This window comes from Streptomyces sp. NPDC043867, from assembly GCF_056435845.1.
Map to the genome: position 1 here is coordinate 1 of NZ_JBWKDS010000018.1, position 163,058 is coordinate 163,058.

Genomic DNA, 163,058 nt, shown 5'->3' on the forward strand with positions numbered 1-163,058 from the left:
ACGACGCCAGCACCAAGCCCGCATCAGCCACTACAAACGACGCGGACACAGCCCCTGAAAACTGCCCAGCAATCAGAACAAGCACCGTTGCAGTACTAGGCCGCCCCGCGGACCCGGCGCCACAGTGCGGGGGCCGCGCCGACCAGCAGCGTCAGGACGACGGCCGCCACCACGCCCTCCCAGGGCTCCTCGAAGAGGGAGCCGCCCAGGATGCCGATGAGCTGGTAGGTGAGCGTCCAGGCGAGACAGGCCGGGATGTCGCCGCGGGCGAAGGTGCGCAGGGGCATCTTCGCCATCAGGCAGGCGAGCATCACCGGGATACGGCCGGCCGGGACCAGCCGGGACAGCACCAGGACGGCGACGCCGTGGTCGTCCAGCTTCCGCTGGGCCTGCGCGAGGCGCTCCTCGGGGGCGCGGTCGCGAAGAGCCGCCAGCCAGCGCGAGCCGTTCTTCGAGTACGTGCCCCGCCTGCCGAGCCAGTACAGCGAGATGTCGCCGAGGAACGCCGCCAGCGACGCCACCCCGAAGACCAGGGCCAGCGAGAACGGCGACGTCTGATGGAAGGCCACCACCGCCGCGGAGCTGACCAGCGCCCCCGTCGGCACGACCGGCACCAGCGCGCCGATCAGCACCAGCAGGAACAGCGACGGATAGCCGAGCGCCTGCTGCGTGGACTCGGGCGGGACCGTCGCACCGGCCGTGCCCGCCGCGGACAGGACGACCGCGGACCTGAGGATCACCGGGCGACCTCCGGCCGTATGCTCTCGCCGTGCCCGAGCCGGTGCACCGCGACCCCCGGCGCGCACTCGGCTGCCCGGCGCACGAACTCCTCACCCGGCGTGTGGAATTCATGGGGGCGCACAGCGTCCATCCCGATCGGCCAGTACGTGCCGTAGTGCACCGGCACCGCGGTGCGCGGCGCCAGCTCGGCCAGCGCCCGGGCGGCGCGCCCGGGGTCCATGTGCCCCTCGCCGAGGAACGGCCCCCAGCCGCCGACCGGCAGCAACGCCACGTCCACCTCGCCGACCTCCGCGGCCATCGAGTCGAACAGACCGGTGTCCCCCGCGAAGTACGTCCGCGCCTCGCCCTCGATGACGAAACCGAGCGCGGGCGCCCGGCGCGGCCCGACCGGCAGCCGCCGTCCGTCGTGCGCCGCGTGCACCACCCGGACGTGCAGTCCGTCCAGCCGGACCCGGTCTCCCGGCGCGACCTCGGTGAGGCGGAGGTGACGGAGCCTGCGCAGTCCCGAGACCACCCGCGGCGCACCGCGCGGCACCAGCACCCGCGTCCCCGGCTCCAGGCGGGCCAGTGAGGGAACGTGCAGGTGGTCGGCGTGCAGGTGCGAGATCAGGACGGCGTCCGCGACCGCGGCCTCCGCCGGGGGCGGCGCTCCGGCGCGGCGCCGCAGATGCGCGAGCCTGCGCGCGAACAGCGGGTCCGTGAGCACTCGTGTTCCCGAGTCCTGCACCGTGCAGGTGGCGTGACCCCACCAGGTGATCTCCACCGGCACTCCCTTTGCCTCCTTCGCGCGACTCCCCCCGAGCCTACGGGCAGGAGTAGGGTCGGCGGCGAAACCCGGAGGTGAGGGGAGACGCGCGCGCGTGCCCCGGCCCACGTCCTCCGCTTCGTTCGAGCAGGGGGGAGCCCCTTGGTGCGTGTCACGGCGATCGCCAGTCTGACGCCGCTGGAGGAGCTGGACGCGGATCCGTTCCTCGTCGACTCCCGCAGCCAACACGCGATGTGCGCCCGCTGGGCCGCGGAGCGCGGCTACGTCGTCACCCGCGAACTCCTCGTCGGCGGACTGCGCCCCGACCACTGCGCGCTGTGGGACGACGTCGAGGCGGGCCTCGTCGACCTGTTCGTCGCGCCCAGCCGCCGCGTCCTGGAGCGCGCCCTCGCCTCCGTCGACGAGTTCGCCGCCGAGTGCGCGAGGCGCGGGGTGCGGGTCGAGACGGTCGGCCGCGCCGAACCCTCCTACGACGCCCGGATGAAGGCCAGCGTGCACCGCCGCCTGTCGATGCCGACGGCGGGCTACGACGGCCGCTGAGCCGCGCCGCCGGTACCGGGGACCCCGCGCGGGAACAGCTCCACGGGTGACATCCGGGCCGCTCCGGGCGTTGTGACAGGCTGGGAGGCGGCCCGCGCACCGGGCGGGCCGTGAGGGCTCGCGTTCCGGCGGGTCGGGACGCAAAGGTGGCTGGGCGTGGGCGGCGGGCGTTGGCGGAGCGTGCTGAGCGGGGTGTGGCGGAGCATCACCGTCTGGGCCGCGTCCACGGTCACGATGCTCGTGCTCGCCGGGGCGCTGCCCGACTTCCAGATCCAGTCGGACACCGGGGACAGCGCGACCCGGATCGCGCTCACCGCGGCGGCCGGCGCCGGGGTCTTCGGACTGCTGTCGTCGCTGGTCTGGCCGCTGCTCGTCCGGGCGCTGCTCCTCGTGCCCGCCCTCGTGCTCGGACTGCTGGTCTTCTTCCTCAACGGTTCCCTGCTGCTGATCGCCCTGCGGATCAACCCCTCGGGACGGGGCGAGGCCGCCCCCGAGACCGCCGTGGTGGTCGCCGCCGTGATGTCGGCCGTCGCCTCGGCCACCGGCGCCGCTCTCGTCGTACGGGACGACGACGCGTACCGGCGCAGGCTCTACCGCCTCGCGGACCGGCGGCGGCGGGCGTCCGGCCGGACGGGCCCGTCCGGTCCCGGCACCGTCTTCCTCCAGCTCGACGGCGTCGGCCACGACGTGCTGGAGGAGGCGGTGCGCAAGGGCGTCATGCCGGCCGTGGCCGAGTGGCTCGGCGCGCGCCCGGCCGCCGGGCGCAGGATCCCGTCGCGAGACGGCCGCGGACCCACCCACCGGCTCACCGCCTGGCGCACCGACTGGTCCAGCCAGACCGGCGCCAGCCAGCTCGGCATCCTGCACGGCACCAACCACGACGTCCCGGCCTTCCGCTGGTACGAGAAGGACCGCGGCGAGGTGATGGTGTGCAACCGCCCCTCCAGCGCCGCCGAACTCCAGCGCCGGGCGGTCGAGCACACCGGTGACGGGGGCCTGCTCGCCCTCGACGGTGCCAGCCGGGGCAACCTCTTCAGCGGCGGCGCGGAACAGCTCGCGCTGGTGCTGTCCATGGCGGCCAGGCGAGGCCGCGGCAACCGCTCCCGGGCGGGCTACTTCGCGTACTTCAGCGACCCGGCCAACGCCGTGCGGACCGCCATGTCGTTCGTCGCGGAGGTCTTCAGGGAGGTCGGCCAGTCCACGCGGGCCCGCGTCCGCAAGCGCAGGCCCCGCGTCAAGCGCGGCGGGCTGTACCCGTTCATCCGGGCCTTCGCGACCGTCGTCGAGCGGGACGTCGTGGTCGCGGCCGTCATCGGCGACATGCTCGCCGGCCGTACCGCGGTCTACGCGGACCTGGTCGCGTACGACGAGGTGGCGCACCACTCCGGGCCGCGCAGCCGTGACGCCGAGCGGGTCCTGGAGCGGCTCGACCGTTCGCTCGCGCTGATCGCCAAGGTGGCCGAGCACGCACCGCGGCCGTACCGGATCGTGCTGCTCTCCGACCACGGCCAGAGCCCGGGGGAGACCTTCCTGACCCGGTACGGGCTGACCCTCGGCAGTCTGGTGCGGGCCGGCTGCGGTCTGCCTGTGCCGCGCCGGGCACGGCGCACCCACAGCGGCGCCGAGGCGCGGTCCGCCGTACGGGCCGCGCTGCGCAGGCCGGTCGAGGAGGACGCGGAGCAGTACCGTCCCTCGCACCGCCGCGCGGAGCCCCTCGTGCTGGCGTCCGGGAACCTCGGGCTCGTCTCCTTCCCGGACGTGCCGCACCGGATGAGCCGGGAGGAGATCGACCGCCGTCACCCCGCGCTGCTGTCCACGCTCGCCAACCATCCCGGCGTCGGCTTCGTGCTCGTCCGGAGCGAGGAGCACGGCGGCCTCGTCCTCGGGGCGCACGGCGCCGAGGTGCCCGTGGACGAGCTGAGCGACGCGCACCCCGGTCCGCTCGCCGACTTCGGGCCGGGCGCCGCCGCAGCCGTACGGCGCACGCACGCGTTCCCGCACACCGCCGACATCATGGTCAACTCCTGGTACGACCCGGAGGAGGGCGAAGTCCTCGCCTTCGAGGAGCAGATCGGTTCGCACGGCGGGCTCGGCGGGGACCAGGGGCGTCCCTTCCTGATGTCGCCGGTGACGCTGTCCGCGCCGGTCGAGGACGGCGGCGAGCTGGTCGGCGCCGAGCAGGTCCACCGCGTACTGCGGCGGTGGCTGCGGGAGTCCGACGGTCCCCGGGTGCCGCAGGCGGCCCGGCGGAAGGACCGGCGGGCCGTGTGACGGCGCGCTGCCGGGCCACTCCTCCGGAGGGCGCGTCCGGGGGCGTCACGCCGTGCCTCCCCAGGAGCCCTGCGTGCAGGCTGCCGTTCACCGTCACACCCGCCCGGAGACGGGAGTTGCTGCCGGGTCTCGCGACCGTGCGGCCGGTCTTTCACCTCACCCGAGCCGGAGTGTGATCGGATAGGGGGCACGAAAGCCCGGGAACGGGACCCCACCCGAAAGGACTCACCGTGGCAACCACGCGCTCCGCACACACCGTGTGGGAAGGCAGCCTGTTCAAGGGCAACGGCGTCGTCACCTTCGACTCCTCCGGCAGCATCGGAGAGCAGCCGGTCTCCTGGGCGTCGCGCGCCGAGGAGGCGAACGGCAAGACCAGCCCGGAGGAGCTGATCGCGGCCGCCCACTCCAGCTGCTTCTCCATGGCCTTCTCGAACATCCTCGACAAGGCCGGCACGCCCCCCACCAGGCTGGTCACCTCCGCCGACGTGTCCTTCCAGCCCGGCGAGGGCATCACCGGCATCCACCTCACGGTCGAGGGCACCGTGCCGGGGATCGACGAGGAGGCCTTCGTCGCCGCCGCCGAGGACGCCAAGGTCAACTGCCCGGTCAGCCAGGCGCTCACCGGCACGACGATCACCGTGTCCGCCAAGCTCGCCTGACCCCTGTACGCACCGGATGCCGCGCCCCTCGCACGGGGCGCGGCATCGCCGTGTCCGGGTACGCGGCATTGACAGATCCGCACTCGGGTTCTGAGCTGGAGAGGGGAAGGGCCGGGTCGGAAGGGGACGGACATGGCACGTGCGGTCGGGATCGATTTAGGTACCACGAACTCGGTGGTGGCCGTCCTGGAGGGCGGTGATGCCACCGTCGTCGCCAACGCCGAGGGCGCGCGCACCACTCCCTCCGTGGTGGCCTTCGCGAAGAACGGCGAGGTCCTCGTCGGTGAGGTCGCCAAGCGGCAGACGGTCACGAACGTGGAGCGCACCGCGCGCTCGGTGAAGCGGTACATGGGCGACACCGCCTGGCGTTTCCCGGACCGGGGTGACATCGACGGCACCCGCTACCGGGCCCAGGAGCTGTCCGCCCGCGTCCTGCAGAAGCTGAAGCGGGACGCGGAGTCCTACCTGGGCGAGGACGTCACCGACGCCGTGATCACCGTGCCCGCGTACTTCGACGACGCCCAGCGCCAGGCCACCAAGGAGGCCGGTGAGATCGCGGGCCTCACTGTGCTGCGGATCGTCAACGAGCCGACGGCCGCGGCCCTCGCGTACGGGCTGGACCGGGGCGAGGAGCAGACCGTCCTGGTGTTCGACCTGGGCGGCGGCACCTTCGACGTGTCACTTTTGGAGATCGGTGACGGCGTCATCGAGGTCAAGGCCACCAACGGCGACACCCGGCTCGGCGGCGACGACTGGGACCAGCGGATCGTCGACCACCTGGTCACGCGTTTCAAGGGCTCGTACGGCGTCGATCTCGCCCTGGACAAGATGGCGCTGCAACGCCTGCGCGAGGGCGCCGAGAAGGCCAAGATCGAGCTGTCCGGTTCCTCCGAGACCACCGTCAGCCTGCCCTACGTCACGGCCTCCGACCAGGGCCCGCTGCACCTGGACGAGAAGCTGACGCGCGCGCAGTTCCAGGAGCTGACGGCCGATCTGCTCGACCGCTGCCGGACCCCCTTCCACCGGGCGGTCACGGACGCGGGGGTGGAGCTGTCCGCGGTCGACCACGTCATCCTGGTCGGCGGCTCCACCCGGATGCCCGCCGTGACCGACCTGGTGAGGGAGCTCACCGGCAAGGACCCGCACAAGGGCGTCAACCCGGACGAGGTCGTGGCCGTCGGCGCGGCCCTCCAGGCGGGTGTCATCCGCGGTGACGTCAAGGACGTCCTGCTGCTCGACGTCACCCCGCTGTCCCTCGGCATCGAGACCAAGGGCGGCATCATGACCACGCTCATCGAGCGCAACACGACCATTCCCACCCGGCGTTCGGAGATCTTCACGACGGCCGCCGACAGCCAGCCCTCGGTGGGGATCCAGGTGTTCCAGGGCGAGCGCGAGATCGCGGCGTACAACAAGAAGCTCGGCGTGTTCGACCTGACCGGGCTGCCGCCCGCGCCGCGCGGGGTCCCGCAGATCGAGGTCGCCTTCGACATCGACGCCAACGGCATCATGCACGTCTCCGCGAAGGACCTCGCCACGGGACGCGAGCAGAAGATGACGGTGACCGGGGGATCGGCGCTGCCCAAGGGCGACATCGACCGCATGATGCGCGAGGCCGAGCAGTACGCGGACGAGGACCGCAAGCGCCGCGAGGCGGCCGAGACCCGCAACCAGGCCGAGCAACTCGTTCACCGGACCGAGAAGTTCGTCCGGGACAACGAGGAACGCGTACCCGCCGCCACGAAGGCGGAGGTCGGCACGGCGATCGCCGGACTCAAGGATCTACTGGACGGTTCGGCCGACACGAACGCGCTGCGGGCCGGCGTGGAGCAGCTGGCCTCGGTCAGCCGGCAGATGGGCCAGGCCATGTACGCGCAGGCCCAGCAGCAGTCACCGTCGCAGCAGTCGCCGTCCCAGCAGCCGCGTGAGCGGGCCGGTGAGCCCGCGCCCGCGGACGAGGACGGCGTGGTGGACGCCGAGATCGTCGACGACGACAGCAGGAACGGGGCCGAGGGGAACGGCGGCGACGGCAGGAGTGGAGGGGAAGGCCGGAGCGGCGGGGAAGGCACGGCCCGGGGCTGAACCGGGCGTGATCCGGGCGGCGTCCGCCGGGATCCGGTACGCCGCCGGGTCTCGCTGGACGGGCCCCGGCACACCGCCGGGCATCGCCGGGACGGCACCCGGCACATCGCCGGGCATCGCCGGACGGCTCAGTAGCGCTCGCGATACGTCCGCAGCAGCGCCTTGGTCCGCTCGGCGGAGGCCGCCCGCGCCGACATGTGGTCCAGCACCTCCAGATGATGGGCCACCTCCTGGCGCGAGTCGAGATAGAGGGCGCCGGTCAGGTACTCGCTGTAGACCATGTCGGGCAGCTCGGGCTCCGCGAAACGGAACAGCGTGAAGGACGTGTACGTCCCCGGATGCGGGCCGGCCGCGTACTCGGCGATCTGGAGCGTGATCTCGTCGTTCCCGGTCGCCTCGAGAAGCCGGTCGATCTGGTCGCGCATGACCTCGCCGCGGGTGCTCACGGGACGCCGCAGCACCGTCTCGTCCATGATCACCCAGAAGCGGGGCGGCTGTTCTCGGGTGAGCAGCTTCTGGCGGGTCATGCGCAAGGTGACATACCGCTCGACGGTGGCGGGGTCACTCTGTCCGACGGTCCCGGCCTCCATGACGGCGCGCGCGTAGTCCTCGGTCTGGAGCAGCCCGGGCACGAAGTGCGGCTCGTACGACCGGATCATCCGGGCGGCGCCCTCCAGGCTGATGTGCATGCTGAACCAGTCCGGCAGCACGTCGTGGAAGCGCTGCCACCACCCCGCCCGGTTCGCCTCCTCGGCCAGCGCGACGAAGCCCGCCACCTCGGCGTCCGGCACGCCGTACGTCGCCAACAGCACCTGGAGGTAGGGGATTTTGAGCGCGACCTCGGCCGTCTCCATGCGCCGTACGGTCGCGGGGGCCACGCGCAGCACGCGCGCCGCCTCCTCGCGCTTGAGGCCGGCCGCCTCCCGCAGTTCCTGGAGCCGCCTGCCGAGCACCACCTGACCCACGGTGGGCGCAGGACGCCGCTCACTCAACGCCACGCCTCCCCTACGCGTCGAAGTCCGGATGCAGTGTGCCATGTTCCGCTGCCTCTCTCAGCGCTCACGGCGTCTTCCCTGTCACACCCCCTCCGCACCCGCTGTCGCAGGACCTCGCTCTCGCCCACCTCACCGCGGCAGGTTTCGCGCTGCTCCAGCACATCGCGCTGAAGGCACATCAGGGCATGAGCGTGTGCAGGTACTTGACCGTCGCCGGGTCGGCCGGGAGGAGCGTCTCGATGGCCAGCTCGGAGACGGTCACGTCCATGGGGGTGTTGAAGGTGGAGATGGAGGAGATGAAGGACAGCGTCCGGCCCTCGTGCTCGATCCGCATCGGCAGCGCGAAGTACGGCACCGGCTCGGCCGGTTCGGCCACGTCGGCGTCCTCGGACGCGGGCACCGGGTAGGCCGCGACCTCCTCGTACAGCTCCCGCAGCGGCCGCGAGCGGTGCAGGGCGATCTGCCGTCCCGCCTGGGCGAGCAGGTGCCCGCGCCACTCGCGGAGGTTGCGGATGCGCGGCGCCAGACCCTCCGGGTGCAGGGTCAGCCGAAGCGCGTTCAGCGGCTGCGTCAGCAGTGACTCGGGGATGTCGCCGAGCAGCATCATGACGCCCCGGTTCGCCGCGACCACGTTGTACATCGCGTCCACCACGAGCGCCGGGTAGGGCTCGTAGCCCCGGATGAGGCGCTCCATGCCCTCGCGCAGCGCGTCCAGCGCCGGGTCGTCCAGCGGGGTCTCCGGGTAACGGGGCGCGTAACCGGCCGCCAGCAGCAGCGCGTTGCGCTCCCGCACGGGCACGTCCAGATGCTCGGCCAGCCTGAGCACCAGCTCCTCGCTGGGCTTGGAACGCCCCGTCTCGACGAAGCTGATGTGCCGGGCCGAGGACCCCGCCCGGAGGGCAAGCTCCAGCTGGCTCACCCGCCGTTGCTCCCGCCAGCCCCGCAGCAGCGGGCCGACCCCTCCGTGGGGAGCGGTGGTCGGGGGCACGGCGGCTTCGGACGTGACTCGGGTCATGGGAGGACCGTAGTCGAGGGGATGCGCGCGAACGAGTCGTGCGCCGCGCGATCCCGCGGCCGGCCGCACCTCTGTGGCAGGCTCGGGGAAACACCACCGCGGGTGCCCGCCGTACGGAAGGACCGAGGTCATGGCCGTCGAGCCGTTGTCGCCGAAAGAGATCGAGGACCGTCTGGCGGAGTTGCCGGGCTGGTCCCTGGAGGGAGACCGGATCGCCCGCTCCTACCGGCTGGGCTCGCACTTCGCGGCGACGGCGATGGTCGTGCACATCGCCCAGGTGCAGGAGGAACTCGACCACCACTCCGATCTCACGCTCGGCTACGACACCGTCTCCCTGACCGTGAACACGCACAGCGTCGGCGGCGCGGTCACCGCCCTCGACCTCGGACTCGCCCGCCGGGTGGAGGAACTGGCCGCGGCGCACGGTGCGAGCTGAGCGCCGTGCTCGACTACGACACGGAAGCCGACGCCTACGACGCGACGCGGGGCGGTGAGCCACGGGCGGCTGCCGCCGCCGACGCGGTCCTCGGGCTGGTGCCCGAGGACGCCCGCACGCTGCTCGACGTCGCCTGCGGCACCGGGATCGTGACGCGTCGCCTGGCGGCCGGGCGGCCTGGGCTGAGCGTGGCGGGCGTGGACGCGGCACCCGGCATGACGCGGATGGCGGCACGACGCGCACCCGGGGCCGTCGTCCTCGCGGACAGCCGTGAACTCCCGTTCCGGGACAACTCGTTCGACGCCGTCGCCTCCGTGTGGCTGCTGCACCTCGTGGACGGGCCCGAGGACGTCCGCGCGGTCGTCGCCGAGTGCGCGAGGGTGCTGCGGCCCGGCGGCGTCTACGTCACCACCGTCGACAAGGCCGTCGCCCACGACGTGGGCAGCGACATCGACGCCGTACTCGCCGCGCGCCCGATCCGTCCCGCCCAGGACGCGGCCGAGCGCGTCGGGACGTACGCCCTCGCGCACGGTCTCGCTCCCGCCGGGCAGGCGCGTTTCACGGGGCGCGGCCAGGGGCGCAGTCCCCGCGGCACGGTGGCGGACCTGCGGCGCGGCTGGTTCACACAGCTCCCGCCGGACGGGCCGCTCACCGAGCGGGTGATCGAGCGGCTCGAAGCCCTGCCCGGGCAGGACGTCCCGCGTGCGGAACCGCAGTTCACCCTGCGGGCGTTCCGCAGGACCTGAGCCCCGGCACGCGCCCACCGCTCAGGAAGCGGCGCGGCGCGCGCCCGATCCGGCCCCGGCCGGGCACCGGCGTCTCGTCGGTGCCCCGGGGAGCGAGTCGGCGACACAGGCGTCCAGGTCGGGCGAGGTACTGAAGCCCGCGGAGCCGGGCGACCCGCGTCGTCCACACCGCCGGAACTTCGGCCGCCCGGTACGGCAACTCCTGTGCGGGCGGCGGCGACTGAGAGGCACAGAGCTCGTCTGTTCCTCCCAGGAGGTGTCCACCGTGCAGTACCCGCACTCGCACAGTCACCGCAGACGCAAGGTCTCCCGTCCCCGCCTGCTCCTGTCCACCGCCGTCTGCGGCGCGCTCGCCGCCGCCGGACTCACCGCACTGACCGCCGGCACGGCGTCCGCCGCGACCGCCCGCCAGGTGGAGAAGCTAGACCGCGGTGTGGTCAGCGTCCACACCGACACCGGCAACCTGGTCGGCTGGCGCTGGCTCGGCACCGACCCGGACAACGTGTCCTTCAACGTCTACCGCGGCGGTACGAAGGTCAACTCCACCCCCGTCACCGGCTCCACGAACTACTTCCACTCCGGGGCGCCGAACTCCGCCGACTACACCGTCCGCGCGATCGTGAACGGCGTGGAGCAGGCCGACTCGGTGCACGCGATCCAGTTCCGCTCGGGATACAAGGACGTGCCCCTCACCCCGCCCGCGGGCGGCACGACCCCCGACGGAGTCGCGTACACCTATGAGGCCAACGACGCCTCCGTCGGCGACCTGGACGGCGACGGCGCGCTCGACTTCGTCCTCAAGTGGCAGCCGACCAACGCCAAGGACAACTCCCAGTCCGGGTACACCGGCAACACGATCGTCGACGGCATCAAGCTCGACGGCACCCGGCTCTGGCGCGTCGACCTCGGCAGGAACATCCGCTCGGGCGCGCACTACACGCAGTTCCAGGTGTACGACTACGACGGCGACGGCAGGGCCGAGGTCGCCATGAAGACGGCCGACGCGACCACCGACGGCCAGGGCAGGGTCATCGGCAGCGCCTCCGCCGACCACCGCAACTCCAGCGGGTACGTGCTGTCCGGGCCCGAGTACCTGACCATGTTCAACGGGCAGACCGGCGCGGCCATGGGCACCGTCGACTACGTCCCGGCCCGCGGCACGGTCTCCTCCTGGGGCGACTCGTACGGCAACCGCGTGGACCGGTTCCTCGCCGGTACCGCGTACCTGGACGGGGCCCGGCCCTCACTGATCATGGCGCGCGGCTACTACACCCGCAGCGTCATCGCCGCCTGGGACTGGCGCAATGGGGCGTTCACCCGGCGCTGGACCTTCGACTCCAGCTCCTCGACCAACAGCGGCAAAGGGTACGACGGCCAGGGCTCGCACAGTCTGTCCGTCGGGGACGTCGACAACGACGGCAAGGACGAGATCGTCTACGGGGCGATGGCCGTCGACGACAACGGCAACGGCCTGTGGACCACCAGGACCGGGCACGGCGACGCCCAGCACCTGGGCGACCTCGATCCCTCGCACCCCGGCCTTGAGTACTTCAAGGTCTCGGAGTCCACGTCCCAGCCCGCCGAGCTGTACATCGACCCCGCTAACGGGCACGTCGACTGGAGCCTCGCGGCCTGCTGCGACAACGGACGCGGTGTCGCGGACGACATCTGGGCGGGGAACGACGGAGCCGAGGTGTGGTCCGCCGCGGACACGTCGGTCCGTGACGAGTCCGGGGCCGCCAAGGGCCGCGAGCCGTCCTCCGTCAACTTCCTCTCCTGGTGGGACGGCGACACCACCCGCGAACTGCTGGACGGCACCCACATCGACAAGTACGGCACGTCGTCCGACACCCGCCTCCTGACGGGCACCTCGGTCCACTCCAACAACGGCACCAAGGCGACCCCGTCCCTGTCCGGGGACCTCTTCGGCGACTGGCGCGAGGAAGTCGTCTGGCCCACGTCGGACAACAGGGCCCTGCGCATCTACTCGACCCCGACGGAGACCACCACGAGGATCACCACACTCCTCCACGACACCATGTACCGCACGGGCCTGGCCTGGCAGAACACCGCCTACAACCAGCCCCCGCACCCGAGCTACCACCTGGGCGGCGGAATGCGGACAGCACCCCGGCCGACCGTCTACACGCCCTAGGAAAGAAGGAAGGGTGCGGCCCGGCCCCCGGCCGGCGCGCCCCGAACGCGAGGCCTCCGCCCGCCCGGCGCGGACGGGGGCCCCGCGTACCCCGCCAACGAACCCCGTGGTACTCGGCGAGGCAGATCACGAACGCGGCCACGCACCGGGCGCGGCAAGAGCCCCGCCCGTCACGGGCGAGGCTCTCGAGCAGACGTGTGACTGCGTGCCGGGATCTCGGCCGGGCTCGATCCCGGCCGCGTCAGGTCACCGTGCAGGTCCGGTCGCCCAGTCTGAACGACGTCGGTTTGCCGTTCGAGCCCGACCAGTTGCCCGTGAAGCCGAAGCTCACGGAGGAGCCGGCCGCCACCCGGGCGTTCCAGCCGAGGTTCTTCGCGGTGACCGCCGGACCGGACTGCGTGGGGTCGGCGTTCCACATCTGGGTGACCTTCTGGCCGTCCGGGAAGGTCCAGTCGAGCGACCAGCCGGTCCACGCGGCGGAGCCCGTGTTGGCGAGGGACACGTCCGCCTGGAAGCCGCCCGACCACTGGTTGGTGACCTTGTACGTCACCGCGCAGGCGCCCGTCGGCACCGGATCGGTACCGCCCCCGCCGTCCCCGGCGCCGGCGGTGTCCCCGTAGACGATCCCGCGCCCGTTCGTCGACACGTACACGCGCCCGTACACCCGCGGGTCACCGGTGATGGCCGCGCCGGTCCAGCCCCACTGGTGGGCGTCGTCGTTGATGCGCGTCCAGGTGGCACCCTTGTCCGTGGAGCGGAAGATGCCGCGTACGCCGCCGATCTTCGCGCTCGTGTACAGCGTCTGGTACGAGGCGCCGGGCGCCGCCCTGCCGAAGCCGACAGTGTCGGCCTGGTCGACGCCCGGCACCTTCGTGAAGGTCGTGCCGCCGTCCGTGGAATGCCACAGCCCGTACGCGCCGTCACTCGCGCCGCCCGCCAGCCAGACGTCCCCCTTCGTGCCGGGCAGCGCCTTGAAACGCACGCTGTCCCCGCTCGGCAGGCCGGCCGCCTGCGAGGCCGTGAACGTGGCGCCGCCGTCGGAACTGACGTAGAACTTGCCGGACTTGAAGCCGTAGAAGGTCTTGGGGTCCACCCGGTCGGACTCGACGACCGCCCCGGCCGGGATGCCGCTCGACGCGGACCACGAGGCGCCGAACCCACTCGCGTGCTTCACCCCGGTGCCCTCCGGACTCCACACGAAGCGGCTGCCGTCGGCGGCGGCGGCCACCGTGCCGCCGCCGCTCACCCCCGCCGGGTCGGTGCCCGCGAACCAGTTGGCCCCGTTGTCGGTGGAGAAGGCCACGTGGGGACCGGAGTCGAGATTGCCGACGCGCACCACCGTCCCCGGGTCGCTCTCGGCGAAGTCCAGGCTCGTGGTCGAGGTGAAGTTCGGCGAGGTGTACATCATCGGCGGCACCTTGCCCAGGTCCGTGTGCCGGAACCCGCCGATGTCACCGAGCGCGCTGAGGAGTTGGGCACCGCCGGACGGGGGAGCGGCGAGGTCGTTGACGGCCGTCTCCTCCAGTCCCCGCACCATCGGGGTGATGGTGAACTTGCCTCCGCCGTCCCAGTTCGTCAGGTTCTCCGTGCCGTAGACCGTCGCGCCCGTCCCGTACATCATCCGGTCGGAGTCGAACGGGTCGATCTCCAGCGCCTCGGTCATCCACCCCAGTTTCGGGGCCTGTTCGGGCGGCGAGGGATTGGCTCCCCAGGACAGCCAGGGCACGGACGAGACGTCCATCGTGTAGCGGTTCGACCGGTCCGGGTACGAGGTGTAGTCCCAGGCCTTCGTCCAGGTGCCCCCGCGGTCGGTCGAGCGGAAGACCTGCGTGTCCGGCCACCAGGAGCTGTACGCCGTGGCCATCACGGTGCCGGGGTGCTGCCGGTCGAGGGTCAGCCCGCTGAACCCGTAGTACGTGTCGGCCTCCGCGACGGGGCTGATGTCCGTCCAGGTTCCCGTCCCGGTCGCGTACCGCCACAGCCGGCCCTTGCCGCCGTCGTACGGGCCGCCGGTGTCGCTGTAGGCGAGGTAGAGGTAGCCGTTCGCGGCGTCGAGAACGCCCTTGTGCGCGAGGTACCCGGTCGGCTGGCCGGGCAGCCGGGACCAGCTGGCGCCGCCGTCCGTCGAGCGGTAGACGGCGTTGTCCTTGTCGGCGACCCCGACGTACACGGTCTGCGTGGCGCGCCCGGACGATCCCGTGGACTCGTCGAAGGTGACCCAGACGATGCCCTGGTTGTCACTGGCGTACCCGCTCGTGTCGGTCGGGTCCTGGGCGTAGGTGCCGGCGTTCGGGAAGTTCGTGACCTGCGACCAGCTCGCGCCCGAGTCCGTCGAGCGCCACAGGCCCTTGCCGCTGGGCGCCCCCAGGTACAGCACGCTGTTCTTGTTCGGGTCGACGGCGAGGCGCTCGCCCATCCCGCGGCCGGGCATGTTGCCGCCGAGCTTGAACGGCAGATCGGCCTTCTGCCAGCTCGCGCCGCGGTCGGCGGAGCGCAGCACGGCGCCGTTCGCCGGGTCCCAGCCGTTGGTGTACGTGCCGACGGCCGCGTACACCTTGTCCGGGTCGGCGGAGTCGGAGGCGAGGCTGACGACCCCGGTGTGCCCCCAGTCCGCCCAGCCGACCGAGTCGAGCAGCGGCGTCCAGGTCTTCGACGACTGCACCCACCGGTAGGCGCCGCCGATGTCGGTGCGGGCGTAGGCGAGGTTCTTCTCGGAGCGGTTGAAGACGATGCCGGGCACGAAGCCGCCACCGTCGACGCGCGCGTTCTTCCAGGTGTAGGTGTCGGCGGCGACGGCCGCCTTCCCGGCCGCCCTCGCCGGGGCTTCGGCGGCCAGTGCGGGCGGGGTGCCGGCCAGCAGACCGGCCGCCAGTGCCAGCACGGCCGTGAGGATGCGGGTTCTTCGCACGGTGGGGTCCTCTCCGGGGGGACGAGGGGCGTGGAAAGACGCGAAGGCCGGGCGGTCCCTCGGTGCGGCGAGGGACCGCCCGGCCATGGCCCCGCCGTCCGTGGGACGGGCGGCGGGGCCTCGGTACGCGGAGCGAGCGGGGACTATTCGAGGAGCTCCGCGTACGAGCCCATGGCGAGGGCTATGTCCGCCTGGGCCCAGAACCGGTGGTACGTGAACGTGGGCGCGGCGCCGCCCGCGAGATAGCTCTCGATCTTCGACCACGCCGGGTCGTTCTTGTAGAAGGACCGCATCGAGGCGAACGTCGACGAGGAGTTGACCGTGTCGCCGTTCGGCATCTTGCCGGTCCAGCCGCTCGGGACGTACACGCCGTCGTCGAAGCGGTTGTAGTCGGCGCGGGTCTCCGGGACGGCGACGCCGAGCGCGTCCTGGTTGTGCTCCCACATGCCGTCGAGCAGCGCCTTCGCCGTCGTCTTCGCCTCCGTGTCACCGGACCGGTCGGCGTAGTACGTCAGGGTCTTGGCGTACGCGGCCGCCACGCCCACGTCGTTCGTGTAGTCGGCGACGGTGACGTGCAGGGAGCTGTTGACGCCCGGACTCGACGCGTTCCAGGTGTCGGGCTTGCCGGACCACTTGAGCGTGGACGGGACCTGGAAGGTGCCGTCGGGGTTGACGGTCGTCTTGGACAGGGCCCAGTCGACCCACTTGTCGAGCACGGCCTTGGCGTCCGCGTCCCCCGTCTGCTGGTAGTACTCGGCGACGCGTTCCATGGACCACGCCTGGAAGCCGAACCACTGGTTGGACGGCGGGTCGTGGTACACGGGCTTCTCGTCGTAGTACATGCCGTAGAAGGTGGGCGTCCCGGCCGGCGGGGTCGCGTAGCGGCCTCCCCAGCTGTTGGTCGCGCCGCCCGCGATGGCGCCCTCGTCCGACTGCAGCCAGCGGTAGAACTCCAGCTGCCGGTCGAGCGACTTGGCCCAGTCCGCCTGCCCCGTCGTCGACTTGGGCTTCAGGTCGGCGTTCTGGCTGAGGGCGTAGGCGGCCAGGGGGTTCTGGTAGCCGCCGTGCGTGTGGCTGGAACCGATGCGCCAGGCCCAGCCCGCCGAGGTGTTGGTGGCGCCGCCCCAGGCGTAGTACCAGGACATCAGGTAGTGCGAGGCGTCCTTGCCGGTGCCGGCCGGGCACGCCGACGGCCCCACGCAGTTGCCGATCTTCTTGAAGTACTTGTCGTACATGGAGTAGCGCAGGTAGTCGCCCATCATCGCGGCCTTGCCGAGTGTCGTCGACACGTCCGCGCTCTTGCCCTGCTCCTTGGCCCAGACGTCGGCCCAGTAGGCGGCCTGCACGGCACGGGCGTCGGCGTCGGGGGCGTTGGTGAACTTCCACTGCTTGGCGTAGGAGGCGTCGCCGGTGAACAGATCCAGATAGCCGTTGGGACCGCCGTACTTGAAGGCGTCACAGGTCGGCTGGGGGATCGTCTCGAAGACGGACTCCTGCGGGCCGCGCTGGAAGGTGTTGATGTACGAGGGACCGGTGGCCGTCGGCCCCGCCTCGCACTTGCCGGGTTCGTTGCCGTAGCCGTAGACGTTGTCTACGTCCTGCAGCCAGTGCATTCCGTAGATGTCGTCCGTGCCGTACGCGCCCTTCAGCTCGGCGGCGATCGGGTCAGGACCGACCGACACCCCGCCGTCGAGCTTGGCCGGGTACTCGTTCGGAGTGTCGTACTCGGGCGCGTACGTGGCCGGCTTGGCGGCGTTGTAGAAGGAGTTCGTCGGCTGGTCGGCGTGCGTGGGGATCATGTACGTTTCCATGGTCTTCCACGCGGCGTTGAACCTGGACCAGTCGCCGGTGACCTTCCCGTACATGGCCTGCAGCCAGATCAGATAGCTGTACGCCTCCGACGTCGTCTCGTGCCCGTGGTCCGGAGCCTCGACGATCAGCGTCTCCACCGAGTGGTAGGGGATGCCCTCGGGGGAGAAGTAGCCGTTCGCCGGGTTGGTGATCTTCCCGTACAGCTCCAGGAACCGGGCGTCGTACGCCTTCGACGCGGCCAGCTGCGTCACGGTGACGGTCGCCTTGGTGTGACCGGTCGCCGAGGCCGTGAAGGTGGCCGCACCGGTGCCCGACGCGTCGGCCGTGACGGTCACCTTCTGCGCCGTGTTCCAGTTGGACGGCGTGAAGGTGAGCGAGGAGCCGCCGGTCACGGACAGGCCCGTGTTGCCGCCGGTGCGTGCCACGGAGACCGTGACGTTCGCGCTCGGCTTCGTCGACAGCTTGACCTCGAACGTTCCCGACTTGCTCTGCTGGACGCCGAGTTGGGACGGCGAGGCGACCACGGCCGGTCCCGACGCGACCGTGATCCCGACCGGTGTGGAGTCGGCCGAGGCCCCGAGGCTGTCGTACGCCTTCGCGACCAGCGAGTGGCTCCCGGCCGCGAGCGAACTCGTGGAGAGCGTGTACGGCGCGCTGGTGTCCGTGCCCAGCAGGGTCGTGTCGTCGTAGAACTCGACCTTGCTGACGGTCGCGTTGTCGGCCGCCGCGGCGGTGGCGGCCAGCGGGACCGGATCGCCCTGCGTGTACACGGCGCCCGCGGTGGGCGACGTCAGCACGGTGACCGGCGGCTGGTGCGCGCCGGCGCAGGTCGTGCCGTTGACGGCGAAGGAGGTGGGAGCGGCATTGGTGCCGCTGTAGGTGAACTGCGCGCCGGTGGTGACGGCGGCCCCGGCGGCGATCGTCCCGTTCCACGACGCGTTCTTCGCGGTGACCGTTTTGCCGGCCTGGGACCAGGTGCCGTTCCACCCGTTGGTGAGGGACTGGTTTCCGGTGTAGGCGTACGTCAGGGTCCATCCGCTGATGGCTTCGGAGCCGCGGTTGGTGATCGTCAGATCCGCCGTGAACCCGGAGCCCCAGTCGTTGGCCTTGTAGTCGACGCTGCACTGAACTGCCGCTGCTTGAGCGGGAGTTGAGCTGGTGCTCAGCATGGTGAGCGGCAGCGCCAGGGCCGCCGCGACGGCGGTCCACATCCGTCGCGCGGTACGGCGTCTGCGTCTGGAGTGCATGTGCTGGTTCCTCCTTGCGGCTCGGAGAAATGGGGGAGGAGCAACAAGCCTTGAACCAGTGGGAGCGCTCCCATGATGGGGAGAGGGCTGTGAGCGGTCAAGGTGCTTGAAGAGTCGAAATGATTCGATTGATCGACAGTGCATCTCCTCTGTTCTTTGGCGGCACTTGGCGCTAGCTTCATCGGCACCAGTGGGAGCGGTTCCATCAGTCGACGTGTCGGACACGACACGCCTGAACTGCAAGGAGTCGCTCATGCGACACCCCCCGCGTCCGGCATTTCCCGTGGTCGGCGCCGAGTTCCGCCTCGACGCCGACGGCAGAGCCGGAAGGCTGCCCGGCGTCAACCGCGCCGTCGGCACCCGGGCCAGGAATCTGATTCCGGCCGGCGGCCCCGCGTACCCGCACGATCTCGGCCAGTGGCCGGCGAACCCACCCGGCGATCCGGCGGGCAGGGTCGCCGCCGCCTGGCATGTCAACGGCCCCTCCCCGATCGGCGAGCACGACGGAACCCCCATGTCCTACGGCACCGGGCTGCGCTACCACCCGCGCTCCCTCAACGGATAGGAACCCCGCACATGATCCGTACAAGAACAGCCCTACTGGCGGCACTTGCCCTGCTGGCCGGTGGTACGGGCACCGCATTCGCGGCCGTCGCAGGGGACGTCGGCCCCACGGCCGTCCCCTGCACCGTCGACTACAAAGTGCAGAACCAGTGGGACACCGGCTTCACCACCGCCGTGACCATCACCAACCACAGCGCCGCCAAGTCCTCGTGGTCGCTGAAGTGGTCGTACGCCGGGAACCAGAAGGTCACCTCCGGCTGGAGCGCGAAGCTCAGCCAGAGCGGCGCCGCCGTCACCGCCGCCAACGAGAGCTACAACGGCTCGCTGGCGAACGGCGGTTCGGTCAGCTTCGGCTTCAACGGCACGTACAGCGGGACGAACGCGCTGCCCGCCACCTTCACCCTCGACGGTGTGGCCTGCAACGTCGACGGCGGCGGAGGCACCGACCCGACCACCCCGCCGCCGACCACCCCGCCCCCGACCACCCCGCCGCCGTCCGGCGGCAAGGCGGACAACCCGTACGCCGGTGCCAAGGTGTACGTGAACCCCGAATGGTCCGCGAAGGCCGCGGCCGAACCGGGCGGCACGAAGATCTCCAACCAGCCCACCGCCGTCTGGCTCGACCGCATCGCCGCCATCAAGGGCGCGAACGGCGGCATGGGCCTGCGCGCCCACCTGGACGCGGCGCTCAAGCAGAAGGGCTCGGGCGAGCTGGCCGTCCAGCTGGTCATCTACGATCTGCCGGGACGGGACTGCGCGGCTCTCGCCTCCAACGGAGAACTGGGCCCCACGGACATCGGCAGGTACAAGACCGAGTACATCGACCCGATCGCGGCGATCCTGGCCGACCCGGCCTACGCCGGTCTCCGGATCAGCACCGTCATCGAGCCCGACTCCCTGCCCAACCTGATCACCAACGCGGGCGGCACCAACACCACCACCGACGCCTGCGTCACGATGAAGAGCAACGGGAACTACGAGAAGGGTGTGAGCTACGCCCTGGACAAGCTGGGCGCCATCCCGAACGTCTACAACTACATCGACGCCGCGCATCACGGCTGGCTGGGCTGGGACACCAACCTCGCTCCCTCCGTCCAGCAGTTCTACAGGGTCGCCACGACCAACGGCGCGAGCGTGAGCGACGTGGCCGGCTTCATCGTCAACACCGCCAACTACAGCCCGACCACCGAACCGAACTTCAAGGTCACCGACAGCGTCAACGGGCAGACGGTACGTCAGTCGAAGTGGGTGGACTGGAACCAGTACGTGGACGAGCAGTCCTACGCCCAGGCACTGCGTGACAAGCTCGTCGCGGCCGGTTTCAACTCCGGTATCGGCATGCTGGTCGACACCTCCCGGAACGGCTGGGGCGGCTCCGCCCGGCCCGCCGGCGCCGGTCCGCTGACCTCGGTGGACGCCTATGTGAACGGTGGTCGCGTCGACCGCCGCATCCACGCCGGCAACTGGTGCAACCAGAGCGGTGCGGGCCTCGGTGCGCGGCCGACCGCGGCCCCGGCCGCCGGTGTCGACGCCTACGTGTGGGTGAAGCCTCCGGGTGAGTCGGATGGCGCCAGCTCCGTCGTCGACAACGACGAGGGCAAGGGCTTCGACCGGATGTGCGACCCGACGTACACCGGCAACGCCCGCAACGGGAACAGCATGTCGGGGGCGCTGCCCAACGCGCCGCTGGCCGGGCACTGGTTCTCGGCACAGTTCCAGGAGCTCCTGAAGAACGCGTACCCGGCGCTGTGACGACCGGATGAGCGAGCCCGTCAGGGGCCGGCGGCGCTTGTCGCGCCGCCGGTCCCCGGCGGCCCGCCCGTCCCGGCCCCCTACGGATCTGCCCCCTACGGATCTGCCCCCTACGGACCTGCCTCCTCGACGCCGACACGTTTTGCCGTTCGCGCAACACGACTGGCCGTTTCCGGGAGCGGCGGAGCACGCTGTCCGCATCCCGAACGAGAGGTCCGGAACCATGGCACACGCTCACGACCACGCCGGCCACGCCCACGCGGGCCCCGCCCACGCGGGCCACGACCACACCCACATGGACTTCGCCGAGATGCTCCCCGTGCTGGAGCAGGAGGCCGAGCTGTTCACGCCCCTCTACACGAGCGCGGCGGCCTGGCTGCGGGAGCTGAAGCCCGAACCCGGTCTGATCGTGGACGCGGGCAGCGGCCCAGGCGTCATCTCCTGTCTGCTCGCCGGCACCTTCCCGCAGGCGCGTGTCGTGGCCGTCGACGGTGCGGAGCCGCTCCTCGAGCGGGCCCGCGCCCGCGCCGGGAGCCACGGCGTCGCCGACCGCTTCAGCACCCTGTGCGCCGAACTGGGCGACGGCCTGGGCGAGTTGGAGTACCCGGCGGACCTGCTGTGGGCCAGCAGGTCCCTGCACCACGTCGGCGACCAGCGGGCCGCGCTCGCCGCTTTCGCACGGAGCCTCGCGCCCGGCGGTACGCTCGCGCTCCTGGAGGGCGGCCTGTCCCCGCGCTTCCTGCCGCGCGACATCGGCATCGGCCGCCCCGGCCTGGAGTCCCGGATCGACGCGGTCCACGAGCACTGGTTCACCGAGATGCGCGCGGACCTGCCCGGCGCGGTGGCCGAGACGGAGGACTGGCCCGCCCTGCTGACCGCGGTGGGTCTGCGGCACGTCGCCACCCGCACGTTCCTGCTCGACCTGCCCGCCCCGCTGTCCGAGGAGGCCCGCGCCTTCGTCGTCACGATCCTGCACCGGCGCCGCGAGGGCCTCGCGCACAGCCTCGACGCCGACGACCTGGCCACCCTCGACCGGCTCCTGGACCCGGACGACAAGGCGAGCGTCCACCACCGCCCGGACACGTTCGTCCTGCTGGCCCACACGGTGTACGTCGGGGTGAAGGGGGAGTAGCCGGCACCGAGCGCGCGGGCGGGCGCCCCGGCGGTGAAGCTCTGGCCGGGGCGCCCGCCCGAGGTGTCCCGCGCCGGTGGCGCCGGGAGGAGAAGCCTGACCTCCGTCAGGGAGGTGCCGTCCCTCAGACCACGTCGAAGGTGGCCGGGTCGGGACCCAGCCGGCGGTTCTCGTCGAGCGCGCTGATCGCCGCCATGTCCTCGGCGTCCAGCTCGAAGTCGAAGACCTCGATGTTCTCCTTGATCCGCGACGGCGTCACGGACTTGGGGATCACGACGTTGCCGAGCTGGATGTGCCAGCGCAGCACGACCTGGGCCGCCGTGCGCTCGTGCTTGCGGGCGATGGCCACGATCGCCGGGACCTCCAGCAGGCCCTTGCCCTGGCCGAGCGGGGACCAGGCCTCCGTGGCGATGGCGTGCTTCGCGTGGTACTCCCGGGCCCCGCCCTGCTGGAGGTGCGGGTGCAGCTCGATCTGGTTCACGGCCGGGACGACCGACGTCGCCTCGAGCAGCTTCTCCAGGTGCTCCGGGAGGAAGTTGGAGACACCGATGGCCTTGGCGCGGCCGTCCGCGTGGATCTTCTCGAAGGCCTTGTACGTGTCGGTGGACGTGCCCCGGGACGGCAGCGGCCAGTGGATCAGGTACAGGTCCACGTAGTCCAGGCCGAGCTTCTCCAGCGACGTGTCGAAGGCACGGAGGGTGGAGTCGTACCCCTGGTCACTGTTCCAGAGCTTGGTGGTGACGAAGAGGTCCGAACGCGGGACGCCGGCGGAGGCGATGGCCTTGCCCGTGCCCTCCTCGTTGCCGTAGATCGCCGCGGTGTCGATGCTGCGGTACCCGGCCTCCAGTGCCGTGGCGACGGCCTGCTCCGCCTCGTCGTCCGGGACCTGCCAGACGCCGAAACCCAGCTGCGGCATCTCGACGCCGTTGTTCAGGATGATCGGGGGGACCTTGCTCACTAGCTCTCGATCCTTCAGTTCGTCGGGTGGTACTCCATCGTCAACGATCACAGCGCGTGATGCATTCCTGAGTGCCCAATTCGCTCGGGGATGGGCGAGGGAAACCGGATATTGGCCGAAAATGGCCCTGAAGCACGAGGGACGGGTGACGGGACCCGCGAGGGATCACCGCGACGGCCTCGATGTCCCCCTCGGCCTCCGGGACGAGCCGGAAACCCGTCCGGATCATGGGCCGGCCGACAGCCCTCAGGCGCGGTACAGGGCCTCGACCTCGGCGACGTACGCCTTCTCGATCGCCTTGCGCTTCAGCTTCAGCGAAGGCGTGAGCAGTCCGTGTTCCTCGGTGAACTGACGGGCCAGGATCCGGAACGTGCGGATCGACTCCGCCTGCGAGACCAGCGTGTTCGCGGCGACCACCGCGCGCCGCACCTCGGCCTCCAGGTCGGCGTCCCGGACCAGCTCGGACGGGGTCATCCGCTGTTTGCCGCGCATCTGGAGCCAGTGGTCGACGGCCTCCGAGTCGAGGGTGACGAGGGCGGCGATGTACGGCCGGTCGTTGCCGACGACGATGCACTGCGCGACCAGCGGATGGTCGCGCACCCGCTCCTCCAGGACGCCCGGCGAGACGCTCTTTCCGCCGGAGGTCACCAGGATCTCCTTCTTGCGGCCGGTGATCGTGAGGTAGCCGTCCTCGTCGAGGGAGCCGAGGTCGCCGGTGGCCAGCCAGCCGTCGTGCAGCGCGGCGTCCGTGGCCTTGCTGTCGTTCAGGTAGCCCTGGAAGACGTTGCCGCCGTGCAGCCAGATCTCCCCGTCGTCCGCGATGTGCACGGTGGTGCCCGGAATGGCCTGGCCGACGGTGCCGAACCGGGTGCGCTCGGGCGGGTTCGCGGTCGCCGCGGCCGTGGACTCGGTGAGGCCGTACCCCTCGTAGATGGTGACCCCGGCGCCCGCGAAGAACAGGCCGAGCCGGCGGTCCATGCCCGAGCCGCCCGACATCGCGTGCTTCACCCGGCCGCCCATCGCCGCGCGTACCTTGGCGTAGACGAGCTTGTCGAAGACCTGGTGCTGCATCCGCAGGGCGGCCGACGGGCCGGGGCCGATGCCCCAGGCCTTGTCCTCGATCGCGTCGGCGTAGCGCACGGCGACGTCGACGGCCTTCTCGAAGGCCCCGGCTCTGCCTTCCTTCTCCGCCTTGCGGCGGGCCGCGTTGAAGACCTTCTCGAAGATGTACGGCACGGCGAGGAAGAAGGTCGGCCGGAAGGCGGCCAGGTCGGGCAGCAGGGCCGCCGCGTTGAGCTGCGGCTGGTGGCCGAACCGGACCCGGCCGCGGATCGCGGCGACCTGCACCATCCGCCCGAAGACGTGCGCGAGCGGCAGGAAGAGCAGCGTGGCCGCCTCGTCCCCGCGTCGGGAGTGGAAGACCGGCTCCCAGCGCTCGATGACGGTGTCCGTCTCGAACATGAAGTTGGCGTGCGTGAGCACACAGCCCTTGGGGCGCCCGGTGGTGCCGGAGGTGTAGATGATCGTGGCGACCGAATCGGGGGTGACCGCGCGCCGGTGCCGGTGCACCACCTCGTCGTCGAGGTGCGCCCCCGCCTCGTACAGCTCCTGCACCGCGCCCGCGTCGAGCTGCCACAGCTTGTGCAGTTGCGGCAGCCGGTCGACGACGGTGGCGATCGTCATCGCGTGGTCCTCGTGCTCGACCATGACGGCCGCGACCTGCGCGTCGTGCAGCATCCAGAAGACCTGCTCGGCGGACGACGTCGGGTAGACGGGCACCACCTGGGCGCCGATCGTCCACAGCGCGTAGTCGAAGAGGGTCCACTCGTACCGGGTGCGGCACATGATCGCGACCCGGTCGCCGAAACGGACGCCTTGGGCGAGGAGCCCCTTGGACAGGGCGAGCACCTCGTCGCGGAACTCGGCGGCGGTCACGTCACGCCACTGCCCCTGGTCGTCCTTGCGACCGAGGGCGACGCGCAGCGGGTCCTCCAGGGCATGGTCGAACACAACGTCGGCCAGACCGCCCACCGGCAGCGGCGGCGACGCCGGCGGAGGGTTGGTGAACTCGCGCAAACCCGCTCCTTGTGGCGCTCGGCACAGCGCCGTGAAAGCTACCTCACGGACGGATCGGACGGGAGGGGGCGAAGGCACCGGGCGGCCCGGCGTCCGCCCTGGCCGGTCAGGGAAATGCGCGCACATGGGGAAGGGCCGGACAGATTACTTACGGTTCGGTAAGTTTCGGTGCCGTAATCTCCACGGAATCTGTACGACCCCCTCCGCGGGCCGGACACCCGGTGTCACCGAAGCGGAATTACCGGCTCCTACCCCCCCCTGAATGCCGACGGGCCGACCGCGGCGCCACCGTGACCGGCGCGGGCCGCGCCGGTGCTACCCGCGTCCCCGATGCAGCCGGTCGCCGCCCCCCAGGATCGCCGCCGCCAGTGCGTCCGCCGCGTCCTGAGCCGCGGGACGGCGCCGTCCGTGGACGACGACGAAGTCGACCTCGCCCAGCTCCGGAAGTCCCGCCCGCTCGGGCACCGGGACCAGGCCGGGCGGGACGAGCCCCCGGGAGTGGGCCATCACGCCGAGGCCCGCGCGGGCCGCCGCGATGAGGCCGCTCAGGCTGCCGCTCGTGCAGACGACGCGCCAGGGGCGGCCCTGGCGTTCCAGCGCCTCCAGGGCGAGGGCGCGCGTGATGCCGGGCGGCGGGTACACGATGAGCGGGACCGGCCGGTCGGGTTCCAGCCGCAGCCGCTCCGCGCCGATCCAGACCAGCTCGTCGTGCCAGACCAGCTCTCCGCGCGGGTCCTCGGGCCGGCACTTCGCCAGCACCAGGTCGAGCTTCCCCGCCGCCAGCCGCTCGTGCAGGGTCCCCGACAGCTCCACCGTCAGTTCCAGGTCGACCTCGGGATGGTCGTGCCGGAAGCCCTCGAGGATCTCCGGCAGCCGGGTCAGCACGAAGTCCTCCGAAGCCCCGAACCGCAGCCGCCCGCGCAGCCGCGTCCCCGTGAAGAACGCAGACGCCTGCTCGTGCACCTCCAGGATCCGCCGCGCGAAGCCCAGCATCGCCTCGCCGTCCTCCGTGAGCTCCACCGAGTGGGTGTCCCGCGAGAAGAGACGGCGTCCCGCGGCGTCCTCCAGACGGCGCACGTGCTGGCTCACGGTCGACTGCCGCAGCCCGAGCCGCCGGGCGGCCCGGGTGAAACTCAGCGTCTGCGCCACGGCCAGGAAGGTACGCAACTGGGAGGGGTCGTACACGGCCCCCACGTTATCGCGGTACGCGATCACAGTCAGAGTGGTATGACGGATTCCCGATCATTTCCCGGGGGAGGAGCATGGAGAGGGCACGCCCCGACCAAGACGGACGACGCACCGAACGAAGCAGTGGAGCACCGTGAGACGCCTGCAGTGGCCGAGCTGGATGCCGATCGACCCGTACCTCCTCATGCTGCTCGGGACGGTGGGGCTCGCGGCCCTGTTCCCGGCGCGGGGTACGGCGGCCGACGTGGCGTCGGGTGCGTCCACCGCCGCGATCGCCTTCCTGTTCTTCCTCTACGGGGCGCGGCTGTCCACCCGCGAGGCGCTGGACGGCCTGCGCCACTGGCGCCTGCACGTCACCGTGCTGGTCTGCACCTTCGTCGTGTTCCCGCTGTTCGGCACGGCCGCCCGCGGCCTCGTCCCGGTCCTGCTGACCGACCCCCTGTACCAGGGCCTCCTCTTCCTCACCCTCGTCCCGTCCACCGTCCAGTCGTCGATCGCCTTCACGTCCATCGCGCGCGGCAACGTGCCCGCCGCCATCTGCGCGGGCTCCTTCTCCTCGCTCGCGGGCATCGTGGTCACCCCGCTGCTCGCTGCGGCGCTGCTCGGCAGCGGCGGCGGCGGGTTCTCCGCGGACTCCCTCGTCGCGATCGTGCTCCAGCTGCTCGTCCCGTTCCTCGCCGGACAGCTGCTGCGCCGCTGGATCGGCGGGTTCGTCACGCGCCACAAGAAGGTCCTCGGGTACGTCGACCGCGGCTCGATCCTCCTCGTCGTCTACACCGCGTTCAGCGAGGGCATGGTCCAGGGCATCTGGCACCGGGTCAGCGCCGCCCGGCTCGCCGGACTCCTGGTCGTCGAGGCCGTCCTGCTCGCCCTGATGCTGGCGCTCACCTGGTACGGATCGAAGGCGCTGCGCTTCAGCCGTGAGGACCGGATCACGATCCAGTTCGCCGGTTCCAAGAAGTCCCTCGCCTCGGGGCTGCCCATGGCGAGCGTCCTCTTCGGGGCGCACGCCTCCCTCGCCGTGCTGCCGCTCATGCTCTTCCACCAGATGCAGCTCATGGTCTGCGCGGTGATCGCCAAGCGCCGCTCCCGCGACCCCGAGGCGGTCACGGCGGCGGTCCCAGCCGCAGCGTCACGAATCGAGGTCGGTACAGGGACACGTTCCGGCTCAGGTTCGCCTGCGCCGAAACCCCCGTCGCGTCCAGCCAGTTGACGTCGTAGCTGAGGACCAGCCGGCCGCCGCCGCCCAGTGCCGGATGCGCCTGCGGGTTGTACGCGGCCACGTCGCCCGCGGGCAGCGACGGGCTGAGACCGCGCAGGGGCCCGTGCCAGGGTCCCGTCGGCGAGCACGCCCAGTACGACGTGAGAGTCGTCAGGCCCCGCGTACCGGCGGCCATCGTGAACAGGACGTACGTGCCGCCGTCGCGCACCACCGTGAACGCGCTGCCCACGCCCCTGCGCGTCCCGTCCCCGAGCACCGGCGCCGGGCGGGCCCGCGCCGCCCACCGCGAGCCGTCCCAGTACTCCCAGGCCCCCGGTTCGCCCAGCCCGCCGCGCGGTACGCGGGCGACGTACGCCGCCGAGACCCGGCGCCCGGCGGCCTGCGCGTCGTTGCCGCCGAAGACGTACGTCCAGTCACCGGCGTCCAGCGCCGAGGTCCCGAACAGCACGCGCCGGGAGATGTCCGCGAGGCCACGCTGGTCCAGGACCGTCCGGACGCCCTCGAGCCGCAGGCCGGGCAGCGAGAGCGTCGCGACCTCGGTGGCGGTGGGCACCCCGTAGATCCACGGGGCCCGGCCCGCCGTACGGGTCCACAGCAGGACCCGCACGACGCGCTCCGCCGAGCCGGGAGAGCGGGGCTCGACCCGGGCCGCCACCGGCCAGCGCCACTGTCCCGCCCCGGGATCGGGGAACAGCGGGGCGGGCAGCGTGCGCTGCAGCCGGCCCGACCCGGACATCAGTACGGCCGAGTTGCGCACCATCGGCGCCGAGGCGTCGCGCCAGCTGGAGGACTCGCCGAGGGGATTGGGCGGCCCGTGCACCTGGCCGAGATAGGTGTCCGAGAACAGCCACAGCACCCGGCCGTCCGGCAGCCGCAGCGAGTGGGTTCCGTCGCCGCCCGTCCAGTCGTCGGTGCGCACCGGGTCGTTCCCGTACCGGGCGAACTCGCCCGTCAGTCCCGGGTCGGCCTTCCAGGACCTGACCGTACGTGCCGTGCATGCCTGACCGCCCTCCCGGTCGCGGTCCGGGAGGGCGGTCAGCAGCACGGCCGCGCAGACGAGGGCCAGCAGGACACCGACGCCGGTTCCCCCGCGCCGTCGTGCTCGTGCGTCGTCGGACACGGACGGGACGTTAGTGGCCGCCGCTCACCCGGTCCATGGGCAGCCGTACGACGGTGCCCCGGGTCACAGCCGGCTCGCCCGTGCGCACGGCGGTCAGCTCCTCGTCGCTCAACGCCCGGTCGTAGACCCTGACATCGTCGATCGCGCCGGTGAAGTGGGCGCGGCCGTCCATCCGTTGGCCGAGGTGAACCCCGAACGGCGAGTTGCGGCTCACCGATCCCGGGACGTCCGCCGTGCCGAGCGACGCGCCGTCCACGGTGAGCGTGAGCCGCCCGCCACCGCGGCGCAGCGCGACGTGGTGCCACCCGCCGTCGTTGTACGCGTCCGTGGTCCGCACCGAGGCGGAGGCCGGCGGTGCCGCACCGTTCCGGGCGGTGATCAGGCCGGTGATCCGGTGGGACGCGGGTTCGCCTCGCAGCCACACCTGCGGCTGCGAGGTGCCGATCCCGCCCATCCACAGCAGCGGCTGCTCACCGGTCGTGGCCGTGTAACGGAACCACAGGGACGCCGTGAAGTCCTTCGTCCCGAGGGGCAGCCGGTCCTGGTGGGGCAGGCGTACGGCGTCGTCGGCGCCGTCGAACGCGAGCGCCCCGCCGAGCGCGCCGGTCGTCGTCCGCGCGCCGCCGAGGACCAGGGCCCGCTTCGCGCGCGGGGCGCGGTCGGCCGTTGTGGGGTCGGGGCCGCGGCGCGGCGTCAGCCAGTCCGTGGTGAAACGCGCGAAGCGGATCTCGTCGCGGGCGTCGACCGCTCCGCCCTCGTACAGCAGCCCCACACCGTCCCCGCCGATGCGCACCAGGTCGGAGTACCCGGACCAGTCGGTGGTGACGACCGTGCCGCGGTCCACGCTCTCCCAGGTGCGTCCGCCGTCGTACGAGGAGCGGATCATCATCGTGCGCCGCCGGTCCGGGTCGCCGGGGCAGGCCAGCAGCAGCCGGTCGCCGACGCGCAGCACGGAGCCCTGGACCTGCGGGGTGTAGAGGTCCGGGAGGTCGCGGAAGGGCGTCACGAAGCTGTCGCCGCCGTCCCGGCTGACGGTCTGGGTGCGGTGGCCGAGGTCGGTGCCGTCCTGTTCGCGTCCGCTGACGAGGAGGGATCCGTCGGCGCGCTCCGTGAGCGTCATCTCCGAGGGCTTCTGGCGGAAGGTGCCGTCGCCGGCGACCGGCCACGAGTCCCTCGCGCCGATGTCCCAGTGGTCGCCGCCGTCGTCGCTGGTGATCAGCGCGGCGTGGTTGGCGGTGACCCGGCCTCCGCTCCACGTCTCGGTGTTGACGGTGAACACCAGGCGTCCGGCGTGCCTGCCGCGGGTGAGCTGGACGCCGTGCACGGGCCCGGTGGCGTACCAGGAGTTCCAGTCGGCGGGCAGGATCTCGTCGCTCAGGTCACGCGGCCGCGACCAGGTGAGGCCGTCGTCGTCGCTGTACTGGAGATGCGGGGTCCGGTCGCAGGGCACCGAGCAGCTCCCGCTGTCGGTGCGGCCCGTGTTGTACGTCTCCGCCAGGAGGACGCGTCCGGTCTCGCGGTCCACGACGGGGGCCGGGTTGCCGTGCGTGTCGCCGCCGCCGTCGTTGACCACCCGCAGCGGGCCCCAGGTGCGTCCGCCGTCCGTGGAGCGCTTGACCACGATGTCTATGTCGGCCGAGTCGCCGCAGTTGAGGACACGCCCCTCGGCGAAGGCCAGCAGGGTGCCCTCGGTCGTCCGCACGACGGCCGGGATGCGGAAGCAGGCGTAGCCGGGATCCTGGGAGGCCCTGAAGAGGACCTGCTGCTCGAACTCATCCGCCGGGGGCGCCTGTTCGGCTCCGGCGGGCGCCGGTAGCGCCAGCAGTGCGGCGGCTGTGAGGACGGCTGTGAGGGTGGATCTCAGACGTGCGCGGAGACTTGACGGCATGGTGCGGCCCTGCCCTTCAGGCGTCTGGACAATCTGGACATCCCACGTCCAACGTTCGCGGCACCGACGCTACTTGGGCGCTCGTACGCCCCACAAGGACCGTGCGGCAGAGGATCGGCGCGGCGTGGGGGCCGCCGCGCCGCCACCACCCGCGGGCCCCCTGGGGCCGGGCGGCGCACCCGGCGCCCCGGAGCGGGAGCGCGGTGGGGCAGGCCCCGCGGTCCGGCGGGGCGGCGAAGCGCGGTGTGGCGGCTCGCGGGCGGGGGGTGTGGCGGGGCGGCGAAGCGCGGTGTGGCGGCTCGCGGGCGGGGGGTGTGGCGGATCGCCGTCCCGCGGACGGCGCGGGGGACCACCCCCGGACGGCCGCCGCCGAACGGGATCAGTTCACGCACCCGTCGATCCGGATTTCCGGTACGGACCGCGGGAGCGGGCTAACGTTCCGTCATGACCGCACCTGAAGCCGAGCCCCGGCTCGCCCTCGACCCCGCACGCACCGCGCTGGTGCTCGTCGACCTGATGGACCGGATCGTCGGCCTGCCCCTGGAGCCCCGCAAGGGCCCCGAAGTCCTCTCCGCGGCCCAGCGGGTGGCCGACGCCTTCCGGGCCGTCGGCGCGCCGGTCGTGCTCGTCCGGGTCGAGCGGCCGGGCGTTCCCGAGCAGCCGCCCGGCAGCGGTCTGGTCGCCGGGCTCGCCGCCGACGGCGACATCGAGATCGTGAAGCGGACGATCGGCGGATTCCAGGGCACGGGACTGGACGAGCGGCTGCGCGAGCGCGGCGTCACCACCGTGGTGTTCGGCGGCGTCGCCACCAACCTCGGGGTCGAGTCCACGGCCCGCGCGGCCGGTGACCTCGGCTACGACCTGGTCTTCGTCGAGGACGCCATGGCCGCTCTCACGGGCCCCGAGCACGCGGCCTCCGTCACCTTGGACTTCCCGCGCCTGGGCACGGTCGTGCACTCCTCCGAGGTGCACTTCACCGCCCGCTGAGCCCGCCTTCCCTGCAAGGGCCGGCGGGCGGGCAGAGGCGGGGCCCCTGCGGCGCAGGGGGCGCTTCCCGCCGGTCAGGGCCCCGCCGCCGGGTCGCGGGGGGCCGGTCAGTCCTGGGCGGCCGCGGCCCGCAGGGAGATACGGTGCTCGCCCGCGTACACGTTCATGGAGGCGCCGCGCAGGAATCCCACCAGCGTCAGTCCCGTCTCGGCGGCGAGGTCCACCGCCAGGGACGAGGGCGCCGAGACCGCCGCCAGTACGGGGATGCCGGCCATCACCGCCTTCTGTGCCAGCTCGAAGGAGGCCCGGCCGGAGACCAGCAGAACGGAGCGGGACAGCGGCAGCGAGCCGTCCTGAAGGGCCCGGCCCACCAGCTTGTCGACGGCGTTGTGCCGGCCCACGTCCTCCCGGATGTCGAGGAGTTCACCGCTCTCGTCGAACAGGGCCGCCGCGTGCAGGCCCCCGGTCCGGTCGAAGACCCGCTGCGCCTCGCGCAGCCGGTCGGGGAGGCTCGCGAGCAGCTCGGGCGCCAGCCGCACCGGGGGAGTGTCGTCGATCGTCCAGCGGGCCGTCGTACGCACCGCGTCCAGGCTCGCCTTGCCGCACAGACCGCACGAGGACGTCGTGTACACGTTGCGTTCCAGTGTGATGTCCGGGATCACCACGCCGGGAGCGGTCCGCACGTCGACGACGTTGTACGTGTTCGAGCCGTCCACGGTCGCGCCGGCGCAGTACACGATGCTCTGGAGCTCGTCGGCGGCGCCCAGCACCCCCTCGCTGACGAGGAAACCCGCCGCCAGTGCGAAGTCGTCGCCGGGGGTGCGCATGGTGATGGCGAGCGGCTTGCCGTTGAGCCGGATCTCCAGGGGCTCCTCGGCGACAAGCGTGTCGGGGCGGGTGCTGACGGCCCCGTCCCGGATACGGATCACCTTGCGTCGTTCCGTGACTCGTCCCATGTCCTGATCAGCCCCGGTTCTGTACGTGCTGGCGGCCGGGAAACGGCCCTTGCTGCAAAGTGGCCGAGGGTCACCGGTCGTCGTGCGGAGAGGTGACCTTCACCGTCTCATTGTCCGGCACGGGGCGAGGCGGTCGGCGGCCCGCTCCGCCGCGCTCGTGGGGCGCGGAACGATCCGGTGCACTTAGAGTTTTTTATGACGTTATGCCGGATAGGTAACCGGTAACCGCACAGTGAAGTGGAGGGCAGAGATGATCACGCAAGAGCAGATCCCCACGGTGCTGGATCATCCGGTCTACGACGTCGAGGGCAACAAGATCGGCGACGCCAAGCACGTCTTCCTCGACGATGCGACCGGTCGGCCCGAGTGGGTGAGCGTCAAGACGGGCCTGTTCGGCACCAGCGAGTCCTTCGTGCCCGTCCAGGACGCCTCGGTGGTCGCCGGGCACCTGGAAGTGCCCTACCCCAAGGACATGGTCAAAGACGCGCCCAACGTCGACGTCGACGCGGGCGGCCACCTGTCCGTACCGGAGGAACACCACCTGTACGAGTACTACGGCATTGCCTGGGACGCCGCCTGGCAGCAGACCGGCGAGACAGGTGAAGGCGGCTGGGCTCGCGCCGGAGCCACGGAGTCTCCCGACACCGCCGCGGCCGGCGCCCCGGAGAGCCGCTACGAGGACACGACCGCCTCCGGCATCGCCCGGAGCGGCGAAGAGCGCCCGGACCTCGCCACCTCGCAGAGCGACTACGACAACACCACCGCGTCGGGCATCGCCCGCAGCGGCAAGGAGCACGAGGAGGACACCGTGGACACCGTCTCCGCCGGCCCCGACAGCCCCGGGGAGGCATCGACGCGCGTCGACGAGCCGGTGCGCGGCACCCAGCGCGGAGAAGCCGAACGAGCCAGGCTGCGCCAGTACACCGTCACCGACGAACAGCAACGCCGTTCCGATACGCCGTGAAGGTCCCCACCCGACGAGGGAGCGTGACATTCCCGAAGCGTCCGCATCACGTCGGCCCACCGGGCCGGTAGGTCAGGGCACTTCTTCCAGCAGCTGTTCCGTCCAGATGGTTTTGCCCGCGACGGTGTACCGGCTGCCCCAGCGGTGGGTCAGTTGCGCCACCAGGAACAGACCACGGCCGCCTTCGTCCGTCCACCGGGCCCGTCGCAGGTGCGGCTGCGTCTGGCTGGGATCGGAGACCTCGCAGATCAGGCGATGATCCCGGATCAGCCGCAGGCCCACGGGGGCACCGCCGTGGCGGATGGCGTTGGTGACCAGCTCGCTGACGATCAGCTCCGTGGTGAACACCAGGTGTTCCAGCCCCCAGGAAGCCAGCTGGCCGGCGACCCGACGGCGCATGCCGGCGACCGCGCTGGGGTCCGCGGCCAGCTCCCAGGTGGCGGTGGCGTCTTCGGGGAGTCGGCGCACCCGGGCCACCAGGAGTGCCAGGTCGTCGTCCATGGGCTCCTGGAGAAGTTTCTCCAGGATGCGGCCACCGATCTCCGTGACCGGGCGGCCGCCTTCGGCGCCCTCGCCCGTGCCTTCCCGCACCAGAGGCAGCCCGCGCCGGGTGTGGAACGGATCGCGTGCCGGCGCGCCGGTGTAGAAGGACAGCACGTCACCGGAGCTCAGTTGCAGCCCGGTGGTTTCGAAGGGCTCCGCGCCCTTGCCCAGGGGCAGCCCCGGACGCAGAGGCACCAGGTCGGCCCCGGCACCGCCTCGTGAGGCCAGCACCGGCCCCGGATGCCCCGCACTGGCCAGTACGCAGTGGCAGGTGACCGGGTCGTACACGGCGTACAGGCACGTCGCGCCGTGCACGCTGCCGACAGGGACCACGTCCCGGTGCTCCTCGTCCTCGGCGAACCGGATCACCAGGTCGTTCAGGTGGGACAGCAGTTCGTCGGGACTGAGATCCAGGTCCGTCAGGGTCTGCACCGCCGCCCGCAGCCGGCCCATCGCCGCCGTGGCGTTCATCCCCTGCCCGCCCGTGTTGCCCACGACGAAGCCCACCCGGCTCGAGGACAGGGCGATGACGTCGTACCAGCTGCCGCCGACACCCGTCACCGCACGCGCGGGCAGGTGGGCACCGAACGTCTGCGCGGCCTCGACCTCCACCACCGGCCGTGGCAGCAGACCTCGCTGCAGCGCCTCCGCGGTGCGGCGTTCGAGGCTGTAGCGCCGAGCGTTGTCGAGGCTCAGCGCGGCGCGGGTGCCGATCTCGTCCGCCAGAGTCACGTCCGCCGGGTCGAAAGGGACCCGTTCCCCGGTCCGCCAGAGTCCTACCGCCCCCAGTACCCCTCCCCGGACCAGGAGCGGCAGCACCATCAGCGACGTGGCACCCGGGGGCAGCATCAGCGCTGTTCTTTCCGCGTCGTCCTTGAGCGCCGCCCGGGCCAGGTGCAGATCCGGCAGAACACCGGGGGTGCCCTTGCGCAGGTGCTCGGCTTCTTCGCGGCCGATCCGGAAGGTCGCGCCGACAGCGTGGCTCTCCGGAGGCCAGCATCCACCGGCCGCCGCCGCGGCGATCCGTTGCATGGGCGTGCCGGGAGGGAAGGACAGGGGCTCTTCGCCGAGCAACACGCTCTCGGTCAGGTCCACCGCCCCCAGGTCGGCGAAGGCCGGGATGAGGACGTCCAGCAACTGCTCGGCATTGCGGGTGATGTCCAGGGAGCCGCCGATGCGGGTCGCCGCGTCATGGAGCAGCTCCAGCCGCTCGAGTGCGCGTGGATCCGTCGCCAGTACCTGCTCCGCGGTGGGCACCGGACGTCGTACCGTCTGCGGCCCGGAGTCCGGGGACTCCACCCGGATCAGCCGCATGAGGAAACGGCCCTCCGCTCCCTCCGCGAGCACTGTCACCGCCGCCACCGCAGAGAAAGGAGCGCCGCGGACGGTGTGCAGGTCGGCCCGCGCGCTCAGCATGATCCCGCCCAGAGCGCCGCCGACGAGCTCGGCCCACACGGATGGATCGTCGAAGAGGGCCGAGATCTCCATGCCGCGGATCTTGTCGATGGAGCCCTCGAACAGCCGCAGAGCGGGGGGTGTGCAGGTGAGGACGGCTCCCCTGGCATCCAGCACCAGGACGGCCGGTTCCTGGGCCAGGACTTCGGCCACGGACGGGAGCTCGTCAGGCACGGTGCATCACTCCAGCAGGGTGGACGGCAACCCTTCGCCCCTTTCTCATGGTCACCCACCACCGCACTGAACGCGCGACGGCCCGCCCGGCGCGGAAGGCCGGCCGCGACCGCATCTCGACTGTGCAGCCGCCGCTTGTGGCGAGGAGTCCGCCTGACCGCCGGCGGCTCGTCGCCCGGGCCCGGATCCGGGCGGTAGCACCGCTCCGCCACGGTCTCCACGAGCTCGTACCGAGGGCCGGGCGGCCGTTCACCGGGTGAGGGCCGGGCACGCGTGCGTAAGGTGTCCGGCCGTCCGGCGGCCTGACAGAAGCCGACAAGCCTGGCGCCCCATTCCTGTGGCATCACCTGCCGTCGTACCCGTGAGTCACTGATCAGACTGGTGGATCCCGCTACCCAAGGCAACGAGGGGGACCACCCATGAACGGCTCACGGATCACCGCCGTCGGTCACTACCAGCCCGCCCGGGTTCTCACCAACGAGGACCTGGCAGGCCTGGTCGACACGAGCGACGAGTGGATCAGGAGCCGCGTCGGCATCCGCACCCGCCACATCGCCGGGCCCGACGAGCCGGTCGACGAGCTGGCCGGCCACGCCGCCGCCAAGGCGCTCGCCGCGGCGGGCCTCGTCCCCGCCGACATCGACCTGGTGCTCGTCGCCACCTCCACGGCGATCGACCGCTCCCCGAACATGGCCGCGCGGGTCGCCGCCCGCCTCGGCATCCCGTCCCCGGCCGTGCTGGACCTCAACGTCGTCTGCGCCGGGTTCACGCACGCCCTGGCCACCGCCGACCACTCGCTGCGGGCCGGGGCGGCCACCCGGGCCCTGGTCATCGGCGCCGACAAGATGTCCGAGGTGACGGACTGGACCGACCGCACGACGTCCGTCCTGGTCGGCGACGGGGCGGGGGCCGTCGTGCTCGAAGCGTCCGACGACCCCGGCATCGGCCCGGTGCTGTGGGGGTCGGTCCCGGAGATGGGGCACGCCGTCCGCATCGAGGGCACACCGGCGCGGTTCGCGCAGGAGGGGCAGAGCGTGTACCGGTGGGCGACCACCAAGCTCCCGGCGATCGCCCGCCGGGCCGTCGAGCGCGCCGGGCTCACCCCGGAGGACCTCGCCGCGGTCGTCCTGCACCAGGCGAACCTGCGGATCATCGAACCGCTGGCCGAGAAGATCGGTGCCGTGAACGCGGTGGTCGCCCGTGACGTCGTCCACTCCGGGAACACCTCGGCGGCCAGCATCCCGCTCGCCTTCTCCAAGCTCGTGGAGCGCGGGGAGATCTCCACGGGCGACCCCGTGCTGCTGTTCGGCTTCGGCGGGAACCTCTCCTACGCGGGGCAGGTCGTCCGCTGCCCGTGAGTGCCCCGGGGAAGCCCCCGTCGGAGGCGGTGTGACGAGGACTTACCCCGTCTCCTCCGGCGATGGTGCGCCGTAGACTGTAGACGAAAGGCAATTCGTACTGCCACTACGGATGCCGTGCCGCCGCAGTCGCCGGCCGGTGCCGTCGCTGCCCGGGAGGGAGACCGCGATGTTGCCCTCCGGACTGCCGCAGGGGGCGGTGCCCAGGCTCGAACGACCCGGTCCGCTGCGTGACCGTGTCTACGAGGCTCTGCTCGAACTCATCACCACCCGTGCCCTGTTGCCGGGGCAGCACCTGGTGGAGAGCGAGCTCGCCGGGCATCTGGGCGTCTCCCGGCAGCCCGTGCGCGAGGCCCTCCAGCGGCTGAACACCGAGGGCTGGGTCGACCTGCGGCCCGCCCAGGGCGCGTTCGTGCACGAGCCGACCGAGCAGGAGGCCGACCAGCTCCTCACCGTGCGTACGCTTCTGGAGGCCGAGGCGGCCCGGCTCGCCGCCACGACGGCGGGCGCCGCGGGCATCGCCGCGCTCGAGGAGCTGTGCGCGGAGGGCGAGCGGGCGGTCGCCGCCGACGACGTGGACGCCGCCGTCGCCCTGAACGCCCGCTTCCACACCATGGTGATGGAATTGGCCGGCAACACGGTCCTCGCGGAACTCGCCGCGCAGGTCGAGCGGCGCGTCCGCTGGTACTACACCCCGGTCGCCCGGCAGCGCGGTCACCAGTCCTGGCAGGAGCACCGCGAGCTGATCGCCGCGATCGCGGACCACGACGAACAGCGCGCCGCGACGGTGTCCCGCGCCCACACGGAACACACGCGCAAGACGTACCACGAGCGCCAGCGGTAGACCGCGGGGTCCGCGCTCCGGTCCGGGTGGCCGGACCGGGTGAACGGGTGGGGCAGACGGGCGCTGGCCGGGTGACGGCCGCCGCCCGTTCGTGCTGTCCCGGTGTTCCTCCCGCTGTCCCGGTGTTCCTCCCTCCGTCCCGGTGTTCCTCCCTCGGGACGGCATGTGGGGGTGCGGCCGGGCGCCGGCACCTGCCCTGAACAGCCGATTCCACTTCAAGGAGAGCCAAAATGCTCGCGGCCCGCTCCGGGATCGGGGATAACTGTCAGTGCTCCCAACGGGGGGAGTCGCACATCGCACGACCGGGGGAGCCGAGCATGTTTCGCGTACATCGACCGGGCCGACGGCCCGATCCGGCCGGCACGGCGTCCGAGCCACCGCCGACAGCCACGCGGTGCCGCCCGCGCACGACTGCGGGGCAGCACCGACCGTGATCAGGGTCTGACGTTCGGCCGGACCGTACGGTCCGGCCGCGAGCGCGACACGCGCCCCTCGCACCGGAGTCGATCCACGACCTGAGGGACCCAGGCGGGGAGCCGGGCCACCCGAGAGCAGGGGCACCCCGAGACACGTCGACCGGCCCCGCCTCCGCGGCACTTGACTGCGGGCCACCGCAGCCGAAACAGAAGACGTGCCGTCACCCACGGTGTTCCCCGGGATGCGAACGCGACGCTCCGGCAGCACCGCCGCGCAGACGTGCTGTCAGCCACGTCCCTGTTGCCCCGACGGCGCACCTCGCGACCCGCGGGCCCGGACACGGCTGACGCATCGCGGGACCCTTCGCCCGCAACGCGTGGCCCCTGGCTCCGGCCGCGCACCGGCCCCGGCACACGCTCGGCCTCGCCGGCCGGCCTGCCGGGCCTTCCGTCGCACCGGGCGCAGGCCCGCTTCCGTCCCACCGACCGAGGAGTACGAGTGGAGAACGTCCCGGAGTCCGTCCTGTACGAGGGGCGTGACCTGGCGCGCATGCACGGCGTCGTGGCCGCCCAGTTCGCCCCGCACCGGCTGAGAATGCTCGGGAAGCAGACCGGGCCGGCTCGCTTCCGGATGAGCGACTCAGCAGGTGACATGTCCCTCTACCACCTGGCCCACGGGGCCGACGTTGAGATACGCCCCGCCGTACAGCACGGCATGTACCTGATCCACATCCCCCGGGCCGGTCGCAGCGGTCTGGTCGTCGACGGTGAGCCCGTGGCCACCGCGCAGGACGTGGTCAGCCCCGGACAGCGGCTGGAGATCCGCCGTTCCCACGACAGCGACATGATGATCCTGCGTATCCCACGCCCGGTCGTCGACCGGGCGATCGAGTCGCGCGGCATCCCCGTCGACCGGGGTGACCCGGTCCGGTTCACGCCCGCCATCGACATCCGCTGTCCCGGCTCACGGGCCTGGCTGCGCACGTTGCACGCCTACGCCGAGGCGTTGCGGAGCGGGCTTCTCGCCGGCTCCCCGCTCGGGACGCGTCACTTCGAACAGCTGCTGGTGCACGGGCTGCTGGACAGCCAGCCCAGCGGCCTCAGCGAATCCCTGCGCCGCTCCTCCCGGCACGCCGCGCTGCCGAGCGCACTGCGCCGGGCGATGACGTACTGCGAGGAGCACGCCCGTGAACCGCTGTCCACCGCCGACATGGCGCTGGCCTCGCGGCTGAGCGTCCCGGCGCTGAGAGCCGCCTTCCGCGCCCACCTCGGCACCACCCCTCTGACGTACCTGCGCAGGGTCAGGCTCGCCGGCGCGCACCGGGACCTGCTGGCGATCGCCGAGGGCCGGGACGACGGCACGGTCACCGACGTGGCGCTGCGCTGGGGGTTCGTCCATCTCGGACGCTTCGCCGCGTTCTACAGGGCCGTCTACGGCACCGCGCCGTCGAGGACGGCCGGCCTCCGTGGCTATCCGGAAACCTCTCGGATCCGGTCCTTCTGTGGATAGTCCGCCAACTCCCGTACACCTAGCGTTGCTTGTGCAGGTACGGGTCCACCCGGACCCGAACGGCCGGGGATCCGGCCGATGGACACAGATGGAGAAGGGGAGCCCATGCGCACGCTTACCGCTGTTGCCGACAAGCTGCTGAGCCACGTCGTTCCGAGTCAGGCGGTGCACGCCGCGTCGTCCGGAGCCAATGGCTGCTGGATCGAGCAGAGGGTCTGCAACCCGCACTGCGCCTTCTGGTACTACAAGGAGGACCTCTACTGGAAGTGCAGTGACGGCACGTCCTTCTGGTCGCAGACGGGCTGCACGGAATCGGACAACTGCTGAACGGTGCCCGCATGTCGGCACAGTGACGTGACATGAACGAGGCGGGGGGGGGGGGGGGGGGGGGGGGGGGGGGGGGGGGGGGCGGGGGGGGGGGGGAGAGGGGGGGGGGGTCGGTTCCTGTTTGGGGGGGCAAGGCGGAGGGACGGGAGCAGACAGCGAGCTCGCATGGTGCACGTGAGACGACAACCGCCAACAACCCACCCCCCCCCCCCCCCCCCCCCCCCCCCCCCCCCCCCACGCCGTCATCCAGAGGTGACCCCTCCATGGCCCATGTTCTCATCTCCTGCCGTGCCTTCATCACCCTCGTGTTCGTGCTCTCCGTGGCGGGGAAGCTCAGAAACCGCCCCGCGTATCGCGGATTCACCGACTCGGTAAGGGTGTTGGCGCCCCGCCTCCCCGCCGGGCCCACAGCCGTGGCGGTGATCGTCACGGAGGCGGTGACCGTCGTCCTGCTCGCGCTGCCGACGACGTCCCTCGCCGGATTCGTGCTCGCCACCGGACTGCTGAGTGCCTTCTCCTTGGCGATCGGTGCGACGGTGCGGCGCGGTGAGCAGGTCGCATGCCGCTGCTTCGGCGCGGCCTCCTCGGCCCCCGTGGGCACCGCGCATCTGGTCAGGAACGCGTTCCTGCTGGCCGGTTCGCTGACCGGTGCGCTCTGCGCGCTGACGGCGGGCGGGGACGCCGGCGGCATCGCGGGCGTGACCACCTCGCTCGTGTTCGGCGCCGTGGCCGCCGGCATGACGCTGCTCACCGACGACATCTCCCGGCTGTTTCGGCCGCTCAGGCAAGAAGGGTAGGAACCATGCCGTACGTCATCGCACTGACCGCCTTGTTCGGAGCGCTCTGCGTGGTGAACATCGCGCTCACCGTGGGGGTTCTGCGGCGGCTGCGCGAGATCGAGGAGCGGACCGCGTACAGCGGACTGGATCTGACCCCGGGCACCCCCGACGTGATGCTGGCGGTGGGTGAGCGGGTGGGCACGTTCACCACCGTCACAGCCGAGGGCGAGCACCTGTCCGACGACTTCCTGACGGACGGGCACACGGTGGTAGGCGTCTTCGCGCACGGCTGCGGCAAGTGCGACGAGCGGCTGCCGGAGTTCGTCTCGTTCCTGCGCAAACGCGGAATCGCCCGCGAGCGCGCACTCGCCCTGCTGGTGGGGACGCCCGAGCAGGTCCAGGCGAAGCGTGCGCTGGCCCAGCCCGTGGCCACCGTGGTGATCGAGGAACTGGACGGTCCGGTGTCCCTGGCCCTGGCCGCACGGGTGTACCCGGCGCTCGCGGTGATCGGCCCGGACAAGGTGGTCCGGGCGGCGGGTTCACTGATCGGGAACGTGTCGTCCTTGGTGGACGCGTGACGACGACGCGGGCGATCCTCAAGGCCCTGAGGCTGACCTGGCGTGCCTCGCACCGGGGAATCTGCGTCCTCGCGCTGCTCACACTCGCGAGCGCCGTGACCCCCGTGGCCGCCGCCTGGCTGACCAAGTCGCTCCTCGACCTCCTCACCCAGGGGGGCGGCGCGGAACGCGGCCATGTCGTCCTCCTGGCGGTGGGCCTGGGTGCCGCGGGACTGTTCACCGGCTGCCTGCCGCATGTGCTCATGTATGTCAACAAGGAGTTCGAGCGTGCCGTGAGCCTGCTGGCACAGCAGCAGCTCTACGAGGCGACCGGCCGACTCGTGGGGCTGGCCCGGTTCGAGGACCCGGCGTTCGTGGACCGCCTCCGCCTCGCGCAGCAGCACGGCGGCGCCACTCCCGGCGTGCTGGTGGCCACGGTGCTCTCCGTGGTGCGCGCGGTGGCCATGGCCGGCGGCTTCCTGGGCTCGCTGCTGGTGCTCGCCTGGTGGCTGCCGGCGGTCGTCGTCGTGTCCGTCGTGCCGGTGCTGGCGACGGAGATGTGGCTCGCCAGGCGCAGGGTGAACGCCTACTGGCAGATCGGCCCGACGGAACGGCGCGAGATCTTCTACCGGGAACTGCTGACGAATCTCCAGGCCGCCAAGGAGATACGGCTGTTCGACATCGGCGGACAGCTCTCGGCGCGGATGACACGGGAGAAGGTCAAGGCCGACTCCGTCAGGGCGAGGCTCGACCGACAGGAGCTGGCGGCTCAGACGCTGGCGGGTCTCGTCACCGCGAGCAGCGCGGGCGCGGCGGTCGTCTGGGCGGTGCTCGCGGCGCTGGGCGGGCGGATCTCGCTCGGTGACGTGTCGCTGATGATCACATCCGTGGCCGGAGTCCAGTCCGCGGGCTCCGGGCTCATGCGGGACATCGCCAAGTCCCACCAGCAACTGCTCATGTTCCGGCACTACCTGTCCATCGTCGACGGCGGAGTGGACCTTCCGGTGCCGGAGAAGCCGACGCCGGTCCCCGAGCTGTCCTCGGGCATCGAGTTCCGCGATGTGTGGTTCCGTTACTCACCCGGCCATCCGTGGGCGCTGCGAGGCGTCAGCTTCCGCGTGGCTCACGGCCGTTCCCTCGGGCTGGTCGGCCGCAACGGCGCGGGCAAGAGCACGATCGTGAAGCTGCTCTGCCGGATGTACGACCCCGAACGGGGCGCGGTCCTGTGGGACGGTGTGGACCTGCGCGACCTGGACCCGGCGGAGCTGCGGCGCCGGATCGGCGCGGTGTTCCAGGACTACATGACGTACGACCTGAGCGCCTACGAGAACGTCGCGCTGGGCGACCTTCCGAACGCCTCGCCCGAGCGGGTGACGGAGGCGGCACAGCGGTCGGGCGCGGACGCCTTCGTCCGGGAACTGCCCCGCGGATACGACACCTTGCTGTCCCGGATCTTCTTCCAGGGCGACGAGGAGGGCGGTGACAGCGACCGGGGCGTGACGCTGTCGGGCGGGCAGTGGCAGCGGCTGGCCATCGCGCGGGCGTATCTGCGCGGGCGCCAGGACCTGCTGATCCTGGACGAGCCCAGCTCCGGCCTGGACGCCGAGACCGAGGCCAGGATCCATCGCCAGTTGCGTGCGTACCGCGGAAGCCGCACGAGCGTGCTGATCTCGCACCGGCTGGGATCGGTACGGGAGGCCGACGAGCTGCTGGTCGTCGACGGCGGCGAGGTGGCCGAGCGCGGGACGCACGACGAGCTGATCGCGAACGGAGGGCTGTACGCGGGAATGTTCGCGGCGCAGGCCGAGGGCTATCGGTCCAGGAGCACCGGCCCGGTGGCGAACGCCGCGGGACATCCCGTGGAGGCGGCAAGGTGACCTGGCTCCTCGCCGCCGGGGCGGTGACCGCCGTGTTCCTCGCCGCCGTCCGGGCGACGCTGGCCTGGGTGCGCCGGGCCGTCGTGCTGGTGCTGGTGCACGGCCGGAGCATGAGTCCGGCCTATCTGCCGGGCGACTGGGTGGTGGGCCGGCGCGTGGCGGCGACGCGACTGCGCCGTGGCGATGTGGTGATCGTGGACATGCCGCCGACCGGGCGGGCACCCGAAGGCCGCACACTGCTGGGCCGGCTGACGATCAAGCGGATCGCGGCCCTGCCGGGCGATGCCCTGCCCCCGGAGGTGCCGGGCTGGGAACCGGGCGCACCGGTGCCTGCCGGTCACGTGGTGGTCCTGGGCGACAACCAGTCCCTGAGCACGGACTCCCGGCATCACGGCCCGGTGCCCTCGGCATGGGTCGTCGGCAGAGCGGTGCGCAAGGCGGGCCTGCCCGGGATGAGGACGGTCCAGCCTCGGGACGCGCCTCTCGCGCACCGCTCCGGTGCCGGGAGCGAACCCGCCCCACGGCGCTCCGGTGCCGGGAGCGAACCCGCCCCACGGCGCTCCGGTGCCGGGAGCGAACCCGCCCCGCACCGCTCCGGTGCTGGGACCGAACCTGCCCCGCACCGCTCCGGTGCCGGGACCGAACCTGCCCCGCACCGCTCCGCCGCCGGGTCCGAACCCGCCCCGCCGCCGGACTGAGCGAGGCCGAGGCGCGGCGCCCCGCACGCCTTTGTCCTGGGAGTGGCGAAAGTCTGCGGCAATTCGTGCGCCACTTCTTCCCACTCCCGGCACCCGCTGCTACGTTCACCACGAAAGCCCGACGGACAGGGCCGGTTGACGCGGGGAGGGGCATGTGAGACGCATGACGGCTCGACCCGCGAACGCGCACCAGGCGCGGCTGCTGCGCCTGCTGCGGGACGGCGGCCCCAACTCCCGTGCCCAGCTGGGCGACCAGATCGACCTCTCCCGGTCGAAGCTGGCCGTCGAGGTGGAACGGCTCCTGGAGACCGGCCTCGTGGTCGCCGACGGACTCGCCGCCTCCCGCGGCGGCCGCCGCTCCCACAACATCCGGCTCGCACCCGCACTGCGCTTCCTCGGTGTCGACATCGGGGCGACCTCGATCGACGTGGCCGTCACCAACGCCGAGCTGGAGGTCCTGGGGCACATCAACCAGCCCATGGACGTACGCGAGGGCCCCGTCGCGGTCTTCGAGCAAGTCCTCGCCATGGCAGCCAAGTTGCGGACGTCCGGACTCGCGGAGGGCTTCGACGGCGCCGGCATCGGCGTGCCGGGGCCGGTCCGCTTCCCCGAGGGCGTCCCCGTCGCCCCGCCGATCATGCCCGGCTGGGACGGCTTCCCGGTCCGTGAGGCACTCAGCCAGGACCTCGGCTGCCCGGTCATGGTCGACAACGACGTGAACCTGATGGCCATGGGGGAACAGCACGCGGGCGTCGCACGCTCCGTGGGCGACTTCCTCTGCGTCAAGATCGGTACCGGCATCGGCTGCGGGATCGTCGTCGGCGGCGAGGTGTACCGCGGTACGACGGGCAGCGCGGGCGACATCGGGCACATCCAGGCCGTGCCCGACGGCCGCCCGTGCGCGTGCGGGAACCGCGGCTGCCTGGAGGCCCACTTCAGCGGCGCCGCGCTCGCCCGCGACGCGACGGAGGCGGCGCAGCAGGGACTCTCGCACGAGCTCGCGGCGCGACTGGACGCGGCGGGCGCGCTCAGCGCCGTCGACGTCGCCGCCGCGGCGGCCGCGGGCGACGCGACGTCCCTCGACCTCATCCGTGAGGGCGGCGACCGGACCGGCCAGGTACTCGCCGCCCTGGTCAGCTTCTTCAACCCGGGTCTGGTGGTGATCGGCGGCGGGGTGACGGGCCTCGGCCACACCCTGCTCGCCGCGATCCGCACCCAGGTCTACCGCCAGTCGCTGCCCCTGGCGACCGGCAACCTCCCCATCGTGCTCGGCGAGTTGGGCCCCACCGCCGGAGTGATCGGCGCGGCCCGGCTCATCAGCGACCACCTCTTCTCACCCGCGTAAGGCCCAAGGCCGCACAGGCCCCGCGTCACCTCACCCGCACGGCCCGTCGCTCCGGCCTGCCCCGAACCCACCCGCGCCCGCAAACGCCCCGCAACCACCCCGCCCTGCAACCGGCCCGCACGCCCGCCGAGGGGAACCGTCATGGCACCAGAACCACCGCTGCTCACCATGTCCGGCATCACCAAGTCGTTTCCCGGAGTCCGGGCCCTGGACGGCGTCGACCTCGAGGTCCAGGCCGGCGAAGTGCACTGCCTGCTCGGCCAGAACGGGGCCGGCAAGTCCACCCTCATCAAGATCCTGGCCGGCGCGCACCAGCCCGACGGCGGCACGATCGGCTGGCGCGGTGAAGCGGTCGTGCTCCGGTCGCCGATCGCCGCCATGCGTCTGGGCATCGCCACCATCTACCAGGAACTCGACCTGGTGGAAGGTCTGTCGGTGGCCGAGAACGTCCACCTCGGGCACGAACCCACGGCAGCCGGATTCGTCGTACGGGGCAAGGCGGCCCGGGACTCGACCACCGCACTGCTGCGCCGGCTCGGGCATCCGGAGATCGACCCCGCACGGCTGGTCGGCGACCTGTCGGCGGCCCAGCAGCAGATCGTCTCCATGGCCCGGGCACTCTCCCACGACGTACGCCTCATCGTCATGGACGAACCGTCCGCCGCCCTCGACCCCGACGAGGTGGACAACCTCTTCCGCATCGTCGGCGACCTCACCGCGCAAGGAGTCGCCGTCGTCCACATCTCCCACCGCCTGGAGGAGATCCGCCGCGTCGGGGACCGCGTGACCGTGCTCAAGGACGGACGCGCGGTCGCGGTCGGACTCCCCGCGAAGTCCACGCCGACGCGCGAGGTGGTGGCGCTGATGACGGGACGCGACGTCGAGTACGTCTTCCCGGACCGGCCCGCGCGGCAACCGTCCGGAGAACCGGTGCTGACCGTCCAGGGCCTCGCCAGGGAAGGTGAGTTCGCGCCACTCGACCTGGAGCTGCGCCCCGGCGAGATCGTCGGCCTCGCGGGACTCGTCGGGTCCGGCCGCTCCGAAATCCTGGAGACCGTCTACGGAGCGCGGAAGCCGAGCGCCGGCCGCGTCCTCGTGGACGGACGCCCCTTGCGGCCCGGCAGCGTACGCGCCGCCGTCCGCGCCGGACTCGGGCTCGCCCCCGAGGAACGCAAGGCCCAGGCCCTGCTGATGCTGGAGTCCGTCACCCGCAACGTGTCCGTCTCCACCATGTCCCGCTTCTCCCGCGGCGGCTGGGTCGACCGGCGGGCGGAACTCGGCGCCGCACGCGCCGCCACCCGGCAGTTGTCGCTGCGCCCCGACAACCCCTCCGCGCCGGTGCGGACCCTCTCCGGCGGAAACCAGCAGAAGGCCGTCCTCGCGCGCTGGCTGCTGCGCGGCTGCCGGGTGCTGCTGCTCGACGAGCCGACCCGCGGCGTCGACGTCGGAGCGCGCGCCGAGCTGTACGCGGTCGTCCGCCGGCTCGCCGACGAGGGCCTCGCCGTCCTGCTGGTCTCCAGCGAAGTGCCCGAGGTGCTCGGGCTCGCCGACCGCGTACTCGTACTGCGCGAAGGCCGGGTCGTCCACACGGCACCCGCCCGCGAACTCGACGAACACCGTGTCCTCGACCTCGTCATGGAAGGCGGGCCGGTGGCCCGTGAAGGGAGCCCGGTGTCATGACGCAGCCCGTATCCCCGCCCAGGGGAGAGACCCGCACGGCCGCGCCGGCCGAGGAACACCCGCCGTGGCGGACGTTCACCGCCCGGGCCGACATCCGCACCCTCTCGCTCCTCGGGGTCCTCGCCGCGCTGATCGTCGTCGGAGGCATCACCAGGCCCGACGAGTTCCTCGACACCCGCAACCTCCAACTCGTCCTCACCCAGGCCTCGGTGATCGGTGTCGTCACGGTCGGCATGACCTTCGTCATCACCTCAGGCGGCATCGACCTCTCGGTCGGCGCGATCGTCGCGCTCGCCTCGGTGTGGGCGACGACGGTCGCCACCCAGGAGTACGGCTTCGCCGGCATCCTCTTCACCGCGGTGATCGTCGGAGCCGGCTGCGGCCTGGTCAACGGCCTCCTCATCGCCTACGGGGCGATGGTCCCGTTCATCGCCACGCTCGCCATGCTGGCCTCCGCCCGCGGTCTCGCCCTCCAGCTCACCGACGGCAGGACGCAGATCGTCACCGTGGACGGCGTGCTGAGACTCGGCGAACGCGACGCGTACGTGCTGGGTGTTCCGCCGCTCGTCCTCGTCTTCGCCGTCGTCACCGTCGTCGGCTGGCTGATCCTCAACCGCACCACGTTCGGGCGCCGCACGCTCGCCGTCGGCGGCAACGCCGAGGCGGCACGGCTCGCGGGCATCGACGTACGGCGGCAGCGGCTGTACCTGTACCTGCTCTCCGGACTGTGCTGCGGCATCGCCGCGTTCCTGCTGATCGTCCTGTCCGGCTCGGGCCAGAACACCAACGGCAACCTCTACGAACTCGACGCCATCGCAGCCGCGATCATCGGCGGCACGCTGCTCAGCGGCGGCCGCGGCACCATCACCGGCTCGGTCCTCGGCGTCCTGATCTTCACGGTGATCACCAACATCTTCGCGCTCAACAACCTCCAGACCGACGTACAGCAGATCGCCAAGGGCGCGATCATCGTCGTCGCCGTGCTCGTCCAGCGCCGCACCGCACACACCACCTGAGCCGCACCGTACGGAAAGGTCCACCGCCATGCCAGAACGCACGAGCCGCACGAGCCGCAGAGGACTGCTCTTCGGGACCGCCGCCGTCTCGGCCGGAGCCTTCCTCACCGGCTGCACCAGCAACGAGTCCAAGGACGAGAAGCCGGCCGCGAACGACCAGCCGGCCGCCGACGACAAGCCGGGCAAGCAGGTCACCATCGGCTTCGCGGGACCGCAGGCCGACCACGGCTGGCTCAACGCGATCAACGACAACGCGAAGAACCGCGCGAAGAAGTACCAGGACGTCACCCTGGAGATCACCGAGGGCTCCAACGACACGGCCGCGCAGATCGGCCAGATCGAGACGCTGATCAACAAGAAGGTCGACGTCCTGGTGGTGCTGCCGGCCGACGGCAAGGCGCTCACGCAGGTCGGCCTGAAGGCCATGCGCGCGGGCATCCCGGTCGTCAACCTGGACCGGATCTTCAACTCCCCGCAGGCGTACCGCTGCTGGATCGGCGGCGACAACTACGGCATGGGTCTCAGCGCCGGCCACTACATCGGCGAGAAGCTCAAGGACACGAAGAACGCCCGCGTCATCGAACTCGCCGGCCTGGACAACCTGGAACTCACCAAGCAGCGCACCGAGGGCTTCGACGCCGCCCTCAAGAACTACCCGAACATCCGGAAGGTGGCCCGCCAGGCCGCCGAGTTCACCGTCGAGTCCGGTCAGTCAAAGATGGCCCAACTGCTTCAGGCGCAACCGAAGTTCGACGCCCTGTGGAACCACGACGACGACCAGGGTGTGGGCGCGCTGCGGGCCATCGAGCAGGCCGGACGCGACGACTTCCTGATGGTCGGCGGCGCCGGCGCGCTCTCCGCCTTCCAGGCCATCGAGGCCGGCGACAGCGTCCTCAAGGCCACCGTCCTCTACCCGCCGACCATGGCCGCGTCCGCGATCGACCTCGCCCGCGCCCTCGGCCAGAGCAAGGGGGTGAGCGGTCTCGCCGAGTTCGAGATCCCGGCCTCGCTCACGCTCTACTCGGCCGTCGTCGACAAGGAGAACGTCGACCGCTACATGCCCACCGGCTTCAAGTGACGAGGCCCCGCCCGGCGCAGGTCCGCCGTGCCGGGCCCGACCCCCACCGCGCCACGACGAAGAGGAGGACATCGGCATGGGACAGCCGCACCAGCGCGAGGAAGCAGGGGCCGGGGCGGGGAAGCCGCCCCTTGGCGTGGGCCTGATCGGTTACGCGTTCATGGGCGCCGCCCACTCCCAGGGCTGGCGCACCGTCGGCCACGTCTTCGACCTGCCGCTCCGCCCGGTCCTCGCCGCCGTCTGCGGCCGGGACGCGCAGGCCGTGCGGGCGATGGCCGGCCGGCACGGCTGGGCGGCGGCCGAGACCGACTGGCGGGCCCTCATCGCCCGTGACGACGTCGACCTCGTCGACATCTGCACACCCGGTGACAGCCACGCCGAGATCGCCCTCGCCGCGCTGGCCGCGGGCAAGCACGTGCTGTGCGAGAAACCTCTGGCGAATTCGGTCGCGGAGGCGGAGGCGATGACCCGGGCCGCCGAGGACGCCGCCCGGCGCGGCCAGGTGTCGATGGTCGGCTTCAACTACCGGCGGGTGCCCGCCACCTCGCTCGCCCGGTCCATGGTCGCCGAAGGACGCCTCGGAGCCCTGCGGCACGTGCGGGTGACGTACTGTCAGGACTGGCTGGTGGACCGGGAGTTCCCCCTGACCTGGCGACTGCGCAAGGAGCTGGCCGGTTCTGGTGCCCTCGGCGACCTCGGCGCGCACATCGTCGACCTCGCGCAGTTTCTGGCGGGGGAGCCCGTCATAGGGGTGTCCGCCCTCACCGAGACGTTCGTACGGGAGCGGCCGCTGCCCGTCGGCGCGTCCAGCGGTCTGTCGGCGGCCGGAGTGCCGGGTGACGCCGCCGACGGCCCGCCGGCCTCGCTCGGAACGGTCACCGTCGACGACGCCGCCCTCTTCACCGGCCGCTTCGCCTCCGGCGCCCTAGCCTCCTTCGAGGCCACCCGGTTCGCGACCGGCCGCAAGAACGCGCTGCGGATCGAACTCAACGGCGAGCGCGGATCGCTGGCCTTCGACCTGGAACGCCTCAACGAGCTCTCCTACCACGACCACACCGAACCGGGCGCCTACGCGGGCTTCCGCCGCATCCTCGTCACCGAGCCCGGCCACCCCTACCTGGACGCCTGGTGGCCGCCCGGTCACGGCCTCGGCTACGAACACACCTTCACCCACCAGGCCCGCGACCTCGTGCGGGCGATCGCCGCCGACCGGCCGCCCCTGCCGTCCTTCGCCGACGGGCTCCAGGTGCAGCGCGTGCTGGCCGCCGTCGAGGAGAGCGCCGCGAAGAACTCCGTCTACACGCCCGTCCCGGCCTGAGGCCCCACCCGGCCCGAGGAGGCACCAGAGCATGCCCCGCACCTTCACACTCTTCACCGGCCAGTGGGCCGACCTGCCGCTCGAAGAGGTCTGCGGACTCGCCCGCGACTTCGGCTACGACGGACTCGAACTCGCCTGCTGGGGGGACCACTTCGAGGTCGACAAGGCGCTCGCCGACCCCGCGTACGTCCAGTCGCGCCACCGGCTTCTCGACAAGTACGGCCTCAGGTGCTGGGCGATCTCCAACCACCTGGTCGGCCAGGCCGTCTGCGACGCCATCATCGACGAGCGCCACCGGGCCATCCTGCCCGCCCGTATCTGGGGCGACGGTGAACCCGAGGGCGTACGCCGCCGGGCCGCCGCCGAGATGGCCGACACCGCGCGCGCCGCGGCCGCCCTCGGCGTCGACACCGTCATCGGTTTCACCGGCTCGGCGATCTGGCACCTGGTCGCCATGTTCCCGCCCGTCCCCGAGACGATGATCGAACGCGGCTACGAGGACTTCGCCACCCGCTGGAACCCGGTCCTGGACGTCTTCGACGCCCAGGGCGTGCGGTTCGCGCACGAGGTCCACCCCAGCGAGATCGCCTACGACTACTGGACCACGCAGCGTGCCCTGGAAGCCGTCGGCCGCCGTCCCGCCTTCGGCCTCAACTTCGACCCGAGCCACTTCGTGTGGCAGGACCTCGACCCCGTCGGCTTCCTCTACGACTTCCGCGACCGCATCTATCACGTCGACTGCAAGGAGGCCCGCAAACGGCTCGACGGCCGCAACGGCCGCCTCGGCTCGCACCTGCCCTGGGGCGACCCGCGGCGCGGCTGGGACTTCGTCTCCGCGGGCCACGGCGACGTCCCCTGGGAGGACGTCTTCCGGATGCTGCGCTCCATCGGCTACACGGGGCCCGTCTCGGTCGAGTGGGAGGACGCCGGCATGGACCGGCTCCAAGGCGCACCCGAAGCCCTGGCCCGCCTCAAGGCGTACGACTTCGAGCCGCCGTCGGCCTCCTTCGACGCGGCGTTCGGCGGCAACGACCGGGAAACTCCGCCGGCCCTGCCCGGCCCGCCCACCACACCTCCGGCGTGACGGCACACCCCGGCGAACCGCACCCGTCCGTACGACCAGCCCCTTCTCGTCCGACACCTTCCCAGCGCCCGTGTGCGAACCGGCCGCCTTCGCCCAGACGCCGGGGAACTTCCCCGCGTACCACCTGGAGCCGTGAGGTGGCGGCGGGCCGATGCCGGGGTGTAGGGGCGGGCGCCGCCCGCCGGGCTCGCCGCTATCCGATGCCCTGCCGGTCGGGTGCGAGCGCGAAGGCCCGGTCGGCGGCCTCCGGAACCGCCCGCTCCACGGCCCGCTCCAGCAGCTCGCGGTGCCGCTGCAGGGGCCCACGCCGCTCCGGGGGCGTGATCCGCAGCAGATCCTCGAGTCCGGCCACCAGTCGCCGCGTGACCTGGGGGGTGCCCACGGCGCACCCCCGGATCTCGGCGAACCCGAGATCCACCAGCTCCGGCCAGCCCGGCACGGGCTGCACCAGCCGCACGTCCCCCTGCCGGTCGCGATGCAGAGCGGCGTCGAGCGGCAGGCCGGACACGGCGGCCAGGAACTGCACGATGCGGTCCAGCGCCTGCACGGCGGTGGTCGGATCGTTCACGGCGGAGGACAGCGCGCGCAACGCGATGTCGGACAGCTGCCGCAGCCCGAACCCGAGATCCTGGTGGAACGTGCGCTCGACCCCGACGGAGACGGTGTGGCGCAGCAATCGCCGGGCGGGCGCGGGCCCGCCGTGCACGGCCAGTACCGGGGTGCCCGGCACGACGAAATCACCGATCCGCGGGATGAGCCGCAGCACGACCCCCTGCTGCCGCGCGGCCCGGACCAGCTGGGCGACGTACACGTCACGCAGCACCCCGGCGCGCCCCTGGTGGGTGACCAGCGCGGTCTCGGGTCCCAGCTCCGCCTGGTCGTCCGCCGCCGTGCCCTCGCACCGGGCCGCGGGGACGGTCGTGCGCGCGATCACCCCGAACGACTCCCGGGTGATCCGGTCGATGACATGGCCGACCCGCATGAGCCGCAGCATCGCGTTCACGTACATCACGAAGAGCAGCAGACTCAGCCCGACCATGAGCAGGGTCAGGACGGACTGCACCAGGGGCACGGACACGACGAGCCGGGGATCGCGCTCGCCGTCGAAGCCGGTCAGCACGAGGAGCGACAGCACGAACGTCGCGAGGAAGACGGAGAAGGTGGCCTTGGTGATGCGGCTCCGTACGAAGATCCGCACGATCCGGGGGCTGAACTGGCCGCTCGCCATCTGCAGCGCGACGAGCGAGATGCTGAACACCACACCGATGAAGGTCATCATCGCCGAGCTGACCGTGGTCACCACGACCCGGGCGTCGTCGGCGATCTTGAGAAGCTCCTCCAGCGCGTCGTACTCGTGCGACTCCCGCAGCGACTCGACGATCCTGGAGTCGAGCTCCGACGCCGCCGCCCACACGACGAGGACGAGCAGCATCGCCGCGGTCGGCGCGAACCAGAACGTGTCGCGTACGTGCTCCCGCAGCGGCGACAGCGCCCGAGGGCGGCGTCCCTTCCGCCCGTCCCCCGTAGTCATCCAGTCACCCATGGTGAGACTGTAGGCGCACCCGCGCCCGGCCTCCCGGCACCGCTCCGAGGGCACGGATACGCAGGTGAAACGCACCCTGAAAGCTTGGTATTGTTGTCCATGTCGCCGAGCGGGGAACACCTTCGCCCAGGCGGCAGACACCTGGTCCGGGTGGCGGAATGGCAGACGCGCTAGCTTGAGGTGCTAGTGCCCTTTATCGGGCGTGGGGGTTCAAGTCCCCCCTCGGACACACAGAGCAGAAGAACCCCCGTGAGCGCTCGTTCGCTCCGGGGGTTTCTGCTGTGCCGGCCTCCCCTCCCCGCGAGGGGAGGGGAGGCCCACGCTCACGCCCCGCGGCGGATCCGGGCGGCCTTGCGGGCCTCGGCGGTCAGGCGTGCCTCCGTGGCCCGGCGGGACTCGCCGCCGGTGCGACCGGGACGGGTGCCCATGCCGCGGAACGGTGCGCCGCCGCGCTTGGGGCGCTCCGTGACCGGCGTGCTGCCCGCGACGGGCACACCGGACGGGGCCTGCGCGCCGGTGATACGGCTCAACTCGGCTTCGCCGGAACGGACTTGCGTGATCCGGGGCCTGATGCCCGCCACCGACATCAGGCGCGTCATGTCACGGCGCTGGTTGGGCAGGACGAGGGTGACGACGCTGCCGGACTCGCCGGCGCGGGCGGTACGGCCCCCGCGGTGCAGGTAGTCCTTGTGGTCGGCCGGCGGGTCGACGTTGACGACGAGGTCGAGATCGTCGATGTGGATGCCGCGCGCCGCGACGTTGGTCGCCACCAGCACCGAGACACCGCCGGACTTGAACTGGGCAAGTGTGCGGGTGCGCTGGGGCTGCGACTTGCCGCCGTGCAGCGCCGCGGCCTTCACCCCGCTGCCCCGCAGGTGCTTGGTGAACTGGTCGACCGCGTGCTTGGTGTCCAGGAACATCAGCACGCGTCCGTCGCGGGCCGCGATCTCGGTGGCGGCGGCGTACTTGTCGGCGCCGTGCACGTGCAGCACGTGGTGTTCCATGGTGGTGACCGAGCCCGCGGACGGGTCTACGGAGTGGACCACCGGGTCGTGGAGGTAGCGGCGGACCAGCAGGTCGATGTTGCGGTCCAGCGTGGCCGAGAACAGCATGCGCTGGCCGTCCGGGCGTACCTGGTCGAGCAGTTCGGTGACCTGCGGCATGAAGCCCATGTCGGCCATCTGGTCCGCCTCGTCGAGGACGGTGATGTTCACCCGGTCCAGACGGCAGTCCTTGCGCTCGATGAGGTCCGAGAGGCGGCCGGGGGTCGCGACGACGACCTCGGCCCCGGAGCGCAGGGCGCTCGCCTGCCGCCCGATCGACATGCCGCCGACCACGGTGGCCAGCCGCAGCTTCAGCAGCCGGGCGAACGGGGTGAGTGCGTCGGTGACCTGCTGGGCCAGCTCGCGCGTGGGGACGAGCACCAGGGCCAGCGGCTTGCGCGCCTCGGCGCGCTGTCCGGCGGTGCGGGCGAGGAGCGCCAGCCCGAAGGCGAGCGTCTTGCCCGAGCCCGTACGCCCGCGGCCGAGGACGTCACGGCCCGCGAGGGAGTTCGGCAGGGTGGCGGCCTGGATCGGGAACGGCTCGTGCATGCCGAGACCGGTGAGGGTCTCCAGCAGCTCGGCGGGGAGGTCCAGCTCCGCGAAAGCCGTCACGGCGGGGAGGGCCGGGGTGACGGTGACGGGCAGGGCGAATTCACCCTGCGGCGCGGACGGACGTCGCCCTGGGCCGTCCGAACGGGTGACGGGGCGGCCCTGACCCTGCGAGCGGAAGCGGGCACCCCGGTCGGCGCCGGAGCCGTCGTTGCGGTTCCTGGAGTAACGGTCGTTCGTGCGAGCTGAACGGTTCATGGAGAACCTTCCTCGATGTGGCACCGATATGGCACGTATCGAGGAATTCCCGGCAACGGTGGGCCGAACGAATTGCAAGAACGAGCCGAATGCAAGACAGAGTCCGGCCGGTCGCCCGGCGCGGTTGTCAGAGGACCCGGGCCCACGAGGGCCCGAAATCCACTGGAATGGGTGACGGGCCCCGGGTCACCGGCCCCGTCAGGGACCGGGAGGGACTCGGCCCGGTCGTCGGCGGGCGTCGGACGGACCGCCCGCGGAACGCAACAAGCTGGGGCCCCACCGCGAGGTGTGGGCCCCAGCTGTCTCAGGCGCTGTCAGCGTCAGGCGGGAGTGATGTTCTCCGCCTGGGGGCCCTTCTGGCCCTGCGTGACGTCGAAGTTCACCTTCTGGCCTTCCTGGAGCTCGCGGAAGCCCTGGGCGGCGATGTTCGAGTAGTGGGCGAAGACGTCCGGGCCGCCACCCTCCTGCTCGATGAAGCCGAAGCCCTTTTCCGCGTTGAACCACTTAACGGTGCCAGTAGCCATGTCTAATTCTCCTTCGGGGCTGTGCCCTGGGGCCCGCACTGTGTGGACCCCGGCGTCGCCGTGAGGAACCCCGTCCGGAAAACAGCACCGGAAATACAAAAGTGCCCGACGACGATAGGTCGTCCAAGGCACTTGAAGTTTACGGGAACCACAACTGCAACTGAGATTGAGCCTAGCACGGTGTCCGCCTGAAGGCGCGGCAAGTACGATTTCCAGCGCGATGTCGTGTCTCCGCGGCCGCAATTCTCACTTCGCTGACGCATCTTTTCTGCGGCTGGCGGCCAGGACTCCCGAGACCGCCCGGTGGGATGTTCGCCGCGTTCGACGCGGACGGCGACGGTCACCTGCGAAAGGACGACTTCGTGGCGCTCGTCGCCCGCTGGAGCCGCCTGCCGGGGGTGGAGCCCGGACCCCGGGGCACCACCGTCGGCAGCATCACGCCGGCGGCCGGGCGAGTGACTCGCCGCCCTGAGCGCACAGCCGCCCCGCGGAAGCCGAGGTGGTCGACTTCACCGGGGTCCTGGCAGGCGCTCCGGCGGCGTGCAGTACGGCAGGCCGTCGAGCGGACGGTCCGTCAGGAAGCGCAGCAGCAGATCGGCGTACTCCGCCTCCCGTTCGAGGTGCACCATGTGGTCGGCGTCCCGCACCAGGAGGAAGACGGAGCCGGCGATGGCGGCCGCCACGGCACGGTTCTCCTCGGGTGTACTGGTGTGGTCGTGCTCGCCGGTGAACACCAGCGCGGGCACGGAGTCGATGCCCTCGGGCGGGATGGGGTCGGCGGCGAGCAGCCGCTCGTGGCAGACGGCGTGACGGCGTGCCTCGGCCGGGGTGATGGCGGCGAACTGGCGCCGCAGGAGCCGGGCCACGGCCGGCGCCTGGACCACCCGCTCCGTGCGGGCGGTGTTCAGCAGCCCGGCGACGGCACGGTCGACGGCCGCCTGAACGGCGGCCTGTGCGCGGGCCTCCTCCTGCCCCAGGGCGGCCCCCACGCCCCGCATGTCCTCGCACAGTGACCTGAGGCGCGGGTTCATGCCGCGCGCCGCGCCGACCAGCACCAGCCGGGCGACGCGGTCCGGCCGGCGCAGTGCCGCGCGGTAGGCGATCGGTGCGCCGTAGGAGGCGCCGAGGAGATTCACCCGGTCGTGGCCGAGCCGGTCCGCGACGTGCAGGGCGGCGTCGGCGAGGACGTCGAAGCCCTCCTCGGCGGGCAGGTCGTCCGCCGTGCCGGTGCCGGGCAGGTCGACCAGCACCAGCGGCATGTGTCCGGTGAGCCGGCGCTCCAGCCGGGGCCAGGCGTACATGTCCTGCAGCGCGCCGCCCAGCAGGACCAGGGGTTCGGTGGCCGGCGCCTCGTCCGAGGTGATGACGCGGCAGGTGTAGCGCAGGCCGCGCCAGTCGAGCCGTACGACGTCCTCGTGGGTGCGGTCCGGCGGGAGCCAGGGCGGTGCCGTCCACGCGGCGGTGGCGGCGGGCAGCATCAGGAACGCCCGGCGGCCCGCCCGGCGATGAGATCCGCCAGGGCGTTGACCGTGGGGACGGCGGCGAGCTCCTTCTCCGGAATGACCAGTCCCATCCGGTCCTCCAGGTGCATGGACAGCACGGTCACCGCCATCGAGTCGATGCCCGCGCCGGCCAGCGTCGCGTCCGGGGTGATCGGGGCGGCGGGCAGGCCGGCCTGCGCCGTCAGGATCCTTTTGAGTTCTTCCAGCAACGTGTGCGTCTCCTTGCGTACTGATCCTTGCGTGCCGGGCTGCGGACCTCAGAGCTCCGCGGTGATCCCCGGCGGCCAGACGAGGGTCGTGGCGGCCCACGCCAGTCCGCTGCCGAAGGCGACGACGAGCACGCGGTGCCCCGGCTTCAGCTGCCCCTCGTCCGCGGCATGGGCCAGCAGCAGGGGTACGGAGGCGGCGGCGGTGTTGCCGACCCGGTCGATGTTGGAGGGGGTGCGCTCGGCGGGGATGCCGAGGGCGTCGGCGACACCGGCGCCGATGCGGCCGTTGGCCTGGTGGACGATCAGCCGGTCGACCTCGTCGAGGCTCCAGCCGGCCGCCGCCACCGCGTCCCGGGCCGCCCGGCTCATCCGGCGCACGGCGTGCCGGAAGACCTCGTTCCCGCGCATGTGAACGAAGAAGTCACCGGCGGACGAGGAGTGACGCCCGTCGCGCTCACGGGCACCGCCGGCCGGAATGGCGATGGCGTCGGCGAGCCCGCCGTCGCTGCCCCAGGCGAAAGGCCCCAGGGCGCCGTCCTCGCCGGGGGCGCCGGCCTCCAGGACCACGGCCCCCGCCCCGTCGCCGAACAGGGGCGCGGTGGCGCGGTCGTCGGGGTCGATGACGGCCGACATCGTCTCGGCGCCGACGACGAGGACCCGGCGGACGGTGCCGGCGCCGATCAGCCCGGCGGCGACGGCCGCCGCGTGCACGAATCCCGCGCAGCCCGCGGTGATGTCGAAGGCGACCGCCTCCCGCAGCCCGAGGCGGTGCGCGACGGCGGGCGCGGTGGCGGGGCAGTGGTGATCGGGGGTGGTGGTGGCCAGCACCACGGCGTCGACGGTGTCCGCCCCCGCCGACCGCATCGCCCGGCGTCCGGCGTCCACGGCCATGTCGCCCGTGGACACGTCCGCGTCCGCGCGACGGCGTTCCCGGATTCCGATGCGCTCCCGGATCCACTGGTCGCTGCTGTCCAGCCGGGCGCACAGTTCCTCGTTGGTCACCCGGCGGGACGGCAGCCAGGAGCCCACGCCGGTCAGCACCGCGACGGCGCCAGGACCGGGACGAGCCGCTGTAGTTGGGGCACTCATGCACGCAACGTACATGACCCATAACGGAAAGTTGTCATCGCGCAGACCGGGGCCTGCACGCCGTAGGGGAGAGCGCATCCGGAGGCCCTGCGGGTCCGTGCGCTCAGACGGACGTCCCCGTCGGGGCAGTCTCCCCGGCCCGGCTGCGGGCGTGCAGTTCGTACACGCTGAAGGCGCGCCGGATCACGGGCTGCGCCACGTTGCGCACCCGGACGCCTCCGCTGGTCATCCCGTGCTCGGTGCCCGCGTGCGCGTGCCCGTGGACGGCGAGGTCCGCGCCGGCCGTGTCGATGGCCTCGGCGAGCAGGTAGCTGCCGAGGAACGGGTAGATCTCCGGCGGCTCACCGGCGAGCGTGTCCGGCACGGGGGAGAAGTGGGTCAGGGCGATCCGTACGTCGCAGTCCTCCCGGGCCAGCTTCTCCAGCGCGGTGCGCAGACCGTCCGCGCAGCGACGGGAGTACCGGACGAACTCCTTCATCAGCGGTTCGCCGAACTCCCCGGCGTTGCGGCCCACGAATCCGCCGCCGAACCCCTTGGTGCCGGCGACACCGACCCGCACCGGGCCGGCCTGCACGACGCACGCTTCCCCCTCCAGGACCTGGACGCCCGCCTCCTCGAGGATCGCCGTGACCTCGTCCGGGCGCTCGTCGTGGTGGTCGTGGTTGCCGAGGACGGCCACGACGGGCACGCCGAGCCCCCTGACCTCGTCGGCGACCACCCGCGCCTCCTCGGGGGTGCCGTGCCGGGTGAGGTCACCGGCGAGCAGCAGGAGGTCCGCGCACGCGGGAAGGGTGTCGAAGGCGGGCCTGAGCAGGCCCCGACTGTCGGGCCCCATGTGGATGTCCCCGACGGCTGCGACCCGGATCATGCCAGTTCCTCCGTGTGGTCGGGGGCGGTGGCGTCGGCGACCACGATGTCGCAGTGCAGCGTCAGCCCCGCCAGCTCGTCCTGCGCGGTCCGCAGGATCTCGTCCCTGCAGTGCGCCGAGGGGACGGTGCCCGTGAGCATGACCGCCCCCGAGCGGACCTCGGCGCGTACGCCCAGCTCGCCCAGGTCCTCGGCCGCCCACCGGTCACGCAGGTGCGCCACCCGGTATTCGACGTGCCGTTCGCCGGCGCCGCCCGCCCCGGCCTCGGTGTGCCCGCTCATCGTCCAGCCTCCGGGGGTGCGATGACTTCCATGCGTTCCAGCAGGTAGAGGAAGGCGTTCGGCATGGGGGCGTCCCCGCAGGTCACGCGCACCTGCTCCCAGTCGACCTTCTCGCGCAGCGCCCGCGCGATGGGCAGGACCGCACCGAAGTCGCAGTGGTGTTCGGAGAACGCGGCCAGCAGACTGCGCATCAGATCGGTCGGCGCCAGCACCGGCATGTGCACCGAGTCGACCGACAGCATGTCGGACCTGCTCAGCAGGGCGCTGTCGACCGGCTGGTGCGCCAGCTCGAAGATGAGGTCGATGTCCTGCCCGAGGCACTTGGCCTTCAGCAGCCAGTCCTCCGGCGGGGCGTAGACCTCGAGGCCGGCCGAGCGCAGCGTGGACGCGACCCGGTCGGCGTCCTCGGGCTTGATGCAGAAGTCGGCGTCGTGCTGGAGGTTGCCCGTGCCGCCGTGGGCGTACACGGCGACGCTGCCGGCCAGGGCGAACTCGTACTCGTTCTTCTTCAGGATCGAGCCGACCTGTTTGGCCGCCTCCAGAATCGCCTGATTGCGGTCGCGGGGCAGGCTCAGCTCGTGCGGGTCGAGCCGGCCGGCCTCCTGGGGGTGCACCGCCGCCAGGCGCAGCTCAGGGGAGATCTGCCGCTGGTCGAGAGCGGCGTCGTCCGCGTTCTGCGTCATTGCTGCTCCGTTTCCGTGTCCCGGGCCCGTTCTGACCACTCGGGTACCCCCTCCGGTACCCGGCTCGCCCGTTTCGACACGGTTGCCCGCGGGGCGCCCGCGCCGACGGCGGGCGGGCGGCGCACGCGGGCGTACGGGGTCATCCCCCGGGCGCGGGACCGGCGGGCGGTGGCGCGTTCGCCGTCCTGATCCAGCTGTCGTTGTGCGGGTCGTGCCGTACGAGGCCGAGGCGTGCGAAGTCCTCCAGCCAGCCTTGCATGGGCCAGTAGCCCCAGCGCCGGTTGAAGAGGGCCCCGTTGCGCAGGATGTCGTCCAGGTGCTCGACGGGGGGCCGGCTCACCGCGTGGTGCTGGTGGTAGGCCGGGGCGCCGCCGAGCCAGGCGATGCCGACGCCCGCCTCCGCGGCCAGCAGCGCGAAGTCGGTGTCCTCGCCCCCGTAGCCGGTGTACGCCTCGCAGAAGCCGCCGATGCGTTCCCAGGCGGCCGCCGTCGTGGCGAAGGACAGCGACCAGAAGAGGGCCGGGTCCGCCGCGTCGACGATCTCGTCCGGTCCGGGCACCGGCCGGGCGGGGTGCGGCTCGGCCAGGGCGGGCAGGTCGTCGAGCCGGTACCCGCCGGCCGGCGGCGGGGGCAGGTAACCGACGGTGCCGCAGAGAATGCTGGTGTCGTCGGCCAGCGCGGCGTAGCGGGCGATCGTCCGCGGACCCGGCACGCAGTCCACGTCGAGGAAGACGAGGCAGTCGGCCCCCTCCGCGAGGGCGCGCCGGGCTCCGGCGTTGCGGGCCGCCGCCAGGGGCAGTCCGCGCGCACCGGGCGGCCGTTCCACGGCGACGGGATCGCCGGCCGGATCGCCGCGGGCCACCAGCCGCCCCGCCTCGGCGTCGTCCATCGTCACCACCACGTAGTGGTCGGGGCGCAGGGTGCCGGCGGCCAGCGCCCGCTGCTGGAGGGCGAGGTGGCCGTGCCGTCCGGCGACCGGGGTGATCACTGCTACGCGACGCACGACGCCTCCTCGGCCGACGAGCAGGCGAGCCGCTCCAGGAAGGAGGCGGCCCGCCGGGCGCCGTCCCCGTACGACCACCGGGCCCAGCCGGCCCCGCCGAGCCGGACGGCGCCGGACAGGACGTCCGGCCACTCCCGGGCGGCGGGCCAGGGCGCCCGGACGAGCGCGATGCCGCCCTGTGCGAGGGCGCGGCCGGTGGCGCTCTGCTCACCGAACGGCCGGTCCTGCGGGATCACCACGGCGGGCCGGCGCGCCGCCGCGCACTCGGCCAGGGCGTTCTGGCCGCCGTGGGTGACCACGACGTCCGCGGCGCAGAGCAGCGGCCAGGGGTCGGCGGCCCAGGTCCCGCCGCCGCCCAGGACCGTCCACTCCCAGTCCGGGGTGGCGCGGGCGGCCGGTGCGAGCAGCGCGTCGTCGACGTCGCCGCCCCCGGCGCCCAGCATCACCAGGACGCGGCGCCTGCCGCCGGACGGCGCCGTCCCGGCGGGGCGCGGCCGGTCGTCGTGGCGGGAGAAGGCGCCCGCGTGCAGTGTCTTGGCGTACCAGTGCTCCGGCCAGCCCGGCTCCGGGAGCTCCGCCGGCCATGGGGCGAGCAGGCCGCGCGCCAGGTCGTAGGCGAAGGTGTGCGCGGGATCCCGGCGGTCACCGCGCATGGCGGCGACGACGACGGGCACGCCGAGGAGCCGGCCGAGCCCGGCGACCTCCACGGACACGTCGCTGACCAGCAGCGAGGGGCGGGCACGCGTGATCCAGTCGGCGACCAGTCGCATGCGCTCGCGGTAGCCGTCGTGGCCCACGGGTGCCCAGTGCAGCCGTCCGTTGGCCGTGACGTCCGTGAGCGGACCGCCGGTGTCCAGCGGCAGGCGCACCCAGGGGCCCGGCCAGTCCGCGGGGCGGGGCAGGCTGGACAGTCCGGTGACCGGCTGCTCGGTGTGCCGGGCGACGCACACGGCCCGGTGCAGATGACCGCGCCCGTGGTGATGGACGTAGTAGCCGATCATGAAGCCATCAGCTCCTCGTAGAGCAGCTCGTACTGGTCGGCCATGGCGTCCAGCGAGCAGTGGCGCACCGCGCGCTCCCGGCAGGCGGTCCGGTCGAGCGCCATGGTCTCCCCGATCGCCTCGGCCAGCGCCGTCGTGTCCGGCCAGGGCGCCAGCCGGCCGCAGTCGGGGGTGAGGATCTCCCGCAGCGCGCCCCGGTCGAAGCCGGCGACCGGGGTGCCGCAGGCCAGCGCCTCTGCCACCACGAGTCCGTACGGCTCGTCCCAGCAGGGCGTGGCCAGGGCCGCGCCGGCCCGGCCGACCAGGGCCACCAGCTCGTCCCGGGTCAGGTGCCCCTCGTAGGAGATGCCGTCGCCCAGCCCGGGGGCGATCCGGCCCTCGAAGTAGTCGCGGTCCGGTGTCGGCCCGGCCAGCCGCAGCGGCAGGCCCGCCTTGCGCGCCGCCTCGATCGCCAGGTGCGGGCCCTTCTCCGGCACGAGCCGGCCGGACCACACCAGGTCCGTGCCGCCGGGTCCCGGACGCCAGCGCCGGGTGTCGACCCCGTTGAGGATGACGCGCGCCGAGGGGATCAGCGGTGACCAGGCCCGCGCCGTGTGATCACTGACCGCGGTGAAATGTCCGCAGTGCCCCGGGCTGGTCTGGACGGCCGACTCCAGCCACGGCGTGGGCGGCGTGTGGAGCGTGGTCACCACCGGGATCCGCAGCGCCGGTGCCATGGCCACGGGCAGGTAGTGGAGGCTGTTGTTGTGGATGATGTCGTAGGGGCCGCCGTCCTGGGCCAGGTCGACCATCAGCCGCAGGTAGGCGTGGTGCTCGGCGAGCGACGAGGGGTCCGTCATGGACAGGTCCGCCCGCGCCGCTTCACTGAACTCGGCCCGGTGGACCGGTAGTTCGCGCACGCCGAGGGCGGGATCCGAGCCCGCTCCGGCGAACAGCGTGACGTGGTGGCCCCGGCGGCCGAGTTCCCTGGCCAGGGACCACGTGTGGGCCTCGAGTCCGCCGGCGAAGGGCTCTTTGATGGGGTAGCGCGCGGAGGCGATCAGCGCGACCCGTAGGGGCCTGCTCATCGCAGCAGGTCCTCGTAGAGCGCCCGGTGCGCGGCGGCCACGGCACGCCGTTCCGCGGCCCGCTGGGCCGGGTCGGCCCGGGGCGCCGGACGCCCGGCGTGGGCGGCCTCGACCGCGGCGCGCAGGGAGGGGCGGTCGGGCCCGTCGTCGCTCATGCGGTAGAGGTGGCAGGGGCGCTGCTCGGCGTAGTGGCCGCAGTCGGGGACGGCGACGGCCGTGCCCAGGTCGTAGCAGGCCTCCAGCCACCCCGAGTGCGTGCCGAAGGCGTACGGCAGCACCGAGAGGTCCAGCGAACGCAGGTAGCGCCACAGCTCCGCGTCGTCGAAATAGTCGTGGACGTGCAGGTCGATACGGCCGGCGTCGGCCAGGGACCGCAGGGCGGCCAGCGTCTCGGGCGCGTGGGCGTGGGCGCGGGGGTCGGCCGTCTCCGTGTGGATGTCGACGCGCAGCCGCGCCCCGGGCAGGTCCGCCACCAGGTCGGCGAGCGCGCGGATCACCGGCAGGGGCCGCATGTTGGGGCGGATGCTCTTGGCGTGTACGCCGATCACGAAACCGGGGTGCGGCGGTCGGGGCGCCGACAGTTCGGGCTCCTCGACGACATGGGGGTGGGGCAGCACCCGCGCGGTACGTCCCCACAGCAGTTCGATCCGGTCGGCCGCGCCCCGGGTGAGCGTGACCAGACGGTCGGCGGCCGGAATGAGGACGTCCAGCGCGGCCCGGTGGGGGCGCGGATCGGGCTGGTGCGGATTGCGGAGGTCGTGCACCGTCTGGACGAGCGGCTTGCCGTGCCGGCGCAGTGCCGCCACCAGGGCGCTCAGCTCGGCCGGCGACTGCGCGTCGAAGCCGAAGTGCAGATGGAAGACGTCGAAGTCCCGATGGTGCGCCTCGACCCAGGCCGGGTCGAGCATCACCGGCGGCCACCAGCGCTGGGAGGTGCTGGGAGCGCCGTTGGGACGCGGGTCCGGCAGCAGGTCCACGGTACCGTCCCCGTCCGGGGGCTGCAGATGCGCCACGTAGACGTGCCCGGCGGGCACGGACGCGACACGGATGCGGCGCGGCCGGCGAGCGGCCCGCAGTGTCGTGGGCGTGGGGTCCACGAGGGTCTTCACTGGTTGCCTCCCTGCGGGACGGCCGCTCCGGTCGGTGCGGCCGAGTGGTCCCGGAGTACCCACGCCGACAAAAGGGATGTATGCGACGAGAGGGAAATGTCGCAGCCAGTGAGGAAAGCGTGACGGACCGGGCGGACGGCTTCACCGGGCGAGCGCCGGCGCCGAACCGCTGAGGAACCCGGAAGCGAGCGGCCCGCCGTCACGGCTGGATCGCGTACGCCGGGGGCGAGAGGCGTCTCGGCGGGATCGCGTGCGCCGGAAAGTACGCGGCGCATGGCACGGCGCGGATCAGGACCACGGCGAGAGGCGTCTCGGCGGGATCGCGTGCGCCGGGAGAAACGCGGCGCACGGCACGGCGCGGACCAGGACCACGGCGAGAGGCGTCTCGGCCCACCCGGTTCCCGGGTGGTGCGTCTCTCCCCGCCGGCGGTCAGGGCCTCGCCCGCCCGGCACCGCCGACCGCGGCCGGGCGGACGCCCGACGGCACGTCGGGTCCGTGTCCCGCCGGCCAGGCCGGCAGCGGCTCCGGGTCGGCCGTCCGCCACAGCCACGCGATGTCCCGCCCGAAGGACCAGCTCAGCAGCGCCAGCGCCAGCAGGACCAGCGCGAAGGCCAGCGGCCGGGGCAGCACCCCCGCCCCGGCGACCAGCAGCACGATCCCCTGGAGCGCCGCCACCGTCTTGCGCGCCATGCTCGGCGCCAGCGGCCCGTTCAGCCACGGCAGAGCCCGTGCCGCCGCCACGAACACGTACCGCATCGTGCCGATCAGCAGCACCCACGGCCCCAGCGACATGGCGACGTACACACTCAGGACCAGGATCAGGAACGCGTCGACCTCCATGTCGAAGCGGGCGCCCAGCGCCGACGACGTGCCCGTGCGGCGGGCGACCTTGCCGTCCACGCCGTCCAGGATCAGCGCCACCGCCGTCAGACCGACGAACAGCGTCAGCGGGGGTGAGCTCTCGAACGAGTCCGCGACCAGCGCCGTGACACCGCCGACCAGAATCGCCCGTCCGAGGGTGACGCGGTTCGCGGGCCCGAAGGGCAGGGGCTGCGAACGGCGCAGGGCCCGGTTGAGGACGGCCCAGGTGGCGATCCCGAAGGCCAGGCCCGTGAGCCAGCCCGCGGGTCCCATCCCGATCGCCGTCCCCAGGAGGGCGAGGAGCAGCAACTGCGCGCCCGCTCCCACCGCCGTCTCCTGCTGCGCGAGCCTTGCGTCGTACGTGTGGTTCAGGGCCACCGTTCACCCTCCGGCCGAGTGACAGATTCGATCAACGCCGCGTACGTTGTGCGCGACTTCTCATCGCTGCGTACGTGGGGAGTCGGCCGATCGTTCAGGAGGACGCACATGCAACCCACAGCCCGCGCCTTCTGGTTGCGCTCCCCGGGGCACGGTGAGATCAGGGAGTCCGCGCTGCCCGCGCCCGCCGGGGACGAGGTCCTGGTGCGGTCGCTGTACTCCGGAGTGAGCCGCGGCACGGAGACCCTCGTCTTCCGCGGCGGTGTGCCGGAGAGCCAGTACCGCGCGATGCGGGCGCCGTTCCAGGAAGGCGACTTCCCCGGTCCGGTGAAGTACGGATACCTCAGCGTCGGACAGGTCGAGGAGGGCCCGGCCGATCTGGTCGGCAGGACCGTCTTCTGTCTCGCGCCCCACCAGACCCGGTACGTCGTCCCAGTGAGCGCCGTCACCGTCGTCCCGGACGACGTCCCGGCGGGGCGGGCGATCCTCGCCGGGACCGTGGAGACCGCGGTGAACGCCCTCTGGGACGCCGCCCCTCTGATCGGCGACCGGATCGCCGTGGTCGGCGGCGGCATGGTCGGTTCGTCCGTCGCGGCGCTGCTCGCCCGGTTCCCCGGAGTACGCCTCCAGTTGGTCGACGCCGATCCCGCACGCGCCGAGGTCGCACGGGCGGTCGGGGCCGCCTTCGCGCTGCCCGGGGAGGCCGCGGGCGACTGCGACCTCGTCGTCCACGCCAGCGCCACCGACGCCGGACTCGCACGCTCACTGGAACTGGCCGCCACGGAGGGAACCGTGCTCGAACTGAGCTGGTACGGGGACCGGAAGGTTGCGGTGCCGCTCGGCGAGGCCTTCCACTCCCGGCGCCTCACCCTGCGCAGCAGCCAGGTCGGCTCCGTCTCCCCGGCCCGGCGCGGCAGCCGCGACTACGGCGACCGGCTCGCCCTCGCCCTCGAACTCCTCGCCGACCCCGCCTTCGACGCGCTGATCACCGGCGAGTGCGCCTTCGAGGAACTGCCCGACGTCCTGCCCCGGCTCGCCTCCGGTGAGATCCCGGGGCTCTGCCACCGAGTCCGCTACCCAGCCGGCTGAACCCCCGGGCAGCCGCCTGACCTCGCGGGGAACCCCGCAAGGGCCCCCGAAAGAAGGGGAACCGGCGGCTGAACAACGCGTACGGGGCAGCCGTACTACTCGGCATGGCCCCCGGCAAGGGGATCAGACGCACCGCACCTGGAGGGTCGTCCGTTGTTCAGTATCACCGTCCGCGATCACCTCATGATCGCCCACAGCTTCCGCGGCGAGGTCTTCGGACCCGCACAGCGCCTGCACGGAGCGACGTTCCTGGTGGACGCCACATTCCGCCGCGCCGAGCTGGACGACGACAACATCGTCGTCGACATCGGACTGGCCACACAGGAGCTCGGCGCCGTGGTGAGCGACCTGAACTACCGCAACCTCGACAACGAGCCCGACTTCGCCGGCACCAACACCTCCACGGAGTTCCTCGCCAAGGTGATCGCCGACCGCCTCGCCGACCGGGTGCACGCCGGCGCCCTGGGCGAAGGGGCCCGCGGTCTCGCCGGCATCACCGTCACCCTGCACGAGTCCCACATCGCCTGGGCGAGTTACGAGCGTGCCCTGTGACCGACGTGACCCTGGAACAGGTGGCCGCCGGCCGGCCCGCACTGGACTACGTGCCCGTGCAGCACGCGGCCCTCAAGAACGCCGAGATCATCCCCATGTCCCTCAGCTCCGTGCACTTCGTCATGCCCGGCGGGGTCGACGACCCGACCGCACCGAGCGGCGGCAACGCCTACGACCGCCGGGTCTGTCTCGACCTGCCCGGCTTCGGCTGGCAGGTCCGCCGCCACACCGTCGCGGGTGACTGGCCCCGGCCCGAGCCCGCCGCGCGCGCCGAACTCGCCCGCACACTGGCGGAGTTGCCCGACGGCACCGTCGTCCTGCTGGACGGACTCGTCGCCTGCGGCGTCCCCGAGGTCGTCGTCCCGGAGGCCCGGCGGCTGCGCCTGGCCGTCCTGGTGCATCTGCCCCTCGGCGACGAGCGGGGCCTCGCCCCCGCCGTCGCGGCGGAACTGGACGCACTGGAACGCACGACGCTGCGTGCCGTGCCGGCCGTCGTGGCCACCAGCGAATGGGCGGTCCGCCGGCTCGTGGCCCACCACGGACTCGCCCCCGAGCGCGTCCATGTCGCCGTCCCCGGCGCCGACATCGCCCCCCTCGCCCCCGGCACCGACGGCGTCTCGCGACTGCTCTGCGTCGCCGCCGTGACCCCCCGCAAGGGACAGCACCGGCTGGTCGAGGCCCTGGCGACCGTCACCGACCTGCCCTGGAGCTGCACCTTCGTCGGCGGGCTCGTACAGGACCCGGAGTACGTCGCCCGACTCCGCGGCTTGATCGACGAGTTCGGGCTCGGGGACCGGCTGCGTCTGACGGGTCCGCAGGCCGGCGCGGAACTCGACGCGAGCTACGCCGCCGCCGACCTCATGGTCCTCGCCTCGTACGCCGAGACGTACGGCATGGCGGTGACGGAGGCGCTAGCCCGCGGAGTCCCCGTACTGGCCACCGACGTCGGCGGCCTGCCCGAGGCGGTGGGGCGCGCCCCGGACGGCGGGGTGCCCGGCATCCTCGTACCGCCGGAGGACCCGGCGGCCCTGGCCAGGGAGCTGCGCGCCTGGTTCGGCGAGGCCGACGTGCGGCGCAGGCTGAAGTCCGCCGCCCGCGCGCGCCGGGCCGCCCTCGGCGGCTGGGCGGCGACCGCCCGGAGCCTCGCGGGTGTCCTCGGGCGGCTCCGGCAGGAACCGGGGAGGGCCGCATGAACGCGACGACGACTCCGTCCGGTTCGCCGGAACACACGCGGGCGTCCGGCGAACCCGCGAAGGACGAGGTCGTCGCGGCCGCGGGATCCGTCGAGGTGCCCCGATTCGCGCCCCGCTGGCTCCAGTTGCGCGAAGGCGCGGACGCCGACGCCCGCGCGCACGATCTGCTCGACCCGCTGCGCATCCGGCTCGCCGACCTGCCGCGGCGCGGCAACGGCACGGTCGTCCACGACCTCGGCTGCGGAACCGGATCCATGGGCCGCTGGCTCGCACCCCTCCTCGACGGCCCCCAGCACTGGGTCCTGCACGACCGCGACCCCTACCTGCTGCACTTCGCCACCGTGGGGGCGCCCCGCGCCTCCGCCGACGGCAGCCGGATCACGGTCACCACGCAGCGCGGCGACATCGGGCGGCTGACCTCGGACGGCCTGGCCGGCGCGTCCCTGGTGACGGCGTCCGCCCTGCTGGACGTACTCACCCGTGACGAGGTGGACGTGCTCGCCGCGGCCTGCGCCGGCGCAAACTGCCCGGCGCTGCTCACGCTCTCCGTCGCCGGAAGCGTGCGGCTGACCCCGGCCGACCCGCTGGACGGCGAGATCGCCGACGCCTTCAACGCACACCAGCGCCGGGGGGAGTTGCTCGGCCCCGACGCCGTCACCGCGGCCCGCGAGGCCTTCACCCGGCAGGGCGCGACCGTACACGTGCGCTACAGCCCGTGGCGGCTCGGTGCCGCGCACGCCGAGCTGACCGCGGAGTGGCTGCGCGGCTGGGTCGCGGCGGCCGTCGAACAGCGCCCCGCACTGGCCACCCCGGCCGAAGCGTTTCTGCACCGCCGGCTCGCCGAGTGCGAGGCGGGCGAACTGCGGGTGGTGGTCGAGCACAGCGACCTCCTGGCACTGCCGGGCCCGGCGGGCGGCTCGTCGTGAACGGGCGGGGGGCTGTTACGGGCGGCCGGACTACCGGGGCGCGGGCCGCGGGGCGGTCCTCGGCCGCGGCGGCCCCCGGCGCGGACGTCCGCGCCGGGGCGCGGCCGGCGCGAGGAGCCGCCCGGGGGCGCGACCGTGCCCGGGCCCTGCTGCTCCGGGTCGGCTCCCCGGCGGTGCGAACCCACGTCGGCACGGTCGCCGGATCCCTCATCCTCGGCGTGCTGCTGTGGCGGCTCGGCACCGGTGTCTTCCTGGACGGGCTGCGACGCATCGACGGGACGGCCCTGCTCCTGGGGCTCGGCCTTGGCCTGCTCACCACCGTGTTCAGCGCCTGGCGCTGGTGCCTGGTGGCCCGGAGCCTGGGCATCCGGCTGCCGCTCGGCGCGGCCGTCGCGGACTACTACCGCGCCCTGTTCCTGAACGCGGCGCTGCCCGGCGGCGTCCTTGGTGACGTGCACCGGGCGGTGCGGCACGGACAGAGCACCGGTGACATCGGCCGCGGTGTCCGCGCGGTCGTCCTGGAACGGACGGCGGGTCAGGCGGTCCTGTCCGTCGCCTGCGCGGGGGTCCTGCTCACGCAGCCCTCGCCGGTCCTGGCGCAGGCCCGTCACCTCACCGGACTGCTCGCGCTCGCCGCGCTGGGCGCCCTGGCGGTCGTGGCCGCGGTCCGGATGGGCCGGGCGACGGGCTCCTCGTCCCGTCGTCGCGCCGTGCGCGCCGCTCTCGCCGAGGCACGTCAGGCGCTGCTCTCCCGCGGCAGCTGGCCCGGCGTGCTGGTCTCCTCGACCGCGGTGCTGGCCGGTCATCTCGCGATGTTCCTGCTCGCCGCCCGGGTCGCCGGATCGACCGCGTCCGCCGCCGAGTTGCTGCCCCTCGGCTTGCTGGCCCTGCTGGCCATGGGCCTGCCGCTGAACGTCGGCGGCTGGGGTCCCAGGGAGGGTGTCACGGCCTGGGCCTTCGGCGCGGCGGGGCTCGGCGCGAGCACGGGACTGGGCGTCGCCGTCGTCTACGGCGTGCTCAGCTTCGCGGCGGCGCTGCCGGGTGTCCTCGTGCTGATCGCCCGGTGGTACGGCGGGGTCCGGCGCTCCCGCGCGAATACGGCGCCTGCGGGGGCGGCTTCCTCGGTCACGTCATCGGCGTCGGCTTTCGCGGGGGCGGTTACCTCGGTCACATCATCGGCGTCGGCTTTCGCGGGGGCGGTTTCCCCGGCCACGTCAGCGGCGGCGGACCTAACGGGGGCGGTTTCCCCGGTCACGTCAGCGGCGGCGGACCTTGCGGGGGCGGCTCCCACCGGCACGTCTCCCGCCCCCGCCGTCCCGCACCCCGTCGTCGTGTCCGCCCGGGCCCCCGGCACGGCACGCCCGCGCCTCGTCGTCGTACCAGCAGCACCGCCGCCCGCGCGTGCCGTCCCGCACGGTGCCGCCCCGGCCCCCCTGCCCGGTACGGGTCCCCTCCGCAGCCACCACGTCTCTCCGGCGCCCTTTCCGCGCTCACCTCCCGCGCGGCCGACGAGCGCGGCGCGTCATGGCCGGCGACGGCCGGCGGCCGCGTCTCCCGGGAGTTCCGCCTCCGAGGTGAGCAGGGAGAAATACGTGCCGAAGGATTCGACCAGCTCCGCCAGCATGGCCTTCCCTTTCTCCGCGGAAGCCAGTGACGGCCGCCCGACGACCCCGGACTCGGTATAGGCGGACATGCCGACGGTGAGCAGATGCCTGCGGTCGTCGGCGAGGAAATCGGTGCTCTCGTAACCGGGTCGTACCGACTCCGGATGTGTGTGCAGAAGGATGGAGGTCTCTATTTCCCCGGCGTGCATGTCGCTGAGGAGGGAGGTCTGCACACCCGCCCCCACGCGGGCCGCCTCCCAGTCCTCCGCCGCGGGGAAAAGCGCCATTCGTGTGCCGCTGCCGACGGATTCCTGAACGACGTTTCCCAGGACGTAATTCCCGCCGTGTCCGTTGACCAGGACCAGGGCGTCGACGCCCGAACGCCGCAGCGATCCGGCGATGTCCCGCACTACCGCGTGCAGGGTCACGGAGGAGATGCTGACGGTCCCCGGCCAGGCGGCGTGCTCGTGGGAGCAGGAGATGGTCACCGGAGGAAGGAGGTGCACGGGATGGGCCTCGGCTATCCCGCGCGCTATGGCGCAGGCCACCAACGTGTCCGTGGCCAGCGGAAGATACGCGCCGTGCTGCTCGAAGCTGCCGACCGGCAGGACGGCGACCTGGCGTGCGACACCGTCCATGCGGTCGCATACGTCCTGCGACGTGTCCGCCGGAGCGAGGGAGTTGCGCACCCGCGCCGGGAACTCGCGGACCGGGGACGGCGGATTTCCGGGGGGCGTCGCGGAAATGTCCGTCGGAGCCGTCCCGGCCTCCGCCGGCTCGATGCCCGAAGTGCTCATGTCGTCCCGGCCTTTCGTCTCGTACCGCCAGCGCTGGCGCTTTAGCAGATAGGAACCAGATCATGACAGAGAACGTCGGCGTGCTCGGCGGACAGGCCCGGTCCACGGGTGTCACCCGAGTGGTGACCGCCCCGTTGCCCACGGTGTACGGCGATTTCCAGGCCGTCGGATATCTGGATCACCGCAGCGGGGAGGAACAGATGGTCCTGGTGCACGGGGACATCGGGGAGGAACAAGTACTCACCCGGCTGCATTCGGAGTGCCTGACGGGCGACGCGTTCGGATCCACGCACTGCGAGTGCGGCCCCCAACTCGTCACGGCACTGCGGGAGATCGTCGCCGAGGGGCGCGGTGTTCTCGTCTACCTCCGGGGGCACGAGGGCCGGGGGATAGGCCTGCTGGGCAAGCTGCGGGCGATGAAGCTCCAGGCGGAGGGGCTGGACACGGTCGAGGCGAACCTCGCCCTCGGTCTTCCGGTGGACGCTCGCGACTACGGGGTGGCGGCGGACATGCTGCACGACCTCGGTGTGCGCTCGGTGCGGCTCCTGTCGAACAACCCGCGCAAACGCGAGGCCCTGCTGCGCAACGGCATCAAGGTCGCCGAGCAGGTCCCGCTGCTGATCGAGCCCTGTGAGGAGAACCTCGGCTACCTGCTCACCAAGCGCGAGCGCCTCGACCACCACCTGCCGCACCTGGACAACGTCCCGGCGGAGACGGTCTTCTGCGGCTCGGTGAAGAGCACCGGCACCGAGGAGTGAGACGGGACGACGGAGGCCCGCCGCCGGGCGGGCCTCGGCCGCCCCCGGGCGCGCCTCAGTCCACGACCGCCTCGTGGGCCAGCCGCCGTACGTCGGGGAAGACCGTGTGCGAGCCCGTCGGCCGCAGCTGGGTGAGGAACTGCACGGTCAGGTCCCGGCGCGGGTCGACCCAGAACGTCGTACTGGCCACTCCGCTCCAGCCGTACGAGCCGAGAACGGCCGGAGCCGCTGTCACGGCCGGGTCGGTCACGACCGAGACGCCGAGGCCGAAACCGAGCCCCGCGTTGCCCGGTTCGTCGTGCCCGGGGCTGCCGTGGGTGCGGATGTCGACGCCGCCGGGGAGCTGGTTGGAGGCCATCAGGTCCACGGTCTCCGGGGCCAGCAGCCGGACGCCGTCGAGTTCGCCGCGACGGCGCAGGAACTCCATGAAGCGGTGATAGTCGTGAGCGGTGGCCACCAGTCCGCCGCTGCCGGACAGCAGCCGCGGACGGCCGTGCAGGGGCAGCCCGGCGATCGGGGTGATGCCGCCCGCGCCGTCCTCCCCGTACAGCTCGGCGAGCCGGCCGGACTGCTCCCGCGTGACGTGGAACCCGGCGTCCGCCATCCCGAGCGGTCCGAAGATCCGCTCGGCGAGGAACACGTCGAGATCCCTGCCCGACACCACCTCGACGACCCGGCCGAGGACGTTCGTGGCGACCGAGTAGTTCCACCGTGTGCCCGGCTCGAACTGCAGGGGCAGACGCGCGTACATCTCGCAGGTCGTGGCGAGGTCGGCGCCCGCCGGCACGGACGACTCCAGACCGGCCTGCCGGTACAGCGCGTCGACGGGATGCCGGTGGTAGAAGCCGAACGTCAGACCCGCGGTGTGGGTCAACAGGTGCCGGATCAGCAGAGGTCGCGCGGCCGGCCGGGTCCTGACGTCGGCTCCCGACCCCGCCACGTAGACCTGCGGGTCGGCGAAGGCGGGCAGATGGCGGGCCACTGGGTCGTCGAGGCCGATGCGTCCCTCCTCGAGCAGCATCAGGGCGGCGACCGAGGTGACGGGCTTGGTCATCGAGTACATCCGCCACAACGTGTCGCCGGTGACCGGGAGCTGCGCCGCCAGGTCACGGTGCCCGTACGCCGTCAGGTGGGCGACGCGGCCGTGCCGGGACACGGAGACGAGGTAGCCGGGCAGCCGGCCCGCGTCGACCAGGCGCGCGAAGTGCTCGTCCAGCCGGACGAGCGCCTTGGGATCGAGCCCGGCCTCGCCCGGCTCGACCTCTTGCTCCAGGGTTCCCATGGCTCTCCTCCCGGCCGCGGCCCGAGGGACCGGCTCACCTCCATGGTCTCGTACCCAGCGGCCGGCGCGTCCTACGGGGGCTTCTCCCGTGTGCGGCACTTCCCGGGACCCGGGCAGGGAACGCGAGGGGGCGACGGCGGCGACGGCGGCGGTCGCGTCCGGACGTCCCGGCAGGGCACGGCCGAGCAGCGTCCCGAGCGCCGAGACGCAGGCGAGGACGGTCAGGGCGGGGCCCGTCTCGACGCTCGTGTGCGTGATCATCGTGGTCGCGACGGCCACTCCGACGGTCGGTCCGACGTTCATCGCCGTCTGCTGGAGCCCGCCCGCCACGCCGGCCGAGCCGGCGGGCGCCCGGCGGACGACAACAGCCGTGGCGGTGACCATCACGGCCCCGAACCCGGCGCCCAGCAGCAGGAAGCCGGCGCCGATGTGCGCCGTGGTCGCCCCCTGGCCGAGCCGGGACAGCACGAGGATGCCGAGGGTGAGGAGCGTCATGCCGGTGACCGCTGTCCGCCGGGAGCCGAAGCGCCGCATCAGCATCGCGGAGAGGGGCGCGCCGAGGATCATCATCACCGGCCCGGGAAGCGCCCGCAGGCTGCTCTGCAGTGGGGTGAGGCCGAGGACGTCCTGAAGGAAGTACGTGCCGACGAACAGGGTTCCGAACATCGCCGCCGACGCGGTGACCAGCATGCCGACCGCCGCGCCGATGGTCGCCGAGCCGCGGATCCCGGCCGGCAGCAGCGGGCTCGCGGTGCGCCGTTCGTGGCGCACGAAGACGGTTCCCAGGACCAGGACGGCCACCAGCCCCAGGACGGTGCCCTCGGTGCCGTTCGCCGAGGACGTGCCGACGAGCGTGTGCACCAGGCAGGCGAGGGCGGCGGCGAGCAGACAGGCGCCGGGCACGTCGAGCGGGGTCCGGGTCGGGGCGGAGCCGAGGGCCGCGGCCGTCCCCTTCCCGCCCACGGATCCCTCGATCCCGGGTGCGGGAGCGAGTGCCCGGGCGGGGTCGCGGACGGCGAGCGCCAGCGCGCCCAGCACCAGCGCGGGTACGACGTTGAGGAAGAACACGGCGCGCCAGCCCAGTTGGGTGACCAGCACCCCGCCGACGACGGGGCCGGCCGCCGCCGCCACTCCGACGGCGCTGGTGCGCAGCGCGACCGGCATGCCGAGGCGGTCGGGCGGGAACGCGGCGCGCAGCATCCCCAGGGTGGCCGGCTGGAGCAGCGCCCCGAAGACTCCCTGCGTCACCCGCAGCCCGATCACCCAGCCGATGCCCGAGGACAGGCCGATCCCCGCCGAGGCCGCACCGAAGCCCAGCACTCCGGTGGCGAAGACCCGCTGGTGGCCGTACCGGTCGCCGAGCCGCCCCGAGAACACCAGCAGGGAGGCCACCGCGATGAGATAGCCGGTGCTCGTCCACTGGACCTGGGCGAAGGAGGCGTGCAACTCCCGGCGGAGCGTGGGCTGCGCGACGGACAGCACGGTGCCGTCCAGGGCGACGATCGCGGCGCCGGCGACGCTGCTCGTCAGGGTGAGCAGGCGATGCGGTGTCATCGGCCTGCCGTCCCGAGGTGCGCGTCAACTGCCGTACGCAGCAGGGGTACGAAGTCGTCGGTGCCCGTGGCGAGTTGCAGACTGCCCCAGCTCCACAGCTGGGCGATGCCGTGCAGGTTCGCCCACAGGGCGCCCGCGACGAGCGGCGCGTCGGCCTCCGGGCGCACCTGTCCGACCAGGTCCACCAGGACACCGAAGAGGGGCAGGCTCGTCTCGCGCAGCCCCAACTCGTCACTGCGCAGCAGGTCGTGACGGAACATCAGCTCGTACATACCGGGGTTGGCGAGGGCGAAGTCCAGATAGACGCGGCCCAGTGTCATGAGGCTGTCGCGCGGGTCGGCCGCTTCGCCGAGCGCCTCCACGGCCCGCGCTCCGAGGTCGGTGAAGCCGCGCCGCGCGATCGCGGACAGCAGGGTCAGGTGCGTCGGGAAATGGCGGCGTGGGGCGCCGTGGGAGACCCCCGCGCGCCGGGCGATCTCACGAAGGGACAGCGCCTGCGCCCCTTCGGTGGTGACCAGGTCGACGCCGACCTGGATCAGACGGGCGCGCAGCCCTGGTTCCGGCTCATGCATGGACACTGTCCTACCAGGCCCAGTAGACAGTGTCTACGCGGACCGCTTCAAGGAACGCGGAGAGGGCCACGCGCGGAATGCCCCCGGCGGGCCGGAGCGTTGACGACGGCATGACTCACGAGGCGAACGACGGGACCGGCGCGGATGGCGCACACCAGGCCGAGGGGAGCGGGCGGGCCCGGGAGGCGCAGGACGCCCTGCTCACCCTGTTCTCCGAGTACGACGGGGGAGTGCTGGTCACCCTCAAACGCGACGGCCGGCCCCAGCTGTCGAACGTGAACCACGCCTACTGCCCCGAGGAGCGGACCGTCCGCGTCTCGCTCACGGACGACCGTGCCAAGACCCGCAACCTGCGCCGGGATCCCCGCGCGTCGTACCACGTGACCAGCGACGACCGGTGGGCGTACACGGTCGCCGAGGGCACCGCCGATCTCACGCCGGTCGCCCGCGACCCGCACGACGAGACCGTCGAGGAGCTGGTCCGGCTCTACCGCGACGTCCAGGGCGAACACCCGGACTGGGACGAGTACCGCGCCGCCATGGTCCGCGACCGCCGCCTCGTCCTACGGCTCCGGGTGGAGCGCGCGTACGGCATCCCGCGCGGGCGCTGACCCGCCGGCGAGGAGGTTCGGCCGGCCGTTCGCGGACGTCTCGCGGCCGTCGCCGGTCCTGGCCTCGATGGCGCGCAGGACGGCGACCATGTCCGATCCGCCGTGCCCGAGCGACACGGTCTCGTCGAAGAGGGCGTGGCAGACGTCCAGAAGGGGCGACGCGAGGCCCGCCCGCCGCGCGGCTCCGGCGATCAGCCGGTTGTTCTTCAGGACGTCCAGGGCGGCCGCCTGCACCGTGAAGTCCTCGGTCAGCAGCTTGGGGGCCTTCATGCGCGAGACCCCGCTGGCCATCGGTCCTGCGTCCAGCACGTCGAGGAACAGCCGGCGGTCGAGGCCGTGCCGGTCCGCGAAGTGGAAGGCCTCGCCGAGCCCGGTCACGAGCGTGATCAGGAACAGGTTCACCGAGAGCTTCATCAGCAGCGCGTTCGGGACCGGACCGCAGCCGAACGTCTCGTGGCACATCGGGGCGAGGAGGGGGCGTACGGCCGCCACGACCGCGTCGTCCCCGGCCAGCATCGCCACGAGCCGTCCGTCCTGCGCCGGCGCCCGGGAGCCCGACACCGGCGCCTCCGCGTACCGGCCGCCCGCCGCCCGGATGTCGGCCCCGAGGTCCCGTGAGTACTCGGGCGACGTCGTGCCCATGTGCACGACGGTGCGCCCCGCGACGCGGACCGCGAAGTCGGGGGTGCCGCGGCCCAGGACCGCGTCGGTGGCCGCCTCGTCGGCCAGCATCAGGAACGTCACCCGGGCGCGGGCTAGGACCTCGGCGGCAGTGGCGGCGACGTCGGCGCCGGCGGCCCGCAGGGGTTCGGCCCGGGCGGCGGTGCGGTTCCAGACGATCAGGGGAGTGCCGGCCCGGGCCAGATTCAGCGCCATCGGCTGCCCCATGACTCCGAGGCCGAGGAAACCCACGTACACGACGCACCGCCGTCCCTGGCCCGCGCACCGGTGGGCCCCGCCGCTCACTGACTATGACAGCTGTCATAGTACTCCGCTCCATGACGGCTGTCATAGTGGAGGGGCGGGCCCTCCCCGCGGCCGCGCGGTGCGGTCCGCGGTGGGTGCGTGCACGAGCCGCCCGGCCCCTCCGGGCGGGCGCGACGCGAGCAGGACGCGAGGTCGGACATGGCAGATCCCGGGCGGACGGCGGATTCCGGGCGGAGTGCGGGATCGGGGCGCAGTGCGGACCCGGGGAGGGGGGCGGATGCGGGGCGGGGGCCGCGCGAGCGGATGGTCTTCAGCGCCGCGCAGCTGATCCGGCGCCAGGGAGTCGCCGCGACGGGGATGCGCGACGTCGCCGTGCACGCGGGGGCACCTCGTGGTTCGCTCCAGCACTACTTCCCCGGCGGCAAGGAGCAGTTGGTCAACGAGGCGGTGGACTGGGCCGGCCGCTACGCGGGCAAGCGCGTGGCCCGCTTCCTCGCCGAACTGGACGAGCCGAGGCCGAGCCGGCTGTTCGCCGCGATGGTGCGGCAGTGGACCGACGAGTACGGCTCGCTCGGGTTCGCGTCGGGCTGCCCGGTCGCCGCCGCGACGGTGGACTGCGCGGAGTCCACCGAGTCCACCCGGGCCGCTGCCGCCGCCGCGTTCGCCTCCTGGAACCGGCCGGTGGCGCAGGCGTTGACGGACATGGGCGTCCCGCCCGAACGTGCCGAACCGCTCGCGACGCTCATGATCAGCGCCCTGGAGGGCGCGCTCCTGATCGCCAGGACCGAGCGGGACGTACGCGCGCTGACGACCGTGGCCCGTGAACTGGGCCCCCTCCTGGACGCCGCCGCCGACCGCGCCGGCTGACCCCGAAGCCGCCACGCGAGGCGGGAGTTCCGCGCGCCAGGAGGCCGGCCCGGGCGGGCGCGGCAGGGGAGGACCCCGGCCGACCCGCGCCCGGGTGCGCGACTGGCTCCGCGCACACCGGCCGTCCCTGAACCCGGCCGGTGTGCGTGAAGTCGAACTCTACGATGCCGGGCGCACGATGTCCGCCCGGCACCGTCCCTTGATCGGCCCGGGGCAACTTCTGCGGCAACTTCTGCGCGACTTCCGCAGCGACTTCCGCGGTGATGCGGAAGCTAGTGGACCGGCACAGCGGTTCCTGGGCTGTTCCACTCGGCGATCACCGGGCGCTCGTGCTCGGTGGAGAGCCGGCCGACCGTCCCGGTCGCGAGCTGGAACAGCCGGCCCTCCGCCGCGGAGAGACCCAGGTAGCGGGCGGTCAGCGCGCGCAGGAAGTGTCCGTGCGCGACCAGGACCACGTCCCCCTCGTCGAGCGCCGGCGCCACCCGGGACAGCACACGGTCGGCGCGCCGTCCCACCTGGTCCGGGGACTCGCCCGGATGACCGTCCGGTCCGGCGGGCACCCCGTCGTCCCACAGGAACCAGTCGGGCCGGGTCCGGTGGATGTCGACGGTCGTGACGCCCTCGTACGCGCCGTAGTCCCACTCGCGCAGATCGGGCTCCCGTACGGCACCGGCCAGGCCCGCGATCTCCGCGGTGCGGACCGCGCGGGCCAGGGGACTGGTGAGCACCAGGGCGAAGGTCCGGCCGGCGAGCAGCGGGGCGAGCGACCTGGCCTGCTCCTCACCCCGCCGGGTCAGGGGCAGGTCGGTCCAGCTGGTGTGCTGTCCCGAGGCGCTCCACTCGGTCTCGCCGTGACGGACCAGCAGGAGGTCGCCCATGACGCCTACTTCGCCGATTCGACGGCGTGGCCGCCGAACTGGTTGCGCAGCGCCGCGATCATCTTCATCTGCGGGGAGTCGTCCTGGCGGGACGCGAAGCGGGCGAAGAGCGACGCGGTGATCGCCGGCAGCGGCACCGCGTTGTCGATGGCCGCCTCGACGGTCCAGCGGCCCTCGCCGGAGTCCTCCGCGTAGCCGCGCAGCTTGCCGAGGTGCTCGTCGTCGTCCAGGGCGTTGACGGCGAGGTCGAGCAGCCAGGAACGGATGACCGTGCCCTCCTGCCAGGACCGGAAGACCTCGCGCACGTCGGTGACGGAGTCGACCTTCTCCAGCAGTTCCCAGCCCTCGGCGTAGGCCTGCATCATCGCGTACTCGATGCCGTTGTGGACCATCTTGGAGAAGTGGCCGGCGCCGACCTTGCCCGCGTGCACGAAGCCGAAGTCGCCCTCGGGCTTGAGGGCGTCGAAGACCGGCTGCACCTTCGCGACGTTCTCCGCGTCGCCGCCGACCATCAGGGCGTAGCCGTTCTCCAGGCCCCAGACGCCGCCCGAGACACCCGCGTCGACGAAGCCGATGCCCTTGGCCGCCAGCTCCTCCGCGTGCTTCTCGTCGTCGGTCCAGCGGGAGTTGCCGCCGTCCACGATGGTGTCGCCGGGCTCCAGCAGGTCGCCGAGCTCGTCGATGACGGACTGGGTCGGGCCGCCCGCGGGGACCATCACCCACACCACGCGGGGACCTTCGAGCTTCTCGACGAGTTCGCCGAGGCTGCTCACGTCGGAGACGTCGGGGTTGCGGTCGTAGCCGATGACCGTGTGGCCCGCGCGGCGTATCCGCTCGCGCATGTTGCCGCCCATCCTGCCGAGGCCGATGAGACCGAGCTGCATCGTGGTCATGTCAGTTCACTTCTTCCGGAGAGTGCGGTAAGCGGCCACGAGGGCAGCGGTGGAGGGGTCGAGACCGGGCACGTCGGTGCCGTCGGTGAGGGCGGGCTCGACGCGCTTGGCGAGGACCTTGCCGAGCTCGACGCCCCACTGGTCGAAGGAGTCGATGTTCCAGACCGCGCCCTGGACGAACACCTTGTGCTCGTAGAGGGCGATCAGCTGGCCGAGGACGGAGGGGGTCAGCTCGCTCGCGAGGATCGTCGTCGTGGGGTGGTTGCCGCGGAACGTGCGGTGCGGCACCTGCTCCTCGGGCACGCCATCGGCGCGCACCTCCTCGCTCGTCCTGCCGAAGGCGAGAGCCTGGCCCTGCGCGAACAGGTTGGCCATCAGCAGGTCGTGCTGCGCCTTCAGTTCGTCGCTCAGCTCGTCGACCGGGTTGACGAACCCGATGAGATCGGCCGGGATCAGCTTCGTGCCCTGGTGGATGAGCTGGTAGTAGGCGTGCTGTCCGTTGGTGCCGGGCGTGCCCCACACCACCGGTCCGGTCTGCCAGTCCACCGGGCGTCCGTCGCGCTCGACCGACTTGCCGTTGGACTCCATGTCCAGCTGCTGGAGGTACGCGGTGAACTTGGACAGGTAGTGCGAGTACGGCAGCACCGCGTGCGACTGCGCGTCGAAGAAGTTGCCGTACCAGATGCCCAGCAGGCCCAGCAGCAGCGGCGCGTTGGACTCGGCGGGGGCGGTGCGGAAGTGCTCGTCGACGAGACGGAACCCGTCGAGCATCTCGCGGAACCGGTCGGGGCCGATCGCGATCATCAGCGACAGACCGATCGCGGAGTCGTACGAGTACCGGCCGCCGACCCAGTCCCAGAACTCGAACATGTTCGCCGTGTCGATACCGAAGTCGGCGACCTTCTCACCGTTCGTCGACAGCGCCACGAAGTGCCTGGCGACCGCCTTCTCCTCGCCGTCGAGCCCGGCGAGCAGCCAGGTCCGTGCCGAGGTGGCGTTGGTGATGGTCTCGATGGTGGTGAAGGTCTTCGAGGCGATGATGAACAGCGTCTCGGCCGGGTCCAGGTCGCGGATCGCCTCGTGCAGGTCGGCGCCGTCCACGTTCGACACGAACCGGAGGGTCAGCGAACGGTCCGCGAACGCCTTCAGCGCGTCGTACGCCATCGCCGGGCCCAGGTCGGAGCCGCCGATGCCGACGTTGACCACGTTCCTGATGCGCTTGCCGGTGTGGCCGGTCCACTCGCCGGAGCGGACCTTGTCCGCGAACGCGCGCATCCGGTCCAGCACGGCGTGCACGGCCGGCACGACGTTCTCCCCGTCGACCTCGACCACCGCGTCCCGCGGGGCGCGCAGCGCGGTGTGCAGCACGGCCCGGTCCTCGGTGACGTTGATCCTCTCACCGCGGAACATGGCGTCCCGCAGCCCGAACACGCCGGTGGCCACGGCCAGTTCCTGGAGCAGCGCCAGGGTCTCGTCGGTGATCAGGTGCTTGGAGTAGTCGATGCGCAGGTCGCCGACGCGCACGGTGTAGCGGTCCGCACGTCCGGGGTCCGCGGCGAACAGCTCACGCAGCTGCGGGTGGAGCAGCTCCTGGGCGCGGTGGTCCTCCAGCGCCGTCCACTGCGGACGGTGCGTGAGCTTGGGAAGGTCAGACATGGGTGGGAATCTCCTCGGTGCCCTCGCCCCGCAGGGCGACGGCGTACATCTCGTCCGCGTCGAGGCGCCGCAGCTCCTCGGCGATGAGTTCGGAGGTGCTGCGCACCTTCAGCGCGAGGGTGCGCGGGGGCTGGCCGGGCAGGGTCAGGGTGGCCATCGGGCCCTCGGGGCGGTCGATGAGGATCTCGCCGCTGTCGGTGCCCAGGCGGACGGCGGTGACGACGGGGCCCGCGCTGACGACACGCTCGACGGAGACCGCGAGGCGGGCCTCCAGCCAGCGGGCGAGCAGCTCGGCGCTCGGGTTCTCGGCCTCGCTCTCGACGGCGGCCGAGGTCACCTTCGTCCGGGCCTGGTCGAGCGCGGCGGCCAGCATCGAGCGCCACGGCGTCAGGCGGGTCCACGCCAGGTCGGTGTCGCCGGGCGCGTACGCGGCGGCACGGGCCTCCAGCGCCGCGAGCGGTGTCTCGACCGCGTACATGTCGGTGATCCGGCGCGCGGCGAGGGCGCCCAGCGGGTCCTTGACGGGGATCTGGGGCGCGTCCACCGGCCACCAGACGACGACCGGCGCGTCGGGCAGCAGCAGCGGCAGGACCACCGAGTCGGCGTGGTCGGACACCTCGCCGTACAGACGCAGCACGATGGTCTCGCCGGTGCCGGCGTCGGCGCCCACGCGGACCTCGGCGTCCAGGCGCGAGTTGGTGCGGTCGCGCGGCGTCCTGGCGTGCCGCTTGATGACGACCAGGGTGCGCGAGGGGTGTTCGCGCGACGCCTCCTCGGCCGCCTTGATGGAGTCGTAGGCGTTCTCCTCGTCGGTCACGATGACCATCGTGAGGACCATGCCCACGGCCGGTGTGCCGATGGCGCGGCGGCCCTGCACGAGGGCCTTGTTGATCTTGCTTGCCGTGGTGTCGGTCAGGTCGATCTTCATGGCCTGCGCCAGCTCCGTCCGTCTCGTGCGAGCATCTCGTCGGCTTCCTTCGGGCCCCAGGTGCCCGAGGCGTACTGCGCGGGCTTGCCGTGCGTGGCCCAGTAGCCCTCGATCGGGTCGAGGATCTTCCAGGACTCCTCCACCTCCTGGTGACGGGGGAAGAGGTTGGCGTCGCCGAGCAGGACGTCCAGGATCAGCCGTTCGTACGCCTCCGGGCTGGACTCCGTGAAGGACTCGCCGTAGGCGAAGTCCATCGACACGTCCCGGATCTCCATCGACGTACCCGGCACCTTCGATCCGAAGCGCACCGTCATGCCCTCGTCGGGCTGGACGCGGAAGACGATCGCGTTCGCGCCGAGTTCCTCGGTGGCCGTCGAGTCGAACGGGGAGTGCGGGGCGCGCTGGAAGACCACCGCGATCTCCGTCACCCGGCGGCCGAGCCGTTTGCCGGTCCTGAGGTAGAAGGGGACGCCCGCCCAACGGCGGTTGTCGACCTGGAGTTTGACGGCCGCGTAGGTGTCGGTCGTCGACTTCGGGTCGATGCCGTCCTCCTGCAGATAGCCGGGCACCCGCTCACCGCCCTGCCAGCTCGCCGCGTACTGACCGCGCACGGTGTGCTCGCCCAGGTTCTCCGGCAGCTTGACGGCCCTGAGGACCTTCAGCTTCTCGGTGAGCAGCGACTCGGCGTCGAAGGCGGCCGGCTCCTCCATGGCGGTCAGCGCCATCAGCTGGAGCAGGTGGTTCTGGATCACGTCGCGGGCGGAGCCGATGCCGTCGTAGTAGCCGGCGCGTCCGCCGATGCCGATGTCCTCGGCCATCGTGATCTGCACGTGGTCGACGTAGCTGCGGTTCCAGACCGGCTCGTACATCTGGTTGGCGAAGCGCAGCGCCAGGATGTTCTGGACGGTCTCCTTGCCCAGGTAGTGGTCGATACGGAACACCTGGTCCGGGTCGAACACCTCGTGCACGATCGCGTTCAGCTCACGCGCGCTCGCCAGGTCGTGGCCGAACGGCTTCTCGATGACCGCGCGCCGCCAGGAACCCTCGGGTGCGTCCGCGAGCCCGTGCTTCTTCAGCTGCTTGACGACCTTCGGGAAGAACTTCGGCGGTACGGAGAGATAGAACGCGTAGTTGCCGCTGGTGCCGCGGGAGGCGTCCAACTCCTCTACGGCGGAGCGCAGTTGCTTGAACGCCGTGTCGTCGTCGAAGTCGCCCGGGATGAAGCGCATGCCCTCGGCGAGCTGCTGCCAGACCTCCTCGCGGAACTCCGTACGGGCGTGTTCACGCACGGAGTCGTGCACCACCTGCGCGAAGTCCTGGTCCTCCCACTCGCGCCGGGCGAACCCGAGGAGCGAGAAACCCGGCGGCAGCAGACCGCGGTTGGCGAGGTCGTAGACGGCCGGCATCAGCTTCTTGCGGGAGAGGTCGCCGGTGACGCCGAAGATGACCAGACCCGAGGGACCGGCGATGCGGGGCAGCCGGCGGTCCTGGGGGTGGCGCAGCGGGTTCTCCCAGTCGGACTCGGCGCCGGCCACGCCGAGGGCCCCGGCGAGGTCCGCCGACGCGTCGCCGTCGCCCCCGGACCCGTCCGCGGCGGTCCCGCCCTTCGGCTTCGCCGTCGCGGCCCCGGCCCGCTTCGTCGGGGCGTCCTGCTTCGCCGCGCCGCTCTTCGCGTCCTCGGCGGGGGAGGGCGACGTCCCGTCGGCCTCCCGGTCCGCCGTGCTCCCGGTGGGCGTCTTGCTCATGACGTCTCAACTCCCTTGCGGTCCAGCGACGTCGCCACGGCCTCCAGCAGGTCCTGCCAGGCGGCCTCGAACTTCGCGACGCCCTCGTCCTCCAGCTGCCCGACGACCTCGTCGTAGGAGATGCCGAGGCCCTCGACGGCCGCCAGGTCGGCGCGCGCCCGGTCGTAGCCGCCGGTCACCGTGTCGCCGTGGATGTCACCGTGGTCGCCGGTCGCCCTGAGGGTGGCCTCCGGCATGGTGTTGACCGTGCCCGGTGCGACCAGCTCGTCGACGTACAGCGTGTCCTTGTACGCCGGGTCCTTGACCCCGGTCGAGGCCCACAGGGGGCGCTGCCTGTTGGCCCCCGCGGCGTCGAGAGCGGTCCAGCGGCCGCCGCCGAACACCTCCTCGTACGCCTCGTAGGCGAGACGCGCGTTGGCGAGTGCCGCCCGGCCCTTGAGGGCCAGGGCCTCGTCCGTGCCGACCTTCGCCAGCCGCTTGTCGATCTCGCTGTCGACGCGGGAGACGAAGAAGGAGGCCACGGAGTGGATGCCGGACAGATCGATGCCCGCGTCCCGTGCCTTCTCCAGGCCGGCCAGGTAGGCGTCCATGACCTTGCGGTAGCGCTCCAGGGAGAAGATCAGCGTCACATTCACGCTGATACCGAGGCCGATCACCTCGGTGATCGCCGGGAGGCCGGCCTCGGTCGCCGGAATCTTGATCATGACGTTCGGGCGGTCGACCAGCCAGGCGAGCTGCCTGGCCTCGGCGACCGTCGCCTCGGTTCGGTGCGCGAGGCGGGGGTCGACCTCGATGGACACCCGTCCGTCGCGGCCGCCCGTCGCGTCGTACACGGGCCGCAGGACGTCGGCGGCGGCGCGTACGTCCTGCGTGGTCATCATGCGGACGGCCTCTTCGACCGTGACGCCGCGCACGGCGAGGTCGGCGAGCTGCTCCTCGTATCCCTCTCCTGATCCGATGGCGGCCTGGAAGATCGAGGGGTTGGTGGTGACGCCCACCACATGCTGGTCTGCCACGAGTTCGGCGAGGTTACCGGACGTGATCCGCTTCCGCGACAGGTCGTCCAGCCAGATGGAGACGCCCTCGCCGGAGAGGCGCTCCAGGGCTCCCGCGGCTGCGGTTGCTTCGGTCACAGTGATCATCTTCTTTCTTGCGATCGGATCAACCACGCGCTGCGGCGAGGGATTCCCGCGCGGCGGAGGCGACGTTCTCGGCGGTGAAGCCGTACTCGGCGAAGAGGGTCTCGGCGTCGGCGGAGGCGCCGAAGTGCTCCAGGGAGACGATGCGTCCCGCGTCACCCACGTACCGGTACCAGGTCAGGCCGATGCCGGCCTCGACCGCCACGCGGGCCTTCACCGAGGGCGGCAGGATCCGCTCGCGGTACTCCGCGGGCTGCTCCTGGAACCACTCGACGCACGGCATCGACACCACCCGGGTGCCCACACCCTCGGCCTCCAGCCGCTCGTGCGCCTCGACGGCCACGTGCACCTCGGACCCGGTGGCGATCAGGATGACGTCCGGCGTCCCCGTGGACGACTCCCGAAGGACGTAGCCGCCCTTGGCGGTGTCCTCGTCGGGCTCGTACACCGGCACGCCCTGGCGGGTGAGGGCGAGGCCGTGCGGGGCGGGTCCGGTGGCGTGCCGCCTGAGGATCTCGCGCCAGGCGATCGCGGTCTCGTTGGCGTCCGCCGGGCGGACGACGTTCAGGCCGGGGATCGCGCGCAGCGACGCCAGGTGCTCGACCGGCTGGTGGGTCGGTCCGTCCTCGCCGAGGCCGATGGAGTCGTGCGTCCACACGTACGTCACCGGCAGCTGCATGAGGGCGGACAGGCGCACGGCGTTGCGCATGTAGTCGGAGAACACCAGGAAGGTGCCGCCGTAGACGCGGGTGTTGCCGTGCAGGGCGATGCCGTTCATCTCCGCGGCCATGGAGTGCTCGCGGATGCCGAAGTGCACCGTGCGGCCGTAGGGGTCGGCCTCCGGCAGCGGGTTGCCCGCCGGCAGGAAGGAACTGGTCTTGTCGATCGTGGTGTTGTTCGAGCCGGCGAGGTCGGCGGAGCCGCCCCACAGCTCGGGGATGACCGGGCCGAGCGCCTGGAGCACCTTGCCGGACGCGGCACGCGTGGCGACGGACGTGCCGGCTTCGAAGACCGGCAGCGCGCTCTCCCAGTCCTCGGGGAGCTGGCCCGAAAGCACCCGGTCGAAGAGCCCGGAGCGCTCGGGCTGCGCCGTACGCCACTCGGCGATCCGCTTGTCCCAGGCGGCGTGGGCCTCGGCGCCCCGGTCCAGGGCCTGACGTGCGTGGGCCAGGACCTCCGGCTCCACCTGGAACGTCTGCTCCGGGTCGAACCCGAGGACGCGCTTGGTGGCCGCGACCTCGTCGGCGCCGAGCGCCGAGCCGTGCGCGGCCTCGGTGTTCTGCGCGTTCGGGGCGGGCCAGGCGATGATCGTGCGCATCGCGATGATCGACGGGCGCCCGGTCTCGGCCTGCGCCTCCTTGAGCGCCGTGTGCAGCGCGTGGACGTCGATGTCGCCGTCCGCGCCGGGCTCGATCCGCTGCACGTGCCAGCCGTACGCCTCGTACCGCTTGAGGACGTCCTCGGAGAAGGCCGTGGCGGTGTCGCCCTCGATCGAGATGTGGTTGTCGTCGTAGACGAAGACCAGATTGCCGAGCTTCTGGTGGCCCGCCAGGGACGACGCCTCCGCGGAGATGCCCTCCTGGAGGTCGCCGTCCGAGACGATCGCCCAGACGGTGTGGTCGAAGGGGGACTCGCCCTCCGGTGCCTCGGGGTCGAAGAGTCCGCGCTCGTAGCGGGCCGCCATCGCCATGCCCACGGCGTTCGCGACACCCTGGCCGAGGGGGCCGGTGGTGGTCTCGACACCCGCGGTGTGCCCGTACTCCGGGTGACCGGGCGTCTTCGAACCGTGCGTGCGGAACGCCTTCAGGTCGTCGAGGCCGAGCTCGTAGCCCGAGAGGAAGAGCTGGGTGTAGAGGGTCAGCGACGTGTGACCGGGGGAGAGCACGAAGCGGTCGCGGCCCGTCCACTCCGGGTCGGCGGGGTCATGCCGCATCACCTTCTGAAAGAGGGTGTACGCCGCCGGGGCCAGGCTCATCGCGGTGCCGGGGTGTCCGTTTCCGACCTGCTGTACGGCATCGGCCGCCAGAAGGCGGGCGGTGTCGACGGCACGCCGGTCGAGTTCGGTCCATTCGAGACTGTCGAACGTCTGCGTGCTCATCTTCAAGAAGTCCTTTGATGGGCGGGAAAACTGCTCGGACGTGTTCAACCTTAAAAGTCTGACTTTTGCTGGGGAAGGTGCCTCTGTGTCAGCCTTCGGTGAAAGTGGGACAGCGAGTGCGGGACCGAGTCGACGCGAGAGGGACATGGCGGACAGAACATCCCAAGGCGGCAGCCGGGGGCAGGAGGGGATCAAGACCTTTCCTTTCCCCGTCGACCTGAGCGTCTCCGGTGTCGGTATGCAGGTGGGGCCGATGGGCACCGGTCGCACCTGGCACGCGGACGCACCGCTGGACCGCGTGCACCGCATCGATTTCCACGTCGTCATGCTGTTCCACGAAGGTCCCGTCCGACACATGATCGACTTCGCCGAGTACGAGGCCGCCGCGGGTGAGCTGCTCTGGATCCGTCCCGGCCAGGTCCACCGCTTCTCCCGTACCAACGGGTACCGCGGGACCGTGCTGACCATGCAACCGGGTTTTCTGCCGCGCGCCACGGTCGAGGCCACCGGGCTCTACCGCTACGACCAGCCCCCGCTGCTGCGGCCCGACGCGGCGCGGTTCGCCGCCCTTGAGCACTCCCTCGCCCAGCTGGAGCGCGAGTACGTCGACACCGTCACCCTGCCGCCCGGCCTGCGCACTTCGGTGCTGCGGCACTCCCTGACGGCGTTCCTGCTCCGGCTGGCCCACCTGGCGGAGACTTCGGCCGGGGCGGCACAGGAGCGCGGCGACACCACGTTCACCCGGTTCCGGGACGCGGTGGAGCGGGGCTTCGCCACCAACCACAGCGTCAGCGCGTATGCCGACGCGCTCGGTTACTCCCGCCGCACCCTGGTGCGCGCGGTGCGGGCGGCGACCGGGGAGACCCCGAAGGGCTTCATCGACAAGCGGGTGACGCTGGAGGCAAAGCGGCTCCTCGCCCACACGGACATGCCGATCGGCCGCGTCGGCGCTGCCGTCGGCTTCCCGGACGCCGCCAACTTCTCCAAGTTCTTCCACCAGCACACGGACCTGACCCCGGCGCAGTTCCGGCTGGAGCTGCGCTGAAGGGGCGGGCCTGCCGGCCCGCCCCTTCCCTGTCCGCCGGTGGTCCCTCCCGTCAGTGGCCGAAGTCGAACCAGTTGACGTTCACGAAGTCGGCCGGCTGGCCGCTGCTGAAGGTCAGATAGACGTCGTGGGTGCCGGTGACGCCGGTGATGTTCGCCGGGACCGTCCGCCAGCTCTGCCAGCCGCCCGTGCTGCCCACCGCGAAGCTGCCGACGGGAGTGCTCGTACGGCTGTCCAGGCGCACCTCGACCAGGCCGCTGACGCCGCCCGCCGCACCGCTCGCCACCCGGCCGTAGAACTGCCTGGCCGCCGTTGAGCCGAAGTTGACTCCCTTGAAGAGAGCCCAGTCGCCGTTGCCGATCGCGCTGATGTTCTGCCCGCCGCCCGAGTCGCCGGTCGACTCGGTGCTCACGCCGCCCTGGCCGTCGTAGGACTCGGCCTGGATCGCGCTGTACGCGTCACGGTTGCCGGAAGGCGGCGGCGTCGTGCCGCCCCCGCCCGCGGCTGTGAGGACCTGTACGTAGTCGACGACCATCGGGTGGCCCGGCTCGGTTCCACCGTCCGGGCCGCCGCCGAAGGCGTCGGGGAAGCCGCCGCCCATCGCCACGTTCAGGATGATGAAGTAGCCGTGGTTCGTGGCGTTCGTCCAGGTCGTGGCGTCGACCTGATTCGCCTTGACCGTGTGGAAGTTGACGCCGTCGAGGTAGAAGCGCATCTCCTCGACGCTCGCGGACCTGTCCCACTCGACGGCGTACGTGTGGAACCCGGCCTGGCAGGTCGCACCCGTGCAGGGGGTGTTGCCGCCGATGCCCGAGGTCTCGTTGCACGGGCCGCCCGGCGAGGTGCCGCAGTGCATCGTGGCCCATTCGGTGTTGAAACCCTGGACGTTCTCCATGATGTCCAGCTCGCCGATGCCCGGCCAGTTCCAGTAGTTGCCCCGGAAGGGGGAGCCGAGCATCCAGAACGCCGGCCAGTAACCCTTGGCGGCGGGGCCGGTCACGTTCGGCATCTGAATGCGGGCCTCGACACGCAGTTTGCCGCCCGCGGGCGGCTGGAAGTCGGTGCGTCTGGTCTCGACGCGGCCCGACGTCCAGTGGCCGGACGCGTCGCGCCGCGGGGTGATCCGCAGATTGCCGGAGCCGTCGAGCGAGACGTTGTCGGTGCTGCTGGTCATCGTCTCGATCTCGCCGGTACCGAAGTTGGCGGGACCGCCGGGGTAGCTGGTGCCCGTCGTGTACTGCCAGTCGGCCGTGTTGACACCGCTGCCGGCGGCGCCGGTGAAGTCGTCGACGAAGACCTGGGACCAGCCGGAGGGGGGCGGGGGAGCGGACGCGTTCGCGGGGAGGGTGGCGGCCGTGGCGGCGGCGGCCGCCAGGCTGAGGGTGCTGAACACGGCGATGAGAGCGCGCCGCAGTGGGGCGCGTCTGCCGGGGGTGCCGGACGTTTCACTCATGGGGGTGCCCTCTTCGGGTGCGGAGTGAGGTGTGCGGGTGGTTTTTGAGAGCGCTCTCACAGCAGCTGCGCGGCCAATGTGCTCTCCGGCACCCCGGCCGTCAAGAGGTCAAGCCGATAAAGTCCGTGCGGGGAAGGGGAGTTCAGGGTGTGAAGGCGGAGCCCGCCCGGGGGGCGACGCGGTGCGCGGGAGGCGGGTTCAGTCCTTGTACAGACCTTCCAGTGCCGCCGCGTACCTGTCGCGGATGACACGGCGGCGCATCTTCAGCGACGGGGTCAGCTCACCGGTCGCAGGACCCCACTCCTCGGTCAGCAGCTCGTACCGCTTGACCTGCTCGGTCCGGTTCAGGCGGGAGTTGGCGGCGGCGACCGCGCGGTCCACCTCGGCACGCACGGCGGGATGCCCGGCGAGGGCGGCCGGGTCCGTCCCGGTGCCGATGCCGTGGGCCGCCGCCCAGGCCGGCGCCGCCTCCGGGTCCAGCACGAGCAGGGCCACCAGGTAGGAGTGGTGGTCGCCGTGCACGAGGGCCTGCCCGATCAACGGGTGCTCCTTCAGGGCGTTCTCCACCAGTGCGGGTGAGACGTTCTTCCCCGTCGAGGTGATGATCATCTCCTTCTTGCGGTCCGTGATCCAGACGTATCCGTCCTCGTCGACGCGGCCTATGTCACCGGTGCGCAGCCAGCCCTCCTCGTCCACGGCGGGCGCCACCGCCCCGTCCTCCCGGAGGTAGCCGGCGAAGACGGACTCGCCGCGCACCTCCAGCTCGCCGTCCTCGGCGACCCTGACCTCCACCGAGGGCACGGGTCGCCCCACGGAGCCAAGCCGGAAGCCGCTGTGCGGGCCGTTCGCGGTGGCCACACCCGCCGTCTCGGTCATCCCCCAGGCGTCCATGACGACGATGCCGAAACCCGCCCAGAAACGCACCACGTCGATCGGCATGGGTGCCGAGGCGCTGGCCGCCCAGGTGACCCGGTCAAGACCGCCGGCGGCCAGCAGCGGCACCAGTACCCGCTCGCGGGCCTGCGCGTAGGCGGCGGCGAGTCCGGCGGGCGGCTCCTCGCCGCGCTCCCGGCAGGCGACGTGGTCCCGCGCCACCCGCATGGCCTGTGCGACGGCGTCCTGCTGCTCCCCGGGCAGCGCCGCGAGCCCGGTCCGCACGGTCGTGGCCAGCTTCTCCCAGATCCTCGGCACCCCGAAGAACTGGGCGGGACGCACCGCGCGCACGGCCTCGGCGACGAGCTGCGGATCGGGGCACAGGTAGACGTGGGAGACCCGGTGGCAGGGCACGTAGATGCTCAGCATCCGTTCCGCGATGTGGGCGAACGGCAGATAGCTGATGTGCTCGACGTACGGCGGGAGTTCGACGACGCCGTCGATGGCGCGGGCGTTCGCCAGCACCTGCCGGTGGGTGAGCACCACGCCCTTGGGTTCGCCGGTGGTGCCGGAGGTGTACACGACGGTGACCGGGTCGTCGAGGCGCGACGCGTCGAGCGATGTGCCGAAGTGCTCCGGCGCCGGCTCCTCGGACAGGGCGGAGTACGGCAGGTGGGCGCCCTCGCTTCCGGGCTCCACCACGACCAGCCGGGTGAGCGGTGTGTCCTCGTCGTCCAGCAGCGCCGTCCACCGGGCGGCCTCGGCGGCGCCCTCCACGACGGCCACCAAGGCACGGCAGTTGCGGGCGATGTGCGCCAGCTGGGGCTCCGCGGAGGTGCCGTACACGGTGACCGGCACCGCGCCCAGGCGCACCAGCGCGAGGTCGGACAGCCAGTGCTCGGGCCGGTTGGCCATCATCAGCAGCACGTGGTCGCCCCGGCCGACGCCCAGCGCGGCGTATCCCGCTGCGAGGCGTGTGGTGCGGTCCCGTACCCCGGCCCAGTCCAGGGTGGTCCACTCGTCGGCGCCGGGCTCCCGCCAGGACAGGGCCGGCCGGCCCGGATGGAGCCGGGCGTTGCGCTCCACGAGTTGGGGCAGGGTCCGCGGCCCGGCGGGATCCCCGGCTGCGGCTGTGCGCGTGGCGTGCGTCATGACGGCCTCCTGGCAGGCTGGCGGCGGATCGTCGGCAACTCACTTGGCGCTCGCTCGGACAGTAGGAGCGGTGTCGGGGGCGGTCAACGAGCGGGCGCCGAACCGTGGGTTGAGAGGCCGGATGACGCCGGTCCCCGCCACGCGTTCCCAGCGGCGTCGTGCGTTCCGTGGCTGGGGCGCGCCGGGGTCGGCAGGGTGGGTCCGGGGTGTCGCTGCGGGTCCAGGGGCTGCCGGCGGTCGACGGCCTGGTGACGAAGGTCAATCACGGTCCGGACAGGGTGCGCTTCCCCTTGCCCGTGAAAGGGGTGTGACCGAGATCCGCGCCAAAGGGGCAACGGGGTGATCTTGAAGCACGCGTTTCTGCCGTGCGGACTCGAGGGGAGGACTGTCAGTGCCCGGGGCCGGCATGCTCACCTGGGTCATGCCCCGGATCCTCCGTCACGGGCAGGCACTCGGCGAGCAGGTCGACGACGTCGCGCCAGGCTCGCTGCGCGTGCCGTGGGTGGTAGCCGACGCCGGGGACCACGGGGTGGCCGACCGGCGGGTGGTGGAAGGCGTGCAAGGCACCGCCGTAGACCGCGAGGCGCCAGTCGACGCCCGCGGCCTGCATCTCAGCGGTGAACGCGTCCCGTTGCGCGGGCGGCATGATCGGGTCTTCCGACCCGACCCCGGCCCACACCGGGCAGCGAATGCGCGCCGCCTCGCCCGGTCGGCCCGTGGTCAGTGCGTTGACCGTCCCGATCGCGCGCAGGCTGACGCCGCCGCGCCCGAGTTCCAGCCCGACGGCACCCCCCGTGCCATAGCCGACGGCGGCGATCCGGTCGGGGTCGGTCCGCGGTTCGGTGCGCAACACATCGAGCGCCGCATGGCCGATGCCTCGCATCCGCTCGGGATCAGCGAGCAGCGGCAGGCAACGGGCCAGCATCTCCTCGGGGTCGGCCAAATAGCGCCCGCCATGAAGGTCGAAGGCCAGCGCTACATATCCCAGCTCGGCGAGAGCATCGGCCCGGCGGCGCTCGACGTCGCTGAGCCCCATCCCCTCTGGTCCGAGCAGCACCGCGGGCCGGCGGTCGGCACCGGCCGGGAGCGCGAGGTGCCCGACCATCGTCAAACCGTCGGCCGGATACTCGACCGTACGCGTCGTAATCGTCGTCATGAGCCTGGACTGTAGTGATCGTCGAGCCCGGTCCTGCCGGTGTTCTGCCGCTGGCAGAACAGCGCGGGCTGATCTTCCAGCCGGTCCAGCACCATGACGATGCCCTGCTTGTGGTGCAGTTCGCTGCCGGCGTTCTCCAGCGTGCAGGGCGGACGGGACAGCAAACGGGCCGCCTCGGCTCGGGATGGGCTTCAAGATCTTCCCGTTGCCCCTTTTACGCGGATCTCGGTCACACCCCTGGGCTCGCGGATCCGGCTGGCCGCGATGCTCGCCTCCGTCGAGGACGTGCCGGACGGGGTGCAGATCGCCGTCGACGGGACGATCGAGGGCGGCGCGAAGCCCGCGGCCGTCCTCAGGAGCCTGTCCCGCTTCCACGGCCGACTGCACGTCCACCGACTGCCGCGGAGGCGGTGGCCGGAAGGCGCGCAGGGGTGCCCGGCACCGTGCGCGCCTTCCGTCGTTCCGGTCGCGCCGGGAGGTGCCCGGGCCCGCGGCCGCCCGGAATCCTTCCGGCACCGTGCGCGGCGCGCCGGCACCGCCGGTCCGGCGATCCTGAGCCCGGCTGGCCCTGCCCGCCGACCAGTCACGTTTCCCCGCGACGGACCGTGTGAAGGCCCGGGACCGGGAGACGTCCGACGTGATAGAGACGAACACGCCGGCCGACGCACCGACGCGGTACGCCGCGGCGACAGCGGGCGTACGGGTGATCGTGGCAGGACAGCCGGGGAAGGCAGGAGTGGCGTGAAGCTGACGATTCTGGGTGGCGGCGGGTTCCGGGTGCCGCTCGTGTACGGGGCGCTCCTCGCAGACCGGGCCGAGGGCCGCGTCACCCATGTCGTGCTGCACGACGTGGACGCGGAACGGCTCTCGGCGGTGGCCCGGGTCCTCGCCGAGCAGGCGGCAGGGCAGCAGGGCGCCCCCGTGGTGACCGTCACCACCGACCTCGACGACGCCCTGCGCGGCGCCGACTTCGTCTTCTCCGCGATCCGCGTCGGCGGCCTCGAAGGGCGGGCGGCGGACGAACGCGTCGCCCTCGCGGAGGGTGTCCTCGGCCAGGAGACCGTGGGCGCCGGGGGCATCGCGTACGGCCTGCGCACCGTGCCGGTCGCGGTCGACATCGCGCGTCGCGTGGCCCGGCTCGCCCCCGACGCCTGGGTCATCAACTTCACCAACCCCGCGGGACTGGTCACCGAGGCCATGTCACGGCACCTCGGCGACCGGGTGATCGGCATCTGCGACTCCCCGGTCGGCCTCGGCCGCCGTATCGCCCGCGTGCTCGGCGCGAACCCCCGCGAGGCCTGGATCGACTACGTCGGCCTCAACCACCTGGGCTGGGTACGCGGTCTGCGCGTCTCGGGCCGGGACGAGCTTCCGCGCCTGCTCGCCGATCCCGGGCTGCTCGGTTCCTTCGAGGAGGGCAGGCTCTTCGGCGCCGACTGGCTCCGGTCCCTGGGCGCCGTCCCGAACGAGTACCTGCACTACTACTACTTCAACCGCGAGACCGTACGGGCCTACCAGGCGGCGAAGAAGACCCGCGGCGCCTTCCTGCGCGACCAGCAGGCCGCCTTCTACGAGGAGATGCGGCGCCCCGGTGCCGCGGCGCTGACGGCCTGGGACCGCACGCGCGCCGAGCGCGAGGCGACGTACATGGCGGAGAACCGGGACGCGGCGGGCGCCGGCGAGCGCGACGCGGACGACCTGTCGGGCGGCTACGAGAAGGTCGCCCTCGCCCTGATGCGGGCCATCGCCCGCGACGAGCGCACCACGCTGATCCTGAACGTCCGCAACCGCGGCACCCTCGCCGTCCTGGACGCGGAGGCCGTCATCGAGGTGCCGTGCCTGGTCGACGCGAACGGCGCGCACCCCGTCGCCGTGGACCCGCTCCCGGACCACGCCACCGGTCTGGTGTGCGCGGTCAAGGCGGTCGAGCGCGAGGTCCTCGCCGCCGCGGAGTCGGGCTCCCGCACCAGCGCCGTCAAGGCCTTCGCGCTGCACCCCCTGGTCGACTCGGTGAACGTCGCCCACCGGCTGGTCACCGGCTACACGGCGGCGCATCCGGGGCTGGCCTACCTGAAGTAGCCGTGGCCGGACGTGCGCGTGGGGGTACCCGGCCGGCCGGCGGCCCGGTACCCCCACGCGGGGAGCGTCAGCCGGTGAACCCGGCCGTGATGGAGGTGAACTGCCAGTCGGTCTGGCTGATGCCCGAGCAGTTGCTCGTCACGCCGCCGCCGGGGCAGGGGCGGTCGCGGTTGACCGACCAGAAGGCGAGGCGGGCGATGTGGTGCGAGTTCGCCCAGTCGCGGATCTGACTCCACATCGCGGGAGTGGTGTTCTCCTGCTGGTCGCTCAGGCCGTTCATCCCGGAGATGCCGATGTGGGAGTAGGCCGTCGCGTCGTCCCAGCCGAAGGTCGACCTGAGCTTGGTCTTCAGGCCTTCGCTGGCGCTCACCGTGCTGCCGTACATGTCGGTTCCGCCGCCGAAGTCGAACGGCATGATCGTGAAGACGTCGATCCCGGCGTCGAGTGCCTTGGCCTGCTCGATGAGCCGGTTGCCCCAGTACGTCGGACCGGTCGTCGTGGTGCCGAACGTGACGATCGTGCGCAGGCCCGGGTTGTTCGCCTTGACGGTCTTCAGGGCGGTGAGGATGCGGTCCTGGACAGCGGCGTTCTCGAACTCGTCGGTGTTCTCGATGTCCATGTCGATCGCCTTGAGGCTGTAGGCGTCGATCACCTTCTGCAGCGCCGCGGCGAGCGCGCTCGCGGAGGAGCAGTTGGCGCCGAGCTTGCTGCCCGACCAGCCGCCGAACGACGGGACGATGTCACCGCCCGCGGACCGGATGGAGTTGATGACGCTCTGGTCGTTGCCCCCGGTGAGCGGACGGCTGCCGTCCCAGGCGGGGTTGCAGCCGCCCTGGTCGAGCATGAACGCCATCGTGTACCACTTGATGCCCGTCGAGCTCATCACCGAGGTCGCGCTCGGCGGGTCGCCCCAGCCGAGGTAGAGGTAGGGCGCCGCCTGCTTGAAGCCGGTGCCGCCGCCCCCGCCCGCGTCGGTCGTCACGCTCACCGCGTTGGACGCGCCCGAGGTGTTCCCCGCCGCGTCGCGCGCCTTGACCGTGAAGGTGTAGGCCGTGCTGGGCGAGAGCCCGCTGACCGTCGCGCCGGTGCCGGAGACGGTGAGCACCTGGTTCGAGCCGCTGTAGACGTCGTACGCCGTCACGCCGACGTTGTCCGTCGACGCGTTCCAGGCGAGGGACACGCTCGACGAGGTCTTGCCCGTGGACCGCAGGCTCGCCGGAGCCGACGGCGCCTGTGCGTCCGAGCCACCGCCGCCGGGGCCGTCCAGGCTGATGTCGTCGGCGTAGTAGGTGCCCTGGCCGTACCAGCCGTGGGTGTAGATCTTGGCGCTGGTCTGCGAGGCGCCGGTGGTGAAGGACAGGGCCAGCTGGCTGTAGCCCGCGGCGGAGGACGTCCACGTCGAGGCGCCGCCGTCCACACCCAGGTAGACGTAGCTGCCGCGCACCCACGCCGACAGGCTGTACGTGGTGTTCGGCTGGACGGAGACGGTCTGGGTGCACTTGGCGTTGTCACTTGAACTCGCGGCCCCCGCAAGGGCCTTGGAGCCGCCGTGCACGGGACTGGAGACGACCGAACCCAGGTTGCCCGTGCAGGTCCAGGGGGAGAGGCCGCCCGACTCGAAGCCGGGATTGGTCAGGACGTTGGCCGCCTGGGCCGTACCGGGCAGAGCGACCGCCCCGGTCATGGCCAGGGCGGCGGTGCCGAGCAGGGCGAGGAGGCGACGTCTGGAACGCCGGAACAGTGTGATGCGCACGCGATCTCCCTGGGGAAATGGGGGTGTTCGGGAGTGCAGGGAAGTGCAGGGGAGTGCGCAACCAAGTTGGTATGGACCAATGCGGCTGTCAAGGGGTGGGCCGGGAATTGGTCCAGACCGGTTGTTGCGGTTCGGCATCGGACCCGGTGGGGCGTCGATGCCGAACCGGTGCCGGCGCTGATCCGGCGCGCCGATGCGGGGCTGCGTCGACGCGGGGACTAGGCCGTGTCCGCAAAGTCCCGCCTGTTCCGCGACGCCTGGCACGCACTCTCGCCGCACCGGGCGAAGCCCCAAGTACGTCCAGTACGAGGGTCTTTGCCCGGCACGGCGAGAGCACGCACCAGACGCCGCGGAACCCGCCCTCCGGGCGGACGACGAGACTTTGCGGACACGACCTAGGCGGGCGCCGTCGCGGTGGTCGTCGTCGCGTCCTGCGCGGCAGCCGGGGAGCCCAGGGAGGTCGGGGATACCTGGGACGTCGGCGAAGGCACCGCGGGCAGCGGCTGGGCCGGGGTGTTCGTCCGCTGCCGCGGCAGCGAGAGCGGGCGCAACGGCCGCGGACCCGACACCACCGTGTAGTCCTGCGCGAGCCGCGCGGGCATCAGGTCGCCCGGCTCCTCGCCGAGCGCCAACTGCAAGGCCGCCCAAGGGGCGTTGACACCACACTGCGCGAGCTGGTGCAGCCCGCCCGCCGGGCGCGTGTTGACGTCCATGAGGACGGGCTCGTCACCGTACATCCGGAACTGGATGTTCGTCAGATAGTGCAGTTCGAACGCCTCGGCGACCCGCCGGGCCGGTCCGGTCCACGACGGGTGGAGCGTGAAGCCGCGGCGCCGCCCGTTCTTGGTGCGGCCCACGGCCATCCGTACCCGGCCGTCGGGTCCGGTGAGGCAGTCCACGGACACCTCCGGCTCCCCCAGGAGCGGCATCACCAGCCAGTCCACCGGCTGCTCGGCCCGCCGCACCGCCTCCACGACCATGTCGAGCGGCACGTGCGCGCCGGGGAAGCCGTCGAGGTGCGTGAGCGAGAACGGTTCGCGGGTGACGACGCGGAAGCCCACCCCGCCCGCGCCCACCGCGGGCTTGAAGCACGCCTGGTGGCCGTCGGCCTCCAACGAGTCGACCGCCGCGAGGAGTTCCTCCGCCGTCCGCACCCGCCACCACGGCGGCACGGGCACCCCCTGCGCCTGAACCGCCTCGTACGCCGTCACCTTGTCGTGGAAGACGGACACCGCCTCGGCGGGCGGCGCGAGCAGGGCCGTACCGAGCGCCGCGAACTCCGCGCGGTGCGCCACGATCTCCGCCTGGTGCAGGACGGGCACGAACACGTCGATGCCGTGCCGCGCGCACTGGTCCAGCGCGTACTCGACGTACGCGGCCCGGGAGAGCCCCTCCGGCTCCAGCGCGGCGGTGTCGGCCGCGGCCAGGAGAGGGGAGTCGGCGTCGCCGTGCGTGACACGGATCTCGACCGGCCGGTCGTGCGGATTGCGCCGCAGCTGATCCATGAAGAACACGTTCTCCGCGTACGTGCGGTTGAGCCAGACGCGTACGCGAGAGGCCATGCAGGCCACCTTTCAGGGTGTGCGGGCACGGCGGAGCGGGCCGGGCCCGGCCGAGGGTAGAGGGAGGTACACCGAACGCCGTACGCCGAAGAGGCTCGTGGCAGTGGTGTTGGCCCGATCATAGGGGGCGCGGGACCTCCGTGGCGCCACGGGCGTGTTACGGATTGGCCGGCGGCCAGCGCGGGCCGCCCGCGCGGACTCCCGGAACGTGGACTCGGAACCCGGTCGAGCCGCTCTTGTCGGTGCCCGGCGGATGTGTTCTTGTGGTCCACAAGGATCTAGGAGGGAGCGGGAGTGGACGCGACGGCCGGCCGTGCCGGGCACCTGCTGGCCATCAGCGATCTGCACGTCGGATACGCCGAGAACCGCGCCCTGGTCGAGCGGATGCGCCCCACGACCGACGACGACTGGCTCCTGGTGGCCGGAGACGTCGCGGAGACCGTGGCCGACATCCGGTGGGTCCTCGAAACCCTCGCCGGACGCTTCCGCAAGGTGATCTGGACCCCCGGCAACCACGAGCTGTGGACCCACCCGAAGGACACCGTCACCCTGCGCGGCGTCGCCCGCTACGAACACCTCATCGCGCTGTGCCGCGAGATCGGTGTCCTCACCCCCGAGGACCCCTACCCCGTGTGGGAGGGCCAGGGCGGCCCCGCGGTCGTGGCGCCCCTCTTCCTGCTCTACGACTACTCGTTCCTGCCGCAGGGCTGCCAGACCAAGGCGCAGGGTCTCGACTACGCGGAGTCGACCGGCATCGTCTGCACCGACGAGCATCTCCTGCACCCCGACCCGTACCCCAGCCGCGACGCCTGGTGCCGGGCCCGGGTCGCCGAGACCGAGAGCAGACTCGCCGAGCTGCCCGAAGAGCTGCCCACGGTGCTGGTCAACCACTACCCGCTGGACCGGCACCCGACGGACATCCTGCACTACCCCGAATTCGCGATGTGGTGCGGCACCGGGCTGACCGCCGACTGGCACCGCAGATTCCGCACGGCCGTCATGGTCTACGGTCATCTCCACATCCCGCGGACCACCTATCACCAGGGCGTCCGCTTCGAAGAGGTGTCGGTGGGCTACCCCCGCGAGTGGAGCAGACGTCCGGGACCGCACGGTACGCTGCGCCGCATTCTGCCGATGGAGGTCGAAGCCGGGTGATCGAGGAACTGCTCCCGGAGCCGGTCGTGGCCGTGGAGACGTTCGGTGACGACGAGGCCTGCCGCGCCGCGCTGTACCCCGAGGAAGAGGCGCTGATAGCCCGCGCCGTGGCGAAGCGCCGCCGGGAGTTCACCGCCGTGCGCGCGTGCGCCCGCCGCGCCATGGAGAAGCTCGGCGTGCCCCCGCGGGCGATCCTCCCCGGCGAGCGTGGAGCCCCCCGCTGGCCGGAGGGCCTGACGGGCAGCATGACGCACTGCGAGGGCTACGGCGCCGCCGCGCTGGTCCGCACCGCCGACCTCGCCTCCCTCGGCATCGACGCCGAGCCCCACCTGGAACTCCCCGAGGGTGTCCTCGACGCCATCGCCCTGCCCACGGAGCGGGAACGGCTGCGCCGGCTGGCGGCGGCCGTCCCCTCCGTCCACTGGGACCGGCTGCTGTTCAGCGCCAAGGAGTCCGTCTACAAGGCATGGTTCCCCCTGACCGGGCAGTGGCTGGACTTCGCCGAGGCGGACATCGACCTCTTCCCGGATCCGCAGGCCGGGGACGCCGCGCCTCGCACCGGCCGCCTCCGCGCCGAACTCCTCGTGCCGGGGCCGCTGGTGGACGGCGCGCGCGTCCATGCCTTCGAGGGACGCTGGACCGTCCAGCGGGGACTGCTGGCGACGGCGCTCACCGTGCCGCGCTCCTGAGGGCCACCGCTCGGATCCGTCCCTGCCGGCCTCACCCCGATGGCGGGCACCAGCTGTGCAGCAGCCGGAAGAACTCCGCCTCGTTGCCCGCGAGGCCGGCCGCCGCCAGCGCGCGCTCCGCCTCGGCGAGCGCGGCCGGCGGCACCACGGGCGGGCGCCCGGCGTCCGGCAGGCCGTCGAACGCGGCGCGAACGGTCTGGAGGAGACGCAGATAGGCCTGCACGGCGGCGCGTTCGTGGTCGGTCAGTACGGCGGTCGGCATCGGACGGCTCTCCCCGGGTCGGCTGGTCGAAGCGGTACGTGACTCCAGCTTGCCGCCCCCCACTGACAATCCGGCTTCCGCAGCCGCGGGTTCGCCCGCCCGGCGGACGTGGGACCCTCCGAATCCCCTGGCCGGACAGGGGTCAGCGGGAGCGTTCCCCCGGGCCGGGGGCCTGCCCGGTCGCGGCCCGTTGCCGGACGGCCGCGACCACGGGTGACCGGCGCAGGGCGACCGACATCCGCACGAGGTCACGGGGGCCGTCGGCCGCCGCCTCCGACGGCACGGGGGCGCCGGAGGCCGCCGCCGAGCTGATGACCCTGCCCTCCGGGTCGGCGGCCCTCGCCCGTACGGCCGCCGACACCATCGCCGCGTCCGCCTCGGCCCGCGCCTGCGCGGGTTCCGCACCCGCCGCCACGGCGGCGTCGTAGGCGAAGGAGCGCACCTCGGTGTCGAAGTAGGGGTACAGGCCGAGCATCCCGTCGTGGATGTCGGACTCCCGCTGGGTGACCTGGAGTTCGGCGGGGGACCACCAGGCGATCCGCACCGCCCGCTCCCCGTGCCCGGCGACCGAGTTCAGCTCCCGCCACAGCGGCCCGAGCCTGCGGTACGTCGACCAGGTGCCCCAGATGTCCCCGACCCGCCGCCCGGCCAGCGGGAGGCAGAAACCGACCGCGCTCAACTGCGCCCCGAGCGAGGCCAGCACGGGTGCCACGTAGGTGCTCAGGCCGTCCAGGTCGCCGCCGTTCCACCGGGCGGCCACGGCGGTCAGTTTGGCCGCCGCGTACGGGATGTTGCACAGGAAGCCGGTCGCGATGGTGAGCAGCCCGGCACGCAGCCAGCCGCGCACCTGGAGCGCCCAGCGCCAGCACATGACGTTCACCGCGATGCCCGCGACCGTGAGCGCCACCAGATAGAGCACGATCATCTCGCGGACGAAGGGCGTGTTGGCATAGTGGGTGTCGAAGTCCCGCAGCCGTTCCTCGGGGGTGTCGCCGAGTACGAACAGGACGACCAGTGCCACGCTCACCACGGTGTACCCGGCCGTCCAGCGCCGGGAGACGCGGCGGGTCGACTCGGGGGGCCCGCCGCGCCAGTTGACGATCAGTACGAGGCAGGAGGCGCTGAAGGCGCTCAGCAGGCAGTAGACCAGCGGCGCCGAGATGTTCGGGACGCCGGTGAGTTCGTTGACCTCGGCGATGGTGGGCGGGGCGGCGAAGAGGAAGACGAGGCCGGCCAGGGCGAGGAGCACGCCCACGGACCGCAGCAGCGGGTCACGCCAGCCCCGGAGGAGCGCGGGCGCCTTCACGGCGAGGGAGACGCCCATGGCGACGGCGGGGATGTAGTAGCTGGATCCGTCCATGGTCCTCGGGGTCTTCCGGGGTGCTCAGCCCTGCGGCCCGCGGTAACCCAGAGAGGCCTCGATCCGGCCCGCCAGGTCGTCCCGCCGCACCGGCCCGCGCAGCGGCGAACCGGTCAGCCACCTACGGCACTTGCTGGCGAGGAGCAGGCCGAAGCTCTCGGCGTCCTGCTCGTCGCCGAGGTCGAACCGGGTGCGGGCCGCCACCCTGAGCACGGTGGCCTGGAGATCCGCGTCGTCGCGGAGCAGCCGGGCCGCGACGGCCGCGCCCTCCACATGATGGCCGCAGTGCCCGGCCTTCATGTGCCACAGCTCGTGCCCGAGGATCACCAACTGATGGTCCGGAGCGGTGCGTTGTTCGATGACGACGAGGTCCTGGTCGGCCATGTCGAGCCACAGCCCGCTGGCGGTGCCGGGCGGGAAGGCGGCCGTGCGGTACTGGACGGGACGGCCGCGGCGCCTGCTCATGGCGTCGCACAGGGCGCCGTACAGGTCGGCGGGCTCCGCCGGCGCGGGCAGCGAGAGCTCCGCGACCAGCTCGCCGCACAGGCGGCGCATCTCCCTGCCAATGCCCACTGTTCTCCCCCGGATCACGACTCGGGCCGCTTGACGCTTTCCAGGAGCATGTCCAGCCATTCCGCGACCTTGTCCCGGTGCTGGTCCGTGGGCAGCTGCGCGGCCCGCCAGGCGATGCCGCGGACGCCGTGGTCCTGGAGCAGCCGCTCCAGCGGGTCGTCGGCGGCGAGGGCCGCCGCGCGTTCACGGTCGGCGAGCTGCTGGAGGAGTTCCTGCTCGCAGCGCTGGAGCGCGCTCGCGAGCGCCTCCGGATCCTCGGCCGTGAGGAATCCGGCGTGCACCCGGAAGAAGCGCTGGATCGCGTCGCAGTGCTCCATGGTGGGCCGCCGGTCGCCGTTGATGAGGGCTCCGGCCTGCTGCCGCGACATGCCCGCGCCGTCGGCGATCTCCTGCTGGGTGTACTTGCGCCCGTTGGGCTTGAGCCGCGTGCGGCGCAGCAGGTCGAACCGCTGCAGGAACCGCGTCTGCAGGTCGGGTTCGCCGGCGGGCCGGCCGCTCAGCAGGGCCTTGACCACCGGTTCGGGGACGCCGGACTCGGCCGACAGGCGTCGCACGTCGAAGATCTCGCCGTGCGGCACACCGAGCCGGTCGGCGAGTGCGGTGACCCGGGCCACGACGGCCGGCAGCAGAACCGTCGCCACGGCGCCCGGAACCTCGAAGCCATCCGTCACCGACAGATCTCCTACGTCTCTCTCAGGTCTCTCACAAGATACTCAGGAACCCCCCGGAGAGTAGCCGCTTGTTCGAACCCACAGCCAGGTCTCGCCACAACTGTGGCGAGATTCAGCCGTCAACAGGCGCCAAATGCCACGATAGTTGACACGACTCCGCTCCGGGCAGCAGGATCGGGGCGCCGCGTGAAGGCCGCATAGGCAAGAGGGGTGACCTCCCGATGGCGTACCAGGCAGGAGGGCAGCGGTCTCAGCCGCGGCCCGTCCCTGAGAGTCTCGAGGCTCAGGCGTATCTCCAGGACTACGCCACGCTTCTCGACGCTCTCCGCTTTCCGTCGGTCGTGCTCGACCACCGATGGGACGTCGTCCTGTCCAACGCCGCGTTCGAGACACTTTTCCGGGGTGTCGGCCCGCATCCGACGGCGATGCCGGGCGACAACTTCCTGCGGTTCGTCCTGTTCCACCCCGATGCGGCCACGGTTCTCGGCGAGCACGAGTCGAGCTGGTGTCTGCCGATGCTGGCCCACTTCGCGGCCGCCGTGGAGCGGCACGCGCAGGACCGCGGTCTGCAGTCGATCCGCCGCGACATCGCCCAGGACCCCCTCATGGAGGCGGCCTACCGGCAGGGGCTGCCGCACTGGATCCGGGCCGTGGGCCCGCAGGGCGTGGAGCAGGACGGAGCGGTGCGCCCGCTCGTGCACCCCGACCCGCGCTGGGGCCGTACGGACTGCCGGGTCGTCGGTGAGACCCCCAAGACCCTTCAGGACATGGGCTATACGCGCCTGACCCTGGTCCTGCGCGAGACGCGCCGCACGCCGCTCGCCCCACGCAGGACCCGCGCGGCCCGGCACGGCGCCGCACACCTCCGCGTCGTGTAGCGGCTCCCGGCCCCTCCCGCGTCACCGGCGCCTCCCCGCCGGCCCCCGTTTCGCCGCTCGGGCCGGGCCGGCCGTCGCCCTGGCTGCTCGGCACGACCGGGGCCGGCAAGAGAGCTCCCTGTGTCCTTACGGGCGAACCTGAGCATCGGCTGTAAATGCCGACAGGATTGTTGACGATCCTGTCGGGCGTTACTAGGTTCGCAGTCGGGCGGAGCGGGGCGCCCGCCACCGTCAGCGAGGCGGCGGGAGGATCCTGCCGCGGCTTGGAGACAACCGTGAAGCACAGGGCAGTGAAGCGAAGGACCGTCGTCATGGGTATCGGCGCGACGGCGGGTGCCGCTGCGGCGGGGGCCTCGCGCTGACGGCGCAGGCGTCCGGCACCGAGCAGGGCTCCACGACGTCCCCGGCCACCCTGGTCTTCGACCAGGACGACCACACCGAGCTGACGGAGACCATCGCCGACGCGGGCGGCACCGGTCACTCGGTGACCTACCACTTCTACAAGGCGCGCGACTACGTCACGAACCCGAGCGACGGCACCCACCAGAGCCTGGTGGTCAGCGTCCCCGTCAGGATCGACGGCAAGGCCGTCGACGCCTCGGGCGCCCCCGTCGTCCTGGCGAACGCGGTGGCCGGCTACCTGCCGTCCAGCGTCGCCAAGGCCACCGGTGTGGGCCAGGCCGCCCCCGAAATGGGCTCCACGGGCGGCGGAAGCGGCGGCGGCGCCTCCCCGGGAGCACCCAGCGGGGCACCGTCGGGCGGCACGGGCGGAGGGACGGGAGCCGTCAACGGGGCGGCCAACCTGGCGAAGCTGGCCCTGGCCGCGGGCTACGTCGTCGTGGAGCCCGGCACGCGGGGCCGCACCCTGACCGGCTCCGACGGCACCTACTACGGCACGGCCCCGGCGGTCATCGTCGACCTCAAGGCCGCCGTGCGCTACCTGCGCTTCAACAAGGGCCGCATCCCGGGCGACACCGACCGCATCGTCTCCACCGGCACCAGCGCCGGGGGTGCCGTCTCCTCCCTGCTCGGCGCCTCCGGCGACAGCCCGGCCTACGACGAGTACCTCCGGGAGGCGGGTGCGGCCGACGCCTCCGACGCCGTCTTCGCGGCCGGTGCCTGGTGCCCGATCACCGACCTGGAGCACGCCGACGGCGCCTACGAGTGGAACTGGGGCTCGAACGTGACGGCCGGTACCGGCAAGGTCGTCGACCAGGCCGTCTCGCGGCAGCTCCAGGCCCAGTTCGCCGAGTACCAGGCCTCGTTGAAGCTGCGCGGCCTCGACGGCTACGGCACCCTGACGGCCCGCAACTACGACGATTACCTGCTCAGGACCTACCTCCAGCCGGCCGCCACGGCGTACCTGGCGGCGCTGTCGGACTCCGCGCGCACCGCGTACCTGGCGAAGAACACGTTCATCACCTGGTCCGCCGGCCGGGCGACCTTCACCTGGCAGGACTACCTCACGCACGTGGGCGCGCGAAAGAAGTCCGCCCCGGCCTTCGACGCGTTCGACCTGTCCTCGGGCGAGAACAACGAGTTCGGCACGGGTACCACCGCGGCCCGCCACTTCACCGCCCACGGTCTCCGGAACGACACCTCCGGGAGCGCCGGCAAGCGGCTCGACGGCGACATTCCCGGACTGCTCGACCTGATGAACCCGATGCACCACATCAAGCAGCGCAACCCCCGCCGTGCCAGGCACTGGTGGATCCGTCTCGGCGCCAACGACACCGACACCTCGCACGTCGTCTCCGCGAACCTCGCCGCCGCGCTGGCCGGTCTCGGCGACGACGTCGACCACGCCTACTACTGGGACCAGGGCCACGGCGCCAACGTCGATGCGGGCGACTTCATCGAGTGGGTGGCCGAGGTCACGGGCCACAAGAAGTGACCCTGGGGGGCGCGTGACATCGCACCGCCCCGCCCGTACGAGGAGTCCCGGATAACGCAAGCCGCTTGCATATCTTGCGCTATTCTTGCGCGCATGACGCGACGACTTGCACAGGTGGCCAAGAAGGTCGGGGTCAGCGAGGCCACGGTCAGCCGGGTGCTCAACGGCAAGCCCGGAGTCTCCGACGCCACCCGGCAGGCGGTGCTCTCGGCACTCGACGTCCTCGGTTACGAGAGGCCCACGCAACTGCGCGGCGAACGCGCGCGCCTGGTGGGCCTGGTGCTGCCCGAGCTGCAGAACCCGATCTTCCCTGCCTTCGCCGAGGTGATCGGCGGGGCGCTCGCCCAGCTCGGACTGACACCCGTCCTGTGCACGCAGACCAAGGGCGGTGTCTCCGAGGCCGACTACGTGGAACTGCTGCTCCAGCAGCAGGTTTCCGGCGTGGTCTTCGCGGGCGGCCTGTACGCGCAGGCCGACGCGCCGCACGACCACTACCGCCGGCTCGCGGACCGCAGGATCCCGGTGGTCCTGGTCAACGCGTCCATCGGCCACCTCGGGTTCCCCGGCGTCTCCTGCGACGACGCCGTCGCCACCGAACAGGCCTGGCGGCACCTGGCCTCGCTGGGGCACGAGCGGATCGGGCTCGTCCTCGGCCCCGCCGACCACATGCCCTCGCAGCGCAAACTGGCGGCGGCCCGCGCCTTCGGCGCCGACCTGCCCGACGAGCACATCGCCCGCGCCATGTTCTCCCTGGAGGGCGGACAGGCCGCCGCCACCCGGCTGCTGGACCGCGGGGTCACCGGCATCATCTGCGCCAGCGACCCGCTCGCCCTCGGCGCCGTGCGGGCCGCCCGGCGCAAGGGACTTGCCGTCCCCGCGCAGGTCTCCGTCGTCGGCTACGACGACTCCGCATTCATGAACTGCACCGAACCCCCGCTGACCACCGTCCGCCAGCCCATCGAGGCCATGGGCCGGGCCGCCGTCGAACTGCTGAACGCCCAGATCGGCGGCAGCTCCGTACCGGCCGAGGAGCTCCTGTTCGAGCCAGAACTGGTGGTGCGCGGCTCGACCGCGCAGGTTCCGCGCGGCTGACACCGGCACCCCTGCGAACCCCTGGGCATGACGTCCCGCGCACCCGTGGCGCCCGGCCGCTCCCCGCGTTCCGCAAACGCCGACGCACCGCTGTGCAAACGCGACACCGGCCTCCGGAGGCCCGGTGCAAGCGACGCACCGCTGCGATCCACGCAGCTGTCAAATAATTACGGATTCTGCGCGAGATATTGCGGACAGATGTTGGCGGTGCTTGAGTGTGCGGCGCCAGACACGGCCGCACGCCGCCCGGTGTGCAGCCGTGGGCCTTCCACGCACCTGCCCAAAGGGGTCCACCGATGAGAAGCACCGGGTTCCGCCGTACCTGCACCGCACTCGTGGCCTCGGCCCTCACGCTCAGCGCCGTGAGCGCCTGCGGTTCCGACGACGACAACGCCGCGGGCGGCAAGACCCGCATCACGGTCAACTGCATGCCGCCCAAGAGCGCCAAGGTCGACCGCTCGTTCTTCGAGGCCGACATCAAGGCCTTCGAGAAGCAGAACCCGGACATCGACGTCGTCGCCCATGACGCCTTCCCCTGCCAGGACCCCAAGACCTTCGACGCCAAGCTCGCCGGCGGTCAGATGGACGACGTGTTCTACACGTACTTCACGGACGCCAAGCACGTCGTCGACATCAACCAGGCCGCCGACCTCACGCCGTACGTGAAGGACCTCGACAGCTACGACACCATCCAGCAGCAGCTGCGCGACATCTACACCGTCGACGGCAAGATCTACGGCATCCCGCGCACCGGCTACTCGATGGGCCTGATCTACAACAAGAAGCTCTTCGAGAAGGCCGGCCTCGACCCCGAGAAGCCCCCGGCGACCTGGGCGGAACTGCGCGCCGCGGCCAAGAGGATAGCCGCCCTCGGGGACGGCACCGTCGGCTACGCGGACTACAGCGCCCAGAACCAGGGCGGCTGGCACTTCACCGCCGAGATGTACTCCCAGGGCGGGAACGTGGTCAGCGAGGACGGCAAGAAGGCCGCCGTGGACACCCCCGAGGGCAAGGCCGTCCTGCAGAACCTCAAGGACATGCGCTGGAGCGACGACTCCATGGGCAGCAAGCAGCTCCTCGTCATCAACGACGTCCAGCAGCTGATGGGCTCCGGCAAGCTCGGCATGTACCTCTCCGCGCCCGACAACATCCCGATCCTCGTGAAGGAGAAGGGCGGCGACTACAAGGACCTCGCGCTCGCCCCGATGCCCGGCGGCAAGGGCACGCTCATCGGCGGCGACGGCTACATGTTCAACAAGAAGGCCACCCCGGAACAGATCAAGGCCGGCCTCAAGTGGCTCGACCACATGTTCCTGACGCCCGGAGGCGGCTTCCTCGGCGACTACGCCCGCGCCAAGAAGCACGACGCCCCGGTCGGCCTGCCCGAGCCCCGGCTCTTCACCGGCGCCGCCGACGCCAAGGACCAGGAGATCAAGAAGACCAACGCCAACGTGCCGGTGCGGAACTACCAGCCCTTCCTCGACGGCAACCAGAGCCTGGAGATGAAGATCGAGCCGCCGCACGCCCAGCAGATCTACTCGGTCCTGGACGGCGCCGTCTCCGCCGTGCTCACCAAGAAGGACGCCGACGTCGACCAGCTCCTGAAGGACGCCTCCGGCAAGATCGACTCCATTCTGGCCCGGGGCTGACACCGTTCATGAAGACCGCATCGAAGCCCCCCGCCCCGCCTCCGGCCGCCTTCGTCATGCCGGAGGCGGCGCGGCGGCCGGCCGGGCGCCGGACGGGGAGCCCGTGGCGCCGCCGCCTCGCCGACCAGTCGCGCGCGTACGCCTTCCTGGCCGGCGGCGTGCTCTGCTTCGCGCTGTTCTCCTGGTACCCGGCCATCCGCGCCGTCGTGATCGCCTTCCAGAAGTACACGCCGGGAGCGGACGCGGAGTGGGTCGGCACCGACAACTTCACCCGGGTCTTCCACGACCCCGAGTTCTCCGCAGCCTGGCGCAACACGCTCACCTTCACCGTCATCGCCCTGCTCATCGGCTTCGCCGTCCCGTTCGTCCTGGCGCTCGTCCTGAACGAACTGCGCCACGCCAAGGCCTTCTTCAGGGTCGTCGTCTACCTGCCGGTGATGATCCCGCCGGTGGTCAGCGCGCTGCTGTGGAAATGGTTCTACGACCCCGGAGCGGGCCTCGCCAACGAGGCACTGCGCTTCCTGCACCTGCCGACCTCGAACTGGTCCAACGGCGCCGACACCGCGCTCGTCTCCCTGGTCGTCGTCGCCACCTGGGCCAACATGGGCGGCACCGTCCTGATCTACCTGGCCGCGCTCCAGGGCATCCCCGGCGAGCTGTACGAGGCCGCCGAACTCGACGGCGCCGGCCTCCTCCAGCGCATCCGGCACGTGACGATCCCGCAGACCCGCTTCATCATCCTCATGCTGATGCTGCTGCAGATCATCGCCACGATGCAGGTCTTCACCGAACCCTTCGTGATCACGGGCGGCGGCCCCGAGAACGCGACCGTCACCGTGCTGTACCTCATCTACAAGTACGCGTTCCTCTACAACGACTTCGGCGGCGCCTGCGCGCTCAGCGTCATGCTGCTCGTGCTGCTCAGCGTCTTCTCCGCCCTGTATCTGCGGCTCACCCGCTCGGGAGGCGAGGACGCATGAGCACCCGCACACTCATCTCCCCCCTGACGCTCGCCCGCCCCCGCGGCAGGGCCGTCTACTGGACGGTCTTCACGGGCGTGGTGCTGCTGTTCGCGGTCGCCTTCCTCTTCCCCGTCTACTGGATGGTGTCCGGCGCCATGAAGTCGCCGGACGAGGTCGTGCGCACCCCGCCCACGCTCGTGCCCGACCACTGGCGACTCAGCGGGTACACGGACGCCTGGGACCTGATGGACCTGCCCACCCACCTGTGGAACACCGTCGTCCAGGCCGCCGGCGCCTGGGTGCTGCAACTCGTGTTCTGCACCGCCGCCGCCTACGCGCTCTCCAAACTGAAACCGGCCTTCGGCAACGTGATCCTCGGCGGCATCCTCGCCACGCTGATGGTCCCGGCGCAGGCACTGGTCGTACCGAAGTACCTCACCGTCGCCGACCTGCCGCTGATCCACGCCAGCCTGCTCAACGACCCGCTCGGCATCTGGCTGCCCGCCGTGGCCAACGCCTTCAACCTGTATCTGCTCAAGCGCTTCTTCGACCAGATCCCGCGGGACGTCCTGGAGGCCGCCGAGATCGACGGCGCCGGCCGGCTGCGCACCCTCCGGTCGATCGTGCTGCCGATGTCCCGGCCGGTGCTGGGAGTCGTGTCGATCTTCGCCCTGGTGGCCGTCTGGCAGGACTTCCTCTGGCCGCTGATGGTCTTCTCCGACACCGACAAGCAGCCCATCAGCGTGGCCCTCGTCCAGCTGTCGCAGAACATCCCGCTGACCGTACTGATCGCCTCCATGGTGATCGCCAGCATCCCCATGGTCGTGATGTTCCTGGTGTTCCAGCGGCACATCATCGCCGGGATCAGCGCGGGCAGCACCAAGGGCTGACGCCACCCCCTGAACGGTTTCACAGAAAGGTAGGCACAGTGGGACAGCCTTCCCCTGCCCGCACGCAGGACCAGTGGTGGCGCTCCGCCGTCATCTACCAGGTGTACGTCCGCAGCTTCGCGGACGGCGACGGCGACGGCACCGGCGACCTCGCGGGCGTCCGCGCCAGACTCCCGTACCTCGCCGAACTCGGCGTGGACGCCCTGTGGTTCAACCCCTGGTACCTGTCACCCCTGGCCGACGGCGGCTACGACGTCGCCGACTACCGGGTGATCGACCCCGCCTTCGGGACGCTCGCCGAGGCCGAGAAACTCATCGCCGAGGCACGCGAGCTGGGCATCCGCACCCTCGTCGACATCGTGCCCAACCACGTGTCCGACCAGCACCCCTGGTTCCGGGCCGCGCTCGCCGCCGGACCCGGCAGCCCCGAACGGGAGCTGTTCCACTTCCGGCCCGGCCGCGGCGACCACGGCGAACTCCCGCCCAACGACTGGCCGTCCCAGTTCGCGGGCTCCGCCGAACCCGTGTGGACCCGGCTGCCCGACGGCGACTGGTACCTCCACCTGTTCACGCCCGAGCAGCCCGACCTCAACTGGGCGCACCCCGCCGTCCGCCAGGAGCACGAGGACGTCCTGCGCTTCTGGTTCGAACGGGGCGTCGCGGGCGTACGCATCGACTCGGCGGCGCTGCTCGCCAAGGACCCCGCGCTGCCCGACCACGTCGAGGGCCGGGAGCCGCACCCCTACGTCGACCGCGACGAACTCCACGACATCTACCGCTCCTGGCGCGCCGTCGCCGACGAGTACGGCGGCATCTTCGTGGGTGAGGTCTGGCTCCCCGACAGCGAGCGCTTCGCCCGCTACCTGCGCCCCGACGAGCTGCACACCGCCTTCAACTTCTCGTTCCTCTCCTGCCCCTGGGACGCCGGACGGCTGCGCACCGCCATCGACGAGACCCTCGCCGAACACGCCCCGGTCGGCGCCCCCGCCACCTGGGTGCTGTGCAACCACGACGTGACCCGCACGGTCACCCGCTACGGCCGCGCCGACACCGGATTCGACTTCACCGCCAAGGCCTTCGGCACGCCCACCGACCTGGCACTCGGCACCCGCCGCGCCCGCGCCGCCGCCCTGCTCTCGCTCGCCCTGCCCGGCGCCGTCTACGTCTACCAGGGCGAGGAACTCGGCCTGCCCGAGGCGGAGATACCGCGCGAGCGGATCCAGGACCCGATGCACCACCGCTCCGGCGGGACGGACCCCGGCCGGGACGGGTGCCGCGTACCCCTGCCGTGGACGGCCGACGGGCCCCACGCGGGATTCGGCGGCGAACCCTGGCTCCCGCAGCCGTCCGCCTGGCCCGCGTACGCCGCCGACCGCCAGGCGGAAGACCCCGCCTCGATGCTGAGCCTGTACCGCGAGGCGCTGCGCATCCGCCGCGCCCGGCCCGGCTTCGGCGACGGCCCGCTCGCCTGGCTGCCCGCACCCGACGGCGTCCTCGCCTTCGCCCGCGCGGACGGCCCGCTCTGCGTGGTCAACCTCTCCGCCGCTCCGGCCGAACTCCCGTCACACAGCGAGCTGTTGCTCACCAGTGGCCCGCTCGACGCCGACGGACGCCTTCCCCGGGACACGGCGGCCTGGCTGGTGCCCCCGCAGCGGCAACAAGACGCCCCCCCCCCCCCCCTCCCCCCCCCCCCCCCCCCCCCCCCCCCCCCCCCCCCCCCCCCCCCCCCCCCCCCCCCCCCGCACCACCCGCTGTCCCGGCACCCCCACCACGAAAGGGATCAGCACATGTCCAGATCTGTCGGGCGCATGCCCGCCGCGGCGGCCGCCACTGCCGTCGCCCTCGCGGCAGGCCTGCTCAGCGCCACCACGGCGCATTCCGCGGCCTCGGCCGCGGGCGCCGACCTGCCCTTCACCTCGGTCGAGGCCGAGTCCGCCACCTCCACGGGCACGAAGATCGGCCCCGACCACACCCAGGGCACCCTCGCCTCCGAGGCGTCCGGGCGCCAGGCCGTACGCCTGGCCGCGGGACAGCGCGTCGAGTTCACCGTGCCCCGCGCGGCCAACGCCGTGAACGTCGCCTACAGCGTGCCCGACGGCCAGTCCGGCACCCTCGACGTCTACGTCAACGGCACCAAGCTCGCCAAGTCGCTCCCCGCCACCTCCAAGTACTCCTACGTCGACACCTCCTGGATCGCCGGCGCCAAGACCCACCACTTCTACGACAACGCCCGGCTTCTCCTAGGCCGCGGTGTGCAGGCCGGCGACAAGGTCGCCCTCCAGGCCACGTCCACCCAAGTCACGGTGGATGTCGCCGACTTCGAGCAGGTGGCCGCGGCCGGCACCCGGCCGGCCGGATCGGTGTCCGTCACCGACAAGGGCGCCGACCCCGGCGGCCAGGGCGACTCCACGCAGGCCTTCCGGGACGCGATCTCCGCCGCACAGGGCGGAGTCGTGTGGATCCCGCCGGGCGACTACCGGATCACGTCCTCGCTCCAAGGCGTCGCCAACGTCACCCTGCAGGGTGCGGGCAGCTGGTACTCCGTCGTGCACACCTCGCGCTTCATCGACCAGAGCAACTCCTCCGGAGGGGTCCGCCTCAAGGACTTCGCGGTTTTCGGCGAGGTCACCGAACGGGTCGACTCCAACCCGGACAACTTCGTCAACGGCTCACTGGGACCCAACTCCAGCGTCTCGGGGATGTGGATCCAGCACCTCAAGGTCGGCCTCTGGCTGACCGGCAACAACGACAACCTCGTCGTCGAGAACAACCGCATCCTCGACACCACCGCCGACGGCCTCAACCTCAACGGGAACGCGCGCGGTGTCCGCGTCCGCAACAACTTCCTGCGCAACAACGGCGACGACGCACTCGCCATGTGGTCGCTGTACGCCCCCGACACCAACAGCAGCTTCGAGAACAACACCATCACCCAGCCGAACCTCGCCAACGGCATCGCCGTCTACGGCGGCACCGACATCGGGGTGAAGAACAACCTGATCTCCGACACCAACGCCCTCGGCAGCGGCATCGCCATCTCCAACCAGAAGTTCCTCGACCCCTTCTCGCCGCTCGCCGGGACCATCACCGTCTCCGGGAACACCCTCGTGCGCACCGGCGCGCTGAACCCCAACTGGGGGCACCCGATGGGCGCGCTGCGCGTCGACTCCTACGACAGCGCGATCGAGGCGACCGTCAGCATCACCAACACGACGATCACCGACAGCCCCTACAGCGCCTTCGAGTTCGTGTCGGGCGGCGGACGCGGCCACGCCACCCGGAACATCACGGTCGACGGCGCCACGGTCAACAGGGTCGGCACGGTCGTGGTCCAGGCCGAGACACCGGGCGCGGTCCGCTTCAGCAACGTCCGGGCCACCGGGGTCGGCGCGGCGGGCGTCTACAACTGCCCCTACCCGGCAGCCTCCGGCACCTTCACGCTCACCGACGGCGGCGGCAACTCCGGCTGGGACAGTACCTGGTCCAACTGCAACGCCTGGCCGCAGCCCGGCTCCGGCAACCCCGATCCCGACCCGGCCCGCAACCTCGCCAAGGGCCGCACCGCCACCGCGAGCGGCTCCCAGGACGTCTACACACCGGGCAGGGCCGTCGACGGGGACGCGAACACCTACTGGGAGTCGTCCAACAACGCCTTCCCGCAGAACTGGACGGTCGACCTCGGCTCGACGCAGCCCGCCCGCCGGGTCGTGCTGAAGCTGCCGCCCGCCGCCGCCTGGCAGGCGCGCACCCAGACCCTGTCGGTCCAGGGCAGCACCGACGGCACCAGCTACTCGACGGTGGTGGCGTCCAAGGACTACCGCTTCGACCCGGCGAGCGGGAACACGGTCACCGTGACCCTGCCCGGCGGCACGAACCTGCGCCACCTGCGACTGCACGTCACCGCCAACACCGGCTGGCCCGCGGCCCAGTTCAGCGAGGTGGAGGCGTATCTGTCCTGACCTTCGCCGGTGCCCCGCGCTTCGCCGCCTGGATCCGCTCGTACACATAGGTCGGGTCCGCTAGCCAGGCGAAGCGCGGGGCGACCCGTGTGCACGGGGGTTCCCGTCCCTGTCGGCGGGGCGGCGAATTCCCCGGCCGGGCCAAGTCGTCGCATCCTTGGAACGGGACAGCAGATCCTGCGCCCGGTGAACCTGTCCGGGCAGCGGCGCCACAGAAAGAGGACCTCTCATGACCGTCAGCGACAGCGGCTCCGCCAACGCCCCCCGGGTGCTTCTCGGCACCTGGCCGACACCGTTGGAGGCCGCCCCCCGGCTGGGCGCGCACCTCGGCCTCGGGCCCGAGGACCTGTGGCTCAAGCGCGACGACCTCAGCGGACTCGGCGGCGGTGGCAACAAGGTGCGCAAGCTCGAGTTCAGCTGCGGCCAGGCGCTGAGCCGCGGCGCGACCGTCCTGGTGGCGAGCGGCGGCGCGCAGAGCAACTACGCGCGGCTGACAGCCGCGGCGAGCCGTCGGCTGGGACTGAAGGCCGTGCTGGTCCTGCGGGGGAACGGCCCGCAGGGGCGGACCGGGAATCTGAGCCTCGAAGGGCTGCTGGGGGCGCGCGTCGTGTGGGCCGGGGACGTCGACGCCGCCGGTCTCGACCTCGCCGTGGCCGCCACGGCGGAGGAGCTGACGGAGCAGGGGGAGCGCGTCGAGGTCCTGCCGTTCGGAGGCAGTGACCGCAACGGGGCGCTGGGATACCTCGAAGGGGGCCGGGAACTGCACAACCAACTGCCCGGCGTGGAGCACGTGGTCGTCGCCGCGGGCTCGGGCGGGACCATGGCCGGTCTGGTGGCCGCACTCGGCGCGGAGCGGGTCCTCGGGGTCGACGTGGGTGCGGTGGACGACCTTCCCGCCCGCGTCGCCGCACTGGTGGGCGCGGTGTCGGAGGGCCGTACGGAGGCTTCCGCGCTGCGTCTGCGCCGGGACCAGGCCGGCGCCGGGTACGGGATTCTCACGCCTGCCGCCTCGTCCGCGCTGGAAGCGGCGGCGGTGTGCGAGGGCGTCATCCTGGACCCGGTCTACACCGCCAAGGCCCTGGCCGGTCTCGCGGCGGCCGTGGCGGACGGTGACATCCGGCCGGGCCGGCGCACGGTGTTCGTGCACACGGGCGGGCTGCCCGGACTGTTCGGCCACGAGATCGCCGGTGAACTGGCGGCCAGGGTGGCCCAGAGCCCTGACGCCCGGGAGTCCTGAGGCCCGTATGCCCGGGTGGTGGCGGTGAGCCCTGACGCCCGGGAGTCCTGAGGCCCGTATGCCCGGGTGGTGGCGGTGAGCCCTGACGCCCGGGAGTCCTGACGTCCGTATGCAGGAAGTCCCGACACCCGTACGCCCGGCACAGGGCGCGCCCCTTGGCGGGGAACCCTTCGGCGCCGATGGCCGAAACCGTTGGTCGCATGTACCGCCGTGTTTCACGTGGATGCCACGAGGCCCTTCCCTGACGTTTGGTGCTCTTGGAACACTCCTTTCGCGCACCTTCCCTCAGCATCCGGGCCACCCGTGCCCCGTCAGGACAGAGGTCACCCACCCATGCCCCCAGTGAACCGGCGTCGTTTTCTGCAACTCGCGGGCGGCACCGCGGGATTCACCGCGTTGTCCGACAGCATCGCCAGGGCCGCCTCGATACCCGCCGGGTACCGCAGCGGCACCATCGACGACGTCGAGCACATCGTCGTCCTGATGCAGGAGAACCGTTCGTTCGACCACTACTTCGGTTCGCTGAGAGGCGTGCGCGGCTTCGGCGACCCCCGGGTGGCCACCACGTCGGGAAAGAAGCCGGTCTGGTACCAGTCGGACGGCACCAAGGACGTGCTGCCCTTCCGGCCGGAGGCCGACGACCTGGGGATGCAGTTCATCCAGGACCTCCCGCACGGCTGGAACGACGGACAGGCCGCGTTCAACAAGGGCAGGTACGACAAGTGGGTGCCCAACAAGTCGTCCACGACGATGGCGTACCTGACGCGTGAGGACATCCCGTTCCACTACGCGCTCGCCGACTCGTTCACCATCTGCGACGCCTACCACTGCTCGTTCATCGGTTCCACCGACCCGAACCGCTACTACATGTGGACGGGTTACACCGGCAACGACGGCACCGGCGGCGGTCCGGTCCTCGGCAACGACGAGGCCGGCTACGGCTGGACGACGTACCCCGAGCGCCTGGAGAAGGCCGGGGTCTCCTGGAAGATCTACCAGGACGTCGGCGACGGCCTGGACGCGGCCGGTTCCTGGGGCTGGATCCAGGACGCCTACCGCGGCAACTACGGCGACAACTCGCTGCTGTACTTCGACAAGTACCGCAACGCCAAGCCCGGCGACCCGCTCTACGACAAGGCCCGCACCGGCACCGACGCGCGCAGGGGGGAGGGCTTCTTCGACCTGCTCAAGGCCGACGTCAAGGGCGGGAAGCTGCCGCAGATCTCCTGGATCGTGGCCCCGGAGGCCTTCACCGAGCACCCCAACTGGCCGGCGAACTACGGCGCCTGGTACATCTCCCAGGTCCTGGACGCGCTCACCTCCGATCCGGAGGTGTGGGGCAGGACCGCGCTGTTCATCACGTACGACGAGAACGACGGGTTCTTCGACCACATCGTGCCGCCCTTCCCGCCGCAGTCCGCCGACCGGGGCAAATCCACGGTCGACGTCGGTCCCGACCTGCACAAGGGGGACGCGGGGCACGTCGCCGGACCGTACGGGCTGGGCCAGCGGGTGCCGATGCTCGTCGTCTCACCCTGGAGCAGGGGCGGTTACGTCTGCTCCGAGACCCTCGACCACACCTCGATCCTCCGGTTCATGGAGCGCCGCTTCGGCGTGCACGAGCCGAACATCTCGCCCTGGCGGCGCGCGATCTGCGGCGACCTGAGCTCCGCGTTCGACTTCTCCCGCAAGGACACCGGCCCCGTCGCGCTGCCGGACACCGACGGCTACGAGCCGCCGGACCGCGAACGCCACCCCGACTACGTGCCGACGCCTCCCGCCCACCCCGTCCTGCCCCGGCAGGAGCGCGGTTCCCGGCCCGCGCGCCCGCTCAAGTACGCGCCCTGGGTGGACGGTTCGGCGGACACGGCCGCCGGGAAGTTCACCCTCACCTTCGCCTCGGGCGCCCAGGCCGGCGCCGCCTTCCTCGTCACCTCGGGCAACCGCACCGACGGGCCGTGGAGTTACACCACCGAGGCGGGCAAGTCCGTCTCGGACACCTGGAACTCTGCGTACTCCGGCGGCTCGTACGACCTCACGGTGCACGGGCCCAACGGCTTCCTGCGCACCTTCCGGGGCCCCGGCAAGGTGGCGGGCCCCGAGGTGAGTGCCCGGCACGTGGGGGACGACGTGGAACTCACCTTCACCAACAAGGGCTCCGGCACGGTGAGTCTCCGGCTCACCGACGGCTACGGCGGCCGGGCGCGCACGTTCCGGGTGCGGGCCGGGGCGACCGTGAAGCACCGGGTCGACCTGCGGGCGAGCAGGCGCTGGTACGACCTGGAGGTCGTGTCCGAGGCGGATCCGGCGTTTGTGCGGCGGTTCGCCGGACATGTCGAGAACGGTCGTCCGGGGGTCAGCGACCCGGCGATCGTCACCGCGTGATGGTTACCCGGGCGCCCGTTCCTTTCCGTCCCGAGCGAGGTAGTGTGCCCCGGTGACCACGCATTCGAACACACCTGCAGGTTGGTACCCGGATCCCCACGGGGCGGCCCAGACGCTGCGTTACTGGGACGGCTCCCAGTGGACCCAGCACACCAACACCGACCAGCAGGGGCAGAGCGCGCCCGCGGTTCCGCAGCAGGCGCCCGCGGTTCCGCAGCAGGCGGTTCCGCAGCAGCCGGCCCAGCAGCCGGCGTACGGGGGCCAGCAGGCCCAGCAGGCGTACGCCGGCCAGCCCGTACAGCAGGCCCCCGCGGGTGCCGACCCGCGCGTGCAGCGTCAGGTGCAGCAGCAGGCCGGGGTGGCCGGCGGCGGCGCCGGGGGCGGGACCCTGTTCAGCGAGCCGGTCCTGGTGGTGAACCAGAAGGCCAAGCTGATCGAGCTGACCAACGAGTACAAGGTCATGGACCAGCAGGGCAACCAGCTCGGTTCGGTCGTCCAGGTCGGGCAGAGCGCCCTGAAGAAGATTCTGCGGTTCGTCGCCAGCATCGACCAGTTCATGACGCACAAGCTGGAGATCCGCGACGCGTACGGTCAGCCGCAACTGCTGCTGACCCGGCCCCGCAAGTTCCTGAAGTCGCGGGTGCTCGTGGCGCGTCCGGACGGACAGCCCGTCGGCGAGATCGTGCAGCAGAACATGATCGGGAAGATCAACTTCGCGATCAACGCCGACGGCCGGCAGGTCGGCGCGATCAAGGCGGAGAACTGGCGCGCCTGGAACTTCGCGATCGTCGACCACGCGGACAACGAGGTCGCCCGGATCACCAAGACCTGGGAAGGCCTCGCGAAGACGCTGTTCACGACGGCCGACAACTACGTCCTGCAGATCCACTACCAGCTCCCCGAGCCCCTGTTGAGCCTGGTCGTGGCGACCGCGCTGACGGTCGACACGGCGCTCAAGCAGGACTCCCGCGGACTGGGCTGACCCGCACGACGCCGCTGACCCGCACCACGCCGACGGCGGCCGCACCGACGTGACGCGTCGGTGCGGCCGCCGTTCGCTGTTCCGGCGCCTCGCGGCACCTACAGCCGGGTGAGGTGGCGCCTCGTGCGGCGGGCCGACTGCCGGGGCACGAGCGCCGGCTCGCACGCCGCCGACCCGGGCTCCAGCGCCAGCACCGCGGCGACGGGGTGGTCGTCCGCCACGGCGGGTTCGGGCGCCCAGCGCGACAGCGTCACGACACCCCAGGCCGCTACCGCCGCCCCCGTCGCGGCCAGCAGGACACCCAGCGCGCCGTACTGGAGCCGTTCGCCGAGCAGGGACAGGCCGATCGCCGCGGCGGCGACCGGGTTGGCCAGCGTCACCACCGCGAGCGGCGCGCCGAGTCCGCCCCGGTAGGCGGTCTGCGACAGCAGCAGCCCGCCCGTCGCGAACGCGGCGACCAGGAGCGCCACCACCACGACCTCGACGCTGAGCAGCGGTCCGCTGCGGTCCGTCGCGGCGACGGTCACCGTCTGGGTGAGCGCCGAGGCGACACCCGACGCGAAGCCGGACGCGCTCGCGTGCCGCAGGCCGGGCCGGGCGCCCGGCCGGGACAGGCCGCCGATGACCACCGCGGTCGCGGCGGACACGCCCAGCGCCTGCGGCACGCTCAGGATGTCGTCCGGCGCGGGGCCCGAGGCGGTGACCAGCAGGGCCGCCAGGCCGATCAGCGTGAGCGCCGTGCCCCGCCACTCGACCGCGCTGACCCGGCGCCCGGCCACCCGGGCCCCCAGCGGCACCGCGGCCACCAGCGTGAGGGCGCCGAGCGGCTGGACGAGGGTGAGCGGTCCGTACTTGAGGGCCGCGACGTGCAGCAGCGCGGCGGCCGCGTTGAGGGTCACCGACCACCACCAGGCGCCGTCGCCGAGCAGCCGCAGGAGGCCGGTGCCGGCGCTCTTGGCGGCCAGCCGCTCCTGGGCCACCGCGGCGGCGGCGTAGGCCACCGCGGAGAACAGCGACAGGACCACGGCGACGAGGGTGGCGCTCATCGTCCTGCCCCCACGAGCTCCGGCAGGGACTCCGTCGCACTCTCGGCGTCCGCCGCGGGACGGGTACGGCCCGCGGTCGTCAGCGTCCGGTGCGGCAGGTGGATCACGGCGAGCGCGATGCCGAGCAGCGCGGTGGCCACGATCGCGTCGAGCCAGTAGTGGTTCGCCGTGCCGACGATCACCAGCAGGGTCAACAGCGGATGGAGCAGCCACAGCCACCGCCACCGGGACCTGGTCGCCGCGATCAGGCCGACCGCGACCATCAGCGCCCAGCCGAAGTGCAGCGACGGCATCGCCGCGAACTGGTTCGCCACCGAGTCGGTCGCGGGCCGCGCCCCGTACACGGTCGGTCCGTAGACCTGCCCGGTGTCGACGAGTCCCGCCGTGGCGAGCATCCGGGGCGGGGCGAGGGGGAAGGTGAGATGCAGCACGAGGGCGGCGGCGGTGACCGCGGCGAGGACCCGGCGGGACCACACGTAGTGGGCGGGACGCCGCAGGTAGAGCCAGATCAGGAAGGCCGCGGTGGCCGGGAAGTGGACGGTCGCGTAGTAGGTGTTCGCGAGGTGCACGAGCGTGTCGCTGTGCAGCAGCGCGCTCTGCACGGCGCCCTCGCCCGGCAGGTGCGCGGCCCGCTCCCAGTCCCACACGTGGCCGGCGTTGCGGAAGGCCTCGGCGGTGTGGCCGTCGGCCAGCTGCCGGCCGGCCTTGTAGACGACGAAGAGTCCGACGACGAGCAGGAGCTCACGGACGAGAGGCGGGCGCACGAGGGTGTCGCGCGTCGCCGACGGTGCCGGCCGCGCGGTGATGTGCCGCTGGTGTGTCCGGCGTATGGCCGCGTCGGGCGGCCGATCTGCAGGCTCGGTCTGGGAATTCATCCCCCGGCCCCTTCGCTGACGGTCTTGCGTGGGGTGGTGCGCGGTGAGCCCAGGGCAAGGTCCACTCCGGGGGAGTGGGTCCTGTCCAGGACTCATCGATACGCCAGTGTACCGATACGACACTGTACCGATACGTCAGTGTACCGATACGAGCGTGTACCGGTACACTGACGTATCGATACACTGGACGAGCGGGTGCAGCGGACCGCCGGTCGAGCGAGGGGAAGAGCCATGACGTCGCAGGCAGCGGAGGGACCGGAGACGGTCGCCACCTCGCGCCGCTCCAAGATCACGCCGGAGCGTGAGCAGGAGTTCTACGACGCCGCGCTCGACCAGATCCGCGAATGCGGGTACGAGGCCCTGACCATGGAGGGCGTGGCCGCGAGCGCACGCTGCAGCAAGTCCACGCTGTACCGCCAGTGGAAGACCAAGCCCCAGTTCGTGGCCGCGGCGCTGCGGGCCAGTCGCTGTCCGCGGTTCCGCGGCATCGACACGGGCTCGCTCGCCGGGGACCTGCGCGCGGCGGCCCGCACCGCGGGGGACCGGTCGGGCGACACCCAGCTCCTCCAGGCGCTCGGCCACGCCGTGATGCAGGACGAGGAGCTGCAGAAGGCGCTGCGCGACGCGCTCGTCGAGCCCGAGGTGGCCGAGCTGAGGGAGATGATCGCCCGCGCGGTCGAGCGCGGTGAGATCGCCGCCGACCACCCGGCGCTGGAGTACATCCCCGCACAGCTGCTCGGCGTCCTGCGGGTCCGCCCCGTCCTCGAGGGCCGGTACGCGGACGGCGACTACCTCGAGGGCTTCGTGGAGGCGGTCGTGATTCCCGCCCTCGGCCTGACCTGAGACCCAGGCCGCCGTCCGCGGGATGACCGGACGGCGGCCTGACCGCGCCGCACCGTGGGGACGGGGGCGGCGCGCACCCCGGCCGGGTGGGGTTCCTCTTGAGCGGAGGGGCGCCCCACCCGGCCGCATTCTGTGCGGCCGGGTGGCGAGCTCGTCCTAGACGTTCTCGCCGCTGCCGCCGGACGCCACCCGCTTGATGCCCTTGGTGATCTCGTCGATCACGGCCGCCTTCGTGCCGACGTCGACGCCGAAGCGGACGACGACGAGCTGCTCGGAGCCGGCCGGCGAGGGGAAGGCGAGCGACTCGACGTAGCCGTCGTCGCCCTTGCTCGTGACGACCTTCCAGCGGACCAGATAGCCCTTCTGCCCGGCCACGGTGACCGACTCGGACGCGAGCTCCCGGTGCGAGGTGATCTTCCCGTAGGTCTTGCCGCCGTACGACTCCTCGGCGTTCTTGGAGATGTCCTCCTTGGCCGCCGCCTCCGCCGTGGTCGCCATCAGCTTCAGCGCCACGGCGGGCGCCGAGTAGGCCCCGCCCTTGGTGCAGGTCTGCGAGGTGTCGCCGGGGCACTTGTAGGAGTCGTCCGAGGTGACGGAGGCGCCCAGGCCGCTCTTGCCGGTCCAGCCGTCGGGGACCGGGAGCGCGATGCCGCTCATCGCGTCGGTGGCGAAGCCGTCCTCGGTGGGTGGCTGCCCGGACGGGTCCGGGGTTGGTGACTGCCCGTCGGGCCCGCCCGAGCCGCCGGGAGATCCGTCGGGCCCGCCCTGGCCGCCCTCGGACCCGCCCGTGCGCCCGGGGCCGCCCCGGCCGTTCTGCCCGCCCGGCCCCTGGGAGTCGGCGCTGTTCCCGCCGCCGTCGTCCTTCGTCAGTGCGTACACGCCGCCGCCTATGCCCGCGAGAACCGCGACCGCGACGGCGACGGCTATGCCCGTGCGCAGTCCGCGCCGCGCCGGTGGGGCCGGATAGCCCCCCGGCGGGTACGCTGGGGGACCCCAGGGGGCGGCCGACCCGACGGCGCGGGTCTGGTCCGTCCATGCGTTGCCGTCCCACCAGCGCTCGGTGGGGGGACCGTCACTTGTCTGACCCGGATCGGGATACCAGCCGGGAGGAGTCGCCTGCGTCATGGGACCCACCGTATGAGCCCTGGGTGAAAGGCGGATGAGAGGGCTCCCGAAGCGTGACCCCGGGGCGACGTCGCCGATGCCGTCCCGTGACGGGCGGCGGGGGGTGTCACCGCACGACGAGCCGCTCGGGTGCCAGGCCGGGGCGGGGCGGCAGGCGCAGGCCCTCCCGCCCCGGGGTGATCGAGCCGAGCACGCTGGGATGCCGGGCGCCGGTGGCGGCCGGGTCGCTGCCGGCGAGCCCGTGCACGGTCAGGAAGCCCAGGACGGCGAACGCGTACGCCTCCTTGGCGGCCGACGGCAGCCCCAGCTCGCCGGAGTCCCGCAACGTCACGTCCGGCAGTTCGGCGGCCAGCATCGCCATCAGGACCGGATTGCGGGTGCCGCCCCCGGACGCGATCACCTCCGTGGCCCGCACGGCACGCACCGCGTCCGCGATCGTACGGGCGGTCAGAAGGGCCAGGGTCGCGAGGACGTCCTCGGCGGTCAGCGTCCCGAGACCCGCCAACGCGTCCCGCAGACAGCCGGAATGGAAGAGTTCCTTTCCGGTCGTCTTCGGTGCGGGCAGCGCGTAGTACGGCTCGTCGAGCAGTCGCCGCAGCAGGGGCTCGTGCACCTCGCCCCGGGCGGCGAGCGCGCCGTCCACGTCGTGGTCGAGGCGGCCTCCGGTCAGGCCCCGCGCGGCGGTGTCCAGGAGGGCGCAGCCGGGCCCGGTGTCGAAGGCGGTCCCGTCGGGCGCGGTCAGGTTGGCGATACCGCCGATGTTCAGGGCGACCGGGGTGCCCGGACGGCCGCGCAGCCACCACCGGTCGACCAGGCTCACCAGCGGCGCGCCCTGACCGCCCGCGGCGATGTCACGGGGCCGGAAGTCGGCGACCACCGGGAGCCCGGTGGCCTCGGCGATCCACGCGGGCTGCCCGAGCTGGAGCGTGCCGTGCACCTGTCCGTCCCGCGCCCAGTGGTAGCAGGTCTGACCGTGGGAGGCGACCAACTCGCCTTTTCCGCTGCACAGTTCACGGTCGGCGCGGACGGCGGCCGCGGCGAAGGCCTGCCCGATCCGGGTGTCGAGACGGCACACCTCGGCCAGGCTGGTGGCGGCCGGCGGCAGCGCCCCCGCGAGCGCGGCCCGCAGGCCGCCGTCGTACGCCTCGCTCACGAGACCGAGCGGGCGCAGCACGAGGCTGTCCCCGTCGAGCGTCAGCTCGGCCGCCGCCGCGTCGATCGCGTCGTACGACGTGCCGGACATCAGGCCGATCACCCGCACCTGCTCAACTCCTCTCCCGGTGGGGGACGGTGGCCAGCGCGACCGCGCTGACGGCGCAGGTCGCCGCCGCGTAGTACGCGGGGACGTCCACGTTCCCGGTCCGCTCGACCGTCTCCGTGATGAGGAGGCCGGCGCAGCCCGAGAACACCGCGTTGGACAGGGAGTAGGCGAGTCCCAGACCGGTGTAGCGCACACTCGTGGGGAACATCTCGGAGAGCATCGCCGGCCCGGGCCCGGCCATCAGCCCGACGACGGCACCGGCCGCGAACACCGCGGTGCCCTTCGCCGCGTCCGGCGTCCCGGCGTCCTGGAGCAGGTCGAGGAGCGGAACCGCCAGGACCGCCACCAGGACCGCGCCCGCGAGCATCACCGGCCGTCGCCCGACGCGGTCACTCAGCAGGCCCGCCGGGATGATCGTCGCCGCGAAGCCGAGGTTGGCGAGGACGGTGGCGAGGAGCGCCTGCTGGAACGTGGCGTCCAGCGTGCTCTGGAGGTACGAGGGCAGTACGACGAGGAACGTGTAACCGGCCGCCGCCCACCCCATGATCCGGGCTGCCCCGAGCCCGATCGCCCGGCCGACCTCGCCCGCCCCCGGCCGCTCCGGCTCCCGAGCCCGCGCCGCCATGAAGGACGGTGTCTCGTCGAGGCGCAGCCGCAGCCACAGCGCGCCCAGACCCAGCGGCAGCGTCAGCAGGAAGGGCAGCCGCCAGCCCCAGTCGCCCAACTGGGCCTCGGTGAGCACGGTGGCCGTCAGCGCCGCCGCCCCGGCGCCGCCGAGGAGGCCCAGCGCGACGGTGAACGACTGCCACGACCCGTAGAGCCCCCGCCGCCCCGGCGGCGCGAACTCCGTCATCACCGACACCGCACCCCCGAACTCCCCGCCCGCCGACAGTCCTTGGAGCACCCGCAGAAAAGTGAGCAGCCAGGGCGCGAGGGCACCCGCCGTGGCGTACGTCGGCAGCGCGCCGATCAGGGTCGTGGCCGCCGTCATCAGGACGATCACCGTGATGAGGACGGGACGGCGGCCGATCCGGTCACCCAGACGGCCGAACAGCGCTGCCCCCACCGGCCGGAAGAAGAACGCCAGCGCGAAGGACGCGTACGTCCTCACCAGCGCCTCGGCCTCGCCGCCGCCCTCGGGCGTGAAGAACCTCGCCGCGATGATCGTGGCGAAGTAGCCGTACACCCCGAACTCGTACCACTCGATGAAGTTGCCGACCGAGCCCGCCAGCAGGGCGCTGCGGGACTGCCCGGGCCGGCCGGCGCGCGGATCCGGGTCCCGCACGGAGACCGTCATGTCGAATCCTCCCGCGGCCGGTGCGGACCGGCCGCACCGAAGCGGACCGGTCCCGTCCATGCTGGAAAACAAGCTTCAGTTTCACGGATATGACTGTCAATAACTTTCACGGGCGCTGGTCGGGACCCTTGCGCGTCGCCTTCGGACACCCGCCGTCACCCGTGGAGGCAACAGGTGCCCGGACCGGCCTCCACTTCGGCCGCCGGACGGCTAGGCTCGATGTCTGTACGTCGTTTGGGCGACCTGGGGAGGTAGCGGGATGACGGAGGCACGGCCCCAGGTGGCCGCCTCGGCCTCCCTGTGGGAGCGCGACGAGGAAGTCGCCACGGTCCGGCGGGCGATCGCCGCCCTGCGCGCGGACTCGGCGTCCTCGGGAAGTCTGCTGGTGTTCACCGGCGAGGCGGGTCTCGGCAAGACCGCCCTGCTCGCCGAGACCCGACGCCTCGCGGAGAGCAGCGGCTGCACGGTGTGGTCGGCCCGCGGCGGCGAGACCGTCACGTCCGTCCCCTTCAACGTCGTACGCCAGTTGCTGCAGCCCGCCCTCGTCTCGCTGCTGCCCGAGGAGGCGCGCGAGTACCTGGGCGACTGGTACGACATCGCCGGACCCGCGCTCGGTGTGACCGATCCCGGCGACCGCCAGCCCGATCCGCAGGGCGTGTGCGACGGACTGGTCGCGGCGGTCCGGCGGCTGGCCCGGCGCGAATGGCCCCTCGTGCTGCTCATCGACGACGCGCACTGGGCCGACCAGGAGACGCTGCGCTGGCTGGCCGCGTTCGCCGAGCGTCTCGACGACCTGTCCGTCCTCGTCGTGGTCGCCCGCCGGCCCGGCGAGGTGAGCGGGGAGAGCGCCCGCCACCTCGACACGGTCGCCGCCGCGGCCCGCCCGGTCACCCGGCTGAGCGCACTGACCCCCGACGCGGCGGCCGGACTCACCCGCGCCACGCTCGGCGAGCACGCCGACGCGCCGTTCTGCCGGGAGGTCTGGGCGGTCACCGGCGGCAACCCGTACGAGACCGTGGAACTCCTCGCCAAGGTCCAGGACAGCGACCTCGACCCGGTCGAGGCCTCCGCCGCCGAACTGCGCGCCCTGAACCGCTCGGCGCGCGGCCGCGGTCTCGTCGCCCGGCTCGAAGGGCTCGGCATCGACGCCACCCGCTTCGCCTGGGCGGCCGCGATCCTCGGCACCGGGATCTCCCTGGACCTCGCCGCCCAGCTCGCCGGGATGCCGCGCGAGGACGCGCTGCGCTGCGCCGAACTGCTCGGCGCCGCCCGCATCCTGACCGCCTCGGAATCCGCGAACGGCCAGCTTCCCGAAGGCGACCTGGAGTTCGTGCACCCGCTGATCGCCAGCGCCGTCTACCGCTCGATCCCGGACGCCCTGCGCACCGCGATGCACGGGCAGGCCGCGTGGGCCGTCACGGACTCGGGACGCGGCGCCGCCGCGGCCTCCCGCCACCTCCTCGAAGTCCACCCGGACGACGACCCGGAGCTGGTCGAGCAGTTGCGCGAGGCCGCCCGTGAACACCTCGCGGTCGGCGCGCCCGACGCGGCCCGCCGGTGCCTGGAGCGCGCTCTCCTGGAGCCTCCGCTGCCGGACACCCACGCGCGCGTGCTCTACGAACTGGGCTGCGCCACACTGCTGACCGCACCCGCCAGGACCATCGGTCATCTGCGTTCCGCGCTGCAGATGCGGGGGCTCGAGGGCGAGCTGCGGGTGGACGCCGTCTTCCGCCTCTCGCAGGCCCTGCTCCACAACGACCAGCTGGAGGAGGCCGTCCGCACGGTCGACGCCGAGGTCGCCCGGCTGGAGCCGGGGCCCGCCCGCATGCGGCTCCAGGCCGTGCACTACATGTGGGAAGGCATCCACGCGGGCGAGGACGGTTCCTCCGGCGGCTCCCGCGGCCTCGCCGAACTCGTCAGGACGTGCACCGGCCGGGACAACTCCGAGCGCGCCCTGCTCATCCTGCGCGGCTTCGACGCGATGATGCACGGCGAGAACGCCGAGGAGGTCGTGGAACTCTGCGACCGCGCCCTCGTCAACGGCCGCCTCGCGCCCGGACTCGGCTGGACCGACACCGAGTGGGGCATCGAACTGCTCATGATGCTGAGCAGTTCGTACGCCTACGCGGACCGGCTCGACCGCGCCGAGAGCCTCTTCAGCGAGGCCCTGCGTGCCTACGAGACGGCCGGCTGGAGCGGCGGACACCTCGCGCTGGCCCACGCCTACCTCGGCCTCGCGCACCGCAGGCGCGGCCGGCTGGCCGACGCCGAGGCCTCCCAGCGCGAATCCCTGCGCCTCGCCGAACGCGTCGGGCGCGGACTGCCCCTGTACTGGTCGGCGACCTGCGGACTCATCGACACCCTGCTCGCCCGCGGCCATGTCGACGAGGCGGAGGAGATCGCCGAGCGCTACGGGTTCGCGCCTCCGTACCCGTCCACCATCGTGCTGCCCGACACCCGTTCCGTGCGCGGCCGGCTGCTGCTCGCGCTCGGCCGCACCAAGGAAGGCGTCAATGAACTGGAGGCCGCGGAGAAGGCGGCCACCTCGCGCGGTCACCACAACACGGTGCTGGCCCCGTGGGCCGTCGACCTCGCCAGGGCGCTGGCCACCGACGACCCGGTGCGTGCCGCCGCGCTGGCCGGCGAGGCCCGCCGGCAGGCCGAGCGCTTCGGCACGGACACCGCCATCGGCGAGGCCCTCCGCTGCGCGGCGTCCCTGGAGTCGGGCCAGCGCGCGGTACGGCTGGCGGCCCAGGCGGTCGCCTACCTCGAAGCCTCGCCCTGCCAGTTCGAGCACGCGGCGGCCCGCGTCGAGTACGGCATCGCGTCCCGCTCGGCCGCCGAACTCCACAAGGGCCTGACCCTGGCACGTTCCTGCGGGGCGGACGGCCTGGTGAGAAAGGCGGAACAGGCACTGCGGGGGCTGTAGCCCACGGCACCCCGCGGTGGTCCGGCCGGGGGCGTCCTGCGGCTCTCCGGGCCCGGGTGCCGCGCGGCTCTCCGCTCCGGGGCACCCCGTGGTGGTCCGCCGGCCGGGTCCATGACGGGTCGCAGGCCCGGCTCTCCACGGGAACAGCGCCGCGGTCAGCAGGTCCCGTCCGCGTCCTCCTCCGCCAGTACCCGCTGGGCGACCGCGAAGGCCGCGTTGGCGGCCGGGACACCGCAGTACACCGCGTTCTGCAGCAGCACCGCCCCGATCTCCTGCGCAGTCAGCCCGTTGCGCCGTGCCGCCCGGACGTGCATCGCCAGCTCGTCGTGGTGGCCGTGCGCCACCAGGGCCGTCAGCGTGATCATGCTCCGCTCGCGGCGGGACAGTGTCGGGTCGGTCCAGATCTCACCCCACGCGTAGCGCGAGATGAAGTCCTGGAAACGGGCGGTGAAGGGAGTCTGCCTGGCCTGGGCGCGGTCCACGTGCGCATCGCCGAGAACCTCGCGGCGCACCTCCATACCGCGCCGTGCCGCACCCCCGAAGTGCCCGCGCAGGGCGGCCAGCACGGCCTCCGGACGCTCCGCCGGCGCCAGATGCGAGGCGCCCGCCAGCTCGGTGAGCGAGGAGCCGGGGACCGCGTCCGCGATCTCCCGCAGCTGCGCCGGCGGTGTCGCCGGGTCCTCGCGGCCCGCGATCAGCAGGGTCGGGACGCCGATCGACGCCAGCCGGTCGCGCAGGTCGAAGGCGGCGAGCGCGTCGCAGCAGGCCGCGTACGCCGACGGGTCCGCGGTCCGGTGGTCCTCGACGAGCCGCGGGACCGTGAACCCCGGGGTGAACCAGCGGGCGTCGGCGGTCGCCGCGAGCTGCGCGAGGCCGTCCCGGCGGACCAGCTCGGCCCGCTCCCGCCACGGCTTCGCGCCGTTGAAGTGGGCCGAGGAGCAGATGACGGCGAGGGACGACACCCGTTCGGGGTGGTGCACGGCGAGGTGCAGTCCGACCGCGCCGCCCAGGGACACACCGGCGTACGCGAACCGGTCGATGCCGAGGGAGTCGGCGAGCGCCAGCACCAGCCCGGCCAGGTCGGCGACCGTCGCGCCGGGACCGATCAGCGCCGCGGGGGAACCTCCGTGGCCCGGCAGGTCCCAGCGGATCACCCGGTGGGTGACGGACAGTTCGGGCGCGACCTGGTCCCACAGTGCGGTGGACGTGCCGAGCGACGGTCCGAGAAGCAGCGGGGGAGCCGTGCCGGGCCCCTCCGCGCGGTGGTGCAGCAGCGGCTCGGACGGCTCGGTGGTCAAGATCGCTCCAGGGCACGGTCGGTGAGGGCTCCGGCGGCGCCGGAATAGCGGGCGGGGTCGGTGAGGTCCGCGAGGTCGAGGCCGAGATCCGCGAGGCCGGGTTCCTCACGGAGGACGTCGAGCAGCGGCCGGTCCTCCGTGACGGTCCGTTCGGCGGCCCGGCTCAGCAGCTGCTTGGCGCGGGTCCGGCCGAGGACGGGAGCGAGTTCGGCGGCGAGCCGCTCGGAGACGATCAGGCCGTGGGTGAGTCCGAGGTGCGCGCGCATGGCGTCCGTGTTCACCTGGAGGCCCTCGGTCAGTTCGGCTGCGTCGCGGGCCGCGCCGCCGACCGCCCGCAGCAGGTCGCGCAGGGGCTCCCACTCGGCGTGCCACGCGCCCGCGGGACGCTCGTCCTCGGCGGCCATCGCCGCGTAGAGGGTGGCCGCGAGGTGCGGTGCCCGCCGGGCCGCGGCCGCGACCAGGGTCGCCCGCACGGGGTTCGCCTTGTGCGGCATGGCCGAGGAGCCGCCGCCGGCGCCCTCCGCCAGCTCACCGATCTCGGTACGGGACAGGGTGAGCACGTCGACGGCGGTCTTGCCAAGCGCACCGGCCGTGAACGCCAGCGCCCCGGCCAGGTCAGCGACCGGCGTACGCAGGGTGTGCCACGGCAACAGCGGTTCCGCCAGCCCGAGTTCACGGGCGTACGCCGCCGTCAGCGCCCGGGGGTCGACGGGCACGCGCGCACCTCCGGCTTCCGCCGCCTCGGCCCCGAACGCCGTAAACGCGGCCAACGTGCCTGCGGCGCCGCCGAGTTGGGCGGGCAGTGAGTCCCGTACGGCGGAGATCCGGTCCCTGGCGTCCAGCACCAGCGACCGCCACCCCGCGGCCTTCAGGCCGAAGGTCGTCGGCACGGCGTGCTGGGTGAGCGTCCGTCCGGGCAGCACGGCGTCCCGGTGCCGCGCGGCGAGCCGGGCCAGCGCCGACTGCGTACGTTCCAGGTCGGCCAGGACGGGACCCAGCGTGCGCGAGGCCACCAGCATGGTGGCCGTGTCGACGATGTCCTGGCTGGTCGCACCCCGGTGGACATACGGCCCGAACTCCTCGCCGACCGCCTTGGTCAGGTCCGCGACCAGGGGAATCACCGGGTTGCCGCCGGACCGGGCGCGCAGCGCGACCGACCGCACGTCGAAGCGCGCGGCGTCGGCCGCCGCGTCCACCGCGGCGGCCGCCCGTGCCGGGGCGAGCCCGAGCGATGCCTGGGCGCGGGTGAGCGCGGCCTCCGCGTCGAGCAGTGCCCGCAGATACGCGGTGTCGCCGGTCGCGGCATGGGCCGCCGACCCCGCCCATCCGGGGGCGAGCAGGCCTGCGTCGGACTCGACGGGGTCGACAGCTGTCACCGGAACTCCAGGAAGACCGTTTCGCCTTCGCCCTGAAGACGGATGTCGAAACGGTACGTCCGGTGCGCCCCCTCCGCCGCGATCAGCGTGGCGCGCCGCTCGGCCGGAAGCGAGTCGAGCAGCGGGTCCACGCCGTCGGCGAGATACGCGCGGGTGAAGAGGTGGTGCAGCAGACCGCGGGCGAACACGCACACGCTGATGTACGGCAGCCCGCGGTTGCCGGGCGGCAGCGTGTGCAGGGCGTAGTGCCCGTCGGCGTCCGTGGCGACCCGGCCGAAGCCCGTGAAGTCGGTGCCGTTGCGGCCGAGGTGTCCGCCGGTCACCGGGTCGCGGCGCAGCGACCCGGGCGCGCCTGTCAGCGAACCGTCGGGGGCCGCCTGCCAGAACTCCACGAGGGCGTCGGGGACCGGGCTGCCGGCGCCGTCGAGCACGTATCCGTGCAGCGTGATCGTGTCGGGGTGCCCCGGTGGCGCCACCTGCCCGCCGTCGGGGAACGGCAGCGCGTACCCGTAGAACGGGCCGACGGTGTGGGAGGGGGTGGGGAGCAGCTTCTCGCTCATGGCGGTCAACGGCCTTCCTCGATCCAGGTGGCGGAGGGACCGTCGAGGACGATGTCCCACTCGTAGCCGAGCGAGAACTCGGGTCGGGACAGGTCGTGGCGGTACGTGGCGACCAGTCGGTCGCGCGCCGACTCGTCGGTCACGGACCGCAGGATCGGGTCGTAGCGGAACAGCGGGTCGTTCGGGAAGTACATCTGCGTGACCAGGCGCTGGGTGAACGCCGTGCCGAACAGCGAGAAGTGGATGTGCGCGGGCCGCCAGGCGTTGGTGTGGTTGCGCCACGGGTACGCGCCCGGCTTGACCGTCGTGAAGGAGTAGCGTCCCTGATGGTCCGTCAGGGTTCGTCCCACTCCGGTGAAGTTGGGGTCGAGCGGCGCCGGGTGCTGGTCGCGCAGATGGGCGTAGCGGCCGGAGGCGTTCGCCTGCCAGATCTCGACGAGCTGACCGCGTACGGGGCGGCCGCCGCTGTCGAGGAGGCGGCCGGAGACGGTGATGCGCTCGCCGAGCGGCTCACCCGGGTGCTGGACGGTGAGGTCGTTGTCGATCTCGGTGGTGTCGGTGGGGCCGAAGACGGGACCCGACAGCTCCACCGTCTCGGGGTCGCCGCCGTTCACGGCGACCAGCGGCTGCTTGGGGTGGCGCAGTACGGAGCTGCGGTACGGGGCGTACCCGCGCGGCGGGTGGTGCCGGGCCGGCGCACCGGCGGCGAGTGCCTTGTCGTAGGCGTCCTGGAGTGCGTCGACCTCGAGGTCGATGTCCGACTGGGTGAGAGCCATGGGGCGACTTCCTATCGTTCGAGGACGAGGGCGAGGCCCTGGCCCACGCCGATGCAGAGGGCGGCGACGCCGACGCCGGAGCCGGCGGCCGCGAGCTGGTGGGCGACGGTGCCCGCGAGGCGGGCGCCGGACGCGCCGAGCGGGTGGCCGAGCGCGATCGCGCCGCCCCGCGGGTTGAGGACCGCCGGGTCGCACTCGGGCCACTCGGCGAGGCAGCCGAGTACCTGCGCGGCGAAGGCCTCGTTCAGCTCCAGTGTCGACAGGTCGCCGAACCCCCTGCCCGCCTTGGCGAGCGCGCGGTGGACGGCCTCGACGGGGGCGAGTCCGAAGTAGTGCGGGTCGATTGCGGAGACGCCGGAGGCGCTCACCCGTGCGAGGGGTTCGCGGCCGGTGGCCTTCAGGCCTTCCTCGTCGGCCAGGAGCAGGGCGGCGGCACCGTCGTTGAGCGGGGAGGCGTTGCCGGCCGTCACGGTCCCGTTCTCCGTGCGGAACGACGGCTTCAGCCTGGCCATAGCCTCCAGGGAGGCGTCCGTGCGGACGGACTCGTCCGCGGTGAAGGCGACCGGGTCGCCCTTGCGGCGGGGGACCGGCACGGGCACGATCTCGGTGTCGAACAGGCCCGCGGCCTGCGCTGCGGCGGCCTTGCGGTGACTGTTCAGGGCGAACTCGTCCTGCCGTTCACGCGTGATGCCGTGCTTCTCGGCGATGAGTTCGGCCGACTCGCCCAGCGGGACGGTCCACTGCGGTTCCATCCGCGGGTTGACCATGCGCCAGCCCAGCGTGGTGGAGTACAGCTCGGTGTGGGCGGCCGGGAAGGGCTTGTCGTTCTTGGGCAGCACGTAGGGGGCGCGGGTCATCGACTCGACGCCGCCGGCCAGGGCGACGGAGGCGTCACCGAGCGCGATGGCGCGGGCGGCCTGGATGACGGCTTCGAGGCCGGAGGCGCACAGCCGGTTGACGGTGACGCCGGGCACGGAGGTGGGAAGTCCGGCGAGCAGGGCGGCCATGCGGCCGACGTTGCGGTTCTCCTCACCCGCGCCGTTCGCGTTGCCGAAGTACACGTCCTCGATCCGCGAGGGGTCCAGGTCGGGTGTCCGGGCCAGGAGTTCGCGGATGGCGTGGGCGGCCAGGTCGTCCGGCCGGACGCCGGCCAGTGACCCGTTGTACCTGCCGACCGGTGTGCGGACCGCGTCGACGATGTAGACGTCCCTCATGAGCTCTCCTCGGGCAGGCGCACCTCGGCGGCGGTTCTGGCGGCGATGTCCTCGGCGGTGACGCCCGGCGCGCTCTCCACCAGCACCAGGCCGTCCTCGGTGACGTCCAGGACGCCGAGGTCGGTGATGACACGGTCGACGCACCGCCTGCCGGTCAGCGGCAGCGCGCACTCCTGAAGGATCTTGGGGGAACCGTCCTTGGCGGTGTGGGTCATCACGACGATGACCGTGCGGGCGCCGTGCACCAGGTCCATCGCCCCGCCGATGCCGGTGATCAGCTTGCCGGGGACCGCCCAGTTGGCCAGGTCACCGTGGGCGGAGACCTGCATGGCGCCGAGCACGGCGACGTCGATGTGCCCGCCCCGGATCATCCCGAAGGAGAGCGCGGAGTCGAAGTAGGAGGCGCCGGGCAGGACCGTGACGGTCTCCTTGCCCGCGTTGATCAGGTCCGGGTCGACCTGCTCCTCGGTGGGGTAGGGCCCGGTGCCCAGGATGCCGTTCTCCGACTCCAGGATCACCTCCACGCCGGGCGGGAGGTGGTTGGGGATCAGCGTGGGCAGGCCGATGCCCAGGTTCACGTACTGGCCGTCCCGCAGCTCGCGGGCCGCCCGGGCGGCCATCTCCTCCCTGGTCCAGGCCATCATTCACCCACCGTTGTGCCGGTCGCGGGGGCCGAGACCGTCCGCTTCTCGATCAGCTTGGCGCCCGCCTGCTCGGGCGTGAGGGCGATGACGCGCTGGACGAAGACGCCGGGGAGGTGGACGGCGTCCGGGTCGATCGCGCCCGGCTCCACCAGCTCCTCCACCTCGGCGATGGTCACCCGCCCGGCCATCGCGGCCAGGGGGTTGAAGTTCCGCGCCGACCTGTTGAAGACGAGGTTGCCGTGCCGGTCGCCCTTCGCGGCCCTGACCAGCGCGAAGTCGGTGCGGATGCCGTGCTCCAGCACGTACTCCGTGCCGTCGAACTCCCGTACCTCCTTGGGCGGCGAGGCCAGCGCGACGCCGCCGGAGCCGTCGTAGCGCCAGGGCAGCCCGCCGTCCGCGACCTGTGTGCCCACCCCGGCCGGGGTGTAGAAGGCGGGGATCCCGGCGCCGCCGGCCCGCAGCCGCTCGGCGAGCGTCCCCTGCGGGATCATCTCGACCTCCAGCTCGCCGGACAGGTACTGCCGGGCGAACTCCTTGTTCGCGCCGATGTACGAGCCGGTGACGCGGGCGATCCGGCCCGCCGCGAGCAGGACCGCGAGCCCGGACTCCATCGCGCCGCAGTTGTTGGACACCACGCCCAGGCCGGACACGCCGCGCTCGTACAGCGCCTCGATCAGTACCGCCGGCACCCCGCTCAGGCCGAAACCGCCGACCGCCAGGGTCGCGCCGTCCGGCACATCGGCCACCGTCTCCAGGGCCGTGGCGACCACCTTGTCCATCCGTGAAGCCCCATCTCTCCCGAGCATCCAGCGCCGCAATTAGTCAGGGCACTGATTATCTGTGCGAGGTGTCCCACACGCTGCCATCGGATCCCCGAGCAGTCAAGACACCGGGTGGACCCGGAGATATGCGTCGCGACGCGACACGGACAGCCAGGGCGAGGACAGGTATCGTTCAGTGCACCAACGAAAATGACTCTCGTACGTCGCGGAAGCCCGCGGGTACGCGGACCGAGGAGCGCACATGGCCGCGGTGGACCTCTCCACCCATCCCGGGCACCTCGCCCGGCGGTTGCAGCAGGCGCACTACCTGCTGTGGAACACGATGGTCTCCGAGGAGATCACCTCGCCGCAGTTCGCGGTCCTGAACGCGCTCGTCGCGGAGCCGGGCCTCGACCAGCGCACGGTGGGGGAGCGGGTGGGGCTCGACCGGTCCACCATCGCCGAGGTCATCAGCCGGCTCGGCCGCCGCGGTCTTCTGGACAAGGTGCGCGACCCGCAGGACGGCCGCCGCTTCCTGCTCCGCCTCACGGACGACGGCCTGCGCACCCACCGCAAGCTGACCGTGCGCACGGCCCGGATGAACCAGGTCTTCCTCAACCCGCTCTCCGCCGAGGAGCAGACCCGGTTCTTCGACCTCATCCGGCGGGTCGCGGACGCCGCCGAGGGACTCCGCAACCCGGCGGAGCCCCTCGCCGCGAACAAGGCCTGACCGGCCCTGCCCCGGGCGGCGCACCTCACTGCTGGGCGAACACCACCCAGACCTGGCCCTTCGCGAAGTTCATCCGCGTGCCGTCCGCCGTCGTGAACCGCGTGCCGTCCGCCGCCGAACGCCGGTGCCAGTCGACGTCGAACACCTGCCCGTCGCGCAGCACTTCGGCCTTGCCCGACCCGACGGTCTGCGTGTACGGCGTGTTGTTCCCCAGGACGTCGTGGAACCGGGACGTCCGCACGGGCACGTGCTGCACGACCACGGTCGCGGGCGCCACCGGGGCGCCGTCCGCCGTCACGGTCGGCCTGCCGTCCGTGGTCACCAGCCAGCGCCCCCGCTCCGCGGACCAGGTGAAGGTGAAGCGGGCCGCCGGGAAGCGGACGGTGCGCTTGTCCTGCGGGCTGCCGCCCGCCGGTGCCGCGCCGTAGCGGAAACCCGTCGTCAGGGCGTCCGCGCCCGGCGCCGAGCCCATCAGCTTCCGCGGGCGCAGGTAGAGGTTGTGGGGCGCCGCCTTGTCGGTGCCGCGGAAGTAGGCGGCGGAGTTCTCCTCCGGGCGGACCGCGCGCAGCGGCGCCTTGTCGATCAGCGGCAGCAGCTTGTGCTGCGCGCCGGAGAAGGCGAGCGTCGGTTCGTCGAACTGGCGCAGCAGCTCCAGATCCGATTCGCGGGCACTGCGCACCGGACCCACGACCTCGGGCAGCTCGGTCGCGTACACGGCCATCAGCCGGCTCAGCCCGCCCTCGACCTGCTCCGCGTACACCACGTCCGCGGCGTTCAGGCCCGTCTGCGGCCGCGCGTCGCCCGCGTTGTCGATCTTCACCGCGAGCACCGGGTCGTGTGGCCCCTCGGTGGCCTCGGTGGGGGCCGGCTTCTCGTGCCGCCCGCGCCCGTCGTCGGGCGGGCCGCCGCCGGCGGTGCAGCCCGCCAGCAGGGAACCCGTCACCGCGGCGGCCACCAGCGCCGCCGTCGTCATGCCGCGCCGCATCCGTGTCCTCTGTCCCATGCCCACCGTGGCCACCATGTCCTGTGCTGTCGATTGTGCGCTTATACGTTCATCGGTGGCCATACCCGATCTCTTCCGCATGTGCGCGCCGGGTGGGCCGAACGGCCCAGCGGACGACAGCGGGGCGCGGGCCCCGAAGGGCCGCGCCCCTCAGGCGTCCGGGCCGAGGATCTCCGAGAGGTCGTAGGTCACCGGCTCCTCCAGCTGGCCGTAGGTGCAGCTCTCCGCCGTACGGTCCGGGCGCCAGCGGCGGAAGCGCGCCGTGTGCCGGAACCGCGCGCCGTTCTCCATGTGGTCGTACGCCACCTCCGCCACCCGCTCGGGCCGCAGCGGCACCCAGGAGAGGTCCTTCTTCGACGACCACCGGCTCGGCGCTCCGGGAAGGCGCGCGGATTCGTGCGCCGCCTCGTCTGCCCAGGCCGCCCAGGGGTGCGCGCCGACGTCCGGCATCCGCAGCGGCTCCAGTTCCTCCACCAGCTCCGCCCGGCGCTTCATCGGGAAGGCGGCGGACACGCCCACGTGCTGGAGCGCGCCCCGGTCGTCGTACAGCCCCAGCAGCAGTGAGCCCACGACGGGCCCGCTCTTGTGGAGGCGGTAGCCCGCGACCACGACGTCCGCCGTGCGCTCGTGCTTGATCTTGAACATGGCGCGCTCGTCCTGCCGGTAGGTGACCGTCGGCGGCTTGGCGATCACCCCGTCGAGACCGGCCCCCTCGTACTGCTCGAACCACTGCCGGGCGACCTCGATGTCCGTCGTCGCCGGGGCGACGTGGACCGGGGCGCCGACTCCGGACAGCGCTGTCGTCAGGAGGGTGCGCCGGTCCGTGAGCGGCACGCCGAGCAGTGACTCGTCCGCCAGCGCCAGCAGGTCGAAGACCACCAGGGAGGCCGGGGTCCGCTCGGCCAGCATCCGCACCCGCGAGTCCGCCGGGTGGATCCGCTCCGTCAGCGCGTCGAAGTCGAGGCGCCCGCCCCTGGCGATCACGATCTCGCCGTCCACCACGCAGCGCGTCGGCAACCGCTCCCGCAACGCCGCCGCCAGCTCGGGGAAGTACCTGGTCAGCGGCTTGCCGGTGCGGCTGCCGAGCTCGATCTCGGCACCGTCGCGGAACACGATGGCCCGGAACCCGTCCCACTTCGCCTCGTACTGCATGCCCGGCGGAATCGTCGCCACGGACTTGGCGAGCATCGGCTTCACGGGGGGCATCACCGGCAGGTCCATGCTCCGATTCTGCGGGCAACCCCACCGGTTCGCCCGGTGTGCGAGGTATGTACGCCAGGCCTACCGTGGCTCGCATGGGCGATGCGGTGGAACTCGAGGCGGCGGGCAGGACGGTACGCCTGTCCAGCCCCGACAAGATCTTCTTTCCCGAGCGCGGCTTCACGAAGCTGGACCTCGCGCGCTACTACCTCGCCGTCGGCGACGGCATCCTCCGCGCGCTGCGCGACCGCCCCACCACCCTGGAGCGCTACCCCGACGGTGTGACCGGCGAGTCGTTCTTCCAGAAGCGCGCCCCCAAGAACATGCCCGACTGGATCCCGACCGCGCACATCGCCTTCCCCAGCGGCCGCACCGCCGACGAGATGTGCCCCACCGAGGTCGGCGCGGTCCTGTGGGCCGCACAGTTCGGCACGCTCACCTTCCATCCCTGGCCGGTGCGCGGCGGTGACGTCGACCACCCCGACGAACTCCGGCTCGACCTCGACCCGCAGCCCGGCACGGACTACGCCGACGCCGTGCGCGCCGCCCACGAGCTGCGCGAGGTGCTCCACGAGTACGGCGGCCTGCGCGGCTGGCCCAAGACGTCCGGCGGCCGGGGCCTGCACGTCTTCGTGCCGATCGAGCCGCGCTGGACCTTCACCCAGGTGCGCCGGGCCGCCATCGCCGCCGGGCGCGAACTGGAACGCCGCATGCCCGAGCAGGTGACCACGGCCTGGTGGAAGGAGCAGCGCGGCGAGAAGATCTTCGTCGACTACAACCAGACCGCACGGGACCGCACGATCGCCTCCGCCTACTCCGTACGCCCCCGCCCGCACGCCCCCGTGTCCGCGCCGCTGCGGTGGGACGAGGTGGGCACGGCCGTGCCGCGCGACTTCGATCTGGCGACCATGCCGGGACGCTTCGCCGAACTCGGCGACGTGCACGCCGACATGGACGACCACGCCTTCTCCCTGGAGGCCCTGCTCGAACTCGCCAGCCGGGACGAACACGACCACGGCCTCGGCGATCTGCCGTATCCCCCCGAGTACCCGAAGATGCCCGGCGAGCCGAAGCGCGTGCAGCCGAGCCGCGCCAAGCACACGGACGGCTAGGGCCTGTCGTTTGGATCATGCCGGCGTCGCGGGGTCTGGCACGCACATCTGCGGCGTTGTCGTCGGTCGCCGACGCCCCGCGTCGACTCCCTCCTCCGCCTTGCAGCTGCACGCGCCAGACCCCGCTCGGGCCGGTCAGGACGAACCGTCGGTCACAGCCAGCCTGATCCAAACGACAGGCCCTAGCGCGGGTCCGCCCGGGGCGGTTCTCACGCCCGTGCGGACCGGGTGGCGGTGCGGGCCGGGGCAGGCCCGGCGTCGGGGCGGCGAGGCTATCCTGATCGGCAACCGCCGAGGAGGAGCCCTGAGGTGACCGAGCCGACGACAGAGTCGCGCCCCACACTGGAGGCCGTGGCCGCCCGGGCCGGGGTCTCCCGGGCCACCGTGTCGCGCGTCGTCAACGGCGGTGACGGCGTGCGCGAACCGCTGGTCGAGCGGGTCAGACGGGCCGTCGAGGAACTCGGCTACGTGCCCAACCAGGCCGCCCGCAGCCTCGTCACCCGGCGCCACGACGCCGTCGCCGTGGTCATCGCCGAACCGGAGACCCGCGTCTTCGCCGACCCCTTCTTCGGGCTCCAGCTCCGCGGTATCAGCAAGGAACTGACGGCACACGACACGCAGCTCGTCCTGCTGCTCACGGAGGGACGCGACGACCACACACGCGTCGGCCGCTATCTCGCCGGAGGCCATGTCGACGGCGCGCTCGTCTTCTCGCTGCACCTCGACGACCCGCTGCCCGAGCTGATCCTCGGCGCCGGCGTGCCGACCGTCTTCGGCGGGCGGCCCGGCTGGGGCGACGGGACGCCCGGCTCGGCGTCCCCCCTCTACGTAGACAGCGACAACCGGGGCGGGGCACGGCAGGCCGTACGTCACCTGGTGGCGCTGGGGCGGACCCGGATCGCGCACATCACCGGCCTCCTCGACCAGACCTCGGCGGTGGACCGGCTCGACGGGTTCCGGGACGGCCGGGTCGACACCGATCCCCGGCTGGTCGCGGAGGGCGACTTCACGTCCGGCGGCGGCGAGCGTGCGATGCGGGAACTGCTGGAGCGCCGCCCCGACCTGGACGCGGTGTTCGCCGCCAACGACCTGACTGCGTCGGGTGCGTTGCGGGTCCTGCGGGAACGGGGGCGCCGCGTGCCCGAGGACGTCGCCGTGATCGGTTTCGACGACATGGCGCCCGTCGCCGAACAGACGGACCCGCCGCTGACGACGGTCCGTCAGGACATAGAGGAGATGGGCCGGCTGATGGCACGGATGCTGCTGCGGAACCTGGACCGCGACGGCGCCAGGGATCCGGAGGGCGCGGCGTCGAGCGTGGTCCTGCCGACGACGCTGGTACGCAGGTCCTCCGCGTAGACGGCACGCGGGGTCGGCCCGGGACACCGTCCCCACCTGGCAGTTGGTTCCGGGACACCGTCCCCACCTGGCAGTTGGCCCGGGACGCCGTCGGCTCCCGGTAGTTGGCACGCGACGTCGCCTGCATCCGATGTCGGCCTCGTTCCGCCGGCACCCGGCACCCGGCACCCGGCACCCGGCACCCGGCACCCGGCACCCGGCGTCCGGCCGCGGGCCGCGACGCCGTCCCCGCCCGGCAGTTGGCCCGCGACGCCGGCCCCCGCGGCGCTGCGCCAGCCCACGATGCCGCCGACACTCGGCAATTGGGCTGCGACGCCGGCCCCCGCGGCGCCACGCCAGCCCACGCCGCCGCCGAGACCCGGCAGTTGGCCCGCGACGTCGCCCGTCTCGACGGCGCCGCCTACCCGGAGGGCGCCACGCCGTCCCGGACTCAGCCCTGCTGCGGTGTCGCGCTCTTGATCACCGCGAAGCGGGCCCCGTACGGATCGGCGAGCTTCGCCATGCGGCCCACGCCCGCCATGTCCGTGGCGGGCGTGCGGACCTCGCCGCCCAGCTCCTGAGCCCTGGCGACGACCGCATCCGTGTCCGTGACCTCGAAGTACGGCAGCCAGTACGCGCCGGACCCGGCCTCCGTCGGATCGTCGGCCAGCGGGACGACGCCGCCGAACATGGCGTCCTCCTCGGTGTCGGCCGGGTTGACGCAGGTGTAGGTGCCGCCGGGGAAGGACACCGCCGACGTGTTCCAGCCGAAGGCGGAGTGGTAGAACGCGGCCGCCGCGGGGACGTCCTGGGTGTAGAGCTCGATCCAGCACAGCGAGCCGGGGTCTCCCGCCACGTCCAGTCCGTCGAGCCGGGCCGGCTGCCAGATGCCGAAGGGCACCCCCGCCTTGTCCGCGAGGATGGCCATGCGACCCTCGCCCATCACGTCCATGGGCTGCATGAGAACGGCGCCGCCCGCCCGCTCGACCGCCTGGGCGGTGGCCTGTGCGTCGGGACTCCGGAAGTACACCGTCCACGACGGCGGGCCCTGCTCGGGAGTGGTCTGCATACCGCCGGCGGCGGTCCTGCCGTCCAGCTGGAAGAAGCCGTAGCCGCCGGCCTCCGGACCCGCCGACAGGAACTGCCAGCCGAAGAGGCCTCCGTAGAAGGACGTGGCACCGTCGATGTCGGGCGTGCCGACATCGAGCCAGTTCGGAGCGCCGTCGACAAAACGGGTGGTGAGCATGATGTGCCCTCCTCTGCGGGATCCCGTTGCCTGCACTGCCGAGTCTTGCACCGCCCACTGACAACCGCTGCCGGGACGCCTCCGCGCGCCGCCGTGCGCCGGTGTGCCGGACCGGGCCATCATCAGGGGTCCCTCGGGCCCCGGCAGGAGCCGTCGATCCGCCGGGCTCCGGAACGAGCCGTCGATTTGCCGGGCTCCGGAACAGGCGTTGATCCGGCGTTGATGAAACGTTTTTCACCGCGCGGCACGATCTCGTCATGCACATCGACACGATCATCGAGCCCCGCACGGCATGGCGGGAGCAGGCGCTCTGCGCGCAGACCGGGGCGGACTTCTTCTTTCCCGAGCCGGGCAGCTCGGTGCGGGAGGCGAAGCGCATCTGCGGCATGTGCGAGATGCGCTCCGCCTGTCTCGACTACGCGCTGAACAACGACGAGCGCTTCGGAGTCTGGGGCGGACTCTCCGAGAAGGAGCGGCTCAGCCTCCGGCGCGCCCGGGAGTGACCGGGAGTGACCGGGAGTGACCGGGAGCCGGCCGCGGGAGTGGCCGCCCTCGGCATGCCGAACGGGGCCCGGTGTCCGGACCCCGTCGGTTGAGGTGGAGGTTGAGGTGGAGCTGGTGGTGGACGCCGGCTGCGGGGAGCGCGGCCTCCGGGGGTGTCAGCCGGCCGCGCGCGCCAGCATCCGCGCCTTGCGGGCCGCGAGCTTCTCGTCGAACTTCGAGGCCTCCGAGTCCAGGCCGCGCATGTAGAGACCGAGCTCCTCCTGGGCGCGCACACCCTCCGGGCCGAGACCGTCGATCTCCAGGACCCTGAGGTGGCGCAGCACCGGCTGGAGCACGTCGTCGTGGTGGATGCGCATGTTGTAGACCTCGCCGATGGCCATCTGGGCGGCGGCGCGCTCGAAGCCCGGCATGCCGTGACCGGGCATCCGGAAGTTGACGACGACGTCGCGGACGGCCTGCATGGTCAGGTCGGGGGCGAGCTCGAAGGCGGCCTTCAGCAGGTTCCGGTAGAAGACCATGTGCAGGTTCTCGTCGGTCGCGATGCGCGCCAGCATGCGGTCGCAGACTGGGTCGCCCGACTGGTGGCCGGTGTTGCGGTGGGAGATGCGGGTGGCCAGCTCCTGGAACGCGACGTACGCCACCGAGTGGAGCATCGAGTGGCGGTTGTCCGACTCGAAGCCCTCGCTCATGTGGGACATCCGGAAGGCTTCCAGCTGGTCCGGGTCCACGGCGCGCGACGCCAGCAGGTAGTCGCGCATCACGATGCCGTGCCGGCCCTCCTCCGCGGTCCAGCGGTGCACCCAGGTGCCCCACGCGCCGTCACGTCCGAAGAGGGAGGCGATCTCGTGGTGGTAGCTGGGGAGGTTGTCCTCGGTCAGCAGGTTCACGACGAGCGCGATCCGGCCGATCTCGGTGACCTTGGACTGCTCCTTGTCCCAGGCCTCGCCGTCCTCGAACTGACCGGGGAAGTTGCGGCCGTCGCTCCACGGCACGTACTCGTGGGGCATCCAGTCCTTCGCCACCTTGAGGTGGCGGTTGAGTTCCGTCTCGACCACTTCCTCCAGGGCGTACAGCAGTCGAGCGTCGGTCCAGACGGTGGACGGGCTGCCGAGAGAGGGAGTGGTGGTCGTCACAAGAACTCCAGGGGGACGTACGAGCGAAGAGCGGGGATAACCTACGGCATCGTAGGCTACGTACCCGTAGGTTACGAGACCGTAGGTTAAGAACGCCGTAAGGGGCGCAGTTCAGCGGGTTCCCATTGTGGGCATGATCACGCACGGACGGGCAGGCGGGCGGGGTGCACGGGCGGCTTTCGGCCGGTTCAGACGTACAGCTCCCGCAGTCGCACCGAGAGGCACGTCACACAGCCCTCCAGCTTCTCGAACTCGCTGATGTCGACGACCACCGGCTCGTGCCCGAGGTCCGCGAGCAGCTCGGCGGTCCTCGGCGCGCTCGCCGCCATCAGCAGCTTCCCGCCGCCGAGCAGGACCACGTGGGCCCCGGACTCCTCCGGCACCGGCAGGAAGCGGGGGAACAGCGACGGCGCGTCGACCTGCGGGAGGTGGCCGAGGACCGTCCCGTCGGGCAGCGCGGTGACCGCCGACTTCAGATGCAGCACCCTGGTCACGGGAACGGTGACGACACGGGCCCCCAGCGGCTCGAAGACGGCGCGCAGTTGCCGGACGCCCGCCGCGTCGGTCCGCCCGCCCCGCCCGACGTAGAGCGTGTCGCCGACCTTGAGGACGTCTCCGCCTTCGAGGGTGCCGGGCTCCCGGATCCGGTTCACCGAGCAGCCGAGGCGGGCCACGGCCTCCTCCACGCCGGCGGTCTCCCCGCGCCGGGACTCCGCCCCGGGGCGGGTGATCAGCGCGACGTTGCGGAAGACGACCACGGTGTCCTCGACGAACACCGCGTCGGGGAAGCCGTCGGCGCGGTCCACCTCCACGGTGTCCCAGCCGTGCGTGCGCAGCGCCTCCGTGTACGCCTCCCACTGCTCGACGGCCAGGCCGACGTCGACCGCCGTGCGGCCGATGTGGGTGACCAGCCCCTCCGCGAGGCGAGGGCCGGGGCGGCGGACGAGGGCCTTCTTGCTGGGCACGTGCGGGTCTCCGAATCGGCAGGGGTCTGGCGCCATCATGCAGGGTGGTCCGCGCGGACAGAAGCCCCCCACCACCGCACGCGCGGTCGTGAGGGGCCCCGGGACACCCGGCAGGTGCAGAGGAGCAGGGCCTAGGCGGGGCCGCCGACCGCCTCCGCCGTGGTCTCGGTGAGTTCGCCCCCTTCCAGCAGCAGCCAGCGCGTGATGCCGATGGACTCGAGGAACGGCACGTCGTGGGAGGCCACGACCAGTGCCCCCTCGTACGACTCCAGGGCCGCGGTGAGCTGCCGGACGCTCGCCATGTCGAGATTGTTCGTGGGCTCGTCGAGCAGCAGGAGCTGGGGCGCGGGCTCCGCCAGCATCAGGGCGGCGAGCGCGGCCCGGAAGCGTTCGCCGCCGGACAGCGTGTCCGCGCGCTGGTCGGCCCGCGCGCCCCTGAACAGGAAGCGGGCCAGCCGTGCCCGGATCCGGTTGTTCGTGGCGCCGGGCGCGAAGCGGGCCACGTTCTCGGCGACCGTCAGCCGGTCGTCGAGAACGTCGAGCCGCTGCGGCAGGAAACGCATCGGCACCTGGGCGCGCGCCTCGCCGGACACCGGCGCCAGCTCCCCGGCGATCGTGCGCAGCAGCGTCGTCTTGCCCGCGCCGTTGCGCCCGGTCAGCGCGACCCGCTCCGGCCCCCGCAGTTCGAACGTGCCGTCCACCCGGGCGCCGTACCTCAGCTCCAGGTTCTCCAGGACGAGAACCGTGCGGCCCGGAGGCACGGCCGTGTGCGGCAGGTCGACGCGGATCTCGTCGTCGTCCCGCACGGCCGTCGCCGCCTCGTCGAGGCGTTCCCTGGCCTCGGCGAGTCTCTCCTCGTGCATGATGCGGTGCTTGCCGGCGGACTCCTGCGCCGCCCGCTTGCGCGCGCCCATGACGATCTTCGGCTCGCGCTTCTGCTCGTACATCTTCTGCCCGTACCGCTTGCGGCGGGCCAGCTTGACCTGGGCGTCGGCCAGTTCACGCTTCTGTTTGCGCAGGTCGGACTCGGCGACGCGCATCATGCGCTCCGCCGCCTCCTGTTCGACGGCGAGTGCCTCCTCGTACGCGGAGAAGTTGCCGCCGTACCAGGAGACCTCCCCGCAGTGGAGCTCCGCGATCTGGTCGACCAGGTCGAGGAGTTCACGGTCGTGGCTGACCACCACCATGACGCCGGACCAGGCCTCGACGGCCGCGTACAGCCGGCGGCGTGCGTACAGGTCGAGGTTGTTCGTCGGTTCGTCGAGCAGCAGGACGCCGGGGCGTCGCAGCAGCAGCGCGGCCAGCCGCAGCAGGACCGACTCGCCGCCCGACAGCTCGCCGGCGGTGCGGTCCAGGCCGATGTGGCCGAGCCCGAGTTCGCCGAGCATCGCCTCGGCCCGCTCCTCGACGTCCCAGTCGTCGCCGACGGCCGTGAAATGCTCCTCGGCCACGTCGCCGGCTTCGATGGCGTGCAGCGCGGCGCGGACCGACGCGATGCCGAGCGCCTCGTCGACGCGCAGCGTGGTGTCGAGCGTGACGTTCTGCGGGAGGTAGCCGACCTCGCCCGCGACGCGGACGGTGCCGTCGGCAGGGGTGAGGTCACCCGCGATCAGCCTCAGCAGGGTGGATTTGCCCGTGCCGTTGGCACCGACGAGCCCGGTCCTGCCCGGGCCGAAGGCGGCCTGGAGGTCGTCGAACACGGTGGTGCCGTCGGGCCAGGCGAAGGACAGGGCGGTACAGGTGACGGACGTGGGGAAGGTGGACATGAAACCTCGCGGTTGCCTGGTGCGGTCGGGGGAACGCGTTCGGGACACCGCGAGGTGACGACAGTCCGGGAGGGGGCGGGAGAAGAAGGGCCCGTGCCGGAAGGACGGCTCAGCTGCCGAGGTCGCACGCTGCGCACCCGGGAGCCGGACAGGCCGGCTGCGAGTGACGCGGTGTCTCAGGACCTCAGACGAGCAACGTCCTTCTCCATTCGACGACAACAGGACCCCTCCACCGTAGGAAGGGCCCCAGGGACTGTCAACGGAATAACGAGGGGCCCGCCGGGCCTGGCCGACGCGTCGCCGGGCCCCACCGCCTCCGGTGGGCTCCGCCCCCGACCACGTGAAGGAGACTCCGTGCCCGACGGCTCGCTCTCGCTGCCCGCCCGGCTCTACCTGCTGGCCTGGGACATCACGAAACTCAAGGTCAGCGGCGCGACCCACCTCCATCACCTGGTCCGGGCCAGCGCCCTCACGGAGCTGGCCCAGCGTGGAATCCTCACCGACGTGGACGGCATCGCCTGCCCCGCCGACACGGACCGCCGCACCGGTGACCTCGTCCTCGACGGCCTGCTGGAACTCGTCGAGGAGTCCCGTCCGCGCAAGTGGAAGACGTGGGTGACGCTGCGGGCCCGGGTCACCCTGGACGCCCTGCGCGCGCAGCTCGCCGCCGAGGGGTATCTGCTGGCGAGGAAGAAGCGGGTGCTCGGACTCTTCCCGTCCGTGGAGTACGAGCTCGCGCGGGTGCCGGTCGTGACGGCCCTGCGCGAGGAGGCGCGGCAGGTGCTGGAGGGACCCCGGCCCGTCGCCGAGATCTCCGACCGGGACGCGGCCCTCGTCGCGCTGGCCGCGGCGGCCGAGCTGCGCACGTTCGTGTCGGGCAAGGACCGCAGGCAGCACAAGGCCCGCATCGACGAACTCACCGAGCGCAGCGGCGCGGCGGCGCCCGCCCTGAAGAAGGTCATCCAGGAGGTGCGGACGGCGATGATCGTCGCGGTCACGGCCGCGTCGACCGCGGGGGCGGGAGCGGGAAGCTGACCGACGGCGCCGCGCGCCGGCCGACGTGCCCCGCAGTGGACGTACGCCGGCTACGTCGGTTGACGGGCGCCGGTCCACTCCAGGCCCGCCCTCTCGCACGTACATGCCGGATTTCCGCCAGCCAGGCCTCGGGCCCGGTGGTTGGCTCGCCCCATGACCGATCCCAGTCCCCTCCGCGAATCCGCCGTCGCCTTCCGCGCCCTGCACGTCCCGGGCCGCCCGCTCGTCCTGCCCAACGCCTGGGACACGGTGAGCGCCCTGCTCATCGAGGAGGCCGGCGCCGCCGCGCTGGCGACCACGAGCGCGGGGATCGCCTGGGAGCTGGGCGCTGCCGACGGTGACCGGCTCGACCGGGAGCAGGCACTCGCCGCCGTCGAGCGGATCGCCGCCCGGGTCCGGATCCCGGTCACCGCGGACATCGAGAGCGGTTACGCGCCGGACGCCGAGGGGGTGCGGGACACCGTCGGGGCGGTGCTCGCCGCCGGAGCCGTGGGCGTGAACATCGAGGACGCGCTGCACGACGGCAGTGGGGTGCTGCGTCCCGTCGAGGAGCAGGCCGAGCGCATCACCGCGGCCCGCGCGGCGGCCGACGCGGCCGGAGTGCCCCTGTTCGTCAACGCCCGCATCGACACGTTTCTCAGGGGTGGCGGGTCGGTCGGGGAGACCCTGGAGCGGGCCGCCGCCTTCGTCGCCGCCGGTGCCGACGGCGTCTTCGTCCCCGGAGCCGCGGATCCGGGCGTCGTTAGGGCGCTCGCCGACGGCATCGACGCTCCGCTGAACGTGATGGTCGGCCACGGGACACCGTCCACCGTCCCCGAGCTGGCCGCGCTCGGTGTCGCCCGGATCAGCGCCGGCTCGGGCCTCGCGCAGGCGGCGCACGCCCTGGTCCGCCGGGCGGCGCGGGAGCTGCTGGACGAGGGAACGTACGGCGCGCTGGCCGACGGCCTCGACTACGGCGAGCTGAACGGCCTGCTCGGCACCGGCCGCTAGGGCCTGTCGTTTGGATCAGGCTGGCTGTGACCGACGGTTCGTCCTGACCGACCCGAGCGGGGTCTGGCGCGTGCAGCTGCAAGGCGGAGGAGGGAGTCGACGCGGAGCGTCGGCGACCGACGACAACGCCGCAGATGTGCGTGCCAGACCCCGCGACGCCGGCATGATCCAAACGACAGGCCCTAGGAGCGGAACCCGACCGTCGGTCGATGCCAGGCCCGGCCCGGAAGGTCACGGGTGGAGCGGGCCGCCTCCACGGACGCTCAGCACGCGTCCCGTATCAGCTCCGCCAGATCGTGGTCCAGGTCGAGCTGGAGGTGTTCGAGGCCGAAGGGCACCAGCTCCGTCGTACGCTCCAGGAAGCCGCGCACCTCGCCCGAACGGACGTGCACCACGGCGGTGCCCTCCGGGGCGTGGAACTCCAGCACGGTGCGGTCGTACCCGTACGGCCGCACCCGTACGTCGCCGTGCCCCTCCGGGCCCTCGAGGCCGGACACGAGCAGTTCGCGGGCGAAGGTCCAGCACACCTCCACGCCTTCGAGCGTGGCCGGGGCCGGGAAGGTCATCCGGACGGCGAAGGGGTCGCGCCGGTCGTAGTGGAGCGTGGCGGGAATGCTCGGCATCCGCGGCGCGGCGGCGACGAGACGGGCCTCTACGGGCTGCTCGATGACGGTGGACAACGCCTTGCTCCCTTGTGACGGCTGGACGGACTCCGGACGGACGAGATCTGGCACTTGAGGAGACGATGGAATGAGCCAATCCGTGCACCTGAAACCCAAGTGACCTCTGTCACCGAGTTCATTCGGAGGGGCGGACGTTCCGTAAGGTGATCCATTTCTCACCCTGTCGGCCTCGGACATCCTGGAGGACACCCGGACGCGGTCCCGGGGTTCCGCCGGACGCCATCTGGACGGCACCGGGGGAGTGGGCTAGCTTCGCCCGCCATGAGGCGCTTGGGAATGACGCGACGCACGAGCCGGACGGTCACCGTGGGACTCTGCGCGGCGGCGCTCGCCGCCGCGCTGGCGGCACCGGCGCAGGCACGGCAGGCCCCGGCGCGACAGGCGCAGGGAAGCGGCCCCCAGCCGGGCTGGGCCCTCAAGGACAGCGGCACGGACGTGCGCTTCCGCGGGCTGTCCGCCGTGGGCCGGGACACCGCCTGGGTGGCCGGATCCAAGGGCACCGTGCTGCGCACCACCGACGGCGGCGCGCACTGGCGGAACGTCTCGCCGCCCGGCGCGGCCGGGCTGGAACTGCGTGACGTCGAGGCGTTCGACGCGCGCCGCGCCGTGGTCCTGGCGATCGGCGAGGGCGAGGCGTCCCGGGTGCTGCGCACCGACGACGGGGGCGCGACCTGGACCGAGTCCTTCCGCAACACCGACGCCAAGGCCTTCTACGACTGCGTCACGTTCTTCGACCGCCGCCACGGTCTGGCGATGAGTGACCCCGTGGACGGAAAGTTCCGCATCCTGTCGACCGCCGACGGCGGTCGCTCCTGGAAGGTGCTGCCCAGCGCGGGAATGCCCCCGGCGCTGGAGGGTGAGGCCGGGTTCGCGGCCGGCGGACAGTGCCTGGTGGCCTCGGGCCCGCGTGACGTGTGGCTGGCCACCGGCGGGGCCGCACGCGCGCGCGTGCTGCACTCCGCCGACCGCGGGCTGACCTGGACGGCCGCGGACAGCCCGGTCCCGGCCGGCGACCCCGCGCGCGGCGTCTTCGCCCTCGCCTTCCGCGACCGCACCCACGGTCTCGCCGTCGGCGGCGACTACCGCGCCGACCAGCCGTCACCGCGTTCGGCGGCGGTCACCCGCGACGCCGGGCGCACCTGGACACCCGCCGCCCAGCCCCCGCCCGCCTACCGCTCCGGAGTCACCTGGCTCCCGCACAGCCGCTCCGCCGCGCTCGCGGTCGGTCCCACGGGCACCGACCTGACCACGGACGGCGGCCGCACCTGGCGCACGGTCGACGCGGGCTCGTACGACACCGTGGACTGCGCACCGGACCGGGGCTGCTGGGCCTCGGGCGAGAAGGGCCGCGTGGCACGGCTGGAGGGCTGATCCCCGCTCGCCGTGCGGCAGGGCAGCGGCCGTGTGTGCGTGGGCACCCGGGGTACCCGCCCCGTCGGCGAGGGCGGCACCCGTCCCACGACGAAAGGAAGTGAGCCGGCATGCCCCGTGGCTCCAGTCCCAAGCGGGAACGCCAGTACGAGCACATCAAGGAGAGCGCCCGGGACCGCGGCGAGAGCGAGGACCGCGCCGAGGAGATCGCCGCGCGCACCGTCAACAAGGAACGCGCCCGCTCCGGCGAGTCGAAGACCGCGAGCCGCACGTCCACGAAGGACATGTCGTCCGGCGAGCGCGGCGGCCGACGCTCGCACCAGGGCGCCCAGGGCCTGACCTACGACCAGCTGTACGAGGAGGCCAAGCGGCGCAACATCCACGGCCGCTCGGACATGAACAAACAGCAGCTGCAGCGCGCACTCGACAAGTAACGGCACCCTCCGCCGGGTTCGCGCGCGCGACCCGCCGCACCCGGGCACGGTCCCCCGCGACGGCGAGGACGATGACGCGGTCGCAGGGACCTCCCGTGCGGTACGCGAGCGGCGCCCGTACCGGGGTGACGACCCCGGCCGGGGAACGCGGTCCCGGCGGCGCCGTACCCTCGTCACCACCATGACGACGACCGTAGGAATTCCGGCGGGCTGGCCCACCACCGAAGCGCAGGCGCGCGCCGCGCAGGACGAGTTGCGGGCGCGGGTGGTGCTCGACGAGCCGGGACCGCAGCCCGGGAACGGCCATGTGACCGGCGTCGACGTGGCGTACGACGACGAGCGGGACCTCGTCGTGGCCGCGGCCGTCGTACTGGACGCGGCGACCCTCGACGTCGTCGCGGAGGCCACCGCCGTCGGACAGGTCTCCTTCCCGTACGTGCCCGGTCTGCTCGCCTTCCGCGAGATCCCGGCGGTCCTGGCCGCGCTCGACGCCCTGCCCTGCGCCCCCGGCCTCGTCGTCTGCGACGGCTACGGACTCGCCCACCCGCGCCGCTTCGGTCTCGCCAGTCACCTCGGCGTCCTCACCGGGCTGCCCACCATCGGCGTCGCCAAGAACCCGTTCACGTTCTCCTACGAGGAGCCGGGCCCCCGGCGCGGCCGCGCGTCCCCGCTGCTCGCGGACGAGGAGGAGGTGGGCCGCGCCCTGCGCACCCGGGACGGCACGAAGCCGGTGTTCGTCTCCGTCGGCCACCGGGTCGGCCTGGACACCGCGTGCGCGCACACGCTCGCGCTCACGCCGGAGTACCGGCTCCCGGAGTCGACCCGCGCGGCGGACGCCCTGTGCCGGCGTGCACTGAAGAAGGCGACGGGCTGACCCGCCGGCCCGTCGCCGCCGCCCGCCGAGTGCGCCTGCGGGTGTCCACTCCCGGCCCGGTCCTTGAGTACGTGTTCTGAGTAGCTGTACGGATGCGGTGGCCGCGCTGGCGTCGGCAGGCTGTGCCCCATGACGACGCACCGGTCCCACAGAGCCCCCGTCCCCCCGGTCCACCCCGCCCGGCCCGCCGAGCGCGCCATGACCGTCGCCCTCGTCCTCGCCGTGATCGCCGGACTGGGCTGGATCGGCGGCATGCTCTACACGGTCCTGGGATGGCCGCTGTAGGCCCGGTGCCACGCGGTCACCTGGTGGCCGCCACCCGGAAGACGATCCCCGCCCGGCGGAGGCGTTCCGTCAGGGCGTCACCCATGGCCGTCACCGTCGTGACCTGCCCGGCGGTCTTCGGGAGTTCGTCGAACGCGAGGGACAGCGCCCCCTCGGCGAGGATCTTCGCGGTCTCGCCGTAGCCCGGGTCGCCGCCCGCGACCTCCGTGAAGACCCGGCGCCCGCCACCCTCACCGACGAACCGCACCGAGAACCAGCTCTTCGCGCGCCTGGCCTCGCTCGGCCCCTCGCCGGGCCTGACGCGACCCGACAGCCAGCGCCGGGCGGGCGGCAGTTGGGCCGCCGCGAAGAGTGCGCTCACCGCGGCGACCCCGCCCACGGCGACCGGCAGGTGCTCGACGGCCGCGTAGTGCCGGTAGCGGAAGTCGGGCCCGTACCGTTCCACGGCCCGTGCGGAGCGCTGGACCACCTGGGGGTCGATCGTGGGCAGCGGGAGCGCCCAAGCCCCGACCTCCTTGGCGAACCGCGGTGCGCCCGGCGGCGCGTACGCCCGCCGTCCCACCAGGCGCGGCTCGTGCCGCCCGCGGTCCCGCGCCGCGGCCAGCACCTGCCGGCCGCGCGCGAACTGGTTGAGCGCCGAGGCGAACGTGCCGCCGGAGAACATCCCCTGGGCGCGGACGAACCCGTCGACGGTCAGCGGCACGCCCTCGGGAAGCTGTCGCACCGTGAAGTAGGCGCCCAGGTCGTGCGGGACCGAGTCGAAACCGCAGGCGTGCACGAGCCGCGCCCCGGTCTCCCGGGCGCGCGCGTCGTACCGGACGTACATCAGGTCCACGAACTCCGGTTCACCGGTGAGATCGACGTAGTCGGTGCCGGCGTCCGCGCAGGCGGCCACCAGTTCCTCGCCGTAGGTGAGGTACGGGCCGACCGTCGTGGCGACCACGCGGGCATTGCGGGCGAGTTCGCGCAGCGACGCCGGGTCGGACACGTCGGCCCGCAGCACCCCGATCTCCGAGGTGCCCGCCAGCCGCTTCCGCAGCCGCTCGAGTTTCTCCGTGCTGCGCCCAGCGATCGCCCACCGCAGCCCGTCGGGCGCGTGCGCGGCGAGGTACTCCGCGGTGAGCGCGCCGACGAAGCCGGTCGCTCCGAAGAGCACGATGTCGTACGCCCGATCCGCCCTGTCCTGCATGGTCATGACACCTTTCGTCGCAGGTCCCGCGCCGTTCCCGGTGGCTGAGGCTAGCGTGAGGTGCGGTGGGCCGAACGACGCGGGCCCACAACGGCCGGAATTTGACTAAGCGCTTGCTCGCTCAGGTCTTGTCCGAAGTGGAACGCGTTCTTTAACATCGCCGATGTCACATCGGTGGTGTCACAGTGCTGGGAGCCCGGATGGCAGCGGCAGGAACGGCAGGGCACGGTCCGCTCGCCGGGGTGCGCGTGGTCGAGCTGGCGGGCATCGGGCCCGGCCCGTTCGCCGGGATGCTCCTCGCCGACCTCGGGGCCGATGTCGTCCGCGTCGACCGGCCGCACGGTACGGGCCTCGCGATCGACCCCGCGTACGACCTCACCAACCGGAACAAGCGCTCCGTGGTCGTGGACCTGAAGGCCGAGGACGGGCCGGACCGCGTCCTCGACCTGGTGGAGCGCGCCGACGTGCTCATCGAGGGCTACCGCCCCGGCGTCGCCGAACGGCTGGGCGTGGGCCCCGACAGCTGCCACGCCCGCAACCGCAGGCTCGTCTACGGACGCATGACCGGCTGGGGCCAGGAAGGACCGCTCGCCCCGCGCGCCGGGCACGACATCGCCTACATCGCCCTGACCGGCACCCTGGGCATGATCGGCAGCCCGGAGGGAGCGCCGGTGGTCCCCGCCAACCTCCTCGGGGACTACGCGGGCGGCTCGCTCTATCTCGTCGTCGGCATCCTCGCCGCCCTGCACCACGCGCGCGAGAGCGGCAGCGGCCAGGTCGTGGACGCGGCCGTCGTCGACGGCACCGCGCACCTGTCCGCGATGATCCACGGCATGCTGGCCGCCGGCCGCTGGCAGGACCGGCGCGGCGCCAACCTGCTCGACGGGGGCGCTCCCTTCTACGGGACGTACGAGACGGCCGACGGGCGGTACATGGCCGTCGGCGCTCTGGAGGAGCGGTTCTACGACGAGTTCGTGGAACTGCTCGGCATCCCGGCCGACGCCCCCGTCCGCACGGACCCGGCGCGCTGGGGCGACCTGCGCGCGGCGGTCGCGGCCCGCTTCAGGACCCGTACCAGGGACGAGTGGACCGCGGTCTTCGAAGGGTCCGACGCGTGCGTGGCGCCGGTCCTGTCGCTGCGCGAGGCCCCCGCCCACCCGCACCTCGCCGCCCGCGGCACCTTCACCGACCACGGCGGCATCACCCAGCCCGCCCCCGCCCCCCGCTTCTCCGCCACCCCCACCTCCGTGCGCCGCGGGCCCGCCCGGCCCGGCGCCGACACCGCCGAGGTGGCGCGCGACTGGGACCTGCCCCACCTGATGGAGGACGGCGACATGCCGCGCCGCGACAGCAAGGACCGCACCTGATGGAGCTCTCCCTCCCGCTCGACTACGCGGGCGACCCCCGGCAGGCCGCCGACGACGTGGCCGCCCTCGAATCCGCCGGACTGGACGCCGTCTGGGTCGCCGAGGCCTACGGCTTCGACTCGCCCACGGTCATGGGCTACCTGGCCGCCCGCACCGAGCGCCTCAAGATCGGCGCCGCGATCCTGAACGTCTACTCCCGCACGCCCGCCCTCATCGCCCAGACCGCCGCGGGACTCGACGCGGTCTCCGGCGGCCGCGCGCTCATCGGCCTCGGCGCCTCCGGCCCGCAGGTCGTCGAGGGCTGGCACGGAAAGGCGTACGACAAGCCCCTCGGCCGTACCCGCGAGGCCGTCGAACTGACCCGCCGCATCCTGCGCCGCGAGACCATCGACCACCACGGCATCACGGACATGCCCCGCCCCGGCGGCCTCGGCAAGCCCCTGAAGATCCTCACCAGGCCCGTGCGCCCCGAAGTGCCCCTGTACGTGGCCTCCCTGGGCCCCGCCAACGTGCGCATGACCGCCGAGATCGCCGACGGCTGGCTGCCCACCCTCTTCATCCCGGAGAAGGCGCACCAGGTGTGGGGCACGCCCCTCGCGGAGGGCGCCGCACGCCGGGACCCGTCCCTCGGTCCGTTGCAGATCGCCGCCGGCGGACCGCTCGCCATCGGGGAGGACGCGTCGGCGCTGCGCGACCTCGCGCGTCCCAGGATCGCCCTCTATGTCGGCGGGATGGGCGCGCCCGGCAAGAACTTCTACAACGACCTCGCCGTGGCCTACGGCTACGAGCGGGAGGCCGCCCTCATCCAGGAGCTGTACCTCTCCGGGAAGAAGCGGGAAGCCGAGGCGGCCGTACCGGACGAGTTCTGCGAGCTCATGTCGCTCTGCGGACCGCAGAGTTACGTCCGCGAGCGGGTCGAGGCCTTCCGCGAGGCCGGCGTCACGATGCTGAACGTGACACCCGTCGGCGAGGACCCGGCGAAGCTGGTCGAGACCGTCAAGAACTGGCTCTAGGGGGCTTGGGCAATGAAGCGGCAGATCTTCTCCGCCGAGCACGACGCGTTCCGCGAGACCGTCCGCACGTTCCTCGCCAAGGAGGTCCTGCCGCACTACGAGCAGTGGGAGAAGGACGGCATCGTCTCGCGTGAGGCATGGCGGGCGGCCGGGAAGCAGGGACTTCTCGGCCTCGCCGTCCCGCAGGAGTACGGGGGCGGCGGCACCGCCGACTTCCGCTACAGCGCCGTACTGGCCGAGGAGTTCACGCGCGCCGGTGCCGCAGGACTCGCCCTCGGCCTGCACAACGACATCATCGGGCCGTATCTGACGGACCTGGCCACCGAGGAGCAGAAGCGGCGCTGGCTGCCCGGGTTCTGCGACGGCTCGCTGATCACGGCCATCGCCATGACCGAACCGGGCGCGGGCTCCGATCTCCAGGGCATCAGGACGCACGCCGAGGACCGGGGCGACCACTGGCTGCTCAACGGCTCCAAGACCTTCATCTCGAACGGCATCCTCGCCGACCTGGTGATCGTGGTCGCGAGGACGACGCCCGAGGGTGGCGCCAAGGGCCTGTCCCTGCTGGTCGTCGAGCGCGGCACGGAGGGCTTCGAGCGCGGCCGCAACCTGGACAAGATCGGCCAGAAGGCGCAGGACACCGCCGAGCTGTTCTTCCACGACGTCCGCGTGCCCAAGGAGAACCTGCTCGGCGAGCCGAACGGCGCCTTCCTGCACCTGATGACGAACCTCGCGCAGGAGCGCATGGGCATCGCCGTCGCCGGGATCGCCGCGGCCGAGCACCTGCTGGAGATCACCACCGCGTACGTCAAGGAGCGCGAGGCGTTCGGACGGCCGCTGTCCAAGCTCCAGCACATCCGCTTCGAGATAGCCGAGATGGCGACCGAGTGCGCCGTCACCCGCACGTTCCTCGACCGCTGCATCGTCGACCACGCGAACGGCGAACTCGACGCCGTGCACGCCTCGATGGCCAAGTGGTGGGCCACCGAACTCCAGAAGCGGGTCGCCGACCGCTGCCTCCAACTGCACGGAGGCTACGGCTACATGACGGAGTACCGCGTCGCCAGGGCCTTCACCGACGGACGCATCCAGACCATCTACGGCGGAACCACCGAGATCATGAAGGAGATCATCGGCCGTTCCCTGCTCGGCTAACCCCCTGGCCCTCCCCGAAAGGCTTATCAGTGAGCACCGAAGCGTACGTGTACGACGCGATCCGCACCCCGCGCGGCCGCGGCAAGGCGAACGGCGCCCTGCACGGCACCAAGCCCATCGACCTCGTCGTCGGGCTCATCCACGAGATCCGCGACCGCTTCCCGGGCCTCGACCCGGCCGCGATCGACGACATCGTGCTCGGCGTGGTGGGCCCGGTCGGCGACCAGGGCTCCGACATCGCGCGCATCGCCGCGATCGCCGCGGGACTGCCCGACACCGTCGCCGGCGTCCAGGAGAACCGCTTCTGTGCCTCCGGTCTCGAAGCCGTCAACCTGGCTGCCATGAAGGTCCGTTCCGGCTGGGAGGACCTGGTCCTCGCGGGCGGCGTCGAGTCGATGTCGCGAGTGCCGATGGCCTCGGACGGCGGCGCCTGGTTCGCCGACCCGATGACGAACCTGGACACCAACTTCGTGCCGCAGGGCATCGGCGCCGACCTCATCGCCACCATCGAGGGCTTCACGCGCCGTGACGTCGACGAGTACGCCGCCCTCTCCCAGGAACGCGCCGCCGCGGCCTGGAAGGACGGCCGCTTCGGCCGGTCCGTCGTGCCGGTCAGGGACCGCAGCGGCCTGGTCGTCCTCGACCACGACGAACACCTGCGCCCGGGCACCACCGCCGACTCGCTCGCCGGGCTCAAGCCCTCCTTCGCCGACATCGGCGAACTGGGCGGTTTCGACGCCGTGGCCCTGCAGAAGTACCACTGGGTCGAGGAGATCGACCACGTCCACCACGCCGGCAACTCGTCCGGCATCGTCGACGGCGCCTCCCTCGTGGCGGTCGGCTCGCGCGAGGTCGGCGAGCGCTACGGCCTCACCCCGCGTGCCCGTATCGTCTCCGCCGCCGTCTCCGGTTCCGAGCCGACCATCATGCTCACCGGCCCCGCGCCCGCCACCCGCAAGGCACTCGCCAAGGCCGGTCTGACCATCGACGACATCGACCTCGTCGAGATCAACGAGGCCTTCGCCGCGGTCGTGCTGCGCTTCGTCAAGGACATGGGCCTGTCCCTGGACAAGGTCAACGTCAACGGCGGTGCCATCGCGCTCGGCCACCCGCTCGGCGCGACCGGCGCGATGATCCTCGGCACCCTCGTCGACGAACTGGAGCGCCAGGACAAGCGCTACGGCCTCGCCACCCTCTGCGTCGGCGGCGGCATGGGCATCGCCACGATCATCGAGCGCCTGTAACTCCCCAGCGGCCCACGAGACCTACACGGAGACCCTCCTCATGACCGAGAGCACCACCATCCGCTGGGAACAGGACGAGACCGGCGTCGTCACCCTCGTCCTCGACGACCCGAACCAGTCCGCCAATACGATGAACCAGGCCTTCAGGACCTCGATCGCGGCGGTCGCCGAACGCGCCGAGGCGGAGAAGGACTCCATCCGCGGCATCATCTACACCTCCGCCAAGAAGACCTTCTTCGCGGGCGGCGACCTCAAGGACATGATGAAGGCCGGACCTGAGGACGCCCAGCGGGTGTTCGAGGCCGGCGTCGCCCTCAAGTCCGCCCTGCGCCGCATCGAGACACTGGGCAAGCCCGTCGTCGCCGCCGTCAACGGCGCTGCGCTCGGCGGCGGTTACGAGATCGCCCTCGCCTCCCACCACCGCATCGCCCTGGACGCCCCCGGTTCCAAAATCGGCCTGCCCGAGGTCACCCTCGGCCTGCTGCCCGGGAGCGGCGGAGTCACCCGCACCGTACGCCTCATGGGCATCGCGGACGCGCTGCTGAAGGTGCTGCTCCAGGGCACCCAGTACTCCCCGCGGCGGGCCCTGGAGAACGGCCTCGTCCACGAAGTGGCCACCACCCACGAGGAGATGCTCGCCAAGGCGCGCGCCTTCATCGACGCCAACCCCGAGTCGCAGCAGCCCTGGGACAAGCCGGGTCACAAGATCCCAGGCGGCACGCCGTCGAACCCCCGGTTCGCCGCGAACCTGCCCGCCTTCCCCGCGAGCCTGAGGAAGCAGCTGAACGGCGCCCCCTACCCGGCCCCGCGCAACATCCTCGCGGCCGCCGTCGAGGGCTCCCAGGTCGACTTCGAGACGGCGCTGACCATCGAGGGGCGCTACTTCACCGAGCTGGTCACCGGGCAGACCGCCAAGAACATGATCCAGGCGTTCTTCTTCGACCTCCAGGCGGTCAACTCCGGTGCCAGCCGGCCCGACGGCATCGCACCGCGCCAGGTCCGCAGGGTCGCCGTCCTCGGCGCCGGCATGATGGGCGCGGGCATCGCCTACTCGTGCGCCCGCGCCGGCATCGACGTCGTCCTCAAGGACGTGTCGGCCGAGGCCGCGGCGAGGGGGAAGGACTACTCCGGGAAACTGTGCGCCAAGGCCGTCTCCCGGGGCCGTACCACCCAGGAGAAGGCGGACGCGCTGCTCGCCCGCATCACGCCCACGGCGGACCCGCAGGACCTGGCCGGCTGCGACGCCGTGATCGAGGCCGTCTTCGAGGACCCGGCACTCAAGCACAAGGTGTTCCAGGAGATCCAGCACGTCGTCGACCCCGACGCCCTGCTCTGCTCCAACACCTCCACGCTGCCCATCACCGTCCTCGCCGAGGGCGTGGAGCGGCAGGGCGACTTCATCGGGCTGCACTTCTTCTCCCCGGTCGACAAGATGCCGCTCGTCGAGATCATCAGGGGCGAGCGCACCGGTGACGAGGCGCTGGCCCGCGCCTTCGACCTGGTCCGCCAGATCAACAAGACCCCGATCGTCGTGAACGACTCGCGCGGCTTCTTCACCTCGCGCGTCATCGGGCACTTCATCAACGAGGGCGTCGCGATGGTCGGCGAGGGCATCGAGCCCGCGTCCGTCGAGCAGGCGGCGGCCCAGGCGGGCTACCCGGCGAAGGTGCTCTCCCTCATGGACGAGCTGACCCTCACCCTGCCGCGCAGGATCCGCGAGGAGTCCCGGCGCGCCGTCGAGGAGGCGGGCGGCACCTGGGCGACCCACCCGGCGGAGGCGGTCGTCGACCGCATGGTCGACGAGTTCGGCCGCACGGGACGCAGCGGGGGAGCGGGCTTCTACGAGTACGGGGAGGACGGCAGCCGCGGCAGGCTGTGGCCGGGACTGCGCGAGCACTTCACGAAGCCGGGGCACCGCATCCCGTTCGAGGACATGCAGGAGCGCATGCTCTTCTCCGAGGCGCTCGACACGGTCCGCCTCCTCGAAGAAGGGGTCCTGACGTCCGTGGCCGACGCCAACATCGGATCCGTCCTCGGGATCGGCTTCCCGGGCTGGACGGGCGGCGTGCTCCAGTACATCAACGGGTACGAGGGCGGACCGGCCGGCTTCGTGACGCGCGCGCGTGAACTCGCCGAGCGCTACGGCGAGCGGTTCACGCCGCCCGCGCTCCTCGTCGAGAAGGCGGACAGCGGCGAGACGTTCAGCGACAAGTAACAGCGGCAGCCGGCACGTATAGCGCGAGCCGCCCCGCGTGGCGGCTGCGCCTCGGCGGCGAAGTGGCTCAGGACTCCCTGAGCCACTCCCGCAGTTCCTCCTTGAGGGAGCGCTGGAAGCTCGTCAGCAGGGCCTGCACCACGAGCGGCTGCATGTGCGCGGACAGGGACTTCACGGCGGCCACGGACTCCCGTCCGCCCACCGCTTCCCGCAGCAGCGTGGACAGCTCGTGCGCGGCCGCCCGCGAGTGCTCCAGCAGGACGGTCCGCGCCGCGCGGATCGCCTCGGGCGCGATCGGCACGTCGAGGAGCTGGACACCGAGCCGCAGCAGACCCGGGTCCGCACGGAACCCGCCGGGGACGGGGACGACCAGGTCCATCGCGGTGAGCCGGTCCAGGTCCGCCGCGTCCAGCGGCCGGCCCGCCCGCCGCTCCAGTTCCTCCCGCGACATCTCCTCCGCCGTGTCCGGCGCCCACGAGGCGACCACGGCGCGGTGGACGGCGAGGTCCTCGGCGCTCAGGCCGGGCGGCAGCCGCTGGAGGTGACGCTCGATCGCGGCCAGCGTCATGCCCTGGTGCTGCAACTCCTCGATGAGCGCGAGACGGCCCAGGTGCTCCCCGCTGTAGTGGCCCACGCGGCGGGGGCCGATCACGGGCGGCGGCAGCAGACCCCTGGTGCTGTAGAAGCGGACCGTACGGACCGTGACGCCGGCCCGCGCGGCCAGTTCGTCGACCGTGAGCGTCGGCTCCCCGGTGTCCGTCGTCATGGCAGCCCCTCGCCTCTTCGGGTGGTGCGGTGGTCCGGTGCAACAGTATTGCTGTCTCACCAGTGTGGTGAAAGCGGACGCCGGAGCCGGCCGGCACCCGGACCGGAGAGTGCCGGATGCACGTCGCGGGAGATCTGTACAGGCCCCGATCAGCATGTGAGATGTGCCGCTATGTGACATCGGCCACCGCATGCGGGGTGATCTCTGAGGGAAGGTGGCGCCTTGGTCTGTGCCACGAGTGGGACGGCGCGGACCAGACACATCCGGACACCCGCGTACGCCGTGCGCCGGGGCACCAGAGAGTTGATCCACCCGTGACCAAGGACGCCGTAGACACGGCCAGGGCCGCAGCCCGCCCGGAAGCCGCCGGTACCCCCGCGGACGCGGGCGACGCCGGGTACAGCAAGGACCTCAAGGCCCGCCACGTCAACATGATCGCGATCGGCGGAGCGATCGGCACCGGACTCTTCCTGGGAGCCGGCGGCCGGCTCCACGACGCCGGCCCCGCGCTGGCCCTCGCCTATCTCGTCTGCGGCGTCTTCGCCTTCTTCGTCGTGCGGGCCCTGGGCGAGCTGGTCCTCTACCGGCCCTCCTCCGGGTCCTTCGTGTCGTACGCGCGCGAGTTCCTCGGCGAGAAGGGCGCGTACGTCGCCGGCTGGATGTACTTCCTCAACTGGTCCACGACCGGCATCGCGGACATCACCGCGATCGCGCTCTACACGCACTACTGGAGCCTGTTCACCGACATCCCGCAGTGGGTGCTCGCCCTCGTCGCGCTCGCCGTGGTCCTGGCCGTCAACCTGATCTCCGTCAAGATCTTCGGCGAGATGGAGTTCTGGTTCGCGATCGTCAAGGTCGCCACCCTCATCGCGTTCATGCTGGTCGGCATCTTCCTGCTGGCGACGCGGCACGAGGTCGGCGGCACCACCCCGGGCGTGGGCGTCATCACCGACCACGGCGGCATCCTGCCGCACGGGGCCATGCCCGTCGTCCTGGTGATGCAGGGCGTGATCTTCGCGTACGCCGCCCTGGAGCTGGTCGGTGTCGCCGCGGGCGAGACCGCCGAGCCGGAGAAGGTCGTCCCGCGCGCGGTGAACTCGATCATGTGGCGGGTCGCGCTCTTCTACGTCGGCTCGGTCGTCCTCCTCGCCCTGCTGCTGCCCGGCTCGGTCTACTCGGCCGGCCAGAGCCCCTTCGTCACGGTGCTGTCGAAGATCGGCGTCCCGGCGGCCGGTGACGTGATGAACCTCGTGGTCCTCACCGCGGCCATGTCCTCGCTGAACTCGGGCCTGTACTCCACCGGCCGCATCCTGCGCTCCATGGCCATGGCGGGCTCCGCGCCGAAGTTCACCGCGAGGATGAACCGCAGCCAGGTCCCGTACGGCGGCATCCTGCTGACCTGCGCGGTGTGCGTGCTCGGTGTCGTCCTGAACTACCTCGTGCCGAGCCAGGCCTTCGAGATCGTCCTGAACGTGGCGTCCCTGGGCATCATCAGCACCTGGGTGATCATCATGATCTGCCACCTGGTGTTCGTCCGCCGCGCCAAGGAGGGCCTGCTGACCCGTCCCTCGTTCCGCCTGTGGGGCAGCCCGGTCACCGAGATCGTCACGATCGCCTTCCTCGTCGCCGTGCTGGGCCTGATGGGGAAGGACCCGGAGGTCGGCCGCAAGACGCTGCTCCTCATCCCGCTCGTCGCGGTGCTGCTGGCCGGCGGCTGGTTCGCCGTCCGGCGCCGCGTCGCGCAGTCCGCGGACCGGGAGCTGACCCGGATCACCGGGTAGGCCGCTGAGGTACGGGTGCGGCGGCATCCCGCGGTCCGGGGCGGCGACAACGGTGACTTTCGGTCAACTCTGGCGCAGATGCGCGTTGGTTTCGTACATGTGAGCGGGTAGGTCCCGGGCATGGATTTCCTTCCGCACCCGGCGGGTCCGGCCGGTCCGAGGACCGCAGACCTCCTCCTCACGCTGCCGCTGTTCGCCGTGGTGTACCTGTGCCTCGCCCGCGTGCTGCCGCCGCTGCACCGGGCCCTCGCGACCCGGGGCGAGGCGGCCGGGGGCGCCGCGGTGCGGGCGGACGCGGTGCGGGCCGCCGCCGCGGCCGAACGGTCCCGGACGCGCAGGCTCCTGGCCGCCGCGGAGCACGACGCGGCCCGCACCGGGCTTCGGGCCGACGACGCCGTCCGCACCGGGCGGCGGGCTGACCACACCGTCCGCACCGGGCTTCGGGCTGACGACGCCGTCCGCACCGGGCTTCGGATTGACGACGGGGCCCGCACCGGGCAGCGGGCCCCCGAGGAGGGTGCCGTGCCGCTCGCCGCGTCCCGCGAGGACGGCCACCGCGAGCGGGACGCCCGCGCCGCGCGGGCACGGGCCCGGGGGGGGGGGGGGGGGGGGGGGAGCGGCAGCCACCCCCCCCTCTTTGTGTTCTTTCCTTGTTCTCCTCCTTTC

General features: G+C 72.3%; 135 protein-coding genes, 1 tRNA gene and 4 pseudogenes. 70 read left to right on the forward strand and 70 right to left on the reverse strand.

The window, feature by feature from the left end; all coding sequences use genetic code 11:
* Window positions 1-95 precede the first annotated feature (95 nt).
* Both AC069T_RS19125 and AC069T_RS19130 read right to left on the reverse strand, forming a co-directional pair.
* On the reverse strand, window positions 96-740 hold the full coding sequence (locus AC069T_RS19125) for a DedA family protein (protein WP_478783866.1): 645 nt from the start codon (window positions 738-740) through the stop codon (window positions 96-98).
* Window positions 737-1,510 carry an MBL fold metallo-hydrolase gene (locus tag AC069T_RS19130; protein WP_478783867.1) on the reverse strand — a complete coding sequence of 258 codons (774 nt, stop codon included), beginning with the start codon at window positions 1,508-1,510 and terminating at the stop codon, window positions 737-739. The genes AC069T_RS19125 and AC069T_RS19130 overlap by 4 nt, the downstream gene beginning before the upstream one ends.
* 138 nt (window positions 1,511-1,648) lie before the next feature.
* Between AC069T_RS19130 and AC069T_RS19135 the strand changes: the two genes are divergently transcribed.
* From AC069T_RS19135 to dnaK, 4 genes are all read left to right on the forward strand, one after another.
* Window positions 1,649-2,047, forward strand: coding sequence for a hypothetical protein (locus AC069T_RS19135; protein WP_478783868.1), 399 nt, complete (start codon window positions 1,649-1,651; stop codon window positions 2,045-2,047).
* Between the two features lie 156 nt (window positions 2,048-2,203).
* On the forward strand, window positions 2,204-4,318 hold the full coding sequence (locus AC069T_RS19140; RefSeq protein ID WP_478783869.1) for a phage holin family protein: 2,115 nt from the start codon (window positions 2,204-2,206) through the stop codon (window positions 4,316-4,318).
* A gap of 230 nt (window positions 4,319-4,548) precedes the next feature.
* Entirely contained in the window at window positions 4,549-4,977 is a 429-nt protein-coding gene (locus AC069T_RS19145) for an OsmC family protein (RefSeq protein ID WP_478783870.1), read from the forward strand.
* 132 nt (window positions 4,978-5,109) lie between these two features.
* Window positions 5,110-7,059 (forward strand): molecular chaperone DnaK, encoded by a 1,950-nt coding sequence (gene dnaK, locus AC069T_RS19150; RefSeq protein WP_478783871.1) that lies wholly within the window; start codon window positions 5,110-5,112, stop codon window positions 7,057-7,059.
* A gap of 128 nt (window positions 7,060-7,187) precedes the next feature.
* On the opposite strand, the gene AC069T_RS19155 is transcribed toward dnaK, so the two are convergent.
* Complete coding sequence (locus AC069T_RS19155) at window positions 7,188-8,051, reverse strand: helix-turn-helix domain-containing protein (protein WP_478783872.1); 864 nt, start codon at window positions 8,049-8,051, stop codon at window positions 7,188-7,190.
* A 181-nt stretch (window positions 8,052-8,232) separates the two neighbouring features.
* Window positions 8,233-9,069, reverse strand: a complete 837-nt coding sequence (locus AC069T_RS19160; protein ID WP_478783873.1) for a helix-turn-helix domain-containing protein — start codon at window positions 9,067-9,069, stop codon at window positions 8,233-8,235.
* A 130-nt stretch (window positions 9,070-9,199) separates the two neighbouring features.
* Here AC069T_RS19160 and AC069T_RS19165 point away from each other — a divergent pair, with 130 nt between their 5' ends.
* The 3 genes from AC069T_RS19165 to AC069T_RS19175 all read left to right on the forward strand — a co-directional run bounded on the left by AC069T_RS19165 (window position 9,200) and on the right by AC069T_RS19175 (window position 12,406).
* The gene (locus tag AC069T_RS19165; RefSeq protein WP_478783874.1) at window positions 9,200-9,505 is read left to right on the forward strand and encodes a 4a-hydroxytetrahydrobiopterin dehydratase; all 306 of its coding nucleotides are present in this window, start codon (window positions 9,200-9,202) and stop codon (window positions 9,503-9,505) included.
* A gap of 5 nt (window positions 9,506-9,510) precedes the next feature.
* Window positions 9,511-10,251 (forward strand): class I SAM-dependent methyltransferase, encoded by a 741-nt coding sequence (locus tag AC069T_RS19170; RefSeq protein ID WP_478783875.1) that lies wholly within the window; start codon window positions 9,511-9,513, stop codon window positions 10,249-10,251.
* 265 nt (window positions 10,252-10,516) lie between these two features.
* A complete protein-coding gene (locus tag AC069T_RS19175; RefSeq protein ID WP_478783876.1) occupies window positions 10,517-12,406 on the forward strand; it encodes a rhamnogalacturonan lyase in 1,890 nt (629 codons plus the stop codon).
* A 241-nt stretch (window positions 12,407-12,647) separates the two neighbouring features.
* Here the strand turns inward: AC069T_RS19175 and AC069T_RS19180 are convergent, their stop codons facing one another.
* Together AC069T_RS19180 and AC069T_RS19185 are read right to left on the reverse strand one after the other, a co-directional pair.
* Window positions 12,648-15,314, reverse strand: a complete 2,667-nt coding sequence (locus AC069T_RS19180) for a cellulose binding domain-containing protein (protein WP_478783877.1) — start codon at window positions 15,312-15,314, stop codon at window positions 12,648-12,650.
* Between the two features lie 143 nt (window positions 15,315-15,457).
* A complete protein-coding gene (locus AC069T_RS19185) occupies window positions 15,458-18,373 on the reverse strand; it encodes a glycoside hydrolase family 48 protein (RefSeq protein ID WP_478783878.1) in 2,916 nt (971 codons plus the stop codon).
* Window positions 18,374-18,626: 253 nt separating this feature from the next.
* Here AC069T_RS19185 and AC069T_RS19190 point away from each other — a divergent pair, with 253 nt between their 5' ends.
* The 3 genes from AC069T_RS19190 to AC069T_RS19200 all read left to right on the forward strand — a co-directional run bounded on the left by AC069T_RS19190 (window position 18,627) and on the right by AC069T_RS19200 (window position 21,821).
* Window positions 18,627-18,938, forward strand: coding sequence for a hypothetical protein (locus AC069T_RS19190; RefSeq protein WP_478783879.1), 312 nt, complete (start codon window positions 18,627-18,629; stop codon window positions 18,936-18,938).
* Between the two features lie 11 nt (window positions 18,939-18,949).
* Window positions 18,950-20,689 (forward strand): glycoside hydrolase family 6 protein, encoded by a 1,740-nt coding sequence (locus tag AC069T_RS19195; protein ID WP_478783880.1) that lies wholly within the window; start codon window positions 18,950-18,952, stop codon window positions 20,687-20,689.
* A 223-nt stretch (window positions 20,690-20,912) separates the two neighbouring features.
* Entirely contained in the window at window positions 20,913-21,821 is a 909-nt protein-coding gene (locus AC069T_RS19200; RefSeq protein ID WP_478783881.1) for a class I SAM-dependent methyltransferase, read from the forward strand.
* Window positions 21,822-21,945: 124 nt separating this feature from the next.
* On the opposite strand, the gene AC069T_RS19205 is transcribed toward AC069T_RS19200, so the two are convergent.
* The 3 genes from AC069T_RS19205 to AC069T_RS19215 form a co-directional block, all read right to left on the reverse strand.
* Window positions 21,946-22,737 carry an aldo/keto reductase gene (locus AC069T_RS19205; protein WP_478783985.1) on the reverse strand — a complete coding sequence of 264 codons (792 nt, stop codon included), beginning with the start codon at window positions 22,735-22,737 and terminating at the stop codon, window positions 21,946-21,948.
* A 288-nt stretch (window positions 22,738-23,025) separates the two neighbouring features.
* On the reverse strand, window positions 23,026-24,855 hold the full coding sequence (locus AC069T_RS19210) for an AMP-dependent synthetase/ligase (protein ID WP_478783882.1): 1,830 nt from the start codon (window positions 24,853-24,855) through the stop codon (window positions 23,026-23,028).
* 315 nt (window positions 24,856-25,170) lie between these two features.
* Window positions 25,171-26,040, reverse strand: a complete 870-nt coding sequence (locus tag AC069T_RS19215) for a LysR substrate-binding domain-containing protein (RefSeq protein ID WP_478783883.1) — start codon at window positions 26,038-26,040, stop codon at window positions 25,171-25,173.
* A gap of 163 nt (window positions 26,041-26,203) precedes the next feature.
* Between AC069T_RS19215 and AC069T_RS19220 the strand changes: the two genes are divergently transcribed.
* Window positions 26,204-27,256, forward strand: a complete 1,053-nt coding sequence (locus AC069T_RS19220; RefSeq protein WP_478783986.1) for a bile acid:sodium symporter family protein — start codon at window positions 26,204-26,206, stop codon at window positions 27,254-27,256.
* Here the strand turns inward: AC069T_RS19220 and AC069T_RS19225 are convergent.
* Together AC069T_RS19225 and AC069T_RS19230 are read right to left on the reverse strand one after the other, a co-directional pair.
* Entirely contained in the window at window positions 27,150-28,385 is a 1,236-nt protein-coding gene (locus tag AC069T_RS19225; protein WP_478783884.1) for a hypothetical protein, read from the reverse strand. The two genes, AC069T_RS19220 and AC069T_RS19225, sit on opposite strands and share 107 nt — an antisense overlap.
* A gap of 10 nt (window positions 28,386-28,395) precedes the next feature.
* A complete protein-coding gene (locus AC069T_RS19230) occupies window positions 28,396-30,273 on the reverse strand; it encodes an exo-alpha-sialidase (RefSeq protein WP_478783885.1) in 1,878 nt (625 codons plus the stop codon).
* A gap of 444 nt (window positions 30,274-30,717) precedes the next feature.
* On the opposite strand from AC069T_RS19230, the gene AC069T_RS19235 reads away from it, so the two are divergent.
* Window positions 30,718-31,260, forward strand: coding sequence for an isochorismatase family protein (locus tag AC069T_RS19235; RefSeq protein WP_478783886.1), 543 nt, complete (start codon window positions 30,718-30,720; stop codon window positions 31,258-31,260).
* A gap of 107 nt (window positions 31,261-31,367) precedes the next feature.
* Here the strand turns inward: AC069T_RS19235 and fdhD are convergent, their stop codons facing one another.
* Window positions 31,368-32,216: a formate dehydrogenase accessory sulfurtransferase FdhD gene (gene fdhD, locus AC069T_RS19240; protein WP_478783887.1), complete on the reverse strand. Its 849-nt coding sequence runs from the start codon at window positions 32,214-32,216 to the stop codon at window positions 31,368-31,370.
* A gap of 250 nt (window positions 32,217-32,466) precedes the next feature.
* Here fdhD and AC069T_RS19245 point away from each other — a divergent pair, with 250 nt between their 5' ends.
* Complete coding sequence (locus AC069T_RS19245) at window positions 32,467-33,180, forward strand: PRC-barrel domain-containing protein (protein ID WP_478783888.1); 714 nt, start codon at window positions 32,467-32,469, stop codon at window positions 33,178-33,180.
* Between the two features lie 72 nt (window positions 33,181-33,252).
* On the opposite strand, the gene AC069T_RS19250 is transcribed toward AC069T_RS19245, so the two are convergent.
* On the reverse strand, window positions 33,253-35,352 hold the full coding sequence (locus AC069T_RS19250; protein ID WP_478783889.1) for an ATP-binding SpoIIE family protein phosphatase: 2,100 nt from the start codon (window positions 35,350-35,352) through the stop codon (window positions 33,253-33,255).
* A gap of 419 nt (window positions 35,353-35,771) precedes the next feature.
* On the opposite strand from AC069T_RS19250, the gene AC069T_RS19255 reads away from it, so the two are divergent.
* From AC069T_RS19255 to AC069T_RS19320, 14 genes are all read left to right on the forward strand, one after another.
* Window positions 35,772-36,710: a beta-ketoacyl-ACP synthase III gene (locus AC069T_RS19255; RefSeq protein WP_478783890.1), complete on the forward strand. Its 939-nt coding sequence runs from the start codon at window positions 35,772-35,774 to the stop codon at window positions 36,708-36,710.
* A 169-nt stretch (window positions 36,711-36,879) separates the two neighbouring features.
* Window positions 36,880-37,554, forward strand: coding sequence for a GntR family transcriptional regulator (locus tag AC069T_RS19260; RefSeq protein ID WP_478783891.1), 675 nt, complete (start codon window positions 36,880-36,882; stop codon window positions 37,552-37,554).
* Between the two features lie 915 nt (window positions 37,555-38,469).
* Window positions 38,470-39,480: an AraC family transcriptional regulator gene (locus AC069T_RS19265; protein WP_478783892.1), complete on the forward strand. Its 1,011-nt coding sequence runs from the start codon at window positions 38,470-38,472 to the stop codon at window positions 39,478-39,480.
* A 105-nt stretch (window positions 39,481-39,585) separates the two neighbouring features.
* On the forward strand, window positions 39,586-39,807 hold the full coding sequence (locus AC069T_RS19270) for a hypothetical protein (RefSeq protein WP_478783893.1): 222 nt from the start codon (window positions 39,586-39,588) through the stop codon (window positions 39,805-39,807).
* A gap of 263 nt (window positions 39,808-40,070) precedes the next feature.
* A complete protein-coding gene (locus AC069T_RS19275) occupies window positions 40,071-40,604 on the forward strand; it encodes a MauE/DoxX family redox-associated membrane protein (protein WP_478783894.1) in 534 nt (177 codons plus the stop codon).
* 5 nt (window positions 40,605-40,609) lie between these two features.
* Window positions 40,610-41,164 (forward strand): TlpA family protein disulfide reductase, encoded by a 555-nt coding sequence (locus tag AC069T_RS19280; RefSeq protein WP_478783895.1) that lies wholly within the window; start codon window positions 40,610-40,612, stop codon window positions 41,162-41,164.
* The gene (locus AC069T_RS19285; RefSeq protein WP_478783896.1) at window positions 41,161-43,020 is read left to right on the forward strand and encodes an ABC transporter ATP-binding protein; all 1,860 of its coding nucleotides are present in this window, start codon (window positions 41,161-41,163) and stop codon (window positions 43,018-43,020) included. The genes AC069T_RS19280 and AC069T_RS19285 overlap by 4 nt, the downstream gene beginning before the upstream one ends.
* Window positions 43,017-43,718, forward strand: coding sequence for a S26 family signal peptidase (locus tag AC069T_RS19290; RefSeq protein ID WP_478783897.1), 702 nt, complete (start codon window positions 43,017-43,019; stop codon window positions 43,716-43,718). The genes AC069T_RS19285 and AC069T_RS19290 overlap by 4 nt, the downstream gene beginning before the upstream one ends.
* Before the next feature lie 163 nt (window positions 43,719-43,881).
* On the forward strand, window positions 43,882-45,063 hold the full coding sequence (locus AC069T_RS19295) for an ROK family transcriptional regulator (RefSeq protein ID WP_478783898.1): 1,182 nt from the start codon (window positions 43,882-43,884) through the stop codon (window positions 45,061-45,063).
* Window positions 45,064-45,204: 141 nt separating this feature from the next.
* Window positions 45,205-46,743, forward strand: coding sequence for a sugar ABC transporter ATP-binding protein (locus AC069T_RS19300; protein ID WP_478783899.1), 1,539 nt, complete (start codon window positions 45,205-45,207; stop codon window positions 46,741-46,743).
* Window positions 46,740-47,759, forward strand: a complete 1,020-nt coding sequence (locus AC069T_RS19305; protein ID WP_478783900.1) for an ABC transporter permease — start codon at window positions 46,740-46,742, stop codon at window positions 47,757-47,759. The genes AC069T_RS19300 and AC069T_RS19305 overlap by 4 nt, the downstream gene beginning before the upstream one ends.
* A gap of 28 nt (window positions 47,760-47,787) precedes the next feature.
* The gene (locus tag AC069T_RS19310) at window positions 47,788-48,837 is read left to right on the forward strand and encodes a substrate-binding domain-containing protein (protein WP_478783901.1); all 1,050 of its coding nucleotides are present in this window, start codon (window positions 47,788-47,790) and stop codon (window positions 48,835-48,837) included.
* Window positions 48,838-48,913: 76 nt separating this feature from the next.
* Window positions 48,914-50,155: a Gfo/Idh/MocA family protein gene (locus AC069T_RS19315; protein ID WP_478783902.1), complete on the forward strand. Its 1,242-nt coding sequence runs from the start codon at window positions 48,914-48,916 to the stop codon at window positions 50,153-50,155.
* A gap of 31 nt (window positions 50,156-50,186) precedes the next feature.
* Window positions 50,187-51,239 carry a sugar phosphate isomerase/epimerase family protein gene (locus AC069T_RS19320; RefSeq protein WP_478783903.1) on the forward strand — a complete coding sequence of 351 codons (1,053 nt, stop codon included), beginning with the start codon at window positions 50,187-50,189 and terminating at the stop codon, window positions 51,237-51,239.
* Between the two features lie 193 nt (window positions 51,240-51,432).
* Here AC069T_RS19320 and AC069T_RS19325 read toward each other — a convergent pair whose 3' ends face one another.
* Window positions 51,433-52,782: a DUF2254 domain-containing protein gene (locus AC069T_RS19325; protein WP_478783904.1), complete on the reverse strand. Its 1,350-nt coding sequence runs from the start codon at window positions 52,780-52,782 to the stop codon at window positions 51,433-51,435.
* 144 nt (window positions 52,783-52,926) lie between these two features.
* Between AC069T_RS19325 and AC069T_RS19330 the strand changes: the two genes are divergently transcribed.
* Window positions 52,927-53,011: transfer RNA gene (locus tag AC069T_RS19330), tRNA-Leu, on the forward strand.
* Window positions 53,012-53,105: 94 nt separating this feature from the next.
* Here the strand turns inward: AC069T_RS19330 and AC069T_RS19335 are convergent.
* From AC069T_RS19335 to AC069T_RS19395, 13 genes are all read right to left on the reverse strand, one after another.
* The gene (locus tag AC069T_RS19335; RefSeq protein ID WP_478783905.1) at window positions 53,106-54,632 is read right to left on the reverse strand and encodes a DEAD/DEAH box helicase; all 1,527 of its coding nucleotides are present in this window, start codon (window positions 54,630-54,632) and stop codon (window positions 53,106-53,108) included.
* A 320-nt stretch (window positions 54,633-54,952) separates the two neighbouring features.
* Window positions 54,953-55,156, reverse strand: coding sequence for a cold-shock protein (locus AC069T_RS19340; protein WP_100580096.1), 204 nt, complete (start codon window positions 55,154-55,156; stop codon window positions 54,953-54,955).
* A gap of 509 nt (window positions 55,157-55,665) precedes the next feature.
* On the reverse strand, window positions 55,666-56,634 hold the full coding sequence (locus AC069T_RS19345) for an alpha/beta fold hydrolase (RefSeq protein ID WP_478783906.1): 969 nt from the start codon (window positions 56,632-56,634) through the stop codon (window positions 55,666-55,668).
* Window positions 56,634-56,867, reverse strand: coding sequence for an acyl carrier protein (locus tag AC069T_RS19350; protein ID WP_478783907.1), 234 nt, complete (start codon window positions 56,865-56,867; stop codon window positions 56,634-56,636). The genes AC069T_RS19345 and AC069T_RS19350 overlap by 1 nt, the downstream gene beginning before the upstream one ends.
* 48 nt (window positions 56,868-56,915) lie before the next feature.
* Window positions 56,916-57,956 (reverse strand): beta-ketoacyl-ACP synthase III, encoded by a 1,041-nt coding sequence (locus tag AC069T_RS19355; RefSeq protein WP_478783908.1) that lies wholly within the window; start codon window positions 57,954-57,956, stop codon window positions 56,916-56,918.
* A 103-nt stretch (window positions 57,957-58,059) separates the two neighbouring features.
* The gene (locus tag AC069T_RS19360; RefSeq protein ID WP_478783909.1) at window positions 58,060-58,824 is read right to left on the reverse strand and encodes a metallophosphoesterase family protein; all 765 of its coding nucleotides are present in this window, start codon (window positions 58,822-58,824) and stop codon (window positions 58,060-58,062) included.
* On the reverse strand, window positions 58,821-59,105 hold the full coding sequence (locus AC069T_RS19365; protein WP_478783910.1) for a hypothetical protein: 285 nt from the start codon (window positions 59,103-59,105) through the stop codon (window positions 58,821-58,823). Before AC069T_RS19365 ends, AC069T_RS19360 begins: the two co-directional genes overlap by 4 nt.
* Window positions 59,102-59,788, reverse strand: coding sequence for a hypothetical protein (locus AC069T_RS19370; RefSeq protein WP_478783911.1), 687 nt, complete (start codon window positions 59,786-59,788; stop codon window positions 59,102-59,104). The genes AC069T_RS19365 and AC069T_RS19370 overlap by 4 nt, the downstream gene beginning before the upstream one ends.
* Window positions 59,789-59,927: 139 nt before the next feature.
* A complete protein-coding gene (locus tag AC069T_RS19375; RefSeq protein WP_478783912.1) occupies window positions 59,928-60,791 on the reverse strand; it encodes a glycosyltransferase family 2 protein in 864 nt (287 codons plus the stop codon).
* On the reverse strand, window positions 60,779-61,792 hold the full coding sequence (locus AC069T_RS19380) for a glycosyltransferase (protein WP_478783913.1): 1,014 nt from the start codon (window positions 61,790-61,792) through the stop codon (window positions 60,779-60,781). Before AC069T_RS19380 ends, AC069T_RS19375 begins: the two co-directional genes overlap by 13 nt.
* On the reverse strand, window positions 61,789-62,859 hold the full coding sequence (locus tag AC069T_RS19385) for a glycosyltransferase family 4 protein (RefSeq protein WP_478783914.1): 1,071 nt from the start codon (window positions 62,857-62,859) through the stop codon (window positions 61,789-61,791). Before AC069T_RS19385 ends, AC069T_RS19380 begins: the two co-directional genes overlap by 4 nt.
* The gene (locus tag AC069T_RS19390; protein ID WP_478783915.1) at window positions 62,856-63,968 is read right to left on the reverse strand and encodes a glycosyltransferase; all 1,113 of its coding nucleotides are present in this window, start codon (window positions 63,966-63,968) and stop codon (window positions 62,856-62,858) included. The genes AC069T_RS19385 and AC069T_RS19390 overlap by 4 nt, the downstream gene beginning before the upstream one ends.
* A 430-nt stretch (window positions 63,969-64,398) precedes the next feature.
* Window positions 64,399-65,208 (reverse strand): CDP-alcohol phosphatidyltransferase family protein, encoded by an 810-nt coding sequence (locus tag AC069T_RS19395; protein ID WP_478783916.1) that lies wholly within the window; start codon window positions 65,206-65,208, stop codon window positions 64,399-64,401.
* Between the two features lie 108 nt (window positions 65,209-65,316).
* On the opposite strand from AC069T_RS19395, the gene AC069T_RS19400 reads away from it, so the two are divergent.
* From AC069T_RS19400 to AC069T_RS19420, 5 genes and pseudogenes are all read left to right on the forward strand, one after another.
* Window positions 65,317-66,297 carry a zinc-dependent alcohol dehydrogenase gene (locus tag AC069T_RS19400; protein WP_478783917.1) on the forward strand — a complete coding sequence of 327 codons (981 nt, stop codon included), beginning with the start codon at window positions 65,317-65,319 and terminating at the stop codon, window positions 66,295-66,297.
* 153 nt (window positions 66,298-66,450) lie between these two features.
* On the forward strand, window positions 66,451-66,849 hold the full coding sequence (locus AC069T_RS19405) for a 6-pyruvoyl trahydropterin synthase family protein (RefSeq protein WP_358853004.1): 399 nt from the start codon (window positions 66,451-66,453) through the stop codon (window positions 66,847-66,849).
* On the forward strand, window positions 66,846-68,042 hold the full coding sequence (locus AC069T_RS19410) for a glycosyltransferase family 4 protein (RefSeq protein WP_478783918.1): 1,197 nt from the start codon (window positions 66,846-66,848) through the stop codon (window positions 68,040-68,042). The genes AC069T_RS19405 and AC069T_RS19410 overlap by 4 nt, the downstream gene beginning before the upstream one ends.
* The gene (locus AC069T_RS19415; protein WP_478783919.1) at window positions 68,039-68,968 is read left to right on the forward strand and encodes a class I SAM-dependent methyltransferase; all 930 of its coding nucleotides are present in this window, start codon (window positions 68,039-68,041) and stop codon (window positions 68,966-68,968) included. Before AC069T_RS19410 ends, AC069T_RS19415 begins: the two co-directional genes overlap by 4 nt.
* A pseudogene (locus tag AC069T_RS19420) lies at window positions 68,965-70,179 on the forward strand (lysylphosphatidylglycerol synthase transmembrane domain-containing protein); the annotation flags it as partial. The gene AC069T_RS19415 and the pseudogene AC069T_RS19420, both read left to right, overlap by 4 nt.
* 311 nt (window positions 70,180-70,490) lie before the next feature.
* Here AC069T_RS19420 and AC069T_RS19425 read toward each other — a convergent pair.
* Window positions 70,491-71,210, reverse strand: a complete 720-nt coding sequence (locus AC069T_RS19425; RefSeq protein WP_478783987.1) for a creatininase family protein — start codon at window positions 71,208-71,210, stop codon at window positions 70,491-70,493.
* A gap of 221 nt (window positions 71,211-71,431) precedes the next feature.
* Between AC069T_RS19425 and ribA the strand changes: the two genes are divergently transcribed.
* Window positions 71,432-72,127 (forward strand): GTP cyclohydrolase II, encoded by a 696-nt coding sequence (gene ribA, locus AC069T_RS19430; protein ID WP_478783920.1) that lies wholly within the window; start codon window positions 71,432-71,434, stop codon window positions 72,125-72,127.
* 55 nt (window positions 72,128-72,182) lie between these two features.
* On the opposite strand, the gene AC069T_RS19435 is transcribed toward ribA, so the two are convergent.
* The 3 genes and pseudogenes from AC069T_RS19435 to AC069T_RS19445 form a co-directional block, all read right to left on the reverse strand.
* Entirely contained in the window at window positions 72,183-73,409 is a 1,227-nt protein-coding gene (locus AC069T_RS19435) for a serine hydrolase domain-containing protein (RefSeq protein ID WP_478783988.1), read from the reverse strand.
* A 141-nt stretch (window positions 73,410-73,550) separates the two neighbouring features.
* Window positions 73,551-74,963: pseudogene (locus tag AC069T_RS19440) on the reverse strand (MFS transporter); the annotation flags it as partial.
* The gene (locus AC069T_RS19445) at window positions 74,960-75,535 is read right to left on the reverse strand and encodes a TetR/AcrR family transcriptional regulator (protein WP_478783921.1); all 576 of its coding nucleotides are present in this window, start codon (window positions 75,533-75,535) and stop codon (window positions 74,960-74,962) included. The pseudogene AC069T_RS19440 and the gene AC069T_RS19445, both read right to left, overlap by 4 nt.
* Window positions 75,536-75,645: 110 nt before the next feature.
* On the opposite strand from AC069T_RS19445, the gene AC069T_RS19450 reads away from it, so the two are divergent.
* Window positions 75,646-76,146: a PPOX class F420-dependent oxidoreductase gene (locus AC069T_RS19450; protein WP_478783922.1), complete on the forward strand. Its 501-nt coding sequence runs from the start codon at window positions 75,646-75,648 to the stop codon at window positions 76,144-76,146.
* Here the strand turns inward: AC069T_RS19450 and AC069T_RS19455 are convergent.
* Window positions 76,099-77,064 carry an NAD(P)-dependent oxidoreductase gene (locus AC069T_RS19455; RefSeq protein WP_478783923.1) on the reverse strand — a complete coding sequence of 322 codons (966 nt, stop codon included), beginning with the start codon at window positions 77,062-77,064 and terminating at the stop codon, window positions 76,099-76,101. The two genes, AC069T_RS19450 and AC069T_RS19455, sit on opposite strands and share 48 nt — an antisense overlap.
* 312 nt (window positions 77,065-77,376) lie before the next feature.
* Between AC069T_RS19455 and AC069T_RS19460 the strand changes: the two genes are divergently transcribed.
* Entirely contained in the window at window positions 77,377-77,940 is a 564-nt protein-coding gene (locus AC069T_RS19460) for a TetR/AcrR family transcriptional regulator (RefSeq protein WP_478783924.1), read from the forward strand.
* Between the two features lie 272 nt (window positions 77,941-78,212).
* Here AC069T_RS19460 and AC069T_RS19465 read toward each other — a convergent pair whose 3' ends face one another.
* Genes AC069T_RS19465 through tkt form a run of 7 tightly spaced genes read right to left on the reverse strand, consistent with a single transcriptional unit; the run spans window position 78,213 to window position 87,277 of the window.
* The gene (locus AC069T_RS19465; protein ID WP_478783925.1) at window positions 78,213-78,818 is read right to left on the reverse strand and encodes a histidine phosphatase family protein; all 606 of its coding nucleotides are present in this window, start codon (window positions 78,816-78,818) and stop codon (window positions 78,213-78,215) included.
* Window positions 78,819-78,823: 5 nt separating this feature from the next.
* A complete protein-coding gene (gene gnd, locus AC069T_RS19470) occupies window positions 78,824-79,702 on the reverse strand; it encodes a phosphogluconate dehydrogenase (NAD(+)-dependent, decarboxylating) (protein ID WP_478783989.1) in 879 nt (292 codons plus the stop codon).
* A 15-nt stretch (window positions 79,703-79,717) separates the two neighbouring features.
* The gene (pgi, locus tag AC069T_RS19475; RefSeq protein ID WP_478783926.1) at window positions 79,718-81,367 is read right to left on the reverse strand and encodes a glucose-6-phosphate isomerase; all 1,650 of its coding nucleotides are present in this window, start codon (window positions 81,365-81,367) and stop codon (window positions 79,718-79,720) included.
* Window positions 81,360-82,295 (reverse strand): glucose-6-phosphate dehydrogenase assembly protein OpcA, encoded by a 936-nt coding sequence (gene opcA / locus AC069T_RS19480; protein WP_478783927.1) that lies wholly within the window; start codon window positions 82,293-82,295, stop codon window positions 81,360-81,362. The genes pgi and opcA overlap by 8 nt, the downstream gene beginning before the upstream one ends.
* Window positions 82,292-84,040, reverse strand: a complete 1,749-nt coding sequence (zwf, locus tag AC069T_RS19485; protein ID WP_478783928.1) for a glucose-6-phosphate dehydrogenase — start codon at window positions 84,038-84,040, stop codon at window positions 82,292-82,294. Before zwf ends, opcA begins: the two co-directional genes overlap by 4 nt.
* Window positions 84,037-85,182, reverse strand: a complete 1,146-nt coding sequence (gene tal, locus AC069T_RS19490; protein ID WP_478783929.1) for a transaldolase — start codon at window positions 85,180-85,182, stop codon at window positions 84,037-84,039. Before tal ends, zwf begins: the two co-directional genes overlap by 4 nt.
* A 19-nt stretch (window positions 85,183-85,201) precedes the next feature.
* Entirely contained in the window at window positions 85,202-87,277 is a 2,076-nt protein-coding gene (tkt, locus tag AC069T_RS19495; RefSeq protein ID WP_478783930.1) for a transketolase, read from the reverse strand.
* A gap of 145 nt (window positions 87,278-87,422) precedes the next feature.
* On the opposite strand from tkt, the gene AC069T_RS19500 reads away from it, so the two are divergent.
* The gene (locus AC069T_RS19500; protein WP_478783931.1) at window positions 87,423-88,322 is read left to right on the forward strand and encodes a helix-turn-helix transcriptional regulator; all 900 of its coding nucleotides are present in this window, start codon (window positions 87,423-87,425) and stop codon (window positions 88,320-88,322) included.
* A gap of 52 nt (window positions 88,323-88,374) precedes the next feature.
* On the opposite strand, the gene AC069T_RS19505 is transcribed toward AC069T_RS19500, so the two are convergent.
* The 4 genes from AC069T_RS19505 to AC069T_RS19520 all read right to left on the reverse strand — a co-directional run bounded on the left by AC069T_RS19505 (window position 88,375) and on the right by AC069T_RS19520 (window position 93,120).
* Window positions 88,375-89,775: a glycoside hydrolase family 16 protein gene (locus AC069T_RS19505; protein WP_478783932.1), complete on the reverse strand. Its 1,401-nt coding sequence runs from the start codon at window positions 89,773-89,775 to the stop codon at window positions 88,375-88,377.
* Window positions 89,776-89,973: 198 nt separating this feature from the next.
* Window positions 89,974-91,800: an AMP-dependent synthetase/ligase gene (locus AC069T_RS19510; RefSeq protein ID WP_478783933.1), complete on the reverse strand. Its 1,827-nt coding sequence runs from the start codon at window positions 91,798-91,800 to the stop codon at window positions 89,974-89,976.
* A 388-nt stretch (window positions 91,801-92,188) separates the two neighbouring features.
* Window positions 92,189-92,956 (reverse strand): dienelactone hydrolase family protein, encoded by a 768-nt coding sequence (locus AC069T_RS19515; RefSeq protein WP_478783934.1) that lies wholly within the window; start codon window positions 92,954-92,956, stop codon window positions 92,189-92,191.
* The gene (locus AC069T_RS19520) at window positions 92,953-93,120 is read right to left on the reverse strand and encodes a hypothetical protein (protein ID WP_478783935.1); all 168 of its coding nucleotides are present in this window, start codon (window positions 93,118-93,120) and stop codon (window positions 92,953-92,955) included. Before AC069T_RS19520 ends, AC069T_RS19515 begins: the two co-directional genes overlap by 4 nt.
* A gap of 577 nt (window positions 93,121-93,697) precedes the next feature.
* Between AC069T_RS19520 and AC069T_RS19525 the strand changes: the two genes are divergently transcribed.
* A complete protein-coding gene (locus AC069T_RS19525; RefSeq protein WP_478783936.1) occupies window positions 93,698-95,035 on the forward strand; it encodes a 6-phospho-beta-glucosidase in 1,338 nt (445 codons plus the stop codon).
* A 67-nt stretch (window positions 95,036-95,102) separates the two neighbouring features.
* Here the strand turns inward: AC069T_RS19525 and AC069T_RS19530 are convergent, their stop codons facing one another.
* Entirely contained in the window at window positions 95,103-96,788 is a 1,686-nt protein-coding gene (locus AC069T_RS19530; RefSeq protein ID WP_478783937.1) for a carbohydrate binding domain-containing protein, read from the reverse strand.
* Window positions 96,789-97,183: 395 nt separating this feature from the next.
* Window positions 97,184-98,350 carry an ATP-grasp domain-containing protein gene (locus tag AC069T_RS19535; protein WP_478783938.1) on the reverse strand — a complete coding sequence of 389 codons (1,167 nt, stop codon included), beginning with the start codon at window positions 98,348-98,350 and terminating at the stop codon, window positions 97,184-97,186.
* A gap of 294 nt (window positions 98,351-98,644) precedes the next feature.
* On the opposite strand from AC069T_RS19535, the gene AC069T_RS19540 reads away from it, so the two are divergent.
* Together AC069T_RS19540 and AC069T_RS19545 are read left to right on the forward strand one after the other, a co-directional pair.
* On the forward strand, window positions 98,645-99,505 hold the full coding sequence (locus AC069T_RS19540) for a metallophosphoesterase family protein (protein WP_478783939.1): 861 nt from the start codon (window positions 98,645-98,647) through the stop codon (window positions 99,503-99,505).
* Entirely contained in the window at window positions 99,502-100,194 is a 693-nt protein-coding gene (locus AC069T_RS19545; RefSeq protein ID WP_478783940.1) for a 4'-phosphopantetheinyl transferase family protein, read from the forward strand. Before AC069T_RS19540 ends, AC069T_RS19545 begins: the two co-directional genes overlap by 4 nt.
* Window positions 100,195-100,225: 31 nt before the next feature.
* Here the strand turns inward: AC069T_RS19545 and AC069T_RS19550 are convergent, their stop codons facing one another.
* The 4 genes from AC069T_RS19550 to AC069T_RS19565 all read right to left on the reverse strand — a co-directional run bounded on the left by AC069T_RS19550 (window position 100,226) and on the right by AC069T_RS19565 (window position 103,060).
* Window positions 100,226-100,456: a hypothetical protein gene (locus AC069T_RS19550; protein WP_478783941.1), complete on the reverse strand. Its 231-nt coding sequence runs from the start codon at window positions 100,454-100,456 to the stop codon at window positions 100,226-100,228.
* Window positions 100,457-100,598: 142 nt separating this feature from the next.
* Entirely contained in the window at window positions 100,599-101,816 is a 1,218-nt protein-coding gene (locus tag AC069T_RS19555; protein ID WP_478783942.1) for an MAB_1171c family putative transporter, read from the reverse strand.
* A 24-nt stretch (window positions 101,817-101,840) separates the two neighbouring features.
* The gene (locus AC069T_RS19560) at window positions 101,841-102,371 is read right to left on the reverse strand and encodes a toxin-antitoxin system, toxin component (RefSeq protein ID WP_478783990.1); all 531 of its coding nucleotides are present in this window, start codon (window positions 102,369-102,371) and stop codon (window positions 101,841-101,843) included.
* A 32-nt stretch (window positions 102,372-102,403) separates the two neighbouring features.
* Window positions 102,404-103,060 carry a helix-turn-helix domain-containing protein gene (locus tag AC069T_RS19565; RefSeq protein WP_358855334.1) on the reverse strand — a complete coding sequence of 219 codons (657 nt, stop codon included), beginning with the start codon at window positions 103,058-103,060 and terminating at the stop codon, window positions 102,404-102,406.
* Between the two features lie 221 nt (window positions 103,061-103,281).
* On the opposite strand from AC069T_RS19565, the gene AC069T_RS19570 reads away from it, so the two are divergent.
* From AC069T_RS19570 to AC069T_RS19620, 11 genes and pseudogenes are all read left to right on the forward strand, one after another.
* Window positions 103,282-103,938: an MmyB family transcriptional regulator gene (locus AC069T_RS19570; RefSeq protein ID WP_478783943.1), complete on the forward strand. Its 657-nt coding sequence runs from the start codon at window positions 103,282-103,284 to the stop codon at window positions 103,936-103,938.
* A gap of 454 nt (window positions 103,939-104,392) precedes the next feature.
* A complete protein-coding gene (locus AC069T_RS19575; RefSeq protein ID WP_478783991.1) occupies window positions 104,393-105,832 on the forward strand; it encodes a subtype B tannase in 1,440 nt (479 codons plus the stop codon).
* A gap of 93 nt (window positions 105,833-105,925) precedes the next feature.
* Window positions 105,926-106,924 carry a LacI family DNA-binding transcriptional regulator gene (locus AC069T_RS19580; protein ID WP_478783944.1) on the forward strand — a complete coding sequence of 333 codons (999 nt, stop codon included), beginning with the start codon at window positions 105,926-105,928 and terminating at the stop codon, window positions 106,922-106,924.
* A gap of 296 nt (window positions 106,925-107,220) precedes the next feature.
* Window positions 107,221-108,573 (forward strand): ABC transporter substrate-binding protein, encoded by a 1,353-nt coding sequence (locus tag AC069T_RS19585; protein WP_478783945.1) that lies wholly within the window; start codon window positions 107,221-107,223, stop codon window positions 108,571-108,573.
* An 8-nt stretch (window positions 108,574-108,581) separates the two neighbouring features.
* Complete coding sequence (locus AC069T_RS19590; protein ID WP_478783946.1) at window positions 108,582-109,553, forward strand: carbohydrate ABC transporter permease; 972 nt, start codon at window positions 108,582-108,584, stop codon at window positions 109,551-109,553.
* On the forward strand, window positions 109,550-110,425 hold the full coding sequence (locus AC069T_RS19595; RefSeq protein WP_478783947.1) for a carbohydrate ABC transporter permease: 876 nt from the start codon (window positions 109,550-109,552) through the stop codon (window positions 110,423-110,425). Before AC069T_RS19590 ends, AC069T_RS19595 begins: the two co-directional genes overlap by 4 nt.
* Before the next feature lie 38 nt (window positions 110,426-110,463).
* Window positions 110,464-112,065: pseudogene (locus tag AC069T_RS19600) on the forward strand (glycoside hydrolase family 13 protein); the annotation flags it as partial.
* A gap of 147 nt (window positions 112,066-112,212) precedes the next feature.
* Window positions 112,213-114,384, forward strand: coding sequence for a discoidin domain-containing protein (locus tag AC069T_RS19605; RefSeq protein WP_478783992.1), 2,172 nt, complete (start codon window positions 112,213-112,215; stop codon window positions 114,382-114,384).
* Between the two features lie 229 nt (window positions 114,385-114,613).
* The gene (locus AC069T_RS19610) at window positions 114,614-115,621 is read left to right on the forward strand and encodes a pyridoxal-phosphate dependent enzyme (RefSeq protein ID WP_478783948.1); all 1,008 of its coding nucleotides are present in this window, start codon (window positions 114,614-114,616) and stop codon (window positions 115,619-115,621) included.
* A 333-nt stretch (window positions 115,622-115,954) separates the two neighbouring features.
* Window positions 115,955-118,006: a phosphocholine-specific phospholipase C gene (locus AC069T_RS19615; protein ID WP_478783949.1), complete on the forward strand. Its 2,052-nt coding sequence runs from the start codon at window positions 115,955-115,957 to the stop codon at window positions 118,004-118,006.
* A 52-nt stretch (window positions 118,007-118,058) separates the two neighbouring features.
* Window positions 118,059-118,988, forward strand: coding sequence for an LURP-one-related family protein (locus tag AC069T_RS19620; RefSeq protein WP_478783950.1), 930 nt, complete (start codon window positions 118,059-118,061; stop codon window positions 118,986-118,988).
* 98 nt (window positions 118,989-119,086) lie between these two features.
* On the opposite strand, the gene AC069T_RS19625 is transcribed toward AC069T_RS19620, so the two are convergent.
* Window positions 119,087-120,034: a DMT family protein gene (locus tag AC069T_RS19625; RefSeq protein ID WP_478783951.1), complete on the reverse strand. Its 948-nt coding sequence runs from the start codon at window positions 120,032-120,034 to the stop codon at window positions 119,087-119,089.
* On the reverse strand, window positions 120,031-120,909 hold the full coding sequence (locus AC069T_RS19630) for a phosphatase PAP2 family protein (RefSeq protein WP_478783952.1): 879 nt from the start codon (window positions 120,907-120,909) through the stop codon (window positions 120,031-120,033). Before AC069T_RS19630 ends, AC069T_RS19625 begins: the two co-directional genes overlap by 4 nt.
* Window positions 120,910-121,140: 231 nt before the next feature.
* Between AC069T_RS19630 and AC069T_RS19635 the strand changes: the two genes are divergently transcribed.
* A complete protein-coding gene (locus AC069T_RS19635) occupies window positions 121,141-121,752 on the forward strand; it encodes a TetR/AcrR family transcriptional regulator (protein ID WP_358851942.1) in 612 nt (203 codons plus the stop codon).
* A gap of 156 nt (window positions 121,753-121,908) precedes the next feature.
* Here the strand turns inward: AC069T_RS19635 and AC069T_RS19640 are convergent, their stop codons facing one another.
* The 3 genes from AC069T_RS19640 to AC069T_RS19650 all read right to left on the reverse strand — a co-directional run bounded on the left by AC069T_RS19640 (window position 121,909) and on the right by AC069T_RS19650 (window position 125,435).
* Window positions 121,909-122,877 (reverse strand): DUF2510 domain-containing protein, encoded by a 969-nt coding sequence (locus AC069T_RS19640; RefSeq protein ID WP_478783953.1) that lies wholly within the window; start codon window positions 122,875-122,877, stop codon window positions 121,909-121,911.
* A gap of 106 nt (window positions 122,878-122,983) precedes the next feature.
* Window positions 122,984-124,138: an anhydro-N-acetylmuramic acid kinase gene (locus AC069T_RS19645; RefSeq protein ID WP_478783954.1), complete on the reverse strand. Its 1,155-nt coding sequence runs from the start codon at window positions 124,136-124,138 to the stop codon at window positions 122,984-122,986.
* A gap of 4 nt (window positions 124,139-124,142) precedes the next feature.
* On the reverse strand, window positions 124,143-125,435 hold the full coding sequence (locus AC069T_RS19650) for an MFS transporter (protein ID WP_478783955.1): 1,293 nt from the start codon (window positions 125,433-125,435) through the stop codon (window positions 124,143-124,145).
* 259 nt (window positions 125,436-125,694) lie between these two features.
* On the opposite strand from AC069T_RS19650, the gene AC069T_RS19655 reads away from it, so the two are divergent.
* Window positions 125,695-128,364 (forward strand): ATP-binding protein, encoded by a 2,670-nt coding sequence (locus tag AC069T_RS19655; protein WP_478783956.1) that lies wholly within the window; start codon window positions 125,695-125,697, stop codon window positions 128,362-128,364.
* A 155-nt stretch (window positions 128,365-128,519) separates the two neighbouring features.
* Here AC069T_RS19655 and pcaDC read toward each other — a convergent pair whose 3' ends face one another.
* The 7 genes from pcaDC to AC069T_RS19690 are packed head-to-tail and all read right to left on the reverse strand — an operon-like array spanning window position 128,520 to window position 135,011.
* Window positions 128,520-129,662, reverse strand: a complete 1,143-nt coding sequence (gene pcaDC, locus AC069T_RS19660) for a bifunctional 3-oxoadipate enol-lactonase/4-carboxymuconolactone decarboxylase PcaDC (RefSeq protein WP_478783957.1) — start codon at window positions 129,660-129,662, stop codon at window positions 128,520-128,522.
* Window positions 129,659-131,038: a 3-carboxy-cis,cis-muconate cycloisomerase gene (pcaB, locus tag AC069T_RS19665; RefSeq protein WP_478783958.1), complete on the reverse strand. Its 1,380-nt coding sequence runs from the start codon at window positions 131,036-131,038 to the stop codon at window positions 129,659-129,661. Before pcaB ends, pcaDC begins: the two co-directional genes overlap by 4 nt.
* Window positions 131,035-131,598 (reverse strand): protocatechuate 3,4-dioxygenase subunit alpha, encoded by a 564-nt coding sequence (gene pcaG / locus AC069T_RS19670; RefSeq protein ID WP_478783993.1) that lies wholly within the window; start codon window positions 131,596-131,598, stop codon window positions 131,035-131,037. Before pcaG ends, pcaB begins: the two co-directional genes overlap by 4 nt.
* Before the next feature lie 5 nt (window positions 131,599-131,603).
* The gene (gene pcaH / locus AC069T_RS19675) at window positions 131,604-132,374 is read right to left on the reverse strand and encodes a protocatechuate 3,4-dioxygenase subunit beta (RefSeq protein WP_478783959.1); all 771 of its coding nucleotides are present in this window, start codon (window positions 132,372-132,374) and stop codon (window positions 131,604-131,606) included.
* An 11-nt stretch (window positions 132,375-132,385) separates the two neighbouring features.
* Entirely contained in the window at window positions 132,386-133,588 is a 1,203-nt protein-coding gene (locus AC069T_RS19680; RefSeq protein WP_478783960.1) for a thiolase family protein, read from the reverse strand.
* On the reverse strand, window positions 133,585-134,229 hold the full coding sequence (locus AC069T_RS19685; protein WP_478783994.1) for a CoA transferase subunit B: 645 nt from the start codon (window positions 134,227-134,229) through the stop codon (window positions 133,585-133,587). The genes AC069T_RS19680 and AC069T_RS19685 overlap by 4 nt, the downstream gene beginning before the upstream one ends.
* The gene (locus tag AC069T_RS19690) at window positions 134,229-135,011 is read right to left on the reverse strand and encodes a CoA transferase subunit A (protein ID WP_478783961.1); all 783 of its coding nucleotides are present in this window, start codon (window positions 135,009-135,011) and stop codon (window positions 134,229-134,231) included. Before AC069T_RS19690 ends, AC069T_RS19685 begins: the two co-directional genes overlap by 1 nt.
* A gap of 244 nt (window positions 135,012-135,255) precedes the next feature.
* Here AC069T_RS19690 and AC069T_RS19695 point away from each other — a divergent pair, with 244 nt between their 5' ends.
* Complete coding sequence (locus tag AC069T_RS19695; protein WP_478783962.1) at window positions 135,256-135,723, forward strand: MarR family winged helix-turn-helix transcriptional regulator; 468 nt, start codon at window positions 135,256-135,258, stop codon at window positions 135,721-135,723.
* A gap of 25 nt (window positions 135,724-135,748) precedes the next feature.
* Here the strand turns inward: AC069T_RS19695 and AC069T_RS19700 are convergent, their stop codons facing one another.
* Entirely contained in the window at window positions 135,749-136,726 is a 978-nt protein-coding gene (locus AC069T_RS19700; protein ID WP_478783963.1) for a DUF3048 domain-containing protein, read from the reverse strand.
* 150 nt (window positions 136,727-136,876) lie between these two features.
* Window positions 136,877-137,947 (reverse strand): ATP-dependent DNA ligase, encoded by a 1,071-nt coding sequence (locus AC069T_RS19705; protein WP_478783964.1) that lies wholly within the window; start codon window positions 137,945-137,947, stop codon window positions 136,877-136,879.
* Window positions 137,948-138,021: 74 nt separating this feature from the next.
* On the opposite strand from AC069T_RS19705, the gene ligD reads away from it, so the two are divergent.
* Window positions 138,022-139,038: a non-homologous end-joining DNA ligase gene (gene ligD / locus AC069T_RS19710; RefSeq protein ID WP_478783965.1), complete on the forward strand. Its 1,017-nt coding sequence runs from the start codon at window positions 138,022-138,024 to the stop codon at window positions 139,036-139,038.
* A gap of 309 nt (window positions 139,039-139,347) precedes the next feature.
* Complete coding sequence (locus tag AC069T_RS19715; protein ID WP_478783966.1) at window positions 139,348-140,397, forward strand: LacI family DNA-binding transcriptional regulator; 1,050 nt, start codon at window positions 139,348-139,350, stop codon at window positions 140,395-140,397.
* A gap of 430 nt (window positions 140,398-140,827) precedes the next feature.
* Here AC069T_RS19715 and AC069T_RS19720 read toward each other — a convergent pair whose 3' ends face one another.
* Window positions 140,828-141,622, reverse strand: a complete 795-nt coding sequence (locus tag AC069T_RS19720) for a VOC family protein (RefSeq protein ID WP_478783967.1) — start codon at window positions 141,620-141,622, stop codon at window positions 140,828-140,830.
* Between the two features lie 257 nt (window positions 141,623-141,879).
* Here AC069T_RS19720 and AC069T_RS19725 point away from each other — a divergent pair, with 257 nt between their 5' ends.
* Window positions 141,880-142,125, forward strand: coding sequence for a WhiB family transcriptional regulator (locus tag AC069T_RS19725; protein ID WP_478783968.1), 246 nt, complete (start codon window positions 141,880-141,882; stop codon window positions 142,123-142,125).
* Window positions 142,126-142,281: 156 nt separating this feature from the next.
* Here AC069T_RS19725 and AC069T_RS19730 read toward each other — a convergent pair whose 3' ends face one another.
* The 3 genes from AC069T_RS19730 to AC069T_RS19740 form a co-directional block, all read right to left on the reverse strand.
* Window positions 142,282-143,259, reverse strand: coding sequence for an acyl-ACP desaturase (locus tag AC069T_RS19730; RefSeq protein WP_478783969.1), 978 nt, complete (start codon window positions 143,257-143,259; stop codon window positions 142,282-142,284).
* A gap of 188 nt (window positions 143,260-143,447) precedes the next feature.
* On the reverse strand, window positions 143,448-144,224 hold the full coding sequence (ddaH, locus tag AC069T_RS19735; RefSeq protein WP_478783970.1) for a dimethylargininase: 777 nt from the start codon (window positions 144,222-144,224) through the stop codon (window positions 143,448-143,450).
* A gap of 131 nt (window positions 144,225-144,355) precedes the next feature.
* On the reverse strand, window positions 144,356-145,990 hold the full coding sequence (locus AC069T_RS19740) for an ABC-F family ATP-binding cassette domain-containing protein (RefSeq protein ID WP_478783971.1): 1,635 nt from the start codon (window positions 145,988-145,990) through the stop codon (window positions 144,356-144,358).
* A 354-nt stretch (window positions 145,991-146,344) separates the two neighbouring features.
* On the opposite strand from AC069T_RS19740, the gene AC069T_RS19745 reads away from it, so the two are divergent.
* Together AC069T_RS19745 and AC069T_RS19750 are read left to right on the forward strand one after the other, a co-directional pair.
* The gene (locus tag AC069T_RS19745) at window positions 146,345-147,025 is read left to right on the forward strand and encodes a GOLPH3/VPS74 family protein (protein ID WP_478783972.1); all 681 of its coding nucleotides are present in this window, start codon (window positions 146,345-146,347) and stop codon (window positions 147,023-147,025) included.
* 153 nt (window positions 147,026-147,178) lie between these two features.
* Complete coding sequence (locus AC069T_RS19750) at window positions 147,179-148,015, forward strand: isocitrate lyase/PEP mutase family protein (RefSeq protein WP_478783973.1); 837 nt, start codon at window positions 147,179-147,181, stop codon at window positions 148,013-148,015.
* A gap of 263 nt (window positions 148,016-148,278) precedes the next feature.
* Here AC069T_RS19750 and ssgD read toward each other — a convergent pair whose 3' ends face one another.
* Window positions 148,279-148,695: a spore wall synthesis regulator SsgD gene (gene ssgD / locus AC069T_RS19755; protein ID WP_476754921.1), complete on the reverse strand. Its 417-nt coding sequence runs from the start codon at window positions 148,693-148,695 to the stop codon at window positions 148,279-148,281.
* Window positions 148,696-148,974: 279 nt separating this feature from the next.
* Here ssgD and AC069T_RS19760 point away from each other — a divergent pair, with 279 nt between their 5' ends.
* The 4 genes from AC069T_RS19760 to mmpA all read left to right on the forward strand — a co-directional run bounded on the left by AC069T_RS19760 (window position 148,975) and on the right by mmpA (window position 151,662).
* A complete protein-coding gene (locus tag AC069T_RS19760; protein ID WP_478783974.1) occupies window positions 148,975-150,069 on the forward strand; it encodes a WD40/YVTN/BNR-like repeat-containing protein in 1,095 nt (364 codons plus the stop codon).
* Between the two features lie 110 nt (window positions 150,070-150,179).
* Window positions 150,180-150,503 (forward strand): plasmid stabilization protein, encoded by a 324-nt coding sequence (locus AC069T_RS19765; RefSeq protein WP_478783975.1) that lies wholly within the window; start codon window positions 150,180-150,182, stop codon window positions 150,501-150,503.
* Between the two features lie 181 nt (window positions 150,504-150,684).
* Window positions 150,685-151,377, forward strand: coding sequence for an endonuclease V (locus AC069T_RS19770; protein ID WP_478783976.1), 693 nt, complete (start codon window positions 150,685-150,687; stop codon window positions 151,375-151,377).
* Window positions 151,378-151,506: 129 nt separating this feature from the next.
* Window positions 151,507-151,662 (forward strand): morphogenic membrane protein MmpA, encoded by a 156-nt coding sequence (mmpA, locus tag AC069T_RS19775; protein WP_478783977.1) that lies wholly within the window; start codon window positions 151,507-151,509, stop codon window positions 151,660-151,662.
* A 16-nt stretch (window positions 151,663-151,678) separates the two neighbouring features.
* Here mmpA and AC069T_RS19780 read toward each other — a convergent pair whose 3' ends face one another.
* Window positions 151,679-152,857, reverse strand: coding sequence for a saccharopine dehydrogenase family protein (locus AC069T_RS19780; protein ID WP_478783978.1), 1,179 nt, complete (start codon window positions 152,855-152,857; stop codon window positions 151,679-151,681).
* 194 nt (window positions 152,858-153,051) lie between these two features.
* On the opposite strand from AC069T_RS19780, the gene AC069T_RS19785 reads away from it, so the two are divergent.
* From AC069T_RS19785 to AC069T_RS19805, 5 genes are read left to right on the forward strand one after another with little or no spacing between them, the layout of a single operon-like run.
* A complete protein-coding gene (locus AC069T_RS19785; protein WP_478783979.1) occupies window positions 153,052-154,218 on the forward strand; it encodes a CaiB/BaiF CoA transferase family protein in 1,167 nt (388 codons plus the stop codon).
* Complete coding sequence (locus tag AC069T_RS19790; RefSeq protein WP_478783980.1) at window positions 154,218-155,231, forward strand: LLM class F420-dependent oxidoreductase; 1,014 nt, start codon at window positions 154,218-154,220, stop codon at window positions 155,229-155,231. Before AC069T_RS19785 ends, AC069T_RS19790 begins: the two co-directional genes overlap by 1 nt.
* A gap of 12 nt (window positions 155,232-155,243) precedes the next feature.
* The gene (locus tag AC069T_RS19795) at window positions 155,244-156,386 is read left to right on the forward strand and encodes an acyl-CoA dehydrogenase family protein (RefSeq protein WP_478783981.1); all 1,143 of its coding nucleotides are present in this window, start codon (window positions 155,244-155,246) and stop codon (window positions 156,384-156,386) included.
* A gap of 29 nt (window positions 156,387-156,415) precedes the next feature.
* Window positions 156,416-157,630: an acetyl-CoA C-acetyltransferase gene (locus AC069T_RS19800; protein ID WP_358851912.1), complete on the forward strand. Its 1,215-nt coding sequence runs from the start codon at window positions 156,416-156,418 to the stop codon at window positions 157,628-157,630.
* Between the two features lie 40 nt (window positions 157,631-157,670).
* Window positions 157,671-159,845 (forward strand): 3-hydroxyacyl-CoA dehydrogenase NAD-binding domain-containing protein, encoded by a 2,175-nt coding sequence (locus tag AC069T_RS19805; protein WP_478783982.1) that lies wholly within the window; start codon window positions 157,671-157,673, stop codon window positions 159,843-159,845.
* A gap of 67 nt (window positions 159,846-159,912) precedes the next feature.
* On the opposite strand, the pseudogene AC069T_RS19810 reads toward AC069T_RS19805, so the two are convergent.
* A pseudogene (locus AC069T_RS19810) lies at window positions 159,913-160,654 on the reverse strand (MerR family transcriptional regulator).
* Window positions 160,655-160,925: 271 nt separating this feature from the next.
* On the opposite strand from AC069T_RS19810, the gene AC069T_RS19815 reads away from it, so the two are divergent.
* Window positions 160,926-162,392 carry an amino acid permease gene (locus AC069T_RS19815; RefSeq protein ID WP_478783983.1) on the forward strand — a complete coding sequence of 489 codons (1,467 nt, stop codon included), beginning with the start codon at window positions 160,926-160,928 and terminating at the stop codon, window positions 162,390-162,392.
* Window positions 162,393-162,512: 120 nt separating this feature from the next.
* On the forward strand, window positions 162,513-163,058 hold a 546-nt coding region (locus AC069T_RS19820), incomplete at its 3' end, for a hypothetical protein (RefSeq protein WP_478783984.1).

What these genes read in the sequence shown, in the direction of transcription:
- AC069T_RS19770 (WP_478783976.1), top strand. Translation starts at nt 150,685, where the DNA reads ATGACGACGACCGTAGGAATTCCGGCGGGCTGGCCCACCACCGAAGCG.
- AC069T_RS19335 (WP_478783905.1), bottom strand. Translation starts at nt 54,632, where the DNA reads ATGAACCGTTCAGCTCGCACGAACGACCGTTACTCCAGGAACCGCAAC.
- AC069T_RS19640 (WP_478783953.1), bottom strand. Translation starts at nt 122,877, where the DNA reads ATGACGCAGGCGACTCCTCCCGGCTGGTATCCCGATCCGGGTCAGACA.
- tal (WP_478783929.1), bottom strand. Translation starts at nt 85,182, where the DNA reads ATGATCACTGTGACCGAAGCAACCGCAGCCGCGGGAGCCCTGGAGCGC.
- AC069T_RS19805 (WP_478783982.1), top strand. Translation starts at nt 157,671, where the DNA reads ATGACCGAGAGCACCACCATCCGCTGGGAACAGGACGAGACCGGCGTC.
- AC069T_RS19370 (WP_478783911.1), bottom strand. Translation starts at nt 59,788, where the DNA reads ATGACGCAGAACGCGGACGACGCCGCTCTCGACCAGCGGCAGATCTCC.
- AC069T_RS19385 (WP_478783914.1), bottom strand. Translation starts at nt 62,859, where the DNA reads ATGAGCAGGCCCCTACGGGTCGCGCTGATCGCCTCCGCGCGCTACCCC.
- AC069T_RS19585 (WP_478783945.1), top strand. Translation starts at nt 107,221, where the DNA reads ATGAGAAGCACCGGGTTCCGCCGTACCTGCACCGCACTCGTGGCCTCG.
- AC069T_RS19165 (WP_478783874.1), top strand. Translation starts at nt 9,200, where the DNA reads ATGGCCGTCGAGCCGTTGTCGCCGAAAGAGATCGAGGACCGTCTGGCG.
- opcA (WP_478783927.1), bottom strand. Translation starts at nt 82,295, where the DNA reads ATGAAGATCGACCTGACCGACACCACGGCAAGCAAGATCAACAAGGCC.
- pcaG (WP_478783993.1), bottom strand. Translation starts at nt 131,598, where the DNA reads ATGAGCGAGAAGCTGCTCCCCACCCCCTCCCACACCGTCGGCCCGTTC.
- AC069T_RS19310 (WP_478783901.1), top strand. Translation starts at nt 47,788, where the DNA reads ATGCCAGAACGCACGAGCCGCACGAGCCGCAGAGGACTGCTCTTCGGG.
- AC069T_RS19765 (WP_478783975.1), top strand. Translation starts at nt 150,180, where the DNA reads ATGCCCCGTGGCTCCAGTCCCAAGCGGGAACGCCAGTACGAGCACATC.
- AC069T_RS19695 (WP_478783962.1), top strand. Translation starts at nt 135,256, where the DNA reads ATGGCCGCGGTGGACCTCTCCACCCATCCCGGGCACCTCGCCCGGCGG.
- AC069T_RS19260 (WP_478783891.1), top strand. Translation starts at nt 36,880, where the DNA reads ATGTTGCCCTCCGGACTGCCGCAGGGGGCGGTGCCCAGGCTCGAACGA.
- AC069T_RS19235 (WP_478783886.1), top strand. Translation starts at nt 30,718, where the DNA reads ATGACCGCACCTGAAGCCGAGCCCCGGCTCGCCCTCGACCCCGCACGC.
- AC069T_RS19510 (WP_478783933.1), bottom strand. Translation starts at nt 91,800, where the DNA reads ATGACGCACGCCACGCGCACAGCCGCAGCCGGGGATCCCGCCGGGCCG.
- AC069T_RS19295 (WP_478783898.1), top strand. Translation starts at nt 43,882, where the DNA reads ATGACGGCTCGACCCGCGAACGCGCACCAGGCGCGGCTGCTGCGCCTG.
- AC069T_RS19345 (WP_478783906.1), bottom strand. Translation starts at nt 56,634, where the DNA reads ATGCTGCCCGCCGCCACCGCCGCGTGGACGGCACCGCCCTGGCTCCCG.
- ligD (WP_478783965.1), top strand. Translation starts at nt 138,022, where the DNA reads ATGGGCGATGCGGTGGAACTCGAGGCGGCGGGCAGGACGGTACGCCTG.
- AC069T_RS19595 (WP_478783947.1), top strand. Translation starts at nt 109,550, where the DNA reads ATGAGCACCCGCACACTCATCTCCCCCCTGACGCTCGCCCGCCCCCGC.
- AC069T_RS19450 (WP_478783922.1), top strand. Translation starts at nt 75,646, where the DNA reads ATGACTCACGAGGCGAACGACGGGACCGGCGCGGATGGCGCACACCAG.
- AC069T_RS19590 (WP_478783946.1), top strand. Translation starts at nt 108,582, where the DNA reads ATGAAGACCGCATCGAAGCCCCCCGCCCCGCCTCCGGCCGCCTTCGTC.
- AC069T_RS19380 (WP_478783913.1), bottom strand. Translation starts at nt 61,792, where the DNA reads ATGATCGGCTACTACGTCCATCACCACGGGCGCGGTCATCTGCACCGG.
- pcaH (WP_478783959.1), bottom strand. Translation starts at nt 132,374, where the DNA reads ATGGCTCTCACCCAGTCGGACATCGACCTCGAGGTCGACGCACTCCAG.
- AC069T_RS19325 (WP_478783904.1), bottom strand. Translation starts at nt 52,782, where the DNA reads ATGGGTGACTGGATGACTACGGGGGACGGGCGGAAGGGACGCCGCCCT.
- AC069T_RS19500 (WP_478783931.1), top strand. Translation starts at nt 87,423, where the DNA reads ATGGCGGACAGAACATCCCAAGGCGGCAGCCGGGGGCAGGAGGGGATC.
- AC069T_RS19220 (WP_478783986.1), top strand. Translation starts at nt 26,204, where the DNA reads ATGCCGATCGACCCGTACCTCCTCATGCTGCTCGGGACGGTGGGGCTC.
- AC069T_RS19195 (WP_478783880.1), top strand. Translation starts at nt 18,950, where the DNA reads ATGATCCGTACAAGAACAGCCCTACTGGCGGCACTTGCCCTGCTGGCC.
- AC069T_RS19625 (WP_478783951.1), bottom strand. Translation starts at nt 120,034, where the DNA reads ATGAGCGCCACCCTCGTCGCCGTGGTCCTGTCGCTGTTCTCCGCGGTG.
- AC069T_RS19680 (WP_478783960.1), bottom strand. Translation starts at nt 133,588, where the DNA reads ATGAGGGACGTCTACATCGTCGACGCGGTCCGCACACCGGTCGGCAGG.
- AC069T_RS19655 (WP_478783956.1), top strand. Translation starts at nt 125,695, where the DNA reads ATGACGGAGGCACGGCCCCAGGTGGCCGCCTCGGCCTCCCTGTGGGAG.
- AC069T_RS19690 (WP_478783961.1), bottom strand. Translation starts at nt 135,011, where the DNA reads ATGGACAAGGTGGTCGCCACGGCCCTGGAGACGGTGGCCGATGTGCCG.
- AC069T_RS19515 (WP_478783934.1), bottom strand. Translation starts at nt 92,956, where the DNA reads ATGACGACGATTACGACGCGTACGGTCGAGTATCCGGCCGACGGTTTG.
- AC069T_RS19615 (WP_478783949.1), top strand. Translation starts at nt 115,955, where the DNA reads ATGCCCCCAGTGAACCGGCGTCGTTTTCTGCAACTCGCGGGCGGCACC.
- tkt (WP_478783930.1), bottom strand. Translation starts at nt 87,277, where the DNA reads ATGAGCACGCAGACGTTCGACAGTCTCGAATGGACCGAACTCGACCGG.
- AC069T_RS19740 (WP_478783971.1), bottom strand. Translation starts at nt 145,990, where the DNA reads ATGTCCACCTTCCCCACGTCCGTCACCTGTACCGCCCTGTCCTTCGCC.
- AC069T_RS19270 (WP_478783893.1), top strand. Translation starts at nt 39,586, where the DNA reads ATGCGCACGCTTACCGCTGTTGCCGACAAGCTGCTGAGCCACGTCGTT.
- AC069T_RS19605 (WP_478783992.1), top strand. Translation starts at nt 112,213, where the DNA reads ATGTCCAGATCTGTCGGGCGCATGCCCGCCGCGGCGGCCGCCACTGCC.
- AC069T_RS19190 (WP_478783879.1), top strand. Translation starts at nt 18,627, where the DNA reads ATGCGACACCCCCCGCGTCCGGCATTTCCCGTGGTCGGCGCCGAGTTC.
- zwf (WP_478783928.1), bottom strand. Translation starts at nt 84,040, where the DNA reads ATGAGCAAGACGCCCACCGGGAGCACGGCGGACCGGGAGGCCGACGGG.
- AC069T_RS19650 (WP_478783955.1), bottom strand. Translation starts at nt 125,435, where the DNA reads ATGACGGTCTCCGTGCGGGACCCGGATCCGCGCGCCGGCCGGCCCGGG.
- AC069T_RS19460 (WP_478783924.1), top strand. Translation starts at nt 77,377, where the DNA reads ATGGTCTTCAGCGCCGCGCAGCTGATCCGGCGCCAGGGAGTCGCCGCG.
- gnd (WP_478783989.1), bottom strand. Translation starts at nt 79,702, where the DNA reads ATGCAGCTCGGTCTCATCGGCCTCGGCAGGATGGGCGGCAACATGCGC.
- AC069T_RS19790 (WP_478783980.1), top strand. Translation starts at nt 154,218, where the DNA reads ATGGAGCTCTCCCTCCCGCTCGACTACGCGGGCGACCCCCGGCAGGCC.
- AC069T_RS19535 (WP_478783938.1), bottom strand. Translation starts at nt 98,350, where the DNA reads ATGGCCTCTCGCGTACGCGTCTGGCTCAACCGCACGTACGCGGAGAAC.
- AC069T_RS19560 (WP_478783990.1), bottom strand. Translation starts at nt 102,371, where the DNA reads ATGCGCCGCCTGTGCGGCGAGCTGGTCGCGGAGCTCTCGCTGCCCGCG.
- AC069T_RS19435 (WP_478783988.1), bottom strand. Translation starts at nt 73,409, where the DNA reads ATGGGAACCCTGGAGCAAGAGGTCGAGCCGGGCGAGGCCGGGCTCGAT.
- AC069T_RS19760 (WP_478783974.1), top strand. Translation starts at nt 148,975, where the DNA reads ATGACGCGACGCACGAGCCGGACGGTCACCGTGGGACTCTGCGCGGCG.
- AC069T_RS19160 (WP_478783873.1), bottom strand. Translation starts at nt 9,069, where the DNA reads ATGACCCGAGTCACGTCCGAAGCCGCCGTGCCCCCGACCACCGCTCCC.
- fdhD (WP_478783887.1), bottom strand. Translation starts at nt 32,216, where the DNA reads ATGGGACGAGTCACGGAACGACGCAAGGTGATCCGTATCCGGGACGGG.
- AC069T_RS19340 (WP_100580096.1), bottom strand. Translation starts at nt 55,156, where the DNA reads ATGGCTACTGGCACCGTTAAGTGGTTCAACGCGGAAAAGGGCTTCGGC.
- AC069T_RS19315 (WP_478783902.1), top strand. Translation starts at nt 48,914, where the DNA reads ATGGGACAGCCGCACCAGCGCGAGGAAGCAGGGGCCGGGGCGGGGAAG.
- AC069T_RS19230 (WP_478783885.1), bottom strand. Translation starts at nt 30,273, where the DNA reads ATGCCGTCAAGTCTCCGCGCACGTCTGAGATCCACCCTCACAGCCGTC.
- AC069T_RS19205 (WP_478783985.1), bottom strand. Translation starts at nt 22,737, where the DNA reads ATGCCGCAGCTGGGTTTCGGCGTCTGGCAGGTCCCGGACGACGAGGCG.
- AC069T_RS19570 (WP_478783943.1), top strand. Translation starts at nt 103,282, where the DNA reads ATGGCGTACCAGGCAGGAGGGCAGCGGTCTCAGCCGCGGCCCGTCCCT.
- mmpA (WP_478783977.1), top strand. Translation starts at nt 151,507, where the DNA reads ATGACGACGCACCGGTCCCACAGAGCCCCCGTCCCCCCGGTCCACCCC.
- AC069T_RS19465 (WP_478783925.1), bottom strand. Translation starts at nt 78,818, where the DNA reads ATGGGCGACCTCCTGCTGGTCCGTCACGGCGAGACCGAGTGGAGCGCC.
- AC069T_RS19365 (WP_478783910.1), bottom strand. Translation starts at nt 59,105, where the DNA reads ATGAGCGGGCACACCGAGGCCGGGGCGGGCGGCGCCGGCGAACGGCAC.
- AC069T_RS19505 (WP_478783932.1), bottom strand. Translation starts at nt 89,775, where the DNA reads ATGAGTGAAACGTCCGGCACCCCCGGCAGACGCGCCCCACTGCGGCGC.
- AC069T_RS19610 (WP_478783948.1), top strand. Translation starts at nt 114,614, where the DNA reads ATGACCGTCAGCGACAGCGGCTCCGCCAACGCCCCCCGGGTGCTTCTC.
- pgi (WP_478783926.1), bottom strand. Translation starts at nt 81,367, where the DNA reads ATGTCTGACCTTCCCAAGCTCACGCACCGTCCGCAGTGGACGGCGCTG.
- AC069T_RS19245 (WP_478783888.1), top strand. Translation starts at nt 32,467, where the DNA reads ATGATCACGCAAGAGCAGATCCCCACGGTGCTGGATCATCCGGTCTAC.
- AC069T_RS19550 (WP_478783941.1), bottom strand. Translation starts at nt 100,456, where the DNA reads ATGCCGACCGCCGTACTGACCGACCACGAACGCGCCGCCGTGCAGGCC.
- AC069T_RS19750 (WP_478783973.1), top strand. Translation starts at nt 147,179, where the DNA reads ATGACCGATCCCAGTCCCCTCCGCGAATCCGCCGTCGCCTTCCGCGCC.
- AC069T_RS19795 (WP_478783981.1), top strand. Translation starts at nt 155,244, where the DNA reads ATGAAGCGGCAGATCTTCTCCGCCGAGCACGACGCGTTCCGCGAGACC.
- ribA (WP_478783920.1), top strand. Translation starts at nt 71,432, where the DNA reads ATGACAGAGAACGTCGGCGTGCTCGGCGGACAGGCCCGGTCCACGGGT.
- AC069T_RS19355 (WP_478783908.1), bottom strand. Translation starts at nt 57,956, where the DNA reads ATGAGTGCCCCAACTACAGCGGCTCGTCCCGGTCCTGGCGCCGTCGCG.
- AC069T_RS19305 (WP_478783900.1), top strand. Translation starts at nt 46,740, where the DNA reads ATGACGCAGCCCGTATCCCCGCCCAGGGGAGAGACCCGCACGGCCGCG.
- AC069T_RS19555 (WP_478783942.1), bottom strand. Translation starts at nt 101,816, where the DNA reads ATGGACGGATCCAGCTACTACATCCCCGCCGTCGCCATGGGCGTCTCC.
- AC069T_RS19720 (WP_478783967.1), bottom strand. Translation starts at nt 141,622, where the DNA reads ATGCTCACCACCCGTTTTGTCGACGGCGCTCCGAACTGGCTCGATGTC.
- AC069T_RS19275 (WP_478783894.1), top strand. Translation starts at nt 40,071, where the DNA reads ATGGCCCATGTTCTCATCTCCTGCCGTGCCTTCATCACCCTCGTGTTC.
- AC069T_RS19280 (WP_478783895.1), top strand. Translation starts at nt 40,610, where the DNA reads ATGCCGTACGTCATCGCACTGACCGCCTTGTTCGGAGCGCTCTGCGTG.
- AC069T_RS19705 (WP_478783964.1), bottom strand. Translation starts at nt 137,947, where the DNA reads ATGGACCTGCCGGTGATGCCCCCCGTGAAGCCGATGCTCGCCAAGTCC.
- AC069T_RS19415 (WP_478783919.1), top strand. Translation starts at nt 68,039, where the DNA reads ATGAACGCGACGACGACTCCGTCCGGTTCGCCGGAACACACGCGGGCG.
- AC069T_RS19200 (WP_478783881.1), top strand. Translation starts at nt 20,913, where the DNA reads ATGGCACACGCTCACGACCACGCCGGCCACGCCCACGCGGGCCCCGCC.
- AC069T_RS19255 (WP_478783890.1), top strand. Translation starts at nt 35,772, where the DNA reads ATGAACGGCTCACGGATCACCGCCGTCGGTCACTACCAGCCCGCCCGG.
- AC069T_RS19300 (WP_478783899.1), top strand. Translation starts at nt 45,205, where the DNA reads ATGGCACCAGAACCACCGCTGCTCACCATGTCCGGCATCACCAAGTCG.
- AC069T_RS19685 (WP_478783994.1), bottom strand. Translation starts at nt 134,229, where the DNA reads ATGGCCTGGACCAGGGAGGAGATGGCCGCCCGGGCGGCCCGCGAGCTG.
- AC069T_RS19445 (WP_478783921.1), bottom strand. Translation starts at nt 75,535, where the DNA reads ATGCATGAGCCGGAACCAGGGCTGCGCGCCCGTCTGATCCAGGTCGGC.
- AC069T_RS19630 (WP_478783952.1), bottom strand. Translation starts at nt 120,909, where the DNA reads ATGAATTCCCAGACCGAGCCTGCAGATCGGCCGCCCGACGCGGCCATA.
- AC069T_RS19780 (WP_478783978.1), bottom strand. Translation starts at nt 152,857, where the DNA reads ATGACCATGCAGGACAGGGCGGATCGGGCGTACGACATCGTGCTCTTC.
- dnaK (WP_478783871.1), top strand. Translation starts at nt 5,110, where the DNA reads ATGGCACGTGCGGTCGGGATCGATTTAGGTACCACGAACTCGGTGGTG.
- AC069T_RS19700 (WP_478783963.1), bottom strand. Translation starts at nt 136,726, where the DNA reads ATGGGACAGAGGACACGGATGCGGCGCGGCATGACGACGGCGGCGCTG.
- AC069T_RS19185 (WP_478783878.1), bottom strand. Translation starts at nt 18,373, where the DNA reads ATGCACTCCAGACGCAGACGCCGTACCGCGCGACGGATGTGGACCGCC.
- AC069T_RS19400 (WP_478783917.1), top strand. Translation starts at nt 65,317, where the DNA reads ATGCAACCCACAGCCCGCGCCTTCTGGTTGCGCTCCCCGGGGCACGGT.
- AC069T_RS19725 (WP_478783968.1), top strand. Translation starts at nt 141,880, where the DNA reads ATGCACATCGACACGATCATCGAGCCCCGCACGGCATGGCGGGAGCAG.
- AC069T_RS19320 (WP_478783903.1), top strand. Translation starts at nt 50,187, where the DNA reads ATGCCCCGCACCTTCACACTCTTCACCGGCCAGTGGGCCGACCTGCCG.
- AC069T_RS19425 (WP_478783987.1), bottom strand. Translation starts at nt 71,210, where the DNA reads ATGGACGGTGTCGCACGCCAGGTCGCCGTCCTGCCGGTCGGCAGCTTC.
- AC069T_RS19635 (WP_358851942.1), top strand. Translation starts at nt 121,141, where the DNA reads ATGACGTCGCAGGCAGCGGAGGGACCGGAGACGGTCGCCACCTCGCGC.
- AC069T_RS19580 (WP_478783944.1), top strand. Translation starts at nt 105,926, where the DNA reads ATGACGCGACGACTTGCACAGGTGGCCAAGAAGGTCGGGGTCAGCGAG.
- AC069T_RS19785 (WP_478783979.1), top strand. Translation starts at nt 153,052, where the DNA reads ATGGCAGCGGCAGGAACGGCAGGGCACGGTCCGCTCGCCGGGGTGCGC.
- AC069T_RS19360 (WP_478783909.1), bottom strand. Translation starts at nt 58,824, where the DNA reads ATGATCCGGGTCGCAGCCGTCGGGGACATCCACATGGGGCCCGACAGT.